The following is a 226,604-nucleotide window of genomic DNA, read 5'->3' as shown; positions in this document are numbered from 1 at the left end:
TCGAGGGCCGCCTCGGAGACGTCGTCCTGGTCGGGAGCCGTGAGATCCACCGTGACGGACTGGTCTCCCAGTTCGACGTTCTCCGACCAGAAGATCGATCCGTCAGGCCCCGATTCGAGGAGTCCGAAGTAGTCGTGCTCGATCGCCATGACCCCATGAAACCGCAACGAGCGCGTCCGCGATAGCCCGAGCGCGGCATGGCGCGGATTCGGTCGGATCCGCGCGGCGATTCAGTCGACGAGGGATGCCGCGAACACGTGCGGAGTGAAGCCCGTGAGGTCTCCGATGCCCTCGCCCTGGCCCAGCAGCTTGACCGGGATCCCGGTGCGCTCCTGCACGGCGAGGACGAACCCGCCCTTCGCGGAACCGTCGAGCTTCGTGAGGACGAGGCCGGTCACGCCGGCGTGCTCGAGGAACGCCTGCGCCTGCATCACCCCGTTCTGTCCGGTCGTCGCATCGAGCACGAGAAGCACCTCGCTGATGGGCGCCTGCTTCTCGATGACGCGCCGGATCTTGCTCAGCTCGTCCATGAGCCCGCCCTTGGTGTGGAGGCGTCCCGCGGTGTCGACGAGCACGATCTCGGTACCAGTGCTCTTGGCGTACTCGATCGTCTGGAAGGCGACGGATGCCGGATCCTGGCCCTCCTGCTGCGGCCGGACGATCGTCGCGCCGCCGCGCTCCGCCCACGTCGCGAGCTGGTCGACGGCCGCGGCACGGAACGTGTCGGCCGCGCCCACGACCACCGAGCGGCCGTAGCGCTGCAGGAACTTCGCGAACTTGCCGATCGTCGTTGTCTTGCCGACGCCATTGACCCCGACGACCAGCACGACGGCCGGTCGTTCGGTCAGACGCAGCGTCGTGTCGAACTTCGCGAAGTGCTCCTCGAGCGTCTCCTTCAGCATCCGCTGCAGGTCCCTCGGGTCGGTGGTGCGGTAGCGCTCCACCTTCTCGCGCAGTTCGTCCACGATGCGCTCGGTGATGTCGGGTCCGAAGTCCGCGGTGAGCAGCGCGGTCTCGAGGTCTTCCCACGTCGTCTCGTCGATGGTCGGCTTGACGAACATTCCGCGCAGCGCGCGTCCGAGCGACCAGGAGCTCTCTGCCATGGTCCCAGCCTAGAGTCAGCTCAGGAGGCGACGCGCTCGGCGATGCGCTGTCCGACCACGGCCGAGACGCCGTCCTGCCGCATCGAGACGCCGTAGAGCGCGTCGGCGATCTCCATCGTGCGCTTCTGATGCGTGATGACGATGAGCTGGCTCGAGGCGCGCAGCTGCTCGAAGACGCCGAGGAGGCGTCCGAGATTCGCGTCGTCGAGGGCGGCCTCGACCTCGTCGAGGATGTAGAACGGGCTCGGGCGCGCCTTGAAGATCGCGGTCAGCAGCGCCACCGCCGCAAGCGACCGCTCGCCGCCCGACAGCAGCGAGAGCCGCTCGATCTTCTTGCCGACGGGCCGCACGGCCACCTCGATCCCCGTGGTGAGGGGCGAGTCAGGATCCGTGAGCGCGATCGAGCCCGTGCCACCGGGGAAGAGGATCGGGAACACCTCTCCGAACGCCACCTTGGTGTCTTCGAATGCCGCGAGGAAGATCGTCTGCATGCGCTCGTCGAGCTCTTCGATGATCGTGAGCAGGTCCTTGCGCGTCTGGGTGAGATCGGCGAGCTGCTCCGTCATGAACTTGTGACGCTGCTCGAGCGCTTCGAACTCCTCGAGCGCGAGCGGGTTCACCCGGCCGAGCTGCGCCAGCTTGCGCTCGGCCTCCTGCAGGCGTCGACGCTGCTGCGGGCGATCGTACGGAGTGGATGCTGCGCCCTCGGGGTCGTCCGCATCTCGCGGCCGTTGGGCGACCGGATCGACGGGAACGGGCTGATCCGGACCATATTCCGAAACGAGAATATCCTCGTCGAGTCCGAGCTCCGACTGCACCCGCTCGAGAAGGCCGGTGACATGCAGACGCTTCTCGTGGATCTGCAGCTCAAGGCTGTGAACGCTCTCCGTCAGGCCGGCGAGCCGTTCCCGCACCCCGTTCTCCTGGGTGCGCAGCTCGGCGAGCTCGGCCGTCACCGCCGTGCGCTCGGACTCCGCCGCGGCGAGCTCGGCGCGGGCCTGCGCCAGGGAACGGTCGACCGAGTCGATCACCGCCGGCAGCTGACCTGCGACGCCGGCGGCGATCTCGCGCTGCGCGCGACGGACCACGGCGCGGCGCGCTGCCTCGGCCGCCGCGTCACGCTCACGTTCACGCTGGCGTTCGAGCGCGACCACGCGCGCTTCGCCCGCACGGATGCGTTCGCGAAGCGTCTCGACGTCGAGACGGGAGCGCATCTCGCCGTCGCGAGCCTCTTCGAGCGCGGCGAGCATGCCCTCGCGCGCGGAGGCGTCGAGGATCGGACGGGGAGCTTCGAGCGCCGAGGTCAGCTGGTCGTCGGCGGACCGCGCCGATCCCTCGGCCTCCTCGACGGCCGCGGCCGCCTGGGCGAGTCCCGCGGCGAGCCGATCGCACTCCGCGACCGCGGCCTCATGGCGCACCGTCGCCCGGTTGACCTGCTCCGCGTGGGCGGCCAGTGCCGCATCGTGCTCGCGGAGGGTTGCGAGCGTGGTCTTGGTGCGCAGGCGCGCCGACTCGAGCTCATTCGTCGCGTCTGTCAGCGCAGCACGCAGCGAGTCCGCCACGACGGCGATCTCGTCACGGCGGTCGGCGGCGGCATCCCGTTCCGCCGCGAGCTCCAGCCGCGAACGCGAGGCCCCCGCGCCCGCGCGCAGCGAGTGCTCGGTGTACACCTCGCCGCGGCGGGTGACGAGGGTGATCGGACCGCCCAGCTCAGCCTTCGCCAGCTCGGGTCCGGCGTCGCGGGCGGTGTCGAGATCGTCGGTGACCACGACGTACGACAGCAGGCCGAGCACGCCCTCAGGAGCGGTCACGACCTCTCGTGCCGGAACCACACCGCGCAGGCTCGGAAACTGCGGATGCATCACGCCCGCCGCGGCGATCACGATGTCGACGACGCCCGCTTCGGCATCGCGTGCGGCGTCCGCCACGGCGAACGCGCTGTCGCGGTCTTCGACCAGCACGCCTTCGGCGACCGGCCCCAACACCGCCGCGATCGCGGCCTCGAACCCCGGCTTGACCTGCACGGCGTCGCCGACCAGCCCGCGGACACCCTCGCGCCCCTCGGCGATCAGGGATGAGGCGCCGTTCTTCACATCGAGTGCCCGGCTCAGCGCCGCCGTCTGCGCGGTGAGCGCCTCGCGCTCGCGTTCCGCGGCATGCAGGCGCTCACGGAGCGAGGAGACCGTGGCCTCGGACTCGGAGGCGTCGCGCTGCGCCCGGTCGTAGGCCGCGGCGTGATCGGCCGAGGACTCTTCGGGGACGAGGTCGGGGTCGACACCGGCAAGGATCGCCTCGGCCTCCGCGCGGCGCGCGAGCGCGGCATCCAGCGCCTTCTGCTGACGTTCGACGGCCGCGCGCACGGCAGCGAGAGCGGATGCCGCGGCCTCCGCGGTGCCGCGCAGCGCGGTGATGCGCATGTCGTGCTCCGAGACCAGTGCACTCTGCGCGGCGATGTCGACGTCGAGCGCATCCAGTTCGGCGCGGGCGCGCACGACGCCGCGCGCGGCCTCGGCGGCGGCATCCTGCGCGGCACCGAGCCCGTCCGACACGTCGTCGATCTCGGCACGCGCCTCGTCGATGATCGCCTGCGAGACCGTCGTGAGCTCGATGCGGTCCTCGTCCTCGGCGTCTCCGAGGAGTGCGAGTCGCTGGCCGGCCAGCGCGTACAGCCCGCGCAGGCGCTCCTGCACCCGTTCGAGCCCGAACGCCACCCGGCGCGCGCGGTCCACGCTCTCGGATCGCTGGTCGCTCTCGAGCTGCTCGATGCGCACGCGGGCGTTGTCGAGCCGTTCCTGCAGCACGATGCGCTCGGCGTGCCGCTCGTGCTCGCTGTGCGCGTGCGAGGCGAGCTCGGCGCGGAGTCCGACGATCTCGTCTGCGAAGAGGCGGGCCTTCGCGTCGCGCACGACCGCGGCGATCGTGGCCGCTTCGCGGGCGATCTCCGCCTGACGGCCGAGCGGCTTCAGCTGTCGGCGCAGTTCTCCGGCGAGGTCGCTGAGTCTGGTGAGATTCGCCTCCATCGCGTCGAGCTTTCGCAGGGTCTTCTCTTTGCGGCGGCGGTGCTTGAGGATGCCGGCCGCCTCCTCGATGAAACCCCGGCGGTCTTCGGGTGTCGCCTGCAGCACGCTGTCGAGGCGGCCCTGGCCCACGATCACATGCATCTCGCGACCCAGGCCGGAGTCGCTCAGCAGCTCCTGCACGTCGAGCAGACGGCAGGACTCGCCGTTGATCGCGTACTCGCTGGAGCCGTTGCGGAACAGCGTGCGGCTGATCGTGACCTCGGAGTACTCGATCGGAAGAGCACCGTCGCTGTTGTCGATGGTGAGCTGCACCTCGGCACGACCCAGCGGTCCACGTGTCGCGGTGCCGGCGAAGATGACGTCCTCCATCTTCCCGCCGCGGAGGGTCTTCGCCCCCTGCTCCCCCATCACCCACGCGAGCGCGTCGACGACGTTGGACTTGCCGGAGCCGTTGGGGCCGACGATGCAGGTCACGCCGGGCTCGAGGGCGAAGGTCGTCGGCTGGGCGAACGACTTGAACCCTTTGAGCGTCACGCTCTTCAGGTGCATGGATACGCCTTCCACCCCGGTCGTTTACCCGCCTACGCTACCGGAGCGCGGCTCCCCTGCCGGGAGGACCGGCCGAGCGCATCGCGGATGCCGCGACACGCCATGAGATCACCGAATCTGCGAGAAAGCTTGACGCGGGTATCCCGCACCCGCTAACGTCACTCTCTGCGTCTGAAGTCGAGAAAGGAGGTCCCCCGATGATGCTGATGACTCCAACCGGAATCGCCGCCCGTGATGGCGGAGCGATTCGTGCCGTCGCGTCGGGGACCGTCTCCTTCGGCGCTGTGCTGAGCGGCCGCTTCCCCGCCGCCATCTGATCCCCGCAGGGGACGAGTCTGCCCGTTTTCGGGCGACGATCGTCTGCTGCGCCGCACCCGCTTCGCGGTGCTGAGCGCTCTCCCCCTGCATCCACGTCCCGTCGTGCTGCGGCACGGCATCCGCCGCCTCCGGCGCCCGCCCGAGGCATCCCTTCCACAACCGGAAAGAACTCTCATGAATACTCTCCTTGCGCCGCAGCGCCCCTCGGGCCTTCCCGATACGCTGCGGCTTCCGAGCCGCGACACCCGCACATCGCTCCTGGACCGCCTCGCCCTCCACCTGGGTCTGTGGCTGCTGCTGTGGAGCACCCGCACCCCGCGGCTCGCGGACGACCGCCGCCGGCACGCTCAGACGTACCGGCACCAGGAGGCCACTGCAGAGCGCGAACGCGCCTACCTCCGCGAGGCCAGCCTCGCACCCCGGCCGTGACGGCCACCGGGTCCGGCGCCCCCCCCCCGGGGGGGGGGCCCCCCCCCGCCGGGGGGGGCCGGACCCCACCCCTCGAACACACGCATCGACATCGCAAGGACGCACTGACATGACCACCATCACGGGGCTCGAGTTCCGCCCCCTCGTCGTACCCGCTTCCATCGACGCACCGGACGCCGCCGACTTCATCGAGATGGTGCGCGTGCGCAACATCATCTACCGCGAGATCTCGGGGCACGACGACCACGGGATCACCGCCGACGAGCTGCTCCCGCACTACCAGCCTTCCGAATACGAGACCCGGCTCAGCTGGGTGATCGTCGACGACGGCGCGATCGTCGGCCGCATCGGCCTCGACGTCCCGCACGAGGACGGCTCGACCGCCGCGTTCTGGCTCATCGAGCTGCTCCGCGAGACGTGGGGCCGGGGCATCGGCTCCGCGGCCTACGAGCTCGTCGAGCGCACGGCACGCGAACACGGTCGCACCGTGCTGCAGTCGTGGGCCGAGCACCCGGCTGCGCCGGGACCGCAGCTCGCACCGCCCACGGGTTTCGGCGAGATCCCCGAGGACCACGTCGCCCGGTTCTATCTCCGGCACGGATACAAGCTCGAACAGGTCGAGCGCAACAGCGCCTTCGACCTGACGGGCTCGTTCGCTGGTGTCGAGCGACTCCTCGCCGAGGCGAAGGCTGCATCGTCGGCCTACCGCCTCGTCCAGTGGTCCGCGCCGACGCCGGACGAGTACGTTGCCGGCTACGCCTGGATGAAGTCCCGCATGTCGACGGATGCCCCGGCAGCGGCTCTCGAATTCGACGAGGAGACGTGGGATGCCGCGCGCATCGCCGAGCACGACGGGCGGTACACCTCGTCTGGGCGCACGATCCTGGTCACGGCGGCGCAGCACATCGAGACCGGTGAGCTGTGCGCGTTCAACGAGCTGGTGATCGGCAAGGACCACACCGAGGCGACGCATCAGGAGGACACCCTGGTCCTCAAGGAGCACCGCGGGCACAAGCTCGGAACGCTCGTGAAGTGCGCGGGGCTCCTGTCCTGGCGCGAGATCGCGCCCGACTCGGCGCGCGTCATCACCTACAACGCAGAGGAGAACCGTCCCATGCTGGACATCAACGAGGCGATCGGCTTCGCGCCGATCGCGTACGAGGGTGCATGGAAGAAGGTGCTCGATGACTGACCTGGCCGAAAACGACGTCGTGACCGTCGAGCGGATCGTCGTCCCCGAGACGGCGGACGCCGCCGACGCCCGCGTGTTCCTCGAGATGGTGCGGATCGCCAACGCGGTCTGCCTCGAGGACGCCGGACACGACTACCTCCGCGAGGAGCCCGACGAGATGCTCGGGTTCTGGCAGGACCAGACCGATTGGACGCAGCTCGGCTTCGCCGTGCTGCGGGCCGACGAGGTGCTCGGGGCCGTGAAGCTGATGATCTCGAACGAGTCGGATGCCAGCACGATCGAGTTCGACCTGATGGTCGATCCGCCGCACCGCGGTCGTGGTCTCGAGGAGCTGCTCCTCGCGAAGGTCGAGCGAGAGGCGCGCGAGCGCGGACTCGCCACGATCCAGACGTGGACACTTCATCGACCGGATGCTGCAGGCCCGCGCCTTCAGCCCTCCACGGGCTGGGGCGCCGTCCCGGCCGACGACGCGCAGACGAAGTTCCAGCTGGCGAGCGGCTTCACGCTCGAGCAGGTGGAGCGCAACAGCGTCTTCGATCTGACCGGCGACTTCGCCCTCGTGCAGCGCATGCTCGCGGATGCCGTCGCGGTCGCCGGGGAGGAGTACCGGCCGATCCAGTGGACGTCGCCGACGCCGCCGGAGTACGTCGACGGGTTCGCCTACGCGCTGTCACGCATGTCGACCGATGTGCCTGCCGGCGGTCTCGTCATCGACGAGCAGCACTGGGACGCTGCGCGGGTCGAACGCCGCGACGCACGCCTGAAGGCACAGGGGCTCACCGTCTCGGTCGCGGCCGTGCTCCACGTGCCGACGGGCCGGGTCGCCGCGTACAACGAGCTCGTGATCGGCGAGGACCGTTCCGGCGCGACGCAGCAGTACGGCACGCTCGTCGTGAAGGAACACCGCGGCCACCGCCTGGGAACGATCGTGAAGTGCGCGAATCTGCTCCGCTGGCGCGACCTCGTGCCCCAGTCGCCGAGGGTCTCGACGTTCAACGCCGAGGAGAACCGGCACATGCTCGACATCAACGAGACCATCGGCTTCGTGCCGGCATCGTACGCCGGGGCGTGGAAGAAGGTGCTCGAACACTGATCTGGGGCCCGCACCGGAGGTCACTCAGACGTGTGCCGCGCTCGGTCCGTCCACACCCGAGCGCGGCACCCGCTGGCAATGCGCGCAGAAGTGACTCGAGCGATTCGTGAACGACACGCGCACGATGGGACGGCCGCATCGGGGGCACGGCTCCCCGGTGCGGCCGTACGCGTTGAGCGAATGCGCGAAGTATCCGGCCTGCCCATTGACGTTGACGTACTGCGCATCGAAACTGGTGCCGCCTTCGGCCAGCGCTTTGTCGAGCACGTGGCGCACCTCGCCGAGGAGGCGGTTCACGGCGCGGGTCGGCAGCGCGCGGGCGGGCGTCTCGGGGTGGATGCGCGCGGCCCACAGCGACTCGTCGGCGTAGATGTTGCCGACCCCGCTGACGACCGTCTGGTCGAGCAGCACGCGCTTGATCGCCGAGTCCTTGCGCGCGAGGGCACGCCGGAACCCGGCATCCGAGAACGCCGGATCGAGCGGGTCGCGCGCGATGTGCGCCACCTGCGCGGGGACGGATGCCTCGTCCCATCCGTGACCCCCGGGCGCCCCGTCAGGTGTGGCGATCAGGTCGTCGATCGCGAGCGAGCCGAATGTGCGCTGGTCGGCGAAGACGACCGAGAGCTCGCCGTGCACCGGATGTGCGAGGTCGATGCGCACGCGCTCGTGACGCTCAGGCGCCGCGCCCGGCGCACGCAGGAGCATCTGGCCGCTCATGCCGAGATGGCCGATGACCGCCTCCTCGGAGGGAGCTTCCTCCGCGTCGGCCTCCAGCGGAAGCCACAGGAATTTGCCACGGCGGGCGGCGGCGCTGACGACGCGACCGGTCAGGCGTGACTCGAACTCGGAGCCGCCGCCGGCGTGTCGCGTCAGCGCGCGTTCGTCGAGCACGGTGACGCCCACGACGAGCGCGCCGGTGACGGCTGGGGCGAGGCCGGCGCGGACGACCTCGACCTCGGGAAGCTCAGGCACGTCCGCTGAGTGCGCGCCACGCCGTGAGCGCGGCGGCCATCTCGGCGTGCTTCTTGCTCGTGCCCGCGCCTTCCGCCGAGAGTTCGCCCACCGTCACGATCGCGGTGAATCGTCGGTCGTGGTCGGGTCCCGTCGAGGTGACCTCGTACGCGGGAGGCAGCATGCCGGCGTGCGCGGCGAGCTCCTGCAGCGCCGTCTTCGGATCCATGGCCGCGCCGTAGCGCTCGGGGTCGGCGAGCAGCGGCTCCACGAGCCGCAGCACGAGTCCGGTCGCGGCGTCGGATCCGGTCGACAGATAGGTCGCCCCGAAGATCGCCTCCATGGTGTCGGCGAGGATCGAGTCCTTGTCGCGTCCGCCGGTGAGGATCTCGCCGCGGCCCAGCTTGAGATGCGCGCCCAGGCCGATGCCCCGGGCGATCTCGGCGAGGGCCACCGTGGAGACGACGCTGGCGCGCCGCTTCGCGAGTGCACCCTCTTCGAGCTCGGGATGCCCCGTGAAGAGGCGCACCGTCACCGCCAGGCCGAGCACGGAGTCCCCGAGGAACTCGAGGCGCTCGTTGTGCGGAGCCTGTCCGTTCTCGTACGCCCAGGACCGATGCGTCAGCGCCAGCGACAGAAGCTCGGGGTCGATATCGACTCCGAGCTTCTGTGTGAGGTCTGAGAGCGTGTTCCGCTCCGCTGCGACGTCTGTCACGTCAGACCGTGCGCGACGATCAGACGTCGGCGACCTTGCGGCCCTTGTACTCGAGGAACAGCTCGGTGCCCTGCGAGTCGGTGACGACCTTCGCCTGGTGCGGACGGCTGTAGACGGTCTTGCCGTTCTCGACGGTCTTGACGAGCGTGGGGACCTCGGCCTTCCACTGCGCGCGACGCGAGCGAGTGTTGGAGCGGGAGACCTTCCGCTTCGGGGGGTTACCTGCCATGGCTAGCTCTCTTCTGTGTTCTCGACGCCGCTGTCAACCGCGGGGGCGCGGTGCATCGTCGTCGTGGCTCGTGGTGAAGTCCTGGAGCGCGGCCCATCGTGGATCGAGAGGCTCGCTCTGCGGCGTTCCGGTGTTCTCGGCCAGTCGCTCACCCGTGACCGGATCGAGTCCGGGGCAATCCGGCTGGCACACCGGCTGAAACGGAAGCGACAGGACGACCGCTTCCCTGACCAGAGTTTCAAGATCCACGTGGTCGTCTTGAACCTCGAAGTCAGTTTCTTCCTCCCCAGGATACGCGAAAAGCTCCTGAAACTCGACTTTGAGCCCTTCGGCGATGTCGATGAGGCAACGACTGCAGATGCCGGTGTACTCGGTGTCGACCTCTCCGGACACGAGAATGCCCTCGTGAACCGACTCGAGGCGAACGTCAAGGACGACCGGCTCACCCTGGGCGACGGCGACGAGTCCCTCGCCCCATTTCTCAGGAGCGGGGACCTCGAGGGCGTGCTCGCGCATCTCTCCGGAACGGTGGGCGATGTCGCGGACCGGGAGGACGAACGGACCCGTCACATGCTTTCTGACCACGGCTCCAGCCTAGCCGCGGTTTCTGGTCAGATGCCGCGCGCGCCGGTGTCGAGGAATCGCCCCACGGCAGGCGGCACGAACGGCGACACATCGCCCCCGAGCGACGCGACCTGCCGCACCAGCGAGCTCGAGACGAGCGCGTGCGCCGGATCAGGCAGCAGGAACACCGTCTCGACGTGCGCGAGGTGACGGTTCACGATCGCCATCGGCGTCTCGTATGCCACGTCGACCTGCGATCGGATGCCCTTGACGAGGACGCCGGCTCCGACATCCGTCGCGTAGTCCACCAGGAGGCCCATGCTCCACGAGGCGACGATCACGTCGCCCTCGATCTCGGCCTCGGCGATGGACTGCTCGAGCAGCGACTGGCGCTGCGCGATGGGGAGCATCGCCTCCTTGCCGGGGTTGTGCACGACCAGAACGTGAAGCTGGTCGTACAGCGAGGCGGCGCGGCGGATCACGTCGAGATGACCGAGGGTCGGCGGATCGAACGATCCCGGGACGACGGCGATCCGGCTGCTCATGCGGTCCAGCCTAGTGGGCCGTCCGAAGGCCCTCGGACGCGTCAGTTCTTGGCGAGGGCGGCGCGCTCCGCCATGCCGACGTTGCGCTCGAGGGCGGCGGCGAGCCCGGGATGCCGCAGCAGCGCGGGGTCCTCGGCGAGCAGCCGCTCGGCCGCCACACGTGCCTCGGAGATGATGTCGGCGTCCTTCACGACCCGCAGAAGTCGCAGCGACGAGCGCGCCCCGGACTGCGCGTCGCCGAGCACGTCGCCCTCACCCCTCAGCTCGAGGTCGATCTCCGCGAGGGCGAAGCCGTCGAGGGTCGACGCGACGGCTTCCACACGCTCGCGGGCGGGGGTGCCGAGCGGCGCCTCGGTCACCAGGAGGCAGAGCCCCGGGATTCCGCCGCGTCCCACGCGTCCGCGCAGCTGGTGCAGCTGCGAGACACCGAACCGGTCGGCCTCGAGGATCGCCATCGTCGACGCGTTCGGCACGTCGACGCCGACTTCGACCACGGTCGTCGCCACGAGCACATCGATGTCGCCCCGGGCGAAGGCCTGCATGATCGCGTCCTTCTCGTCCGACGGCATCTTGCCGTGGAGGACCTCGACGCGGATGTTCGAGAACGACGGATGCCGCGACAGCAGGTCCGCGACCTGGACGACGCCCCAGCGGGTCCGGGCCGCCTCGCCCCCCGTGTCGCCGGCGGGCTCGTCGGCGGTGTCGTCCTTGGTGAGCTTCTCGGCGTCGATGGCGGCGCACACGACGAACGCCTGACGCCCCTGTGCGACCTCTTCCGCGACGCGCTCCCACACTCGCGCGAACCAGCCCGGACGTTCCGCGAGGGGCGCGACGAAGGTCTCGATGCCCGCCCGGCCGGCGGGCATGGTGCGAATCGTCGACACATCGAGATCGCCGAACACCGTCATCGCCACGGTGCGTGGGATGGGGGTGGCGGTCAGCACGAGCGCGTGCGGCGACGATCCCTTGGCGCGCAGCGACTCGCGCTGCTCGACACCGAAGCGGTGCTGTTCGTCGACGACGACGAGACCGAGGTCGGCGAAGGTCGTGCTCTCGCTCAGGAGCGCGTGCGTCCCGACGACGATGAGCGCCTGTCCGGACGCGGCGCGCAGCGCCGCCTTGCGGCGCTCCGCAGCGGGGAGCTGCCCCGTGAGGAGCGTAGGCATGAGCTCGGGGGCGAGCTTCGGCCCCAGCATCCGTGCGATCGACCGCACGTGCTGCGCCGCCAGGACCTCTGTCGGCGCGATGAGGGCGGACTGACCGCCGGATTGCGCGACCTGGAGCATGGCGCGCAGCGCGACGAGCGTCTTGCCCGAGCCGACCTCGCCCTGGACGAGGCGGTTCATGGGCCAATCGCCCTGCAGGTCGCGCGCGACGTCGTCGCCGACGGTGATCTGGTCGGGCGTCCGCGGGAACGGCAGGGCCTCGTCGAATCGCTCGAGCAGCGTTCCCCCAGCGCGTTTGGTCGCCGACAGCGCACGCACGAACTGGCGCTGCTGCAGGAGCGCGACCTGGAGGACGAAGGCCTCCTGCATGCGCAGTGTGGCGCGCGCCGGGTCGATCTGCTCGAAATCGGTCGGGCGATGGATGTGCTCGATGGCGGACCTGGCCTCGATGAGGCCGTGCCGTGCGCGCAACTCGTCGGTGAGCGGCTCGGGCACCTCGCCGAGTCCGTCGAGGACGAGTTCGACGATCTTCTGCAGCTGCCAGCTCGCGACGGTGCTCGTCGCCGGGTAGATCGGGATGGGAAGGTTGGCGTTCGCCTGCACCTTGAGCCGCGCCGTGTCGGCATCTTCGAACAGCTCGTAGTCGGGGTGCGCGAGCTGCTGGGCCCCTTTGTAGATGCCCACCTTGCCCGCGAAGATGCCCTGCCGCCCGGGCTGCAGATCGCGCACCCGCCACGACTGGTTGAAGAAGGTCAGCGACATCTCGCCGTTTCCGTCACTGATCACGACTTCGAGCAGCGAACCGTTGCGGTTCTTCATACGCCGTTCGCTGACACGGCGCACCTCGGCGACGATCGTCACCGGCTCGCCCAGCGGCAGTGTCGAGATCGGCGTCAGCTCGCCATGGCGGGCGTAGCGGCGGGGATAGTGGACGAGCAGATCGCCGACCGTCGTCATGCCGAACGCGCGCTCGAGCGCCGCCGCCGTCTTGCCGCCGATCGCGCCGCCGAGGCTCGAGTCGAGGGTGAAGGAGGCCACGCCACGAGTCTAGGAGCGACCCGCGACGTGCCGCTGCGCTAGCCGAAGATGGACTCCACGATCTCGGACAGGAACGCGCGCCCGTTCCGGTTCACCGTGGAGAGGTAGATCCACACCCCGTCGCGCGCGACGATCATCTCCTCGGTGTCGGTCCCCTGTCCCGGGAGCACGCAGAAGTCGGCGCCGAAGTCATCCGACACCTGGCAGGTGTAGCCCTGTGCGGGGAGGTCCGCGACCGCGGCGGTGACCGCCTCCGGCGTCGCGGTGCTGATCAGCAGCAGCATCCCGGTCGCGTCGCCGACGATCCAGTCGCAGCCCAGCGCGAGCGTCGCACCCTCGGGAGCCGGGCGCACGAAGCCCTCACCGTTGCTCTGCAGCGTCATGTCACCGACCGCGGCCTGCCACGTCGCGGGCGTCGCGAGGTTGTTGCAGTCCGTCGGCAGCGTGACGGATGCGGACGCGGTCGGTGTCGGTGTCGGCGTCGGGCTCGGAGACTCCGAGGGCGATGCCGACGTCGTCGGCGACGTCGTCGGAGAACCGCCGCCGCTCGCGCAACCCGTCAGCACGAGTACGGCCGCGACGAACGCGATCACCGCCGATGAAACCCTGATGCCGCTGCGATTCATCGCGACCCCCGTCGATTCCGGACTCCCCCACTCGCGATCATAGGGGCGGCCGCGACCGGGCCGCGCAGCGGCGGGCCGATATCGTGGGAGCGTGACGCGCATCATCGCCGGCCGTGCGGGCTCGCTCCTGCTCGATGTGCCGGACGCCGGCACCCGGCCCACGAGCGATCGCGTGCGCGAGTCGCTCTTCGGCGCGCTGGAGTCCGCGGACGCGCTCCGCGGCGCCGCCGTGCTCGACCTCTACGCCGGCTCGGGCGCACTCGGGCTCGAGGCGGTGAGTCGCGGTGCGGCCTCCGCCGACCTCGTCGAGAAGTCCCCGCGCGCCGCGACCATCGTCCAGCGCAACGCGGGCCGGGTCACGAAGGCCGTGGGGACCGGCAGCACGATCCGCGTGCACCGTGCATCGGCCGACGCCTTCCTGCGGTCGGCCCGCGGACCCTTCGATCTGGTCTTCCTCGACCCGCCCTACGACCTGGGTGAGACGGAGCTGTCGTCGACCCTGGCGCTGCTCGTGCCGGTTCTTGCCGCCGGTGCGGACGTCGTGATCGAGCGCGCGACGCGCTCCCCCGAGCCGAGCCTGCCCCACGGACTCGTCGCCACGCGCTCGAAGCGCTACGGCGACACGGCGATGTGGTGGGCGACCACCGCCGACTGATCGACGGAGCGCTGAGAGCGTCGCTCCGACGCCGGATCAGCCGGTGCCGGCGTCCCAATCGCGGTAGGGGTCCCAGCCGCCGCGGCCATCGTGAGGCCTCCCGTCGACGAGCACGGCGTCCTGGCCCCGCGCCTGCACCACGCCCACGCGGACGAACCCGTGCGGCAGCGATCGGTTCGCCGGGAACGTCGCCAGCAGCGCGTGATCCTCACCGCCCGCAAGGGCCGATGCGACGTCGGATCCCAGCGCCGCCGACTCGAGGGCGATGGTGACGTCGGATGCCGCGGCCATGCGCGACGCGTCGAGCACGAGGCCGTCGGACACGTCCATCATCGCCGTCGCACCCGCGTCGGCCGCCTCGGGACCGAGCCACACGGGAGGCGACGGACGCAGCTGGGCCGCGAGATCGGCGAGCTCCGCGTGATCGAGCAGACTCTCGTCGACCGGGATCGGGTGGCCCGCGGCATCCGTGAATCGCTCGAAGAGGATGCCGAGGCCGCGCGCCGCGCGTCCGAGCTCGCCCGCCACGGCGACGAGATCGCCGGGTTCGGCACCGGAGCGCAGCACCGGTGAGCGACCTGCCAGCGCACCCAGTGCGGTGACCGCGATCGTGAGCGTGTCGGACACCGTCAGGTCGCCGCCCTCGACGCGGCATCCGGGCGCGAGGTCGCGGCAGGCCGCACGCAGTCCGTCGGCGATGCCGGTGACGAAGGAGAGCCGTGTCGCATCGGGCATGGCGAGGGCGACGAGCAGGGCGGTGGGGGTCGCACCCATGGCGGCGACGTCCGCGAGGTTGACGGCAGCCGCCTTGTACCCGAGGTCGAACGCGCTCGACCATGCGAGGCGGAAGTCAGGACCGTGTACGAGAGTGTCGACCGTCGCCACCACCCGGCCGTCCGCAGCGGCGATCACGGCGGCGTCGTCGCCCGGTCCGACGAGGGCGTTCGACTCGCCGAGGCGCTCCAGGATGCGCCGCAGGATGCGCCCCTCGCTGAGCTCGCCCACCGTCGGATCCATGCGCTCGTCGACCACACGACCACGCTACCGGTGCCGACGATCCCCACAGCGCCGCCGGGTTAGCCTGGAACGGTGCGTGTTCTCCCCTCCCTGGTTGCGTTCGGGCTCACGATGGTGGCTGCCGTCGGCTTGACGGGGTGCACCACCACCGTCGACCTCGATCCCGCGGAAGCCGCGAACGACCCGCTCTGTGCGGAGGTAACCTCGAACCTCCCGGGGACGGTCAGCGGACAGGCGCGCCGGTGGACCGACGCTCAGGCCACCGGGGCGTGGGGCGATCCGGCCACGGTGCTGCTCACGTGCGGCGTCGAGCCGCCGGGGCCGACCACCCTCCCCTGCCAGGACGTCGCGGGCGTCGACTGGATCATCGACGACTCCGACGCGCCTCGCTTCCGTGTGACGACGTTCGGCCGCACCCCCGCCGTGGAGATCTACCTCGACACGACCGCGGACGAGAACGGCGAGGGCGTGTCGAGCCGCGATGTGCTCGATGCCCTGTCGCCGATCGTCAGCGTGCTGCCCGTCGACGGCCAGTGCCTCGATCGCGGCGAGGCGACCCCCGCTCCCTGAGTCCCCGACTCAGCGAACCGCGCGGACGGAGACCGTCTGCCGGGCGCGCTCCAGTGCCGTGTCGATGAGCTCCGTGATGAGCTCGGGGTACGACATCCCGGACGCGATCCAGCACTTCGGGAACATCGAGATCGGTGTGAACCCCGGCATGGTGTTGAGTTCGTTGACGTAGAGCCCGTCCGCGGCGAGGAAGAAGTCGACGCGTGCGAGCCCCTTGCCGTCGACTGCCTGGAAGGCGCGGATGCCGAGCTCCTGGATCGCCGCGATCTCGCGGTCCGTCAGATCCGCGGGGCAGACGACCTCGGCACCGTCGCCACCGAGGTACTTGCCTTCGAAGTCGTAGAACTCGCGCGTCGTGAGCACGATCTCGCCGGGCAGCGACGCGCGCGGGGCGGCACCGCCGCGTCCTTCGAGGATCGCGACCTCGACCTCGCGGCCGACGATCGCCGACTCGATGAGCACCTTGTCATCCTCGGCGAACGCGAGGGCGAGCGCCGCATCGAGCTCCGAGGCGTCGTGGACCTTCGAGACGCCGACGCTCGACCCGGCGCGCGCGGGCTTCACGAAGGACGGCTCACCGAGGGCCGCAGCATCCGCTCGCACGCCCTCGGGGTCGCGGTCCCAGCGCTCCTGCGTCACCGTGACCCAGGGAGAGACGGGCACGCCCGCCGCCTGCAGGACGATCTTCATGAAGTGCTTGTCCATGCACAGCGCGGAGTCGAGCACACCGCCGCCCGCGTACGGGATCTCCAGCGTGTCGAAATAGCCCTGGATCGTTCCGTCCTCGCCGTGCACGCCGTGCAGGATCGGGAGGACGACGTCGAGGGCGCCCAGGTCGTCGACGGTCCCGTCGGCACGACGGACGCGCAGTTCGCGCTCCCCGACCTCGGGCCACAGCACACGGGTGCCGTTGTCCACGACCTCCGGAAGCCGTTCCGCGTCGAGGGCGAACTTGTCGGGGTCGTCGTCCTCGAGGACGAACACCCCGTCGCGCGTGATCCCGACGGGGATCACGCGGTAGTTGTCACGGTCGATCGCCCGCAGCACCCCGCCCGCCGTTGCGGAACTGATCGAGTGCTCGCTGGATCGACCGCCAAAGAGCACCGCCACCGCCGGCTTGTCCATTCGTCGTCCTTTCGCCCTGGGGGGTGTCGTCGTCGGTCGTTAGGTGCGGCGCGATGTCGCGAGGGTTCATGGTGCCGTCGAGCACCATCTTCACCTGCTCGACGATGGGCATCTGCACGCCCACCTCCCGCGCCAGCTGCAGGATGGGCGCGACGGACGCGAGCCCCTCCGCCGTCTGGTTCATCTGCTTGACGACATCGTCGAAGCGATAGCCCTGCCCGAGCAGTCGCCCGGCGGTGTTGTTGCGGCTGAGCGGCGACTGGCACGTCGCGATGAGGTCGCCGAGCCCGGCGAGCCCCTGGAGCGTCTCGTGCTGGGCGCCGAACGCCACCGCGAAGTCCGTCATCTCGACCAGGCCGCGCGTGATGATCGAGGCCTTCGTGTTCTCGCCGTAGCCGACGCCGTCGACGATGCCGATCGCCACCGCGATGAGGTTCTTGAGCACGCCGCCGAACTCGGTGCCGATCACGTCGGTGTTGACGAACGTGCGGAAGTACTTGTTGCGAGCGAGCCGGGCGACCGCCTCGGCCGTCTCCTGGCTCGTGGACGAGATGACGGCCGCCGTCGGCTGCTCGCGGGCGATCTCGAGGGCGAGGTTGGGGCCGGAGGCGACCGCGATGCGCGCGGGGTCGCAGTGCAGCTCCTGCTCGATCACCTGGCTCATGCGCAGGCCCGTGCGCCGCTCGACACCCTTCATGAGCGACACGACGGGCGCGTCGCTCTGCGCGCTCAGCGGGCGGACCGCTTTGAGGTTCTGGCGCACCGCCTGGCTCGGGATCGACAGATAGATCTGCTCGGCACCCTCGAGCGCCTCCGACAGGTGGTGGGTGGCGTGCATGTCGCGCGGCAGGTTGATGCCGGGGAGGTACTCGCTGTTGCGCTTGCCCTCCTGGATCTCGCTGGCGAGCTCGGGGCGACGTGCCCACATCGTGACGTGGGCACCGCCGTCGGCGAGGATCTTGCCGAACGTCGTGCCCCAGCTGCCCGCGCCGACGACGGCGACGCGCGGGCGCGCGGCATCCTGCCTACGGCTCAAGGCGCCCCGTCTCCTTCTGGCCGTGATCGGCCGGGTTCCAGCGCTCCGCAGGTGCGGGCTCGCCACGCAGCTGCGAGAGGAGGCCTGAGATGTCGGCCATCACGGCGTCCGTCGCCTCGACGAGCGCCGTCTGCGACGAGGCCGACCCGGCATACGCCGACAGGTCCACCGGGTCGCCCACGATCACGCGCACGCGGCGGCGCAGCGGCCAGAGCTTGAGCTTCCCGTAGCGCGGGAGCACCTGCTGCGAGCCCCACTGCGCCATGGGGATGACCGGGATGCCTCCGGCCAGCGCGAGGCGGACGGCTCCGGTCTTGCCGCGCATGGGCCAGAGGTTCGGCTCACGGGTGAGCGAGCCCTCTGGGTAGACGATCACTCCGCGACCGTGCTCCACGAGCGTCTGCGACGCCTCGAGCGTGGCGCGAGCCGCGGCGGCCGACGTCGCACGAGCGACCGGCACCATCCCCGTGATGCGCAACACCCACCCCAGCACCGGCACGCGGAACAGGCTCTCTTTCGCCATGAACCGGGGCGCACGGCCCAGCCGCCACACGGCGAGGGCGACCACGAGCGGATCGATCTCGCTCATGTGGTTCGGAGCGAGGACGTACGCACCGTCGCGCGGGAGCTTCCTGCCGTCTTCGATCTCCAGTTTGAAGAGCAGACTCAGGAGCGGCACGAGGAGGCCGGCCAGCGGCCAGAAGGCGCTCGGACGCGTCTTCTCGGCCGACGCGCGCGGACGATCGGTGGCCACCGGGTTATCCGATGACGTCGAAGTCGGCGCCGAGCTGGTCGAGCTTGGCGAAGAACTTCTCGTAGCCGCGACGGATGATTCCGACGTTGCGGACGACCGACTCCCCTTCGGCGGCCAGTGCCGCGATCACGTAGCTGTATCCGCCGCGGAGGTCGGGGACTTCCACGTCGGCGCCGTGAAGCGGTGTCGGGCCGTTGATCACGGCGGCCTGCTCCAGGGCTCGCCGGGGAACGCGACGGCCGGGCGCATCGATCCCGTCGCGGTGCACCGCGATGTCGGCGCCCATCAGGTTGAGCGCCTCGGTGAATCCGAGCCGGTTCTCGTACACGGTCTCGTGCACGGTCGAGGTGCCCTCGGCCTGCGTGAGCGCGACGATGAGCGGCTGCTGCCAGTCGGTCATGAAGCCGGGGTGCACATCGGTCTCGACGACGACGGGCTTCAGGGCCCCTCCGCGACGGAACTGGATGCCGTCCTCGCGGACGTCGAACCATCCGCCGGCCTTGCGGAAGACGTTGAGGAACGTCAGCATCTCCTGCTGCCGCGCTCCGCCGACGAAGATGTCACCGTCGGTCGCGAGCGCCGCGCACGCCCACGAGGCTGCCTCGTTGCGGTCGAAGATCGCGCGGTGGTCGTACCCGCGCAGCGAATCGACGCCCTCGATGAAGATGACGCGGTTCGGCTCGTACGAGATGATGGCGCCCATCTTCTGGAGCACCGCGATGAGATCCATGATCTCGGGCTCGATCGCGGCGTTCCGCAGCTCCGTCACGCCCTTCGCGCGCACGGCCGTGAGCAGCACCTGCTCGGTCGCGCCGACGCTCGGATACGGCAGCTCGATGTTCGCGCCGTGCAGGCCGTCGGGGGCGGTGATGCGGATGCCCTCGTAGCTCTTGTCGACGACGGCGCCGAAGGCGCGCAGCGCGTCCATGTGGAAGTTGATCGGGCGGTCCCCGATGCGGCACCCGCCGAGGTCGGGGATGAGCGCCTCGCCGAGGAGGTGCAGCAGCGGCCCGCAGAAGAGGATCGGGATGCGGGAGGCCCCGGCGTGCGCGTCGATCTCCTCGAAGTGCGCGGCGACGGCCCCACTCGGGTCGAGGTGGATCGTGCCCTCCTCCTCGCCGTCCACGACGCGGACGCCGTGGACTTCGAGAAGCGAGCGGACCACCTGGACGTCGCTGATATCGGGGACGTCGCGCAGCGTGCTGGCGGTCTCTCCCAGGAGAGCTGCGACCATCGCCTTCGTGACGAGGTTCTTGGCGCCCTTCACCTCGACGCGTCCGGTCAGCGGTCGCCCGCCCCGGATCGCGAGGACTTCGCCGGTCCGTTCCTGCTCTTCCGCTTCGGCAGTGGTGCTTTCGCCGGCGGCGACGTTCAGGAGCGGCTTCATCCGGTGGTCCTCACTTGGTGTGCAGAGGGGGCTTGCGACGGTCGGGTGCCCGGGGTCTGGGCACCCGGCCCGGCTTACGGAACGGGAAGTGTCCGCGGCCGCCACGCCTCTCGGCGAGCCTCGAACTGCGCGATCCTGTCTGCGTCGCGCAGCGTGAGCCCGATGTCGTCGAGCCCTTCGAGAAGCCGCCACCTAGTGTAATCGTCGATCTCGAAAGGGAGCTCCAGCGCGCCGATGCGCGCGGTGCGGGCGTCGAGGTCGACCGTCATCGACACGCCGGGATCCGCCTCGATGGCGGCCCATGCGGCCTCGAGGTCGGCCTCCGAGATCACTCCGGCGACGAGGCCCTGCTTGCCCGCGTTCCCGCGGAAGATGTCGGCGAACCGCGGGCTCAGCACGACCTTGAACCCGAAGTCGCGCAACGCCCAGACGGCGTGCTCACGGCTCGAGCCGGTGCCGAAGTCGGGGCCGGCGACGAGGATGCTGGCACCCGCGTAGGCCGGCTGGTTCAGCACGAACTCGGGGTCCTGGCGCCAGCTGGCGAACAGGGCGTCCTCGAAACCCGTCTTGGTGACGCGCTTCAGGTAGACGGCCGGGATGATCTGGTCGGTGTCGACCGCGGAGCGCTTCAGCGGCGCGGCGATACCGGTGTGCGTCGTGAACTTCTCCATGTCAGGCCTCCGTGCCCTCGGCTGCGGCCGCGACGGGCGCGGGAAGGTCGCCGGGGCTCGCGAGGCGGCCCATGACGGCGGTGGCCGCTGCGACGAGCGGCGAGACGAGGTGCGTGCGGCCGCCCTTGCCCTGGCGGCCCTCGAAGTTGCGGTTGCTCGTGGACGCGCAGCGCTCTCCAGGAGCGAGCTGGTCGGGGTTCATGCCGAGGCACATGGAGCAGCCGGCGAAGCGCCACTCCGCGCCGAAGTCCTCGATGACCTTGTCAAGGCCCTCGGCCTCGGCCTCGAGGCGGACCCGGGCCGAGCCCGGGACGACCATGACGCGGACACCGTCCGCCTTCTTGCGGCCTTCGATGACCGACGCGAACGCACGGAGGTCCTCGATGCGGCTGTTCGTGCACGACCCCATGAACACGGCGTCGACGGGCACCTCTTTGAGCGGGGTGCCGGGAACGAGATCCATGTATTCGAGCGCACGCTCGGCGGCGGCGCGCTCGTTGGGGTCGGCGAAGTCTTCCGGCGACGGGACGGACGCGCTCAGCGAGACGCCCTGGCCCGGATTGGTGCCCCACGTCACGAACGGCTCGAGCTCGGCGGCGTCGAGGAACACCTCGGCGTCGTACACCGCGCCCTCATCGCTGGGGAGCGTCCGCCAGTAGGCGACGGCGTCGTCCCAGTCCTGGCCGGTCGGCGCGTGCTCACGGCCCTTCACGTACGCGAAGGTGGTCTCGTCGGGCGCGACCATTCCGGCGCGGGCGCCGGCCTCGATCGACATGTTGCAGATCGTCATGCGGCCCTCCATGGAGAGGGACCGGATGGCGCTGCCCCGGAACTCGAGCACGTACCCCTGTCCGCCGTTCGCACCGATCTTGGCGATGATCGCCAGCACGATGTCCTTGGCGGTGACGCCGGGCTTCAGCTCCCCCTCGACCGTGATGGCCATGGTCTTGAAGGGCTTGAGCGGGAGCGTCTGCGTCGCGAGGACATGCTCGACCTCGCTGGTGCCGATGCCGAACGCCATCGCGCCGAACGCGCCGTGCGTGGAGGTGTGCGAGTCTCCGCAGACCACCGTGATGCCCGGCATGGTCAGACCCAGCTGCGGTCCGACGACGTGGACGATGCCCTGCTCCTTGTCGCCGAGCGAGTGCAGGCGCACGCCGAACTCGGCGGCGTTGCGCCGCAGCGTCTCGATCTGGGTGCGGCTCGTGAGGTCGGCGATCGGCTTGTCGATGTCGAGCGTCGGGGTGTTGTGGTCCTCGGTCGCGATCGTCAGGTCGAGGCGCCGCACCGGGCGGCCCTCCGCCCGCAGACCGTCGAAGGCCTGGGGGCTGGTGACCTCGTGCACCAGGTGCAGGTCGATGTAGATCAGGTCCGGCTGACCGTCTTCGCCGCGGACGACGACGTGGTCGTCCCACACCTTCTCGGCGAGGGTACGGGGACGGTCGGGAATGCCGGATGCATCGGTCGTGCTCATTGCTAGTCGTTCTCCTCTGTGGGACTGCGCCCGAAAGGGGTGGGGCCCGCGACGAACTCCGCGACGAGGGAGGCCTGGGGACTAGGACTCGTCGCGGCCGCTAAGGAGAAGGCGAGCGATCCGCACGTGCCCAGGCTACCACCGCCGAAACGGGCACCCGTGCCGCCGCTGTCATCTGCCGTCTCCCCCGCGCCTCCCGCGCCTCGGGCCGCCGACGGCGGTCGGCGGCCCGAGGGATACGGCTGAGGAAGGAGATCAGCGAGCGTCGTCCGAACGGGGCTGATCGACCGTGGGAGGGGTGCCCTTCTCGTCCGCTACGACGGCGGCGGCAGCATCCGCGTTCGGCATCTTCTTCTCACGCGCGGACGCGACGAGGCTCGCCACCGTCGCGACCAGCATCGAGATGATGATGACGCCGAGCGACATCCACGTCGAGATCTCGGGCGCCCATTCGATCGGCTCGCCGCCGTTGATGAACGGAAGCTCGTTGACGTGCATGGCGTGGAAGACGAGCTTCAGACCGATGAAGGCCAGGATGAACGCGATGCCGTAGTGCAGGTAGCGGAGGCGGTCGAGGAGGTCGCCGAGGAGGAAGTAGAGCTGGCGGAGGCCCATGAGCGCGAAGATGTTCGCGGTGAACACGATGAACGCGCTCTGGGTGATGCCGAAGATCGCGGGGATCGAGTCGATCGCGAACAGCAGGTCGGTCACGCCGATCGCCGCGAACACGATGATCATCGGCGTCCACATCTTCTTGCCGTCCACGACCGTGCGGATCTTCGCGCCGTCGTAGTGGTCGCTGATGTCGATCGTGCGGCGCAGCATGCGCACCACGAAGTTCTCCTGCTTCACGTCGGAGTCGTGGTCGCCGCCCGGGAAGGCCTGGCGCCACGCCGTCCACACGAGGAACGCGCCGAAGATGTAGAAGACCCAGCTGAACTCCTCGATCACGGCGGCGCCGACCATGATGAAGATGCCGCGCAGGACGAGGGCGATGATGATCCCCACCATCAGGACTTCCTGCTGATAGCGCCGCGGAACCGCGAACTGGCTCATGATCAGCACGAAGACGAAGAGGTTGTCGATCGACAGGCTGTATTCCGTGAGCCAGCCGGCGACGAACTGGCCGGCGTACTCGGGCCCGGCGACGATCCACATGATGCCTGCGAAGATGAGCGCGAGAGTCACGTAGAAGACGACCCAGAGCGTGGACTCGCGCGTCGAGGGGATGTGGGGCCGCTTGAGGATGAGCAGCAGATCCGCGATCAGGATCAGCGTGAGGATCACGAGTGATCCGATTTCGAACCACAGCGGGAGTTCGAGGTCCATGGAGGGCCTTTCGAAGGGGACGTGAGAGGGGTCGGCGGAATCCGAAAGTCTCTCCCCCGCCGGCTGACCGCCTGCGGCGCGCACCCGGGGTCGCAGTGTCGGGACCCGTGATGACGGATGCGCGGTGTCGGGATACTCCCTCTCGCTCGCAACAGGATACAGGCTCGGCGGGGCGCGCTCAGCGCCTGTGAGACGATCCGGGCGATGCGGACACTGACACGGTGAGAGACAATTCGGAGGATGGGGATGGCCGACGACGACGTGCCGGGCGACGCCGAACTCGTGGTGCTGGCTGCGGGCGGGAGCGAGCACGCCTTCCGCACGCTGTACCGGGCGTACGTGCGCCCGGTCTACTGGCTGGCGCACGGGCTCGTCGGCAACCCGGCGGACGCCGAGGAGGTCACCCAGGAGACGTTCCTCGTCGCCTGGCGCAAGCTCCCCGACCTCGACCTGGTCGGCGATTCGCTCCTGCCCTGGCTCGCGACGATCTGCCGGTTCCAGTCCGCGAACCGCATCCGCCGGCAGCGGCGCGACCGCGAGCGCACCGGGGCCGCGGCCGACGAGACCCTGCCGTCCACGGTCGACGTCGAGCAGCAGGTGATCGACGACCGCCTGGCGGAGGCGATCCTGCACGAGGTCGCCGGACTCGGCGAGCTCGATCGGGCCATCTTCCGGCTGTGCGCGACCGAAGGGTACGCGTACCAGGCGGCCGCCGACGAGCTCGGTGTCGCGCACGGCGTCGTCCGCAACCGTCTCTCCCGCATCCGCACCCGACTGCGGACCGTTGTGAAGGAGAGCACATGAGCACGCAGCCCCCGGGTCCCGAGACCCCCGCATCCCTCCCCGAGCTCAGCAGCGAGCGCATCGACGAGATTGAGGACGCTCTCTTCGCCGACATCGCGCACGAGCGGGCACGCCTGTCCGCACGGCGCACGCGACGAGGACGCCTCTGGATCGCCGGCGGCGCGGCAGCCGCGGTGATCGCCGTCGCGGCCGTCATCGCCCCGTCGGTGGGCTCATTGGTCAGTCCCTCAGGGGGCGGCGTCGGCGACGAATACGCCGTCGCGCCCGTCGCGCCCGCCGACTCCGGGGCCGGCGCGAACACGACGGACTCCTCGGGTGCCGACACGCGCGAATCCGCACCGCTCACGGTCGCACCCGGAGCAGCCGGCGACACCGCCGCCGGCTCGGCGGCCGCTGATCGCGACATCATCACCACGGCTTCTGCGACGGTCACCGCCGAGGAGGTCGACGTGGCCGCGCGGGCCATCGCCAACTCGGCAGTCGCCCACGGCGGCTATGTCGAGTCGATGAGCGTCGGAAGCGACGGCACGGTGTACCCGGTGAGTCCCACCGACGGCGGCATCGTCTACGACACCATGCCCTACCCGTATCCGACGGACGGCGCGTGGATCACCGTCCGCGTCCCCGCCGACCAGCTGCAGAGCGTCGTCGACGAGCTCGGCGACGTGGGCGAGGTGACGGCGACCAACCTGTCCCGTCAGGACGTCACCGAGCAGACAGTGGATCTCGAGGCCCGCATCGATGCGGCACAGGCGTCTGTGGACCGCCTCACCGAGCTGATGGCACAGGCGCAGAGCGTCGCCGATCTCATCGCCGCGGAGTCCGCGCTGTCGGAACGCCAGGCGACGCTGGAGTCCTACCAGCAGCAGCTCGAGATGCTCGACGACCAGGTCGCCATGTCGACGCTGTCTGTCACGGTCGTGCCCGAGGTCGAGCCGGTGACCGCCGATCCCGCCGGGTTCGGCGACGGCCTCGCCGCCGGCTGGAACGGCCTGGTCGCCACGCTCAACGGCATCGTGGTCGCGCTCGGCTTCCTCCTGCCCTGGCTCGCCGTGGCGGCCGTGATCGCACTCGTGGTGTGGGGCATCGTGCGACTCGTCCGCGGGCGTCGGCGGCGGCGGACGGATGCTGCGACCCCGCCTCCCTCGTCGGTCGAAGCCGACCGCACGACCGACCCCTCAGCGTGACGTTCGCGCCACGATCCGCACCCTAGGGAGTCGCCCGCAGCCCACCCTACGGAGAACGAGAACTGCTCTCGACACCCTTTGTACGCGGGCGTAGTGTCCCCCACGCCGAGCACCGTGCCCGGACTGGGAGGGATGGAAATGGACATCAGATCGCGAGTGACCGCCGGCCTGATCGCCGGGCTCGTCCTGGGGATCACAGGAGCGACCGCAGCCGGTGCCGCGCCGGTGAACTACCCCGTCGACGTCGTCGTGCACACCGAGATCGGCGGCGGGCCCAACGACTTCGAGGGCAACATCGACGGATGCGAGACCGGCACCGTCCTCGACGTCGGACCCCGCGCGAATTTCACGCCCTGGGGCGGCGTGTTCCGGGGTCTGAAGGAGTTCACGTGCGACAGCGGGAACGGGGGCTTCACGGTGCGGCTCGTCGCACGGTTCGGGGAGCCCGGGTCCACAGGGTCGTGGACGCTCGTCGACGCGTGGGGTCTCTACGAGGGCGTCAAGGGTTCCGGAAAGCTGACGGGGACCTACACCGAGCTCGGGATCGACGACCGCTACACCGGCAGCGCGCACTGAGCACTGCGATGCCGGCCGGTGCCGGTACAGCGAAGAGCCCCCGGGTCCTGGTGGACTCGGGGGCTCTGTCACGCGTGTGACCCCAGCGGGATTCGAACCCGCGTTACCGCCGTGAGAGGGCGGCGTACTAGGCCGCTATACGATGGGGCCGTACAGCGCGCCGCAACCGAGGTTGCGACGTTGTTGCCTGACTGGTGACCCCAGCGGGATTCGAACCCGCGTTACCGCCGTGAGAGGGCGGCGTACTAGGCCGCTATACGATGGGGCCGTTCAGGCAACCGTTCGATTATGCCACGGGCCACATGCCCTCTCCAAATCGACGCGGGCACCGGCGCGCCGCCCCCTCATCGCTTGCTCCGACGACGCCGTAGCGCTTGACTCGACGCATGCGAGTCACGAAGTTCGAGCACGCCACCCTGACCCTCGTCGACACCGGCAGCACCGTCGTCATCGACCCGGGGTCGTTCACGGCCCCGCTCGGAGACCTCGAGGGCGTCGTCGCGGTCGTCATCACGCACGAGCACCCCGACCACTGGACACCGGACCACCTGGACCGCATCCTCCAGACGTTCCCGGGGACGCCGATCTTCGCCCCCGAGGGCGTATCGAAGGTGGCCGAGGGCTACAACGTGACGATCGTCCATCCGGGCGACGTCGTCGAGGTCGAGCCGTTCCGCCTCGAGTTCTTCGGCGGCCGGCACGCGGTGATCCACGAGTCGATCCCGGTCGTCGACAACGTGGGAGTGCTCGTGAACGACGAGTTCTACTACCCCGGAGACTCGTACGCCGTCCCGAAGGGACGAGCGGTGAAGCTGCTGGCATCTCCGGTCGGCGCCCCGTGGCTCAAGATCGGCGAGGCGATGGACTTCGTGCTCGCCGTCGCCCCGCGGCGCGTCTTCGGAACGCACGACATGACGCTGTCGGTCGCGGGCCGCGACATGGGCCGCGCGCGCCTGGGCTGGGCGGCCGAGCAGGACGGTGGGGAGCTCCTCGCACTGAACCCCGGAGACAGCACCGACATCTGAACCGGGAGCGCCGGAAGACCCCGCAGAACGCGGACGACGGATGCCGCAGCGGCTTCGACCCGCGGCATCCGTCGTCACATTCTTCGGTGCTTACTGTGCGTCGAGGTCCGTCTCGAGCAGAGCGACCAGGGCGTCCAGCGCCTCTTCGGCGCCGTCGCCGTCGGCCTTGAGGGTCACGACGGTCCCCTGCGAGGCACCGAGGCCCATCAGCGACAGGATGCTGCCGGCGTTGAGGTCGGCACCGCCCTCGACCGCGATCGTGACCGGGACGGGCTGCGCCTGCACGGCCTGCACGAAGAGCTTCGCGGGGCGGGCGTGGAGTCCCGAGCTGCTGGCGATGGTGGCCTGACGTTCTGCCATGGTTCTCTCCTGTCTGTGTCGGACCTCGGCGGTCGACGATTCCGATTCTGGCGGACGACGGCCTCAGGCCGCCACGGGTACGCGCGCTTCGGCCTCTTCGAGCTCCTTCGGGGCGATCCACTTCTTGAGGGCGATCACCGTGAGGGCCGAGACGACTGTGCCCGCGGCGAGGGCGATCAGGAAGCCCCAGATCGGGTTGATCGCGAAGAGGACGAAGATGCCGCCGTGGGGCGCCAGGGACTCGACCGCGAACGCCATGCTGAGCGCGCCGGTGACCGCGCCGCCCGCCATCATCGCGGGGATGACGCGGAGCGGGTCCGCCGCGGCGAACGGGATCGCACCCTCGCTGATGAACGCCGCACCGAGCAGCCAGGCCGCCTTCCCGTTCTCACGCTCGACCGGGGGGAACATGTTGCGCGCCAGCACCGTGGACGCCAGCGCCATGGCCAGCGGCGGGACCATGCCGGCGGTCATGACCGCGGCCATGATCAGGTACGGCGTGGTGTTCTCCGCCGACGCGGACGCCAGGCCCGCGACCGCGAACGCGTAGGCGACCTTGTTGACCGGACCGCCCAGGTCGAAGCACATCATGAGACCCAGGATCACGCCGACGAGGATGATCGCGCCCGTCGCGGCGAGGCCGGTGAGCCAGTCGTTCAGCCCGACCATCAGGGTCGCGATGGGCCGGCCGAGGAACAGGATCATGAGCCCGGAGGCCACGATCGACGCCACGAGCGGGATGATCACGACAGGCATGAGTCCGCGCAGCCAGCGCGGGGCGTTGAATCGCCCGATCCACCACGCGACGTAGCCCGCGAGCAGACCGCCGATGATGCCGCCGATGAAGCCGGCGCCCATCAGGGCTGCGATCGCGCCGGCGACGAAGCCGGGGGCGATGCCGGGGCGGTCCGCGATCGCGAAGGCGATGTAGCCGGCCAGCGCCGACACCAGGAAGCCCATCGACGTCACGCCGATCACGAAGAACACCGACCCGAAGTACTGCGCGAGCCCGCCCTCCGGCAGCGCCCACAGCGCGTTGTCCTTGATGACGGTGAACGCCGCGTCGTCGGCGTTCACGTTGACACCGCCGATGAGGAAGCCGAGGGCGATCAGCAGACCGCCGCCCGCGACGAACGGGATCATGTAGCTGACGCCGGTGAGGAGGATCCGCTGGATGCGGGCACCCCACGACATCGTCTCTGCGGGGGCCGCAGCGGCGGCGGCCGCCTCTCCCCCCACCCGCGTGGCGGACGGGTCGTTCGCGGCGGCGACGGCCTCCGAGATCAGCTGGTCAGGCTGCTCGATGCCGCGCTTGACGCCCGACCGCACGACCGGCTTGCCGGCGAACCGCTGCGGCTCGCGCACGTCGACGTCGGTGGCGAAGATCACGGCGTCGGCGTCGCGGATGACGTCGGACGGAAGCGCCTGGTAGCCGCTGGAACCCTGCGGCTCGACGACGAGGTCGATGCCGGCCTTCTTGCCGGCCGCGGTGAGGGCGTCGGCGGCCATGAACGTGTGCGCGATGCCGGTCGCGCAGGCAGTGACCGCGACGACGCGTGCCGGGCGGCCGTCGACGACGAGGCCCGATGCGGCACTGGGTGCCGCGGCGGCCGCAGGCGCGGCGGCGGCCGGCGCCGCCTCGCGCTCCCCGATGGCCGCCTGCACGATCGCGACGACGTCGTCGTCGGACGAGGCGGCGCGCAAGCCCGAGGTGAAGTCCTCCTGCATGAGGCTGCGGGCGAGCTTCGAGAGCACCGCGAGGTGCGCCTCGGCGGCGTCCGCGGGGGCGGCGATGAGGAACACGAGATCGGCGGCGCCGTCCGGCGCTCCGAAGTCGACGCCCGGGTTCAGTCGCGCGAAGGCGAGGGACGGGGTCGTCACCGCGGCGCTCTTCGCGTGCGGGATGGCGATGCCGCCGGGAAGCCCGGTCTCGTCCTTCTCTTCGCGGGCCCACGCGTCGGCGTAGAGCGCTTCGGCGTCGGTCGCGCGACCCTGCGCGACCACGCGTGCGGCGAGGGACCGGATGACGGCGGCCTTGTCGGCGCCCAGGGGGACGTCGAGGCTCACCAGGCCTGGGGTGATGGTGTCGGACACGGTGACCTCCTGCGGTCGTGGGGTGGGGTGGGTGGGTGTCAGTCGAGACGTGTGACGGGCACGTCGCCGGTGGGAAGGTCTGCGGGAGCCGGCGCCTTCGTGCCGGGAAGGGATGCGGCGGCCGACCCGTACCGAACGGCCAGGCGCAACCGCTCGCCGTGGTCGGCACCGCGGGTCGCAGCGAGCACGTATCCCGCGAGGGAGCTGTCGCCCGCGCCGACCGTGCTCACGACCTGGATCGGCGGCGGCGTGGCCGCCCAGGCGCCCTCGGCGTCGACGAGCACGGCACCGCGGGAGCCGAGGGTGATGAGCGCAGCCCGCACGCGTGCGGGGACGAGAACGCGCGCGACGTCGAGCACCGCCCGCGGGTCGGCGCCGTCGATGGCGACGCCGGCGAGCTCGGCGAGCTCCTCGTCGTTCGGCTTGATGAGATCCGGCGCGCCGTCGGCGACGACGGCCGTGAGCGCCGGGCCGGAGGTGTCGACGGCGATGAGCGGGGCGTTCTCGCCGTGCGCCCGGCGAACGGCGGCGATCACGCGCACGTAGAAGTCATCGGCGACCCCGGGAGGCAACGAGCCTGCCAGCACCAGCCAACGTGCGCCGACGGATGCTGCCACCACCGCATCGATCACCGCGGAGACCTCGTCGGGCGAGAGCTCCGCGCCGGGCAGGTTCAGCTTCGTGGTGACCCCGGCCGGGTCGGTGATCGCGATGTTGGCGCGCACGTTTCCGCGGATCGGAACGCGCTCTGCGTCGACCTCGGCCGCGCGGAGGGCCGCGTCGAACGGATCACCCGGTGCGAGCGGCAGCACCGCGCTGCAGTCCTCGCCTGCAGCCGCGATGGCGCGGGCGACGTTGATCCCCTTGCCGCCGGCATCCTCCCGTGTGGAGGCCGCGCTCTGCACGTCTCCGACCTGCAGAGGGGCGGGAAGCATCACGGTGCGGTCGAGGGACGGGTTGGCGGTGAGCGTCACGATCATGCGAGCCAGACCTCCACGTCGGCGTCCGCGAGCGCGGACGCGAGTTCTGCGTCGGGTGCGGCATCCGTCACCAGCACGTCGATGTCGGACAGCGGCGCGAAGCCGACGAGCAGCTCCGCGCCGAGCTTCTCGGCGTCGGCCACGACAACCACACGACGCGCCGACTCGACGATCGCGCGCTTGACAGCCGCTTCGTCGGGGTCGGGCGTGCTGAGGCCGAAGGTCGCGGACACGCCGTTGGTGCCGACGAAGGCGACGTCGGGACGCAGGGCGCCGATGGCGCGGACCGTGTCGGCGCCCACGGCCGCGGCGGTGAGTCCGCGCACGCGACCCCCGACGAGCGAGAGCGAGGCGCCCGGGACGCCGGCCAGCGTGTTGCCGAGGGTCAGCGAGTGCGTCACGACCTCGATCCGCGCGGTGGAGAGGCGCGGGATCAGCGCTGAGGCCACGGCCGCCGTGGTCGTGCCGGCATCGAGGAAGACGGATCCGGTGAAGTCGGCGCCGAGGGCGTCCAGGGCGCGCTGACCGATGGCGGCCTTGGCGCCGCCGTGGTGCTCGAGCCGCTCGGCGAGCGAGGGCTCGCGCGTGCTTGCCCGCTCCCGGCTCACCGCTCCCCCGTGAACCCGGCGCAGCGCGCCGGCCGACTCGAGGTGGTCGAGATCGCGGCGGATGGTCTCGGTCGTGACGTCGAAGCGCTCGGCGAGCTCGACGACGCTCACGCGGCTCTGTGCGGCCAGCAGGAGCTCGATCTGCTCGTGGCGCTCCGTCGCGTACATGTGGGAAACCCTCCGTTGGATTCCCACACATTACAACACATTCCCACATAATCGCAAGAGAGTATCTTCGTACGGTGCCCGACAAGCCCGCCGCCGAGATCTCGATCGACATCCCACTCATCCGCGGGCTGCTCGCCGACCAGGCGGTCGCGATCATCCCCGACGCCACCGGCCTGCCCCTCCGCAAGGTCGCCGAGGGCTGGGACAGCGAGGTGTGGCGGCTCGGCGACGAGCACGCCGTGCGACTCCCCCGACGCGCTCTCGCCGCACCCCTCGTCCTGCACGAGCAGGCGGTGCTGCCGGGCGTGGCCGAGCGGCTCGCACCGGTCGGCGTGCGCGTTCCGGCGCCCGTGGTCGACGGTGTGGCGGGCCACGGCTACCCGTGGGCATGGTCCGTCGTGCCGTGGATCGACGGCGTCTCGGCTCTCGACCAGCCGCTCGCCGAGCGCGGCGAGTGGGCCGACACGCTCGCTCGTGCGCTCGCAGCTCTGCACGCCGACGCCCCCGACGATCATCCGGTCAATCCGTTCCGCGGTGTCCCCCTCGCCGCGCGCACGGACGCCGTCGAAGAGCGACTGCGGACGCTGCGCGCCGGCGGCATCCTCGACGACCCCACTGCGGATGCCGTGCACCGACTGTGGGAGGACGGACTCGCGGCGGAGCCGTGGGATCGCACGCCGGTGTGGATCCACGGCGACCTGCACCCGGGCAACCTCGTCACACGCCACGGCACTCTCGCCGCAATCATCGACTTCGGCGACGTCACCGCGGGCGACCCCGCCTACGACCTGGCGGTCGCGTGGCTGGCATTCGACGCCGCGGGGCGCGAGCGGTTCATCACTGCAGCGGGCTCGGACTACGACGCCGATGTCTGGGTGCGGGCGCGCGCCTGGGCTGCCGCCGTCGTGCTCATGCTGCTCGCCCACAGCGACGACAACCCCGCCTACTTCGCGCTGGGACGGGATGCTGCCGCCGAGGTCCTCGCAGACGCCTGAGGCCGCGGCATCCACTGTCCAGGAAAACGAAAAACCCCCGCTCAGCGGGGGTTTTCTCGTCTTGCTGGGGTACCTGGACTCGAACCAAGAACAACTGAACCAGAATCAGCCGTGTTGCCAATTACACCATACCCCAAGGCTGTCAGCCGAAGCCGTGCCGAGGAATGAGTCTACGCGACGCGGGCACGTGCTCCAAACCGAGCCGTCACCCGCGCGCGTCGAGCAGTGCTCCGAGGCGGCGGATCGACTCGGATCTGCCGAGCAGCTCCATCGACTCGAACAGCGGCGGCGACACCCGGCGGCCGCTCAGCGCGACACGCAGGGGGCCGTAGGCGACGCGGGGCTTGAGGCCGAGGCCGCCCTCCTCCACGGGCGAGATCAGGGCGCCGGCGAGGGCGTCCTGCACCGCGGCGGCGGTGAACTCGGTGTCGGGCACGAGCTCGAGGGCGCCGACCGAGGCGACCAGCACCTCGTTCGCGTTCGCCGGCAGGGAGGCGAGCGCGTCGTCCTGATACGCGACGACATCCGTGAACAGGAAGCCGAGCAGGCCCGGCGCGTCGCCGAGCAGCTGCATGCGCTCCTGCACCAGGGGGGCAGCCGCGACGAGCATGGCCTCCTGCGCCGGCGTGGGGTTCTCGGCGACCACTCCGGCAGCGGCCAGGTACGGCACCAGGCGATCGGCGAAGTCTCCGGGCTGCAGCATCCGGATGTGGTCGCCGTTGATCGACTCCGCCTTCTTCTGGTCGAACCGCGCCGGGTTCGGGTTGACGTCGACGATGTCGAACGCCGCCACGAGCTCCTCGAGCGAGAAGACGTCGCGGTCGGGGCCGATCGACCAGCCGAGGAGCGCCAGGTAGTTGAGCAGCCCCTCGTGGATGAAGCCCTTGTCGCGCTGCAGGAAGAGGTCGGCCTTCGGGTCGCGCTTGGAGAGCTTCTTGTTGCCCTCCTCGCCGAGCACGAGGGGCATGTGCGCGAAGCGCGGGACGAACGTCGTGACACCGGCATCGACCAGTGCGCTGTAGAGCGCGAGCTGACGGGCGGTCGAGGGCATGAGATCCTCGCCGCGGATGACGTGGGTGATGCCCATGAGCGCGTCGTCGACGGGGTTCACGAACGGGTACAGCGGCACGCCGCCGGCACGCACGAGCACGAAGTCGGGGAACGACCCGGCCGGGAAGGTCACCTCGCCGCGGATCAGGTCGACGTAGGTGAGGTCCTCGTCGGGCACGCGCAGGCGCCAGGCGGGCTCGCGGCCCTCGCCGCGGAAGGCCGCCTTCTGTTCGTCGGTGAGGTCGCGGTCGTAGTTGTCGTAGCCGAGCTGCTTCGCGCGGCCGTTCGCCTCATTGCGGGCGTCGATCTCCTCAGCCGTCGAGTAGCTCTCGTACACCGCGCCAGCGGCGATGAGCTTGTCGAGCACCTCGCGGTAGATGTGGTGGCGCTGCGACTGGCGGTACGGGGCGTGCGGGCCGCCGAGCTCGACACCCTCGTCCCAGTCGATCTTGAGCCAGCGCAGGGCGTCCAGGAGCTGCTGGTAGCTCTCCTCGCTGTCGCGCGCCGCGTCGGTGTCTTCGATGCGGAACACGAGCTTGCCGCCGGTGTGACGCGCGTACGCCCAGTTGAACAGCACCGTGCGGATGAGACCGACGTGCGGAAGACCGGTCGGCGAGGGGCAGAACCGGACGCGGACGTCGGTGCCGGTGGCGGTCGTGGTGCGGGGATCAGGCGAAGAAGACATTACCCCTGAGTCTAGTTGCGGGATGCCGCGGAACCAGGCTCGGCCAGGGGCTGGGCGATGAGCCGTGCGAGGGCGTCCAGCGTCGCGCGCACCGCGGGAACGCGGTCCGCGCCGCGCGCCGTCACGGTGTGGATGCGGCGCTGCTCCCCCGCTGGCAGCGGCACCACCGCCACCCCCGGCAGCTGCGGGAACGACTCGACCGCCATCCTGGGCAGTGTCGCGACGCCGATCCCCTGCGCCACGAGCCCCTCGACGGCGACGAAGTTGTCGGTCTCGAACGCGATGCGCGGGGCGAACCCGGCGCGCCCGCACAGCTCGAGCAGGTGACCCCGGCAGCGCGGGCACCCGGCGATCCAGTCGTCGTCGGCAAGGGTCGCGACGTCGATGATCTTCGTGGTCGCCGCCGGGTGCTCAGCGGGAAGCACCGCGAGCAGCTCGTCGGCGCCGACGGTCTGCACGGCGAGGCCGCGGGCGCTCGAGCCGTGGGGGTCGTCGCGGTCGCCCGGGTAGCTGAAGGTGAGGGCGATGTCGGTGCGGTCCTCGCGCACCGCCTCGACGGCCTCCGGCGGCTCCGCCTCGACGTAGGTGAGGGAGATTCCCGGATGCCGTTGCGCGAGGTCCGCGAGCAGGCGCGGCACGATCGTGGGCGAGGCGGACGGGAAGCCGACGAGGCGCACGCGCGCGGCGCGGAGACCGCGGAGCTCGGCGAGCTCGCCGGCGGCAGCATCCAATGCCGTCGTCACGGCGGGAGCGTGCCGCGCGAGGATGCGGCCGGCATCGGTGAGCCGGACGCTGCGACCGACGCGTTCGACGATCGCGACCCCGAGGCGCTGCTCGAGGCGCTTGAGCTGCTGGCTCACCGCGGGCTGACTGTAACCCAGGGCGAGCGCGGCGCCCGTGATGGATCCTTCATCGGCGATCGCCTTCACGACGCGGAGTTCGCGCGCGTCGAAGCCCGGGTCGTCGTCCCACGCATCCGTCATGCCTGAATCATAAGCGTCTGTTATGTCCAGCATGGAACACCTGCCGTAGACGTGAGCAATCGCCACCGTCACTCTGGATGCATGCCCGCGATCGCTCCTTCCTCCGCCCTCGACGCCGCACGGCGTGAGTTCGCCGGCGGCCGCGACTACCTCGCGGCGTGCACGGTGGGCCTGCCGAGCCGGGCGACGCGACGCGCCGTGCTGGCGGACCTCGACGCCTCCGCATCGGGCCGTCCCGACCTCGCCGCCTACTGCGCGGCGGTGGAGCGCTCGCGGGCGCTGTTCGCCTCGCTCGTGGGCGTCGGGGCCGAACGGGTGGCCATCGGCTCGCAGACCTCGGTCGCGGCGGGAATGGTGGCCTCCGCGCTCCCGCACGGCGCCGAGGTGCTCGTGCCCGAGGGCGACTTCTCGTCGCTCGTGCTGCCGTTCGTCCACTCCGGCCGCGAGCTCGTCGTGCGCACCGCACCGCTGGCCGACCTGGCCGCGCACGTGCGTCCGACCACGGCGCTCGTCGCCTTCTCCGTGGTGCAGTCGGCGACCGGGGAGGTGGCGGATGCCGCGGCGATCGCCGCCGCAGCGGCCTCGCACGATGCCCTCACGCTCTGCGACGCGACCCAGGCCGTCGGCTGGCTGCGCGTCGAGGCATCCGTCTTCGATGCCGTCGTGTGCCACGCGTACAAGTGGCTCTGCGCACCGCGGGGCGTGTCGTTCCTGACCGTGTCGGACCGTCTGGGGGCGCGCATGACGCCGCTCAACGCCGGCTGGTACGCCGGGGACGACCCCTGGTCGTCGTGCTACGGCACGGACGTCGAGCTCGCCCCCGACGCCCGCCGCTTCGACGTGTCGCCGGCCTGGCAGGCCTTCGTCGGCGCCGCCCCGGCACTCGAGCTCTTCGCGTCGCTGGATCCTGCGGAGCTCCACGAGCATGCGACCGGCCTCGCTGCGGCGTTCCGCACGGGCCTCGGCCTCGCACAGCCGGAGCACGCGTCGGCGATCGTCACGTGGGACGACGCCGAGGGGTGCGATCTCGCGCGGCTGACGGCGGCGGGGATCACCGCATCCGGTCGATCGGGCCGCGCGCGCGTCGCGTTCCACGTGTTCAACGACGCCGACGACGTCGACCTCGCCCTCGCGGCGCTGGGTCACTGACAGCTCGCCGTCGGGGCATCCGGGCGACTGCGTAGACTGCCAACGCGGGTCAGCCGGGCCCCGCACGACGGAGGCCGCATGACCGCCCACCCCGACCGCACGGTGCTGCGCGGCGGCAGAGTGGTCGACGGCACGGGAGGCGACTCCCGCGAGGCGGACGTCGAGATCGTCGGCGATCGGATCGGCGTGATCGGCGACATCCCGGCGCGAGAAGGCGATGACGTCGTCGACTGCCGCGGGCGCCTCGTGATGCCGGGCTTCATCGACGCGCACGCGCATGCCGACGGAGCCGTCTTCCGGTCGGACGTGCAACTCGCGCTGCTGCGCCAGGGAGTCACGACCGTCATCGGCGGGCAGGACGGCGTCTCGTACGCCCCGGGGGACGGCATCTGGGCGAGCCGGTACTTCGCGGCGATCAACGGCGCGCACCCGACCTACGCGGGCGGCGGCGTCGCGGAGCTGCTCCGCACCTACGACAAGACCACGCCCCTCAACGTCGGCTACCTCGTACCTGCCGGCACCGTGCGTCACGAGGTCATGGGCATGGCGACGGGACGAGCGGATGCTGCGCAGCTGACCCGGATGCAGCGGCTCGTGGCCGACGGTCTCGACGCCGGCGCGCTCGGGCTGTCGACCGGGCTCGACTACGTGCCCGGCATCTTCGCCGACACGGACGAGCTCGCCCGTGTCTGCGCACCGGTGGCCGCCGCGGGCGGACTCTACGTGACGCACATGCGCGGCGGCTACGAGACCAACACGGCGGCCGGCCTCGAAGAAGTCGTCGCCATCTGCGCGGCGGGTGACGCGCACGACGGCGTCCGCGGACACGTCTCGCACCTTCACGTCGACGCCGACGACGCCGGGCTGCTGCTGGCGGAGGCCGCAGCATCTGGAGCCGATCTCTCCTTCGACATGTACCCGTACACCCGAGGCTGCACGCTGGTCTCCATGGCGGTGCTGCCGCCGGAGTACAGCGCGCTGGACGTCGACGAGGCGATCACCCGGCTGTCGGCTCCCGCCGAGCGCGCGCGGCTGCGCGACGAGTGGTTCGCCACCGTCGCGCACAAGCCGAGTCTCGGACCCGACTGGCCATCGATGATCCGCGTCGGGCACACACCCGCGGAGGACTGGTCCTGGGCGCCCGGACGGACCCTCGCCGAGATCGCCGCTCGTCGGCAGACCTCGGTCGAAGAGGCGACGCTCGACCTTCTCGTCGCCGGGCGCATGGAGGTCCACGCGGTCATGGCGGTGCGAGACGAGCGCCCGGTCGAGAACCTGGCACAGCTGTTCGCGCACCCCGGGCACACCGGCGGCTCCGACGGCATCTTCATCGGGGCCGTGCCGCACCCCCGCGCGTGGGGCGCGTTCGGCCGGTTCCTGGGCACCTACGTCGGCCGCTCGTTCACGTGGGAGGGCGCCGCCGTCCACCTCTCCGCGCGCACCGCCGAGCGGTTCGGGCTGGCCGATCACGGCATCCTGCGTCCTGGCGCCGCGGCGGATATCGCCATCGTGGACCCGGCGACCGTCACGGATGCCGCCACCTACGACGACCCCCAGCAGCCCGCGCGCGGCATCGATGACGTGTTCGTCAACGGCACGCACGTCCTGCGTGGCGGACAGCTCACCGGCGCCCTCGCCGGGCGCGGACTCCGCCGGTCCCTCCTCCCCTCATCCTCCACCTCGAAAGGAAACCCATGACCAAGCAAGCCGTCCTCATCGAGAACGCTCCTAAGCCCGCCGGGCCCTACAGCCACGGCGTCGCTGCCGCGGGCATGCTGTTCACCGCCGGATTCGGCCCGCAGGACCCCGCGACGGGCGAGGTCGTGCCGGGCGGCGTCTATGAGCAGACGCAGCAGGTTCTGCGCAACGTCGGCAGCGTGCTCGCCGCCAAGGGCGCTTCGTTCGACGACGTCGTGAAGGTGACGGCGCACCTGCAGCACCTCAAGCGCGACTTCGCCGAGTACAACCGCGCCTACGCCGAGTTCTTCACCGAGCCCTATCCTGTGCGCACCACGGTCGGCTCGGACCTGTACGACATCCTCGTCGAGATCGACGTCGTCGCGGTCCTCCCGGGCGAGTGATGTCGGCCCCACAGGGCGGCGTCGCCGATCGCGTGCTCGACGGGGCCGACAAAGGGCTGCCGTCGGATGCCGTGGGCCTGACCGTCGCCGAATTCCTGGCGCGCGTGCCACGGCTCGCCGACCTGTGGACGCCCCTCGTCGTGCTCGACGACCGCGTGCTCGACGACAACATCGCGTTCCTGGCCGGCTGGGTAGCCGCGCGTGGGCTCGAGCTCATGCCGCACGGCAAGACCACGATGGCGCCGCAGCTGTGGCATCGGCAGCTCGATGCGGGAGCCACCGGCATCACGGTGGCGAACCCCTCGCAGCTGCGCGTCGCGGTGGATGCCGGCATCCCGGCGATCATGCTCGCCAACCAGCTCGTGCAGCCGGAGGCGATCCGGTGGACAGCCGACGCCGTCGCGGCCGGCACGAGGATCTGGAGCTGGGTCGACGATGTCGCCGGGATCGAGGCGATCGAGCGGTCCCTCGGCGAGCCGGTGGAGCGTCCCCTCGAGGTTCTCGTGGATGTGGGCCGTCCCGGCGGCCGCACGGGCGCCCGCTCGCGCGAGGCTGCGGTGGCCGTGGCCGAGCGCGCGGCAGCCTCGCCGGCCGTGCGCCTCGCCGGCGTCACCGGGTACGAGGGCTCCGTCGCGCACGGGCGCGGCGAAAAGGCGCTGGCGTCGGCGAGGGCGTACATCGACGAGCTGCTCGCCGTCCACGACGCGGTGGCCGAGTTCTACGACGACGGCGACGTGCTGGTGTCTGCCGGCGGCAGCGCCTACCCGGACGTCGTCGGGACGGCGTTCGCAGCCGCAGCCGTCGGGGGCGACCGCGCGCGTTTCGTCCTGCGCTCGGGGGCGTACCTCGTGCACGACCACGGCTACTACCGCCAGAACTCGCCGTTCGAGGGCGCGGGACTGCGCCCCGCGGCGCGCGGGCTCGCACGAGTCGTATCGCGACAGGACGCCGACACGGCGATCGTCGATGCCGGCAAGCGCGACTTCCCGTACGACGAGGGACTGCCGACGCCGCTGTACGCGATCACGAGGGACGGTGAGCGGATGCCGCTGACCGGCGCCGAGACGACCAAGCTCAGCGATCAGCACGGCTTCGTGCGCATCGGGCGCGATTCGCCGCTGTCCGTGGGCGATCTCGTGGTGTTCGGACTCTCGCACCCGTGCACGATGCTCGACAAGTGGCGGCTCGTGCCGGTGGTGGACTCGGTGGAGGATCTCGAGGCGGCGATCCTGACCGACCTCGTCGAGACGAGGTTCTGAGGGGCCCGTCGGGCGGTCAGGCGCCCGACGCGGCCTCCGGAGCCCGCGTGGTCGACGCCCGCCAGCCCAGCGGGGAGAGCACCACCGAGGCGGCGACGAGCACCATCACGACGAGCGCGAGCCCGCCGTAGCCGATCCAGCCGAGCAGTGCGCCGGCGGTGATCGCGCCGACACCGCCGACGATGCTCATCGTGAAGTCGCTGATCCCCTGCCGCCGGGTGCGCAGCTCCTCCGACGACGACTCGGTCAGCAGTGTCGAGCCTGCGACGGTCGACGCGCTCCACCCGAGCCCGAGCAGCACCAGCGCGACGGTGACCGCCGTCGTCGAGGCTTGGCCGAACGATGCCGTCAGCAGCGCGGCGGCGAGCAGCGCCTGACCCACGAGGATCGTCGGGACGCGCCCGACCTTGTCGGCGAGGATGCCGAAGACCGGCGAGAGCACGTACATGCCGGCGATGTGCAGGCTGATCGTGAGACCGATGATCGACAGGGTCGCGGCCTCCGTCGCCCCGTGGGTCAGGTGCGCCAGGTGCACGGGGGTCATGGCCATGACCGAGACCATGGTGCCGTGAGCCGCGGCGACCGCGAAGATCGCATAGCGCGCGGCCACGGGCCGGTCGGCCTTGGCGATCGCCCGGCTCGCCGCCTTCGCGGAGGCCACGACGCGCTGCGCGAGCAGCAGCGGGTCGGGTCGCATCGCGACCAGATAGAGGACGATGGCGAGCCCCTGCGCGACGATGGTGAACAGGTACGCACCCGTCAGCGGCGGCATCCCGATGGCGCCGCCGATCAGTTCGCCGGGACCGGTGAGGTTCGGGCCGAGGACCGCTCCCACGGTGGTCGCCCACACCACGATCGACAGATCACGGCCGCGGGACGCATCCGTCGCGAGATCCGCCGCGGCGAAGCGGGACTGCAGGTTCGCGGCCTGCCCTGAGCCGATGATGAGGAATCCGGCGAGCAGGACCGGGAACGATCGCAGCGCGACGGCGAAGATCACGAGGCCGACGCCGATGAGTGCGACGGCCATACCCGTGGTGAGCGACAGCCTGCGTCCGCGGCGGCGGGCGATCGCCGCGAGCGGCACCGCCGTCAGCGCCGTGCCGAAGGTGACGGCGGCCGCCGCCAGCCCCGAGAACGCGTCTTCGCCGGACAGCTCGGCCGCGAGCACCGCGCCCAGCGACAGCGTCGCACCGAACGCGAGCCCGCCGAGCACCTGCCCGCCGGACAGGACCCACACGGTGCGTCGCTGGACGCGCGCGACCTCGTCAGCGGTCGGCGCGAGGTCGACCGCCGGTTCTGATCCGGTCTCAGGCATCGCGGGCGGGATTGCGGAGCGTCCCGAGCCCGGTGATCTCGACCTCGACGGTGTCACCCGCGCTGATCTGGCCGACGCCGGCGGGGGTGCCCGTGAGGATGACGTCGCCCGGCAGAAGCGTGAAGGCGGCCGAGGCGAAGGCGATGACATCGGCGAGCGAGAAGATCATGTCGCTGATCGGACCCTGCTGGCGGACTTCGCCGTTGAGACGGGTCGTGATGACCGCGGTGCCGTTCACGTCGAAGTCGGTCTCGATCGCCGGACCCAGCGGGCAGGACGTGTCGAAGCCCTTGGCGCGCGCCCACTGGCCGTCCGACTTCTGCCAATCGCGCGCCGTGAGGTCGTTCGCGATCGTGTAGCCGAAGACGTAGTCGAGCGCGTTCTCGGCCGAGACGTTCTTGGCGATGCGGCCGATGACGGCGGCGAGCTCGCCCTCGAAGCTGATGAAGTCCGACCCCTTGGGCAGCACGACCGCGTCGCCGGGGCCGATCACCGACGTGTTCGGCTTGAAGAACAGCATCGGCGACGTCGGCACGTCGTTGCCCAGCTCGGCAGCGTGGTCGCGGTAGTTGCGGCCGACCGCCACGATCTTGGAGCGGGGGATCACGGGCGCCAGCAGCGCGACATCGGCGAGCGGCACGCGCTCCCCCGTCGTCTCGTAGCCGGCGAACATCGGGTCGCCCGCGAGGACGACCAGCTCGCCCTCGTCGACGATTCCGAATCTGATGGCGTCGTTGTGGCTGAAGCGCGCGATCCTCACCCGCTCAGCCTAGCGAGAAGCGCCGACGCGGGCCCGGGTGGCGTGAACCGCAACGACGGAGCGGACGGATGCCGCAGCATCCGTCCGCTCCAGAAGGTTCGGTGTGAGCGCCGCTCAGCCGTCGAGGCGCACGAGCCAGTTGTGCTTGTCTTCGCGGCGGCCGTACTGGATGTCGGTGAGCTCCTCGCGCAGCGAGAGGGCGAGCGAGCCGGTCGGCTGCTCGTCGAGGAAGTCCTTGCCCTTGAGCACGCCGATCGGGGTCACCACGGCGGCCGTGCCGCAGGCGAACACCTCGACGATGTCGCCGGATGCCACACCTTGACGCCACTCGTCGAACGACACGGCACGACCCTCGACCTTGTGGCCGCGGTCGGCAGCGAGCTGCAGGATCGAGTCGCGCGTGATGCCCTCGAGGATCGAGTCGGACTGCGGAGTGACGATGGTGCCGTCCTTGTAGACGAACACGACGTTCATGCCGCCGAGCTCCTCGACGTTGCGGTCCTGGTCGAGGAAGACGACCTGGTCGCACTCGTTCTCGTACGCCTCGGACTGCGGCAGCAGGCTCGCGGCGTAGTTGCCGCCCGTCTTGGCCGCACCCGTGCCGCCCTTGCCGGCGCGGGCGTAGTCCTCGCTGAGCCAGATCGACACCGGCTGCACACCGCCCTTGAAGTAGGCGCCGGCGGGCGAGGCGATGACGTAATAGCCGACCTTGTGCGCGGGACGGACGCCCAGGAACGCCTCCTTGGCGAACATGAAGGGGCGCAGGTACAGGCTCTGGTCATCGCCCGACGGCACCCACGCGCCATCGACGGCGATGAGCTCGCGCAGCGACTGGATGAAGTACGTGACCGGCAGTTCGGGCAGCGCGAGGCGACGGGCGGAGCGCTGCAGCCGGCGGCCGTTCTGATCGGGACGGAAGGTGTGGACCGAGCCGTCCGCGTGGCGGTAGGCCTTGATGCCCTCGAAGATCTCCTGGCCGTAATGCAGCACCGCCGCCGCGGGATCGAGCGAGAGGGGGCCGTACGGCTGGACGCGCGGTCGGTGCCATCCGCCGCCGACCGACCAGCAGATGTCGACCATGTGGTCGGTGAAGCTCGTGCCGAAGCCGGGGTTGGCGAGGATCTGCTCGCGCTCTGCGGCGCTCTTCGCCTGGAGGTTGCGGTTGACGGTGAACTCGAGAGGCGCGAGTCCGGTGTCGGGATCGGAATCGATGAGGGTCATGACGAGCCTGTGCTTTCGTGCGGTCGAGCCGCTGGATGGAGAGGCGCTTGCCGGTTCCAGGTTACGCCGGGAGCCGGCCGGCGATGGCGTCGCCGATCTGGGCGGTGGTGCGCGCTGCGGTGCCCCGGTTCGCGATGTCCTCTTCGACAGCCGTGGTGACGCGCTGTGCCTCGTCGGTGAGCCCGAGGTGATCGAGCAGGAGCGAGACGGAGAGGATCGCGGCCGTGGGATCGGCCTTCTGCTGTCCTGCGATGTCGGGCGCCGATCCGTGCACGGGCTCGAACATCGAGGGGAACGCGCCGTCGGGGTTGATGTTGCCCGAGGCTGCGAGGCCGATGCCACCGGTCACGGCGCCGGCCAGGTCTGTGAGGATGTCGCCGAAGAGGTTGTCGGTGACGATCACGTCGAAACGGCCCGGGTTCGTGACCAGGAAGATGGTTGCCGCGTCGACGTGCAGATAGTCTACGGCGACGTCGGGGTGCTCCCGCGCCACCTCGTCGACCAGGCGCTTCCAGATGCCCCCGGCGTGCACGAGCACGTTCGTCTTGTGCACGAGAGTCACGCGCTTCGAGCGGCGCTCCGCCAGGTCGAACGCGTAGCGCACCACCCGCTCGACCCCGAAGGCGGTGTTCACCGAGGTCTCGTTGGCGATCTCGTGCGGCGTGCCGGTGCGGATCGATCCGCCGTTGCCGACGTACGGCCCCTCGGTGCCTTCGCGGACCACGACGAAGTCGATGTCGCCCGGCTCGGCCAGCGGACCCGGCACGCCCGGGTACAGCTTCGACGGACGCAGGTTGACGTAGTGGTCGAGCTCGAACCGCAGCTTGAGCAGCAGCCCGCGCTCGATGTTCGCGTGCTTCAGCCGCGGGTCGCCGGGCACTCCCCCGACGGCGCCGAGGAGGATCGCATCGTGCGTCTTGATCGCGTCGAGGTCGTCGTCCGTGAGCGTGTCGCCGGTCTCGAGGAAGCGGGCGGCCCCCAGCGAGTACCGCGTCTTCTCGAAACGGATGCTGCTGCGCGCGGTCGCGGCGTCGAGCACCTTCTCCGCTTCGGCGATGACCTCCGGACCGATGCCGTCACCCGGGATGACGGCCAGCTTCACGACACGCGACATGGTGCTCCTACGACTTCTGGCGGGACCCTCCCAGGGTAGTGGCCGCGATGACCCCCGCGACGACCACGAGGGCCGCACCGATCAGCGCAGTGACCGTGACGCCGGCGTCGAACGCCGTGGCCGCCGCCTCGAAGAGCGCCTCGCCGGACGCTCCGCCGATCTGGTCGGCCGCGTGCACCGCACCCGCCAGGGTCTCGGACGCCGCCGCGGCCGCAGCATCCGGAACACCGTCCGGGACGACGAGATTCGTGCGGTAGAGAGCCGTCAGGATGCCGCCCAGCACGGTCGTGCCGAGAACAGCACCGAGCTCGTACGCGGTCTCGGAGACGGCGCTCGCGGCACCCGCCTTCGCGGGTGGTGCGCTCGAGAGCACGAGCTCGTTCGACACGGTCTCGGCCGCGCCGATGCCGATGCCGAGCGAGATGAACGCCGCCACCAGCGTGCCGATGCTGTCGGGCCCGGTCGCGAACGCCACCGCGATGTAGCCAGCGACGGAGAACACCAGCGCGACCGGGACGACAATCCGTGCAGGCCACTTCTTCGAGATCGGCACGACCGCGAGGCCCGACAGGATCATCATTGCGAGGCCCGGGACGAGTGCGAGACCGGCCTGCATCGGCGACAGCCCGACGATGAGCTGCAGATGCTGCGCGACGAAGAAGAGGAAGCCGACCAGCGCGATCACGCTGAGGAGGTTCACCAGCAGCGCACCGCTGAACGTGCCCAGGCCGAACAGCCGCATGTCGAGCATCGGGGTCTTGGCGCGGAGCTGGCGGCGTACGAAGAGCACGCCGAAGCCGAGTCCGACGAGCATCGGCAGCCACGCGGCGACGGTGGACCCGTGCACCGCGAGTTCCTTGATGCCGTAGACGACCGGGATCATCGTCGCCATCGACAGCGCGATGCTGAGCGGGTCGATGCGGCCGGGCTTCGGGTCGCGGCTCTCGGGCACGAGGAGTGGCGCGAGCACGAGAAGAGGGATCAGCACGGGCACCGACATGAGGAACACCGAGCCCCACGAGAAGTGCTCGAGGAGCAGTCCGCCCACGATCGGGCCGAGCGCCGCTCCCGCGGAGAACATCGACGCCCAGACCGCGATCGCGAGGCGCCGCTGATCGCGGTCGGTGAAGATGCTGCGCAGCAGCGAGAGCGTCGACGGCATCAGCATCGCGCCGAACACGCCCATCGCCGCGCGGGCTGCGATGAGCCACGCGGCGCTCGGCGCGAAAGCCGCGAGCACGGACACGGCGGCGAAGCCGGTCGCGCCGATGAGCAGCATCCGTCGTCGTCCGAATCGGTCGCCGAGCGTGCCCATCGTGACGAGCAGGCCCGCGAGCACGAGCGGATACGCGTCGATGATCCACAGCTGCTGGGCGCTCGAGGGCCCGAGTTCGAGGGCGATCGACGGCAGCGCGAAGCTCAGCACCGTGTTGTCGACCGACACGAGCAGCACCGGGAGCATGAGCACGACCAGCGCCGCCCAGCCGCGCCAGCCGACCTTCCGGCCCTGGGCGTCGGCGAGCGAGAGTTCTTGAGTGAGAGTCATCATTTCTATACCGTCCAGCCGGTATAGTAACAGGATGCGCCGACACCTGTCGATACCATCGAGGCCATGAGTCGCCCTCCCCTCGCCCGCGAGAAGGTGCTCGATGCCTTCGAGCAGATCCTCATCGAGGAGGGCGAGCGTGCGGCCACGATGGACGCCACCGCGAAGGCCGCGGGGGTCTCCAAGGGCGGCCTGCTCTACCACTTCGGCACGAAGGAGGCTCTCGAAGCCGCGCTCATCGAACGGCTGCGAGCGCTCGTGCAGGCGGACGTCGATCTGATGTCGTCCGCGCCGGAGGGCCCGATCGCCTACTTCCTGCACACGTCGGTGATGGCGAACGACCCGATCGACCGCGCGATCCTCGCGACATCACGACTCGCACAGGGAGGCGACGCGACGGCGAGCGACGCGCTGCGGCACATCAGAGACGACTGGGCCGCCGTGCTTCGGCCCCACACGAAGGACGCCACCGCGCTCGATCTCGTGATGCTCGTGAGCGACGGCCTCTACTTCAACAACGCCCTCGCGGGCGGCTCCATCCCCGGCCCGGTCCCCCGCGGCGAGGCGCTCGACGCGCTGGTCGCGCTCGTGGAACGCGCCGCGCGCCCCTGACGCGCGGGGTCACGGCGCACGAATGCCGCGCCACCGAGCACTCGTGAGGGCTCAGGGACGCGGCATCCGTCGCGGAATCAGGACTCGGTGATCTCGATCTGGCGGAACAGGTCGGCCTGGATCGCGGTGCTCACCTCGTCGAGCAGGGCGTCGGGCACCGGCGAGTCGACCGTGAGGACCGACAGCGCCTGCCCGCCGGCCGTCTGGCGCGCGATCTGCATGCCGGCGATGTTGATCCCCGCCTCGCCGAACTTCTGGCCGTAGATCGCGACGATGCCGGGCCGATCGGTGTAGAGCATGACGACGTGGTTCGTCTCGATCGGCAGCTCGATCGCGTAGTCGTTGATGCCGACCAGCTTCTCGACCTGCTTCGGGCCGGTGAGCGTGCCCGAGATCGCGAGCTGCGAGCCGTCCGACAGCGCGCCGCGCAGCGTGATGACGTTGCGGTACTCGGGGCTGTCGTCGTCGACGAGCAGGCGCACCTCGACGCCGCGCTGCTCGGCGAGCAGCGGCGCGTTCACGTACGACACGGTCTCGCTGACGATGTTCGTGAAGACGCCCTTGAGCGCGGCGAGCTTGAGCACGCTGACGTCGTAGCCCTGCAGCTCGCCGTGCACCTCGACGTCGAGGCTCGTGAGCGGCGACCGAGCAAGTGCGGAGAAGATCTGGCCGAGCTTCTCGACGAGCGGGATGCCGGGGCGCACGTACGGGTCGATGACGCCGCCCGCGACGTTCACGGCGTCCGGAACGAGCTCGCCGCCGAGCGCGAGGCGCACGGACTTCGCGACCGAGACGCCCGCCTTCTCCTGCGCCTCTTCGGTGGAGGCGCCGAGGTGCGGAGTGACCACGACGTTGGGGAGGTCGAGCAGGGCCGCGGCGGTCCCGCCCTCCGCCGGGGGCTCCGACGTGAAGACGTCGAGGCCGGCGCCTGCGATCTCGCCCGCGGTGAGGGCCGCGTGGAGCGCCTCTTCATCGATGAGGCCGCCGCGCGCGACGTTGACCACGTAGGCGGTCGGCTTCATGATCTTGAACTGCTCGGCGCCGATCATGCCCGTGGTCTCGGGGGTCTTCGGCATGTGGATCGTGACGAAGTCGCTCTGCTCGAGCAGCTCGTCGAGCGTGACCAGCTGCACGCCGAGCTGCTGTGCACGGGCGCTCGTGACGTAGGGGTCGTACGCGATGACGCGCACGTCGAACGCCTGGAGGCGGGCCGTGATCAGGGCACCGATGCGGCCGAGGCCGATGATGCCGACCGTCTTCTCGAAGAGCTCGGTGCCGGTGTACGAACTGCGCTTCCACGCACCGCCCGAGAGCGAGGCGTGCGCGGCGGGGATGCGACGCGCGAGGCTCAGGATGTGGCCGACCGTGAGCTCCGCCGCCGAGATGATGTTGGAGGTCGGCGCATTGACGACCATGACGCCGGCGGTGGTGGCCGTCTTGATGTCGACGTTGTCGAGGCCGACGCCGGCGCGGGCGACGACCTTGAGGACGGGCGCCGCGGCGATCGCCTCGGCGTCGATCTTCGTCGCCGAGCGGATCAGCACCGCGTTGGCGTCGGCGAGGGCCGACAGGAGGGCGGGGCGGTCGGTGCCGTCGACGTTGCGCACGTCGAAGTCGGGACCCAGGGCATCGATCGTGGCGGGAGAGAGCTCTTCGGCGATCAGGACGACAGGCTTCGGCACGGGTGTTCCTTAGTGGGGCGGTGCGCGAACGCGCGGAGCAGAACCGGATGCCGCGCCGCACGCCGTCGGGGGGCGAGGCCTGTGCCAGCCTACCGCCCGCGCGGCGAGGCGCCCGACCGTGTGACGGCCGGCGACAGGCTCAGCCCAGGAAGGACGCCGAGTTCAGCGTCGTGTACGCGACGACGTTCAGCCAGAACACCGCCACCAGCGCGAGGCCCGTGAGCATCACGAGGAGGAGCTCGTGCGGTGCCCGCCGGTGGCCGATCGCGAACGCCCCGCCCCACACCAGCAGCGGGAAGACAGCGGCGAAGATCCAGATGAACCAGCCGAGCGCGTTGAGCGAGACGCCCGCGCCCCCGAACGTCTGAAGCGTGATCACGAGGTTGCCGATCGCATTCCAGACCGCGTAGGCGTAGAACAGGCCCACAGCGCCCGAGATCGTCGCCACGAGCCAGGTGGGCGTCTTGCCGCGCTTCGCGGCCGAGGGCGCAGCATCCATCACGTTCTCGCTCATTGTCCGATCGCCCCGATCATCACGAACGGCCAGGGCAGCAGCAGCACGACTCCGGCCGCGAGCCACGTGAACCGCAGCCACGCGTGCGAGGCGCGGGTCAGCAGCAGGGTGGTGACGAACCAGAGCAGGGGGGCCAGCACGGCGAGCCACAGGCTTCCCTGGTACATCACGTCGGTCACGAGGTACTGAGCCCTCCCCTGCAGGCGCAGGCCGCCGATGAGCCAGCCGATCGCGTAAAGCGCGTACACGCCGCCGAGCACACCGAACGCGATCAGCACGCCGTTGCCCATCGGCTGGCGGTCGGCAGTTACGGCAGGCGCCTCGGATGACCTCTCGGGAGCCGGTTCCACCGCCGGCGCGTCGGTGCCGCCCAGCGTCTCGCTGCCCCTGCCCACGGCGGTGAAGCCCTTCGGGAGCTCCGGCGGCGTCGACGAGGGCGGCGTATCGCGCTCGTCCTCCGGCTCTGCGGCCGCGCCGTGGTCGAGCGTGGGATCGTCGTCGCCGTCCCAGCTGAGGGCGTCGTCGTCGCGTCCGGTGGTCACGTTCTCAGCGTAGTGCCGCGGCTCGGCAGGCCCGGGTGCCACCCGCGATGGGCGCGGCACCCGGGCTCGCGTCGCTCAGTCGAAGAGCCGCAGCATCAGGGTGTGCCACGTGACCGGGCCTACGATCCCGTCTGCCGGCGGCGCGAAGAGCTGCTGGAACTCACGGACCGCGGCGTCGGTGGCCGGACCGAAGTCGCCGTCGACCGTGAGTCCGGCGAGGAGCGTCTGTACGCCGCGCACGGCCTCGCCCTTGGCCCCGCCCGGGCCGTCGCCCTGCTTCACGGTGATGATGAGGCTCGGCCAGTCCAGCTGCCCGAGAGTGGTCGAGATCTCGACGGCGCGCAGCGTCTGCTGGAAGGTCTTGACGGCCTGGCCGCTCTGAGGCCCGAACGCACCGTCGGCCGCGATGGTCGCGCCGTGCGCACGCAGCAGATGCTGCGCGGCGAGGACGCGCCAGTTCGTCGCCTGCGACGACCCCTGCTTCACGAGCGCCCACGGCCGGTCGCCCGGCATGAACGTGCTGAAGAACGACCAGGTCTCGCGGCCGGCGACGCCGTCGAGAGTGAGGCCCCACGACTCCTGGAAGAACTCGACCCGCTCCTTCGTGATGGGGCCGAAGTCCCCGTCCACGACCAGCGGATCCTCCCCCGGCGATCGCACGAGCCCGAACTGCTGAACGGCTCGCACGGCGTCGCCGGTCGACCCCTGCTGCACCGCGATGACGAGCTTGGGCCAGGTGACGGGCCCGACGATGCCGTCGGCGGGCACGCCCTGCGCGGTCTGGACGGCGGAGACGGCGGCCGCGGTCGCGGGCCCGTAGTCGCCGTCGACGACGACAGCATGGCCGTGCGCTCGCAGGAGGTATTGGATGCCGGGGACGATCGCGGCCGATGATCCCGGTCCGACGGTGCTCCACGGTTCGACGTTCATGACGGCTCCTCAGTTCTCGATCGATTGCGGGGCGTGCCGCCCCTCACGCTTCCGAGGCGTCCCCGGAGCGCGCTGATACCTCAGTCCCGCACGAGGGAGACGGCATCCGTCTCCACCGCCTTCGCGTACTGCAGCGCCAGCGGCACCGCGAACGCGTCGTCCTCTTCGGTGTAGCGGTGCTGGAGTCCCTGCGCAAGGATGCGCCAGGGCCGTTCGTTCGACGGCGTCGCGGCGTCGCCGTCGTCGGGAAGGAACTGCGTGTAGTCGTACGGATGACTCGCCGTGGCGCCGAGCGGCACGGAGAACGTGTCGACCGCGAGCAGTCCCGCGGCCAGATCGACCTGGAGCAGCCGCTGGAAGCCCGTCGCCCGCTCCCCCGTCGGCGTGCGGAACTCCTGATAGTCGGCGAGCGCCTCGAGCACGGTGTGCCCGGGGATCCCGCCGGCGTTCTCGGTGACGATCGCGCCGAGCCCGTGGAAGTGTCCCGACAGCACGAGCACGACGTTGCGGTTCGGTGCGACGACCCGCTCCCACAGCAGGTCGCCGTGCGAGACCCACCGCGAGGTGGTCGAACGCTCCGCGTCGTCGGTGGCGGTCGCCGGCGTCAGATGCTCGTGCGTCGAGATGACGATGTTCGCGTCCCGGTGCGCGGCGACGACGTCCTGCGCCCAGGCGATCTCGCGCTCGCCGTACGCGTACGGCAGCGAGATCATCACGAACCGCGCGCCACCCGCCGCGAACGACGACCAGTTCGCGCTGTTGTCGTCCGCGGTCAGCGAGCCGCCGAACCACGGCTGGTCGCGATACCGCTCCGGCCCGAAGTACTCGTTGAAGAGGTCGTTGCTTACGCCGCGCTTGTTGTCGTGGTTGCCCGGAAGCACGCTGTTCGCGATTCCGTTCGCATCCAGCACGCCTTGCAGCCGCGATGCCACCTCGTACTCGCGGCGGGCACGCTCTTCCGTCTGGCCCGGATCGACCCAGTTCTGGATGAGATCGCCCGTGTGGGTGACGAAGGCGAGCTTTCGCGCGTCGGCGTTCTCCGCCAGCCACGCCACCTCTCCCGCGTACACCTCGGGGTACGCCTCCGAGTAGTACTGCGTGTCGGTGATGTGCCCAAGCGCCACGTCGTAGTCTGCGGGGTCGGCGAGCCCGTCCGCGTCGGCAGCCTCCGACTCCGTCCTCGGCACGACCTGCACCAGCAGGTCGACCGTGCCGCCGATGACCTCTTCGCCGCGCACGACTCCGTCGAGTCGTACCGATGCGGTGGCTGCGGCATCCGCTGCCGTCATCTCGCCCGCAGCTTCGTCGAGGGCGCGCCATCCCGCCCGGCCCGTGGCGCCGGCGGCCGGAGCCCAGACCGACAGCCGCACCTCGGCCCGCCCGACGGTGCGGCCCTGCCACGAGATGGTGCCGCCGTCGCCGGGCAGCCGCACGCGCATCCGCACGTATGGCAGGTCGTACCCGTCGTCGCGCGCCGTGAGTTCTGCGGCAGAGACCTCCTGCTCTCCCGGCGCGGTCCTGCTCGTGAGCGGCGAAGGCCAGGACCCGGCGTGGGCGGCCAGCACCTCCAGCGGCGTGCCGTCACCGTCCTGCGACGCAACCGCGAAGGCGGCGGCCTGGCCCGTGGCCGCATCGGCCGCGTCCGATCGGGCGCCGTCGAGCGCGCGCTCGATCAGGTCGTCCGCGGACGGCGCGCGGCGCGCGGCCAGCACGCCCGGGGTCGCCGCGGCGGGGACGAAGTCGCTCGCGTCATCGCCGGTGAACGCGGCGCGCTGCATCGTCTCGCCGCGCAGCCGGTCGACGGCGAAGGTCGACAGCGCGAGTCCCTTCGTGCAGGGGCTGGGGACGTCCACGCTTCTGTCCATCTCGTTGCGGTGGAAGATGCCCACACTGTCGACGCGACGCCCCTCGGCGTCCTGCACCCACACGCCCGCTCCGGCGAGATCGAGCGGGTCGGCGTATGCCGCGTCGGCCGCGCCGGACGCCGGTGTTCGTTCGAGGGCGGCTGTCCACGTGTCGTCGGGACCCAGCACCGTGCCCGGAGCCACGACGGCGAGGTCGTCGAACCGGCGGAAGCCGTCGGCACCGCACGCGATCAGCGTCCAGCCGGAGATGTCGACCTCGCGTGCACCGAAGTTCGCGAGCTCGACGAAGTTGCTCCGAGACATCCCGTCGATGTCGGGGTCGGTCGCGATCTCGCTCACCGCCACCCCCGGCCGGTCGCCGTACGCGAACGCCGTCGCGATGGAGGACGTTGCTGCGGACGATCGCTCCGCATTCGGGGCGCCCGGCGTGCGGCTCGCGATCGCGAAGCCGCCGTCGGCCTGCCGCTGCCAGCTCTCTCCAGTGCGGTAGTCCAGCGTCGAGGGCAGCTTGTCGCGTCCGGTCTGGCAGGCGGTGTCCTCGCGCGAAGACACCCCGACTCCGTCGACCCGGCGTCCGTCGGCGTCGACGAGGAGCACGCCGTGCACGAGGTCGGCCAGCGACGTCTCGACGCGCATGTCCGCGTTGTGTGCGAATCCGGGACCCCCGATCACCAGGCGCTCTCCTGGCCGCAGCGCCGTGCTCTTCCCGAACACGTGCTGAAGCGCCTCGGTCGGCGCGGCGCCGGTGGCGGTGCAGCGGTAGAGCCGCCAGCCGTCGAGATCCACGATCCCCGGGCCGTCGTTGACGAGCTCGACGAAGTCGTCGCCGCGCCCGGCCGGGCCTGCCGCGGCGATCTCGGACACCCGCACCGGCTCGTCGGCGGCGATCGCCAGCCCGTTCGGCTCACCCGGAGTCGCGACGGCGCGCACCCAGCGCCCGTCGTCGGACGACCCGGCGCGCTGCCAGCTCTCGCCGAGCGCCGCCGCGGTGATCACCGGCAGCTCGACGCCACCGCCGCATTCCGACGTCGTCGGCGCGGGATCGTCCGAGTACACCGCGAGAGCGTCGACGGTCTCGCCCGACGGGGCGATGACGATGAGCCCGTAGCCGCGCTCTGAGAGACGGGTCGTCGGGAACGCCCGCCGCTCCCCCGCCCCGAGGATGACTCCCGCCAGATCCGCCTCGGGATCCGACGGGCGAGACCGCAGGCCCTCGTCGTCGCAGCGGAAGACCGCGTACCCCGTGAGATCGACCGCGCGGTCACCGGGATTCGCGAGCTCGAAGAACCCGGAACCCGAGCCCCGGACCCCTGCCGGCGCGACCTCGACGAGCGACACCGTGCCCGTCGACGTGACGACTCGGGGCGATTCCGCCGCACCGGCGGGACCGCCGACCGAGGCCGCGATCCCGACGAGGAGAACGGATGCCGCAAGGAATGTGGTCACACGTTTCGTGGCGCGCACGCCTCGACGGTGACCGGGCGAGGTGAACCGGCACGGGCGCGGCGGCGATCATCCGGTGTACGGCTGCGGGACGCTTGCCTCAGCCGGCGGCGGCGACGGCCTCCGCCACGACCGCAGGGTCGGTGACATCGTGGCCGGGCGAGCCGCCGCCCGGGCCCGACGGGGCATCGTGGCCCGCGCGCGCTCGCGCGGACAGGTGCACCGCGTCGACCCCGGCCGCGAAGAGTGCCGCGATATCGGCCGGCTGCACGCCGCCGCCCGCCATCACCTCGACGGCTCCCGAGCGCTCCGCGAACGCCGCCAGCATGGCGAGCCCGTCGATGGAGCGCGGCGCACCGCCCGAGGTCAGCACGCGGTCGACATCCTCGGCCACCAGTCCGTCGAAGACGGCCGACGGGTCGGCAGCGGCGTCGACGGCGCGGTGGAACACGAGCGTCGCGGGGCCCGCAGCATCCCGCCATCGGCGCAGCGTGTCGACGTCGAGGCCGCCCTCGGAGGTCAGCGCGCCGACGACCACGCCGCCCGCGCCGCGCTCCACGCACGCGCGAATGTCAGCCGCGACGAGCGCGACCTCCTCGGCGTCGTAGACGAAGCCGCCTCCGCGAGGGCGCACGAGCACGTTCACGGCCCCGGGGTCGACGGCCGCGAGCACGGCTTCGAGGGTCGCGAGCGACGGCGTCAGCCCGCCGACGTCGAGGGCCTGGCACAGTTCGAGGCGCGCGGCCCCGGCTGCCATCGCGGAGCGGGCCCCTGCGGGGTCTTGGACGGCGATCTCGACGGGGCGCGGTGCGGACATGCCGTGAGCCTAGTCCGGCGGTGCGCCCGGCCGCAGACATGGTGAGACCCGCCGCGCTCCCGGGCGGCGGGTCTCGACGGAATCAAGAGAATCGCAGCTGCCGCGGCCTCGCGAAGAGGTGCCGGAACCACACGCCGATGCCGGCGACGACATGCGACGCCGGGCTCTCCGGCGTGATCGTCGCGCCGCGGTCGGCGATGCTGCGGAGAATCTCGTTCTCGCGATCCAGGGCGGCCGCCCGCTCGCGATCGAGCCGGTCGGCCGTGAAGGTCAGGGTGCTCCCGTCCATGGCCGTTCCTTTCATGATGCTCGCCCGGGTTGGCGAGGGTTGTGTGATGTGAGTCGCGGTCGCGGCGCCGTGATACCCCGGGCCGTGAACACAGCGTCGCCGGGCCTCGACCCAGGCTCAGAACACCGGCACCCCCGCGCGCACCAGCCGCCAGTTCTCGACGTGGAAGTCGGCGGGGTCGATCACCCCGGTCGCCGAGGCGTACGCCACGATCGCCTCGCGGATCGCGACCTGCGCGTTGTAGACCACGGGCGCCGTCGCGACGTGGGGGAACCCTCCGCCACCCGATTGCCGGTAGTTGTTGATCGCCACCACAAACCGCTGGTCGGCCGCCACCGGCGCTCCGCCGAACGCAAGGTTCGCGATGCGCGACCCTTGGGGCTGGGAGATGTCGATGTCGTACGTGACGCCCGAGAACTGGTCGAAGTTGTAGTCGGGCGTGTTCAGCGCGTTCGTCCAGGTCGCCGGCGCGACCGGGGCATCGGGTGCCACCTGCTGGAAGTACTTCGCCGAGTACTCGAGGTAGTCCTTGATCTGGGCGCCCGTGATCACCGACCCGAGCAGCGTGTTGTCGTAGATGTACAGCCCCGCGACGTCCTTGATCGTCACCTGCCCGGCCGGGAACGTCGCGGCGCGGTTGAACGGCGCGGCGAGCGAGATGATCGGAAGGGATGCCTCGGGGGTGCCTGCGATCGCCTTCGACACGGTGTCGATCTGCACGTGGTGGACGTAGTCGAGGATCGCGGTGTCCTTCCAGCACGACTCGGCGGCGGAGAGCACCTCGGTGGAGGTCGCGACCGGCGTGTTGACATACGCGACGACGGCGCCGTGCTGCGCCTTCACGACCTGGACGAGGGCGGGGTCGTCGACGACGGTGTTCGTGTTGACGGTGAGGGACTTCGCTCCGGTGACCACCCACTTGCCGCGGTCGATGGTGAGGGTGAGGTCGAACACGCTGAGGCGCTGACCCCAGTTCTTCGGCTCGCTCATGACGACCTGCTTGCCCGTGGCCTTGTTCGTCACGAACCGCTGCGGGATGTCGAGGTGGGCGTGGCCGAAGAGGATCGCGTCGATGCCGGGGACCTGCTCGGCGAGCAGAGCCGACGCGTTCTCGACCGGGATGTCCGTGCCGTACGACGACAGGCCGCTGTCGCCGGCGTGGACGCTGGCGACGACCACGTCGACGCCCTCGGCGCGCATCACGGGCACCCACCGTGCGGCGGTCTCCACGACGTCGAGCACGTCGATGCGTCCGCTCACGTTCGCCTTGTCCCAGATGACGACGCCGGGGTTGGTGAGGCCGAGCACGCCGACGCGGATCGGCTTGTAGCCCGGGATGTTCATCTTCTTGACGACGTAGGGCCGGAACGCGGGATCGGTCGTGCCCGCGTGCACGGCGTTCGCGGCCAGGGCCGGGGCATCCAACTGCGAGATCCAGTTGTCGAGGAAGTCGAGACCGTAGTTGAACTCGTGGTTGCCGAGGGCCACGGCGTCGTAGCCGATCGCGTTGAACGCGGCCGCGATCGGATGCACCGCGCCCGACGCGGTGACCGGATCGACGGTCGCGTAATAGAAGCCCAGTGGTGACCCCTGGATCGTGTCGCCGGCGTCGAACAGCAGCGTCCGGCCCCGCCCGCGGTCAGCGCGGATCTGGTTCACGAGGCTCGACACACGGGCGAGCCCGATGGTGTTGCCTGCGCTGTCGCTGTAAGCGGCGTCCTTGTAGTAGTCCCAGTTGAGCGCGTTGGCGTGGATGTCGGATGTGCCCATGACGGTGATGGTCACGGACTTCCCGCCCGGTGCGGCGAGCGCCTGGGGCGACTGCACCCAGCCGGCCGCGGCGAGCACGCTCGCCGCGGAGACGCCGACGAGGAAATTGCGTCGACTCAGACCCGAGTGGGGCGGGTTCTCCGCCGTGGTCCCGAGGTCGTGGTCGGATGCGTGATCAGGCATGTTTTCTCCCATGGCGAGGATCGAACCACGCTCCCGGGCACGCCGACAAGGGTCCGCGGATGAGGAAACTCTCAGCAATCGCTCCGACCGGCAGCGGTGCTCAGCTCCGGGCGGCTGCCACCGCTTCCGCAACGATCCCCGGATCGGTCACGTCGTGCCCGTCCGTGCCGCCGCCGGGTCCCGCGGGCGCGCCGAGGCCGGCGCGGCGGCGCGCCGAGAGGTGCACGGCGCCCACGCCGGCGTGGACGAGGTGGCGGATGTCGGCCGGCGCCACTCCCCCACCTGCCGTCACTTCGAGGTCCGGCCCGGCGAGGCGTGCGTACGCCTCGAGGCGGTCGATCCCCTGGATGCTGCGTTCCGCGCCCCCCGACGTCAGCACCCGGCCGACGCCCTCGGCCAGGAGCGTCTCGAACACCTCGGCACTGCGCGGCGACGCGTCGATCGCACGGTGGAACACGAGCGTCGCCGGGCCCGCGGCATCCGTCCACCGGCGAAGCGCCTCGCGGTCGGCGCGGCCGTCGCGCTCGAGCACGCCGACCACGACGCCGCCCACCCCCCGCGCGACGCAGGCGCGGATGTCGGCCGTGACGACCGCGACCTCCTCGGCGTCGTACACGAAGCCGCCGCCCCGGGGACGCACCAGTACGTTCACCTTCTCGGCGCCGACCGCGTCGCACACGGCCTCGATCGACCCGATCGACGGCGTGAGACCGCCGACGACGAGCGCCTGGCAGAGTTCGAGCCGATCGGCACCCGCCTCGATCGCCGCACGGGCGCCCGCGGCGTCCTGCACGGCGATCTCGACGGCTGCGCGCATCACAGCTCGACCCGGAGCGCGATCGCCGGCTCGGCGCGGAAGGCATCGGGGACCGTCGCGTGCGAGCGGCCATCGGGCGTGCGCTCGAGCGCCGCCTCGGAGCCGTCCGCCCAGCGTGCAGGCCGTCCGGCGAGCTCCTCAGGAAGATCGAACCCGCCCGCGGCGGGATCGAGCGCGATCACGTTCACCACGCCCTCCGCGGCGGTGTAGGCGCGCGGCGCACCGGTCTCCTCGTACGCGCGCACCCACGGACGCGTGGCGTAGATCGCGTCGCCGTCGCGGCGGAGCCACGCGCCGAGCTCCCGCATGGCACGTTCCTGCAGCTCGGGGATCGATCCGTCGGCGCGCGGGCCGACGTTGATCAGGAGGTTGCCGTTCTTGCTCACGACGTCGGCGAGGAGGCGGATGAGGGCGGCGCCCGACAGCGAGTGACTCGCATCCTCCGCCTGGTTGTAGCCGAAGGAGTACCCGAGGCCGCGCGTCGACTCCCAGGGCTCGGCGACGATGTCGGCGACATGGGTGTACTCGCGGGTGAGGAAGCCGTGCCGAGGCACGCCCCAGCGGTCGTTCACGGCGCCGTCCGGCACGGCCGCGAGGTACCGGCGCAGCAGCGCGGCGACCGCGTAGTCCTGCCGCCCCTTGCCGCCGTCCGGCCACTCGATGTCGTTCCAGAGCAGGTCGGGGCGGAAGCGATCGACGAGCTCGTCGAGCTGGGCGGCCGCGTACCGCGAGAACCACTCGTCAGCCCGGCGGAAGCGGAAGAGGTCGGTGTCGGACTCGATCGGCGGGTAGTCGCTCACGTGCCAGTCCAGCGCACCCGAGAAGTAGACGCCGAAGCGCGTGCCGGCGCGACGCGTCGCGTCGTGGAGCTCGGCGATCAGGTCGCGGCGCGGGCCGCGGCGGGCCGCGCTGAACGACGTCGTCGCGGTGTCCCACAGGCAGAAGCCGTCGTGATGCTTCGTCGTGGGGACGACGTACCGCGCGCCCGCGTCGACGAGCGCGCCGACGAAGGCGTCGGCGTCGAACCCGCCCGGATTCCACTGGTCCGCGAGGTCCTCGTAGCTCGTGCCGGTGCCGTACAGCTCCTGGTGGCGCCGCCACGTCGGGCTGCCCGCGATGCGCACCGTGTTGGCGTACCACTCGGCGTACTGGTGGTGGGCATAGGCGTCCTCGGTGGGCACTCCCCCGGGAGGGTGGGCCGGCGCCCATGCAGGCACGGAGTACAGGCCCCAGTGTACGAAGAACCCGAGCTTCGCGTCGCGGTACCACTCGGGGACCGGAGTATCGGGGTATTCGGGCGCCGCGTCGCCGAGATCGGGTCCGGTGCGGGTCTCGAAGTTCATGCACGTGCCTCCGTGCCGCGGCGTCGGGTGACCAGTGCCGCAAGATCCGGCTCGTCGTCGGTCGTGGCGAACGGGTAGGTGCCGGGGCGCAGCCGGGAGTGACCGAGGCGCAGCAGATCCTGGTCGACACCCCCGGGTGTGAGCGCGAGCGTCCATCCCGCGGCGAGGTCGTAGAGCTCGGGCTCGAGATAGCCGATCTTCACGATCACGATGTCCGCCGTCTCGGGGTCGAGTCCGAGCATCCGGAAATCGTCGAGGTGGTGGAAGGGCTTGCGCCGCTCCGTCACGATCGCGTGCACGGCGCCGCGGCGCACCACGACCTGCGTGCCCGCGACCGGGTCGCCGCCGGTGATCGAGACGATCTCGCCGGTGACCTCGACGGGCCCGCGCGGACCGGGATCGACACGCCCGCCCACGTGCACCGTGACCGTGGCGCCGATCCCCGCCGCCTCGGCCGCGCGCACCGCCTCCGGATCGAAGACGGATGCCGCGAGCACCGTGCGCGACGCATCCTGGAGGTCGGCCCGCTCGAGCAGGCGTCCGAGGGTCCACGAGACGTCTCCGGCGCCGCCCGCCGTCGGGTTGTCGCCGGAATCCGAGATCACGTAGGGCCTCGGCGCGTCGTCCGCCAGAGCCAGATCGAGCGCCTCATCGAGGCTCGCGGTCGGACCCGCGAAGACGAAGTCCGCGCGCGCGTCCCAATACCGCTGTCCGAGTCGCTCGGCTTCCCGCGCGATCACCGCCGGGTCGTCGCCGGTCACGATGACCGTGGCGTGGCAGCGGGGCTCGTCGGCCCACGCATACCCCACCCACACGGCGGCGTCGACGACGCCCTCGAGCTCCTCGACATCCGGGATGGTGCTGTACAGCCCCTTGGCGGGCTCGAGCCGCGTGCTCGTCTTCTCGCCGGGCAGCAGCACCGGAACGCGCACCCACGCCTTGTGGGGGCGTCGCGCATCCGGGTCGGCCCCCGAAGCCGCGCGCAGCCGCTCGAGCAGATTGTGCACCGCGCGCTGCTTGGTGTTCATCCAGTCCTCGTGCGGCGCCATCCGGTAGCACGTGATGAGGTCGACGGCGTCGAAGAGCGCGTCCGACACGTTGCCGTGCAGATCCATCGATGCCGACACGAGGGTGTCGGGACCGAGCGCCTCGCGCACGGCGGCCGCGAGGTCGCCCTCGGCGTCGTCCATGCCCACGACGCTCATCGCTCCGTGGATGTCGAAGAAGAACGCGTCGAACGGGCCCTCCGCGCGGATCCCCTCGACGATCGCCTGCTTCATGCGCGCGTACGTCTCCGGGTCGACGGCCCCACCGGGCAGGGAGCGCCCGTGGGTGAGCGGAACCCAGGCCGCAGCATCCCGCAGCTCCTCCCCCTCGGCGAGGAAGGGATAGTACGCGAGCAGCTCGACGCCGGTGCGGATCGTGAACGCCTCGTCGCCCGAGATGTGCGGGGAGAACGTGCTGGACTCGATCGAGATGCCGCCGATGCCGATGCGCGGGCGCGCGAGCCCCGACGGGTGGAGCGGGCCCAGCGGGCCCTTCCAGATCTGGTCGTGGTCAGGACGCGACGTCACGGAGGAGCTCACCTTCTGCGAACGGTTCGGAGGGGATGGACCGATCGGATGCCGCCACCAGCGCCGCGGCGCCGAGCACGACCGCGTCGCCGCGCAGCGTGCCGGGGACGATGCGCAAGGGGGCGCCGGACACCGGCGGATCGGTCAGGAGGGTGGCCTCGACGGCAGGAGCGAGCAGGTCCCATGCGGAAACCACCCCGCCCCCGACCACCGCGAGCGGTACGTCGACGAGGGTCGCGGCGGAGATGCACGCGAGGGCGACCGCCCGGCCGGCGTCATCGAACACGGCCTTCGCCGCCGGGTCGCCGATTCGCGCCCGATCGGCCACGACCCGCGCCGACACGACGCCATCGCCGGTCGCCGCCTCATAGCGGCGCGCGATCGAGGTGCCCGAGGCCAGGGTCTCGAGGTGACCGGTGCGGCCACAGGTGCAGACGAGATCGCCGTAGCCCGGCGTGTGGCCGATCTCGCCGGCGGCTCCGTAGGGACCGTGGCGGAGTCTGCCGTCGAGCACGAGCGCTCCGCCGACGCCGGTGCCGAGCATCACGCCGAGCACGTCGGCGCCCCGCCCGGAGCCCCATGCGGTCTCGCCGAGGAGGAAGGCGTTGACGTCGTTCTCGACGCGCACCTCGATCTCGAGCCTGTCACCGAGCCGCTCGCCGAGCGGGAATCCCGCCCAGTCGACGAACATGTCCGACGCGGCGCGGATCGCACCGCTGCGCGGGTCGACGACCCCCGCCGCGCCGACGCCGACCGCATCGGGACGCACGCCTGCGTCGTCGACGAGCTCCTCGACCAGGAGCGCCGCCGTCTCGGCCATCGCGGCGCCACCGGTGCGGGCCGGGGTGTCGCGCGTCGCGCGCGCCAGCACCGTGCCATCCGCGGCGACGAGGGCGCCGGCGGTCTTCGTGCCCCCGATGTCGATGCCGGCGACGACGGCGGGGGCCCCTGCGCACCCGCTCATCGGCCGCCCAGCCCGGCCATCGCAATGCCCTTCACCAGGTGCTTCTGCAGGACGATCACGAGGATCGTGGTGGGGATCATCGAGATGATCGCGGCCGCCATCTGCAGGTCCCAGCGTGTGCCGGTGAGGCCCGAGAAGCTGGCGAGGCCCACGGGGAGCGTGCCCAGTGTCGCGTAGTCGACCGTCACGATGAGCGGCCAGAGGTAGCTGTTCCAGAACGACAGGAACGTGAACACCGCCAGCACCGCCACCGCCGACTTGGACAGCGGAAGGATGATCTGGAGGAACGTGCGCACCGGACCCGACCCGTCGACCCGGGCAGCCTCTTCGAGCTCGAACGGGATGCCGCGGAAGAACTGACGCATGAGGAAGGTGCCGAACGCCGTGAAGGCGAACGGGAAGATGAGCGCCTGATAGGTGTTGACCCATCCGAACCACTGCATCACCTGGAACATCGGGATGACGAGGACCTCTGCCGGCACCATCAGGGTGGCCAGGAACAGCACGAAGACCGCGTCGCGGCCTTTCCAGCGCAGGCGCCCGAACGCGTAGCCCGCCGTCGTCGAGACGATGAGCACCACCAGGGTGCCGGCGACGGCCACGAACAGCGAGTTGCCGATGTAGGTGAGGAACGGCCCGTAGGCGAACACCTCCGCGAAGTTCCCCCACTTGATCTGCGAGCCGACCAGCGTGGGCGGCATCGAGAACATTTCCTCGTTGGGCTTGAGCGCCGAGAAGAAGGCGTAGACGAGGGGCGCGACGAAGATGAGCGCCGCGAGGTAGATGCAGATGTGCGCGAGGACCAGGCGGATGCGCTCACCCGGGGTACGCGCGGCAGTGCGACGGCGCGCCGGGGGCTCCTCGACGAACTCGTCGTCCGACGTCATCAGCAGCGTCTGCTCGATCGCCGACGCTTCCTTGTCGGTCTCGGTCTCGGTGTCAGTGCTCATAGTGCACCCACTTCCGCTGCGCGGCGAACTGCATGCCTGTGATGAGGATGATGATCGCGAAGAGGATCCACGCCGCTGCTGCCGCGAGTCCCAGGTCGCCGAAGGTGAAGCCCTGCTCCCAGATGAACATCACGAGCGGCTTCGTCGCGTTGCCCGGGCCACCGCCGGTGAGCAGCTGCGGCTGCGCGAACACCTGGAGTGCGGTGATCATCGTCATGATCGTCGCGAAGAAGATCGACGGAGAGATCATCGGGATCATGACGCTCCAGACGAGGCGGAAGCCCCGGGCGCCGTCGATGCTGGCCGCCTCGAGCACGCTCTCGGGCAGTTGTTCGAGCGCCGCGGAGAAGATCAGCATGTTGTAGCCGAGTCCCTGCCACACGCTCATGGCGACCACCATGATCATCGCCCACGAGGGATCGGCGAGGAAGTTCGGCAGCGTGACACCGAACCAGCTCTGTGCCAGGCCGTTGAACAGACCCTGCGGCTGCAGCATCATCTTCCACACCAGGACGTTGGCCACCATGGGCACGACGACCGGGATGAAGAAGAGCACGCGGAGGGCGCCACGGCCGCGGATGCGCGGCCCGAGCCCGATCGCGAGCGCGAGAGAGAGGGCGATGCTGAGCGGCACGTACAGCAGCGTGTACACCGCGGAGTTGCGCAGCGCCGGCCAGAAGTCGGGGCTGCTGGTGAACAGCTTTGCGTAGTTCTCGACGCCGTTGAAGGTGCGGTCGCCGAACGTCGGCCAGTCGTAGACGCTCATCACGATCGAGAGCCCGACGGGCACGATCGTGAACAGGGCGAGCCCCACCAGGGCCGGGCTTGCAAAGCCCAGCGCCTGGCGGGCCTCGGCCCTGGCGAGCGACCCGCGACGTGTCGTCGTCGTGGTCGTCATTGCTCTGCTCTCTTGCTCACGTGCGAGGGTTCGAGGACGAACCCGGTCAGTTGCCGAACTGCGCCTGGGCGCTCTCCAGCAGGTCCGACATCTCCATCTGGCCGTTGTAGACGCTGACGAGGTTCGGCTGGATGTAGCTGTCGAGCTTCTCCCAGTTCTTCGTCATGTACAGCGGGACGGTGGTGGCGAACGCCGACTCGAAGACCGTCTGGACCTGCTCGCGGTACTCCTCGTCGATCGAGTCGAAGTACAGCGGCTGCGACTCGGTGCGCGCCGGGTACGAGCGGCCCGACGAGGCGATGTAGTCCTGCGCGTCCTTGCCGAGCAGCGACCCCATGACCTTGAGCGCGGCCTCGGGGTTGTCGCAGGTCTTCGAGATGCCGTAGCCCGAGCCGAGGATCGGTCCGGAGTTGCCGTGGTCGCCCGCCGGGAGCGGCGCCATGCCGGCGGCGAAGCCCGACTCGTTGTTGAGGTAGCTGACCGCGTTCCACGTGCCGTCGACCGCCATGGCGGCGTTGCCGCCGGTGTACTGGTTCTCGCCCCAGCCGGTGTCCGACGCCGAGGCGACCGGCGCCGCGACGCCGAGGTCGGTGACGAGACCCGAGTACCACGACGCCGCGTCGACGAAGTCGGGGTCGTCGATGTGGAGCGTGCCGTCCTCGGAGGCCGGCTGCTTGCCCGAAAGCGCGATGGGCATCGACATCCACTGGTAGCCGCCCATGCCCATGCCGAAGCCGTACTTGCCGTCGGCCGTCGCCGTCGTCGCGATGTCTTCGAAGTCGTCGAAGGTCCACTCGATCTCGGGCGTGGCCGCACCGGTCGCGGTCAGCATGTCCTGGTTGTAGTAGACGAGCATCGTCGCGACGTCGAAGGGAACGCCGTACAGGCCGCCCTCGAAGCTCAGGATGCCCTCGGCGCCCGGGTTGAAGTCGGCGAAGTCGAGACCCGCGGTCTCGAGGTCTTCCGCCGTCAGCTCGCGGAATCCGTCGGTGAACCCGCCGAGCTGCGCGCCGCTCATACCCGTGACGCACGCCATGTTCCCGCTGGCCATGTTGGTGGTGAGCTTCGTGAAGAAGTCGTTCCACGGCGCGGTCTGGAGCTTGATCGTCACATCGGGGTTCTCCTCCTGCGCGATCGCGACCTGCTTCTCCAGCGCCGTGGTGTCGGCCTCACTGCCCGCCCACATGTCGACGACGATCGTGGGCTTGCCGTCCGTGGAGCTGTCTCCGCCCGAACCGCTCGCGCACCCCGTCAGGACCACCGCTACGCCGGTGGCTGCGGCCACCGCGCCGACGCGCAACTTCTTCATCGAATGCCTCCTATGGCAGCCAGTTCTCACAAGGTTATTTCGATACTCGAACCAACCTTGTACTCTTGTGTCGCAAGTCACCCTCGCAGGTTTCGATCGGTGACGCAACCCGAACATCGGATGTTTATCGACGTGTGATACTTCGTCACATCTCGGAAACACGCCCAGACCACCACCCGCGAGAGGGACCATGACGCCCGACACCGACCGCTCTTCCGTCGATGAGGACCTGTCCCGGCGGATCATCGATCTGATCGCGCGGGGGCAGGCCAGCTCGCGCAGCGAGCTCGCCGCGGCTCTCGGCCTCGCGCCGTCGACCGTCAGCCTGAGGGTGCAGTCGCTGATCGACGCCAGGCTCGTGACCGAGCGGGGCGACGGCACGTCACGCGGCGGCAGACGCCCGCGGCTGCTGGGCATCGACGAGGGTTCGGGGATCGTGCTCACGGTCGACCTGGGAGGCGGGCACGCCCGTATCGGCGCGCACTCGCTCAGCGGCGAGCTGCGCGAGACGCGTTCGATCCCGGTCGTCCTCGCGGACGGCCCCGAGGCGACCCTCGACGCCGTGTGCGTGGTCTTCGACGAGCTCGCGCGCGACACCACGATCCACGCGATCGGCATCAGCCTTCCCGGCCCGGTCGACATCGACCGCGGCACGGTCACCCAGCCGTCGCGCATGCCCGGGTGGCCCGGCTTCCGCGTCCCCGATCACGTGCGGCGCCGCTACGGCGTCCCGGTCGCCGTCGACAACGACGCGAACCTCGCCGCGCTCGGCGAGCACCGCGCCCAGTTCGGCGCGAACGGCCACAGCATCACCGTGAAGGCCGGCACCGCCATCGGCAGCGGCATCATCGTGGACGGCCACATCCACCGTGGGGCAACGGGTGCGGCAGGCGACATCACGCACACGCGCATCGACGGCAGCGGCGACATCCCGTGCTCCTGCGGCAACACCGGCTGCCTCGAGACCGTGGCCAGTGGCGCGAGCCTCGTGCGGCAGATGCGCGAGCGCGGGCGGACGGATGTCGAGACCACCGCCGACGTGCTGGCGCTGGCGCGCGACGCGGAGCCGGAGGCGACGATGATCGTCCGCACGGCGGGGACGCACCTCGGTCAGGCGCTGTCGGGCGTCGTGAACTTCTTCAATCCGCACGCGGTGTTCCTCACGGGCAGCATGAGTGCGTCGGAGCCGTTCATCGCCGCGGTGCGCAGCCGGGTGTACGAGGCATGCCACCCACTGGCCACCCAGCAGCTGCGGATCGAAGCCGCGCAGACGCGCGCGGACGCCATCCTCCACGGCGCTGCGCGGTGGGCGCTCGACAACCTCGAGCTGCCCACCGCCTGAGCGGTCAGTCCTCGGTGAGCGTGAGTTCGATCACGGGAACCAGCACGTCCGGTCGGGCGACCGGAAGGTGCACGGTGAGCGTCCCCTCCGCCTCACCCGCCGGCGTCATGTTGACCGCCTTCTGACCCGGGTCGGCCGCCGACGTGCGGAGCCAGGAGCCGTCGTTCAGGAATCGCGCGTAGGAGACCTTGCCGGCGAGCCCGGGGAGGTGCACGAAGCCGAGCGGCCACGACAGCAGGTGCAGGTAGAGCTTGTGACCGCGTCGGGTGTACACGCCCTCCCGCGGCGGCGCGAAGCCGGCGTGACCGGCGCCGACGATCGCACCCCGATGCAGCCGCATCCATTCTCCGATCTCCGACAGGGTGCGCTCGTCACGCGGGGCGATCGCACCGCGCCCGTCGGGGCCGATGTTGAGCAGCATGTTGCCGTCCATCGACACCGAGTCCGCGAGCATCTGGACGAGCAGCGTCGCCGGCTTCTGCTCGGTGTTGTCGCGGTGGTAGCCCCACGACCCGTTCATGGTCTGGCAGGCCTCCCACACCTGCGGCACGCCGTCGACCATCAGCGGCGCGGTGGGCTGGTACTGCTCGGGCGTGACGAAGTCCCCCGGGATGCCGAGCCGGTCGTTGACGAGCATCTCGGGCTGCAGCTCGCGGCACATCGCCAGGAGCGCTTCGGCACCCCAGTCCCCCGGCCCCTTGCCGGCGAGCCCGTCCATCGATTCGGGGTAGGTGAAGTCGAAGAACAGGTAGTCGATCTGTCCGTAGTCGGTCAGCAGCTCGCGCACCTGGGCGTGCAGGAACTCACGATACCGCGCCATGTCGCGACCCTCGTTGAGGGCAGCGATGTCCTCGTCGGCCCGTCGAGGGTGGTTCCAGTCGACCGTGAAGTCGGGGTGATGCCAGTCGATCAGCGAGTGGTAGAGGCCCACCCGGACCCCCTCGGCGCGCAGCGCGTCGACGTACTCCCGCACGAGGTCCCGGCCGCACGCCGCGACCGCGTTGAAGTCGCTGACCGCGGTCTTCCACAGCGCGAAGCCGTCGTGGTGCTTCGTGGTGAGCACGACGTAGCCCATTCCCGTCTGCTTGGCGCGCCGGGCCAGTGCCCGCGCATCGAACAGGTCGGGGTCGAAGTTCTCGAAGTACGGGAGGTAGTCCTCGTCGGTCAGGAACTCGTAGTTCTGCACCCACTCGTGCCGTGCTGCACCGCTGTACAGGCCGAAGTGCACGAACATCCCGAATCGCGCCTCGTCGAACCACTGCTGTCGCATTCTCGCCCCACTCGCCTTCCGTCTGTGCGTGGTCCCATCCTGACACAAACATCCGATGTCTACGCACACTCCCCTTACGTTGGGGCGGGAACGCCGAGAGCCCGGCCCCTCTCGGGACCGGGCTCTCGGTGACGATCGCGCGTGGCGCGGTCAGCGGGTCAGGATCAGCGCGCGGCCGAGCCCTCGACGTAGTCCGCGTCCTGCTGCTTCCACGCGAAGAGCGAGCGCAGGTCCTTGCCGACCGACTCGATCGGGTGCGCGGCGGCCTTCTCGCGCAGCGCGAGGAACTCGACGGCGCCGTTGTCCTGGTCGTCGATGAAGCGCTTGGCGAACGCGCCCGACTGGATGTCGGCGAGCACGGCCTGCATGTTCTCCTTGACGTGCGGGTCGATGACGCGCGGGCCCGAGACGTAGTCGCCGTACTCGGCGGTGTCGGAGACCGACCAGCGCTGCTTGGCGATGCCGCCCTCCCACATGAGGTCGACGATGAGCTTGAGCTCGTGGAGCACCTCGAAGTAGGCGATCTGCGGCTGGTAGCCCGCCTCGGTCAGGGTCTCGAAGCCGTACTGGACGAGCTGCGACACGCCGCCGCAGAGGACGGCCTGCTCGCCGAAGAGGTCGGTCTCGGTCTCCTCGGTGAAGGTCGTCTTGATGACGCCGGCACGCGTGCCGCCGATGGCCTTCGCGTACGACAGTGCGGTCGCCCAGGCGCCACCCGTCGCGTCGCGCTCGACGGCGATGATGTCGGGGATGCCGCGGCCCGCGACGTACTCGCGGCGCACCGTGTGGCCCGGCGCCTTCGGCGCGACGAGGATGACGTCGACGCCCTCGGGCGCCTCGATGTAGCCGAAGCGGATGTTGAAGCCGTGCGCGAACGCCAGCGTCTTGCCCGGGGTCAGCTTGTCCTTGATGCTGTCGGTGAAGATCCCGCGCTGGTGCTGGTCCGGCGCGAGGATCATGATGACGTCGGCCCACTCGGCCGCGTCGGCGACCGACTTGACCTCGAAGCCCTCGTCCTGCGCCTTCTCGATCGACTTGGAGCCGTCCTTGAGCGCGATGACGACCTCGACACCCGAGTCGCGAAGGTTCTGGGCGTGCGCGTGGCCCTGCGAGCCGTAGCCCACGATCGCCACCTTCTTGCCCTGGATGATGCTCAGGTCGGCATCGGCGTCGTAGAAGATCTCAGCCATCTTCGTGTTTCTCCTTGATTGATCGGTTCTGGAAGTAGTGGATGCCGCGCGCTCAGCCGCGCAGCACGCGCTCGGTGATGCTCTTGCCGCCGCGGCCGATGGCGACGAGGCCGGACTGCGCCAGCTCCTTGATGCCGAAGGGCTCGAGCGCGCGCAGGAACGCGTCGACCTTGCCCTTGTCGCCCGTGACCTCGACCACGAGCGCGTCCGGCGCGTAGTCCACGATCTGGCCGCGGAACAGGTTCACGACCTCGAGCACGTTCGACCGGGTCTGGTTGTCGGCGCGCACCTTCACGAGCATGTGCTCGCGCTGGACGGATGCCGCGGGGTCGAGCTCGACGATCTTGATCACGTTGATCAGCTTGTTGAGCTGCTTGGTGACCTGCTCGAGCGGGAGCTCGTCCACGTCCACGACCACGGTGATGCGCGAGAGTCCGGGGACCTCCGTGACCCCCACCGCGAGCGACTCGATGTTGAAGCCGCGCCGGGCGAACAGGCCCGCGACGCGCGTCAGCAGACCGGGCTTGTCCTCCACGAGGAGGCTCAGCACGTGACTCGTCATGTCTCAGTCCTCCTGCTCGTCGAAGGCGGGCGAGTGATCCCGCGCGTACTGGACGAAGCTGTTGCTCACGCCCTGCGGCACCATCGGCCACACCATCGCGTCGGCGCTCACCACGAAGTCGATGACCACGGGACGGTCGTTCGTCTCGAGCGCCGTCTGGATCGCGGCATCCACGTCCTCTTCCTTCTCGACGCGGATCGCGAGGCAGCCGTACGCCTCCGCCAGCTTCACGAAGTCGGGGATGCGCACCGTGCCGTGGCCGGTGTTGAGGTCGGTGTTCGAGTGGCGGCCGTCGTAGAACAGCGTCTGCCACTGGCGCACCATGCCCAGCGACGAGTTGTTGATGATCGCGACCTTGATCGGGATGTTGTTGATCGCGCAGGTCGCCAGCTCTTGATTGGTCATCTGGAAGCAGCCGTCGCCGTCGATCGCCCAGACGACGCGGTCGGGTTCGGCCACCTTCGCGCCCATCGCGGCCGGGACCGAGTAGCCCATCGTGCCCGCGCCGCCGGAGTTGAGCCAGGCGTTCGGGCGCTCGTACTTGATGAACTGCGCGGCCCACATCTGGTGCTGACCGACGCCCGCGGCGTAGACGCCCTCGGGGCCGGTGAGCTCGCCGATGCGCTGGATCACGTACTGCGGCGCCATGTGCCCGTCGGTGGGCTGCGTGTAGCCGAGCGGGAACTCGTCGCGAAGGCCGTCGAGGAACGACCACCACTCGGTGATGTCGGGCGCGGTGCCGCCACTGACGGCACGGAACGCCACGTCGAGGTCGACGAGCACGTCCTTGAGGTCGCCCACGATCGGCACGTCGGCGGTGCGGATCTTCGAGATCTCGGCGGGGTCGATGTCGACGTGCACGACCTTCGCGTTCGGCGCGAACAGCGCGGCCTTGCCGGTGACGCGATCGTCGAACCGCGCACCGAGGGCGACGATGAGGTCGGCGTCCTGCAGCGCGAGCACCGCCGGCACCGTGCCGTGCATGCCCGGCATGCCGAGGTGCTGGGTGTGCGAGTCGGGGAACGCGCCGCGCGCCATGAGCGTGGTCACGACGGGTGCGCCGGTCGTCTCGGCGAGCGAGAGGAGCTCCTCCGAGGCGCGGGCGCGCACGACTCCGCCACCGACGTAGAGCACCGGCTTCTTGGCGTCGGCGATGAGCTGAGCCGCGGCCTGGATCTGCTTGCCGTGCGCCTTCGTGACGGGCCGGTAGCCCGGGAGGTCGATGTTCGGCGGCCACACGAAGGGCGCTTCAGCCTGCTGGGCGTCCTTGGTGATGTCGACGAGCACGGGGCCGGGACGACCCGTCGACGCGATCTCGAACGCGGCCGCGATCGCACCGGGGATGTCCTCCGCACGCTTCACCAGGAAGGAGTGCTTCGTGATCGGCATCGTGATGCCGACGATGTCGGCCTCCTGGAAGGCATCCGTCCCCATGAGGGTGGAGAAGACCTGACCGGTGATGCAGACGATCGGCACGGAGTCCATGTAGGCGTCGGCGATCGCGGTGACGAGGTTCGTCGCGCCGGGGCCGGACGTCGCGATCGCGACGCCGACACGACCGGATGCGGCGGCATAGCCTTCGGCCGCGTGACCGGCGCCCTGCTCGTGCCGGACGAGGATGTGGCGCACGGACTCGTCGTCCATGAGGGGGTCGTACACGGGCATGATGGCGCCGCCCGGAAGACCGAAGACGTCGGTCACCCCGAGCAGGTCGAGAGAACGGACGACCGCTTCCGCGCCCGTGAGCACGGGCGTCGAGGCGGTGCGGGCTGGCGGCCGGGGAACGGCCGCGGCGGTGTCGGCTGACATGGTGATTTCCTCTGAAGTGGGTCGGAGGCGGATGTCGGAAGCCAGGCTCAACCGGTGGTCGCACCCTCCGCAGCGGAGCGCACGAGTCGGGAGTACTTGGCAAGGACGCCACGGGTATAGCGCGGGGGAAGCGGCTCCCAGCCAGAGCGGCGGGAGTCAAGCTCAGCCTCGTCGACGAGTAGGTCGAGAGTGCGAGCCGCGATATCGACCCGTATCAGATCACCATCGCGCACGAAGGCGATGGGACCTGCGTCCACCGCTTCGGGTGCTATGTGGCCGATGCACAGGCCGGTTGTGCCGCCTGAGAATCTGCCGTCCGTCAAGAGTAGTACATCTTTTCCGAGCCCAGCGCCCTTGATGGCCGCGGTGATCGCGAGCATCTCGCGCATGCCCGGGCCGCCCTTGGGGCCTTCGTAGCGGATCACGACGACGTCGCCGGCGGCGATCTCGCCGGCCTCGAGGGCGTCCATTGCGGCACGCTCGCGCTCGAATACGCGGGCGGGTCCTTCGAACACGTCGGCGTCGAAGCCGGCCGACTTCACGACCGCACCCTCGGGGGCGATCGAGCCGTGCAGGATCGTGATGCCGCCCTTGGCGTGGATCGGGTCGTCGAAGGAGTGGATGACGGTGCCGTCGACGGGGTCGGGATTCAGGTCGGCGAGGTTCTCGGCCAGCGTCTTGCCGGTGACGGTGAGCGCGTCGCCGTGGAGCAGGCCCTCGTCGAGCATCGCCTTCATGATGACCGGGATGCCCCCGTGACGGTCGACGTCGTTCATGACGTACTTGCCGAACGGCTTCATGTCGGCCACGTGCGGCACCTTGTCGCCGATGCGGTTGAAGTCGTGCAGGCTGAGGTCGACATCGGCCTCGCGGGCGATCGCGAGGAGGTGCAGCACGACGTTGGTCGAGCCGCCCAGCGCCATCGCGAGCGCGATCGCGTTCTCGAACGCCTCCTTGGTGAGGATGTCGCGCGTCGTGATGCCCTGGCGCAGCAGGTTGACGACGGCCTCGCCGGAGCGGTGCGCGAAGTAGTCGCGGCGGCGGTCGGCCGACGGCGGCGCGGCCGATCCGGGCAGGCTGAGGCCGAGCGCCTCGGCGACGGAGGCCATCGTGTTGGCGGTGTACATGCCGCCGCACGCGCCCTCGCCCGGGGCGATCGCGCACTCGATGCGCTTGAGGTCGGCCTCGCTCATCTTGCCCGCGAGGCACGCGCCCACGGCCTCGAACGAGTCGATGATGGTGACGTCCTTCTCGGTGCCGTCCGAGAGCTTGACCCAGCCCGGCGCGATCGAGCCGGCGTAGAGGAAGACGCTCGAGAGGTCCAGGCGCGCCGATGCCATGAGCATGCCGGGGATCGACTTGTCGCACCCGGCGAGCAGCACCGAGCCGTCGAGGCGCTCGGCCATGATGACGGTCTCGACGGAGTCGGCGATGACCTCGCGGGAGACGAGCGAGAAGTGCATGCCCTCGTGGCCCATCGAGATGCCGTCCGAGACGGAGATGGTGCCGAACTGCAGCGGATAGCCGCCGCCGGCGTGCACGCCCTCCTTGGCACCCTGCGCGAGCCGGTCGAGGCTCAGGTTGCAGGGGGTGATCTCGTTCCAGCTCGAGGCGATGCCGATCTGCGGCTTGTCCCAGTCCGCGTCGCCCATGCCGACGGCACGGAGCATGCCGCGCGACGTCGTGGCTTCGATGCCGTCGGTGACGACGCGACTGCGGGGCTTGATGTCGATGGAGTTGTCAGCGAGCGAATCGGGCTGGGCCATTGACTCAGTGTATTCCCGCACGGCGACGCCCTCGGCCCGAGTGACGGACCCGCCGGCCGGGGCGGGCCTAACCCCGCGAACGCGCCGTTGCGAGTTGCTGCAGAAGCTCCGCGAGAGCCGCGATGTCCGCGACCCGCACGGTCGCGGACGTCTGGCCGTCCCCCACGCGCACGCCGAGGTCGCCGTCCCCGAGGCTCGCCAGCGCGTCCTCGTCGGTCACGTCGTCGCCGGCGAACAGCACCGCCGTGGCGCCCACCCGCTCGCGCAGCTCGGCGATCGCGGAGTCCTTGCCCTCGTGCCGGAACGCGAACTCGACGATGTTGTGTCCCGTGCGACGGCGCCAATGCGGGGCCTCGGCCGCGACGATCTCATCGACGACGCGGTTCGCCTCGGCCGCGGCCGCAGCGCTCGCCCGGCGCGTGTGCACGCCGAACCCGAAGGTCTTCGGCTCGATCCAGACGCCCTCGAGGTGCGCGGTGGCCTCCTCGGCGTGGCCACGGAGGGCGTCGCGCAGGGCGACGTCGGCATCATCCTCGCCGTGGCTCACCACGCCCTCGCCCGGGATCCAGAACTCTGCTCCGTGCGATCCCGCCAGCAGCACCCTCGACGAGTCGTCGTGCTCGGCGATCACGCGCAGATCCACGAGGCTCCGCCCCGATACGAAGGCGACGACGGTGTCAGGCGTCGCGACCAGGGCGTCGACAGCTTCGCGCGCGGCGGGCAGCATCCGTGCGTCCATCGGCTCGTCCTCGAGCGGCGACAGGGTGCCGTCGAAATCGAGCGCGACGAGAAGGCGATCGGATGCCGCGACCCGGGCGATCGCCTCGTCCGCCGCGCTCACGCGCCGGCCTTCTGCACGCGCTTGCCCTCCCGGGCGGTGTCGAGGGCGTCGAGGAACGACCGCGACCAGCTGGCGACGTCGTTCTCGACGACCTTCTTCCGCAGCGCCCGCATGCGGCGCCCCTGCTCGGCGGCGGGCATCTCGATCGCGCGCAAGATCGCTTCCTTCATCCCATGGATGTCGTGGGGGTTGATGCGGATCGCGCTCGGCAGCTCGTCGGCGGCGCCGGCGAACTCGCTGAGCACCAGCACGCCGCGGTTGTCGGTGCGGGTCGCCACATACTCCTTGGCGACGAGGTTCATGCCGTCGCGGAGCGCCGTGACGAGCATGACGTCGGCGGCACGGAACAGCGCCACCATCTCGTCGCGGGGGTAGGCCTGGTGCAGGTAGCGGATGGCCGTGTGCCCCATGGTGTCGTGGTCGCCGTTGATGCGCCCGACCGTCAGCTCGATCTCGTCGCGCAGCTGCATGTAGGCCTCGACGCGCTCGCGGCTGGGGCTCGCGACCTGCACGAGGGTCACGTCCTCGACGTCGATGCGGCCGTCCTCGAGCAGCTCGCCGAACGCCTTGAGGCGATGGCGGATCCCCTTCGTGTAATCGAGCCGGTCGACGCCGAGCAGGATCTTCTTCGGGTTGCCGAGGCTTTCGCGGATCTCGGCGGCGCGGGCCTTGATGTCGGGGCGCTCGGCGAGCTCGATGTACGACCCGGTGTCGATCGAGATGGGGAACGCCTTCGCGAGCGCGTTGCGCGTCGAGCCGTCCGGCTCGGGAACGGTGATCCCCGTCGCCTTCGTCTGGTAGCGCAGCTGCCGACGCACGGCCCGCGCGAAGTTGCCGGCGTCCGCCACCCGCTGGAAGCCGATGACGTCCGCGCCGAGAAGGCCCTCGAGCACCTGGCGCCGCCACGGCAGCTGCGAGTAGAGACCGTATGCCGGGAAGGGAATGTGGTGGAAGTAGCCGATGGTGAGGTCGGGGCGGGCCTCGCGCAGCATCTGCGGCACGAGCTGCAGCTGGTAGTCCTGCACCCACACGGTGCCGCCCTGGGCGGCGACGCCGGCGGCCGCCTCGGCGAATCGTCGATTGACCTTGACGTAGGCGTCCCACCACACGCGACGGTACCGGGGCGCAGCGATGACGTCGTGGTACAGCGGCCAGAAGGTGTCGTTCGACATGCCCTCGTAGTAGAGCTCGACCTCGTCGGCGCTCAGCGACACCGGCACCAGGTGCGTGCCCTCGAACTCGAAGGGCTCGACCTCGATGTCGGGCTGGCCGGGCCAGCCGACCCAGGCGCCGTCGGCGCGCCGCATCACCGGCTCGAGCGCCGTCACCAGCCCGCCGGGCGAGCGGCGCCAGCCCGACCCGTCGGCGGCGTCGGCGACCCGGTCGACGGGCAGGCGGTTGGCGACGACGACGAGTTCGGCGGCGGGGGCGGTGGGCTCTGTCACGCGGTCTCCTGACGGTTTCGTGGACTCGGCACGCTCAGGCTAACAGCGTGGCTGAGGGCCCCGAGTCCCCTTGACGCGCCGGACGACACCATGTCAAGGGGCGCGGCGCCCGCACGGGCCGCGCTAACGTGGCCCCATGCGCAAGTACCTCTTCGGCACCGGCATCCTCACCGCGATCACGGGCGGGCTGACGCTGATGAGGGGACTACGCGAGAACGAGCCGTTCACGTGGCGGATGGCCCTCGCATGGCTCAGCTGGGGCATCTCCCTGGCCCTCGCGATCGGCGCGATCGTCGACGTCCGCCGCGCCTCGCGCGGCGAGCTCATCGCGAACGACTCCCCCGTCCACGGCCGCGAGAAGAAGCTCCTCAAGCGCCGCATCCAGCCCTGACCCGCACAGACGAGCGCCACGAGACCCGTCCGGGTCCCGTGGCGCTTCCGTCTGGGGGTCGAGGATCGATCAGCGCGTGAGGATGAGCGCGTCGCCCTGACCGCCGCCGCCGCACAGCGCCACCGCCGCCGTGCCGCCGCCGCGCCGCACGAGTTCGTGCACGGCGTGGACAACGAGGCGGTTGCCGGATGCCCCGATCGGGTGTCCGATCGCGATGCCGCCGCCGTGCGGGTTGACCACGTCGTCCGAGAGGCCGAGCTCGGCCTGCGAACGCACGACCACGGCGCCGAACGCCTCGTTGATCTCGACGATGTCGAGGTCGCTCGCGGCGATGCCCTGCTTGGCCAGAGCCTTCTCGATCGCCCGAGCGGGCTGCGAATGCAGTGAGTTGTCGGGGCCGGCGACCTGGCCGGACGCGCCGACGACCGCGAGCACGTTCCAGCCGTTCTCGTCGGCGTGCGAGCGCGTCGTCAGCACGACCGCGGACGCGCCGTCCGAGATCTGCGACGAGTTGCCCGCCGTGATCGACCCGCTCGACGCGAAGGCCGGGCGCAGGCCCGCGAGGGTCTCGACGGTGGTCTCGGGGCGCACGCCCTCGTCCTTCGTCACGACGACCGGATCGCCCTTGCGCTGCGGGATCTCGACCGGCACGATCTCGGCGTCGAAGAGCCCCTCGGCCTGCGCGGCGGCCGCACGCTGATGCGACCTCGCGGCGACAGCATCCTGAGCTTGCCTCGTCACCTCGAGCCGCTCGTTGTGGCGCTCGGTCGACGCGCCCATGCTCTCGCGGTCGTAGGCGTCGGTGAGCCCGTCGAACGCCATGTGGTCGAGCACCTCGATCGAGCCGTAGGCCCAGCCGTCGCGCGAGCCCATAAGCAGGTGCGGGGCGCGGGTCATCGACTCCATGCCGGCGGCGACCACCACGGTCGCGTCGCCCACCGCGAGCATGCGTGCGCCGTCGATGATGGCTGTGAGGCCGGAGAGGCACACCTTGTTGACCGAGCCCGAGTGGACCTCCCACCCGATGCCGGCGCCCACTGCCGCCTGACGCGCGGGATTCTGCCCGCTCCCGGCCGCGAGCACCTGACCGACGAGCACCGCGTCCACGGCATCGGCGGGGATGCCGCCCTTCTCGAGGGCGCCCCTGATCGCGGCGCTGCCCAGCTGCACCGCCGTGAGCGGAGCCAGCTGGCCCTTGAGCCGCCCCTGCGGAGTGCGCGCAGCGGCGACGATGACGACGTCGTCGTGGTTCATGCTTCGATTCTCTCTCCGACGGCGACCGTCAGCTCCGGCTCGGTGGCCGCGATGACCTCTTCCACGGTGACCCCTGGAGCCGTCTCGACCAGGACGAGTCCGGCATCCGTCACGTCGATGACCGCGAGGTCCGTGATGATGCGGTCGACCACCCCGCGTCCGGTGAGCGGCAGCGAGCATTCGTTCACGATCTTCGCCGAGCCGTCCTTGGCGACGTGCTCCATCAGCACGATCACCTTCGCGGCGCCGTGCACCAGATCCATCGCGCCGCCCGGCCCCTTCACCATCTTCCCGGGGATCATCCAGTTGGCCAGGTCGCCCGTCGCCGACACCTGCATCGCGCCGAGGATCGCGGCGTCGATCTTGCCGCCGCGGATCATCCCGAAGCTCGTCGCCGAGTCGAAGAAGGCGGCTCCGGGCAGCGTCGTCACCGTCTCCTTTCCGGCATTGATGAGGTCGGGGTCGACGTTCTCCTCGGTCGGGTACGGCCCGACGCCCAGGATGCCGTTCTCGGACTGCAGCACCACGGTCACGCCCTCGGGCACGAAGTTCGGCACCAGGGTCGGCAGGCCGATGCCCAGATTGACGTAGGCGCCGTCGGCGAGCTCCTCGGCCGCGCGGGCGGCCATCTCGTTGCGGGTGAGCGGCATGTCAGGCCCCTTCCGGCATCTCGCGCGCGGCGGCCTGTGCGACCGAGACCGTGCGCCGTTCGATGCGCTTCTCGATGTCGGATCCGACCTCCACGATGCGGTGCACATAGATGCCGGGGAGATGGATGCTGTCGGCCTCGAGCTCGCCCGGTTCGAGGAGCTCCTCGACCTGGGCGATGCACACGCGCCCCGCCATCGCGGCGAGCGGGTTGAAGTTGCGTGCAGCCTTGTTGAAGACGAGGTTGCCGTGACGATCGCCCTTCAGTGCGTGGACGAGCGCGAAGTCGGTGACGATCGCCTCTTCCAGGACGTAGTCGCGAGGCGTGCCCGATACGTCGAAAGCGCGCACGTCCTTCACGGGCGACGCGACCGCGATGCTGCCGTCGGCGGCATAGCGACGCGGCAGTCCGCCCTCGGCGACCTGCGTGCCGACGCCGGTCTGGGTGTAGAACGCGGCGATGCCCGATCCGCCGGCGCGGAGCTTCTCGGCGAGCGTGCCCTGCGGAGTCAGCTCGAGCTCGAGCTCGCCCGAGAGGAACTGCCGCTCGAACTCCTTGTTCTCGCCGACGTACGAGGAGGTCATCTTCCGGATGCGCTTGGCGTTCAGGAGGATGCCGAGCCCCCAGTCGTCGACGCCGCAGTTGTTGCTCACGATGCTGAGGTCGCTCGTGCCCTGTGCAAGCAGCGCCTCGATGAGCGCGATGGGGTTGCCGGACAGCCCGAACCCTCCCACCGCGAGGGACGCCCCGTCGGGGATGTCGGCGACGGCCTCCGCCGCCGATCCCCAGGTCTTGTCGATCATTGTGCTCCTTCGCATTCCGGTCGCTCGGCTTCCATCGTCCGGCTCGACGGGGCGCACCGCCACCTCGCCGCTTGCCATGTGGCCACCCCGCGCCGTAGCGTCCATATTGTGGACACCGTAGCCAAGCGCACCGTTCCGGGAGCCCAATCGATCGCCCGCGCGGCCCAGCTCCTGCGACTGGTCACCTCGGGTGGAGATGACGGGATGCCGGTGGCCGAACTCGCCCGCCGCGCCGACCTCACCCGCCCGACGACGCATCGGCTCCTCACCGCGCTGCGCCACGAGGGCCTGGTCGATCAGGATGAGCGCACCGGAGGCTGGATGCCCGGACCGGAGCTGTACCTGATGGGCACGGTCGCAGCATCCCGGTACGACATCACCGCTGTCGCTCGCGACATCGTGCGCTCGCTCGCCGTCCGCACCGAAGAGAGCGCGTTCCTGTCCGTGCGCCGTGGCGACGAGACCGTGTGCCTGCTGCGCGAGGAGGGCAGCTTCCCGATCCGCTCGTTCGTGCTGTCGGAGGGCGTGCGGTTCCCGCTCGGCGTCGCCTCCGCGGGGCTCGCGATCCTGTCGTTCCTCCCGCCCCACGATGTGGACGCCTACTTCGAGCGTCACCCGGAGCTCTCGGATCGATGGGGCGCGTCACACAGCGAGCAGCGGCTGCGCACGCGCCTGCGCGACACCCAGGAGCGCGGCTACGCCGTCAACCCCGGGCTCATCGTCGAGGGCTCCTACGGCATCGGCGCCGCGGTCTTCACCCGCGAGGGCCACCCGCAGTGGGCGCTGAGCCTCACGGGCGTCGAGTTCCGCTTCGGCCCCGACCGCCTTCCCGAGCTCGGCCGCACACTCCTCGCCCACGCACACCAGCTCACGACCCGCATCGCCGCGTCGCGCTGAAGGCGTTCCCTGCGGTCCTCGGGCTGCAGCGCTCCTCAGGACGCGGCTAAGTTGCGCACAGTTCCGTATGAGATTCAGCGCGCGTCGGCTATCTTGATCGCAACCCGAGCGGCAAAGGGGCCTCTTGGGGGAGCAGTACCCCTGGGGAGGGACCAATGAAACAACGGACGTCTGTGCTGTCCGCAATCGCTCTGGCGGTGTCAGCACTCCTGGTTTCGACAGCCGGCGCGGCTTACGCCGACAATCTCGAGGTCGACGGCGATCTCCTGAAGGCCGGCACGCAAGCTGTGCTCGACTTCGGTGACGTGACGTGCGGCACCACGACGAGCCGACAGGTGACCGTCTACGTTCAGAGCAACGGTCACGGCGGCAACGGGAACAACAACAACGACAACAACGGCGGCGGACAGGTGTTCGCCAACGGCGAGGTCGTCGACATCACCGCCACGACGGCCGCGCCGTTGTCGGTGAGCGTCGCCGCAGGTGACGCGGGAAACGTCATGCTGCCCGCCAACTGGGAGACCGCGTTCGGCAACAACACCCTCTCGCCCGGCGGCGCGACCGCGACCGTCACGCTGACCGCCGGAACCGTCGCCGGAACCTTCACGGGATCCGTGACCTATTCCGGCACGGGCGACAACACCGGCGGCAACTCGATCACCCGGCAAGTCACGCAGAGTGTCACCTGGAAGACGGTCGGCTGCAAGTCCGCCACCACGACCACGGTGTCGTGTCCGGCGTCGGTGGTCTACACGGGCCAGGCGATCACGCCGTGCTCGGCCACCGTGACGGGTTCGAACGGGTTCTCGCAGTCGCTCCCCGTCACCTACTCCCCGAACACCGCGGTGGGTTCTGTGACCGCCTCCGCCTCCTTCGCCGGTGATTCGACGCGCACCGGCAGCAGCGGCGGCGCGACGTTCGGGATCACCAAGGCATCATCGACCACGACGGTGTCCTGCCCCGCATCGGCGACGTACACGGGCTCACCGCTCACGCCGTGCACGGCCGGCGTCACCGGCGCGGGAGGGCTGAGCCAGGCGCTCACCCCGACGTACACCGCGAACACCGACACCGGAACGGCGGGCGCCGCGGCCACGTTCGCGGGCGACTCGAACCACACCGGATCTACGGACAGCAAGACGTTCACGATCCTCGGCGCCACGGCGAACTGTGCCGTCGTCGGGTTCAGCGGCGACTACGACGGGCTCGCACACCGTGCCACCGGCGCGTGCACCGGCCTCGGAGGCGTCGACATCAGCGGGGGCCTGGATCTCGGTGCGTCATTCACCGACGTGCCCGGAGGCACGGCGTCATGGAGCTTCGCGTTGCCGAATTACGCGTCGCGGTCCGGTTCGGCGGTGATCGCCATCGGCCCCGCAGCCTCATCCATCTCGATCCAGTGCTCCGACGTCGTCTACAACGGCGCCGCGCAGGAGCCGTGCTCGGCGACGGTGACGGGCGCCGGCGCGCTGTCCGCGTCGGTGACCGTGCACTACGACCTCAACACGACGGCGGGTACGGCGACGGCGAGCGCCTCCTACCCCGGCGACCTCAATCACACGAAGAGCGAGGCATCGACGACTTTCAAGATCGCCAAGGCGCCGTCGACGACCGAGATCACGTGCACGTCGCCGCACACCTTTACGGGCTCGCCGATCACGCCGTGCACGGCGAAGGTGATGGGTGCCGGCGACCTGGACCAGGAGGTCACGCCCTCGTACAGCGGCAACACCGGGGCGGGCGTCGCCTCCGTGTCCGCGGTCTTCGAGGGTGACGCCAATCACGAACCCAGCAACGACACGTCGTCGTTCGTCATCGCCAAGGCGACGTCTTCGGTGAAGCTCTCCTGCCCCGCGTCCGTGGTCTACACGGGTGCCGCGCAGGTCGCCTGCACGGCGAGCGTGTCGGCCGTCGGCCTTGCGGCGTTCGAGATCGACGTGGACTACACGGACAACACGAACGCGGGGCACGCGACCGCCACCGCATCGTGGGGCGGCGATGACGACCACGTCGGAAGCAGCGCGAACGGCGGCTTCCAAATCGATAAGGCCGCATCGTCGATCTCGCTGGAGTGCCCCGAGTTCGTGGTGTTCACCGGTGAGCAGCTGACGCCGTGCGGTGCAACGGTCTCCGGAGCCGGGCTCACCGATTTCGCAATCGACGTCGACTACGCGGCCAACATGTACGTGGGTGACGCCAGCGCCGCCGCGAAGTGGGACGGCGACGAGAACCACGACGGCAGCACTGCCGAGGGTGGTTTCCGCATCGAGAAGGCGCCGTCGTCGATCGCTCTGTCGTGCACTCCGGGCGCCGTGTACACGGGCAGTGCGCTGACCCCGTGCACGGCGACCGTCTCCGGCGCCGGTCTGACCGCGTTCACGGTCACTGTCACCTATGCCGGGAACACCGATGCGGGACAAGCCGACGCCGCAGCTTCCTGGCCGGGCGACGCCAACCACACGTCGAGCGAGGCATCGACGAAGTTCGCCATCGCGAAGGCGATCTCGAACACAGAGGTCACGTGTCCGGCGTCGCAGATCTACACCGGATCCGCCATCGAACCGTGCACGGCGAATGTGACCGGACCGGGCGGGCTCAACAAGCCGCTCACACTCTCGTACACCGACAACACCTCCGTCGGCACCGCCACCGCGTCCGCCGCGTACACCGGCGACGGAAACCACGTGGGCAGCGATGACGCGGTGCAGTTCACGATCGAGAAGGCGACGTCGGCGATCGGTCTGTCCTGCGCTCCGGGTGCGACCTACACGGGCAGCGCGCTGACTCCGTGCACCGCGACGGTCTCCGGAGCGGGCTTGGCCTCGTTCACCATCCCCGTCACGTATTCCGGCAACACCGAGGCCGGAACGGCGAGCATCTCGGCGGCGTGGGCCGGGGACGACAATCACACCGGAGCCACGGCCACCGGGAGGTTCCAGATCGCCAAGGCTCCGTCCACTGTCACGGTGACATGCCCGTCTACGCCGATCATGGCCACCGGATCACCGATCGAGCCATGCTCGGCGGAGGTCACCGGTGCGGGTGGCCTGCAGCTCACCCTGACGCCGACCTACACCGACAACAAGCTGGCGGGCAGTGCGGCGAAGGCGTACGCGAAGTATGACGGCGACGCGAACCACCTCCCGGACGACGACACGAAGACATTCACGATCGCCGCCTGGACGCTGAACGGCTTCTTCAAGCCGGTCGACATGGGTGACAGCGTCATCAATATCGTGAAGGGGGGCTCGACGGTTCCGCTCAAGTTCACGGCGTTCGCCGGCGCGACCGAGCTGACCGATCCCGCGAAGCTGGGCGCCTCATTCGTCGCACGCGAGATCAAGTGCGATCTGACCGACATGCAGAGCGACGACCTGTTCACGACCACCGGCGGCACGACACTCCGGTACGACGCCACCGCACACCAGTGGATCCAGAACTGGGCGACGCCGAAGAACGCCGGCAAGTGCTACCAGGTGACGCTGACCACCGCAGATGGAACAACGCTGAAGGCTCAGTTCAAGACGAAGTAGCCCGCACGCCTCAGAGTGCCCGGCGGCATGCGATCACCGCAGCCGCCGGGCGCTCGAACGACGTGGTCACACCCGGGCCGCGAGCTCCTCACGGACGGCAGCGGCGACGACGTCGGCGCCCTCCGGCGACATCACGATCGTGTAGTGGTTGAACCCCTCGATCCGCTCGTGCTCCACTCCGGGGTACTCCGAGAGCAATCGCCCGAGATGTTCCGGCGCGTACAAGCCGGGCGGCTCGTTCTGGAGGCCGCGGGGCACGGTGATGAGGCGGGTCGGATGCTGCAGCCCGGCCAGCGCCGCCGGCAGGGCGTCGCCCGTGTTCATGTCGAGGGTGTCGTCGGCGGTCGTCGCGTAGCTCGTCGCGGGACGGAACGCGCCCGCCCCGTCGTCGACGAGGTCGTACGCGAGATAGCGCTCGAGCTCGGGCGTCCACGCGCCGGCGAAGGCCGGATGCTGCCGCCAGAAGTCCAGGTACTCCCCCGTGTCGGCGAACCTCATCGACAGGCGCGCCGCGGTCGGGCCGAGGATGCCGGCGACGAGCTCGTCGGTGCTGAGCCCCGCCGGGACGTCGAGCGGCAGCCCGCCGTCGACGAGCAGCAGCCGCGAGACGCGCTCGGGGTGGAGGTGCGCGAACACGACGGACACGAACCCGCCCATCGAATGCCCGACGACCACGGTGCGGTCGATGCCGAGCGCCTCGAGCAGCGCGCTGAGGTCCGCCGCGTGTGCGGCCATCCCCGCGGCGCCGCCGATGCCGTTGCTGCGCCCGCGCCCGCGCAGATCCGGCGCGACGATGCGAACCCCCGGGAGGCGCTCCACGACGAACGGCCACGCCAGGTGCGAGGCCGTGACCCCGTGCACCAGCAGCACCGTCGGCGCCTCGGGCCCGGCATCCGCCGGCTCCCAGACTCCCGCGCGCAGCGCCCCGCCGTCGACGGGAACGTCGACCGTCCGATACTCGTGGTTCACCGCGCCGTCCATCCGCCGTCCATCGTGTACGAGGCTCCCGTGACCATGCCGGCCTTGTCCGACACGAGCCATCCGGCGAGCGACGCGACCTCGTCGGCTTCGACGAGCCGCTTCACCGCGCTCTCGGTGAGCATGATCTTCTCGACGACTTCGCTCTCCGCGATCCCGTGCACGGCGGCCTGGTCCGCGATCTGCTTCTCCACGAGCGGTGTGCGCACGTAGGCGGGGTTGATGCAGTTGCTCGTCACGCCGTGCGGGGCGCCCTCGAGCGCCGTCACCTTCGACAGGCCCTCGAGCCCGTGCTTCGCGGAGACGTACGCCGACTTGAACGCGCTCGCCCGGAGGCCGTGGGCACTCGAGATGTTGATCACACGCCCCCATCCGCGCTCGTACATCGCCGGGAGCGCCGCGCGGATGAGGAGGAACGGTGACTCCAGCATGAGCCGCACGATGAGCCGGAAGGCATCCGGATCGAACTCCGTGATCGGGGCGACCCGCTGGATGCCGGCGTTGTTCACGAGGATGTCGACATCGAGGGTCAGGTCGTCGAGCGCGGCGGTGTCCGCGAGGTCGACGGCCCAGGACTCACCGCCGACGGCGGCGGCGGCATCCGTCGCGGCATCCGCGTTCAGGTCCGCGATGATGACGTGCGCGCCGCGCTGGGCGAACTCGTGCGCGCAGGCGAGGCCGATGCCGCTCGCCCCGCCGGTGACGAGTGCGCGCTTGCCCGCGAGATCCTTCTCCGCCATCAGGCTTCCTCTCCTGCGTCGTCCGCTCGCGGCGCGAGGGCGTTGTCGATGAACCGGGTCATGCCGGCGAACACCACCGGGTCGAGCTGCGCGGGCGGCTTGCCGTCGGCGTCGCGCTCCCACAGCAGGAACCGCATGCCGATGAGCTCACCCATGCCCATGAGGGCCCACGCCGTCGTCTCGGGGTCGAGGGCGCGATCGACGTCGCCCGTCGCCTGCGCCGCGCGCAGGCCGGCCTCATAGCCCTCGACGATGCGCGTGTAGTGCGTGCGCAGCACCTCGGGCGAGACGAACTCCGCCTCGCGCACGACCCGGTACAGCGCGGGGTGCTCGGCGGTGAACCGGAAGAACCCGGCGAACCCCGCGCGCTCCGCTTCCAGGCGACCGGTCGCCCCGGCCATCGCCTCCGACATGGAATGGCGCACGCGGCGATTGAGGTCGAGCACGAGCGCCTCGAAGATCGCCTGCTTGCTGTCGAAGTACAGGTAGAACGTGCCGAGACCGATCCCCGCGCGCTCGGTGATCTTGACGATGGATGCCTCGTGGTACCCCTGCTCGGCGAACACGAGCTCCGCCGCCTCGAGCAGACGGCGACGGGTCGCCTCGCCGCGCTTGGTGAGCGGGCGTCCGGTGGCGGACGACACCAGCTCCTCTTCCCGGTCGACGAGTTCGTCGGACATGCTCATCGGGATTCCCCCTTCGTACGCTCGTGCACCACTGTGTGCGCGCGCTCCCCAGCACGATCTTCCTGCTCTCGCCGCGGTTCGACCAGCAACCTGGCCTGTTCGCGGAGACGCGATCGTGCGAGCTTCTCGATGGTCGACCGCGGCAGCGCGTCGACGAACTCCACGTGGACGGGGATCTTGAAGGCGGCGAGGTTGCGCCGCGCGTGGGCAAGCACCTCGTCGACCGACAGCGCGGCCCCCGTCACGGGCACCACGAACGCGACTCCCCGCTCCCCCCACACCGCGTCGGGCACGCCGACGACGGCGACTGCCTCGATGAGCGGGTGCAGGCACAGCGCGTACTCGACCTCCGCGGGAGCGACGTTCTCGCCGCCCGAGATGAAGATGTCCTTCAGGCGGTCGACGATGCGGTACACGCCGGACGCGTCGCGGGATGCCAGATCGCCGGTGCGCAGCCATTCGCCGCTCATCGCACGGGCCGTCGCGTCCTCGTCGTCGAGATAGCCGGCGAAGACGCTCGGGCCGCGCACCCACAGCTCGCCGGTGGCCTCGTACTCCAGTGCGAGCCCCGAGGCGGGATCTACGATCCGCACCGACACGTGCGGGTACGGCCGGCCGACGGCGCCGGGGGCCTCGATCGACTCGGCCGCAGGCAGGTGCAGCACGTTGGGTGCCGCTTCGGTGAGCCCGTACCCCTGCGTGAGCGGGATCCCCCGCGCTGTCCACTCCTCCTGCAGCTCCACCGGCATCGTCGCGCCCCCGACGAGAGCGAGACGCAGGGACGCGGCATCCGTGCTGATCCAGTCGCGGTCGCCCGCGAGCAGCGCGTACTGCGTCGGCACGCCCATCATCGCGGTGACCTTGCGGTCGGCGATGAGCTGCAGCACGCGCGCCGGCTGGAACGACCGCTCCAGCACGACCGTCGCGCCGACCCACCACGCGAGCAGCGGCTGACAGTTCCACGCGGCGACGTGGAACTGCGGCAGCATCGCGAGCACGACGTCGTCCTGCGTGAGCGGCAGCGCCTGCGCGAGGGCCAGGTTGTTCCAGAAGCAGTTCGCGTGCGTGAGCACGACGCCCTTCGGTGCGGATTCGCTCCCCGACGTGAAGATCACGAGCAGCGGGTCGTCGTCGCGCACCGGTCGGCGGGTCACCGGGTTCGCTGCGCGGGGCACAGTCCCCGCTTCGACGCCGGTCGTGCCGAGCACGGAGACCGGCGGGGCGACGGCGGCGATGCGCAGCGCCTCGCCCGCAAGCGCGGCATGCTCGTCCTCGATCAGCACCAGCGCCGGAGCCGAACGGGTGAGGACATCGGCGAGCTCGCGCGGCGTGAGCCGCCACGACAGCGGTACGAAGGCGATGCCCGCGATCGCGCACGCGAAGAACGCCACGACGTGGTCGGTGGAATTGCCCGACACGGTCGCGATGCGGTCGCCCGGCCCGTAGCCCGCGTGGCGCAGTCGGTCGGCGAGCTCCGACGAGCGGGCGGCGAGGGTGGCGTAGTCGGTCGTCACTCCTCGGTCGTCGATCGCGATGCGCTCCGGTGAGCGGGTCGCGCGGTCCACGATCCACCGGCCGACGGTGTGCGGCCCGTCGTCGACGTCGGGGTCGGCGGTCCAGCTCACGCGCGCACCTCGACGGGGGCTTCGGCGGACTCGTCGGCATCGTCGAGCTGCCGCAGCGACCCGCGGACCTTCTCTCCGCGCCGGCGGCGGACCGCGGCGTCGATGGTGCCCGCGATGCCTCCCGGGAGGAACATCACCACGATGATGAAGAGCACCCCGAGGAGGAAGAGCGGCTCCGACAGCGGGATCCGCAGCACGTCGGGAAGCCCGGCGATCGCGTCGGAGCCGGCGAGCACGGTGAGCCGCTGATCGAGCAGCGTGTAGAGCACACCGCCCACGATCGCACCCCAGCGGAATCCGACGCCACCCAGCACCACCATCACCAGGACCGTGATCGTGAGGTCGGCGGAGACCGACCGGGGCACGGTGCCCGACTGCAGGAGCATGTACGCGACTCCGGCGAGGCTAGCGAGACCCGCCGCGATGACGAACACGATGAGTCGGACGCGGTAGGGCGACAGGCCCAGCACACGCACGCGCTGCTCGTTCTCGCGCGTCGCTCGGGCGAGATGCCCCAGGCGCGACGTGTCGACCCACAGCACCACGAGATACACCAGGACGAGCACCACGAGCGTGAACCAGTACAGGTTGCGGGTGTTCACGACCCCGATGAGGAAGTCGGGCACCTGCGCCGTGTTGAGGCTGAGTCCCTCCTCGCCGCCGGTGACCTGCGAGTTGCGCCGCACCAGCACCGATCCTGCCTGCGCGAACGCCAGCGTCACCATCGCGAACGGGATGCCCGAGACGCGCATCGACACCGCGCCCGTCACGAGGGCGATGACCATGCCGCCGATCAGCGCGATGAACACGCCGGGCCACAGCGGCACGCCGAAGTGCTCGAGCGCGATCCCCAGACCGTACGCGCCGGCGCCGAAGTAGAGGGCATGCCCGAACGACAGCATCCCGCCCGACCCGAGCAGCAGGTTGTACGACAGCGCGAGCGCGGCGAACACCATGCAGAGGGACAGCAGCGCCAGGGTGCCGGGCATGTACGTCGGCGTCGGCAGAATGCCCGGGAGCGAGAGGTTGAGCAGCGGCAGCATCGCCATGAACGCGACGAGGACGACGCCGACAACGGCGGGAAGGAAGCGACGGATGCTGCGCTCCGAGGTCGCCTCGGGTCCCTGAGCCTGTCGAAGGGTCATGCCTTCCTCCCCAGGAGTCCGGTCGGACGCACCAGCAGCACGAGGGCCAGCAGGATCACGACGATGAAGTCCCCGGTGCCGCCGAGGTAGAAGTTGGCGAACTGCTGCAGCACGGCGACGAGGACGGACGCCACCGCCGCACCGGTGAGCGAGCCGAGGCCGCCGACGACGGTGACGATGAACGCGAAGATGAGGAGCGTCTGCCCGAGGTGCGCCGACACGAAGGTCGAGTAGTGCATCGCCAGCACGCCGCCGATTCCCGCGGCCGCGCCGCCGATGGCGAAGACGAGGGTGAACGAGCGACGGACGTCGATCCCGAGCGCCGTTACCATCGAGCGGTTCTCGACGCCGGCCCGGATGATCATGCCGTAACGCGTCTTCTGCAGGAACAGCACGAGGGCGGCGAGCACGAGCACGGCCGCGATCATCAGCACCCAGTAGGTGTTGGGGATGCGGGCGCCGAGCACTTCGGTCGTCTGCTTGAGCCACGGGGGTCCGCCGATGTGGATCGGGTCGGTGCCCCAGATCCCCTCGAACAGCGCCACGGCTGCGAACGACAGGCCGACCGTGACGAGCACCTGCTCGATGTGCCGCTCGTACAGCGGCCGGATGAGCACGAGTTCGGTGAGGGTCGCGAACACGGCCCCCACGCCCGCGCCGACGAGGACCGACAGCAGGAAGGATCCCCACGAGTCGGTGCCGAGCGCCTGCGCGACCATCCAGCCCATGAACGCGCTCAGGGTGAGGAACGCGCCGTGCGCGAAGTTGAGCACGTGCATGAGGCCGTAGATGAGGCTCAGGCCACTGGCGACGAGGAAGTAGAGGGCGCCGAGACCGACGCCGGTGATGAGGGTGAGGACGAGGGTACTCATGAAGCGTGCTCCACGTGGACGCCGAGGAGGCGGCGGGTGAGGTCTTCGTCGTCGAGGAGATCGCGCGCCTTGCCGACGTGCGCGACGCGCCCGCCGGCGATGACGACGGCGTCATCGGCGAGACGACGCACGACCTCGAGGTTCTGCTCGACGAGGAGGATGGGGACGGTCTTCGACGCCTCCTGGAGCGCGTCGGCGACCTCGGTCACGATCTTCGGCGCGAGGCCCTTCGTCGGCTCGTCGACGAGGAGGAGCCGGTTGTCGTTGAGCAGCGCCCGTGCGACCGACACCATCTGCTGCTGACCGCCCGAGAGCGTGCCCGCCTGCTGGTCGCGGCGGGCGACGAGATCCGGGAACAGCTCTGCGACGAACTCGCGCCGAGGGTTCCGCTGACGTTCGGCCAGGGCGAGGTTCTCGGCGACGGTGAGCTTCGAGAAGACCTCGCGGTCCTCCGGCACGTACCCGACGCCGCGCCGCACGATGCGATGCGTGGGAAGCCCGTCGATGCGGTCGCCCGCGAGGGTCACCTCGCCGCGACGGGAGATGAGGCCGAGGATGCCGCGCAGGGTCGAGGTCTTGCCGACGCCGTTGCGGCCGAGCACCGCGGTGATGCCGGTGGCGGGCACGTCGAACGAGACGTCCTCGACGACCTGCTGGCCCGCGATCGTGCACCGGAGGTTTCGGACGGTCAGAACGGATTCCCCGCTCATGCCGCCTCCCCCGCCGATCCGGTGCCCAGGTAGGCGCTCTGCACGAGAGGGTTCTCCATGATCCGCTGCGGCGTGTCGTACGCGATGATCGTGCCGAAGTACATGACGGCGACCTTCTCGACGAGGCCCATCAGCACGTCGATGTGGTGCTCGACCATCAGCAGGGTGCAGCCCTTCTCGCGCTGCATGTCGCGGATGTTCTCGACCAGCCCGGGCACATCGCCCGAGCCCACGCCCGCCATGGGCTCGTCGAGCAGCACGATGCTCGCCTCCGTCGCCAGGAGCACGGCGATCTCGTGCTTGCGCTTGTCGCCGTGCGAGATGTCGCCCGCGAGCGCGTCGCGCTTGTGGCTGAGCCCCACGACCTCGAGCTTCGTCAGCGCGAGCTCGGTGGCGGCATCCGTCCGCTTCGGGAAGTGCAGGAGAGAGCCGGAGCCGCCCAGCGACACCTGGGCCGCCAGACGCACGTTCTCGAGCACCGACAGCTTCGGGAAGAGGCTCGACGTCTGGAAAGTGCGACCCAGCCCCGCCCGCGCCCGCGCCGGCACCGACGCCGTCGTGATGTCTCGGTCGTCCAGCACGACGCGGCCGGCAGTGGGCTTCATGAGCCCCGAGATCACGTTGAAGAGCGTGGTCTTGCCGGCGCCGTTGGGACCGATGACGCCCACGAGGGAGCCGGCGGCGACGTCGAGCTCGACGTCTTTGAGGATCGTCGCCCCACCGATCTGCAGGCCGAGGCCCTCGATCTTCAGCGGAGAGCCGCGGCGCGCGGTCTCCGCGGCGGGCGCGGACGGGACTGTGGTGCTCATCGTTTCGCGAAGCCCCGGATCACTCGGCTTCGGCGGGGGCGACGTCGTCGGCCGAGACCGTGTCGACGAGCTCGGGCACGAATGTGCCGTCCTTCGCGACGAGCTTGACCTGGTACATCTCCTGGATGAGGGCGTGGTCGCTCGCGCGCACCGTCATGCTGCCCTTCGGCCCCTCGAACTCGAAGCCTTCGAGCGCCGCGACCATCGCGTCGACGTCGCCCTGGCCCGACTCGATGGCGTGGACGATCATGATCGCCGCGTTGAAACCGTCGGGGCTGAACAGGTCGGGCGTGCCGCCTGCCTCTTCGATCGCCTCGACCATCGCGGTGTTGACGTCGTTGTCGGGGGCCTCGGCGAAGTAGTGGTTGAGGAAGCTGATCTTCTCGGATGCCTCGCCGTACGCGCCGAACGTCGCCGAGTCGCCGAGACCGGTCACGACGGGAATCTCGTCCATGACCCCCTGCTGGCTCATCGCCTGCCACATCGCGCCCGAGGTCGCGCCGGCCCACGCCACGAACACGAGGTCGGGAGCGCCCGCGAGCACCTGCTGCGCGAACGGCGTGAACTCGGTCGCGTCCTCGGCCACGAGCACGGAGTTCACCGTGGCGCCCTGGCCGCCGAGGATCGCCTGCACCGCCGCGACATTGCCCTGGCCGAACGCGTTGTCCTGCGCGAACACCGTCACGGTCTTGCCCTCGATGTCGTCGAGGAACGTGCCCGCGGTCGCGACGTCCTGCGCGCTCTGCCGGCCCGACCGGAACGTGTAGCCGTTGATGCCGGTGATCGCATCCGCAGCTGCCGGGCCCGAGATGTAGAGCACCTTGTTCTGCTCCGCCTGCTCGGCGACGGCCAGCGCGACGCCCGACGACGCGGTGCCCGCGATGATGTTGACGCCCGAGCCGATGAGCTCCTTGACGGCGGTGACGGCCTTGTCGGGGTCGCCGGCGTCGTCGCGGTACTCGACGTTGATCGTCGTCCCGTCGATCTCGCCGGTGCCGTCGGTGGCGTAGTCGAGCCCCGCCTTGAAGGCGTCGAGGTACTGCTTGCCGTAGCCGGCGAGCGGCCCGGACTCGCTCGTGACGATGCCGACGGTGACCTCGGACAGCCCGCCCGGCTCGGTGGACCCGTTGTCGGGATCGCCGGACGGCGCGCAGGCCGCCAGGGCGAGCGCTGCCGTGACGACCACGGAGCCCAGGAGCAACTTCTTCGTAACCCGCATGTGCGTGCCTTTCCCCATTGGAAGGATCTGGTGCGTGAATCGGCGCTTCGTTCTCAAACATGAGATCCGATTCAGGTTCTTGCAATCTAGGAAACGGACGCCGCGCAGGTCAAGTCGGCGAGCCCGCTCCTTCCCCGTCGTTACCGAATCGGGACGAACTCTCGCATCTTTCCCGACTCACATACCTGCGGTATATATCAGCGGTATGCTTCTTGGGTGACCCACGATCAGGACATCGAGACCCTCATCGTCGCCGCCCACGCGCTGACCCGCGTCGCGGCGCTCGAGACCGCGAACGAGACACCCGCCGCCCAGTGGCGGACCCTCACGATCCTCCGCGACAACGGAGCGCTCCGGATCGGCGAGCTCGCCCGCCTCAGCCGCGTGACCCAGCCCGGCATGACGCGTCTGGTCGGCCAGATGGCCGATCACGGACTCGTGGCGAGGACGACGGATGCCGCGGACTCGCGCGCGACGGTCGTGGAGGTCACCCCGCTCGGCCTCGAAGCCCTCCAGACCTGGCTGCTGCAGCTCACCGCCGCGCTCGCCCCCCACTTCGAGGATCTCCAGCCTGAGGAGTGGGACGCACTGCGGACCACGGCATCCGTCCTCATGCGCAAGCTCGACCGCACGCGCACCGCGTCCGCCGCCGACACGGCCGAGGCCATCCGATGAGCGCCCACGGCAGCGCCACGGGCTCGGTCTGGCGCCAGCCCGCGCAGGTGTGGGCGGTCGCCTTCGCCTGTGTCGTGGCATTCATGGGGATCGGCCTCGTGGATCCGATCCTCCCCGCCATCGCCGAGTCGCTGCAGGCGAGCCCCGTCCAGACGGAGCTCCTGTTCACGAGCTACCTGCTGGTGACCGGGCTCGCGATGCTCGTCACGAGCTGGATCTCCAGCCGCATCGGCGCGAAGGCGACGCTGCTCATCGGCCTCGCGCTGATCGTCGTGTTCGCATTCCTGTGCTCGCTGAGCGGCAGCGTCGATGCGATCATCGGCTTCCGCGCCGGCTGGGGCCTCGGCAACGCGCTCTTCATCTCGACCGCGCTCGCCACCATCGTGGGCGCGGCGTCCGGCGGCAGCGGTGCGGCGATCGTGCTCTACGAGGCCGCGCTGGGCCTCGGCATCGCAGTGGGTCCGCTCCTCGGGGGCCTGCTCGGCGAGATCAGCTGGCGCGGACCGTTCTTCGGCGTGGTGGTGCTCATGGCCATCGCGTTCGTCGCCGTCCTCGTACTGCTCCGCGGGCCGAGCGAGAAGCCGGTGCCGGTGCCGCTGTCGGCGCCCTTCCGGGCACTCCGCATCCCGTCGCTGGCCGTGCTCGCCGTCGCCGCCCTGTTCTACAACATCGGCTTCTTCGTGCTGCTCGCCTTCTCGCCGTTCCCGCTCGGGTTCGGCGCCATGGGCATCGGCTTCACCTTCTTCGGCTGGGGCGTCGCCCTCGCGATCACGAGCGTGTGGGTCGCGCCGCTGCTGCTGCGCTTCATGGCCCGCACCACCGTCATGCTCCTGACGCTGCCGCTGCTCGCGATCGACCTGGTCATCGCGGGAATCCTCGTCGAAGACGCCGCGGCGCTGGTGGTCTGCATCATCGTCGGCGGCCTGCTCCTGGGCGTCATGAACACGGTGCTCACGGAGTCCGTGATGGAAGCCACGGATCTCCCCCGTTCCGTCGCGTCCTCGTCGTACTCGGCGGTCCGCTTCCTCGGCGGCGCCGCCGCTCCCCCGCTCGCTGCGCTGCTGTGGCACCTGTACGGCCCGACCGTGCCGTACCTCTTCGCCGCGGCATCCGTCCTCATCGCCACCGGCACGATCCTCTTCGGCCGGCGCGCTCTCGCCCGCATCGACGAGCGCGAAGCGGATGCTGCCGATGAGGCCGCCGCCGTACTGGTGGGCGACGCGGCCTGAATCGGCCGCCGAGGCTCGCGGCGCCGGCCGCCGATCACTAGCGTCTGGGTGTGGACCATTCGCACACCGATGTGCTCGTGATCGGCGCCGGCCCTGCGGGGCTGGCCGTCGCCGCGTGCCTCCGCCGCCGCGGGATCACCGCGACCATCGTCGACTCGGGTGAGGCTGTCGGCGAGACCTGGCTTCGCCGCTACGAGCGCCTGCATCTCCACACGCCCCGCATCCAGTCGGCGCTCCCCGGCCTGCGCATGCCGCGCCGTTTCGGTCGCTGGGTCGCGAAGGACGACGTCGCGCACTACCTGCGTGTCTACGCACGCCTCCACGACCTCCATCCGCGGTTCGGGATCGAGGTGCAGCGGATCGAGCGCGAAGACGGCAGCTGGCGTGCGGCCACCTCCGACGGCGACGTCACGGCGCGTCAGGTGGTCCTCGCGACCGGTTACAGCAACCGCCCGATCGAGCCTTCCTGGCCGGGGCAGGACACGTTCACCGGCGAGATCCTGCACGCCTCCCGATACCGCGATGCCGCACCCTTCGCCGGAAGAAGCGTCCTCGTCGTCGGAGCCGGCAACTCGGGCGCCGAGATCGCCGCCGACCTCGCCGAGCACGGCGTCGCCGAGGTGCGACTGGCAGTCCGGACTCCGCCGAACATCGTCCCGCGTCAGCTCGGCCCCATCCCGACGACCCTCGTCGCCATTCCGATGGACTTCCTTCCCGCGTGGTTGACGGACCCCGTGAACCGGCTCCTGCAGCGTCTGGTCGTAGGAGATCTCACCCCCTACGGCATGCCGCCTGCACGCTCCGGGCTCGTCGCGCAGCAGCGCGCGACCGCGGTCACCCCGACGATCGACGTCGGCCTCGTGGCCGCGCTGCGCGCCGGCACGGTGACCGCCGTCCCCGCGCTCGAGCGCTTCGACGGGAACGAGGCGGTCCTCGCGGACGGCTCGCGGCTCACTCCTGGCGCGGTCATCGCAGCCACCGGCTACTCGACGGGCCTTCAGCCCGTCGTCGGTCATCTCGGGATCCTCGACGTCCACGGAGGCCCGGCGTCGACCGGTGGCGGAACGCATCCCCACGCGCCGGGAATGCGGTTCGTCGGCATCCGGAGCCCGCTGAAGGGTCTCCTCCTGCAGATCAACCTCGATGCGCGAGCCGCCGCGCGAGCGATCTCCCGCGAGCTACGAGGGACCTGATCCTTGACAGCAGAAAGGCCCCGGAGATTCCGGGGCCTTTCTGGTCGGTGCACCCCCTGGGACTCGAACCCAGAACCCACTGATTAAGAGTCAGTTGCTCTGCCGATTGAGCTAGAGGTGCGTTGTTCACTTACGAGGCGAACGAGGATCAACATTAGCATCACGATCGCGTCTCGTGAAATCGAGGCGGGAACGCCCCGGCTATCCTTGATTCCGTGACCTCCCCCTCCCCCGTTTCGACGTTCGACACGCCGTTCGAGGGGGACCTCCGCGCGGATCTCGATCTCGCTCTTCGGCTGGCGGATGCGGCGGACGCGGCATCCATGTCGCGCTTCGATGCGGCCGATCTCGACGTCCGCCTGAAGGCTGACGCGAGCCACGTCACCGAGGCGGATCTCGCCACCGAGCGCGCGCTGCGCGACCTGCTCGAGACCGAGCGTCCGGGCGACGGGGTGTTCGGCGAGGAGTACGGCGTCACGGGCGACTCGGCGCGGCAGTGGATCATCGACCCGATCGACGGCACCGCGAACTACCTCAAGGGCATCCCGATGTGGACGACCCTCATCGCCCTCGCCATCGACGGCGTGCCGCGCGTGGGGGTGGCGAGCCAGCCGGCGATCGGACGCCGCTGGTGGGCCGCGAGCGGCCTCGGCGCATGGACGAACACGCCGACGGGCGAGACGAAGCGTCTCGCCGTGTCGACGGTCGACACGATCGCGGACTCGAGTGTGAGCTTCCAGAGCATCGGGCAGTGGCGCGACGCCGGCAAGCTCGACGCCCTGGAGCGCCTGACCTCGTCGGTGTGGCGCGATCGCGGCTACGGCGACGCGTGGCCGTACATGCTGCTGGCCGAAGGTCGTCTCGAATTCGTCGCCGAGTTCGGCGTCAAGGAGTACGACATCGCTGCACTCGTGCCGATCGTGACCGAGGCCGGCGGCAAGTTCACCTCTTTCGACGGCAACGACTCGCTCTCGGATCTCTCCTCGCTCGCGACCAACCGCGTGCTCCACTCCGCCTACCTCGACCTGCTCCACACCGCCTGACCCCGCACTGCCTGACACCCGACCGCCTCCCATCCCCCACGGAGACTCTCTGATGCCTGCCACCCGCATCCTCGGCACCGCCGCCGCCCTCGCCCTCTCCGCCGTGCTCCTCTCGGCCTGCGCCGGAACGCCCGAGGCCGCGCCCGAAGAGACCGGCAACGCGACGACGCCGACCGCCGCCGCACCCGAGCCTTCGGCGACGCCGGAGCCTGCGCCCGCCTCGACCGAGGACCCGACGTGCACCACGATCATCGGCGAGTCGGTCGTGGCGAGCTTCGAAGACCTCGGCTGGAGCTCGCAGGCGTCGCCGCTGTACATCGGCAGCACCGAGGTCGAAGACGGCCTGCAGTGCATGTGGGCGGACTTCGAGGGTCCGGCCGGCGACCACGGGCAGATGTTCGGCTGGGCGCCCGTCTCCGACGCCGACGCCGTCGACCTGCAGGAGGAGCTCGAGTCCCAGGGCTGGGTGCGCGAAGAGGACTCCGCGGGCGTCTACATCACCGAGAGCGCGGACACCGCGATCGCGACGGATGCCGAGGGCTACGGCATGACGTACCTCTTCACGTCCGGCCAGGTGAAGGTCGCCGACACGAAGCAGGGCCTCCTGCTGATCGACTGGCCCCAGAGCTGACGCCCCGCGCGGGTCATTCGGGCAGTACGTGCTCTGCCCGCGCCCGCGCGGCCTCCTCGAGCACGATCCGGCCGCCGCGCTCGTAGAGCTCCATCGCCCTCTCGGCGGTGTCGCCGACCGCCGTCATGCCGATACGGCCCTGTTCGGTGATCGAGCTGATCATGTGGAACACGATCCCCTCCTGCCGCGACCGGTCGAAGTGCAGGTCGTGGCGCGCGACGGCGTCGAAGAGGTCCCCCACCGAGAGCGCGCGGAGGTCGTCGCCCTCGAGGTGGTCCGTCGCGACCAGATGCTTCGGCACGCCCTCCGGGGTGAGGAACGCGCCTTCCTCGCCGTCGTAGCGGCCGTCGGTGAGGAACTGCAGCGTGAGGAACGGATGCGTCGTGCCGCCCTTGCGGAGATTCAGCTCGATCGCCCACGAAGACCATTCGCCCGCAGCATCCCGCACGACGACGAAGTCCAGCGCGAAGCGCCCGCGCACCCCCATGTCCGCCAGGCGCCGGGCGACCGCGAGCGCCGGCTCGCTGATGAGCCTCGAGTACGCCGGATCGGCGGGGAACACGCATCCGAGGTAGCTCTGTCCGCTCGGACCGCCCAGCAGCTGGTCGTGCGTCGAGAGCAGCTCGATCGTGCGGTCGGGAAGCACCCGCAGCTGCACGCTCGGGCTCAGGATCTCCTCGCCCACGATGCGCTCCTCGACGATGCCGTGCCGGGTCGCGAGGGCGTCGAGCATGTCGGCCGGGCTCAGGGTCTCGACCTCCGGCTGCATCGCCTGGAGGGCCCGGACGATCGCGTCACGGCGGGCGTCGCCGGCGAGCTCGCCCACGCCGGCGAGTTCCACGAGCGCGTTGCCCGACCCCGATACGCCTTCGTCGAGCTTGAAGATCATCTGCCGCACCGTCGGCTTCTCGTCCAGCACCGTCTCGATCGCCCGCACCGCGTCGTCGCGGCTGCGCAGATCCTCGACACCGAGCGGATGCTGCACGCCGACGTCGCGGAACAGCCGCCGGCATCCGGACTTCGTGCCGAGCGGGGCGAGACGGTGGTCTGCGCCGTACATCGGGATGCCCAGCACCAGCGCGAGATCGCGCTCGCGCTCGGTCGTGTTGTACGGGATCAGGTGGGACCGCTCGCGATCGGGGATGCTGCGGGCGATGCGTGCCAGGACCCGCGGACGCTCGAGCACCTTCTCGCTCAGGGTGCGGTGCGTGCCGTCGCCCACGGAGATGAGCGTGAGCCGTGCGAGCGCGTGGCTCGGGATGACTCCCGGGAGGAGCGCGAGGTAGTACTCGATGATGCGGGGGTCGATGGGCTGCGAGGTGACGTAGGTCATTCGCAGCATGGGCTGGCGCAGCAGCAGGAGCAGGAACAGGAACCGTTCCTCGTACGCCTGCACCATCGCGGCCGAGGTCGCGCGGCTGCCCACCGTGAGAGAGGGCACGAAGACGACCGATTCGTCTTCGAGGTTGTGCTGCATCGAGGCCCAGACCCCCGGCATCCGTTCCTGCAGGCGGTCGAAGCGTTCATCGCGTTCGGCGTCGGAGAGCGACGAGAGCGTCGCCGGCGCCGCGTCTGTGAGGGTCATGGTGCGACTCGATTCTCGGGATGGCGGATGCCGTCCACGGCGTATGCGCGGACGGCCCGGCTGAAACCGCGAACGTCGAGCTCCCCCACCGGGTTCGCGGCGATGTGCTCCTCGACGGCGGTGAACGCGCGCTGCGCGACGAGGATCTGCCCGGCGGAGGCGGCCGCGCAGAGGCGGGCGGCGAGGTTGGTGACGCTGCCGATCGCGGCGTAGTCGAACCGGCCCTCGAACCCGATCCGGCCGAGCGTCGCGTACCCCTGCGCCACACCGATGCCGATGCCGAGATCGATCGCGCGGCGGTGCCACGCGGCGGTGAGGTCGCCCACCCGGTCGCGGATCTCGATCGCCATCTCGATCGCGCGGCGCGCCGGGTCGTCGAGCGGCAGCGGGTCGTTGAAGAACACCATGACGCCGTCGCCGGTGAAGCGCTCGAGCGTTCCCTCGTAGCGGTCGATGAGCTCGCCGAGCACCGCGTGGTACTCGGACAGCACGCCCATGACCTCTTCGGGCTCACTGGCTTCGGCGAACGGGGTGAAGCCCCGCAGATCGCAGAAGACGACCACGATGTCCCGCCGGTGGCTCGCCAGCACGGCCTCGTCGCCGTTGTCGAGCACGACGTCGACCACCTGCCGCGACAGGAAGCGCCGCAGTCGGTTCACCCGCTCGAGCTCCTCGACCTGGCTCGACACCCGGGCCTCCAGTTCGACGTTCCAGGCGGCCAGCTCGGCGGCCTGCCGCTCGATCGTGTCGTGGTACCGCTTCAGGCGCGCGAGCGACGCGACGCGCGCGATGAGCTCCGCCTGATCGAACGGCTTGCTCACGAAATCGTCGGCGCCGGCCTCCAGCGCGTGCCGCTTCTCCTGATCTCCGCTCGCGGTGATCATCACGACGGGCAGGAACCGCCAGCGCGGCACCGCGCGGATGCGACGGCACACTTCGTACCCGTCGATGCCCGGCATCATGATGTCGAGCAGCACGAGGTCGACGTCGTGCCGCTCGAGCTGCTCGAGGGCTTCTTCGCCCGAGGCTGCGGTGAGGACGCCGTAGCCCCGCGGGCTCAGCACCGCGTCCAGCAGTCGCAGGTTCTGCTCGAGGTCGTCGACCGCGAGCACGAGGATCGGGTCATGAGGCATCGGCGCGACCCCTGCCGATGAACGCGCCCACCTGCCCGGGCAGCTCGCGGATGCTGATCGGCTTCTCGAGGTACCCGTCGAAACCCGATTCCTTCGCCCGCTCCCGGTCCTCGCGCATCGCGAACGCGGTCACCGCGACGACGGGCACCGCCTGCAGCGCGGGATCCTCCCGCAGTCGCCGCAGCGCTTCGTACCCGTCGAAATCGGGCAGCTGCAGGTCCATCAGCACGAGATCGGGCTCGCAGGTCGCCGCGAGAGTGACCCCCTCCTCGCCGGTGACCGCGGGCAGCACCTCGTAGCCCGACGCCGTGAGCACGTCGCGCACGAGCTTGAGGTTGAGGGGGTTGTCTTCGACGACGAGAACCCGGTGTCCGGTTCTCACGGCGCCTCCCCTCCGCCCGGGCTCGCCGCGACCGCGCGGGAGAGCGCTCCGACGTCGCGCAACGCCCCGACGAGGGCGTCCCGACCGACGGGCTTGACGAGGTAGGCGGAGGCGCCCATCGCGAGCCCACGCGCCCGCTCGTCCACGATCGACACCACGATGACGGGCACCGCGGCGGTGGCGGCATCCGCTCGCACGCGTCTCAGCACCTCCCAGCCATCCGTCCGTGGCAGACGGATGTCGAGCAGCACGGCTGCGGGCACGTGCGTGCGGATCGCCGACAGGCCCCCGTCGCCGTCGCGCGCGATGACGACGTCGACCCCGAGTCCGTCGAGGTACGCCGAGATGAGATCGAGCGACGCGCGGTCGTCCTCGACGACGACGATCGTCGGCCGCCCCGCGCCGTCGGCGTTCGTCGGCGCCTCGATCGGCACACGCCGCGGGATCGTGAACCCGAACGTGCTGCCGACGCCGACCTCGCTCTCGAGCCACATCGTGCCGCCGAGGATGGCCACGATCCGCCGGCACAAGGTGAGGCCGAGGCCCGTGCCCTCTTCGCTCTGCAGTCCCCTCCTGCCCTGCTGGAAGGACTCGAAGATCCGCTCGCGGTCCGCCGGCGCGATGCCGACGCCGGTGTCGGCGACCGCCACGGCGATCTCGTGCTCGCTTCCCCGGGCGGTCACCGTGACGCTGCCGCCGTCCGGCGTGAACTTCACCGCGTTGCTCAGCAGGTTCACGACCACCTGCTTCACGCGCAGCTCGTCGGATTCGACCGTGTCGATGTCGGCGTCGACATCGATGGTCAGACGGATGCCGTGCCTCGCGGCCCGCTCGCGCACCATCGACGCGCCGTACTCGAGTGCGGAGCGCAGCGAGAACGTCGACGGCTCGAGCTCCATGCGCCCGGCCTCCACCTTCGACAGGTCGAGGATGTCGTTGAGCAGCTGCAGCAGGTGACGGCCGGAGCCGAGGATGTCGCGCAGGTACTCGTCCTGCCTGTCGTTGAGCTCGCCGAACATGCGCTCGAGGAGCACCTCCGAGAAGCCGATGACGGCGTTGAGGGGGGTGCGCAGCTCATGCGACATGCTCGCGAGGAACTCGGACTTGTGACGGCTCGCGATCTCCAGCTCGGCAGACTTCGTTTCGAGCTCGCGGAACAGCTGCGCGTTCCAGACCGCGAGCGCCGACTGGCTCGCGAAGTTCTCGAGGAAGTCCATCGTGTCGGCGGAGAACTCGCCGGGCGTGCGTCGGCGCACCACGAGCGCGCCGACTATGCGATCGCCCCGGAGGACGGGCACGGCGACCATCGACCGCCAGCCGTCCTCGTGCAGCAGACGCAGGTGGATGTCGAGTTCGACATCGTCGAGGTCGGCGACGGCGATGGGGTGCCGCTCCCTCGCGGCACGGCCGACGAGCGTGGTGTCGAGGTCGACTTTGATGCCGCGCAGCCGCTCCAGAAGTCGGTCGCTCGCGTACGCGCTGCGCACCGTGAACGCGTGCTCGTGCTCGACGTACTCCATGATCGAACCGCCGTCGCATCCGGCGAAGCGCACCGCGTTCATGATGATCGTGGTCAGCACCTCGTCGAGCACGAGGCTCGAGCTCACCGCCTCGCCGACCTCGCTGAGCGCTTCGAGCTGATTCACCTTGCGCGCGAGTTCGACGCTGCGGTCCTCGAGTGCGCGCACCAGGTGGACCTGCCGCACGACGACGGCCGCCTGGGCGGCGAAGGCGTCGAGCACAGCGAGCGCGTGCTCATCGAACGGCGAGACCTCGGTGCGCCACAGCGAGAGCACGCCCACGACTTCGTCATCCAGGAGCATCGGGGCGGAGATGACGCTGCGATAGTGACCCACCTTCTGCGCGTCCTGCCGCCCGTACTCGGCATCGGCGAGCACGTCCTCGATCTGCTGCATCTGCCGATCCGTCGCCACGCGCCCGACGAGGCTGGCGCGGTCGAGCCGGAAGGGGTGCGCGGCGATATAGGCGACCATCTCATCGGGGACGCCGACCCACGACGACAGCACGAACCTGTCCCCGTCGATGAGGTACACGTGGGCGGCGTCTGACCGGCAGAGCCTGCGCGCGCACTCGACGATCGTGTCGAGGGCCGAATCGGGGTCCGAGGCCGAGCGCCCGAGCGCGAGCAGCACTTCGTTCATCGCCGCGAACTGCTCGGTGGCGTCGGTGTAGCCACGCTGGAGGGTTTCGAGCTCCCCCTCGCCGGCTCCATCCGAACGCTTCACGGGTGGCCTCCTCCCAGTGAGACCTGCGTTCGCCGCGATGACAGGCCACATTGTCCTCGCGCCCGGGAGCGCTTTCAAGACGACGGGGTTCAGGCGGGAGACGTGCCCGGGAGGTTCGCGGCGAACACCTGCTCGGCGTAGCCCGCGAGCTTCTCGGTCACGTCTTCGAGTCGCCGCGTGGCGGTGGCGGCGATGTCGAGCTCGACGACGTTGCGGCGACGCAGATCCCGGTGCCAGCGGCGCAGGCGCTCGAGGCTCTGCTCCTCCTCCTCGAGCTCGCCGAACGTGAACTTCTCCTTGGCGATCTCGCGGTCGATCTCGTCGGAGAACTTGCCGCAGTCGGCGACGAACTCCTGCCACTCGTCGGTGCGCGCGGCGACGAACGCGTCGCGCAGCACCGCGATGTCGTCGTCCCCGTGCGATGAGGCGGTGAGCACCGCGAGGGTCCCCCCGCCGCGCTCGGCGAGCTCGCGCACGGTCGGGAGAGCATCGGTGAATGCCGGCAGGTCGGGGACGGTCCACGCGCCGGATGCCGCGGGGACCGCTCCGACGCGGCGAAGCTCGCGCCACACGGCGACGCGGTGACGCGACGGCTCCGCCGGAACCTTCGGGATGACCAGCAGCCAGGACACGGTTGCGTCACTTGCCATCGGAACACGGTAACAGGCGTTACATCGGCCGGCACCCCGTAGGCTCGATTCCCATGGCGATCGGCGTGACGATGTACACCTTCGATATCCAGCTGGCCGATGTCGATCGGGGCGTCTACGAGGATCTCTCGGTGCGCGTGGCGCGTCATCCGTCCGAGACGGACGCCTTCATGCTGACCCGGGTGCTCGCGTACGCACTCGAGTACGAAGAGGGCATCGCGTTCAGTGAGGGCATCTCGGCCACCGACGAGCCCGCTGTGCTCGTCCGCGATCTCACCGGCGCGCTGGTGGCGTGGATCGAAGTCGGGGCTCCCGACGCCGCACGTCTGCACACCGGCAGCCTGGCCGGCGCGCGCGTCGCGGTGTACACCCACCGTGATCCGGCGAAGGTCGCGGCGCCGTGGGCGGGGAAGAAGATCCACCGCGCCGAGGAGATCAGCCTCTACAGCTTCGACTCCGGCTTCTTCGACGCGGCGACGGCGGTGCTCGAGCGCCGCAACACGATGACCGTGTCGATCACCGAACGCCGGCTCTACCTCGACCTCAACGGCTCATCGTTCGAGTCCGACGTCCACGAGGTCGCCGCGGGCTGACACGGCGGGTCAGGGCAGGAAGTTCTCCCGCGCGAGCGGCGCGACCTCGAGCTCCCGCGCCGCAGCGCGGGAGACCCATCGCAGCTCCTCGATCTCGGCGTCGGTCACGGGCACCTGGTCGCCGATGTCGGCGACGAACACGTCCGCCACGACCAAGAACCCCGGTTCATTGGCCGCTGCCGCCGTGTACAGGCCGAGCGGCTGCAGCTCACCGGGATTCAGCGAGAGCCCCAGTTCCTCGAACAGCTCGCGGCTCAGCGTCTCGGCCGGCGTCTCCCCGGCCTCGGGCTTGCCGCCCGGCTGCATGAACGCCGTCGTGCCGGCTTTGCGCACGAGCAGAAGCTCGTCGCGGTCGTTGAGGATGACCGCGGCCGACACATGGATGCTGCGCGTCGACGTCGATGCCGGGTTCGAGGTGCTCACGAAGGCACGCTAACAGGAACCGCCGAACCGGCCCGGCGTAGAATCACGTGTGCTTCCCGATTCCCCCGCCCCCTCCGACCTGCCGCCGAGCGGCATCGACCCGGAAGATCTGGCGACCACCCTGCGAGTGCTCGCCCACATGCCGGGCGTCGACGAGTCGCACCCCGACTACGTGGCCGTCCGCCGTGCCACCGCCGCCATGTTCAAGGCCGTCAAGAAGGTGCGGCGCCGGGAGATCCGCGACGCGATCGCCTCCGCCGACCGCGCGGTGGTCGCCGCCACGGCCACGGGAGCGCCCGACCGGATCGACGACGAGACCCGCGGCATCCCGATCAGCTCGTCCACCACGGCGGCCACCGCGGGCACCCTCCTCAAGCCGCGCGCCTGCTACATCTGCAAGCAGCCGTACACGGTGGTCGACGCGTTCTACCACCAGCTCTGCCCCACGTGCGCGGCCATGAGCCACGCGAAGCGCAACGCGCGCACCGACCTCACCGGCAAGCGCGCGCTGCTCACCGGCGGCCGCGCGAAGATCGGCATGTACATCGCATTGCGCCTCCTGCGCGACGGCGCACACACGACGATCACGACCCGCTTCCCGCGCGACGCCGTGCGCCGCTTCAGCAGCCTTCCCGACTCGCCCGAGTGGATCGACCGCTTGAAGGTGGTCGGCATCGATCTTCGCGATCCCGCCCAGGTGATCGGTCTGGCAGAGGATGTCGCTGCGGCCGGTCCCCTCGACATCCTGATCAACAACGCAACCCAGACCGTCCGCCGCTCGCCGGGCGCGTACCAGCCGCTGGTCGACGCCGAGCTGGCGCCGCTGCCCGATGGCCCGCTGCCGGAGCTCGTGACGTTCGGCCACACGAACGACCGTCACCCGCAGGCGCTCGAGCGTTCCGTGACGGCGCACCCGATCCTCGCCGCGGCCGCCGCGCGCGCCGACGAGCTGACCGAGCAGGCCATGGCCGCGGGTTCCAGTTCCCTCGAGCGTCTCGCCGCGGGCACCGCCATCGACGCCGGCGGGCTGATCCCCGACCTCGACCACACCAACTCGTGGGTGCAGAGCGTCGAGGAGGTCGACCCCCTCGAGATGCTCGAGGTGCAGCTCGCGAACACGACCGCGCCGTTCCTGCTCGTGTCGAAGCTGCGCGCGTCGCTGGCGGCGAGTCCGGCGCGCCGCACGTACGTGGTCAACGTCAGCGCGATGGAGGGCGTCTTCAATCGCGGGTACAAGGGGCCGGGGCATCCGCACACGAACATGGCGAAGGCCGCGGTGAACATGCTGACGCGCACGAGCGCGCGGGAGCTGTTCGAGACCGACCGCATCCTCATGACCAGCGTGGACACAGGCTGGATCACCGACGAGCGCCCGCACCCGACGAAGGTCCGGCTCGCCGAGGAGGGCTTCCACGCCCCGCTCGATCTCGTCGACGGCGCCGCCCGCGTGTACGACCCGATCGTGCGCGGCGAGGCAGGCGAAGACCTGTTCGGCGTCTTCCTCAAGGACTACGCGCCCGGCCAATGGTGAATCTGCCCGAGCCGGGTCACCGGGTGGTCGTGCGCTACATCCTGCCGACCGGCCAGGCGACGGACGCCCTCGGCGAACTGCTGAGCGCCGATGCCGAATCCGTCGTCGTCGACGGCAAGCGCGGCGTCGAACGCATCCCGCGCGGCGCGATCATCGCCGCGAAGGAAGTCCCGCCGCCGCCCGCTCCCCGCGCGCCGCGGCGCCCGCCGACCCACGAGCACTGACCCGCGGGGAAGAACTTCGCCCCGTCGGTGGTTCGACGATCCCATGAGCACAGTCGCAGAACTCCTCCGCCTGAACCTCCACGGCGTCTTCGGGAACCGGGATGCCGCCCAACGACGGGATGCGGCGGCCCGCGCCTACTCCCCTGGCGTGGTGCTGACCGACCCCGAGGGAACGGCCGTCGGCCCTGAGGCGCTTCTTTCCAGCGCGGAGGGGCTGCTCAAGGACGCGCCGGAGGAGTTCGTGCTCGTCGAGGACGGACCGGCCTACGTCTCGGAGACGACCGGGGTACTGCCGTGGGCGTTCGGGCCTGCCGGCGCCCCCGTCGTGCGCGGCCTCGATCTCATCACCGTCGAGAACGGCGTGATCACGTCGCTGACCGTCCTCCTGGCCGACGCCTGAAGCAGCGTGGGCCGCGTCGCCGCGGCCCACGCGCACTCACCTCAGAACCGCAGCAGCACTTTGCCCGCGCGGCCCGGAACGGCGCTCGCGGCCGCTGCCTCGCGCGCCCGGTCGAACGGGAACACCTCGTCGACCGGCAGCGACACCTCACCCGACCCGATGCGCTGCACCAGTTCGGCGAACAGCGCGCCGCGGGTGGCGGCATCCATCGTCTGACTCACCTTGCTGCCCCAGAAGCCCTTGACCGTCGCCTGCTTGAAGATGAGGTCGCCCGCCGACAGCTGCAGCGTGCTCGAGCCCATCGAGCCGAACGACACGAGGGTGCCGCCCTCGCCGAGCAGCGAGAGCAGGTCGCCGGCTGCCTCGCCGCCGACGGAGTCGACTGCCGCGCGCGGAGCGTTCTCGCCGAGGATCTCCGCTGCCCGTTCCCGCCAGTCATCCGATGCCGTCGACACGACGTCGCCGATGCCGAGCCCGGCCAGTTCGGCGACTCCCGCATCGCGGCGCACCAGGCCGAGAACATGGACGCCGCGCGCGGCGGCGAACTGGGCGACGAGCTTGCCGACGGCCCCGTTGGCCGTGTTCTGCACGATCCAGTCGCCCGGCTGCACGTCAAGGAAGTCGAGCAGGCTCAGGGCGCTGAACGGCATCGAGATCAGCTGCGCAGCCGTCTCGTCGCTCACGGCATCAGGCACGGGGACGAGCCCGGCGGCCTTCGCGACGAAGTACTCACTCCACACGCCGAATGTTCCGCCGGTGGCGACGCGCTGCCCGACCTGCAGCGCGTCGACGCCCTCGCCGAGCGCGTCGACGATCCCGACGGCCTCGGTTCCGGAAGCGGCAGGAAGCTCGGGCTTGTAGCCGTACGTGCCGCGGATCGTCCAGAGGTCGTGGTTGTGGATCGGCGAGAGGACCGTCCGCACCCGCACCTGCCCAGGACCCGGATCCGGCAGAGGTCGCTCCGCGACCTCCAGAACCTCGGTCGGGTCGCCGAAAGCGGAATGGATGAGTGCGCGCACGGTGGTGCTCCTTGGTAGATCTCGGGCCGCGGGTGCGCGGCCCCCGAAGGTACAGCGGTACGCCTGCCGCTCGCATTCCCTGTGTCGTTGCGGGGCGACGCGGTGTCGCCCGGCGCCGAGTCGGCGAGAACCCGTGCGGAACAGCGCTCCTCTAATTCCATTTTGCGCACATACACTGGAATAGTGAGCACGGATCCCCTCCCCCCACCGCCGAACGGCGCTTGGCCGGTGCACGGCATCGAAAGGCGCGAATGGCGTCAGTCGGTACGCGGCGGCAGTCGAGAGGATCGGATGCTGCGCCACATCGATGTATCCATCCCACCGCTCATCGCGGATCTCGCGTTCGAGGCGCCGCCCGGACTCGTCGCCGAGACCGAGCGGGCCGTCATCGAGATCGCGACGACCGACGCGGAGGCTCGCGCCCAGTCGCACGCCCTGGGCCGGTTCCTGCTGCGGACCGAGTCCGCGGCGTCATCGAAGATCGAGCGGGTCTCGGCCAGCGTCGGAGACTACGCACGTGCGCTGGCCGGCAGCCGCGCCAATCCGAGCGCCGTGAGCATGGTGGCTGCGTCCGCGGCCCTTCATCGCATGGTGCAGCGGGCGGGCGAGGGTGGCAGCATCCTGCTCGAAGATCTCCTCGCCGCCCATCGCGTGCTCATGAGCGATGATCCGGCCGAGTCGCCCTACGCCGGCCGGCTGCGGGACATGCAGAACTGCATCGGCGGGAGCAATCACAGCGCCCGGGGCGCACTGTTCGTCCCCCCGCCGCCCGAACTCGTCCCGCGTCTGCTCGATGACCTTCTCGCGTGGGCAGCCCGCGATGACGTGCCCGCCGTGATCCATGCCGCGATCGCGCATGCGCAGTTCGAGTCGATCCACCCGTTCACCGACGGCAACGGCCGCATCGGGCGCGCACTGATCAGTGCGATCCTCCGACGTCGCGGCGTCGCCCGCAACGTCGTGATCCCGCTGGCCAGCGGCATCCTCGCCGTGCGCGACGACTATTTCGCCGCGCTGACGTCGTACCGCGCCGGCGATCCCGTGCCGGTCATCGTGATCGTCTGCCGGTCGGCGGTCGCTGCCGCGGTGGCGAGCCGAGCATCGATGGATGAGCTGCGCGCGCTCCCGGACGAGTGGCGGCGCCAGCTGACGGGGCGCAAGAGCGCCGCGGCCGACCGGATCATCGACGCCCTGTTCGACAACCCCGTGATGGCGGCGGAGGAGTTGGTCGCCGCATCCGGGTCTACGACGGCCGCCGCGTACACCGCCATAGACAGGCTCGTGGACGCCGGCGTCCTGACCGAGATCACCGGACGCAAGCGTGATCGGGTGTGGGCCGCGACAGACGCTCTCGGCGAGCTGGAGGAGCTCGACCGGCGGATCCAGACCGCGATGACCGCCTGACCAGCCCTCGCAACGCCGGAGGGGTCCGCGTGCCCGTGGCACGCGGACCCCTCCGCATCCTGCGATCAGCTGCGGGGCGGGTTCGCCGGCAGCCACTCCTCGAGCGTCGTCTCGAACACCTGGACCCCGGCCACGGGCATGAGCGTGCGCTCCTGCATCCGCGCACCGAAGTAGGGCGCCTCGGCGTCCGTCACGACCTCGCGCGGATCCCCGCGGAAGACGAGGCCGCGGCGCACCATCTCGTCGAGGCCCATCACCTCGGGTCCGGCGATCTCGGCGTCGGCGTTCAGCGGGGCGCCGGCGGCGGTGCGCGCGACGGCGGTCGCGACGTCCTCCGCGGCGATGGGCTGGACGAGGTTTCCCGGCAGGTGGATCGCGTCGCCGTTCCCCGACACTCCCGCGATGCCGCTGATGAACTCGAAGAACTGCGTGGCGTGCAGGATCGAATACGGGATGCCCGAGTCGCGGATCAGCTCCTCCTGCGCGGTCTTCGCCGCGAAGTACGAGATCGTGTTCGGACGGTTCGTGCCCACCACGGTGAGTGCCACGAAGTGCCCGACGCCCGCCTCGCGCGCTCCCGCGACGAGGTTCCGCGTCGACGTCGTGAAGAACTCCATCACGTCCGCCGGGGCGAACGACGGCGAGTTCGATACGTCGACCACGACATCCGCACCCTGCAGCACCTCGGCGAGGCCCTCGCCGGTGATGGTGTTGACACCGGAGTTCGGCGATGCCGGAACAGCTTCGTGGCCGTGCTCGGTGAGCTTCGCGACGACCTTCGAGCCGATGAGACCGGATCCTCCGATGACGACGATCTTTGCCATGATGTGCCTTTCGTTCAGGGAGCGCGTGGGGCGGCGCTCACCAGCTAAGACCGTCCTCGCCGTCGATCTGTGACAGCCCGCACTCAACAACTCCAGTGCGTGAGCTTCTCCGGATTCAGGACGAGCCACGCTTCGAGGATCAGGCGCCCCCGGATGCAGATGCTGAGCACTCCGGCCACGCGCCCTTCCCTGCAGACGACGATCCCCGGCACGCCGTTGACCGACTCCACGCGCAGCCGCACCGCGTCGTCCAGCAGCGCGCCGCGGAGATAGCCGCCGACGTCCGACGCGCCCTCCAGCGCGGTGACCGGCGCCGCCACGACCCCGCCGCCGTCGACCGTGAGAACCACGCCGGGGTGCAGCATCCGTGTCAGCCCGCGGGTGTCACCCTGCTCGGCGACGGCGACCAGCGCCCTCACCGCATGCTCGTGCTGCGCGGCGCTCGAGCTCGAGTGTCGCGCAGAGCGGTGCAGCCACGAGCCAGGTCGCCTGGTCACGCCCCGACCTGGGCGACGTGCCCGAGCTTGTCGGGGCTCATCACCCAGAGGAGGCGGCGGATGCCGTCTTCCGCCGCCGTGACCGTGACGAGGGTGGTGACCTGCCCGTCTTCCGAGAGGGTGGCTGCAGGCCGTCCGTTGACCTCGACCCAGCCGATCTGCTTGCCCGTCCAGAAGTGGCTGGAGAACGCGGCGACGAACTTGGCGACGCGACTTCGCCCGGCCACCGGGATGCGGGCCGCGAGCTTGACGCCGTTGCCGTCGGTGTAGCTGACGACGTCCTCGGCGAACAGCCGCTCGAGATCGCTGACGTCGCCCTTCTGCGCGGCGACGAGGAACGCCTCGAGCAGGCGCCGCTGCTCCGCGGCGGCCACCTCCGCCTTGCGCGCCGACTCGAGGTGCTTGCGGGCACGGCTGACGAGCTGCCGGGCGCTCGCGACCGTGGCGCCGATGACGTCGGCGATCCGCTCGTACGGGTAGTCGAGCGCCTCGCGGAGGATGTACGCGGCCCGCTCGGTGGGCGTCAGCTTCTCGAGCACGAGCAGGATCGCGTACTGCAGGGCCTCGCCGCGCTCCGCGCCGAGCGCGGGGTCGGCGTCGGTGTTGACCGGCTCGGGCAGCCATGGCCCGATGTACGTCTCGCGGCGTGCATGCGCGGACTGCGTGGCGTTGATGGAGAGGCGCGTCGCGACCGTGGCGAGGAACGCGCCCGGCTCGCGGATGTCGGCGCGGTCGGCGTTCTGCCAGCGGATCCAGGTCTCCTGGACGATGTCTTCGGCGTCGGCCACCGTGCCGAGCATCCGATACGCGATGCCGAAGATGCGCCGGCGGTGCTCGTCGAAGACGGTGACCGCGAGCGCGATGTCGTCCTGATGCGTCTCCGGTTCCGTGTGTTCGCCCATTGCGTCTGCCGCTCCCGTCGCCGCGCTCAGCGTACGCCCGCCACGGACGGCAGCAGCGCGTCGCCCGCGTCGCCGGGAGCGATCTGCCAGTCGTGGAAGCGCGTCGGCGCGAGGGTGGCGCCTGCGCCGGGCAGCAGCTCGAAGCGGTCGAGCTGCGCGCCGAAGTAGGTCGCGAGGGGGTCGGCGACGACCTCGCGCTCGTCACGTCGGAACCGCAGCTCGCGCTGCGCGAGGTAGCCGAGCTCGAAGACCTCCGGTCCCGCGTGCTCCGTGATCCCGCCGGTGGGTCGTGCGAGCGCGGCGCGGGCCACTGCGGCGGCCACGTCGTCGGCGGCCATGGGCTGGATGAGGGCATCGGCGACGTGCGCGATCCCACTGCGGGTCGCGGCATCCGTGATGCTGCGGATGAATTCGAAGAACTGCGTCGCGTGGACGATCGAGAAGGCGCGACCGGATGCCGTCAGCAGACGCTCCTGCTCGGCCTTCGCCTGGAAGTAGCCGCCCTCGGAGCGGGCGAGCCGGTCGGTGCCGACGACCGACAGCACCACGTGATGCGCCACCCCGGCGGCGGCGCCGTAGGTGAGGAGATTCAGCGTCGACCCGTAGAAGAACTCGCGTGCACCGGCCTCGTCCGTGTACGACGAGTTCGACACGTCGACGAGGGTTTCGACTTGTTCGAGTGCCTGCTCCAGCCCTTCGCCGGTGAAGGAGTTCACGCCCACCGCTCGCGCCACGACGACGACCTCGTGCCCCGTGGCCTCGAGCGCGGTGACGACCCTCGAGCCGATCAGTCCGGTTCCCCCGATGACAGCGATCCTCATGTCGAACCCTCTCTGCTTCGTCGCGCGCGGAACGCGCGCGTCACAGCTGAGACCGGATGACTCGGCGATCTGTGACAGGTCCGCGGAGAATGTGCAGGATCAGCCGGCCGGAGCCTTCGGAGGGTTGTGCATGAACTCGATGCGGATGCCGTTGTCGTCCTCGACGAAGGAGGCGTAGTAGCGCTCATTGAACCGCGGGTACGGCTTCGGATCGCGCACCGCGCTCCACCCCGCGCCCAGCGCGATGGCGTGGAGCCGATCGACGTCGTCGCGGGAGTCCACGGCGAACGCGAGATGCTGCCAGCCGACCGAGCCGTGGACATGAGGGCCGGTCCCCGGAACCCGCGCGGGGAAGAGGATCAGTTCCGTCTCGTCGTCCACGTACCAGGCGACCCCGTTGTCGCCGTCGGTGCGTTCCATGCCGAGCGCCGTGAGCACGGGATCGAACTGGGCGACCGCGCGGGGCAGGTCTTCCACGGTGATGCCGAGGTGATCGAGGAGGGGCATCGGGCCAGTCTCCCCGATGCCCGTGACGTGCGCCTCCATCGACGCGGTCCCTGTCACAAGTCCGGGCCCCACCCGGTCCTAGCTCACAAGACCGCAAGACCCCACCCTCGAAAGGAACTCGACATGACCGCTCAGAAGCCCACCATCGTCCTCGTCCACGGCGCCTTCGCCGAGTCGTCGTCGTGGAACGGAGTCATCGCCCAGCTGCAGCAGCACGACGTCCGCGCGATCGCGGTCGCCAACCCGCTGCGGAGCCTCGCCGGCGACGCGGCGTACGTCCGCGACGTCCTCGCGTCGATCGAGGGCCCCATCGTCCTCGTCGGCCACTCGTACGGCGGGCTCGTCATCACCGAGGCAGCCGCGGGCAACGAGGCCGTCGTCGGGCTCGTCTACGTCGCGGCGTTCGTCCCCGAGACCGGGCAGAGTGCGTTCGAGCTGTCGAACAGCGCCCCCGGAGGTACGCTCGGCGACGCACTCACGGCGTACCCGGTGACGGGGGGCGGCGATGAGTTCGCCATCCGTCCCGAGTTGTTCCACCACCAGTTCGCCGCCGATGTCTCGCCCGAGGTGGCCGCGCTGATGGCAGCGACCCAGCGCCCGGTCACGCAGGCCGCGCTGTCGGACGGCCTCCCGACGGATCGGCCGGCCTGGCGCGACATCCCGTCATGGCACGTCTTCGGCGATCAGGACCTCAACATCCCCGTCGCGGTGCACCGCGCCGGGGCGGAGCGTGCCGGCTCGCGCGGCACCCACGAGATCGCCGGCGCATCGCACGCGATCTCGGTGTCGCAGCCGGCGGCCGTGGCTGCGACGATCGCAGAAGCGGGCAAGGCGTACGTGGCTTCTCAGGAGATCGCCGCGTGACGGACCGGCGGCGCCCCGGACGATGGTCCGATCTTCGGGGCGCCGCCTCCACCGCGCGCCGCTGAACCGGCGCGCGCATCGCAGCGGCGGCGGTGGCTGCGGCAGACTTGACCTGTCCCTCGATGCACGGAAGGTCGCCAGTGAAGATCAGTGAGCTGCAGCGGTTCGCCGCCATCGTCGACCAGGAACTGCATGTTCCGCGTGCCGCCGATTCACTCGGCGTCCCCTTGGCGTCGCTGTACTCGACGATCGACAAGCTCGAAGCGGAGGTCGGGCATCCGCTCTTCACTCGCAGCAAGCCGAGTTGGTCGCTGACCCCGGCGGGTGTGCTCCTGCTGGAGGAGGCCAGGACTCGGATCGCGCAAGCCCCGGCTCCCGTCACCGCACCGAAGGCTCCCGGGGGCGGCAAGGCGAAGGCCTCCAAGGGCAAAGGCCGTGCGCCCATCGTGAAGGGCCAGCCGAAGCCCTACAAGAAGCGCCAGGGGCGCTAGCGGTCGCGGCTACAGCTCGGTGACGCGCCCGGCCTCGACGCGCCAGTGGCGGTCGAGCTGCACGGCGTCGAGCATCCGCCGATCGTGCGTCACCAGCAGCAGCGTCCCCCGGTACGAGTCGAGCGCCTGCTCGAGCTGCTCGATCGCGGGCAGATCGAGGTGGTTGGTCGGCTCGTCGAGCACCAGCACGTTGATGCCGCGAGCCTGCAGAAGGGCCAGCGCAGCCCTCGTGCGCTCACCCGGCGAGAGCTCGTCGACCGGTCGGCCGACGTGATCCGCTTTCAGACCGAACTTGGCGAGCAGGGTCCGCACCTCGCCGGACTCCATGTCCGGCACGAGCTCGCCGAATGCCGCCGCGAGCGGCTGCGACCCCACCAACAGCGACCGTGCCTGGTCGATCTCGCCGATCTCGACGTTCGCACCGATGCTCGCCGCGCCCGCGTTCGGCGACTGCCGGCCGAGCAGAGCCCGCAGGAGCGTCGACTTGCCCGCGCCGTTGTGCCCCGTGATGCCGATCCGCTCCCCCGCATTCACCTGCAGTGACACCGGTCCGAGTGTGAACGAGCCCTGCTGGTAGACCGCCGAGCTCAACGTCGAGACGACGGTGCTCGACCGCGGCGCCGTGCCGATGGTGAATTCGAGCTGCCACTCCTTGCGCGGCTCCTCGACCTCCTCCAGGCGCGCGATCCGACTCTCCATCTGCCGCACCTTCTGCGCCTGCTTCTCGCTCGAGTCGGTGTTCGCCTTGCGCCGGATCTTGTCGTTGTCGGGCGACTTCTTCATCGCGTTCCGCACGCCCTGGCTCGACCACTCGCGCTGCGTGCGCGCCCGCGCCACCAGGTCCGCCTTCTTCTCGGCGAACTCGTCGTACTTCTCCCGCGCGTGCCGGCGAATCGTCGCGCGCTCCTCGAGGTACGCGTCGTAGCCACCGCCGTAGACGCGGTTCGAGTGCTGTGCGAGGTCGAGCTCGAGCACGCGCGCCACGCAGCGCGCGAGGAACTCGCGGTCGTGACTGACCAGCACGACACCGCCACGGATGCCTCGTACGAACGCCTCGAGCCGCTCGAGCCCGTCGAGGTCCAGGTCGTTGGTGGGCTCGTCGAGCAGCACGATGTCGAACCTCGAGAGCAGCAGCGCCGCGAGACCGACGCGAGCGGCCTGCCCGCCCGACAGCCCGGTCATCGTCGCCACATCCGCTGGCGTGCCACCGAGATCGAGTCCCAGATCTGCGAGAACGGCGGGCAGCCGCTCCTCGAGGTCGGCGGCACCGCTGGCCAGCCAGCGGTCGAGCGCGGTCGAGTACATGTCGGCGGGATCGACGCCGTGCGGAGCGAGCCCGGGGTCGCCGAGCGCGGCGGCCGCAGCATCCATGTCCCGCGTCGCCTGTGTGCACCCCGTTCGGCGAGCGATGTAGTCGGCGACGGTCTCGCCCTCGACGCGTTCGTGCTCCTGCGGAAGCCAGCCGACGAAGGCGTCCGCGGGAGCGAGCGAGATGGTGCCGGCCTGCGGCTCGTCGATGCCGGCGAGCAGGCGCAGCAGCGTCGACTTGCCGGCTCCATTGGCGCCGACCACGCCGACGACGTCGCCGGGTGCGACGGTCAGGTCGAGGGAGTCGAACAGTGTGCGGTGGCCGTATCCGCCGGCCACGCCGCGCGCCACGAGTGTTGCGGTCATCAGCCAATCCTCTCAGCGCTGACAGAGTGCGCCGACCGGCGGATGCGCCCGACACCGACCCGGGCTCACGCCGGCGCGTTGAGCCCGATCCTGTTGCCCTCGCTGTCCGCGATGTAGGCGTAGACGCCGCGGCCGCCGGTGATCTCGGTCTTGGGTACGAGGATGCCTCCGCCCGCCGGCTCGACCCGCGCCAGCCACTTGTCGATCGAGGGACCCGCGTCGAAGTAGACGCGCGACCCGAAATGCGAGGGCGTGTCTTCGGGGGCGGCGAACAGGCATCCTGCCGCTCCGCCGTCTGCCGCGGCGAAGATGGCGGTCTCCTTGTCGGGCCCGACCGGGAGCCGGATGAGGTTCTCTTCGGTGAGCGCCTCGTAGAACGCGATCGCTCGCGTCATATCGGTGACGGGGATGTCGAACCACACGACTCTGGCCATTGCTCGGTCCTCCTTCGGACGTCAGGCGGGCTTGCAGGATGATCATTTCGTGGGATCCGGACAGATTCTGTCCGCGATGCGATACCGGGGCGGTATCGATCATCTTGTGCGCATGGGACGGCGGGTCTACCGTCACGCCCAAGGGGAGATGCTCGTGCTCGCCTGGGGTCGATGGGTCGTGTTGCTGGGGGCGGTGCTGCTTCTGGCGGGCTGCAGCGCGCCCTCTTCCGCGAGTCCACCCGGGCCGACTCCCCCGCTCGGGGTCTCGGCGCCTCCGACCACGAAGGAGGCGAAACCGCCTCGGTCGGATCCCGCCGGCTCGGCCCTCGTCACGATCGACCCGATCGGATTCGGCCTTCGGCCCGGTGCCGGGTCCCATCGCCTGGAGGCGTGGGCGACGCAATACTGCGAAGCGGCCGGGCTGTCGCCATGCTCGGACATCGCCGATCGTGCGGAGCGCCTCTGCATCGAGCGATGGGACTGCCACCCGGCACTGCTCGTGCCGTTCAGAGAGGGCACTGCCGCGTTCCTGTCGGGCGGGCGGTTCACGTCGCCGGTGGTCTACGCCGTATGGCTTTCGGAGAACCCGATGGTCGCCGTGGCCGGCGGCAGCCGGCATCTCCTCGAGTCCCACCTGCTCACTGTCGGCGTGTGCCCGGACCAGGGCGGCGGGTATCCGCGCGGGCCGGAGTGTCCCGCATAGGAGGAGGCCGCCGGTTCTCCCTAAGGGCTATGCCCAATCGACGGCCGCGCGATGCGGTGGGACAGTGAGGCAGGCTACCCGAGCCTGTGCCTCAGATCCCCACTTGTGAGGTTGGTCATGAACACTCGTCGATCCATCGCCATCATCGCGGCCGCGCTCATCGCGTCGGTCTCACTCGGAGCCGCCGGGGCGTCGGCCGCTCCGCCGACACCAGCCGACGCCACCGCCGTCGTCCATTGGAATGAGGTGGCGGCGAACACGCTCGCCGCCGTTCCCGGGCCCGATGGCGGCGCACCGCCCGCCTACCAGCTGAACATGGGCGTGACGCAGGGCGCCGTGTACGACGCCGTCACTGCGATCGGACCCAAGAAGTACCAGCCGTACCTGCTCAAGCAGCGCTTCGGGGCCAAGGCGTCGGTCGAGGCGGCCGTGGCGACGGCCGCGTACGAGGTGCTCACGAACCTCGTGTCCACCGCACCCGAGATCGCTCCGTTCCCCGGCAGGGCGGGGTTGCTCGCCGGCCTGGATGCCCAGTACGCGACGTCGCTCGGCGCGATCGCCGACGATGCGTTCAAGAGGCAGGGCGTCGCGGCGGGCCATGCCGCTGCCGATGCGATGCTCCAGGCGCGGCAGGACGACGGACGATTCGGACCGTCGCAGTGGGTTCGCGACCCCCGCGCCGGGCACTGGTCGCCACTGCTCAACACGGCGGGGCAGGAGATCCTCGACCCGACCCCCTGGGTGGGCGGCGTCGAGCCGTTCCTCGTCGAGAGCGCGACGCAGTTCCAGTCGGCGCCGCCGCTCGCGCTCGACAGCCCCGAGTACGCGGCGGAGGTGAACGCGGTGCAGGCTCTCGGCAGGGCGACGGGATCCACGCGCACGCCTGACCAGACGTACGCCGCGAAGTGGTGGCAGTGGGCGCCGGTCCTCGGGTGGAACGAGGTCGCGCGCCAGCTCATCACAAGGAACGATCTCGGCGCCGGCGACGCCGCGAGGCTGCTGGCACTGCAGAACCTCAGCGGTGCGGACGCGGCGATCACCTGCTGGAACGACAAGTACGCGTACGACTTCTGGCGGCCGTGGAACGCGATCCCGCGCGCCGGCGAGGACGGCAACGGCGGCACGACCGCTGAACCCGGGTGGGCGGCACTGATCACGGCGCCGTACCCCGAGCACCCGTCCGGGCACAATTGCCTCGACGGCGCCTACGCCGCCGTCCTGCGCATGCACTTCGGCGACGTCATCGCGGGCGGCTTCCAGATGACGAGCACGTCCGCGCTGCTCGTGGCCGGCGAACCGAGGGTGCGCACGTTCCAGACGTTCTCGCAGCCGCTCTCCGAGCTGATCGACGCCCGCATCTGGGCGGGCCTGCACTTCCACCACGCGGACGTCCAGGGCCAGCTGCTGGGCCTGAACGTCGCGCAGTACGCGGCGGCCCACTACTTCCAGTCGGTGGGCCACTGACGGCCTCGCGCACGCGTGCGGGGGCGACACCCCGAGATCACCGACCGGCGCCTGCGCGATCGCAGGCGCCGGTCCGCGCCTGGGCGGACGACGAGGTCTGCCGACTTGCGGCCGACACGTCCGCGTGCGAGGCTTGCCGGCGATCGTGATCGACGACGGGAGGTGAGACCCATGAACGCAGTATCCCCATGGGGTGCTCTCCTGCAGCGCACGATCGAACGGCCGAGATAGCCGTACGGGAGCCCCCACACGCAATCGCGAAAGGCGACTCCCATGAACTCAGCATCTTCACCTCACCCCGTCCCGCGTCGGGCACTCGTCCTCGGCGGCGGAGGATCGGCAGGCAACGCCTGGCTGATCGGTGTCATCGCCGGCCTCGCCGAGGCCGGACTGGACGTGACCGACGCCGACCTCATCGTCGGGACCTCGGCCGGGTCCACCGCCGCGGCGCAGGTCACCAGCACCGCCCCCGTCGATCTGTTCGCCGCGACCATCTCCCGCCCGCCGCCGCCCGCCGCTCCCGGCGGCACCCGCGCTCGCCCCGCTGGGCCCAGCCTGCAGTCACGTCATCTCGACCGGATGAAGGCGATCATCGCCGACGCATCGGATGCGGATGACTGGCGCCGCAAGATGGGCAAGGAACTCGAGACGGATGCCGCGGCCATCACCTCTGCGCAATGGCGGGCGACCGTCGCGGCGCGGTTCCCGACGGCTCTCTGGCCGCGGCAGCGTGTCGTCGTCACCGCCGTCGACGCGCGCAGCGGCGCGCCCGTGGTGTTCGATCGCGACAGCGGGATCGACCTCGTGGACGCGGTGGCCGCGAGCTGCGCCGGCGGATTCGCCTACGGCATCGGCGACGCCCGCTACATCGACGGGGGCTACCGGTCCAACGCCGACAACGCAGACCTCGCGGCCGGCTACGAGCGCGTGCTGGTGCTGTCACCTCTCGGCGGGCGATCCTTCACCCCGGTGGAGTGGGGCACGCACCTGGCCACGCAGGTCGATCAGCTGCGTGCCGAGGGAAGCAGCGTCGAGACGATCTTCCCCGACGCCGCCTCGCTGACCGCGTTCGGCGACAACATGATGAACCCTCTGTCCCGTCCCCCCGCGGCGCGGGCCGGCTACGCCCAGGCCCTCACCGTGGCCGATCGGCTCGCTGAGCTCTGGCGAGTCAGCTAGCGACTGCGAACCGGGGCAGATCGAGCGCACCCGTGCGCGCCGCCTCGACGGCGGCGCGCACGGCTCCGACCGACACGATGTCGGCGCCCAGGTCGGACGCGACGATCTCGGGTGCGGGCAGGTCGAGCTCCTGCGGCAGCGCGTCGAGTGCGGCGTCGATCACCGGCCCGGCACCGGCGGCGACCGCGCCCGACACGATGATCCGCCGGGAATCGAAGAGGCTCCCCAGCACACCGGCGATGACGGCGAGCGTCTCTCCCACCTGCCGCGCGACGAGGGCCGCACCCGCGTCGCCTTCCGCCGCGAGCGTGAGCACGGTCTTGGCGTCGACCTGGGCGGGGTCCAGCCCACGCAGCGCGCTCGACGCCGGCAGCGACCCCTTCGCGAGCGCACGACGTGCCACTTCGGCCACCCGGTATCCGAGCCCCCACGCCCCCTCGACGCCCGCGACGTGGTCGAAGGCGACCATCTCGGCCGCCCCGCCATGCGCACCCCGCAGCAGCGTCCCGTCGACCCAGACCCCCGCGCCGAGGCGCTCCCCCGCCAGCAGCGTCACGAAGTCGTCGTAGCCGACGGCCGCACCGACCGCCCGCTCGGCCACCGCCGCGAGCGACGCGTCGTTCTCGACCCGCACGATCGGCGCCCACTCGCCGAAGAGGTCGCCGAACGACGGGTTCATGCGGTGCCAGAAATCGTCGCGGTGAGGAGGCGACGAGCCATTCCGGTCCACGGGCGCGGGAACGCCGACGCACACCGCGACGACGTCGGTGCGTGTGATCCCGGCCCCCGAAAGCGCATCGTCGACGACACGCGCGGCGTCGCGACGCCGGTCTTCCGCCGAATCCTGAGCGGCATCCGCGGCCAGATGGCTCACACCTCGCGTGCCGCCCCGGAGATCCGCGACCGTCGCCGTGAGGCGCGCGCGACCGGCGTCCAGCCCGACCACGAATCCCGTGTCCGTGCGGAAGGCGAACCGTCGAGCCGGCCGCCCCTTCTGGTACTCCCCCACGGCACGGGCGTTCGGCAGCTCCGCGAGCAGGCCGCGCTCTACGAGTTCGTCGACGACGTCGATGGCGGTGGACCGCGTCAGCCCGACGTGTTCGATCACGTCGGAGGCCGTCAGCGCGTCGGCGTCCCAGGCGAACCCGAGGATGGCGTCCAGACTTGCGCGGCGCAGTGCCGTCGGGGTGAGCAGCGATTGTGACATCGAGGTCTTGACCTTTCACGCGTTCCTCAGCATTATGGTCCACACCTAGTTGATTCGGCGAGTAAATCTACTATTCGAACCAACCAGTTCCCCACAACCCACGCAAAAAGGACAACGACGTGCCTGCAGCATCCGTCTTCCTCCGCCGCGCGAGCGCGGCGGGCGCCGCCCTCGCGATCCTGGGCACGTCCCTGGTCGCGTGCTCCGGCGCATCGACCGGGCCGGCCGAGGTGAGGTTCCATCTCAGCAAGCCCGAGGCGATCCCCTACTTCCGCGATCTGATCAAGGAGTACAACGCGAGCCAGGACGAGGTCGAGGTCGTCTTCGACACGTCTTCGAACCTGCAGGCGGGCTTCCTGCGCGGCAACCCGCCGGACCTCGGGCTGCTCAACTACAACATGGAGATGGCGCGCTTCATGGAGCGCGGCGCCCTCAGCGACCTGAGCGACATGCCCGAGGCCGACCGCATCCTCCCCGAGGTGCAGGATCTCGTAGACCAATACGCCACCTACCCCGGTCGCACGAGCGTGCTGCCGTACTCGGTGATGGCGGCTTCGGTCATCTACAACAAGCAGATCTTCGAAGAGCAGGGACTCGACGTCCCCACCACGTGGGAAGAGCTCGTCGAGGTCTGCGACGCGCTGAAGGCGGCGGGAGTCACGCCGTTCTACGCCACGTTCAAGGACCCGTGGACCGTCGGCCAGGGATGGTTCGATTACGCCGTCGGCGGCGAGGTCGACGTCGCCTCGTTCTACGACGAGATGAACGAGCTCGGCACGGAGGTCGGCCCCGACTCGCCGGTGTCGTTCGAGAAGACACTGGCCGAGCCGGTCGAGCGCATGACGCAGCTCACGAGCGAGTACACGAACACGGATGCTGCCAGCCGGGGCTTCGGCGACGGCAACCTCGCCTTCGCGAAGGGCGAGGCCGCGATGTACCTGCAAGGGCCGTGGGCGTTCGGCGAGATCGACAAGACGAATCCCGACCTCGACCTCGGCACGTTCCCGCTGCCGATGACCGACGACCCCGACGACAACCGGGTGCGGGTCAACATCGACCTCGCTGCGTGGATCCCCGAGGCATCCGATCAGAAGGAGGGTGCGCGCGACTTCCTGAGCTACCTGTTCCGGAAGGACGTGATGGACGAGTACAACGCCGCGTTCCTCGGCTACGGCACCACCACCGACTCCGCACCCGTCACCGACGAGCGCATCCTCGGCATGAAGGAGTACTACGACTCCGCGAAGTTCTATCAGGGCGCCTCGAAGGCGATCCCCCTGACCATCCCCACCGACAACTACATGCAGGGCATCGTGACCGGATCCGACGTCGAGACCACGCTGCGCGTGATGGATGCGGACTGGGCCCGACTGGCGATGCGCCGATAGCGCGACGAAGGGAACGCACTCATGGCAACCACCACGGCCACCCTCACGGTGCCCAAGACCGGCCGGCGCACCGGCGCGGCGACGATGCCGCGCACGCGCCGGCGCGTGGAAGGGGTCTATTACTTCTTCCTGCTCCCGGCCCTCATCCTGTTCACGCTCGCGATCACCATTCCCGCGATCATCGGGATCTTCTTCAGCTTCACCGACTCCATCGGGTTCGGCGACTGGGAGTTCGTCGGCCTCATCAACTACGTCGCCGTCTTCACCGACCCGGCCATCCTGCAGAGCTACCTCTTCACCTTCGGCTTCGCCGCCGTCACGGTCATGGTCGTCAACGCCGTGGCGTTCCTGCTCGCGGTCGGGCTCGTCTCCCGCGTGCGACTCAAGACCGGGCTGCGGGCGATCTTCGTGATCCCGATGGTGATCTCGGGCATCATCATCGCCTACGTCTTCAACTTCCTGTTCTCAAACTCGGTGCCGGCGCTCGGGCAGGCGTGGGGCATCCCCTGGCTGAGCGAGAGCATCCTCGCGAACCCGGACCTCGCGTGGGTCGCGATCGTGATCGTGACCGCATGGCAGGCGATCCCCGGCACGCTCCTGATCTACATCGCGGGGCTTCTCTCGATCCCGGGCGACGTGTACGAAGCGGCCGACATCGACGGCGCCGGCAAGACGCAGCAGCTCCTGCGGATCACGCTGCCGCTCGTCGCGGGATACGTCGTGATCAACGTCATCCTCGGCTTCAAGAACTTCCTGAACGCCTACGACATCATCGTCGGCCTCACCAACGGCGGTCCCGGCACGGCCACCCGCAGCATCGCGATGACGATCTTCACCGGCTTCTCGGGCGGCGACTACGCCTACCAGATGGCCAACGCGACGATCTTCTTCGTCATCGCGCTGATCCTCTCTCTCCTCCAACTCCGTCTCACCCGCGGAAGGAACGTGTTCTGATGACCACGCAAGCCGCCCTCGCCATCGAGGACATCAACGCCGAGCGTGTGCTCGACGGCGACTCCGCCCGCAAGCCCGCCCGATCGCGCTTCGCGATGGAGCGCGTGAACTGGCCCGGCACCATCGTGCTGATCCTGTGCGCCGTCACGGTGCTGATCCCGCTGTACGTCACGATCTCGACAGCGTTCAAGACGCAGGGGCAGGCCGTCGACGGCAATGCGTTCTCACTTCCGGCGCCGTGGAGCGTCGACGGGTTCACGGCGGCGTGGGAACTGACGAACTTCCCCCGCGCCTTCACGATCTCGCTGCTCGTGACGGCGTTCTCGGTCGCCGGCACGATCATCTTGGCCGCGCTCGCGTCGTTCGCCATCTCGCGGAACTGGGACCGCAAGCTCTTCCGGTACTCCTTCTACTACCTGCTCGCGGCGATGTTCCTCCCGTTCCCGGTGGTCGCGCTCCCCCAGATCCAGCTGACGGGCCTCGCCGGCCTCGACAACCCCGTGGGCGTGACGATCCTGCACATCATGTTCCAGCTGAGCTTCAGCATCCTGCTGTTCACCGCGTTCCTGCGGTCGATCCCGGGGGAGCTCGAAGAGAGCGCCCGTATCGACGGCGCCACGACGTGGCAGACGTTCTGGCGGCTGATCTTCCCACTGCTCGCACCCATGAGCGCCACTGTCGGGATCTTCGCATTCCTGGCATCGTGGAATGACTTCATGATGCCGTCGCTCATCATCTCCGACCCGGCATCGCAGACGCTGCCGGTCGTCCAGAACATCTTCCAGACCCAGTTCAGCAACAACTACAACGTGTCGTTCGCCTCGTATCTCATGGCGATGGCCCCCGCGATCATCGTCTACCTGTTCACCCAGCGATGGGTCATGGAAGGCGTGACGCAGGGAGCCGTCAAAGGCTGAGGCCGCGGCATCCGTCATCCCTCACCCGAACCGAACCCGAACCGAAAGGAAAGCGTCCCCGTGACGACTGTGCACTCCGCGCCCTCCTCCTCCGACCAGCACGACCTCGAACTGCCCGCCTGGTGGCGCCAGGCGGTCGTCTACCAGGTGTATCCGCGGAGCTTCGCGGACGCCGACGGCGATGGCATCGGCGACATCCGCGGCATCACCTCGCGGGTGCCGTACCTGAAAGAGCTCGGGATCGACGCGGTGTGGCTGAGTCCGTTCTACCCGTCGGCGCTCGCCGACGGCGGGTACGACGTCGCCGATTACCGCGACGTCGATCCGCGACTGGGCACCCTCGACGACTTCGACGAGCTGCTCGCTGCGCTCCATGACGCCGGGATCAAGGTGGTCGTCGACATCGTGCCGAACCACACGTCGGATCAGCACGCCTGGTTCCAGGAGGCCCTGACCGCCGGGCGCGGCTCCGCCGCTCGTCGACGCTACATCTTCCGCGACGGCTCCGGTCCCGACGGCTCCGAGCCCCCGGCGGACTGGGTGTCGGTCTTCGGCGGCCCGGCGTGGGAGCGGGTCGCCGACGGGCAATGGTACTTCCACAACTTCGCCGTGGAGCAGCCCGACCTCGACTGGTCGAATCCCGAGGTGCGCGCCGACTTCGTGAAGACGCTGCGGTTCTGGAGCGACCGCGGTGTCGACGGCTTCCGCATCGACGTCGCCCACATGCTCACGAAGGACTTCGTCGACCCGCTCCCCTCGCAGGCAGCGCTCGACTCGATGCCCCGTGACGGCAACCACCCGATGATCGACCGCGACGACGTCCACGACGTCTACGCCGAGTGGCGGCAGGTGTTCGACTCGTACGACCCGCCGCGCACCGCCGTGGCCGAGGCATGGGTCGAGCCGTCGCGCATCCCGCTCTACGCGAGCTCCGAGAGCCTGGGGCAGGCGTTCAACTTCGACCTGCTCGAGGCCGACTTCGACCCCGCCCAGTTCCGCCGGATCGTCGGAGACAACCTCGACCTCGCCGCGCTCTCGGGTTCGTCGACGACGTGGGTGCTGTCGAACCACGATGTCGTGCGCCACGCCACCCGGTACGGCCTGCCCGACGCCGAACGCGACGCCTTCGGCCGCCCCACGCGCAAGCACGGCAACGAATGGCTGCTGTCGGGCGGCACCGAGCCCGTGCTCGATGCGCTACGCGGACTGCGTCGGGCCCGGGCGGCGACGCTGTTCGTCCTCGGGCTGCCCGGCTCGGCGTACGTCTATCAGGGCGAGGAGCTGGGCCTGCACGAGGTGGCCGCGATTCCTGACGCCGAGCGGCAGGACCCGACCTTCTTCCGCAGCCCCGGCGAGGACATCGGACGAGACGGATGCCGCGTCCCGCTGCCGTGGTCGGCTTCGGGGTCTTCGTACGGCTTCGGTGACGGCGGCGCGCACCTGCCGCAGCCCGCGTGGTTCGCGGAGTCCGCGGTCTCGGTGGAGGACGCCGACCCCGCCTCGACGCTGTCGCTGTATCGCGACGCGCTGGCGCTGCGCCACGTGCTGCAGACCGGGGAGTCGCTGGAGTGGATCGACACCGGGCGCGAGGACGTGCTGGCCTTCCGACGCCCGAACGGCTGGACGGTGATCACGAACTTCGGGGCCGAGCCGTTCGCACTGCCGGCGGGGCCGCAGGTCTCGCTCTCGAGCGGCCCGGTGGAGGGACGCCTGCTTCCGGGTGAGACCACCATGTGGATCGCCGGGGCGTGACCTCGTCCACGTGACAAGAAAAGCCCCGGTCCTCGCGATTTCTCGCGGGGACCGGGGCTCCAACTCTGTATGACAACGGCAGTGGAGATGGGGGGAATCGAACCCCCGTCCATCGCTGGGTAACTGCGGTTTCTCCGGGCGCAGTCTATGAAATCGTTCTACTCGGCTCCGACCTTTGTCACAGACACCTAAGTCGACAAGCCCATCCTGAAAAGAGTCCCGCGTGACGCTCAGGCGACGTCACGCAGCAAGATCCCTAGATGACGCCAATACCCGTGACGGGATCAGTCACGGATTGACGGCGTCGGGCTCGCTGCTCAGGCAGCGAGGGCGAACGCGGACTGCTTCTTTTCGGCAGTTATTGGTTTGCAAGGAGCGTTTACGAGATAACCCTGCATCCTCGGCCCGCTTCACGCAGATTCACAGGCGATGTCGAAACCGATCATCCCCGTTGCCTCTTTCGAGGTGTCCTTCTCGCGAAGGGCCGTTGTCACACTGTGGAGTTGCCAAGACTCGGGCGCCGAAGCATCCGAGCACATCAGGATACAACGGATGCGCCCTCCCCGCCATTCCTGGCCGGCTCCGGCCGGCATGCAGCATCCGTTGCCTAGCATGTAAGGGTGACCTCACCTCGTGCCGCGCGCCCGCAGACCACCCTCTTCGTGACCGGGAGCGTCTGGCTCTCACCCGACCTCGTGCGGGTGACGCTGGCGGGCGACGAGTTCGCCGACTTCGCCGACCGGCCCGAGACCGACAAGTACGCGAAGCTGTACTTCCCGCCGGCGGGCAGCGCGCTCGAGCCGCCGTACGACCTCGCCACGCTGCGCGAGACGGTGGCGTTCGACGAGCTGCCGACGATCCGCACCTACACGATCCGGCGAGTGGATGCCGCAGCCGGCACCATCGAGATCGACTTCGTCGTGCACGGTGGCACCGGCATCGCCGGGCCGTGGGCCGCCAACGCGAAGCCCGGCGACCGGCTGACGATGTCGTCCCCCGGAGCGGGGTACTCGCCCGACCTCACCGCGGATCACCACGTGCTGATCGGCGACGAGTCGGCGATCCCGGCGATCTGGTCTGCGCTCGAGGCGCTGCCCGCGGACGCGGCGGTGACCACCATCATCGAGACCCGTTCGCCGGCGCACCGGATCGAGGTGCCGTCGGGCGTGGTCGTCCAGTGGGTCGACGAGGACCACGACGCTCCCGGCGCCCGGCTCGTCTCGGCGGTGGATGCTGCGGCCTGGCCGGCCGGCCGCGTGCAGGTCTTCGCACATGGTGAGCGCGGTGCGATGAAGTCGCTGCGGCCGCTCCTGCTCGAGCGCGGCGTCGCGCGCGCCGACCTGTCGCTGTCGGCGTACTGGGCGTACGGACGCACGGAGGACGCGTTCCAGGCCGAGAAGCGCCTCCCGGTCGGGCAGATCTTCCCCGATTGACGCACAGGTCACGGGTTAGGGTCTGAGCATGAGCGACGTCGTCATCACGGTCCGCGGGGAGCACGAGACCCGCATCGCCCCCGAGCGCGCGATCGCGCACCTGACCATCCGCGCCGAAGGTCCCGAGCGCGGCGCCGTCGTCGAGCGCATGGCCGCGCTCACCGAGCCGGTGCGCGATGACCTCGCCTCGCGCAAGTCCGCGGGCACCGTCACCGAGTGGACGAGCCAGCGCGTGTCGGTGTGGTCGGAGCGCCCCTGGAACAACGAGGGCAAGCGCCTGGCCCCCGTGCACTACGCGACCGTGGACTTCTCCGTCACGTTCACCGACTTCGCGGTGCTGTCGTGGTGGGCCGGCGAGGTCGCCGAGCGCGAGGGTGTGCAGCTCGGCTGGATCGAGTGGAAGCTCACCCCCGAGACGAAGGCATCCGTCGAACGGGAAGTCGCCACGCAGGCCGTGGGAGTGGCTGTTGCACGAGCGAGCGCGTATGCCGGGGCGCTCGGACTCGCCGATGTCACCGCCGTCGAACTCGCCGACGTGGGACTGCTGACTCAGCAGAGCGGCCCCGAGGCGGCACCGGCGCCCCGCATGCTCATGGCGAAGGCGTCGTTCGCCTCGGACGCCGCGGGCGGGGGGCCCGCTGTGCAGCTCCAGCCCGAGGACATCGTGATCTCGGCGGCCGTCGAGGCCCGGTTCGCCGCCCGATGAGCGCTGCCGACGTCGTGCCCCGCGCGGGCATCGCCGAACGACTGTCGCGCATGATCCAGCTGCCCACCGTGTCGGCAGAGCGCGCCGAACGCGGGCAGGGACCGTTCGATGCGTTCGCCGACCTGCTCGTCGAGCTCTACCCGCTCGTCCACGCCCACCTCGAGCGCGAGCGCATCGGCGAACTGGGGATCCTCTACCGGTGGCGCGGGCGCGTCGCGCAGCAGCCCACCGTGTTGATGGCGCACTTCGACGTCGTCCCGGTCGACGAGGGCGACGCCTGGACCCACCCGCCGTTCGAGGGGCGCATCGATCGTGGCTGGGTGTACGGCCGCGGCGCCCTCGACGACAAGGGACCGCTCGTCGTCGTGATGGATGCCGTCGAGAACCTGCTGGCTTCGGGGTTCACTCCGGTGCGCGACGTGTACCTGTCGTTCGGGGGCGACGAGGAGACGTTCGGTGGCGCCGCCCGCATCATCGCCGAGACGCTCAGGGATCGCGGCGTCGAGCCGTGGCTCGTGCTCGACGAAGGAGGCGCGGTCGTGGACGCGCCGCTTCCCTTCGTCCGCGGAACCGCGGCCATGGTGGGCGTGGGCGAGAAGGGCGTGCTGACGCTCCGTCTGAGCGCCCGCGGCGAGGGCGGGCACGCGTCCGCTCCCCCGGCCCGCACCGCCGTCCGGCGCATCGCGCGCGCGGTCGATCGACTGTCGCCCGAGACGTTCCCCGCGCGCACGCCGGCGGCGGTGACGCGCATGCTCGAGCTCTTCGCCACCCGGACGGGCGGCATCCCTCGCGCGCTGTACCGACTGCTGTCGAGGGCACCGTGGCTCACCGCGCGCACCTTCACCGCGATGGGCGGCGAGCCCGCGGCGCTGGTGCGCACGACGGTCGCCGCCACGATGCAGTCCGGCGGCACGGCCGCGAACGTCCTGCCGTCCCAGGCATCGGCGACGCTCAACCTCCGCATCGCGCTCGGGGAGTCCGTCGAGAGCACCGTGAAGCGGGTGCGCAAACGGGTCGCGGACCGGCACGTGAAGGTCGAGGTTCTCGAGGGCGACGGACCGTCGCCGGAGTCGTCGACGGAGAACGCGCAGTTCGCGCTGATCACAGATGCGGTGAAGGTGTCGCACCCGGACGCCGCGACGGTTCCGTACGTGATGATGGCGGCCACCGACTCGCGGCATTTCCACCGCTTCTCGCCGGCGGTCTACCGTTTCGCACCGCTCGAGATGAGCAAGGCGCAGCGCGCCTCGATCCACGGCGTCGACGAGCGGGTCGAGATCGCCGCGCTCGAGCGGGGTGAGCTGTTCCACCGCACCCTCCTCCAGCGCTTAGAGTGATTCGCACCCGGCCTTCGGCATGCCCGAGGCGGAGCAGCAGTGACCGGGTCTGGGGCCCGAGCGAAGGAGCACCGATGACGCGCAGCGCCGTGTCCTCACGCGTCACCATCGGCGCGCTCGCGGGAGTCGTCGGCTTCCTCGCGTTCGTCGAGTTCACGAGCGGTGTGATCCAGGGCTTCTACACGCCCATGCTCACCGACATCGCCCGTCACCTCGGAGTGCACGACGCCGACGTCAATTGGCTCGAGGGCACGCAGCTCATGCTCTCCGCGCTCGTCGTCCCCGCGTTCGCGAAGCTCGGCGACATGGTCGGGCACAAGCGGATGCTGGTGATCTCGACGGCGATCACGGCCGCGGCATCCCTCGTCCTGCCTTTCACCGACTCGTTCGGCGTCTTCCTCGCGGCGTGGGCCATCCAGGGGTTCTACGTCGTGTGGCTGCCCCTGGAGATCGCCCTGATCTGGTCGCGCTCACGGCGCATGGAAGGCCGGGCGACCATCACGGCCCGAGCCGCCGGATTCCTCGTGGCGGCGCTCGAGATGGGCGCCATCACGGGTGCCCTCGTGGGCGGCATGCTCATCGACAGCCTGCCGCTGTGGATCGTGCTGCTCGTGCCCGCCCTGCTCGTCGTCGCGTGCTTCTTCGTGATCCTGTTCGGAGTCAAGGAATCGCCCGAACCGACCGGCGGCCGCCTCGACAACGTCGGCCTGGTGCTCATCTCGCTCGCGCTCGTCGCCTTCACCGGCGGCCTCAGCCTGCTGCGCCTGAACGGCCCGGCTGATCCGATCGCCTGGCTCGTCACGGCTCTCGGAGTGCTGCTCGTGGTGCCCTTCGCGCTGTGGGAGCTCCGGCACGACGATCCGCTCATCGATGTGCGGATGTTCCGCTCCCCTGCCCTCGGGCCCGTCTTCCTCACGGCCGGCCTGTTCGGTGTGAGCGTGCTCGGCGCGCAGGCCCCGCTGTCGACCTTCGCCCGCACCGACCCATCGGTGTACGGATACGGCCTGGGCACGACCGGCTTCCAGACCTCGCTCATCATCGGCGTCTACCTCATCGCGATGATCACGGGCGCCCTGCTGTTCCCGCTCATCGCCCGGCTCACCGCGCCCCGCCTGACCCTGATCGGTGCGGCGACGCTGGTCGGCATCGGGTTCCTCATGTTCCTGCCGTTCCACGACACCTACACCCAGGTCATCGTGAACATGGTGGTCGTCGGCCTCGGGTCGGGAGCGCTGGTCGCGGCGCTGCCCGCGGCCGCAGCATCCGCCGCCCCTCCCACCCAGACGGGTGTCGCGACCGGTCTCACGAACTCGGTCAAGACCGTCGGCGGTGCGATCGCATCGTGCGTGTTCGGCATCGCGCTGCTGCACGGCGCGACCGGCGCGGCGACCGAGGGCACCGCGGGATCGTTCTCGGGCTATGTCACGGTGTGGGTGGTGTGCGGCGTGACCGCGCTGGCCGCCGCGGTGCTGCTGTGCTTCGTCCCGAAGACGGCGTTCAGCGACAGTGCCGCGCACGGCGCGGACGCGGCGGAAGCAGTGAGCTGAGCCTCTACTCGCCGAGGCGGTTGCGCGAGCGCATCGCGCGTTCCGCCTCGCGCTTGTCTTCGCGCTCGCGGATCGTCTGGCGCTTCTCGAATTCGCGCTTGCCCTTGGCGACGGCGATCTCGACCTTGGCGCGGCCGTCCGAGAAGTACAGCTTCAAAGGGATGAGCGTGTAGCCGCCCGCCGAGATGGCGTGCGAGAGCTTGACGATCTCCTCCTTGTGCAGGAGCAGCTTGCGCGTGCGCTTCGACGAGTGGTTCGTCCAGTGGCCCTGCGAGTACTCGGGGATGTGCACCGCGTCCAGGTACGCCTCGCCGTTGTCGATGTACGCATAGCCGTCCGAGAGGTTCGCGCGACCTTCGCGCAGCGACTTCACCTCGGTGCCGGTCAGCACGAGGCCCGCCTCGTAGGTCTTCTCGATCGCGTACTCGTGGCGCGCGCGACGATTGGTCGCCACGACCTTCTCCCCGCGTTCCCTGGGCATGATGTCTCCTCGCTGATGCCGGCCTGCTGGTCCCTGAGCCTGTCGAAGGGCGGACGGCAGCCTGTCAGTCTACCCCTGCGGAGGGGCCGACGATCACGCGCGCAGCCACCTGCGGATCGCGAAGCTCGCCGACAGCGCCGCGAGCACCACACCGACCAGGATCAGGACGGGCACCACGAGCCACGCGTCCGCCATGCCGACCCACGTCGTGACGAAGTCGACGCGGTTGCGCAGGTAGTTGTTCACGCCGAAGTGCACGCCGGCGATCACCGCAGCGCTGGCGAGGATGGATCCGAGCAGCGCCGCGAAGACACCCTCGAGGATGAACGGAGTCTGGATGAAGCGGTTGGATGCCCCGACCAGTCGCATGATCCCGAGCTCCCGTCTTCGCGCGAACGCGGAGAGCCGGATGGTGGTCGCGATCAGCAGCACCGCGGCGATCAGCATGAGCACGGCGATGCCGACCGCGATGTAGGTGGCGATCGTCAGGGCCGAGAACAACGGATCGAGGTACTGCATCTGGTCCTTCACCAGCTCGACCCCCTGCATGCCGCTGAAGGCCTCGATGATGACGTCCGACTGCTCGGGGTCGACCAGCGTGATGCGGAACGTCTCGTTCACCTGATCGGGCGTGATCACGCTCGCGTTCTCTTCGCCGGCGATCTGCAGCAGCTCGTCGTACGCCTGCTGGTGGTCGAGGAACGTCAGGTCGCGAATGAGAGGCGCCAGCGCGCTGCCCTCGAGCTTCGCGCGCACCTCCTCGACCTGCTCCGGCGACGCCTCGCCGTTCGAGCACGTCGCGGGCGTCGAGATGCTGGTGCACATGTAGACCGCGACCTGCGCGCGCTCGACCCAGAAGTCGCGCATCGTGCCGATCTGCATCTGCATGAGGATCGCCGCACCGACGAACGTGAGCGACACGAAGGTGACCAGCACCACCGAGACGACCATCGAGACGTTGCGCCGGAGGCCCGTGAAAGCCTCCGACATGATGAGTCCGAACCTCATGAGGTGGGCCCCACTTCGTCGTCAGGATCGGTGGCGCCGAGGCCGAGCCGATCGGCGAGACCGAGCTCCTCGACCTGCAGCTCGACGGCGTCGACGAGCGGGATCGGCTGGGTGTGGGTGGGCTTCGCGGGAGCGGATGCCTCGACTGAGGGCGCGGGCGCGGGTTCGACGACCGGCTCCTCGAGGGCCTGCGCAAGGTCCTCCGCCTGCTGCGCCTCTGCGGCCGTGACGGCGACAGCGGCTGCCGCGGCGGCCGCAGCCGCCGCGACACCGGCGGCCGGCGACGCGGCATCCGGTTCCACGCCGACGAGTTCCTCGTCATCCTGCACGGCCGTCGGATCGAGGCCTGCGGCGGCAGCGATCGCGGCCTCGCGCTGCACCTCGAGCACCGCGGTGAGGGCGGCGACCGCGGCGGCGCCGCGCTCCGGCTCTGGAGCGAGGCTCGGCAGGCTCGACCGATCACCGTACCCGCCGTGGCGCTCGTCGCGGATGATCTCGCCGTGGCGCAGCTCGATCACGCGGCGCTGCATCTGGTCGACGAAGCCCGCCTCGTGCGTAGCCATCACGACAGTGGTGCCGCCCGCGTTGATGCGCGCGAGCAGCTGCATGATGTCGATGGATGTCGCGGGGTCGAGGTTTCCGGTCGGCTCGTCCGCGAGCAGGATCTGGGGCCGATTCACCAGCGCACGCGCGATCGCGACGCGCTGCTGCTCACCGCCCGACAGCTCGTGCGGGAACCTCTTCTCCTTGCCGGCGAGGCCGACGAGCGCGAGCACCTCGGGGACCGCCTGCTGGATGAAGCCCCGCGATGACCCGATGACCTGCAGCGTGAACGCGACGTTCTGGAACACGGTCTTCGTCGGCAGCAGCCGGAAGTCCTGGAAGACCGCCCCCACGTGGCGCCGGAAGTACGGAACCTTGCGGTTCGACAGCGTGCGCAGGTCGCGACCGAGGACGACCACACGCCCTTCGGACGGCGTCTCCTCGCGGAGGATCAGACGGAGGCAGGACGACTTGCCGGAGCCCGACGCACCGACGAGGAAGACGAACTCCCCGCGCAGCACCTCGAAGTCGACATCGCTCAGGGCGGGTTTGGAAGTGCCGCGAAAGCGCTTCGTGACGTTTTCGAACCGGATCATGGCCTAACGAGCCTATGCGGACGCCACCGGCCCCGGTCCAGCGACACTCATCGTTTGCGCATCGGTTCGCCGAGTGCGGGCTGGATCAGTCGTCGTCGTCCTTGCGCTTGCGCCAGCGGATGCCGGCGGAGATGAAGCCGTCCAGGTCGCCGTCGAAGACGATGGCCGGGTTGCCCACCTCGTGGCCGGTGCGGAGATCCTTGACGAGCTGCTGCCCGTACAGGAAGTACGAGCGCATCTGGTCGCCCCAGCTCGCCGTGATCGTGCCCGCGAGCTCCTTCTTCTTCGCCGCCTCTTCCTCGCGCTTGAGCAGGAGCAGGCGGGTCTGGAGCACGCGCATCGCGGCGGCGCGGTTCTGGATCTGCGACTTCTCGTTCTGCATCGACACGACGATGCCGGTCGGGATGTGCGTGAGGCGCACCGCCGAGTCCGTCGTGTTGACGGACTGGCCGCCGGGGCCCGAGGAGCGGAAGACGTCGACGCGCAGGTCGTTCTCGGGGATGTCGACCTCGACGGCCTCCTCCATCACCGGGATGACCTCGACCGCCGCGAAGGACGTCTGGCGCTTGTCGGCCGAGCCGAACGGGCTGATGCGCGCGAGGCGGTGCGTTCCGGCCTCCACCGACAGCGTGCCGTAGGCGTAGGGGGCGTCGATCTCGAACGTCGCCGACTTGATGCCGGCTCCCTCGGCGTAGGAGGTGTCCATGACCTTCACCGAGTACTTGTGACGCTCCGCCCAGCGCAGGTACATGCGCAGGAGCATCTCCGCGAAGTCGGTGGCGTCGTCGCCGCCCGCGCCCGAGCGGATCGTCACGACCGCGGAGCGCTCGTCGTACTCGCCGTCGAGGAGCGTCTGCACCTCGAGCTGGCTGACGATGTCCTCCAGTTCGGCGATCTCGTGGCGCGCCTCTTCGGCGGAGTCCTCGTCGTCCATCTCGTTGGCGAGCTCGACGAGCACATCGAGATCGTCGAGGCGCTGCTCGACGTCCGTGACGCGCTTGAGCTCGGCCTGGCGGTGGCTGAGGGCGCTGGTGACCTTCTGCGCCTTCTCGACGTCATCCCACAGATTGGGGGCGCCGGCCTCCTCGCTGAGTCGGGCGATGTCGGCGTTGAGTGCCTCGACGTCGACCACGGCCTTGATGTCGGCGAACGTGGAACGCAGGGCCTGGATGTCGGCGGAGGGATCGAAGTCGAGCATGACACTCCAGACTAACGTGGAAGCGATGACCGATCACGCAGGCTCCCCCACCGCTCGTGACGTGCTGTGGCGGTTCGGGCCGATGGTCTACGGCCCCACCGTACTGTTCGCGCTCGGCGAGGGCGCCGTCATCCCGCTGATCCCCGTCATCGCCGCACAGCTCGGAGCGGATGTCGCGACCGCCGCCCTCGTCGCCTCCGCGCTGGTCGTGGGGCAGCTCTGCGGCAACATCCCCGCCGGCTGGGCGGTCGCCCGCGTCGGCGAGCGGCTGACCATGGCGATCGCCGGAGTCATCTCCCTCGGCGGGGTGGTGGGCATGGCGCTGGCGCCGTCGCTCGGCATCTTCGCCCTCGCGGTCTTCCTCATCGGCTTCTGCGCCGCGGCCTTCGGCCTGGCCCGCCATTCGTTCATGACGACCCGCGTCCCCCTCTCGTTCCGCGCTCGCGCACTGTCGCTGCTGGGCGGCACGTTCCGCCTCGGCATGTTCGTCGGACCGTTCGTCGCGGCGGGCCTTCTCGCCCTCTTCGGCGACGAGCACGCCACGATCTGGTTCTTCGGCGGATGCCTCGTGGCCACGGTGCTCCTCGTGCTCCTCGGCCCCGACCCCGAGAAGCAGTTCCTCATGCCGCAGGAGCAGGCGGCGCGTGACGCTTCCGTCGACACGGAAGACACGGGTGAACCTGTCACCGGTTCGATCCGCCTTCCGCGGAGGGAGACCTCCGGCGCTGGTCCCGGGACCGGCGTGATCCGCACCATGTGGCGCCACCGCCGTGTGCTGTCGACGCTCGGCCTGGCCGCGGCATCCCTGTCCGCCGTCCGCTCGGCGCGCCAGGTCGTGCTGCCGCTGTGGGGCGTGTCGATCGGCCTCGACGCGCAGACGATCGCCCTCGTGGTCGGCATCTCGGGCGCGATCGACTTCGCCCTCTTCTACGCGAGCGGCCAGGTCATGGACCGTTTCGGGCGACTGTGGGCCGCACTGCCGGCCATGATCCTCATGGGTGCGGGCTTCGTCGCCCTCGCGTTCACGCACGACCTCCCCCAGGCCGCGATGTGGTTCGCGATGTTCGCGGCGGTGCTGGGCGTGGGCAACGGCCTGTCGAGCGGCATCCTGCTGACCCTCGGCGCCGACGTCGCGCCCAAGGCCGACCCGGCCCCCTTCCTCGGCTCGTGGCGAACCCTCACCGACGCGGGGGGCGCGGTCGCACCGCTGCTCGTATCGGGCATCGCCGCCGTCGCGTCCCTTTCCGTCGCGACCGGGATCATGGGCGCGATCGGTCTCGTCGGCGCGCTCGCCTTCGTGCGGTGGGTGCCGCGCCACGTCCCGCGGGTCCGCGCGTGAGCGAGGTCGTGAGCTACTGCCGCAGCCGCAACGACGGGCGGCGCTGCACGCGTCCCCTCGGGCACGCGGGACTGCACCGCCACCGCGCGATCATGTGGTCGGATGCCGGGGCGGATCCCGCCCGCTGCTCCGGCTCCGGCGAGCCGGGCGAGCCCGCCGCACCCCTCGCCGACGGCTTCCCCGACGGCCGCGCGCTGTGCCCGGTGTGCCTGCGGTTCATCCCGCTCGACGACGCCGGTCGCCTGATCGGGCACGACACCGCGGACGAGGGCGAGACGGATGCCGAAGCCCGGCGTCGCGGCGAGTGGTTCAACGCCCACGGCTGGTAGCAGACGCGTCACACCCAGTTCCGGCGCACGGCTTCCGCCCCCAGCTGCATCCTCGTGGTGACCCCTGCCGTCTCCATCAGCTCGGACACCCGGCGCTGGACGGTGCGCAGTGAGATCCCGAGCTGCGCGGCGGCGGCAGCATCCGTCACCCCCAGAAGGAGCAGGCGCAGGAGGTCGGTGTCGACGGCGTCGGCGGTGGGAACGGCGGCGACTGGGAGGAACTCGGTGGCGGCCCGCCAGTACTCCTCGAAGATCGACGTCACGAGGTCGAGCAGACCGCTGGGGTGGATGAGCAGCGCCCCGAATCCTTGATCCTCGGCCTGCGAGTGCATGGGCACGAGCGCCATCTGGTCGTCCGCGATGAACATCCGCGTGGGCAGCGTGGGCAGCACCCGGATCTCCTCGCCGATCTGGGCCATCTCGCGGGCTGCGTCGAGGAAGCCCGGGCGTTCGAGGACCGCGTTCTCGACGATCACGCGATACCGCACGCCACGCGCGAGCGCGCGGTCCTCCTCGATGTTCTCCTCGCCGCTCACCAGCGCGACCTCGTGCAGGACGAGCACGCGCACCTGCTCGACGGAGGCAGCCTGAAGCTGCGCGACGCGCTGGCGCACCGCGTCATCGCCGATCACGACGTCGACGACATCGGCGACGCTGCGCTGCTCGGCCGAACGCCGGTACATGTCGCTGAGTTCGACGAGCGCCTCGTGGGCGCGCGTGAGCCCGCGCTCGCGCTCGAGCAGCAGGGGGCGGAGCGAGATCGACGGCGGCGACGCCACGAACCGGTCGCTGCGCGCGGCCTGGCGGGCGAGCAGGCCGAGGCGTTCGAGCTCGGCGACGATCGGCCTGGTGCGCGGTAGCGACATGCTCAGGCCAGATGCGATCTCCGCGGTCGACGCCGACGACTGCTGCAGCACGAACCGGTAGACCGCAGTGTGGGCCTCGTCGAGACCGAGCGCATCGAGCACGGCGACCTTCTCCACGTGTTCATCGTCACCCACCGACATTGGCGGATGCAGGCCATGGCATTTCTCCGCCATCCACTTTATGCACTCAGCGCAGGAAGGTGGGGGTTACACGGATCCCCACACACCGAGAGGCTCGCGCATGTCACGACCCCAGCCCTTCGGCCCTCGCCTCCGTCCGATCGTCGCCGCCACAAGCGGCCTGGCGATCGGAATCGCAGGCATCGGCCTCACCACCCTGCCGGCGGCCGCCACCTCCGCCCCAGACGACTCCCCCACCACACGGGCGGTCGCCGGCAGTTCCCACTCCGTCACCCTCATCACGGGTGACCGCGTCACCGTCACCGACTTGAGCGACGGCACCCACGCCGTCTCGATCGACACCGCTGTCGACGGCGCCGGCGCCCGCACCTATGAGGCGGCGGGCGACCTGCACGTGGTGCCCGACGCCGCGCTGCCGTACCTCGCATCGGGGGCACTCGACGCCGACCTGTTCAACGTCTCGCTGCTCATCGACTACGGCTACGACGACGCGTCCGTCGACGCGACGCCGATCATCGTCGAGCAGACCGGGGCGGCGGCGCGGTCCATCTCGGCGCCGGTCCCCGGTCTCGAGGTGACGACGCCGCTCGAGAGCATCGGCGGCGCCGCCGCCACCCTGGGACACGGCGATGCGGCATCCGCGTGGCAGGCGCTCACCGTCCCGACCGCCCACAGCTTCTCGGCGTCGCCGGCGCTGGGCGGAGGCATCGAGGCGATCCACCTCGACGGCAAGGTGCGCGCGACGCTCGACTCGAGCGTGCCCTACATCCACGCCCCGGAGGCGTGGGCCGAGGGCTACACCGGCGAGGGTGTCACCGTCGCCGTGCTCGACACCGGCTACGACGACACCCACCCCGACCTGCAGGGTCACGTGAGCGCCGACTCGAAGAGCTTCGTGCCCGGCGAAGAGGTCGACAGGGACCCGAACGGTCACGGCACGCACGTCGCCTCGACGATCGCGGGCACGGGCGCCGCCAGCGGCGGCACGCACCGCGGCGTGGCCGACGGCGCGGAGCTGCTCGTGGGCAAGGTGCTCGGCGCAGACGGCTACGGCCAGGACTCGTGGATCATCGACGCGATGGAGTGGGCGGGCCACAACGCCCCGATCGTCTCGATGAGCCTCGGCTCGACGCAGGCCTCCGACGGCAAGGACCTCATGGCCGAGTCGCTCAACCAGATCTCCCAGGAGACCGGGGCGCTGTTCGTGGTCGCGGCGGGCAACGCCGGCGCACCCGAGACGATCGGCGCACCCGGCTCGGCTGAGCAGGCGCTCACCGTCGGCTCGGTCGACGACCCGTCGGGCGCCCTGTCGTGGTTCACGAGCCAGGGCCCGCTCGCCCGCTCGGGCGCGCTCAAGCCCGACGTCACCGGGCCGGGCAACGACGTGACCGCCGCACGATCGGCTGACAGCGGTGGCGACGGCGCCTACATCTCGATGAGCGGCACGTCGATGGCGACGCCCCACGTCGCGGGCGAGGCGGCGATCCTGCTGAGCGCGAACCCTGAGTACACGAGGGACCAGCTCAAGGCCGCGATCGCGAGCACCACGACCGATGTCGGGTACTCCGCGTACCAGGGCGGCACGGGTGTCGTGAACGTCGCGGCCGCACTCGATGCGCCGATCATCGCCGCCGGATCGGGCGACTTCGGCATGCTGATGTGGGGCGAGACGCCGACGCCGGTCGAGCGCACGGTCCAGTACACGAACCGCACGGATGCCGAGACCACCGTCAGCCTCGCCGCGAACCTCGGCGACACCACGCCCGGAGCCGGCGGTGGCGAGCCGGGCCCGCTGTCGGCGGGCATCGCGTTCGATGCGCTCACCATGGACGTCGACACTCTGACGATCCCCGCGGGCGAGAGCCGCGCGGTCACGCTGACGGTGGATCCCGCGAAGGTCCCCGCCGGCACGCAGCTGTCGGGCATGCTCGTGGCGTCGGTCGACGGTGACCCGGTCACCCGCACCGCCCTCGGCACGATCGCCGAGGCCGAGCGGTACGACCTCACGCTCACCGCGACGGACTTCGACGGCAACCCGACGACGACCTACGCGATGCTGTGGGATCCCGCGACCCAGTGGGCGGAGCCGGTGCTCGTCGAAGGCGAGACGACGCTGCGCCTCATGAAGGGCGACTACACGGTCATGTCGTTCATGGAGCTGAACCGCACGCCCGACACGATCGCGAGCGTCCTCGTCGGCGAGCCGACGCTCGAGCTCGACCAGAACCGCACGGTCGCGCTCGACGCGCGCACGGCGAAGCAGGTCACGGTCGACGTCGGCCAGAAGGGTCTCGACCAGGTGTTCCGGCGCATGGACGTGACCGTCGACGACTTCGCGGCGAGCGCGATGATGCCGGTGTGGACCGACGAGATGTGGGCGCAGCCCATGAAGGTCGACGACGCCGACTTCTCGTGGGCGACGCGCTGGCGTCTGCAGACGCCGATGCTGACGGTCGCGTCCGGGAAGACCCCGCTCGACCTCATCGTGCAGATCGGCTCGACGTTCCTCGACGGCTCGTTCAAGGCGGCAGCCGTGGATGCCGGCAAGGGCAGCGTCGAGGAGTTCGCGGCAGGAGGAGTCAAGGACAAGATCGCTGTGGTCACCCGGTCGGCGGAGGTCTCAGCATCCGCTCGCGCCGCGAACGCGGCCGCCGCGGGCGCCAAGCTGCTGATCGTCGTCAACGACGGCGACGGAGAGCTCAGCGAATGGGTCGGCTCCGAGGACTTCACGACGAACGTCGGGATCCCGGTCGCCGCGATCAGCGGTGTCGAGGGGCGCCAGCTGCTCAAGCAGCTCAGCGGCCACAAGAAGGTCACGCTCTCGGCCGTCGGCGAGCCGACCTCCGAGGTGACCTATGACATCGCCCACTTCGGCGACGGTGAGATCCCGGCCGACATGGCCTACCGCCACAGCGCTAAGGATCTCGCCCGCATCGACACCCGGTACATCGGGCAGGCGGAGGAGATCGGCGAATTCCGGTACGACTTCGTGCCCGGTGCGGAGTACGGCAGCGGGTTCCCCCTGCGCACGCAGCGCGGCACCGAGCGTGAGGAATGGGTGAACACCGACGGCCTGCGCTGGTACCAGGGGGCGTTCATCACCTCGGTCGGCTGGGAGATGCGCGACATCAAGCGCACCTACGACCGCGGCGAGCGCACCCAGGCCGACTACTACGGCGGCGTCGTGCGGCCCTACGTCGGCACGGGATTCTGGATGCCGTACCTCGTGTCGGACTACGCCCAGATCAATATCCCGAGCTGGGCGGACGGCGGTGACGGCGAGCACACCGGCACCTTCGACACGTGGACGGAGCCGTCCACGGTGCAGCAGCTGACCGACATCTACCTCGACGGGGAGCTCTTCGCCCAGAAGGAGCACCAGGGCGCGAACGTGTTCGACCTGCCCGACGGCGAGCACGATTGGCGCGTGGTCAGCACCGCGACGCACGACGGCTCGCACCTCGCCGGGTCGACGAAGACGGTCAGCGACTGGAGCTTCCGCGCGTCGGGCAAACTCGGCGATTGGGACTACCGGCTGCTCCCCCTGATCCAGGCGTATTACGACGTCGACGTGAACGACGAGAACCGCGTCGGCGAAGGCCGCCGCAAGGGCTCAGCGGTCCCGCTCGGCCTCGAGCTCGGCCACGTCGCCGGCACCGCACCGGCCGGTGCGATCACCGACGCGACGCTCGAGGCCCGCACCGCGGGCGGCGAGTGGGTGAAGGTCGCGCTGAAGAGCGCGAAGACGGATGCCCCCACCGGCGCGGTGGAGGGTGACGGCGACATCTTCGCGGTGTCGCGCGCATGGGTCAGCGGCTACTCGGCCGAGATCCCGGTGTCCGACAAGGGCGGCTGGGTCGACCTCCGTGTCACGGCGAAGGACGCCGCGGGCAACACCTTCACGCAGGAGATCGAGAAGGCGTTCGAGGCCACACCGGCCAAGGGCGTCCGCTAGTCCACCAGTCCAGAGACCCCGGCGCACGCGCGCCGGGGTCTCTGTCGTTCTCCGGTCCGTCGCGCCTCCGAACGCGCCCTCGATGTTCAGGTGTGTTCATTTCGATCGCCAATTCGAACACCCGCTGGAACGATGGCTCGCGGTCCCCCGTCACTCCGGCGGCGGGCCGTGTGATTCGAGGAGGAATCTTGCCCACCAAGCGGATGAAGCTGCTCGTCGCAGCGACCGTCGGCGCGTTCTGTCTCGGGGGTCTTCAGGCCCCCGCGGCAATGGCGGCAGACGGTCTGGGCGGCGCGGTGCACTACGCCAGCGATCTGGACTGGGTCTCGGCCGACAACGGCTGGGGTCCGGTGGAGCGCGACTACAACAACGGCGCCCGTGCTGTGCCCGATGTGGACCGGGCGATCCAGTCCATCCGCGGGACGAAGTTCCCGAAGGGACTGGGCACGCACGCGCCCGCGCGCATCGTGTACGACCTCACGCAGCAGTGCACGCAGCTGCTGGGTTACGTCGGCATCGACGACAGCCAGTCCGGCAAGGGGCGCGTGGACTTCGTGGTGAAGGTCGACGGTGCCGAGAAGTTCCGGATGGAACGCAAGGGCACCGACCCCGCGGGCCGGCTCAATCTCGACCTCCGTGGGGCGAGCACCGTCGAACTCATCGCCGAGCCGGGCGCCGAGGGCAACGGCAACGACCACGCCGACTGGGCCGACCTCCGCATCAACTGCACGGACGGCTACCTCGCACAGCCGCTGACCATCACCTCGAACGACGTCGACCTCTCGCTGCTCGCCCCGGGCGTTCCCGTCGCGGTCACCGTCGACGGCGCGGGCGCGCGCGTACCGGTGACCGTCGGCTTCGCGGGCACCGAGGTCGTGGTGAACTCCGACGATGCCGGCCGCGCCACCGCGTCGTTCGTCGTGCCCGCCGGCACCGCTGCGGGCGAGTACGCGATCACCGCACGCGCCGAGTCGCTGTTCGGCGCGATCGCGCAGGGAGAGCTCGCGGCCCACGTCGTCGCCGTGTCCGACACCGTCTACTTCGTGGACTGCTCGGCGACCGGCGCCGGCACCGGCACCCAGGCCGCACCGTTCACCGCGCTCGACCAGCTCGCGGCGGTGCAGCCGTTCCAGCCCGGCGAGTCCGTGCGCTTCAAGCGCGGCTCCGAGTGCGTGGGCACCTTCGCCCCGACCGGCTCCGGTCTCGGCACCGCGCCGATCACCGTCTCCCCCTACGGCGACGGCGACGCACCCGCCACCATCAACGGCGACGGCCGGCTCGCCGGCATCCACCTCCTCAATGTCAGCAACTGGACCGTCGACGGCATGCGTGTGATCAACCCGGGCACTCCCGACCAGCGACGCGTCGGCATCCTCTCGGAGATCAACGACGGCTCGAAGCGCAGCGGAGTGGTGCTCACGCACAACCACGTCGAGAAGGTCGCCGGCTGGTCCGACAAGACGAGCCTCGGCAACGCCTTCTCGCGCTCGGCCGGCATCTCGGTGCTCGGCGACGGCATCGGCTGGTTCGACGGCATCACCGTCACCGACAACGTCGTGAACGACACCGCCGCCGGCGGCATCAAGCTCTCGGCGCCCGACACGACCAAGCACTACAACACCGACGTCTACGTCGCGCGCAACGACATCCGCGCCGTCGGCGGCGACGGCATCGTGATCCACAACTCCGACAAGCCGGTCATCGAGTACAACTCGGCGATCGACCTCGGACACGGCGAGTACCCCTTCCTCAAAGGCAACTTCGCCGGCATGTGGCCCTACAACTCCGTCGACCCGCTGTTCCAGTACAACGTGGTGGGCAACAGCGTCGCGTCCACCTACGATTCGACCGCGTGGGACTGCGACATGAAGATCAAGGGCAGCTGCACGTTCCAGTACAACTACTCGTACGGCAACGCCGGCGGGTTCTACCTGGACTGCATCTCCGGCTGCGGCACGGCATCGACGACCGCGAACGCCATCCTTCGGTACAACGTGTCGCAGGACGACTGCCGCCTGGGCGGCGCCAGCGGCGGACCCGGTCAGCATCTGATCTACAACAACACGTTCTCGTGCCTGAACCGGCCTTTCGAGGACGACATGACCGCGCCGCGGCAGGTGAAGAACAACATCTTCATCTCGCAGGGCGGCACGTTCAAGACGGCGAACGCGGTGTACGCGAACAACGCGTACTTCGGCGGCATCCAGCCGGTGTCCACCGAGACGGGCGCCGTCGTGGGCGACCCGCAGCTCATCGCCGCCGGCAGCGGGCAGCTGACCCGTGCGCTCCCCGGCTACCAGCTCGCCGTCGGCTCGCCGCTCCTCGGCGCGGGCGTGCCGATCTCGGACGCCGGTGACCGCGACTTCTTCGGCAACCCGATCCCGGCGACGCCGAACATCGGTGCGTACCAGGGATCGGGCGTCGAGGTCGCACCGCTCCCGTTCGACGCGCTCGTGAACCAGACGGCGGTCGCCTCCACCGCGAACGCGCGCAACGGTGCCGTCACCGCGGACTTCCGGGTGTTCTCGGCCGAGGCGCTGGCCGACGCGGGACTCGCGGTCGGCGCGAAGGCCACGGCGTTCGGCTCCGAGCTGGACTGGCACCCGACCGCGGTCGGCACACCCGACGCGATCAAGGTCGCCGGCCAGCGGGTGTCGCTCGAGGGCGAGGGCGACGAGCTCATCGTCGCCGGCTTCTCGGCGGGTGTCGCGACGTCGGGGACCGCGACCGTCCACTACGCGGACGGGACGACCCAGCGGGTGCAGCTCGCACTGCCGCTCTGGAGCGATGCGTCGACGGATGCTGCGGACACGGTGCTGCTCGCGAGCGCCACGTCGTACCTCCAGCGGACGAAGCCGTACCTCGGAGGCACCGTCTCGACGATCGCGGCGCCCGCGTCGGTGTTCGCCCAGCGGATCCCGCTCTCGGGCAAGCCGGTTGCGAGCGTCACACTGCCGGAAGGGAACCCGGTGACCGGCCAGGGCCTGACCCTGTTCGCGATGGAGCTCACCGGCAGCGCCGTGCCGACCGCGGTGCAGGTCTCGACCGAGTGCCGCGGTCCGAACGCCTGGGTGCATGTCACGGTGGCGAACGAGCACGGCGCGCCCGTCACGGTGGCGGTGAAGACCGTGCTCGGAGACGACGTGAAGGCGAAGCTCAACCCGGGCAAGGACACCCGCTCGTTGTTCAAGATCCGCGACTCCCTCGCCGACGGTGAGGCGCGGGTCGTGGCGACGACAGGCGACGGCGCCCGCACCACGACGACGGTGCCGTACGCAGGGGTCGACTGCCGCTGATCCGCGGCGCTGCGGGGGCGGTGCGCGCACCGTCCCCGCGGCCACGCGGCACGCCGGCCGGTCGCGCATGATGGACATCGAGAGATTTGGGGTGAGCCGATGATCGCCGAGCAGCGCCGAGAGCGGATCCTCCGCGAGATCGTCCTGCGGGGGCGCATCGAGGTCGCGGACTTCGCCGGGCGGTCCGGTCTCAGCGGCATGACGATCCGGCGCGACCTCGCCGTACTCGCCGACCGAGGACTCATCCGCCGCGTGCATGGAGGGGCTGTGCTGCCCGAGACCGCGGACGCCCCCGCCACCGGGAGCCGTCGGATCGGCACGTCGTCGCGCCCGATGGCGACCATCGGGCTCATCGTGCCGGATGCCGCCTACTACTTCCCTCCCCTGATCCGCGGGGTGGGTGAGGCGGCGCGCGGCGCGGGCATCCGGATCGTTCTGGGCACCACCAACTACGACCCCCGCGAAGAGATCCATCAGCTCACGCGGCTCGACGCCGCCGGCGCCGACGCCATCATGCTCGTGACCGCCCGACCCGGCATCGAGGACACCGCGACGTGGGAGACGATCGCCGGCATCCGCACCCCGGTTGTCCTGGTGGAGCGCTCCCCCGAGGGCGTGCCGACGACCCTCCGGGTGGATTCGGTGCGCTCGGATCACGGCTTCGGCGCCGAGCTCGCGGTCGACCACCTCGCCGAGCGCGGGCATCGAGGGGTCGGCCTGCTGCTGCGCGAGACGGCCACGGCGCCGTGGGTCGCGCTCGGTCATGCGCGCGCCACGCGCCGCCACGGCATGGTCGACGCACCCGTGGCCACCGCGCCCTCACCGCGCTGGGGAGACGGCTCGACCTCGGACGTGCTGCGCGCCTTCCTCGACGACTGCCTGGCCGCCGGCATCCGTTCCGCCATCGTCCTGCCCGATGATCTCGCCGTCGGGCTGCTCGGCATCGCCGAGGGGCGCGGGCTGCGGGTGCCGGAGGACTTCGCGATCGTCGCGTATGACGACGAGATCGCGTCGTTCGCGAGCGTGCCGCTCACCGCGATCGCACCGCCCAAGCTCGCCGTCGGGCGCCGTGCGCTCGAGACGTGCCTGATGAGACTCGAGCAGCGCGAGGACGCGCCCTCGCAGCAGGTCCAGCTGACTCCGACGATCAACGTGCGCGACTCCACCTGACGCACGCTCACCAGAGCATCGCGACGAGGTGGGCGAACACCTCCTCGGGGTCGTTCTCGAGCCCGCGACGGGTGAACCACGTCGAGACGTTGACGACGTCACGGTGGAGGAAGTCGAGGCCCTGCGGATTCGCGGCGACGTCGACGATCTGCGGGAGATCGATCACGACGACACGGCCGTCGTGATCGAGCAGGTTATAGGGCGAGAGGTCGCCGTGCGCGAATCCGGCGTGCGCGAACGCCTCGAGGATGCCGACGACCTGGTCGAAGGCACTGCGCAGCTGCTCTCCGTGCAGCCGGCTCTGCGCCAGTCGTGGCGCCGCCGCTCGCCCCTCGCCGACGAACTCCATGAGCACTTCGGTGTCGCTCACCTGCACCGGGTACGGCACCGGGACCCCCGCGCGCCAGGCGCGGCAGAGCGCATCGAACTCGCTCACCGCCCAGTGGCCGGCGGCGACCGAGCGCCCGTACGCCGACCTGCGACTCACAGCTCGGGCGTCGCGGGTGTTGCGGATGGTGCGCCCCTCCTCGTAGCTTCCCGATCGGTGGAAGTCACTGTGATGCGAGTTGCGGTAGCGCTTGGCGGCCAGCAGCACGCCGGCGGTGCCGGGCACCGCGCGCTCGATGAGGTGCACGTCGGCTTCTTTGCCGGTCTTCACGACACCGAGCTCGGTGTCGAACGCGCCGGACGCGGTGACGACCCATTCCGGGTGCGGCAGCGGCCCGCGCTGGGTCGGCGGAGACGCCGGCCACGTGGACCAGCGCTGATCGGGGCCGGGTTCGAGATCCGGCGAGAGAACGGATGCGGACGCGTCGAAGCGTTCGAATGACATCGGTAGGACACTCCAGGAGAGGAGGTCGCCGACAGGTCAACGCGTGCGGGCGACCTCGCGGAAGGGGGTGGGGTTGCGAGGCGCGACAGAGACAGCCATCGTTCTTCCTCCCTCCGGTCCGGGTGCGGCAGGACGCTCGCACCGACTCCGCGACACTCTAGCCGAGGGCATCCGGCGGATCCACCCTGCGCCGGTGCGCAGACACAGGGATGGCGTCCGGACTTCTGCGATCCGGACGCCATCCGCGGTGATCGTGCTCGACGGGCCGGTCAGCCCGTCACCCGTGCCTTACGGCTGCACGAAGTTGTTGTTGATCGTGAGGGTGGACACCTCCTTGCAGGTGTCGGCGATGTCCAGCTGGGCCGGGTTGGTGCTGTCGTAGCTGACCTTCCACGAGAAGGAGCCACCCGCCGTCACCGCCACCGTGTTCGCCGTGCTCGGCGTCTGCGGCGACGCGCCCGCCACCGGGACGTTGATCGTCGGGAGCACCGGAGTGCCCGTGCAGTTGGTCGTCGGGTACAGCGTGAACGACGCCGTGCCGGCCAGGTTGCCGCCTGCCGACGCCGTGATCGTCGCGGAGTCGTTCGGCGTCCAGCGCTGGGCCGTCGTCATCGTCGGTTGGATGGCGGTGACCGTCACGTCCTCGGCGGTGTCGGTGCACGCGGTGTTGTGCGTCTGCGCGTTGGTGTTCGGCGGGTTGCCGCTGTACTCCGCGACCCAGTGGTAGTCACCGGGCGCGGTGGGCACGAACTGCGGGTTCGGCGTGGAGTACGTGCCGTTCCCGCTGACCGCCACCGTCGGCGAGGTGTACGCGAGGGCGCCGCACCCGGTCGCGCTCGGGCCGTACAGCTTGAACGTGATCGTGCCGCCTGCCGGAGCGCCTCCCGTACCGGTGAGGTTGATCACCGGGTTGGCCGGCTGCGTCGCGGTGCCTCCGAGCGTGGCCGAGTCGGTGACCGCCGTGCCGAGGAGCACGTCGACGCCTGCGCTCGTGGACAGAGTCGGTGTCACCGGATTCACGGTGAAGCACTCGGTCGCGCTCGAGTCGCCGGAGCTCGGTATGCCATTGGCGGAGTCACCGGTGAAGGTGGCGCGCCAGCAGTATCTGCCTGCCGAAGTGACATAGGCGGTCGGTGAGACGACGGTCACCGGATACGCGGAGCCGGTGAGGTTCGTGCTGCCGACCGAGGTTCCGTTCGGGCTCGTGCACAGACCAGGAGCGTCCACCTTGCAGAGGAAGAACGCCACCGAGCCGGCCGGAGTGGCCGTCCCGCCGATGACGCTGACCACCGCCGAGTCCTTGACGGCGAGGACGCCCGTTCCGATGGACGCACCGCCGGCCGGGATGTTGGTCGTGCCGTCGCCGAGCTTCGGCGTGGTGACCGTGGTCGACGTGCAGTTGGTGATCGGCGGAGCGTTCTTGAGGATGGTGTCCTTGTAGTCGGCGGTGTCGGAGTTTCCGGTCACCGTGCTGGGGATCGTGTTCGCGAAGGTCTTGCAGGCGGTGGAGCCGCCGAAGATGGTGGCCGTCAAGTCGACCGCCGCTTCGCCTCGGAAGCCGTCCGCACTGTAAGCGGCCTGCGAGACCGTTGCGTCGAGCAACGTCGGCGCACCCAGGGTGAGGTTCGGCTTCGTGCCGCTCCACGTGCGCAGGTAGAGATCCCTGCTGCCGCCCTGCTGGTCCCAGAGGATCATGAAGTCGCCGGCCCTGCGGTTCGCCCACGGGTTGCAGTTGGCGATGAGCTGGGCGTCCGTGGCGGTGTCATACGCGCAGCCCGCCGGAGCCGGATCCTGCATGAACTCGTAGGCGATGAAGCCGCTGCCGCTGTTGCTGTCGCGCTCCCAGGCGAAGTAGAGCCAGTCGTGGTTGGGGGCGGCGGGGTCGCGTTCGGTGTCGAGCCACGCTTGACGCAGATCCACCTGAGCGTTCGGGTTGGTGGTGTCGAGCGTCGGCAGTCCGTCGTTGTGGATGACGCCGATCTTCGTCGTGTTCGAGTTGGCCGGTCCGAGCTCCTTGACACTGCCGAACAGGTCGGACAGGTTGGCGGTGTTCGCGTCCGGTACGTTCCCGTCGATGTTGTACGGTCCATCCGCAGCTGACGCGGCGACGGCACCGCCCAGCACGAAGGCCGCCACCAGGCAGCCCGTGATCCCCGCGGCGAGCGCGCGCCGCCGCTTGTCCTCAGACATGGTCCTCCCCTTTCCCCAGGCCATTGCTGGGCTTAGGCTATGAACCGCGTGGGGACGCGACCATTGGGTGAAGTGCGGATGGGGATTCCGGGGAACTCCCTAGGTCATCGGTCCCAGCGGGAGGGCGCGCGATTCGGGGAGGAATCGTGAGCACGGAAGAGTCATTCGCACTCGTGGTCGCAGGTGACCACGTCAGGACCGAATATGTAGCGCTGCTGGGCCGGCTGGGGCTGTCCGCGGTGGCATTCGCGACGGCGACACAGGCCGCCGCGCAGTTGAACGGCGTGGCGCCCGAGGTGGCGATCCTCGAGGTCGAGGACGGCGGCTGCGGGTTCCTGCGGGAGCTTCGAGATCGTTACGGGCCTGAGATGCCCGCGGTGCTCGTGTCGGCGGATCGGACGACGCCCGCCGACGTCGTCGCCGGGCTGCTCGTGGGCGCCGACGACTACGCGGCGGAGTCCATGGATGCCGAGGAGTTCCTGGCTCGTGTGAGACGGCTCATCGAGCGCACGCGGCCGGCGCGCGGCGCGACCGCGGACCTCCGCCGGCTCTCGTCGCTGACCCCGCGGGAGAGACAGGTGCTCGCGCTCACGACCGAGGGGATGTCGCAGAAGCAGGTCGCCACCGAGATGGGGATCAGCATCAAGACGGTCGGTGCGCACATGCAGAACCTGCTCGGCAAGCTCGGCGTGCATTCGCGCATGGAGGCGGTGGCGCTCGCCGCCCGCGCCACGGCCGGCTCGGAGGCGTAGAGCCGACGGCGGTGCCTGCGCGTCAGCGCAGCGCCGTGCGGCTCGTGGCGGTGGCCTCGAGGGCGACGCCGTCGGGCACGAACACGGTGACGATGGGCGGATGCCACTGCCCGGCGACCGTCACCCGCGCGGAGACTCCGTCGGGGGTCGAAGCCGAGACGAGTCGCGCCTCGGGACCGAGGGCACCCATCATCGTCTCGGCTTCCCGACGCACGCCCGCGTCGGTCAGCGTGGCGACGGGCTCGCCGCCGACCACCGAAAGGTCGAAGCCGTCCGCTGCGGCCAAAGCCGCGGCATCCGCCACCGCGTCGAGCTGCTTCTGCGCGAGGTACAGGCTCGTCGCCGCCGTGCAGACGAGGATCACCGCGATCGCCAGCACGGCGTAGCCGAGGGTGAGGATGAGGACGCTGCCCGCGTCATCGGGGTCGACCGCCTTGTTCCTGCGTGCGATCACGCGCGTCACCCGAGCCATCACCGCTCGCTCCAGAAGCGCGAGACCTTGTGGGCGGACGACGCCTCGATCGGGACCGCGGCGATGTGGTCGAGGTCGAGCACCGGCGGCACGAGCGGCAGCGTGACCGTCGTGCGGACGCGAACGTGCAGGGTCGCACCCGCCCGCGGACAGGCGGCGCCCGATGGCGTGCAGTCGATGGAGAGGTCGACGTCGTCGAGGCCGTACTCCTCCGCCACTGCGGCGAGCACCGCGTCGGCCCGGGCGCGCGCGTCGTCCACGTCGCTCGCGGTCGACACCGCGCGCGCGATGTGACGTGCGGCGGCCTCGGCCCCGAGGCTCTGCCCCTGGATGAGGCCGAGCGCCACGACCACGTAGACGAGCGGCACGAGGAGGAGGAGCCCGACGAGGATGAACTCGAGCGCCGCGGAGCCGCGGTCGTCTCCGAGCGGGTCCACCGCGAGGCCGTCAGTCGAACGATTCGACGGGCGCATGCGCCGTCACCTCCAATCCGCGCGGCGCACCCAGCAGGCCCACGAGGGGCAGGGTCGCCTCGACTCGCACCTCGACGGTCCGCTGGCCGAGCGCCGCCGTCTCCTGCACGCTGACGTCCGTCGCGTACTCGGCGCCGATCGCGCGACCCACGATGTCGCGCGTGCGCTGCGCGCCCTCGGCGAGGGTCGTGTCGGCAAGGGCCGCGTGATAGGCCCCCTCGACGGCCGCGTCGTGCACCACGTTGCGGACATACACGGCGAGGCCGAACTGCAGCACACCGAGGGTGAGCACGGTGAGCAGCGTGCCGACGAGGACGAACTCGACGGGGCTCGCCCCGGCGTCGTCGCGCAGGTCAGCGCTGAGTCGGGCGCGCAGGCTCGACAACGCGCGGACCAGGCCGGCACGCAAGACGTCAGAGCCCGGAGACGCGGCTGATCGCCTGCTCGAACAGGTCGGCAAGGGCCGGCCCGGCCATCGCCCAGATCACGACGACGAGCCCCGCGGTCATGAGCGTGATGAGGACCCAGCCGGGGACGTCACCCCGTTCGTCGTCTGCGAGGTCGCGCGCGGTGGTGCGAAGACGAGCCGTGAGGCGCAGCATCCGTGCTTTCATCATTTCTCCTTCCGGCCGTCAGCCGAGTCCGAGTCGAAGCATGAAGATCCCCGGGAACACCGCGAACAGCACGCTGAGCGGCAGGATCAGGAAGACGAGCGGAAAGAGCATGTAGATCTCCTTCCGGCCCGCGCGCTCGATGAGTGTGCGCTTCGCGTCCTCGCGAGCGTCGATCGCCTGCGCCTGGAGAACGTGAGCGAGCGGCGCGCCTCGCTCGATCGCCGCCACGAGCTGGTCGATCGAGCGGGTGAGCGCGGGGATCTCGAGTCCTGCGGCCAGACGGGTGAGCGATTCCGACAGCGGTGAGCCGGTGCCCACCGCGATGACGACGCCGCGGAGCTCCGCGGTGAGCTCCCCCGCGCCCACCTCGCTCACTCGACGCAGCGAGTCGAGGATCCCCTCACCCGCCGAGAGGCACAGCGCGAGGAACTCGAGCACCGTCGGCAGCTCCTCCTCGATGCGTGCGGCCCGTGCTCGCGCCGCGCGCGTGAGCCACGCGTCGTACGCGAGCGCCGCGGCCACGGCGGCGACCGGCGGAAGCAGGCCGAGGACGGGCGATCCGCGGCCGACGAGCACGAGCACGACGACCACCGCGCCGCCGATCGCGAGTCCCGCGATCGCCCAGGCCAGCTGCCGTCCACGGAAGCGGGCGGCGTCGATCGTCCATGCAGCCTGATGGAGGCGCCGGGTGAGCGCCGCATCACCGCCTGCCATCCGGGCGAGGCGACGCTGCGCGAACGCCGACCACGCGAACGGCGACCCTCCGATCGCAGGACCCGCCACGTCGAGGCCCCGAGGATCGGTCACGTCGCGGATGTAGGGCGCGATCCTCCGCGCCAGGCTGGGCGCGCCCCACCGCGGAGCGAGCGAGATCAGCAGGCACACCCCGACACCGAGCGCCGTGCCGAGCACGACGGCATACGCGACGTCGCCGATCGCGAATCCGATCACCCGAACCACCGCCGCGGTTCGGGAAGGCGGCCGAGACGGATCATGAGCCGGTACGCGACGAGCGACACCGCCGCGCCGACGAGGATGAGCGCGATGCCGCCCGGGCTGCCGTACGCGCGGGCGCCCTCCGGACGCATCGCGAGCATCGCGAGGATCACCCAGGGGGCGATCACGCCGAGCACGGCCGCGCCGCGGATCCACGACTGCCGCGATTCAACCTCGGCCCGCAGCGCCGCGTCGGCCCGCACGGAGGAGGCGAGCGCGCGCAGCACCGCGGTGAGCTCGGTGCCGCCCACCTGGCGGGCCATGCGCAGGGTCTCGACGATGCGGTCGGCGACCGGGTCCGCCAGGTTCGTCTTGAGCCGCTGGACGCTCGAGTCGAAGTGCCCCGACGCGGCCATGTCGCGCGCGAACGCCGCGAACGCCGGCCGCAGTTCTGCGGGAGCCGAGTCCGCGAGACTCGCGACCGCATCAGGCAGCGACATCCCCGCGCGCACCGACGCGATGAGCAGATCGCAGACGTCCGGCCAGAGTCCGCGCCGCGTGCGCAGCAGCTTCGAGCGACGCGATCTCAGCCAGATGAAGGGCGCGAGCAACCCCGCCGCGGCCGCGACCAGAGTGAGCGCGGCGACCGGCGCGATGAGCCACGCCACCGCAGCCGCCACCGCAGCGCACACCCCCGCGACCACGATGATCGACGGCACGGACACGCGGGACATCCCCGCGTCTTCGAGGAGACGCGAGATCCGCCCGCGCCGGGGCGCACCCAGACGACGCGAGCCCGCCGGCCAGAACCACGGCGACAGCATCAGCAGCAGCCCGGCGGCGAGCACCGCTCCCCATACGAAGGTCACGCGGCGACCGCCCGGTAGAGAGTGTGAGCGGTGATCAGGCCGTCCGCGACTCCGGTCGGCGCCACGATCTCGACCACCCGCCGTGCGCCACTCGCGTCGCGCTCGCAATGCGCGACGAGATGGACGGATGCCGCCACCGCCGGCTGCACGAAGCTCGCGTCGATGTTGCGCCCGGCCAGCAACGGCAGCGCGGCGAGCTTGCCGAGCGCTTCGCGAGCGGAGTTGGCGTGGATCGTGGCGGCACCGGGAACGCCGGTGTTGAGGGCCAGCAGCAGGTCGAGCGCCTCAGCGTCGCGCACCTCGCCGACGACGAGCCGGTCGGGGCGCATGCGCAGCGCCTCCTTCACGAGTCGCCGCAGTGTCACCTCACCGGTCCCCTCGAGGCTCGGCTGGCGCCCCTGGAGGGCGACGAGGTCCGGCGCGGCGACCGCGAGCTCGAAGGTCTCCTCGACCGTCACGATGCGCTGCTCGGGCGGGCACGCGGCGATGAGCGCGCCGAGCAGCGTCGTCTTCCCCGCGTGCGTCGCCCCCGAGACCAGCACCGACTGCCCGGCGATCATGGCGTCGCGGAGAAGCGTCGCGGCCTCCGGGGCGATGGAGCCCGCCGCGACGAGGCGCCCGAGATCCCGGTACGCGGGCAGGAACTTGCGGATGTTGACCGCCCAGTGCCGGCGCGTGATGTCCGGGATCACGACGTGAAGCCGGGAGCCGTCGGGGAGTGACGCGTCGACGAACGGCTGACTCAGGTCGACTCGACGACCGCTGGACTGCAGCATCCGTTCCACCAGATCGCGCACCGCCGTGTCGGTGAGCATGAGCGGCGTGCGCTCGGGGACGCCGCTGCGGGCGACGAAGATGCGGTCGGGAGCGTTGATCCAGACCTCTTCGACGGTCGGGTCGTCGAGGTACGCCTGCAGCGGGCCGAACCCCGAGACGGCGGCGAGGACTTCGCGCACGCACGCCGTCTCGTCGTCGACCGGGGCGAGGCCGCGTGCGAGGGCGAAGTCGTTGTGGCGGCGCACCTCTGCGCGGGCGATCTGCGCCGCGAACTCGGGGTCGCGGGTCGGATCCGACCGCTCGGCCCGGAGCCGCTCCCGCACGCGCTCCGCCACGACGGACGCGACGGGGGCGGCGGCGGGAGTCACGTCTGCATCCTCCCAATTCGCCCCGGAGCCAGCCGAAAGTTATCCACAGATGCGAGCGGACCGCCGGCGCGGCAGGATGGAGGAACAGACGAAGGGACGAAGATGACGAAGACGGAGATGGCCCCCGCGGCGAAGGCGGGACTCGGCGTGCTCGGCATCGTGCAGGTCGCGTTCGCGTTCCTCGCATTCTGGGATCTCGCCCACCGCGACGCCGACGAGGTCCGCGGACCCAAGGTCGCGTGGATCCCCGCGATCCTCGTGAACTGGATCGGCCCCGCGAGTTACTTCCTGTTCGGCATCCGCCGCTGATCCCCCGGTCGGAGCGGGGGCCAGCCCCACAGCCGACCCCCAGTCGCCTCAGTAGACTGAGAGCCTCGCGGGAGTGGTGAAATTGGCAGACACGCAGGATTTAGGTTCCTGTGCCTCCGGGCGTGTGGGTTCAAGTCCCACCTTCCGCACGCGAGTTCTCGCATCCTCCGCCGACTGACGACGGGACGACCATCGTGCACGCAGTTCCCACAGCCCTGATCCCCTGGCTGGATCCGGCCGCCATCATCGAATGGGCAGGCCCATGGGCGCTGGTCGTCGTGTGCTTCATCGTGTTCGCCGAGACGGGTCTGCTCATCGGCTTCCTGCTCCCGGGCGACACGCTGCTCGTCATCTCGGGGCTGCTGACGCACACGAGCAACATCTTCGGCGTCAACATCTGGGTGGTGTCCCTGCTGATCGGCCTCGCGGCCTTCGTCGGCGGTGAAGTCGGGTACTACATCGGCCACAAGGGCGGCCCTGCGGTGTTCGAGAAGAAGGAATCAGGTCTCTTCAGCGTCAAGAACGTCGAACGCACCAACGCCTTCTTCGAGCGGTTCGGCGGGCTGACCATCATCCTGGCGCGCTTCGTGCCGATCGTCCGCACCTTCGCGCCCGTCGCCGCGGGCATCGGCCACATGAACAAGTGGAAGTACACCCTCTACAACCTCATCGGCGCGGTGCTGTGGGGCTTCGGGCTGACGATGTTCGGCTACCTGCTCGGCTACATCCCGCCCGTCGCCACGTTCGTCGAGAACTACATCGACCTCATCCTGCTGGTCGCCGTCGGCGGCACGGCGCTCGTCACGTTGTGGCACTACCTCCGCGAGCGCAGCAAGGCGAAGAAGGCCGCCGCGGCCGGTGAGGACGTCGTCACCGACCACGCCGAGGCAGAGGCGCTCGTCCTCGATCCCGAGGTGTTCGAACGGGGCCCCGAGCACGGCGACGCACCCAAGGCCTGAGCCGACGTCGCTCGGTCTGTCAGGACGCCTTCTTCTTCTTCGCCGCAGGCTTCTTCGCAGGTGCCTTGGAGTCGGCCTTCGCCGGGGCTGCAGCATCCGTCTTTCCTGACGCTGCCTTCGCATCGCCGCCCTCGCGGGCTGCACGGGACTTCTCGACGCTGGCGCGGAGCGCGGCCATCAGGTCGATGACCTCGCCGCCGGCCTCTTCTTCCTCCTGCTCGCCGAAGGTCTCGGAGGTGTCGAGCGCGTCGCCCTTCTCGAGCTTCGCCTCGATGAGGGTGCGCAGCTCCTCCTGGTACTCGTCCTTGAACTCTTCGGGATCGAAGTCGCTCGAGAAGCTCTCGACCAGCGACGCCGACAGCTCGAGCTCCTTCGCCGAGATGCGCACCGACTCGTCGAGCGAGGGGAAGGCGGCTTCTCGCACCTCGTCGGACCACAGGAGGGTCTGCAGCACCAGCACGTCGTCGCGCACGCGAAGCGCCGCCAGCCGGGTCTTCTGCCGGAGGGAGAAGCGCACGATGGCCGTGCGATCCGTCTGCTCGAGCGTCTTGCGCAGCAGCACGTAGGCCTTGGGAGAGGCGGAGTCGGGCTCGAGGTAGTACGCACGGTCGAGCGTCAGCAGGTCGATCTGCTCGCTCGGCACGAACTCGACGACGTCGATCTCGCGACTGCGCTCCGCAGGCAGCGACTCGAGGTCCTCCTTGGTCAGGACGACGGTCTTCTCACCGTCGTCGTAAGCCTTGTCGATGTCGGAGTACGGCACGACCTCACCGTCGATCTCGCAGATCCGCTGATACCGGATGCGCCCGCCATCCTTGTTGTGCACCTGGTGCAGCGAGACATCGTGGTCCTCGGTCGCCGAGTACACCTTCACCGGCACGTTGACGAGTCCGAACGTCAGTGCACCCTTCCAGATCGCTCTCACCCCACCAGTGAACACCAGGGCGCCGACACGCGGCCACCCCTTGCGTCACGGCGCGCCGATACTCTGAGCCCATGGCGGGCGACGAGCAGCTGGTGCGCATCGGCGGCCGCCGCCTGCGCATCACGAACCTCGACAAGGTGCTCTACCCCGAGAGCGGCACCACCAAGGGCGACGTCATCGACTACTACTCGCGCATCGCCGAGCTCCTCATCCCTCACGTCGTGGGACGACCCGTCACCCGCAAGCGGTGGCCGGACGGTGTCGGCACCGACGACGACCCCGGCATGGTCTTCTTCGCGAAGGACCTCGAGCGCGGCGCGCCGTCGTGGGTGCGACGGATGCCGATCCCCCACTCCACGGGCACCAAGGAGTACCCGCTCGTGGGCGACGTGCCGACGCTGGTCTACCTGGCCCAGGTGGCGAGCCTCGAGCTGCACGTGCCGCAATGGCGCTTCGACGCCGGCGGCGGACGCGGTCCGGCCGACCGGCTCGTGCTCGATCTGGACCCCGGGCCCGGCGCCGGCCTGGCGGAGTGCGCGGTGGTGGCGGGCTGGGCCCGCGAGATCCTGCTCGACATGGGGCTCGAGCCCTACCCCGTCACGAGCGGCAGCAAGGGCATCCACCTGTACACGGCGCTGCCCCCGGGGCAGTCGACCGAGCAGGCCTCCGCGCTCGCGAACGAGCTCGCCCGCGCGATCGAGGCCGACCACAAGGACCTCGTGGTCAGCAGCATGAAGAAGACCGAGCGGCACGGCAAGGTGCTCATCGACTGGAGTCAGAACAACGGGTCCAAGACGACGATCGCGCCCTACTCGCTGCGCGGCCGGCCGCACCCTACGGTCGCCGCGCCGCGCACCTGGGACGAGCTCGACGATCCCGGGCTGCGCCACCTCGAGTTCACCGAGGTGCTCGAACGGGCCGAGACCATCGGCGACCCGATGGCCGCGCTCGGCTTCCACGCCGGCGGCCGCGACGCCGAGTCCGGCCCGCTGTCGGCGTACATCTCCAAGCGGAGCGCCGACCGCACCCCCGAGCCGGTGCCCGCGAATCCTCTCGGCGCGTCGCCTCACGGCGAACTTCCGAGATTCGTCATCCAGGAGCATCACGCGACAGCGCTCCACTGGGACTTCCGCCTCGAACACGACGGCGTCCTGGTGAGCTGGGCCGTACCGCGCGGCGTCCCGCACTCGTACAAGCGCAACAACCTCGCGATCATGACCGAGGACCACCCGATGGAGTACGCCACGTTCGAGGGCACGATCCCCGCGGGCGAGTACGGCGGCGGCACCGTGACCATCTGGGACGACGGGCGCTACGAGCTCGAGAAGTGGCGCGACGACGAGGTCATCGCGACGCTCGAGGGCCGCCCCGGCGGCCCGCTCGGGCGCGTCCGGCTGGCGCTGATCCGCACCGCCGGCGACGGCGAGAAGTCCAGCTGGCTGCTGCACCGCATGAAGACGGATGCTGCGGGCCGCACACAGCCGGACGGCGCGGTCGTCGAGCCCAGCCCCCAGGCCGACGCGGTTCGCAACGCGCCGGACGGTCGGGGCGCTGCCACCAGTCGAAGACCCCAAGTGCGTTCCGGCTCACACGGCGACTCTGGCGCTCAGATCGCCGCGGCCGACGTGCGCACCGGTGTGAACCGGAAGTTCACCGGGATTCCAGGAACATCGGCACCGCCCGCCACCGAGCTGCGCCCCATGCTCGCGACGAGTGCCACCCCCGCTCAGGCGCGCCTGGCCGCGCGCACGTGGACCGACCGCGAACACGGCACCGGGGCCTGGGTCGAGATGAAGTGGGACGGCATCCGCGCGGTCGGCGCGTGGGACGGGCAGCGTCTGCGTCTGTTCGCGCGCAGCGGCAACGAGGTCACGCACCGCTACCCCGAGCTGACGGCGGTCGACGCCGGCCTCGGCGCGGAGCCGTGCGTGGTGGACGGCGAGCTCGTCGCTCTCGAACCCGACGGCCGGCCCAGCTTTCCGCTCCTGCAGACCCGGATGAACCTCGAGCACGCCGGCGACATCGCTCGCGTGGCGCGGCGCACGCCCGTGCGGTACTACCTGTTCGACGTGCTCTCGCACGACGGCGACGACCTCGCCGGGCTCGCGCTGCGCGAACGCCGCGACGTGCTCGAGGCGGTGGCCGCGGCATCCGTCGATGCGATCACCGTGCCGCCCGTGTTCGACGATGTCGACGCCGCGCTCGACACGAGCGAGCAGCTGCGCCTCGAGGGCATCGTCGTCAAGGACCCGGCGTCGCGGTACCTGCGCGGCGGCCGCTCCGAGTCGTGGCTGAAGGTCAAGAACACCAGGACCCAGGAGGTCGTGATCGCGGGCATCCGACCCGGCAAGGGCGGGCGCACCACCACCTTCGGGTCGCTGCTGCTCGGCATCCCCGGCGCCGACGGCCTGCAGTACGCCGGCCGCGTCGGCAGCGGATTCAGCGACTCGACGCTGTCGATGCTGCTCAAGAAGCTGACGCCGCTGCGCACCGACCACAATCCGCTCGTCGGCGTGCCGCCGCTCGACGCGCGGGACGCGCTCTGGGTGCGGCCGGAGCTCGTCGGCGAAGTCGAGTACGGCGAGTTCACCCCGGGCGGAATCCTCCGCCACCCGAGGTGGCGCGGACTGCGTCCCGACAAGTCGCCCGCCGAGGTGCGGCGCGAAGACTGACGCGCCTCCTCACGCGTGGGCTTCGTGCTCGACGTGTCCGGCGGGCTCGAGCTGGAAGGTCGAGTGCTCGACGTCGAAGTGGTCGGACAGGCACGACTGCAGGGTGCTGAGGATGCCGGCGGCCCGGCCGTCGGTGAGAGCCGCGCCCTCGACGACCACGTGCGCGGTGAACACCGGCGCCCCGCGCGTGAGCTGCCACACATGGACATCGTGCACGTCGACGACCCCGGGGGTGGCGAGGATGTGCTCGCGGATCTCGTGCACGTGCGTGCCTTTGGGCGCCGACTCGGCGAGCACCGACACGACCTCGCGCAACAGGCCGACCGCGCGCGGGATGATCATGGCGGCGATGAAGAGCGACGCGATGGCGTCGGCCTGGTACCAGCCGGTCGTGACGATGACGATGGCGGCGACGATCACGGCCGCAGATCCGATGAGGTCGCCGAGGACCTCGAGATACGCGCCGCGTACGTTGATGCTGTGTCGCTGGGCGGAGCTCAGCAGCCACATCGCGACCCCGTTGGCCACGAGCCCGACGATCGCGACGACGAGCATGAGCCCGCCGGCGACCTCGGTCTCGCCCGGATCGAGCAGGCGCGAGATGCCTTCGAACGCGACCCATCCCGACAGCACGATCAGGATGACGCCGTTGATCAGGGCGCCGAACACCTCGGCGCGCTGGTACCCGAAGGTGCGGCGGTCGTTCGCGGGTCGCGCCGCGACGGTGCTCGCGATGAGGGCGATCACCAGAGCGGCGGCGTCCGTGAACATGTGCGCCGCATCGGCGAGGAGCGCGAGGGAGCCCGACAGCACCGCTCCGACGACCTGCACGACCATCACGGTGGAAGTGATCGCGAGCGAGATCGCGAGCAGGCGGCGGTTGCCTGCCCCCCGGATCCCGGTCGGCGCGTGGTCGTGCATGAGCCCAGGCTAAGCCCGGGATCGCACCGGAAAGGGCTGTTGCGCCTAGTCGGGAATGAGTGTGATTCTCACTCGCAGCGCGGTGACCGCTAGCGGTGCCTGCGGTTGACTTCCCGCCTCGCCTCGATGATGCTCGCGGCGAGGTCCATGGTCCGGGTCGACTCCGCAGGAGGCACTGGCCGGCGGATCAAGCGGTGCCGAAGGACGAGCCACAGCACGACGCCCGTGACGACCGTCGCCCCCAGAGCGCCGTTCGAGCCGAGGACGGTGCGGGCTCCGTCCAGGGTCCCCACCAGTCCGGCAGTGCCCCACGCCAGGCTCACCGTCGCCGCCCACGCGAGCGCGATGCGCCACCGGCGTCGCAGCAACGATCCCTGGGCGACCCCGACCATGCCGCCCGTGATGAGTCCGGTGGCCGCGACCGCGGCCGGCGTGACCGCGGGGCCGAACCAGACGAGGCTGAGCGCGCAGCCCGCACCCGTCGCTCCGAGCGTCCAGACCGCCCAGCGCCAGTCCACGAGGCGGCCCAGCGCGAGCCACTGCGCGGCTCCGACGACGCCGCCGCCGATCGCGCCCGCCGCCAGCGCCGTCAGCGGGCTGCGATGCGTCCCCAGGACCGCTGAGGCGATCGACTCCCCCAGCGGAAAGGCGAGGAAGGTGGGGATCCAGCGAAGGAAGAACATCGGCCGCTCCGGAAAGGCTGCGTGCACAACAGCATGCCCCTCCCGGGCGGCGATGGCGAGGCATGAAGGGTTTCTCCCGCGCCGACGCCCTCCACCTGATACCGTCGCGCCCGTGAAGGACGGTGTCGACGGAGTGACCGATCGCCCCTGGCGGCGCCCGGGTGGATGGGGCTACGCCCGAGAGCGCGCGGCACGGGCGGTGCGTCCTCCCGTCGTGGTTACGCCGATCGGCGCCGACGTGCGGATCCGGCGCGACGTCGAGGTGCCGATGCGCGACGGCACGGTGCTGCGGGCGAACGTGTACCTGCCGGCCACCGGCGGTCTCGTGCCGGCGATCCTCTGCGCGCACCCCTATGGCAAGGATGCGCTTCCGCGCCGCGCGGGCGGGCGCTACCGGATCAATCCGCAGTTCCGCATCCTGCGCCAGACCGCCGCCGTGCACATCTCGGACGAGACCAGCTGGGAGGCCCCCGATCCGGCGTGGTGGGTGCCGCAGGGCTACGCCGTGATCAACCTCGACCTCCGCGGCGCCGGCCGTTCGGACGGCGTGGGGTCTCTGATGAGCGACGCCGAGGCGGAGGACGTGTTTGACGCGATCGAGTGGATCGCCGCGCAGGACTGGTGCGACGGCGGCGTCGCAATGCTCGGCGTGTCGTACCTGGCGATCTCGCAGTACAAGGCCGCTGCGCTTCGCCCGCCGCATCTTCGCGCGATCATTCCGTGGGAGGGGTTCACCGACGCCTACCGCGACTTCTTCTACCCCGGCGGCGTTCGAGAGGTCGGATTCTCACGTCTGTGGACGACCCTCGTCCGCCGGGGATCGCGCATGTCGCCGGATCTGGGCCGTGAGGCGGAGGCCCGTCCTGATGACGATGCGTGGTGGCGCTCGCTGGCCCCCGACCTGGGCAGAATCGAGACCCCGATGCTCGTCTGCGGCAGCTTCTCCGACGCCAACCTGCACTCACGCGGCAGCTTCCGCGCCTTCGCCCAGGCCGGGTCGTCCGACCGTCACCTGTTCACCCATCGCACCGGCAAGTGGGCCGCGTTCTACGGCGATGAAGGCAAGGCGGCACAGCGCGCGTTTCTCGACGCCCACCTGAAGGATGCCTCGTCCGAGCTGCCGCGCGTGCGGCTGGAGGTGCGCGAGCGCGCCGATCTGGTCCATGCCGTCCGAGATGAAGAGCGCTGGCCGCCCGCGACCGGGCCGCTGCGGCTCCACCTGGCAGACGGAGGTCGCCTGGGCCACCCGCCCGTGCGCAGCAGCGCGGTCTCGGTGGCCGGCAGACGTCGTGCCGCGCGTTTCTCGTGGGTGTTCGCGGACGACACCGAGGTGACCGGCGAGGCGAGCGTGCGCCTGTGGGTGAGCGCCGCGGTCGCCGGCCCGGTCTCGGTCTTCGTCGGGCTCTCGAAGTGGAGCGGCGGACGATTCGTCCCGTTCGAAGGCTCGTACGGCTTCGGCCGCGATCTCGTCACGACCGGACTCCGCCGGGTCGATGCGGGCGCTGCCCCGACCGAGGTCGAGATCGACTTCGCTCCGTCGGCGACGTTCTTCCGGGACGGTGACGAACTGCGGCTCCACGTCGCCGGCCGCCAGCTGTCCCCTCGGAACCCGCTGACGGGTGCGTTCCCCGCGCTCTACCGTTCCGGTGGGCGAGCCGGCTTCACGCTGCACTCCGATCCTGGCCGTCCACAGGTGCTGGAACTGCCCATCGTGGAACGGCGCTGACCCCTCGCGTCAGAGCTCGGCGAGCAGCTCGGCCAGCGCGACGAACGCGCGCGAGCGGTGGGATGCCGCGTTCTTCTCGTCGGCCGCCCACTCTCCGACCGTCCGCTCGGCGCCCGTCTCCTGCCCGTCGGGCACGAAGATCGGGTCGTAGCCGAAGCCGCCGGCGCCCGACGGCGCCGTCGCGAGGCGTCCGGGCCAGATCCCCTCGACCACGTGCTCGACGGCTTCCCCATCGCCCGCCGGCACGACGAGCGCGATCGTCGACACGAACTGCGCCGTGCGGTGCGGGTCGCCGATGTCGGACAGCTGGTCGAGCAGCAGGTTCAGGTTGGCCGAGGCATCCTTCGCGTGCCCGGCCCAGTAGGCCGAGAACACCCCGGGCGACCCGCCCAGCACGTCCACGCACACGCCCGAATCGTCGGCCAGGGCCGGCAGTCCGGTGTGGTCGGCGGCCGCGCGCGCCTTGATGAGGGCGTTCTCGGCGAACGTCACGCCGTCCTCGACGGGCTCGGGCCCGTCGTAGCCGATGACCTCGAGGTCAGGGCGCGTCGCCGCGACGATCGCCTGGAACTCCTCGACCTTGTGCGGGTTGTGGGTAGCGAGGACGATCCGGGGCATCCGTCACTCCCCCGCGGGCTGCAGTGCGGCCAGCTGGTGCGTGCGCAGGTCCGCGCAGCCGTTCACGCCGAGCTCGAGCAGGGCGTCGAGCTCGCGCTTGTCGAACGGCGCGCCCTCTGCGGTGCCCTGCACCTCGACGAACAGGCCGCGGCCGGTGACCACGACGTTCATGTCGGTCTCGGCGCGCACGTCCTCGACATACGCGAGGTCGAGCATGGGCTCGCCGTCGATGATGCCGACCGACACCGCCGCGACGGAGTCGAACAGCACCTGCGCCTTCTGGCCGATGAACTTCTTTCCGCGGCCCCACTCGATCGCGTCGGCGAGCGCGACGTAGGCGCCGGTGATGGCGGCGGTGCGCGTGCCGCCGTCGGCCTGCAGCACGTCGCAGTCGATGACGATGGTGTTCTCACCGAGCGCCTTGGTGTCGACGACGGCGCGCAGCGCCCGGCCGATGAGGCGCGAGATCTCGTGCGTGCGGCCGCCGATCTTGCCCTTGACGCTCTCGCGGTCGTTGCGCTCGTTGGTGGCGCGCGGCAGCATCGCGTACTCGGCGGTGATCCACCCCTTGCCCTTGCCCGTCAGCCAGCGCGGCACGCCGTTCGTGAACGACGCCGTGCACAGCACCTTGGTGTTCCCGAACGAGATGAGCGCCGACCCTTCGGCCTGGCTCGACCAGCCCCGTTCGATCGTGATGGGGCGCAGTTGGTCGACGGAACGGCCGTCGGCACGGGTGATGTCGGTCATGCAGTTCTCCTCCGGAGGGACGGATGCCTCAGCCGAGGCTGCGGGCAGGGTTCGAGGCGCGCGGAAGGTCGATGGCGCCGGTCTGGACCAGGCGCACGTCGGTGACCTCGCGGCCCATCAGGCGGTGCGCGAGCCGCAGGAACTCATCGGCCGACGCACCGGTGGCTTCGTAGACGTGGCGGGGCTCGGCATCCGGCCCGGCGAGCAGGTCCCGGGAGACCAGCTGACGGTAGACGTCCTTCGCGGTCTCGGAGTCGCTCGACACCAGGCTCACGTCCGGGCCCATCACGTAGCTGATCGCGCCCTCGAGGAACGGATAGTGGGTGCAGCCCAGCACAAGCGTGTCGACCTCGGCCGCGCGCAGCGGCGCGAGGTACTCCTCGGCGACGGCGAGCACCTCCGGCGAACCGGTGACGCCCGCTTCGACGAACTCGACGAACCGCGGGCAGGCCTGCGCGAAGACGGTGAGACGCTCATTGACCCCGAGCATGTCCTGGTACGCGCCGGAGCTGATGGTGCCGGCCGTGCCGATGACGCCGACGCGCCCGTTGCGCGTGGTCGACATCGCCGTGCGCACCGCGGGGTTGATGACCTCGACCACCGGCACGTCGTACCGCTCGCGCGCGTCGCGCAGCATCGCCGCGGACGCCGTGTTGCACGCGATCACGAGCATCTTCACACCCTGGGCGACGAGATCGTCCAGCACCTCGAGTGCGTAGCGCCGCACGTCGGCGATCGGCTTCGGGCCGTACGGCGAACGCGCGGTGTCGCCGATGTACAGGATCGACTCCTGCGGCAGCAGCGCCGAGACGGCCCGCGCGACGGTGAGCCCGCCGACCCCGGAGTCGAAGATTCCGATCGGCGCGTCGTTCACGAGAATCCACCCTACGCCAGCGGCTCGCCGCGGGGCACGGCGAGGCCGCGGCGAGCAGAGCGAGCCCGCGGGGGAAACCCCTGCGTCACGAAAAGCTAGGCTGACCCGCATGGCCGCCTCGACCGCCCTGCTGACGGACCGCTACGAGCTCACGATGGTCGACGCGGCGCTCCGCGACGGCACCGCCCACCGCCGATGCGTGTTCGAGCTGTTCGGCCGGCGCCTCCCGGGAGCGCGGCGCTTCGGGGTCGTCGCGGGCACGGGACGGCTGCTCTCACTCATCCGCGACTTCCGCTTCGGCGACGACGAGCTGCGATTCCTCCGCGACGAGAAGGTGGTGGATGCCTCGACCCTCGATTTCCTGGAGGGCTACCGGTTCACCGGCTCGGTGACGGGCTATCGCGAGGGCGAGCTGTACTTCCCGGGCTCCCCCATCCTGACGATCGAGGGAACGTTCGCCGAGGCCGTCGTGCTCGAGACCCTCGCGCTCAGTGTGCTCAACCACGATTCGGCGGTCGCGACCGCCGCCGCCCGCATGAGCATCGCCGCCGGGGACCGTCCGCTGGCCGAGATGGGTTCGCGGCGGGCCGGCGAGTCGTCGGCGGTCGCCGCGGCGCGTGCGGCCTACATCACCGGGTTCAGCGCCACCTCGAATCTCGAGGCAGGTCGCCGATGGGGCATCCCGACGATGGGCACGGCCGCCCACGCCTGGACGCTGCTGCACGACACCGAGGAGGACGCGTTCCGCGCGCAGATCGCAGCCCTCGGCGTCGGCACCACCCTGCTCATCGACACCTACGACATCCGCCAGGGCGTCGAGACGGCCATCCGCGTCGCCGGAACGGGGCTCGGCGGGGTCCGGATCGACTCCGGCGACCTGCCGACGGTTGCCACGGAGGTGCGCGCCCAGCTCGACGAGCTCGGTGCGACCGGCACGCGCATCACCGTGACGAGCGACCTCGACGAGTACGCGATCGCGGCGCTCGCGGCATCCCCTGTCGACTCCTACGGCGTCGGCACGTCGGTGGTCACGGGGTCGGGGACGCCGACCGCCGGCATGGTCTACAAGCTCGTGGCGCGACAGGACTCCGACGGCGGGTGGGTCGGTGTGGCGAAGGCGTCGACCGACAAGGCGTCCAAGGGCGGCCGCAAAGCGGCGTTCCGCTCGCTCGACGCGGGTACCGCGACGAGCGAGCTCATCGTCGTGTCGGACGGCTTCGAAGCGCTCGACACCGCCTCGGCCCACCCGGAGTCCCGCGCGCTGCAGGTGCCGCTCGTCGTGGACGGCGAACCGGATGCCGCGTACGAGGGATCCGACGGCGTCGAGGCCGCTCGAGCACATCACGCCCGGGTGCGCGAAGAGCTTCCAGTGCGCGGACTCGCGCTCAGCCGCTCCGACCCGGCGATCCCGACGGTCTATACCGACGCCGAGTGATCAGCCCTGGAGCGACTCGTAGATCTCTTTGCAGGTGGGGCACACGGGAAACTTCTCGGGGTCGCGGCCCGGCGTCCACTTCTTGCCGCACAGCGCGCGCACGGGCTTGCCGGTGATGGCGGACTCGAGGATCTTGTCCTTCTTCACGTAGTGGGAGAAGCGCTCATGGTCACCCGGCTCGATGTTCTCTTCTTTGAGGAGCTCTTCGAGCTCGCGATCGAGGGTCGCGATGCCGCCCTGGTCGGGGCTGTCCAGCGGGGTGCTCATGGTCTGCCAGTGTAGTCGGGGCGGACGCGGCTGGGGTCCGCCCGCACGAGTCAGGTGGACTCCGCGAACTCCATGAGCCGCCCACCGCGACGCTCGAAGACGATGGCGCCGACGCCGATGCCGACGACGAGCACGCCGAGGCCGATGGCCAGGCCTCCCCACAGCGCCGTGTTCGCGGCCTCCGTGTCGCCCTGCAGGGCCAGCCAGCCGCACCACAGGACCGGGGCCGACACCACGAGCGCGCCGGCCATGACACTCCCCTGCGCGATCGCGCCGTTCGCGCCGGTGCGCTGCGGCTGCTGGAACGGGCTCTCGCCCGGCCGCGACACCGCGTAGGGCGCGACCACCGACGAGATGCTCGAGAGCCCCAGGCCCGACAGGAACAGCGCGGCGCACACGCCGGTGAGAGCCGGGAGCACCGCCCAGCGTCCGTGCAGCAGCGTCGCCACCGGGATGGCGACGGCGAGCAGAGGGACCCCGACCAGCAGCACCGGCACGAGCCGGCCGAGGCGGTCGGAGACGCCGCGGACACCGCTCGCGATGTGCATCCACACCGCGGTGGAGTCGTAGGCGATGTCGTCGTGCGGCAGCCAGCCGAGGAAGAGCGCCGCGAACGGCACGGGCACGAGGGCGACCAACTCGGGCGGGACGCCGGCGATGAGCAGCGGCACCACCGTGATCGCGGCTGCGAACGGGATCACCAGGCCGTTCACGACGTAGCGTCGGTCGCCGAACCAGTAGACGAGGCTCCGCGCCGCGATCGCACCGCCGGGAGTGCCCGGGGCGACGCCGAACCATCCGAGCCCGCCTCGCTCACGCCCGGTCCCCGGGCGCTCGGTCGTCGTCAGCAGTCGGTTGACCGCCCATACCCAGATCATCGCCAGAAGGACGATCGTGCCCACCGCGATGAGCGCGGACAGCCACGCGTCTCCGCCCGTGATCACCATTCCGGGCAGAGCCCACGCCGCACCGAGCGGGGTGAGGGCCAGCCAGTCCACAGCCTCGAGCAGCTGCGGCGGGACGCTTCCCTGCCACTCGAGCGAAGCGAGGAAGACGCCCACCGGAACCACGACGACGAGCACCACGAGGACGAAGACACCCGAGAGCTCGCGCGAGCGCCGGTCGCGGAGGAAGAGAGAGGCCAGCGCCATGCACACGCGCGCCAGCAGGACGCACGTGAGCACCCCGAGCAGCACGCTCACTATTCCGACGATCACCGGCACACCGTGATCGGCCCACACGATGGCGGAGCACACAGCGACCGCGAGCAGGACCAGGATGGGCACGCTGAGGAAGCCCGCAACCGCCAGCACGAGGGCCAGGCTTCCCCGCGGGAGCCCGAACAGCGCGAATCGCCGGGGATCCAGCGGGTCCTCCACGGCGCCGAACAACGGAGCGAGCGCGAAGCCGAGGGTCACTGCCGAGCCCCCGAGCACGGTGACCGCGAGCACCTCCTCGGTGGAGGCATCCTTCAGCGTCAGCAGGGCCCAGCAGGCCGCCGCCGTCGCGGCGACGAGGATCACGAGTCCCGTGATCACGCGCGCGACATGCCCCCCGTGACCGCGGAACGTGCCGAACAGCAGCGCGAGCCTCAGTCGGAGAATGTGTGCAGCCACTCGAGGCCCTCCACATCGCTGAGCCCTCCGGCCAGTTCCACGAAGCGCTGCTCGAGCGTCAGCTCGCCGCGCACCTCGTCGACGGTGCCCTCCGCGAGCACCTGGCCCGCCACGATGACCGCGACGCGCGTGCAGACGCGCTCGACGAGGTCCATGCCGTGGCTCGAGAGGATCACCGTGCCGCCGTGCGCGACATAGGTGGAGAGGATGTCGAGGATGATCGCGCTCGAGACCGGGTCGACCGCTTCGAACGGCTCGTCCAGCACGAGCAGACGCGGCGAGTGGATCAGCGCGCCCGCGAGCATGACCTTCTTGAGCATGCCCGCGGAGTAGTCCGAGACGCTCCGGCCCAGTGCGTCCTCGAGGTCGAAGGCGCGTGCGAGGTCAGCGGTCCGGCTCTCGACGACGGCGGGCGGGAGCTTCCGCAGCACCCCGTAGTAGTAGAGGAGCTGACGGCCGGTCAGGCGGTCGAAGGTGCGCAGCCGATCAGGGAGGACCCCCATCATCCGCTTGGCTGCGAGCGGCTTGGCCGCCGCATCCACTCCGCCCACATGGATCGTGCCGCGATCGGGTTCGAGCAGGCCCGCGATCATCGAGAGCGTGGTCGTCTTGCCGGCGCCGTTGGGGCCGACGAGCCCGTAGAACGTGCCCGCCGGGATCGTGAGGTCGATGCCGTCGACGGCGTGGGTGCTGCCGAATCGCTTGGTGACGCCGCGCAGCACGAGGGCGTTGACGGATGCTGCGGCCGCCGTTGCGGCCGCGTCCAGCGAGACGGCCGCGGCCAGGGCCTCGGGATCGAGGGTCGTCGTCGGCTCCGGGGCGGGAGCGGGCAGCGGCACGGGCTGCAGTTCAGCCGGCGCGGGGGCGCGCTCCAGCACGGCGGCGTCCCGCTCGGCGCGCGCGACAGAGGGCTCGACCGCGGGCGTGGGCTCCACGACCCCCGCGGGCTCGGCCACGGGCGCGGACTCGACCACGGGCTCAGCATCGACCACCGCCGCCGTTTCGGCAAGAGTCGTGTGATCGTGGTCGGCCTCGGGCTCGGCGGTCGGTTCGAGCACGACCGGGGTCTCGGGCTCGATCGCAGCCTCCGGCTCGGCCTGGGGCTCCGCCTCGATCGCGGCCTCCGGCTCGGTCTGCGGCTCCGCCTCGATCGCGGCGTCGTCCGGTGCCGCGCCGTCGTCGACGGGCGTCGCCTCTTCGAGCGGCGCCGCCTGCACAGCATCCGCCGGCGAACCATCGCCCGCGTCGGGAAGCGGCGGGCGCGGGGGCACGACGATGCTCGCGGCCGCGCTGGCCGCCAGCTCGAGATCGCTCGGAAGGGGCGGCGGCGGACCCGGATCCGGAGCGGGGGCCGACTTCGCCTTGGATGCGGCCGGCGTGCGCTTCTTGCGCGGAGCGGCGGGTGGGGAACCCCCGTCGGTGCGCGGCTTGCGCGGCGGGCGGCGGGGCTTGTCGGGAGCCGGTGAGACCGTATCTGCGAGGCGTACGACGCGCGCGCTGGAGTGACGGTCCGGCTCTTCCGGATCGATGTCATTCGGCACCGGGAGGGAGGCTGTCACTGAACCAACGTATCAAGCGGGCCTGATCGCGGCGGAGTTCGTGTCGCCGCGTCGCGGCATTCGCGTTATGTCACAAATCGGCAACGGGAGCCGCCCATTATGCGCCTTCCCAGGCCTCATCGCTACCATGGTCGAGGCACGAAGGGGTGTCCCGCCGGTGAACCGGCAGTGAATCACGCACTTCAGGAGCAGATTTTGACCCTTCAGACCGTCATCCTCGCAGCCGGAATGGGCTCGCGACTCGGCCGCAGCCTGCCCAAGCCCCTCACGGAGCTCGGCGACGGCCGCAGCATCATGCAGCAGCAGCACGACAACATCCGTGCCGCTTTCGGCCGCGAAGCCAAGATCACCACCGTCGTGGGCTACCGCGCCGAGACCATCGTCGAGGCGTTCCCCGACGTCGACTACGTCTACAACGACCGCTACGACCAGACCAACACCTCCAAGAGCCTGCTGCGCGCCCTCGCCAAGACGGGCAAGGGCGGCGTGCTCTGGATGAACGGCGACGTGGTCTTCGACCCGCGCGTGCTCGGCCGCGCCATCGAGCTGATCGAACGCGACCAGTCGTTCGTCACGGTCAACACGTCCAAGGTGAGCGACGAAGAGGTCAAGTACACGGTGACGCCGGAGGGCTTCATCAACGAGCTGTCGAAGACCGTCAAGGGCGGCATCGGCGAGGCCGTCGGCATCAACTACATCTCGAGCCGCGACAAGAAGGCGTTCATGCGCCACCTCACGCGCGTCGACGACCAGGACTACTTCGAGCGTGGCCTCGAGCTCGCGATCGCCGAGGACGGCGTGCTGCTCGAGCCGCTCGACATCTCGGACCTGTACGCCGTTGAGGTGGACTTCGCCGAGGATCTCGAGCGCGCCAACCTCTTCGTCTGACCGATCGCTGCGAGGCTGTCAACCCCGAGCCTGCGCTCAGACTCGGGCGCATAGACTCGGCGCGATGACCGACAAGGTTCACCAGATCCACTCCCTGTCAGGCGACGCGCCGTGGCAGGGAGGGCTGCCGCCCGCGGGGTCCGACGAGCATCCCTTCACGATCCGTGCGCTCGACCGGGTGCTCGCGATCCAGCGGCCGGTCGTCCTCGCGCACCTGCGCAGCATCCGTCTGCGGCATCCGGACTCCTCTCCCGCCGACATCGTCCGCATCCTCGAGCGGCGCTATCTGGCTGCGGTGACCACCGGCGGCGCCGCGGTCGGCGCGACCGCGGTCGTCCCCGGGATCGGCACGGGCGTGACGCTGGCGCTCAGCGGCGTCGAGACTGTCGCGTTCCTCGAGGCCACCACGCTGTTCGCGCAGTCGGTGGCCGAGGTGCACGGCATCCCGGTGTCGGATCCCGATCGGGCGCGGGCGCTGGTGCTGACGCTCATGCTCGGCAAAGAGGGTGTCGACCTCGTCGCGCAGCTCGCCGGGCAGGCCGCCGGGCGCGGTCCGTCCCGTTCGGGCTACTGGGGCGAGCTGATCACCAAGTCGCTCCCCCGCGCCGCCGTCGGGCCGCTCGTCGACCGGCTCAAGACGACGTTCATCCGTCAGTTCGCCGCGCGGGGCGGCGCCTCGTGGATCGGCAAAGCGCTGCCGTTCGGCATCGGCGCGGCCATCGGCGGCGCCGGCAACAACATCCTCGGGCGACGGGTGCTCACGGGCTCGAGGCGCGCGTTCGGGGTGCCTCCACACCTGCTGCCTGCCGAACTCGAACCGCGCCCCGGCGCCGACCGGATCGAGCGGCTCGCCGGACGCGGCATCCGTCGCGCCGGCGAGGCGGTCGTCGGCGGCGTCACGCGCGGAGCCTCCGGGCCCGCCGCATCACCGCCCGCGTGATCCGGCGCTCGCCGGAAGCGATCGAAGCGTCCGTTCCGACCGAGGACGGACCCTCCACCCCGCCGGCGGGGTGACAATGGCGGTATGGGTCTGTTCAGCAAGCTTCCCGAAGAGCCCGTCGAGTGGGCGGGTCTGCCGTCAGAGCCCGCCCGCACCGAGACGCAGGCCGAACGGCTGACGGATGCCGCATCCGTCGATCTCGGCGGCCTCGGCCTCGGCGACCTCGCCGTCGGCGGCGGAGGAGCCGTCGAATCCATCGTCATCCCGGTGGCGCCGGTCATCGAGATCGCGGAGTACCAGGAATCGGGCGAGGACGAGTAGCGGGCGAATTCCGTCACGTTCTGCAAGCGCTTGCAGCGTGTCCTCGACACGCGCACGACGACGGGCATACGCTCACAGGTATGGACAGCACGTTGGCGTGCCTCGCGGCATGGATGCCGCGGCAGCGCTGGTACGCCGCGAAGGGGCGCCCGCCCAGCCTGCGCCTGCTCTCATGGTGGGATCTGAGCGCGGAATCCGGCGGTGCCGACGACGCGGCCACCGGCGCACGCATCCGCACATTCCTCGTGGCGGATGAGGGCGCTCTGCCGGCCGTGCTGTACCAGATCCCGGTCGTCGAGCGCGCGACGGAGAACGTCGACGCCGACCCCGACCACGTCATCGGCAGTCCGGTGCCGGGAACGACCTTCATCGACGGCCCGTTCGACTCCGCGTACGCCCAGGCTCTGCTGCGCCTCATCACGGTCGGGGGCACCGCACACGGACCGCAGACCACGGCGATCGGGCGGGTCGCAGGCTCGGGCGGAGCTCCGTCTGGGGCGACGTCGCGGGTGATCAGCGGAGAGCAGTCGAACACGTCGCTCATCTTCGAAGGCGACGGCGCCCCGGTGATCTGCAAGGTCTACCGGCAGCTGCACGAGGGCCTCAACCCCGACATCGAGCTGCAGGAAGCGCTGGCCGGGGCCGGATCGCCCCATGTGCCGCGCCCGGTCGGCTCGATCGAAGGGACGTGGCCGGACCTCACCACCGCGCACGGCACCGTGCGCGGGTCCCTCGCCTCCGCGCAGGAGTTCCTGCCGGGCGTCGAGGACGCATGGCGCGTCGCGCTGCAGGCAGCAGCGAAGGGTGACGACTTCCGCGACGCGGCGCGCGCGCTCGGCACCGCGACCGCCGAGGTGCATGTCGCCCTCGCGGAGTGCTTCCCGACCCGCACGGCGACAGCGGCCGACCGCGAGGCGACGGCGGCCACGTGGGAGCGGAGGTTCGCGATCGCGATCGCGGAGGTCCCCGAGATCGCCGGTCAGCGGGATGCCGCCGCGGCGGTGTACCGTCGCGCGCTCGAGGTGCCGTGGCCGCCGCTGCAGCGCATCCATGGCGACTTCCACCTCGGGCAGGTGCTGCACTCCCCCGATCGCGGCTGGATCATGGTCGACTTCGAGGGCGAGCCGCTGCGCCCGATGGCCGAGCGAACGCAACCCGATCTCGCGCTGCGCGACGTAGCCGGCATGCTCCGCTCGTTCGACTACGTCGCGGGTTCGCTGCGCCTGGACGACCCGGATCGCTCCGCCGACGCGGTGCGCGCGTGGGCGCGTGACGCCCGCAGGGCGTTCGTGGACGGATACGCCGCGTCGGCGGGCGGGCTCGACCCCCGGCATCCGCTCCTCGCCGCGCTCGAGCTCGACAAAGCGGTGTACGAGGCGATCTACGAGGCCCGCAACCGGCCGACGTGGGTCGCGATCCCGCTGCGTGCGATCGCGCGGCTCGTCGAGCGTCCTGCCCCGGTGGCCTGACGCCGTCGGCCGAGCGTCGCGGGCTCAGCCCTCGTCGTCGAGGTCCGCTTCGTCCTCGGGCTCGTCGTCCTCGGCATCGGCGACCGACCGCGCATACCAGGAGTCCCAGTCCTCCATGAGGCGCTGCACGGCCCCGTGGAATCGCGCCGTCGCCGAGCCCGGTGCGGTGTCGCCGAAGTAGTGCGTCACCCATTCCTCCAGGCGTGCGACGGCGTCGGGGTCGGAGAGCACGCGCTCGGTCTGGGCGACGATGTCGCGAGCCGCGGCCGCGTCGAGCCACTCGCAGGCAGACAGGTACCCGTGCGTGTCGATCGCGGCGGCGGGGTCGGCCGGCCGTGTGATCATGAGCGGCTTGTCGGCCGCGAGCCGGTCGTAGACCATCGCCGAGATGTCGACGATCGCGACGTCCGCGGCGGCCAGCTGCCAGCCGAGCTCGGGCCCGTCGTCGAAGACGTGCTGGGCGGAGGGATCCGAGGCGTTCGCGGCGTTCAGGGCCGCGATGATGCGCTTGTTCGCGGCACCGTACTCATGGTTCACGACCCCCGAGCGGGGGTGGGGGCGGTAGATCACGCGATGGCGACCGGTGGCCAGGAGTGCGGTCACGAGCGCCTCGCCGTGCGTGGCGATCGAGCCGTAGTGGGCGGAGGGGCGGTCCCCCTCCCACGTTGGCGCGTAGAGCACCACCGTGCGCGCGTCGGGCGTGTAGGGCAGTGTGCCCGAGTAGTGGTCGGCCTGCGGGCGCCCGATCTCGATCGTGCGGCGCTCGATGTCGTAGTCCCACAGCACCCGCGAGAGCCGCTCGCGCGCGGCGTCGCCCGCGATCATCGCGTAGTCGTACGCCTTGTACTGGTTCGTGGTCATGTACATCTTGTCGGACTCGCCGTGGTTGATGAACACGTGCCAGCGACGGCCGTAGCGGAACATCTGGAAGTTGCGTGTGTTCTGGTTGACGTACAGCACGACGCGGATGTCCTGCTTGGCGATGAAGCGCTCGAGATCGCGCACGGTGGGAACGAATGCCACCGGAAGCGCCCCGTCGGCCAGCAGCGCCTCGGCGCCCGTGGCGGCGCGGCTGAGCACGACGACCGGCCAGGTCTTCGCGAGGTCCGCGAGCGGCTTGTACCACTGCCGCATCTGGTACATGTTGACCGCGCCGTCGGCGAAGTAGACGGCCACGCGGTACTGGAACGGCGGGTGCGGCGGCCGGCCCGAGAGGGTGCGCCGCACATCGATCACGGCCGAACGATTGCGCACCGCCTTGCGGACGAGCGCGACCGCCTTCTTTCCATCCGAGACCAGACCCACGCTTCCAGCCTACCCAGGGCTCTCATGACATGATCGACGCGTGCATGTCGAGCAACACGGGCGCAGGGACGCTCCAGTCCCTCCCCCCGGCTCCGGCGTGAGCTTCGTGATGCCCGTGCTCAACGAGCGCGACTACCTTCGCCGTGCGGTCGAGACGGTGCTCGGACAGGACGTCCCCGGCCCGACCGAGCTGGTCCTGGCTCTCGGCCCCTCGACGGACGGCACGAACGCGCTGGCGGCGGAACTCGCCGCCGGCGACGACCGCATCGTGCTCGTCGAGAACCCGGGCGCCGACATCCCGATCGGCCTCAACCTGGCGATCCGCGCCGCGCGGCACCCCACCGTGGTGCGCGTGGACGCGCACTCCGAGCTGGATCCGACGTATGCGCGACGGGCGCTCGCGACCCTCGACCGCGTGCGCGCCGCGAACGTCGGCGGCGTGATGCGCGCCGACGGCCGCACACCCTTCCAGCGTGCCGTCGCGCGCGCCTATAACTCCCCCATCGGCCTCGGCGGCGGCGCCTACCACGGCGGCACGCAGGAGGGCGAGGCGGAGTCCGCCTACCTCGGCGTCATGCGCCGCGACGTGCTCGAAGAGGTCGGGCTGTTCGACGAGAGCATCCGGCGCGGCGAGGACTGGGAGCTGAATCTGCGCATCCGTCGCGCCGGCTACCGCGTCTGGTTCGATCCCGCACTGGCCGTGACCTACTGGCCGCGCGAGAGCTGGACGCGCCTGGTCCGTCAGTTCTCGGCGACGGGCAGGTGGCGAGGGGAGCTCGTCCGCCGCTTCGGGCGCGGCAACTCGCTGCGGTTCTTCGCGCCGCCGGCGCTCGTGCTGACGATCCTGCTCGGGATCATCGTCGGCGTGCTCCAGCTCACCGGTCTGCTGCAGGGCTGGTGGTCGGTGGCGGCATCCGTCGTCTACCTCCCGGTGCTCGCGTACGCCGCCCTCATCGCCGTGGTCGCTCTCGGCCGGGGCGGCGGGCACGGCTGGCGCGACAAGCTGTGGACCGCGGCCGTGCTTCCCTCCATGCACCTCGCGTGGGGCTGGGGCTTCCTCCTCGGCGTGATCGGCGGCGCGCACGACACCGTCGACACGTCCCGCCTCGGAAGCCGCAACACGCCGCTGCCGTGACACCCGGCGGACGGCCGGTCGTCAGGCGTCGATGAAGCCCTGGTCCAGGATGCGTGCCACGACCCGCTCGGCGGCGTGGCCGTCGTCGCGGGCGTTGAACTTGTCGCGCCACTGCGCGTAGCGCGATGCGTACTTCTCGGTGTCGTCTGCGGCGAGCGCGGCCACCAATTCATCCTGCGTGCGCACCATCGGGCCCGGTGCGTGCGCGGCCAGGTCGAAGTAGAACCCGCGCAGCTCGCCTCGGTAGTGCTCCATGTCGGGCACGAGGAAGTACATCGGCTTCCCGGTCACCGAGTAGTCGAACATCACGGACGAGTAGTCGGTGATGAGCGCATCGGCGACGAGCAGCAGCAGTGAGGTGTCGGGGAAGCCGGTGACGTCGATCACCCGGGGGCCTTCCGCGTCACGCCCGGGCAGCAGCGTGCGCGAGTGCCCGCGCACGAGCACGACAGCATCGGTGGCGGCGGCGAGCGAGACCGGATCGATGAAGTCCACGATCTGGTCGCGGTCGTCACGCCACGTCGGCGCGTACAGCAGGACCCGCTCGCCGGGACGGATGCCGAGGGCCTCGCGCGTCGCCGTGCCGTCACCCGTGGTCAGCACATCGTTGCGCGGATACCCCTCGACCCAGACCGGGCGCGTGAGGAACGCGTACGCCTTGCCGAGGATGCGCGCGGCATAGGGATTCTGCGCCAGCAGGATGTTCCAGCGGCGGGACTCGCGGACGACCGCCGCCGTCCGGCGCGGGTCGAACCCGGGCCGGTGCAGCGCGAGGCGCTTGAGCGGCGTGCCGTGCCAGGTCTGCAGCACCACCTGGCCCTTGCGTCGGGCGAACCGGCGTCGCAGCCAGTCGTTGACCACGAGCAGTCGCGCGGCCCCGCGGGCGCGCCACCATTCGGGGCTGCCCTCGACCACGGGGATCGCGCCGTCCGGCACGGCGACCGACAGGTCGACGACGCTCCAGTAGCGGGTCACGTCCGGCGCGCGGCGCGCGACCTCCCGGTCGATCGCGAGAGGGTTGCAGCTCGCGTTGCGACCGTAGAAGCTCTCGAAGAACACCGCGTTCTCGAACCCGGTGGCGGGCCGGGTCGCGTAGCGGCGTTCGAGGGCGTCCTGCCCCTCACCCGAGTCGTACGCGGGGTCGATCGGGGGCCCGACCCGCAGGGTCCACCCCTCGAGGCTCGCTCTGAGCGTTCCGAGCTGCGTGAGCGGGAGCACGTCGGGGGGACGGATGCCTCGGCCCCCGGCTGGGCCCCCGCCGCCGGAGGCTCCGCTCGACGCGCCAGCGGCGAGTGGAGGGGCAGCGGGGACCGCGATGCGCACCTCGTACGAGCCGGCAGGCAGTGGCAGTTCCGGGCCGCCCCAGCGCGCGGCGCGCAGCGGGAGCGTCGCCGTCCACGTCTTGCCACGGCCGGTGAGGCGCGCGGTGACGCGGGCGCGGGCGCCCACGATCTCGACGGAATCGGGCCGCTCCCCTTCGCCCGAGAGAACGAGAGCCGGGCTCCCCTCCGTCGTGAAGCGCGCGTCGGTCATCCGGTTCCTTCCCTCGGGCCGTCGTGGACCGTTCCGGCCAGAATCGCACGGTACACCCTCTCGGCGTTGCGCCCGTCGCGGAAGGCGTGCACCCGCGCGTCCAGCGCGACCGCCCGTTCGACGCGGCGCGCGCGCTCGGCATCGTCGCCGAGCACCGCGTCCAGCTGGGTCGCCGCCTGCGTCCAGTCGATCGCCCAGTCGTCCCCCGCCACGTCGTTGTAGGTGCCGTAGAAGCCGCGTCTGCGCGCATACTCGTCGACGTCCGGCGCGAGGAACAGCGTGGGAAGCGGGACGAGCGAGGCGTCGAATGCGAGCGACGAGTAGTCGGTGACGAGGGCGTCGAGGCCGGGGAGCAAGGGGGTCACGTCTGCGACCAGGTCGCTGCCGAGCGACTGCACGCGGTCCGTCGGGAACGGCGGGGCGTAGTCGCCCGCACCGAGCGGGTGCGACCGGACGAGGAGCGTCGCGTCATGGCGCCTCAGCACGTCGACGATCTGCGACCACTCCTCTGTGGTCGGCACCGCGGGGTCGATCGCTCCGTCGCGCCAGGTGGGCGCATAGAGCACGAAGCGGCTCGAGGGCTCCACGCGGGCGGCCGCGCGCCCGATCGCGGCGCGGGCCTGCACGCGCCGGTCCTCGGCGGTGCCGCGGGAGAGCACGTCGACGCGAGGTTCGCCGGTCACCGGCACGCTCTCGTCGGGCAGAGCGAAGGCGGATTCGAGACGGCCGCGGACGAGGTGCGAAGCCGCCGGAATCACGCGGATGCGGCGCGCGGCGCCGCGGTACATCGATCTCAGGAGCCCGCGCACCGTTCCGGCGGCGGGTGTGGCGGCGACGACGCCCGGCACCCGCAGCGTCTCGGGCGAATCGACCCCGATCCGCTTGAGCGGGATGCCGTGCCACAGCTGCACGACGAAAGCGCCCGACACGGCGTAGCGGTTGACGTCCCCGAATCCATGGGTGACGACGACCACCCGGGCGCGTGCGGTGCGCCACAGCCCGCGCAGGGAGCGCTTGGGAACCGTGCGGATGCCGCGGGCCGCAGCATCCGTCGCCTCCTTCGCCGACCCGACCAGCCACACCGGACGGCGTCCGTCGGCGGCCGCCACCTCCCAGAGCGCCAGTGCACCGTCGCCGATTCCGACCGCACAGCCGATGACCCACTCGTCGCGGGAGCGGGGCACGAGGAGGGTGAGGAGGCGTCCGGCGGCGTAGAGCGGGATCGTCGCGAGCTTTCGGGCGTTCCCCGCGCCGAACGAGAAGGACGCCATCCCGCGAGCCTACCTGCTCGCGGAATGGCGTCCCTGGGAGGTGTGGACTACTGCTGGAGCGACCCCAGCGTGACCTGGACGGTCTGCGTCTTGCCGTTGCGGACGTAGGTCACCTCGGCGTCGCTGCCGGCCGCGGCGGCGCGCACCTGCGCCGTGAGGTCGGTGGCGTCGGTGACGGGCACCCCGTTGAATGCGGTGACGATGTCGCCCTTCTGCAGGCCGGCGGCGGCGGCCGCACCGCCGTCGGTGACGGCGTCGATGTAGGCGCCGGTGATGGTCGAGCCCTCGACGGATGCCGCGGCCTTCACGTTCGCGCCGAGCAGACCGTGGGTCGCCTCGCCGTTGTCGATGATCTCGCCGGTGATGCGCTTGACGATGTCGGACGGGATCGAGAAGCCGACACCGATCGAGCCGGAGCCGTCGGAGGACGAGCCGCCCGCGGTCGCGATCGCCACGTTGATGCCGATCAGCTTGCCGTCGGAGTCGACCAGCGCGCCGCCGGAGTTGCCGGGGTTGATGGCGGCGTCGGTCTGGATGACCGAGATCGAGATGCTCTCGGTGGCCGTCGACTGCTGGTCGCCCTGACCGAAGTCGAAGCGGAACGGGCCTTCCTGGCTGTTCTGGTCCTGCTGGTCCTGGCTGTCGCCGCCCGAGTCGGGCGCCGCCGACGACGCGATCGAGATCGAGCGGTTGAGCGCGCTCACGATGCCTTCGGTCACCGAGTTCGCGAGACCCAGCGGCGCGCCCACTGCGACGGTCGTGTCACCGACGTTGAGCTTGCTCGAGTCTGCGATCTCGATCGGGGTGAGGTCCTCGGCGTCCTTGAGCTTGATGACGGCGAGGTCGTAGGTCGGGTCGGTGCCGACGACCTCGGCGTCGTAGACGCGGCCGTCGGAGGTGGTCACGCGGATGGTCGCGTCACCGGTCGCACCGTCGAGTGTCACGACGTGCGTGTTCGTGACGACGTACCCGTCCTTCGTGAGCACGACGCCCGAGCCGGTGCCGGCCGCAGACGAGCCTGTCGCCTCGATCGTGACGACGCTCGGCACGACCTTCGCGGCGATCGCGGTGGTCTGGTTGACGGAGTCGGTGTCGTTGACCGTGACCGTCGACGGTCCCGCGGCGGGCGATGCGCTCACCGGGGCGAACCAGGTGACGCCGGCGTACGCACCGCCGAGGCCCGCAGCTCCGCCGACGATGGCGGCGGCGACGATCAGGCCGACGACCTTGCCCGCGCCAGACGACTTCTTGGGCGCCTTGGTCGCGGTCGGCACGGCGCCGGTCGAGCCGGCGATCGGCAGCGTCGGCTGGGCGTCCGCAGCGGCCACGCCGAACCCGGCACCGGGGGCGCCAGGCGCCGGCTGGCCCGCGTAGGAGTGGGGGTATGGCGCGGGCTGGCCGGCGTAACCCTGCGGACGGGCGTACGCGTACGCCCCTGCCGGGTAGCCGGCGGGCGGCACGGGCTGGGTCGGTGCGGTCGGCTGCACGTGGGCCGCGGGCTGCGCGGCGGGTGCGCTCGGCGGAACCGGGGGCAGCGCTGCGGCTGACGCGGCCGGAGTCACGGGCGGTGCGGGCTGCACGGGCGCGGCGGGCTGCGCGGGCTCGACGGCTTCCGGCGCGGCCGCGGCGGGGGCCGGGGTCTCGGGCTGGGCGGGCGTCTGCGCGGCGGCCTCCGCGGCCGACTGCGAGGGGACGGCGGGGGTCTGGTCTTCCGGGCGGTCGCCCTGGATGTCGCTCATGGTTGCTCCTTCTGCCAAGCACTCACCACTGTGCCCACCGATGCTGTGCGTTTCTTATGTCGCGAATGGGACTCGCCTATGCAACGGGGATGAGCCCGCCCGGTATTACGGTGAAGCGATGCGACAGATCCCCGGAGCATGGCGCCGCACCGCCGCGGGCGCCGGACTCGTCGGTTCCGACGGGTCGATCCACCCCACCATCTTCGCCGAGATGTCCGCCCTTGCGGCGCGTACCGGCGCGATCAATCTCGGGCAGGGCTTCCCCGACGAGGACGGCCCGGCCGAGGTGCTCGAGGCAGCCCGGTCGGCGATCGCGAACGGCGTCAACCAGTACCCGCCGGGTCGCGGCATCCCGGATCTCCTCTCTGCCGTCGCCGAGCATCAGGAGCGGTTCTACGGACTGCGCCTGGATCCCGCGCGCGAGGTGCTCGTGACGGCGGGCGCGACCGAAGCGCTCGCCGCGGCGCTTCTCGCCCTCATCGACGGTCCCGACGACGAGGTCGTGGTGTTCGAGCCGTACTACGACTCGTACGCGGCGGTGGTCGCTCTCGCCGGCGCGCGGCTCGTGACGGTGCCGCTGCGGTGGCCCGACTTCCAGCCCGACCTCGACGAGCTGCGTGCGGCGGTGAGCGACCGGACGCGCGTCATCCTCGTGAACGATCCTCACAATCCCACCGGGGCCGTCTTCGGCGCCGATGTGCGCGACGAGGTCGTGCGCCTCGCCGAGCGCCACGGCGCCGTGATCGTGACCGACGAGGTATACGAGCACCTCGTCTTCGACGAGCCGCACGTGCCGATCGCGACCCTCCCGGGCGCCGCGGAGCGCACGCTGACGATCTCGTCGGGCGGCAAGACGTTCTCGACGACCGGCTGGAAGATCGGCTGGATCTCGGGTCCTGCGCCGCTCATCGACGCCGTGCTCGCGGTCAAGCAGTTCCTCACGTACGTCAACGGCAGCCCGTTCCAGCCCGCGATGGCCACCGGACTCCGGTTGGGCGATGAGTTCTTCCGGGGCATCGCCGGCACGCTGCGCGCGAAGCGCGACCTGCTCGGCGCAGGCTTGCGCGCCGCCGGGTTCGACGTGTCGATGCCCGCCGGCTCGTATTTCACCGTCGTGGACGCCGCGCCGCTCGGAGCGACGGACGCTGCGACCTTCTGCCGCGCCCTCCCCGAGCGCGCCGGGGTCGTGGCGATCCCCCTCACCGCCTTCGCGACGCCGGACCGGCGTGAAGAGTACGCCACGCTCGTGCGCTTCGCCGCCTGCAAACGCGTCGAGGTGCTCGAGGACGCGGCATCCCGCCTCGCCCGCCTCGCGTGAGCCGCGGCCTCAGCGCGGGCCGACGCCGAAGCGGCGGAGCGTCAGCGCGGGGTTGACACGTCGCACGCGCTCGATCGCGCCGACGTCGAGATGGGCGACCGCGACGTCGGTCGACGTGCCGACGGCCGCGAGCTCCACGCCCTGGGGGTCGACGACGAGCGAGTTGCCCACGCCGAGGGGCGGCGGATGGTCCGCAGCGGCGACGAACACCGTGTTCTCGATCGCCCGGGCATGCAGCAGGGTGCGCCAGTGGTGCTCCTTGAGCGGACCGCGCACCCATTCCGCCGGCACCAGGAACACGTCCGCCCCGGCGTCGACGAGCAGCCGCCCGACTTCGGGGAACCGGAGATCGTAGCAGGTCATGAGACCGAACCGGAGTCCGCCGAGCTCGAACGTCTGCGCTTCACCGGGCTCACCGGGTTCGACCCAGTCCGATTCCCGCTGGCCGAACGCGTCGTACAGGTGGAGCTTCCGGTAGTGAGCGATCAGGCCCGTCGCATCGACCGCGACCGCGGTGTTGCGCACGCGGGCGCCGTCACTGGCGCGCTCGAGCAGCCCGGCGACCATCGTCAGGTCGTGCTGCGCCGCGAGGCGCGTGAGCGCCTGCACGAACGGGCCGTCCAGCTCCTGGGCATTGGCGGCCAGCGACTCGTCGAACGGGTCGACGAAGTAGCTCGAGTATTCGGGGAACACGACGACGCGGGCTCCGCGATCGGATGCCGTGGCCACGAGCTGCGCGATGGACTCGAGGTTCACCGCGGTCTCGGCCGTCGGCGCGAACTGCGCCACCGCGATGGGGAGCGTCTCGGTCATCGTCGTACTCCGTTCGTCCGGCGTCGCGCACGGAGGATCGCGGGCACGACCAGCCACATCGCGCAGACCAGCAGCCCGAGCGGGATGAGAGCCCACCAGAACGCCGACCCGCCCAGCACGACGTCGAAGACGAACGCCACGACACCCACGAGGAGCACGGCGACGGTTCCGAGCGCGGTGACCAGCGCATAGTGGCCGTAGTGCACGACCTCGGCCTTGGCCCGTTGCTGGAACAGCGCCCGGTGCAGGGCCACCGGCGCGAGCGCGATGATCGAGCTGAGCGCGGAGAGGACCACGAGCCCGAGATAGAAGGACTTCTGGGAATCGGTGAGATCGCCGAAGGCCGGCTGGAACGCCAGCGCGAGGAGGAAGCCCGTGAGGATCTGCGTGCCCGTCTGCAGGACGCGCACCTCCTGCAGGACCTCGCTCCAGTTGCGGTCGGCGCGCTCCTCCGGCGTCTCGTCGCGGCCGTCGACGCGGTCGTCCCGAGGGTCGGTGTCGCGCTCTGTGGACATGGGTTCATCCTCGCCCGCCGTCGGCGATCGGGGCAAGCGGACCGCCCCTGTGTCACGAGCACCCCAAACCCCGTGCTAGGCTATTCCTTGTGCCGCGGGGTGGAGCAGCTCGGTAGCTCGCTGGGCTCATAACCCAGAGGTCGCAGGTTCAAATCCTGTCCCCGCAACAGAAAACGAAGGAAGGGCGTCCCGTCAAGGGGCGCCCTTCCTTCGTTTGTGCGCTGCAGCACCGTCGTACAGGCCGACCTCATCGTGCGGCTGTCAGTCGTCCGGGTCCATCGCGCCGCAGAGATCGTCGAGGAACCGCGCGATCACCCCGAGTTCCGCCTCGTCGTAGTCCAGCGCGACGGTTCGCATCGCCCGCAGGCGGTCGCCGAAGACGCGGAAGAACGCATTGCGCGCGTCCTCCGTGAGCACCACCACGCGTCCTCGCCCGTCGCTGGGATGCGGGCGGCGCTGGACATGCCCGGAATCCACGAGCCGATCGAGCAGCTTCGTGGTCGATGCGGTCGAGATGCGCAGGTGGCGGGCGATGTCGCGCGGGCTGACAGAGCGCCCTTGTCGCTCGCGGATGATGAGCAGCCGGAGGGCGGCGACATCCGAGGCGTTCATGTCCATGTCGCCCTTCATGCCGCTGTGCATGCGCTCCATGGCGTCGCTGACGGCGCGGATGGACGTGAGCACACGCATCACCGCGTGCTCATGTTCCGTCTGTGGCAGCCATCGCTCGGACATCGTGGACGTTCCTTCCGACCCGTTGTAGCATCGCACAAGAGGTATTGCTAGTTTAGCTAGCAATCTGAGAGGAATGATGCGATGCCCGACACCGACCACGTCGTCCTGCTCGACGACGACGGCCGCGCCATCGGCACGGCCCCGAAATCCAGCGTCCACGGTCCCGATACCGCCCTGCATCTCGCATTCTCCTGCCACGTGCTCAACAGCGAGGGCCAGGTGCTCATCACCCGCCGGGCGCTCACGAAGCGCACGTGGCCCGGTGTCTGGACCAACTCGTTCTGCGGGCATCCGCGCCCTGCCGAGCCGGTGCTCGCGGCGGTCCGTCGCCACGCGGACTTCGAACTCGGGCTCACGCTGACCGCCCTCACCGTCGCTCTCCCGCTGTTCCGGTACCGCGCCACCGATGCCAACGGCATCGTCGAGCACGAGGTGTGCCCGGTCTATACCGCCTATACCGACGACGAGCCCGTGCTCAACCCGCTCGAAGTGGTCGACGCGCAGTGGGTCGAACCCGAGGCGCTCGCCGTCTCGCTCGAGGCGACCCCGTGGGCGTTCAGCCCGTGGCTGGTGCTCCAGGCTCAGCAGCTCCACCTGTTCGAGACGCCGACGCGCGAGAGACGCGCGTCATGATCCCCGCGGCAGCCGACCCCAACCTGCGGATCGCGATCGACGGGGCGCTCGCGCGCATCCGCGAGCGCGCGTCGGAGCTGGGCCCCGCGTTCGGCGCCCTGGGCGACGCGATCACCCGTGCGGCGCAGGGCGGGAAGCGTCTGCGTCCCGCCCTCGTCACGGCGTCCTTCGACGCGTTCCGCACCGGCGACGCCGACATGTCCGCCGTGCTCTCGGTCGCGGCCGCCTTCGAACTGCTGCACACGGCGTTCGTCGTGCACGACGACGTGATCGACCACGACACGATGCGGCGCGGCGTGCCCAACATCGGCGGCGAGTTCCGGCAGCGGGCAGAGGACGACGGCGCCGACCCCGACGGGGCGGCGCTGGTGGGCGACGCCGCCGCCATCCTGGCCGGCGACATCCTGCTCCACGAGGCCTTCCGCCTGGTCGCGATGGCCCCCACCGACGACGCGACGCGGGACCGGCTCCTGACCCTGCTCGACGACGCCGTCCTGATCTCGGCGGCCGGCGAACTCGCCGACGTCGAGAACAGCGTCGCGGCGCGGCATCCGTCCCGCCTCTCGACGCTCGATACGGCGTTCAACAAGACCGCGGTGTACACGTTCCGCGCGCCGCTCCAGGCGGGCGCGCTCCTCGGGGGCGCCGACGGCGACGCTCTGCGCGTGCTCGGCGAGGCAGGCGGGCGCCTCGGGCTCGCCTTCCAGCTCGTCGACGACCTCATCGGCGCATTCGGGACCACGGCGCAGACGGGGCGCGACACCGGGCCCGATCTCCGCGAGAACAAGCGCACCCCGCTCGTCGCGCTGGCCCGTGAGTCGGGCGCCGCGCCGCGAGTCGACGAGGCGCTCGCCCTCGCGCGCACCGGCCCCGTCGCCGTGCGCGACGCGCAGGTCGTGCTGGAGGAGACCGGGGCGCGGCAGCGCCTGGTGCGACTCATCGAGGAGACGCTGTCCGCCGTGCGGGCGGCGTCGCACGATCCCGCGCTCCCCGATCGGGCCGGCGCACTCCTGCGCACGCTCGCCGACGGCATCGAAGGACGGATCCCATGAGCACCGTGCGCACCGCGACCCCCACGGGACTCGCCCTCTACGATCAGGCCGCGGCGGATGCTGCGGCGACCGTGATCGCGCGGTACTCGACGTCTTTCGGGCTCGCGTGCCGGCTGCTCGGGCCGCGACCGCGACCGCATGTGCGCAACGTCTACGCGCTGGTGCGCATCGCGGACGAGATCGTCGACGGCCCGGCCGAAGAGGCCGGGCTGCCTCCGGAGGTCGCCGGCGAGATCCTCGACCAGCTCGAACGCGAGACGCTCGCGGCGATCGCGCGCGGCTTCAGCTCCAACCTCGTGGTCCACGCGTTCGCCGGGACGGCGCGGGAATGCGGCATCGGCGAGGATCTCGTGCGTCCCTTCTTCGCCTCCATGCGCACCGACCTCGGCACGCGCAGCCACGACGCGGCCTCCCACGACGCCTACGTGTACGGCTCGGCAGAGGTCGTCGGGTTGATGTGCCTGCAGGTGTTCGTCAACGCCGGGGCGCAAGATCCGGTCGCACCCTCTCCCGAGCTCGTCGACGGCGCCCGGCGCCTCGGCGCCGCCTTCCAGGACGTCAACTTCCTGCGCGACCTCCACCACGACGAGGCCGTGCTCGGACGCGACTACCTCGGCCTGTCCTCGGCCGACGGGGAGCGCGCCGCGGTGCTCGATCGCATCGACCGCGACCTGGCCGTCGCAGCGAGCGCCATCCCGGCGCTTCCCGCCGACTGCCGCCGCGCGGTGACCGCCGCGCACGACCTCTTCGCCGAGCTCGCCGTGCGCCTGCGCGCGTGCGACGGATCCGAGGAGCGGGTGCGCGTGCCCGACGCCGTGAAGGCGCGCCTCGCGGCTCGCGCGCTCTTGGGCTTCGCTCCACGGGAGGTGCGCGCATGACGCTCGTCGACGGACAGCGCCGCGCGGTCGTCATCGGCGGCGGCGTCGGCGGACTCGCTGCGGCGGCGCTGCTGGCGTCCGAAGGCTGGGACACGACCGTGTTCGAGGCGCGCGACGAACTCGGCGGGCGCGCCGGGTCGTGGGAGCGCGACGGGTTCCGGTTCGACACGGGCCCCAGCTGGTACCTCATGCCCGAGGTGTTCGACCACTTCTTCCGGCTGCTCGGCACGACGGCGGAGCGCGAACTCGACCTCGTGCCGCTGGATCCGGCGTACCGGGTGTACTCGGATCCGTCGACGGGCCTCTCCCCGCTCGACGTGCGCTCCGGCCGCGCCGAGGCCACCGCGCTCTTCGAAAGCGTCGAGCCCGGCGCGGGCGCCCGCCTCGACGCGTACCTTGACTCCGCCGCCGACGCCTACGAGCTCGCGGTCTCGCGGTTCCTCTACGACACCTATGAGACGACCGCGGGCCTTCGAGACCCGGCACTGCTGAAACGGATGCCGCGGCTCGCGCCCCTCCTGACGCGCAGCCTCGCCCGCCATGTCGAGCGTCGGTTCACCGATCCGCGACTGCGTCAGATCCTCGAGTACCCCGCCGTCTTCCTCGGAGGATCGCCCTACGGCGTGCCAAGTCTGTACCACCTCATGAGCCACCTCGACCTGGGCGATCGCGTGCTCTACCCGCGCGGCGGGTTCACCGAGCTCGTGGGCGCGATCGCGCGCCTGGCCGAGGCATCCGGAGTCGCGATCGAGACCGGCGCGCGGGTCACCGCGATCACCACGGAGGCCGGCGTCGCGACCGGCGTCGAACTCGCCGGCGGACACCGCGTGCCGGCCGACCTCGTGGTGTCGGGCGCCGACCTGCACCACACCGAGACCCGGCTGCTCCCCCGCGCCGAGCAGACGTATCCCGAGGAGTGGTGGCGCTCGCGCACGCCGAGCCCCGGCGCGCTGCTGGTGATGCTCGGCGTCGAGGGCCGGCTCCCGGAGCTCGCCCACCACACGCTGCTGTTCGCCCGGGAGTGGCGCGCGAACTTCACCGACATCTTCGGCGCCCGCCCGCGCATCCCCGCCCCCGCCTCGCTCTACATCTGCCGTCCCAGCGCCACGGACCCCAGCGTGGCGCCGCCGGAGCACGAGAATCTCTTCGTGCTCGTCCCCGTGCCCGCAGACCCCCAGCTGGGGCACGGGGGCATCGACGGCGGAGGCGACGCGGCGATCGAGGCGGCGGCCGACGTGGTGATCGCGCAGATCGCCGAGTGGTGCGGCATCTCCGACCTGGCGGAGCGCATCGTGGTGCGCCGTACGGTCGCCCCCGGCGACTTCGCCGACGACTTCGGCGCCTGGCGCGGCAACGCGCTGGGCCTCGCGCACACGCTGGGTCAGAGCGCGGTCTTCCGGCCCCGGAACGCGTCGCGCGAGGTCGAGGGCCTGGCGTACGTCGGCGCCTCCACCCTGCCGGGCATCGGCCTGCCGATGTGCCTCATCTCGGCCGAGCTCGTCGTCAAGCGTCTGCGAGGGGATCGCTCCCCCGGTCCCCTCGCAGAGCCGGCGAGGGTGTGACGGTGCCGGGGCTCTACCTCGCCGCCATCCTCGTCTCCGCGGTGGGCGTGCTGCTGATCGACCGGCGCTGGCGCCTCGCGGCGTGGCAGGCGCCGGGACGCACTGCTCTCGCGGTGGGCATCGGCACCGCGTTCTTCCTCGCGTGGGACGCCGTCGGCATCGCCACCGGCGTCTTCGTGAAGGGCGACAGCGCCCTGCTGCTGGGCGTCGACCTCGCCCCCCACCTCCCGCTCGAAGAGCCCGTGTTCCTCGCGTTCCTGAGTTACCTGGCCCTCGTCGCGTGGTCCGGCGCCCTGCGCCTGACAGACCGGCGGAGGACGGATGCTGCGTCCCCGCGCTCGGAGGCGACCCGATGACCTACTCCCTCATCGTCGTGCCGTTCGTCGTCATCACCGCGATCGTGGTGCTGCTGACAGCCCGCCGCCCGGCGTTCGGGCGCAGGATGACGGCATCCGTCATCGCCGCCGGCATCCTGGTCGTGCTCACCGCCGTGTTCGACAACATCATGATCGCCGCGGGGCTCTTCACGTACCCCGAGACGCTGATCTCGGGGGTGCGCATCGGTCTCGCCCCGATCGAGGACTTCGCCTACCCGGTGTGCGCGGCGTTCCTCGTACCTGCGGTCTTCACGCTGCTCGGGCCGTCGCGCTCGCGTAGCGAGGAGGTGGCCTCGTGACCACTGCTGCGCCCCTTCGCGCGAGCACCGTCGCCCGGCAGCTGCTCATCGCCTCGCGGCCGGTGAGCTGGATCAACACCGCGTACCCGTTCGCCGCCGCCTATGTCATGACCACGCGCGAGGTGGATCTGACCCTCGTGCTGGGCACGCTGTTCTTCCTCGTGCCGTACAACCTCGCGATGTACGGCATCAACGACGTGTTCGACTACGAGTCGGACCTCCGCAACCCGCGGAAGGGCGGCGCCCACGGTGCCGTGCTCGATCGGCGGATGCACCGCGTGACCCTGTGGTCCTCCGCGCTGCTGTGCCTGCCGTTCGTGGCCTATCTCGTGGCGATCGGGTCCGCGGTGTCGTGGCTCGTCCTCGCCGCGAGCCTGTTCTTCGTCGTGTTCTACAGCGCGCCGCCGCTGCGGCTGAAGGAGCAGCCGTTCCTGGACTCCGTGACCAGCAGCATCCATTTCTTCTCCCCCGCCGTGTACGGGCTCGTCCTGGCGGAAGCCACATGGACGCCTGCGCTCGTGGCGCTCATCGGCGCGTTCGCGCTGTGGGGCATCGCCTCCCACGCGTTCGGAGCGGTGCAGGACGTCGTCGCCGACCGCGAAGCGGGGATCGCATCGATCGCGACGGCGCGCGGCGCACGCTGGACGGTGCGCTTCTCCCTCGCCTGCTACGCCGCGGCAGGGCTCGCGATGCTCGCGACGACCTGGCCGGGACCGCTCGCGGCTGTGCTCGTCGTGCCCTACCTCGTGACGGTGTGGCCGTACCGCTCGATCGCCGACGCCGACGCGGCGGCCGCCACCACCGGCTGGCGCCGGTTCCTGTGGCTCAACCAGTTCTCGGGCTTCGCAGTCACGCTGCTGCTCATCTGGTACGCGATCCTCACGGCATAGCCAAGGAACGCCGAAGGCCGGCCCCCGCGGGGACCGGCCTTCGTGCTCTCGGCTTACGGCTGCTCGCCGAGCTGGATGAGCTTCTCGACCGCGGCGGTCAGGCGCTCGTCCGCCGCGCCGTACGCGGCCCAGTCGCCCTTCTCGAGCGCCGCCTGGCGATCGAGCATCGCCTGCTGCGCGTCCTGCAGCGTCGCCTGGTACTCGTCGGTCGGGGTCGGCTCGGGAGTCGGCGCCGGCGTGGCGCCCGGCGTCGGCTCGGGAGTCGGCGCCGGCGTGGCGCCCGGCGTCGGCTGGACGTCGGTGTCGCCCGCGTCGGCTCCGGAATCACCGCCGAACAGGGTGTCGAGAGCCTCGTTCAGGGTGTCCTCGAAGGCGATCTTGTCGCCGAACGAGACCAGCACCTTCTGGAGCTTCGGCAGCTTCGTGCCCGTCGACGACTGTACGAACACCGGCTGGACGTACAGCAGACCGCCACCGACCGGCAGGGTGAGCAGGTTGCCGTTGAGCACCTCGGACTGTCCCTGTTTCAGCAGGTTGATCTGCGCCGAGATCTGCGGATCCGAGTTGAACGTGTTCTGCACCTGGCCGGGACCGGGCACCGTCGTCTCGGCGTCGATCACCAGCATCCGGAGCTTTCCGTAGTCCTTGCTCTTGACGCCCGCTTCGCTGCCCGCGTTCGAGTCCACCGCGAGGTAGCCCATCAGGACGTTGCGGGTGTTGCCCGCCGTCGCCGCGGGGATGAACGACGTGAACATCGAGTACGTCGGCTGATCCTGGTCGGGCATCTGCATCGTCAGGTAGTACGGCGGCTGGAGCTGCGTCTCTTCCTGCGGGTCGTTCGGCGTCTGCCAGCGGTTGTCGCTCTGGTAGAACGAGCGCGCATCATCGACGTGATAGACCCCGAGGATCGTGCGCTGCACCTTGAACAGATCGGTCGGATACCGCACGTGGCTGATCAGGTCGGCCGACATGTCGCTGATCGGCTTGATCGTCGACGGGTAGACCTTCTGCCACGACTCCAGCACCGGGTCGCTCTCGTCCCACGCGTACAGCGTGACCGAGCCGTCGTACGCGTCGACGGTCGCCTTCACCGAGTTGCGGATGTAGTTGATGTCATCGAGAGCGAAGCGCGGAGCCGGGTTCGACGAGTCCGAGATCGCGGAGGTGAGGCTGACGGTCGAGGAGTACGGGTAGTTCGCGCTCAGCGTGTAACCGTCGATGATCCACACGATGCGTCCGTCGACGACGCTCGGGTAGGCGTCGTTGTCGAGCGTCAGGTAGGGCGCGACCTTCTGGACGCGCTCGCGCGGGTTGCGGTCGTAGAGGATCTGCGAGTCCTCGTTGACGTAGTCGGAGAACAGGATCTGCTCGGCCTGGAACTTGAGCGCGTAGATGAGCCTGTTGAAGACGTTGCCGAGGCTCGGGCCGCCCTCGCCCTCGAACGTCGTCTTGGTCTCGCCGGAGCCGTCCGCGCCCGAGGGGTAGTCGAGTTCGACCGGCTCGGACCCGGAAGGAGCCCCGACGATGGAGTACGTCGGCGAGTACTCGCCGAAGTACACCCGCGGCTGGAAGTCCTCCTGGTCGGAGAGGAACCCCGAGGCGGGGATGCCGCGCTCGAGGAACACGGGGTCGCCCTCGTTCGTGCGGTCGTTGCCCTTGGCGGCGACGAGGCCGTAGCCGTGCGTGTAGACGACCGCGGAGTTCTGCCAGTCGGCGGCGTTGCCGAGCTGCGCGAGGTTCAGCTCGCGCACCGAGACCACGGTGTCCTGCGAGACGCCGTCGATGTCGTACCGGTCGACGTCCAGCGGGTCGGCGAACTGGTAGTAGGACCGGTACTGCTCGAGCTGGCGCACGTTCGGCGAGATGATCGCGGGGTCCATGATGCGCACCTGGGCGGTGGTGGCCGCGTCGTCGCGCAGCTGGCCGGCCTCGACGTCGGTCACGGCCGTGAAGTCCTGCTGGTCGAGGTTGTCGACGCCGTACGCCTCGTGCGTCATGTCGACGTTGCGCTGGTAGTAGTCCTCTTCGAGGGCGAAGCGGTTCGGCTGGACCTGGAAGGTGTTGACCACCCACGGGTAGCCGACGCCGACGACGATCGCCGACACGACGAGCAGGGCGGTCGCGATGAGCGGGTAGCGCCAGCGGCCGATGATCGCGGTGACGAAGAACAGGATGGCGACGATGACGGCCGCGAAGGCGAGGATCGTCTGGCCGGGGATGATCGCGTTGACGCCCGTGTAGCCGGGACCGGTGATGCGGTCGCCGGGCTCGACGAGGGTCTTGTAGCGGTCGAGCCACAGGCTCGCGCCCTGCACCAGCAGGTACAGACCCGCGGTCACCGCGAGCTGGATGCGCGCCGACTTGGAGATGCGGAGCTCACGCTGGCCGATGCGCACCGAGCCGTAGAGGTACGAGACCAGCGCCGTGACGAGCAGGCAGATCAGCAGGACCGCCGAGGCGAAGCCGATGAGCGAGCTCCAGAACGGCATGGCGAACATGTAGAAGCCGGTGTCGAGCCCGAACTCGGGGTCGGTCGTCTTGGTGGCGACGCCGTTGAACCACAGCCAGGTGGTCTCCCACTGGGCCGAGGCAGCGAAGCCGGCGAAGAAGCCGAAGAAGATCGGGATGCCCCACATCGCGAGCCTGCGCAGCGGCTCGACGACCTCCTGGTAGCGGTCGAGCTGCGAGCTCAGCCGTGCGTAGACGGGGCGCAGCCGGTAGGCGAGCTGGATGGAGAGCCACACGGGCACCGCCATCCCGAGGAAGCCGACCGCGAACATCACGACGCGCGCGACCCACTGGGTGAGCAGCACCTCCGAGAACCCGAGCTGGTCGTACCAGAGCCAGTCCGCGTAGAGGCTGGCGAAGATGAAGAAGGCCACCACGAGCGCGGCGATGATCGCCAGGGTGATGGCTATGACGCGTCGGGTGCGGGAGGGTGTGGCCGGAGTCGGCGCGGAGGTCGTGGTCACGTTCCCATCCTAGGCGCGCGATTCTCGGCGCCCGCCTTGTCCTCCCTGGGCGAACTCTAAGAAACTCGCAACGTTTCGGGCACGATCCGCGCGGTCACTTGAGCGTGCAGGTCGGGAGCGCGTCGAGATCGCCGTCCGAGCTCACCGCGTCGAGCACCGCCAGGGCATCGTCCAGATCCTCGACCGAGAACACGCGCAGATCTCCCGGGATGTGACCCACGACCTCGTCGCAGTTCGCCTCGGGGGCGAGGAACCACTGGGCGCCGGCATCCAGCGCGCCCCACATCTTCTGACGGATGCCTCCGATCGGCCCGACCTCGCCGTCGGCGGTGATCGTGCCCGTGCCGGCGACCTGCTGCCCGCCGTTGAGCTCCCCCGGCGTGAGCGTGTCGATGATCCCGAGCGCGAACATCATGCCGGCGCTGGGACCGCCGACGTTGTTCAGCTGGATGGTGACGTCGATCGGGAAGTCATAGTCCGTCGTGAGGTTGACCCCGAGGATCCAGGTCGTCTTCCCCGCGTCGTCGGTGGTCTCCTTCGGGGTGACCTCCACCGTCTGCTGCTCGCCGTCACGCTCGATGAGGAGCTCGACAGGGGCGCCCTCCCCCTCATTGATGACCGAGCGCAGCGTCGAGACATCCGTGAGCTCCTCGCCGTTCGCCTCGAGGATGAGGTCGCCCTGCTCGAGGATCCCTTCAGCGGCGGCGCCGTCGATGACCGAGTAGACCGACAGAGTCCCGCCCACGTCGTAGCCGAGCTCGGTCAGAGCAGCGGCGGTCGCCTCGTGCTGGGAGTCGACCATCATCTGGGCGCTCTCCTCGTTGCGCTCGTCGGTGGTCTGGTCAGCCGGGAAGATCGCGTCGATCGGCATGACGGCCCGGCTCGGGTCGAACCACGCCATGGCCAGCTCGAACCACGACGGCGTGTGCTCGCGATTGCCCTGAACCTGCACGGTGAGGAGGTCGAGCGACCCGTCCGTCGGGTAGGTCTCGGCGCCCTCGACCGAGATCAGGGGCACCTCTTCGCCGTCGGCGTTCTGCGCCGTTCCGAGCGTGTTGTACACCGGCCCCGGGCGCTGGATGACGTAGGAGGTCGGCAGGAACGTGATGACGAGAAGAACCACCATCGCGACGGCGAGCGCCCATACCCCGGCCAGCGTGCGGCGAGACATCCGCGGCCGTGCGGCGGGCTCGATCGTCGTGTTCTCGTCGAACAGGGCCACGCGGGACCTCTCTTCCGTGCCTTGTCGGTGATGCGCCTGGTCGTTCGCGACCGGCGTAAGGCGTTCGGGGTCCTTGCCGGGGAGTGCGACGGATGCTGGGACTAGCGTAGAACGCAACCTCATCGACCGGCTGAAAGGCGGCTGAAGTGGCAGACGACGTCACTGGCGGGGGCGACCCCAGCCCCGAGGACGACTTCCAGGAACTCATCCGCCAGCTGTTCGGCGGTGCGGCGGGCGACTTCGACCCCGAGCAGCTGTCGCGGCTGTCGGGCATGAACATCGACCCCGCGATGATGCAGGCCGTCATGCGCCAGCTGCAGGGGGCCTTCGAGGGCGCCGATGAGACCGGCATCTCGTGGGACATGGCGAAGCGCCAGGCGCTGCACATCGCCAACCAGGAGGGCCTGGGTGTGACCGCGGGTCAGCGCACGGACCTCGACCAGGCGTTCGCGCTGGCGACGCTGTGGCTGAGCGAGGCGACCACGATCGCGGAGCTGCCGGCTCCTCCGGCGACGCTCACGCGCGGCGCCTGGGTCGAGGCCACGCTGCCCGTCTGGCAGGAGCTCGCCGCTCCGGTCGCGACGAGCATCGCAGACGCGCTCACCTCAGCGCTGAGCGAGCAGGCGCCCGAAGACATGCAGGGGCTCGTGCAGGGCGCCGGGCGTCTCATGCGCACGGTCGGCGGTTCGCTCTTCGCGTCGCAGCTCGGCCAGGTGGTCGGCAACCTGTCCAAGGAGGTCGTGAGCGGCGGCGACGTCGGCATCCCGCTGATGCCCGACGGCCAGGCCGCGATCCTTCCCCAGAACTTCGCCGACTTCGGGCGCGACCTCGAGGTGCCCGAAGACCAGCTCGCGCTGTACGTGGCGACGCGCGAGCTCGCGCACGCACGCCTCTTCCGTCACGCGCGCTGGCTGCGCCTGCATGTGATCTCGCAGGTCACCGATTTCGCGCGGGGCGTGCACGTCGACACCGACGCGCTGGAGGATCTCGCCACGCGCTTCGACCCGTCCGAGCCCGAGGAGCTCCGCCGCGCGATCGAGAGCGGCGCGCTGCTGCCCGCCCGCTCCGAGGCCCAGGAGGCCGCACTCGCCCGCCTGGAGAACCTCCTCGCGACGGTCGAAGGCTGGGTCGAGGTCGTCACCGAAGACGCGACTTCGCGCCTCCCCTCGGCACAGCGGATCTCAGAGGCCGTTCGCCGTCGCCGCGCCGTCGGCGGTCCCGCCGAGCGTGCACTGGGCTCCCTCGTCGGCCTCGAGATCCGGCCGCGCCGCATGCGCGAGGCCGCCGCGATGTGGCGCGCCGTGACGGACGCCGTCGGCCCGGGCGCGCGCGACGCGCTGTGGGACTACCCCGACCTCATGCCGAGCGCGTCCGACATCGACGATCCCGCGGCACTCGTCGCCCGCCTCGAGGCCCGCGCGCGCGGCGAGGAGCCGGTGCGCGACGAGATGGACGACGCGCTGGCACGCCTCCTCGCGGGCGAGGAGCCAGCAGAGGGCCAGGTGGACGCCGAGACCACGGATGCGATCGACGACGACGCCGGCACTGGCGACGCAGGCAGTGGCGACGGGAGCGCGCCCGAGGACAACCGGCCGGTCTGACACTGGTCCCCGCTCTGCGCAATCGACCTCTTGCGGAGGCGCCGATTCGGGTATAGGCAGGCCCCAGACGAAGAAGTCTGGTGACACGCATGGGGATGGGAACGGCACCGCGTCGGTATGCGCTGACAGCATCTGCTGCAGCGCTCGCGGTCGTCGCGGGGAGCCTACTTGGGGCTCCGGCGGCGACGGCCGCCGATGAGACCTTCACGATCGTCGTGCTGCCCGACACGCAGGGCTACACCGGCGCCTCGACGTACGAGGCGACGATGGGCGCGCAGACGCAGTGGATCGTCGATTCCCGCGCCTCCCTGAACACGAAGTTCGTCATCCAGGTCGGCGACCTCGTCGAGTCGTGGCCCAATGTGAATCACTGGGAGCGCGCGAGCCGGTACATGAAGATCCTCGACGACGCCGGCGTCCCGAACTCCGTCCTGCCCGGCAACCACGACATGAGCATCACGACAGGAGAGTCCAGCACCTTCGACACGTATTTCCCGCCGTCGAGGTACTCCGGCGCCGCCTGGAACTCGGCGTCGGTCTCGTACGGCGGTTACCTCGGACAGAACCTGTTCGGACCGGATGAGATCGACCGCAGGAACAAGGACAACTTCAGCCTCCTCACCGTCGGCGGAGTCGACCTGCTGATCCTGAACCTCGAGTTCGAGTCGCCGGGCTACTCGATGCGGTGGGCGCAGAAGGTGCTCGACGCCTACCCGGACCGCAAGGTGATCCTCGCCACACACGGCTTCATCAGCACTGCCGGCACCCGCTCGACCTCCGTCGTCCGAACGGACGTCACGCCCACTTCGGCTGTCACCCTGTGGAACGAGTTCGTCACGAGGAACTGCTCGATCTTCATGGTGGTCAACGGGCACTGGCACGACGGCGACATCGGCGAGGCTCGGCGGACCGACGCCAACGACTGCGGCAAGCCCGTCCATCAGATCCTGTCGGATTACCAGAGTCGCGCGAACGGCGGCAACGGCTGGCTGCGGTACTACACCTTTAATACTGCGGCCGGCACAGTCGACGCCTACACCTACTCCCCCACCCTCGCGCAATACGAGACCGATGCCGGCAGCCGCTTCACGCTTCCCGTCGACCTCTCCGCAGGCCAGGACGAGCTGCTCGTCCGCGGAGGTTCGACGTGGAAATGGCGCAACTCCGTCGACAGCTGGCCGACCGCCTGGAACACCGTCGGATTCGACGACGCCGCGTGGCAGGCAGGGCGAGCGCCGCTCGGGTGGGGTTCGAGCGTCGCGACGAACATCGATCTGGGTCCGCCGACGACGCTGCGCGCGCGGGCGATGATCTTCCGTCAGACGGTCCAGCTCGCCGATGTGGACGAGCTGTCGCAGGTGCAGGTCACGACTCGAGCGGATGACGGCGTCGCGGTGTGGGTGAACGGCACGCTCGTGGGTTCGGCGTTCCTGCAGTCGACCAGCCCGACGAGTTCGACGTATGCGAGCGCGGTGCGGAGCACGAGCACGGCGACCGCCTCGCCGACGGTGTTCACGGTGCCCGCAGCTCTGCTGCGGGAAGGCGCCAACACGATAGCCGCATCCGCGCACGTCAACTACCGCGGCACCACCGACAGCAGCTTCGATCTCGTCATGACGGCGCGCCGCACCGGATCGGAGCCGCCCGAGGAGCCGCCTGCCGCTCCCACGATCTCGGCCACGGCCCTCTCACCGACCTCCGCACGCGTCGACTGGTCGGCGGGCGGTGGAGGGACGACGACGGGCGTCGAGATCTCGCGGGGCGGTGGCACCGCGGTCACTGCGTCAGGAGCGTCGGGGTCGTACGTGGACAGCGGTCTGTCTCCGGGCTCATCCGTCGCGTACAGCGTCGTCGCCGTGGGCCCCGGCGGGCGATCGTCAGCGGCCGCGGCCACCGTCCAGCTGCCTTCGCCACCCGCTGCGCCCGGACCGCCCGTCGTCACGGCGACCGCGACGGGTCCGCACTCCGTGGTCGTCTCGTGGTCGCCGGGTCCGGGCGGCGACGTCGCAGGTGTCGAGGTCGCCCGCACCGGTGGCCCCACCCTGCAGGGAGCCGGATCCTCTGGCAGCGTGACCGACTCCACGGCCCCGGCCGGGTCGTCGCTGACCTACTCCGTGACAGCGATCGGCCCGGACGGCTCCCGCTCCCCTGCTGCAACGGTCACCGTGAGCACTCCCCCGGCGGCAGATCCCGTGCCGGTCACTCTCGTCGCGACGAATGCGTCATGGCGATTCCGCTACGCGGCTGGTGCCTGGCCGGCAGGATGGACCTCCACCACGTTCGACGACACGACGTGGGGACAGGGCGCCGCCCCGCTCGGGTTCGGCACGGGCGTGGCGACCGTCGTCGATGTGCCTCCACCCACCTCGCAGCGCCCGTTGAGCATGACCTTCCGGACTGGTTTCACTGTCACCGACCCGGCGGCGCTCTCGGCGATCACGCTGACGGTGCGTGGCGACGATGGAGTCGTCGTCTACGTGAACGGAACCGAGGTCGGGCGTCTGCGCATGCCGGCGGGAGCGGTCTCGGCGACGACCTATGCGAGTGCGGCGCCGAGCTTGGCCGCCGCGTCGTCCAGTCCGCTCGTGATCCAGGTGCCCGCCTCACTGTTGCGCGCGGGCGACAACGTGATCGCGGCATCCACGCACCTCAATTACCGTGCCACGCCAGGGGTCTCGTTCACCGCGACGCTGCAGGCGATGCGTCAGCCCTGACTCCCCATCCAGCGTCGGGCGGACGATTCTGAGAGCGCGCGCGAAGTAGTCGATGCCCCGACGTCCTCTCCTCCATCGGCGCTCGGCACGGACATCCTCGTCGGTTCCTCCCCAGGCCGTCGCGGCGCCGAGAAGACGCCCCGCGGCCTGTGGAACCCGTTACGGGCCCGGGATTTCCGACAGGATCGGGCGCATGCTGCGACTCGACCCCTCCTATCCCCCGGTGTGGCGCACCGACTCGACGATCCAGTTCGGCGCCGACCCGGTCGCAGTCCTCGACGACCCGCTCCCCTGGCAGCAGCGCCTGCTCCGCGAGCTCGAGCGCGGCATCCCCGACGGCGCGGCGGTCCCCTTCGCCCAGGCGCTCGGTGCGCCGGACGCGTCCGCCGCGTCGCGGTTCCTGTCGCGTATCCGCCGAGCGCTCATGACGGATGCCGCGGCGCGCCCCCGCGTCAGGATCCAGTGCGCCGAGGAGGTGCCCGACCGGCATCGTGACGCGGTCGCCGCGGGGCTCGCCGCGGAGGGGTACGACATCCACGCCGCTCATCGCTTCGACGGCATCGGCGACGGCACGGATGCTGCGGCCGTCGTCTTCCTTGTGCATCGCGTCGTGGCGCCCGGTGCGGCCGCCGCACTCATGGCCGCCGACGTCGATCACGTGCCGATCGCACTCACCGGCTCGGGCGCGGAGGTCGGACCCTTCGTGGAGCCCGGCCGCAGCGCATGCCTCGCCTGCGTCGCGGCTCACCGTCGCGACAGCGATCCCTCGTGGCCCGCTGTCGCTGCACAGCTGCTCGGGCGCCCCGTCGAGAGCGAGCCCTCGGTGCTGTGGGAGGCGGGGATGGTGGCCGGACGCCTCATCGCGGAGCGCGCGCGGAACCCTTCGGCCGGCCGGACGCGGTCGGTGACCCTCCGCGCCGGCTCGCTGCACCGGAACGTGAGGTCGCACCTCCCGCACGCAGAGTGCCGTTGCCGATCTCTCGCAGGAACCGCGACGGCTGCCGCTCCCGTACGCCTCGGGCCCACGACAGCGACAGCGTTCGCCCAGCCCGCGTGATGCCGACGTAAGCGAGGCGGCGCTCCTCGTCGACCTGCTCGAACGTCGTGGCGTACGAGATCGGAAGAAGGCCCTCCGCGACGCCGATGAGGTGCACGTGCTCCCATTCCAGGCCTTTGGCCGCGTGCAATGTCGCCAGTGTCACCGTGCGCATCGCGGGCTCGTCGTGCGCCTTGGCCCGGGCGGTGAGTTCGTCTGCGAACGCGCGGAGCGTGGTCCCCTCGGGCGCCTCCTGCGCGAGGCGCAGCAGAGCCGCTCGTGCCTCCCACGCGTCGCGGAGAGCGCCGCCGGCCTCCGGCGGCTCGTCCGTGAGGCCCCGCGAGCGCAGGATGTCGCGCACGGTGTCGACCAAGCCGCTCTCGATGGGTGCAACGGAGGCCGCACGCAGCTCCATGACCGCCTGCCGCACCTCGGGCATGTCGAAGAAGCGGCGGCCGCCGAGGACTGTCGTCGCGATCCCCGCGTCGGAGAGGGCGGCGACGAGCTCTGCGGACTGCGCATGAGCGCGGTAGAGCACGGCGATGTGGCGCGGGTCCGCGCCGTCGGCGATCTGTGCGCTGATCCGCGCCGCCACCGCGCGCGCCTCGTCGCGGTCGTCTTCGAACGCGGTCACCGTCGGAACGGGGGCCGACTCGACGTCGGCGTCGCGATCGGCGGGCGCTGAGAGGTGCAGCGCCCCGGGACGACCTCGCATCAGCTCGTTCGCGACTGCCAGGATCGGGGCATCCGATCGATAGTTCGTCTCGAGGCGCACGACGCGGGCGCCTTCGAAGCGCGAGGGGAAATCGAGGAGGTACGCCGCATCGGCGCCGGCGAACGAGTAGATGGTCTGGCTCGCGTCGCCGACGACGCAGAGGTCGCGGCGGTCCCCCAGCCACAGTTCGAGCAGGCGGTTCTGAAGGGGCGAGACGTCCTGGAACTCGTCGACCGTGAAGTGGCGGTACTGCTCGCGAACGGCCTTGGCGACCTTGGGCTCGGCCTCGAGCATGCCGGCGCAGGCGAGCAGCACGTCCTCGAAATCGAGCTGGCGGCGTTCGTCCTTGAGCTTCTCGTAGGCGTGCTGCAGCGCCACCACACGCTCGACCCCGAGGCGACCGACGCCGTTCGGGCGGGCCGCCGCGTACGCGTCGACGCTCAGCATCGAGACCTTGCGCCACTCGATCTCGGAAGCGACGTCGCGCAGCGTCGCCACGTCGGGCGCGAGCCCGATTCCGTCGGCCGCGTGGGCGAGCATCCTCACCTTGTTGTCGACGATGCCCGGCGCGGTGTCCCCCGCGAGCGTCGGCCAGAAGAAGTTGAGCTGCGCGAGCGCGGCCGCGTGGAACGTACGGGCCGACACCCCGCCGACGCCCATCGCGCGCAGACGCCCTCGCATCTCACCGGCGGCCTTGGTCGTGAAGGTCACCGCCATGACGCGTCCGGGCGAGTACGCGCCGGTGTCGACGCCGTGGGCGATGCGGTGCGTGATGACGCGGGTCTTGCCCGTGCCGGCGCCGGCCAGCACCGCGACGGGTCCGCGCAGGGCGGTCGCCGCCTCGAGCTGATGCTCGTCCAGCCCTGCGAGGGCGCTCACGCCCGCTCCGCGTGCCAGTCGGCGATGAGCCGGTGGGCGATGGACGCCCGCCCGGGAAGCACGACGTCGCCCTCGCCGGCGAGCGCCCGGCCGATCTCGTCGCGCGTGAACCAGCGGACCGCGGCGATCTCCTCGCCGTCGGCACGCGCCGCCGCATCGTCGCGGGACTCGGCGAGGAAGCCGACCATGAGCGAGCGCGGGTACGGCCACGCCTGGGACCCGCGGTAGGTCACCGTTCCGACCTCGATGCCGGACTCCTCGGCCACCTCGCGGCGCACAGCGGCCTCGAGCGACTCGCCGGCCTCGACGAAGCCGGCGAAGCACGAGAACCGGTCGGCACCCCACAGGGCGTTCGAGCCGAGGAGCAGCAGATCCGGGTCTGCCGTGCTCGTGATCGCGACGATCACCGCGGGATCGGTGCGCGGAAAGTGCTGCCGCCCGCAGTTCGGGCAGCGGCGCGACCAGCCCGCGTCGCCGAGGATCGTGCGGTTGCCGCACGCCGGGCAGAACGGCGCGTCGACGAGCCAGCGTCCGAGGCTCAGCGCCTCGACGAACGCACCGGCGTCGCGGGGCGACAGCAGCGCGCCCACCGTCCGCAGGCCCGCCCAGCCCGCCGGGGCGGCGAACAGATCGTCGTCCTGCGACGCGAACGCCGCGGCGAGCAGGGCTGTGCCGTCGTCGTCACGTCCGAGGAACGCCCACTCGGCCCCGTCGGGCACGTCCGCGGGGGTGCGCCATTCGAGGGCGTCGGGTGCGGCGAGCGGTGCGGAGTCGCCGACCACGACGAGGACGCGGGACGCGGCATCCGTCTTCGCCGTCTCGAGGAGGTCCGGAATCAGCCTCTCATCGGCAGCGCGATCGAGTCCGGGGTGCGCCAGCGGATTGAGGCTGGTGCTGTCGGGCGCCGTCATCGAACATGCTCCGCTTCGTCGTTCAGGGCCGGGCGTGGCGCGGGGACGGACGAGCGCGACCGACCTACCCTGGGCACATGGCACGCTCACCCCTCACTCTAGCCGCGTCGGTCACGTCGGCTCTCCCGCGGGTCGGCGTCGTCGGAGTCGGCGCCCTCACCGAGGGAGCGGCCGGCCGATTCGACGCGGCGGTCGCCGATCTCGACGATGGCCGGCGGGTGGTCGTACGCGTCCCTGCCGATTCCTCGTCCGCCCCCGAGCTCGCCGCGGAAGTGCGCGCGCTGCGCGCGCTCACCCCCGGCGTGAGGGGCCTCCTCCCCTTCCGCGCTCCCGAGCTCCTCGGCGAGGCGGGCCTCGGCGACACGCGTGTCGTCGTCGTCGACTTCCTTCCCGGCTACCGCGTCGATGCGGCGCACCTGCCGCCCGGACGCGGCGCGGCGACCTCGCTCGGTGCCGCGCTGGCGGCGCTGCATGCGCTTCCGCATTCGATCGTCAAGAGCGAGGGTCTGCCGGCGCGCACCCCGCAGCAGGTGCGCGCCGACGTCACGCGCATGATCGAACGCGCCGTCGCGACCCGCCGGCTGCCGGTGAGCCTCGCCGAGCGCTGGCACCGGGCCGTCGACGCCGACGAGCTGTGGCGCTTCGAGTCCGCCGTCGTGCTCGGCGGCGCGGGAGCCGCCTCGTTCCTGTTCGAGGACCTCGACGGCGTTCCCACCGTGACCGGGCTGCTCGAGTGGCACGGGCTGTCGATCGGTGACCCCGCGACCGACCTGCAGTGGCTCGCGTCGGCCCCCGACGCCGCGGATGACGTCTACGCCGCCTACGTCGCCGGCAGCGGCCGCGCTCCCGACGCCCGGTCGCGCGAGCGCGCCCGCCTCTACGCCGAGCTCGAGTTCGCGAAGTGGCTCGTGCACGGCCACGACGCCGACCGCGACGACATCGTCGCCGACGCTGTCGAACTGCTCGAATCCCTCGCCGGCGGGGTCGCCGGCGACGACATCCTCTCGTCGGCCGCACTCGACGTCGACGACGCGATCGCCCTGCTCGAGCGCACGCCCGGCGCGGGCGCGCCGACCATCGACACGTCGATGCAGACCGATGCGTACGACCCCGAGGAGCTGGCGCAGTGGGTCGCCGACGAGGATGACGCGCGACGCGAGACGGGGCCGGTGCCACCCGCGCCGGAGTCCTTCGACACGCAAGAGATCACCGCCGAGGAGCTCGCCGCCTTCCGGCCCGTCGATCTCGATCCGGCCGCGGTGGAACTGCCCGCGATCCACCCGGACGACGACCTCTCCACCGCGCCCATCACGCTGCCGACGGCCGCCGCGAACGGGTCCGGTTCCCGCGACGACGACCGCGACGGCGGTCTGGATGCCGCGGCCGAGGCGGAGCGCGCATCCGAGGCGGCGCTGCGCCGCTGGCTGGCCGACTGAGGCGACGCCGCGACATTTAGCGGCCCCGGACCGGGCCCCGCATCGGGGACTCAGCTTCGCAAGATGACGTCCTCGGCGACGTAGTAGAGCGCGACATCGATCTCGTCCAGCGGCACGCCGTGCTTCGAGTGATAGGCCTGCCGGTACAGCTCGAGCTGCAGCATCCGCTCGTCCTTCTCGGCCGGGGTGCGCGGGGCGACGCCGGTCTTCCAGTCGACGATCTCGATGCGCCCGCCGCGGTCGTCGCGCCGGTACACCGCGTCAAGCTTGCAGATCACGATGTGCGGCAGGCCGTCGGGGCCGATGGTGGTGAAGTCGATCTCGGTCTCGACTTCGATCGGCTGCAGCGCCGCCCACTCCGACGCGAGGAAGCGTTCGCGAAGGGCCGCCAGTGCGGCGGCGTCCTCGACCGAGGCCTCCGTCCCGGGAAGGTCCTCGTCGGTCTCCCACAGCGCGTCGTCGAGCGAGCCGCCGAGTCCCGCGCGTCCCGAGCGCTGTTCGACCCAGGCGTGGAACAGCGTGCCGAGGCGGGTCTGGCGGAAGGGGCGCTCGGGCATCGGCCGGGCGATGCCCGCGAGGGTGCCCTCGAGGTCCGCCACGTACTCCTTGTAGCGCGACGCCGCGATGCGCGTGGGCGCCGTGTGCACCGGGCGCGCACGGCGTGCCTCGCGCTCGGCGAGCAGCAGCGCCGCCTGGGGATCGATCTCGGCGCGCGGTGCGTCGAGCGCGGCTTCGACTGTGGCCGCGGCACCGGCCACCGCCGCCCTGCGGGCACCCAGCGGATCGATCGGCCACTGGAGCACGCGTCGCTCCCCCTGGTACGGGTCGTCGCCGGGCTCGTCGTCGGCGAGCGGCACCTCGAGCGCCTCGGCGATCTCGGCGAAGAATGTGCTGGGGGTGCGCGGGCGTTTGGTGCCGGACCACGTCGCACCGGTGAGCAGCAGGTGATCGCGGGCGCGGGTGACGGCGACGTAGGCGAGGCGGCGGTCCTCTTCGAGCTGCCGGGCCCGGTTAGCCTCGACGAAGGTCTCGATCGCCTCTTTGAGATCCTGCTGCGTCTCGGCCGACTGCCAGCCGAGAGCCGGCAGCCAGGCCGCATCGCCGCGGAACGCATACGGCAGGACGCCGAAGCCCAGCCACGCCTTCGTGTCACGGGGTGCGCTGGGCAGCTCGTCCTTGACGAGCCGCACGACGGCGACGGCATCCCACTCGAGACCCTTGGATCCGTGGATCGTCAGCAGCTGCACGACATCGTCCTCGGGCGGCTCGGTGCGCGGCGCGAACTCGTCCAGCTGCTCGGCGTGGTCGAGCCACGCGAGCAGGCTCGACAGCGACCCGGTCTCGTCGGCGGCGAGGAACGCGTGCACCTCGTCGACGAACGCCCGCAGCTGCGCCGAGGCGACGCGCGCGGGGCCGCGTGACTCGTTCGCCGCGAGCTCGATGTCGAGCCGCAGCTCGAGCTCGATCAGCCGCACCAGCTCGGGGATCGGCATGCCGCTCGCCTGACGGAGTCCCGCGAAGACGGATGCCGCGTCCCGCAGCCGCTCGCGCGCCGCGGGTGTGAAGCCCTCGAGCCAGCCGTGATCCGGCTTCTGGCGCAGCACGAAGTCGAGCGCATCGACGAGCGACCCGTCGTCGTCGCCTGCGCTGCCCCGGATGCGCTCGACCACTTCCGGTGCGAGGGGCTGCAGCGCGGTGTCGTGGCGTGCCAGGCGGCGGGACAGCGCCGCGAGCTCGCGCAGGTCGGGGAGCCCGATCGCCCACCGCGGCCCTGACAGCAGCCGGATGAGTGCGGAGCCGGCGGATGGGTCGCTGATCACGCGCAGCGTGCAGACGACGTCGACCACTTCGGGCGTCGACAGGAGGCCGCCGAGTCCCAGGATGCGGTGCGGGATGCCCCGGCGCCCGAGCGCGTCGCCGAAGCGCACCATGTGCTTCTTGCTGCGGAAGAGGATCGCCCCCGTGGTCGACCGACCGTCGTCGGCGCGCTCGGCGCGAACCCGTGCGAACCAGTCGGCGACGCGGTCGGCCTCGGTGTCGAGGTCTCCGTCGAAGCCGAGCTCGACCATGCCCGCGGGTGCTCCCGGCCGTGGCTGCAGCTCACCGACCGCGACCGAGGCGGATGCGGCGAGCGGCGCGAGCACGGCGTTCGCCGCCGTCAGCACCGCGGCGCTGTTGCGCCAGCTCGTCAGGAGCGAATACTGCGCGCATGCCGCGCCCGGCGCGAAGGCCGCTGAGAAGCCGCCGAGGTTTCCGGCGCTGGCACCGCGCCAGCCATAGATCGCCTGGTGCGGATCGCCGACCGCCATCACCCCGGTGCCGGCGAAGAGGGTGGCCAGCAGGTCGGTCTGCACGACGGAGGTGTCCTGGTACTCGTCGAGCAGGACGACGCGGTAGCGATCGCGCAGCTCTTCGGCGACCGCACGGTGGCTCGCGACGACCTCCAACGCGCCGGCGACCTGATCGGAGAAGTCGATGACCCCGAGACGGAGCTTCTCCGCGGCGTACTCGCGCGCGAGGTCGGCGAGCAGCGCGAGCGCATCGACGCGGTCGGCGGCATCGGCGACGTCGGCATACACCGTGGTGCGCCGATTCGTCGACGGCAGCTCCCGCACGGTGCGGAAGCGCTCGGGGAACGCGGCCAGCGCGTCGAAGTCGACGAGGTTGTCGACGCCGTCCCGCGCGATCCGCAGGGCCGCGTCGACGATCGTGCGCACCGCCTCGCCGCGGTCCTCGAGGCGCGGGTCGTCGGAGGCGAACACGACGCGGCGCATGAGGAGCCAGGCCGCGGACTCCGAGAGGACGGCGGCCTCGGCATCGCGTCCGATCCGGAGCGCGTGCTCGCGCACGATCTGGTCGGCGAAGCTGTTGTAGGTCGCGACGCTTGGCCGGTGCAGCAGCGCGTCGTCGACGGAATCCTGCGGGACAGCCCCCACCGTCTGCGCGAGCGCGTCGAGCAGGCGGTGGCGCTCCGCGGTCGCCCGCGCGCCGTCGGCGCCGGACCGCTCGAGCTCGCCGAACACATCGAGCCGCCCCTCGCCCGCGAACGCGGGCAGTGCGGGCAGGAGACCATGGCGCTCGAACTCCGCCAGGCGGGCGAGGCGCTTCTGGATGCGCTCCGCGAGCTCGCCCGCGGCCTTGCGTGTGAACGTGAGGCCGAGTACCTCGTCGCGGCGGACGATGCCGTTCGCCACGAGCCACACGACCCGTGCCGCCATCGTCTCGGTCTTGCCGCTGCCGGCCCCGGCGACGACGAGGGCCGGCGCCAGGGGCGCCTCGATCACCGCGATCTGCTCGTCGGTCGGCGGGAACTGCCCGAGCGCGGAGGCGATCACGCGCGCCGACAGCACCGGAGTCGGGGACACGGATGCCGGGGCCACAGGCTGCGGACTCGCTCCCTGCACGACGGTCACGAGCCGCTCACCGCGCCCACGGTGTGGATCCGGCACAGCCCGTAGGAGTGCTCGTCGCGGCAGTGCTCCTCGTACGGTGCCGTGAAGCTCTCGCCGCGCATGACGGCGACGGCCGTGCGGATCCGGCCGACGAACGCGTCACGGCGCTCGTCGTCGAACGGCGGCTGCCACGGGGTGACGTAGTCGGACCTGGTCGCGGTCGGCCGCAGCACGAGGAGCTTCGCGCCACCGGTCGCATGGCCGTTCGCTTCGGCGATCGCGCCCGATTCGAAGGCCAGCTGGTACGCACCCAGCTGGGGGTTGTCGAGCACCTTGGCGTCGGTCTGCGGCTCCCGCTTGCCGGTCTTGAGGTCCATGATGACGACGGTTCCCTCCGGCGTGAGCTCGACGCGATCGATGTAGCCCGACAGGATGACGCGGTGCTCGGAAGCCTCGGTCGCGGCCGTCGGAGTCTCGTCCGCCAGCGGGATCACGACCTCGAAGTGCGGCTCGGCACCGATGAGCGTGCCGCCCGCGTCGTCGAAGCGCCGCAGGTAGAGGTGCAGGCGCCGCACCAGGTCGCGTGCACGCGTCTGCTCGGCGCGGTCGCGCCACGCGGCCTCGAACGTCAGCTCGCCCCAGCGCGACTCGACCTCGGCCCACAGCGCCGCTTCGTCGTGGCCGGCCGCGTGCTCGAGCGCCGCGTGGATGATCGTGCCGAGGCCGGCGGTGGTGCCGCCGGGGTCGCCGCCGAGATCGGCGATGACCCAATTGAGCTCGCACTCCTCCAGGGCGTGCAGCCGGGAGGGCGAGACGCGGACGTCCTCCTTCGTGAGGTCGCGCAGCGGGCCGGTCGATGTCGGCCCGGCGAGGCCGTACCATTCGCGCGGCGACGCGCCCGGCACCCCGGCATCCGCCAGCAGCGCGAGCTGTTCTGCGGCGCGCGCCGCGGGCGCGGCGAGCGACCCGGGCGCTGCGGCCGCCCGTGGACCGGCGGCGGTCAGGGTGCGCCGGTGCCGCGCCACGAGTCCGCGAAGGGACACCGGGTGGTCGAGCTCGAAGGGCTCGGGGTCGGGCAGCAGCTCGAAGAACACGCTCGGGCCCGTGTCGTCGTCATCGACGGCCGTCACGATCACGCGGGCCGTCGCCCGCGACAACGCGCGAGCGAGCAGGCGGAGCTCGTCGTGCATCGCCCCGCGGCGGCGGTCGAACGCGCCGAGCGTCTCACCGTCGGCACGGGTGGCCGCGTCTGCGAGACGCCAGGTGTCGAGAAGGCTGCCGCGCAGTCTCGTGTTCGGCCAGACACCGTCCTGCACGCCGGCCACGACCACGGTGTCGAACTCGAGCCCGAGTGCTCCGGCGGGCGTCATCACGCGCACGCTGTCGTCGCGCGTCGGCGCCTCGAGACGGTCCTCGGCGACGCCACTGTCGAGGATCGACCGCGCGAACACGCGCGGATCGGCGTCGAGCGAGCGCTCGACGAATCGCTTCGCAGCCTGGAACAGCGCGACGAGGGCATCGAGGTCGCGGTGCGCCTGCTCTGCCAGCGGACCGTTGCCGCGCGCGAGCTCGCCCCATGTGCGCTCGAGTCCGCTGCGATCCCACGCGGTCCAGAGCAGCTCGTGCGCCGTGGCACCGCGGTCGAGGTCTTCGCGGAGCACCTCGAGTGTGCGCGCCAGCGAAGCCGCGCGCCGGGCCTCACGCGTGTCGAGCAGGTCGAACTCGAGCGGCCGGCGCATCGCCGAGAGCACGAGGTCGCGACCCGAGCGCTCGGCGACGCCCTCGCCCTCGTCGCCCTCCTCGGCGGCCGGGGTGTCCGAGGCGTCTGCCGCGCTCTCGAGGATCCGGCGCAGCTCGGCGTGCCGCAGTGCCGATCGCAGCCGGCGGAGCTCGATGACGTCGAGTCGTCCGTACGTGCCCACGAGCGCCGCGGAAACCTCTTCGAACGTCCACTCGTCGCGCGACGCGAGCTCGATGAGCCGCAGCAGGTCGGCGACCGGCCGCACCGCGCCGAGGGCGCGCCCCGGGCCGCTCGAGCGCGCCGGCACCTCTCGCGCCGACAGCTCCGCCTCGAGCGCCGCGACCTGCCGCGTGTCGTGCGCGATGACCGCACAGCCGCTCCACGGCACGCCGTCGTGCACGTGGCGCTCGCGGAGCACCCGCGCGATGGCGTCGTACTCCTCGGCCGCGGAGCGCAGGGTCAGCACCTGCACGGAGTCGTCGGCCTCGGCGCCCGACGCCGCACCGCGGTGGGCCACGACGCCGACCGCGCCGATGCGCTGCGTGACGCGACCGACCAGCTCGCGCTGCCACGCGCTCCCGCGATGCCCTGCGGTGAGCACGTGCACGGCGCCCAGTGACCCCGCGAGGCGGGCGAAGTTCTCGGGCGTCGCGCCGCGGAACGATCCCGACCCGACATCGGGGTCGCCGAAAGCGAGCACGGCGGCGCCCCGGGCGCGCACCGCCTCGAGCAGCTCGACGCCGCCGAGGGTGAGCTCCTGCGCATCGTCGACCATGACGACGCGCACCCGGTCGACGGCGGGGCTTCCGGACGGTGCCGTGCGCAGCAGCCCGACCGCTTCGCGGACCAGACCCGCGGCATCCCGGTGCGCCCCGCGCATGGCGCCCCGAACGTGGAGGTACTCACCGAAGAACGACGACAGCGACACCCAGGCCGGCAGCTCATGGCGCTCGCCGAGCTCGCGGAGGCGGCGCGGCTCGATGCCGAGGGTGGTGCACTCGGCGAGGAACGTGCGCACCTCGGTGCGGAAACCTGCCGTGCCGCGGATCGCCGGGCCGAGCCAGTCCGGCCAGCGGACGGCCCCGGCCGCCTCGTCCTCGTCGTCGCCCTCGAGCAGATCGCGGATGATCTGGTCCTCGTCGCCGCCGGTGAGGAGCTGCGGCGGATCAGCATCGGCCGCGACGGCGTGCGCCCGCACGACCTGGAACGCGTAGGAGGCGACCGACCGCGCGAGCGGCCCGGTCGTCGCGACCCCGACCGCGAGGCCCAGGCGGTCGCGAAGCGCCGTCGCGGTCTGACGCGACGGGGTGAGCACGAGCACCGCATCGGGATCCACACCGGCCTGGATCACGGCGGCCACGCGCGCGATGAGCGTCTCGGTCTTGCCGGTGCCGGGTGCGCCCACCACGACCCCCGACGCCTCCGGCGGCAGCGCCAGCACCGTCTGCTGCGCCGCGTCCGGGGCCCACGCCGCACGATCCGTCCTGCCCGAAGTCACCCTCCGACGCTAGCGCGAGGGCGCGACATCGGCCGTTCGCCCAGAGCGTTCCGGCGGCGGGCGGTTGCCCCTGCGCGGTGTCGTAGAGTTGCCATGCGTCCGGGGAGCCCTCAGCCTTTCCGCCAGGTGGAGCCCTCAGCCATCCGGCACACAACTATCGCCCCGCGCAGGAGGTCAGTCACGTGGAGATCCGCATCGGCATCGCGAACACCGGCCGCGAGCTCAACTTCGAGACGAACGAGCCGGCGGCAGACGTGAAGAAGTCCGTCGCCGCGGCGCTCGACGCCGGCGCCACGCACGTCACCTTCGCCGACGCGAAGGGCAACTCGTACATCGTCCCCACCGCGGGACTCGCGTACATCGAGCTCGGCTCCGAGGAGTCGCGCCGCGTCGGCTTCGTCGCCTGAGCGGATCCGGGACATGCAGATCCTCATCGCGTTCATCGTCGGCGCGGTCGTCGGCATCGGCATCCACTTCCAACTGCACCAGCGCCTGACGCGCGGGGTCGTCCTGGCGCCCATGATCGGTGCCGTGTCGGCCGGTGCCGCGTGGTCGATCCTGACGTGGCTCGGGGTCGGGATCGACACGCCGTGGCCGTGGCTCGCGGCGCTCGTCGTGCCGATGGCCGTCACCTACCCGGCGATCACCCTGATGTCGCGTGCGCGCGTCGCCCACGACGCGCGCGAGAAGGCACGCCTCGGCATCGGCTGATCACGCCCGGCTGAGCGCGCCTCGAACACCGCCGCGACTCGCGGCCGCAGCATCCGTTCCGAGTGTCAGGCCGCCAGGCCCATGGCGTCCATGCGGCGCGAGTGCGCGGCCATGAGCTCGGTGAAGACGGGCTCCACCTTCTCTTCGGCCGCGGGGCCGAGGTCGGTCGGCCGCAGCGCGGCCCGCGCGATGAGCAGCGTGTCGCCGACCAGGCGGCGTCCCCAGAGCGCCAGCAGCGATTTCCACTCGGGGTCGCTCGCGATGGCCTGGGAGATCAGCTCGACGATGGCCTGACGGTCGTCATCGGCTTGCAGGATGTGCGCCACCCGGTCGCCCGTCTCGCCGTAGCTCGCAGACAGGGCCAGGTAGAAGTCGTCGAGCATGCCCGCCGTGATGTGCACCGAGAGCATCGTCTCCTGCGTGCGCACGCCGTGCGTGGCCGCCCGGAAGGCGTCCAGTGGCTCGCGGAACGGACGCATGATCTCGGTGGGGTCGTCACCGCGCTCGCGGATCAGCGCGACGAGCGCCTCGTGCTTGGTGAGGGCCGCGCCGGCGGCACGGGACACGGCCTCTTTCTCGCCCAGCTCAGGGATCGACTGGATCAGCTCGGTGAGCGTCTCGAAGAAGCCGAGCTGCAGATAGGCAGCCTGGCCGAGGAACGTGTCGATGTCCGGGGCGAGCTCCTCGAAGTCGACGCGATTGCCGCCGCTCAGCTCGTCACGCGAGCGCAGCTGCAGCTTGCGCCCCGTGTCGCGACGCTGCCAGAACCACTTCACCATGGACGAAAGCCTACGAGGGGACACCGCCTCCACGCTCGCGCGGGGGTCCTCCGGTATCGTGGGTGTCGGCCCCGGCGTCGGATCGGGGCGCCCGCGCCTGTGGGAAAGAAGGGCGTGGATCGCACTTCCGCCCGCGCGGCGACCTCGCTGAGGCCTCGGACGCGCCAGGGCATGAACCCAGGCAGCATCCCACTGCCGGACAGGCACACATCGTGACGACCTTCGCCGAACTCGGCGTTGATCAGGACATCGTCGACGCGCTCTCCGCAAAGGGCATCGTCGACGCGTTCCCCATCCAGGAGCAGACCATCCCCCTCGGCCTGCCCGGCCAGGACATCATCGGCCAGGCCAAGACCGGCACCGGCAAGACGTTCGGCTTCGGCATCCCCGTCGTCCAGCGCCTCGGCGCCGACCCGGCTCACGGGGTCAAGGCGCTCATCGTCGTCCCCACCCGCGAGCTCGCGGTGCAGGTGTACGAAGACATGGACATGCTGACCTCGAACCGCTCGACGAGCGTCGTCGCGATCTACGGCGGCAAGGCGTACGAGGGTCAGATCGACCAGCTCAAGGCGGGCGCGCAGATTGTCGTCGGCACCCCCGGTCGCCTCATCGACCTCAACAACCAGCGCCTGCTCGACCTGTCGAACGCGACCGAGGTCGTGCTCGACGAGGCCGACAAGATGCTGGACCTCGGCTTCCTCCCCGACATCGAGAAGATCTTCTCGAAGGTCCCGGCGGTGCGGCACACGCAGCTGTTCTCGGCGACCATGCCCGGCCCGATCGTCGCGCTCGCGCGCCGCTTCATGTCGAACCCGATCCACATCCGTGCGACCGATCCCGACGAGGGCCTCACCCAGGCGAACATCCGCCACCTGGTGTACCGCGCGCACTCGCTCGACAAGGACGAGGTCATCGCGCGCATCCTGCAGGCCGAGGCCCGGGGCAAGACCGTGATCTTCACGCGCACCAAGCGCGCCGCGCAGAAGCTCGTCGACGAGCTCAACGACCGCGGGTTCAACGCCGGCGCCGTGCACGGCGACATGAGCCAGGAGTCGCGCGAGCGCTCGATGGCGGGATTCAAGGCCGGCAAGAAGGACGTCCTCATCGCCACGGACGTCGCGGCCCGCGGCATCGACGTCGACGACGTCACGCACGTCATCAACCACACGATCCCCGACGACGAGAAGACGTACCTGCACCGCGCCGGCCGTACCGGCCGCGCAGGCAAGACAGGCATCGCCGTCACCTTCGTCGACTGGGAGGACCTGCACAAGTGGGCCCTCATCAACCGCGCCCTCGAGTTCGGCCAGCCCGACCCCGTCGAGACCTACTCGTCGAGCCCGCACCTGTTCTCCGACCTCGACATCCCCGCGGGCACGAAGGGCCGTATCGTGACGGCCCCGAAGACCCAGGCGGTCCGGGTCCAGCCCGAGAGTGCGGCGGATGCTGCCGCCGAGGTCGAGACGAACGGCCAGGCTCCGCGAAGCCGGCGTCGCCGTCGCCGGTCGGGCTCGTCCGAGCGGGTCGGCTCGACGTTCCAGACCGCCGATGCCGGTGCCGCCGGTTCGTCGGAGCACGGCGCGCCGGCGAACGCCGACGGCGACCGCTCCACCGACGGGGGCGGAACCCACGACGGCGGAGGCAAGGAGCACCACGACGGCAAGCCCGCTCCGCGGCGCCGCCGTCGCCGCCGCGGCGGCAGCGGTGGCGGGTCCGCCCCCGCGGGCGGCGCCACCGTCGGCGCCTGAATCCGTCTTTCTCCTGTCGCGGCGCCGTCATCCGGCGCCGCGACAGCGCTATGGTGAGCGCAGACGGCGCACTGGGCGCCGGTACCTCGCATTCACGAAAGGCACACGATGCGCATCATCGAGGCCGTCACCACCGGTTATGAGTACCAGGGCTTCTGGGGGTCCTTCTGGGACATCATCTGGTGGTTCCTCTGGATCTTCTTCTTCATGGCGTACCTGTTCGCGCTGTTCGCCGTGATCGCCGACCTGTTCCGCGATCACAAGCTGAACGGCTGGTGGAAGGCCGTCTGGATCATCTTCCTGATCTTCGTGCCCTTCCTGACGCTGCTGGTCTACCTGATCGCGCGCGGAAACGGCATGGCCAAGCGCAGCGCCAAGGAGGCTTCGCAGCTGCAGAGCGCCCAGGACGCCTACATCAAGTCCGTCGCGGGTGCAGGCGCCAGCCCGGCCGACGAGATCGCCAAGGCGAAGGGTCTCCTCGACGCCGGCACGATCACGCAGGCCGAGTACGACGCGCTCAAGGCCAAGGCCCTGGGCTGATCGTCATGATCTGACCCGCGGCATCCGCGGTCCGAAGCGCCCTCGTCCTCCCCTCACGGGTAGACGGGGGCGCTTCCCGTTGCGCGGGCGATGATGCGCGCCACCATCTCGTCGGAGGTGGTGTTCTCGCCCGGCTGATTGGGCTTGCCCAGGCCGTGGTAGTCGCTGGATCCCGTCACCACGAGATCGCGCTCGCGGCACAGGTCGCGCAGGGTCGTGAGCGCGGGGTCGCGGTTCTCGCGATGACCCAGTTCGAAGCCCGCGAGGCCGGCGTCCAGCATCCGCTCCATCAGTCGCATCGGAAGCAGGCCTGCACGCCCGGCCGGATGCGCGATGACGGCCACTCCCCCGGCGCCGGCGACGAGTCCCACCGCGGTCACCGGGTCCGGCGCGTAGAGGGCGACGTAGTAGTCGCCGCGCGGACTCAGGATGCCCGCGAAGGCCTCGGCGCGATCGCGGACGAGCCCTCGCGCCACCAATGCGTCGGCGATGTGCGGCCGGCCGACGGTCGCGCCGTCGGTGGTCTGCTCGAGGATGTCGTCCCACACGAGGTCGTAGTCGCGCGCGATGCGGTCGGCCATCAGGCGGGCGCGATCCAGCCGCGAGGACCGGATGCGCGCGGTCTCGGCGCGCAGTGCCGGCTCGTCGGGGTCGGGCAGGTACGCCAGCACGTGGACGCTGCGCCACTCGTGCCGCGCCGACAGCTCCATCCCCGGGATGAACGTCATGCCGAGGGAGGTCGCGGCCTCGGCGGCCTCGGCCCAGCCCGACGTGGTGTCGTGGTCCGTGAGCGCCGCTGTCCGCACGCCATGCCGGTGGGCGGACGCCATGACCTCGGCGGGCGGCTGCGTGCCGTCGGAGTTCGCCGAGTGCAGATGCAGGTCGCTCGGCCCTTCGAACCGTTGGGGCCTGGGCATCCTCTGAGCGTAGCGCGCGTGAAACGCGCGACGCCCGCGCGCGCTGACGGATCTCACAGCCTGCTCGCATAGAGTCGCCGTCGTGCTTCGCCTGCTCGGGATCCTCTTCACCGTGCTGTGCGCCATCGCCGCAGCGGTGCTGACCTTCCCGGGTTTCTTCCGTGTCGAGCGCTTCTATCCCATCGCCCAGATCGTGTCGTTCCGGGGCATCCTCGCGCTGGCCTTCGCCGCTGCGGCGCTGCTGGCGCTCCTCCTCGCGATCGCCCGCCCGATCCGCGCGTTCGCGTTCTCGATCGCCGTGGTCGCGGGGCTCGCGACCGTCGCGAACGTCGCCGTGCTGTCCTCCCGCGGCGGCCTGGGCAGCGACCCGCTTCCGGCGAAGACAGAGGCGTCCGTCCGCGTCATGACGTGGAACACCGCCGGCGCGGCGACACCACCCGAGACGATCGCGAAGATCGCGGTCGCGATGGACGCCGACATCGTCGCATTGCCGGAGACGACCATCGAGACCGGGGAGAGCGTCGCCATCGCGATGCGCGACCTCGGCCACCGCATGTGGGCGCATCACGCCTCCGACCCCTCGACGGAGTGGGACGCCGGCTCGACGACACTCCTGATCTCGCCCGAGCTCGGCGACTACGCCGTGATCGAGTCCTCGCTCGACGGCAGCAGCAACACCTCGACCGTGCCCAGCGCGGTGGCCATGCCGGTTTCGGGCGAAGGACCCACCGTCGTCGCGGTGCACGCCGTCGCCCCGCGCCCGAGCTACATGCAGAGCTGGCGCGACGACCTCCAGTGGCTGGCCGATCAGTGCGGCGACGGCAACGTGATCATGGCCGGCGACTTCAACGCGACGGTCGACCACATGTCGGGTCTCGGGCTCGACGGCGCCACGCTCGGCCACTGCACCGATGCCGCGACCGAGACCGGCAACGGCGCGCTGGGCACCTGGTCGGCCGACATGCCGGCCATCCTCGGCGCCCCGATCGACCACGTGATGGCGACGCCGCAGTGGCGGGCGACGGGCTCGCTCGTGCTGCGCTCGCTCGACGATTCCGGCTCCGACCACCGCCCGCTCATCGTCCAGTACGACCCCGCCGGCTGAACTGTCCGCGCTCCCACGCGCGTGCGAGACTGGGAGGCATGAGCAGCGCAGCCAGCGAGCAGTCCCCCGGCGCCACGAGCACCACCGAGACCGCGACCCCGACCTCGACCAGCACGAACCGCCGTCAGCCGTACGGGCAGGGCTTCCTCGACACGATCTCGACCGGATGGGCCGAACGCCCCGAGTCCGCTCCGCCGGCGCGCCCCCAGGCAGCATTCACGGCCGCGCGTCGCGACGCCGTCTCGGCGGCCTTCCCGGGCAAGCGCCTCGTGATCCCCGCGGGCGAGCTCAAGCAGCGCAGCAACGACACCGACTACCCGTTCCGCGCGCACTCCGCCTTCTCGCACCTGACGGGATGGGCCTCCGACGCAGAGCCCGGCGCCGTGCTGGTCTTCGAGCCCCGCTCGTCAGGCGGCGGCCACGACGTCACGCTGTACTTCCGCGAGCGCGCCGACCGCACGACGAGCGAGTTCTACTCGGATGCCTCGATCGGCGAGTTCTGGATCGGCCCGCGGCCCGCCCTGGCCGGGGTCGCCTCCGACCTCGGTCTCGCGACGGCGCACATCGACGACTTCGAGGCGGGCGACGGGGACGTCGTGCTCGACGAGGACGACGACCTCACGCGGTTCGTCTCGGAGCTGCGCCTCGTGAAGGACGCCTACGAGATCGGCCAGATGGAGCTCGCCGTCCAGGTCACCGCATCAGGTTTCGACGACATCGTCGCGAACCTCCCCGCGATCGTCGAGCACCCCCGCGGCGAGCGCGTCGTCGAGGGTGTCTTCCACCAGCGTGCGCGCAGTGACGGCAACGCGGTCGGCTACGACACGATCGCGGCGTCCGGGCCCCACGCCTGCTATCTCCACTGGACGCGCAACGACGGCGCCGTCGTCCCCGGCGACCTCATCCTGATCGACGCCGGCGTCGAGGTTGACAGCCTCTACACCGCCGACATCACGCGTACCCTGCCGGTCAGCGGCCGCTTCACGGACGTGCAGCGCAAGGTCTATGAGACCGTGCGCGAGGCGGCCGACGCCGCGTTCGCCGTGGCGAAGCCGGGCGTGAAGTTCCGCTCGATCCACGAGGCGGCGATGCAGGTCATCGCCGCGCGCGTGGCCGAATGGGGTCTCCTCCCCGTCACCGCCGAGGAGGCGCTCGACGCCGAGAGGGGCGGTCACCACCGTCGCTACATGGTGCACGGCACGAGCCACCACCTCGGCATCGACGTGCACGACTGCGCGCAGGCACGCCGTGACATGTACTACGACGGCGTCCTGGAGGCGGGCATGGTCTTCACGATCGAGCCCGGACTGTACTTCCAGATCGACGACATCACCGTCCCCGAGGAGTACCGCGGCATCGGCGTGCGCATCGAGGACGACATCCTCATGACCGCCGACGGACCGGTCAACCTGTCCGCCGCGATCCCGCGCACCGCCGACGAGGTAGAGGCCTGGATCGCCCGCGGCGGCCGCTGACCTCCCATCGGGTTGCTGAGCTTGTCGAAATACACCGCCCCGTCGTCCTTCACGACGCGCCCGACGCTGACGGGCACGTTCGGCATGTCCGCGTCCACGCACTGGCTCGCGACGGCCACCGCACAGGCCGTGCTCGAGCGGGGCGGCAACGCCTTCGACGCGTCGGTCGCCGCGGCCTTCGTGCTCCACGTCGTCGAGCCCCATCTCAACGGACCCGGCGGCGATCTCGTGGCGATCTTCCAGCCGGTGGATGCTGAGGCCCCGACCGTGCTCATGGGCCAGGGGCCGGCTCCCGCCGGCGCCACGATCGAGCACTACCGCGGCGAGGGGCTCGACCTCACGCCCGGTGCGGGAGCCCTGGCGGCCGCGGTGCCTGGCGCCGTCGACGCATGGCTCCTGCTGCTGCGCGACCACGGGACGTGGGAGCTCGCCGACGTCCTCGCGTACGCCATCGGCTACGCGCGCGACGGGCACCCGCTCGTGGCGGGCGCCGCCGCCACGGTCGCGCGCGTCGCCGAGCTCTTCCGCGACGACTGGACGTCGTCGGCCGACCTGTGGATGCCCGAGGGCGAGCTTCCCGTCGCCGGTCAGGTCGTGCGGAACCCGGCCTACGCCGAGGTGCTCGACTCGCTGGTCCACGCGTCGTGCACCGTGCGCGACGACGGGCCGGTCGGACGCGCCGCCCGCATCGACGCCGCGCGGCGCGAATGGAAGACCGGGATCGTCGCGCACGAAGCCTCCGCCTTCCTGTCGCAGCCGCACCGGCACTCCGGCGGCGGAATGCACGCCGCGGTCATCACCGCCGAGGATTTCGCGGGCTTCGACGCCGGCTACGAGCCTGCCGTCACCAGCGAGTTCCGCGGCCGTACGATCGCCAAGGCGGGTGCGTGGACGCAGGGCCCGGCGCTGCTGCAGACCCTCGGCCTGCTCGAGCCCCTCGCCGACGACCTGCTCGACCCGTCGCAGGAGGCGGGCGCGCACACGATCCTCGAGGCGCAGAAGCTGGCGTACGCCGACCGCGACGCCTGGTTCGGGGACGACGACGTCGACCTCGACACGCTGCTGTCGGCCGACTACCTCGACGAGCGTCGTTCGCTGATCACCTCGGAAGCGTCGGCCCAGTTCCGCCCTGGTCCGCTTCCCGGCCGCACGCCGTTCCGTCCTCCGCTGCGCACGACCTACGACGCGCCCGCTGCCGGCACGGGTGAGCCGACGGTCGCGAAGACCGGCGAGACGCGCGGAGACACCTGCCACGTCGACGTCATCGACCGCTGGGGCAACATCGTCTCGGCGACCCCCTCGGGCGGGTGGCTGCAGTCCTCGCCGACCGTCCCGGCGCTCGGGTTCTGCCTCGGCACGCGTCTGCAGATGACGTGGCTCGAGCCGGGGCATCCGTCGTCACTCGTTCCCGGGAAGCGCCCTCGGACGACGCTCACCCCCACGCTGGTGCTTCGGGACGGCGCACCGGAGTTCGCGATCGGCTCCCCCGGCGGCGATCAGCAGGACCAGTGGCAGCTGCTGGCCCTGCTGCGCATCATCGTCGGCGGCTACGCGCCGCAGCAGGCGATCGATGCCCCCGCGCTGCACACCACGTCGATGCCCGAGTCCTTCTGGCCCCGCACCTGGACGCCCGCGGGCGCCGTGGTCGAGAACCGGCTGGGCGAGGCGCTGATCGAGGGGCTCGAGCGCCGTGGCCACCGCGTCACGCGAGCGGGAGACTGGGCGCTGGGCCGCGTGTCGGCCGTCGGACGGGATGCCGGCACGGGCGTCCTGTGGGGTGCGGCGAACCCGCGCGAGATGCAGGGGTACGCCGCCGGACGGTAGTCCGCTCAGGCCGCCACCACCCGCACCCCGGGCCCCACGTAGCGCGCCGACGGGCGGATGATCTTCGGGTCGCGCGCCTGCTCGAGGATGTGCGCCGTCCACCCGATCGTGCGCGCGACCGCGAAGGTCGGCGTGAACATCGAGCGCGGGATCCCGCACTGCTCCATCACGAGCGCGGCCCAGAACTCGACGTTCGCGTGGAGCTCACGGCCGGGCTTCGCCTCTGCCAGCAGCCGCTCGGCGCTCTGCTGGAAGTGCAGGGCCAGCTCGACCCGCGGCCCGCCCGTGCGCAGCGCGACGCGCTTCATCAGCTCGGCGCGCGGGTCCGCGGTGCGATACACCGCATGGCCGAACCCCATCAGGCGCCGGCCGGCCGCGAGTTCGCCACGGATCCACGGGTCGATGCGATCGTCGGTGCCGACGGCGTCGAGTCCGTCGAGCGCACGGGACGGCGCGCCACCGTGCAGGGGGCCCGTGAGTGCCCCGAGTGCGCCGACGAGGCAGGCTGCGGCATCCGCCCCGGTCGAGGCGATGACGCGGGCGGTGAAGGTGGACGCGTTGAAGCCGTGATCCATGACGGCGATCAGGTAGGCCGTCAGAGCCCTCTCGGTCGCCTCGTCCGGAACGAGTCCGGTGACCTGCCGGAGGTAGTTCGCGACGACGCCCCGGTCCTCGAGCACGGGCTGCTCGCGCTCTCCGCGACCGCGCCGCCAGAGGGCACCGACGAGCACCGGCGTCGCGGCGGCGAGGGCGATCGCATCGGCGAGACGTCCGTCCTCGTCGAGATCGTAGAGCGGTTGGATGCCGCGCCTCGCGCCGAGCAGCGGCCAGGCGGCCGCGAGCCCGGCGAGCACGTCCGGCGTCGTCGCCGATACCGCGTCGACGACGGCCCCCAGGTCGCCGCGCCGCCCGATCGTGGCCTCGGCGACACGGGCCGCGAACCCCGGGCGCGAGGCATCCGTCGCGTCCTGTCCGGTGACGAGAAGCTGCCAGGCGTCTTCGAAGCTCGCGGTCTCCGCAAGCTCGATCGCCGACCGATCCCGGTACTGGTAGAAGCCTTCCGCCCCGCGGACGTCGCTCACGGTGGTCTCGGCGACGATCACGCCGGCGAGGCCCCGCGGCGCGTCGATCGGGGTGAGGCGTGTCGTCGTCATGTCGGCTCCTTGCTCGAGGTCTCCGGGAGGTCGACCGCACTCTGGGCGATCGTTCCCGCTACAGTCAGTGTCGGAACTTGATCATGCTTTCGTCAATCTTGATCGGATCAATATCGTGAACGACCTTCCCCGTCTGACCGCGGCTGAGGCGGCGGCCCGTCTCGGCGTCAAGCCGGAATCCCTGTACGCGTACGTGTCGCGAGGACTCCTGTCGCGAGAGCGCGATGCCGCGGGCTCGTCGTTCGATCCGCTGGAGGTGGAGGCATTCGCGCGCCGGCGCCGGCGCTCCCCGAGTGCCGTCCCCGGCTCGCCGGCTCCGGGCACCCCGCTCATGGTGCTCGACACGAGACTCGCCCACATCGACGACGACGAACTGCACTATCGCGAGCGGTCGGCGGCGCGGCTCGCCCGCGAGTCGTCTTTCGAGGAGGTCGTGACCTGGCTGTGGGACGTGCCCGTGCTCCGCTCCCCGTCGTCTGCCGACCTCGCCGTCGCCCGGCGCACGATCGAGGCGCTGGGCCCGACGGCGCCGCCGGTCGACCGGCTGATCGTCGCGGTGGCGGCGCTCGCGGCCACCGACCCCCTGCGCGACGACCCCGATGCGTCGCAGCTGGTGCGCGTGGGATCGCGACTCGTCACGGGCCTGCCCGCCGCGCTCGCACCCGCCGGTCAGGATCCCGACGTCGCGCAGGCACTGTGGCGCGCACTCGCTCCACACGATCTCCCCGTCGGACCCCGCCTGCTCGATGCGGCACTGGTGCTCGTGATCGACCACGATCTCGCCCTCTCCACCCTCGCCGCGCGTGTCGCGGCGTCGGCCCGCGCCTCCGGATACGCCGTCGTGACCGCCGCGCTCGGTGCGTTCGACGCGCCCCTGCACGGCACCGCGAGCCGCGCGGCCGCACAGCTGCTGCGGGCCGTCCGCGACGGCGACGCGCCGTCGACGGCGATCGCGCGCGCCGTGCGCGACGGAGGTCGCGGCATCCCCGGGTTCGGGCAGCCGCTCTATGCCGCGAGCGACATGCGCGCGAGCGTGCTCCTCGAGCTGCTGCGCGACGCACCGCACAGCGCAGATGTCCTCGCCGCCGTGGATGCCGTCGCCGACGAGGTGGCGCGCCGTGCGGACGTGCGTCCGAACCTCGACCTCGCGCTGGCGGCTCTCACCCTGTGGGCCGACATGTCCGATGACGCCGGGTCGGTGGTCTTCGCGATCGGACGCATCGTCGGCTGGATCTCGCACGCGGTGGACGAGTACGACGAGCGCCCGATGCGTCTGCGACCGCGCGGGCGCTACGTGGGTCCTGCTCCGGAGTGAGTCCGGCGCAGCCACTCCGCGACCATCGGTGCGAGGTCGGCCGCGATCTCGGCCGGCGGACGCTTGTGCCCCTTCACTTCGAACGAGTGCCCGCCGCCGTCGATCCAGCCGATCTCGGCGACCTGGCACGACGCGACGGCCTCTTCGAGCTGCTCGTGGGGGTCGATGAAGGGGTCGTTCGTGCCTTCGACGAAGAGCTGGGGCTGCGGCACGTCGGGCAGGTGCGCGGTGCGAGCCTTGTCGGGGCTTCCGGGCGGATGCAGGGGGTACCCGAGGTACACCAGGCCCGCCGGAGCGATCACACCCTCCGCCGCCGCCATCGAGGCCATGCGTCCGCCGTACGACTTGCCCATCGCGAACACCGGTGCACCCGCGGCGCGCTCTGCCAGTTCGGCGTGGACCGCCGCCCACGTCGCGATCGCGTGCGCCGCGGGTCCCGGCATCCGTCTTCCCGCCTCCGCGTACGGGAAGTTGAACCGCAGGGTGGCGACGCCCTCTCGAGCGAGCGCGTCGGCGAATCCGGTGAGGAACGGATGCCGAAACCCCGCGCCCGCACCGTGCGCCACGGCCGCGAACGCCCATGCCGACGACGGCATGACGAGGTCGGCCGACACCTCGGCGCTCCCGTTCGGGAGCGCGACGGCGATCCGCGAGGAATCCCCGTCTGCGTTCATGCGCGCTTGCTGTCGTCCGCGTCCGGCGCGTCGAGGTGGTCGTGCTCGGCGTCGGTCGACGGTTCGGACTCGGCCGACTCCGCGGGGCGCTGGGCCGGTTCGGGACGCACGGCGCGCGACTCGGGAGCGGTCTCATCGCCGGGCTCGCCCTCGGCGTCCGGCTTCGGCGCGACCCGCTCGCCGTACTTGGGCGGCTCAACGGACGATACGGCGGAGTCCGGGGCGACCGGCGCTGCCGGCGCGACCGGAGCGGCGGGAGTCGCGGGCGTGACGGCGGTCTGGGGGCCGAGCACCTGACGCGCGCGGCCGACGCTGTTGTCGGTGACCGTGACCTCGTAGTGGTCGGCGACGACCTGCATCACGGACGCGTAGTCGCGGCGCCGGCGCACGAACGAGTACGCCACGATGCTCAGGAGCATGCCGATCGCGATGCCGACGAAGAGAACGCCGACGAATGCCTGGATCGGCACGGAGGGCGAGCCGATGACGAGGATCGCCGAGAAGAGGAGACCGAGGAGGAGGCCGTTGACCGCGCCCGACCGTGCGGCAGACGCGTAACCGAGACGGCCGGTGATGCGCTCGATCGAGCGGAGCCCCAGCCCCACGATCGCGATGTCGCGTGCCGGGATGTCGGCCGCGATGAGGGACGACACCGCCTTCTGCGCCGCCTCGTACGTCGGGAAGCTCGCCACGGTCTGTCCGACCGCGTCGGAACTCTGCGGAGAGCGCCCTCCCATCATGGTCATCTCCCCATCCTCCCACGGCACGCGGACTACGCTGGGACGTGTGAGCACGCAGAGGGTTTTCGTCGCGCGCCTTTCCGGGTGCTCGGTCTTCGACCCCGCCGGCGACCGTCTCGGCAAGGTCCGCGATGTCGTCGTCATCTACCGCAAAGACGATCCGCCCCGCGTGATCGGGCTCGTGGTCGAGATCCCCGGTCGGCGGAACGTCTTCGTGTCGATCGGCCGCGTCACCTCGATCGCGACCGGCCAGGTCATCACCACCGGACTCATCAACGTCCGACGCTTCCAGCAGCGCGGCGGCGAGGTGCGTGTCATGGCGGAGCTCCTCGGCCGCAAGGTGTTCTTCGCCGACGGGTCCGGAACCGCGGTGATCGAAGACGTGGCGATCGAGCGCAACCGCCTCGGCGAGTGGGACGTGGGTCAACTCTTCCTGCGCAAGCCGAAGACGAGCGCCTCTCCCTTCGCCAAGGGTCCCACGACGTTCGCGAACTGGGACGCGGTGCGCGAGGGCCAGGTGCCCGGCGAGGCGCAGTCCGCGGAACAGCTGGTGGCGACCTACTCGGAGCTGCGGCCCGCGGACCTCGCGAACACGCTGCTCGACCTGCCCGAGGATCGGCTCCTCGAAGTCGTCGAAGAGCTCCCTGACGATCGTCTCGCCGACGCGCTGGAGGAGATGCCTGAAGAGGAGCAGGTCCACATCCTGGAGGCCCTCGACGACGAGCGCGCGGCCGACATCCTCGACGCGATGGAGCCCGACGACGCGGCGGACGTCCTCGGACAGCTGCCCGAGGACCAGCGCGAGGAGCTCCTCGAGCTCATGGAGCCCGAAGAGGCGGAAGACGTCCGTGCCCTTCTCAAGTACGGACCCGACACCGCTGGCGGCCTCATGACGAGTGAGCCCATCGTGCTCTCCGCCGACGCGACGATCGCCGAGGCCCTCGCACTCATCCGTCGTCACGAGCTGCACCCCGCGCTCGCGGCCGCGGTCTTCGTGACGCTTCCCCCGTACGAGACCCCCACGGGACGCCTGCTCGGCACCGTGCACTTCCAGCGGATGCTGCGCTACCCGCCGCACGAGCGCTTGGGCGCGATCATCGACGACACGCTCGACCCGGTGCCCGCGACCGCGTCAGCCGCCGAAGTCGCTCGTCTGCTCGCGTCGTACAACCTCGTCTCGCTCCCCGTCGTGGATCCCGCCCACCGGCTGGTCGGCGCGGTGAGCGTCGACGACGTGCTCGACTATCTCCTCCCCGAAGACTGGAGATCGCACGACGCCGAGGAGGATGAACGCCCGGCATCCGAGTCCGTCCCGACCACGACCGCGAGCATTCCGAGGAGGCGATGATGATGGCACGCAACACCCGCCAGCCGTCGCTCGACGCTCCCCGTGGCCGTTCGGGCATGCTGCAGCGTTCCCCCCAGCCCTCCAGCGACCGCTTCGGCCGCTTCTCGGAGGCCTTCGCGCGCGCGATGGGCACCTCGGGCTTCCTGATCGGCATGACGATCTTCGTCGCCGTATGGCTGGCGTGGAACATCTTCATGCCGCCGCAGCTCCAGTTCGACCCGGCCGCGACCAACTTCACGCTGCTGACGCTCATCCTGTCGCTGCAGGCGTCGTACGCCGCACCCCTCATCCTCCTCGCGCAGAACCGGCAGGACGACCGCGACCGCGTGCAGATCGAGCAGGACCGTCAGCGCGCCGAGCGCAACCTCGCCGACACGGAGTACCTCGCCCGCGAGGTCGTCGCTCTGCGGATGGCCGTCAACGACTTCGCCGACCAGGTCCTCACACGCGACGTCCTCCGCAGCGAGCTGCGCGCCATGCTCGAGAAACTCGAGAACTCCTCCGAGGTCGAGGACGGCGCCGCCCGATGAGCGCGGTCTCCGCGGACGCCGTCCGCGCCGCCGTCGGCGCTGTCTCCGATCCCGAGCTGCGCCGACCCATCGGCGAACTCGACATGGTCCGTGACATCTCGGTGGACGACGGCGTCGCCCACGTCGGGATCGCCCTCACGATCGTGGGGTGCCCCGCGGCGGACCGGATCGCGTCCGACGTGCGCGCGGCCGCAGCATCCGTTCCCGGGATCACGGACGTCGCGCTCGAGGTGGGTGTCATGACGCCGGCCGAGCGGCATGCGCTCACCGACCGGCTGCGCGGCGGACGCGCGCGCGAGATGCCGTTCGGCCCCGGCACGCTCACGCGCGTCATCGCCGTCACGAGCGGCAAGGGCGGCGTCGGCAAATCGACGGTGACCGCCAACCTCGCGGCCGCGCTGGCTGCACGCGGACTCGCGGTCGGGCTCATCGACGCGGACGTGCACGGCTTCTCGATCCCCGGCCAGCTCGGGCTCGTGGCGGCAGACGGCACCGTGCCGCAGCCGACGCGCGTCGACGACCTCATGCTGCCGCCCGTCGCCTACGGCGTGAAGGTGATCTCGATCGGCATGTTCCTGCGCCGTGCCGAAGGTGACGCGCCGGTCGGCGCCGTCGCGTGGCGCGGGCCCATGCTGCATCGCACCGTGCAGCAGTTCCTCACCGATGTCTACTTCGGCGACCTCGACGTGCTCCTGCTCGACATGCCGCCCGGCACCGGCGACGTCGCGATCTCGGTGGGGCAGCTGCTGCCCAACGCCGAGGTGCTCGTCGTCACGACGCCGCAGGCGGCGGCCGCCGACGTCGCGGTGCGCAGCGGTGTCGTCGCGCGTCAGACCGGCCAGCGTGTCATCGGGGTGGTCGAGAACATGGGCGCCATGACGCTTCCCGACGGCACGACGGTCGATGTGTTCGGCACGGGCGGCGGCGCCGCGGTCGCCGAATCGCTCTCGCAGCCGGACGCCGAGGTGCCGCTGCTGGCCTCGGTGCCGCTCAGCCCGACGCTGCGGACGGATGCGGACGCCGGGACCCCGGCGGTCATCGCACACCCCGACGACCCCGCGGCGCGGGCCATCGCCGGCATCGCCGAGACGCTGGCTCAGACGCCACGCGGACTTTCGGGCCGCTCGCTCCCGTTCCGCCCGCGCTGATCGGCGCCGGAGTCAGGTCGCTTCGCTGTCGTAGGGCGTGGGGCCGTCGATCGGGCTGCGGTAGGGCGACCGCACCGGCTCCGTCGGCGGCAGAGGGGCGGACGGCGCCTGGGGGGCCGCGATGCTCGCGACCGGTGCGTCGTCGAGGAGCGCCTCGCGGATGATGCGACGCGGGTCGTACTGGCGAGGGTCGAGCGTGCGCCAGTCGACGTCGTCGAAGTCCTCGCCCATCTCGTCGCGCACGCGCGTCCGTGCGGTCGTCACCCAGGTCCGCGCCCGCTTGGTCAGGCCGGCGAGGGCCTCCGCATAGCGGGGCAGCCGTTCAGGTCCGAGGATGAGTGCCGCGACGAGTCCGATCAGCAGGAGCTTCTCGATCGTGAGGCCGAAGATCATGCCTTCAGATTACCGCCGTGCCTGTGCGGCCAGCGCCGCGGGGCCGCGTAGGCTGGCGGGCGGAGGATTCCGATGGGAGAGCAGAACGCGAACCAGCGGTTCGTCGACGAGGCGACGAGCGAGCCGGAGCACATCGCGCGTGCCCGCGCGCATGCACTCGAGCTCGGGGCCGCACCGATCAGCCCGGCGATCGGCGCCCAGTGCGCGGTCATCGCCGCAGTGTCGCAGGCGCTCAACATCGTCGAGATCGGGACGGGCGCCGGAGTCTCCGGGCTCTGGCTGCTGCATGGCTCCCCTCGCGCGACCCTCACCACCATCGACAAAGAGCCCGAGCATCTCGGCGCCGCCCGGCAGGCCTTCGCCGAGGCCCGGATCCCTCCGGCTCGCGCCCGCTTCATCACCGGCCGCGCCTCGGAGGTGCTGCCGCGCATGAACGAGGCGTCCTACGACATCGTGCTCGTGGATGCCGACCCCGAGGGGGTCATCGAGTACGTCGAGCACGGCCTTCGACTGGTCCGGGCCGGCGGGACGGTGCTCGTCCCCCGCGTGCTGGCCGGTGGCGCCGTCGCCGACCCGGTGCGCCGCGACCCGGTCACCACGGCGTACCGCTCGCTCATCCAGGAGACGCAGGCCTCCCCCGCAGTCATCGGCGCACTGTCGATCACGGGCGAGGGACTGCTGCAGCTCACCACCGTCTCCACGTCCTGACGTCTCCGCACGCAAACGCGAACGGCCGGTCCGATCGGACCGGCCGTTCGTGCAACGAGCGACTACGCGGCGTTGACGACGCCCCCCAGGACGTCGTAGAGCTCCTTGGCCTCAGCGTCGTTCACCGAGACGACCAGACGACCGCCTCCCTCGAGCGGCACGCGCACGATGATGAGTCGACCCTCCTTCACGGCCTCCATCGGCCCGTCTCCGGTTCTCGGCTTCATGGCTGCCATTGCGGCTCCTTTTCATCGATGGTCTGCACGTCAAGTTTATCGTGAGGGCCGACGCCCCGGGCACGCCTGGGGAAAGCGGCATCCGTCATCCGGCGTCATGGGACCTGCCAGTTCGTGCTTCCCAGGGCATACATGTTGTAGATCCACCACCACTGCCCCACGAGACACGCGATCAGCACGCCGATCCGCCAGGCGCGAGAGCGCGGAACGGCCAACGCGCCCCACAGCGGCGACAGGGGCACCAGCAGTCGGAAGATGCTCGACTGCGGAAAGAAGACGAGCAGGAGGTAGACGAGGTAGCTGGCACTCCACAGGCGGATCTCGATGCCGAGCCGACGCACCTGCGGCAGCGCGATCAAGGCGACCGCGATGAGGAGCAGTCCCCCGCCGACCACGGCGTACCCGAGCCAGAGCGGGAGGTGCCACATCGTCTCGAACCAGTACGAGATTCCCGCGAGGAACGGCTCGAAGGGCGTGAACGTCGCGTCACCGAGGATCCAGTTGCGCCGCCATGCCATCTCCGTGACGAGATAGGCGTCCGGGTTCCCCGTCACCCATCCCGCGATGAACTGCCACGCGAACCCCGCGACCGCGGCGAGCAGGCCGGCGGCGATGATGTGCGTGATCTCGGGAGCCCGCAGCGGTTCACGCGCGCGCGTGAACCAGCGCCAGATGCCGAACAGTGCGAGGAACAGGGCGAACGCCAGGACGCCGGGGCGTGTGAACGCCATCAGTGGGATCAGGGCGTACAGCCACGCATATCGTCGGCGTGCCACCGCGAGCAGTGCGCAGAACAGCCAGAACAGGTTGAGCGCCTCGGCATATCCGACGTGGAAGAGCGCTGCGAGCGGACCGCTCGCGAAGAACGCCACCGCCCAGAGCGTCGCCGACTCGTCCAGCCGCATCCGCAGCAGGTAATAGAGGGCGACGGATGCCCCGTACCCGGCGACCAACGACACGATGAGGGCGCCGACCTGCCAGACGCCGAACGGGACCGACACCCACTGCGCGAGCCACGGATAGATCGGGAGGAACGCCCAGGCGTTCTCGGCGACCTGCCCGGCGTCATTGAGCGGCAGCTGGCTCGGGTAGCCGGAGACGGCGACCAGCCAGTACCACGTGCCGTCCCACGCGACGACGGTGTCGCCCAACCGCGCATCCGCACCCATCCGCGACGTGAAGCCTGAGAGCTCGGTGGCGGCGAACAGGAACAGCGTGGTGACGATCCTGGCGGCGATGTAGATCGCCGCGACGCGCGCAGCGGTCCGAGCCGCGGACGGACGCGTCACCGGCGACAGCGTCAGCTGCTCGCCAGCCACGCGCGCAGACCCTGCTCGACCGCCTCGATCTGCGCGACCGGTACGCGCTCCTCGTCGTGGTGCGCCAGGTGAGGATCGCCGGGTCCGTAGTTCACCGCGGGCACGCCCAGCGCGCTGAAACGGGCGACGTCGGTCCAGCCGTACTTCGGCCGCGGCTCGGCGCCGACCGCTGCCAGGAATTCCTGCGCGAGCGGGGCGTCCAGGCCCGGACGGGCGCCGGCCGCGGCATCGACGACCTCCACCTCGAACCCGGCGAGCACGTCACGCACGTGGCTCTCCGCCTCCGCGACGTCACGGCTCGGAGCGAAGCGGTAGTTGACCTCGACCTCGCACAGATCCGGGATGACGTTGCCGGCCACACCGCCGTTGATGCGCACCGCATTGAGCCCTTCTCGATACACGAGGCCCTCCACGGCGACATCACGCGGGACATAAGCGGCGAGGCGCTCGAGGATCGGCGCCGCCTTGTGGATCGCGTTCTCGCCGATCCAGGCACGCGCGCTGTGTGCGCGCACCCCGTAGGTGCGGACGATCGCGCGCAGGTTGCCGTTGCAGCCACCCTCGACGGCACCGTCGGACGGCTCCCCGAGGATGGCGAAGTCGCCGGCGAACAGGTCAGGGCGCGTGCGCGCGAGTCGCGTGAGTCCGTTCAGGTCCGCGTCGACCTCTTCGTGGTCGTACCACATCCACGTGATGTCGACCCGGGGGTCGGAAAGCTCTGCGGCGAGCTTCAGCTGCACCGCCACGCCCGCCTTCATGTCGACAGTGCCGCGCCCCCAGACGTAGGGCTCCCCGTCGACGTCGATGTCCTTCGTCGGCACGTTGCCGTTGATCGGGACCGTGTCGATGTGCCCGGCGATGACCACGCGCTGCGCGCGACCCAGGTGGGTGCGGGCGACGATGGTGTCGCCGTCGCGGTAGACATCGAGATGCTCGAGCGCGGCGACCTCGGCGAAGATCGCGTCAGCGAGCGTCTTCTCTTCACCGGAGACGCTCGGAATGTCGCAGATGATGCGAGTGAGTTCGACAGAAGACAGGGACAGGTCGAGCGCCGGCATCCCTCGAGTCTACCGAGCGCGAATATGAGCCGTTAACGCGGAATGGCCACCCTGCGA

The 226,604-nt window shown here is 70.6% G+C and carries 203 protein-coding genes, 6 tRNA genes, 1 other RNA gene and 1 pseudogene (1 of these 211 running past the window's edge); 83 read left to right on the top strand and 128 right to left on the bottom strand.

Going from position 1 to position 226,604, the window contains the following annotated elements:
* The 3 genes from ACFVSU_RS01055 to smc form a co-directional block, all read right to left on the bottom strand.
* Window positions 1-149 carry the beginning of a DUF2004 domain-containing protein gene (locus ACFVSU_RS01055; RefSeq protein WP_045297905.1) on the bottom strand. The gene continues 352 nt to the left of window position 1, outside the view, so only the first 149 of its 501 coding nucleotides appear in the window; its start codon is at window positions 147-149; its stop codon lies beyond the left edge, outside the window.
* A gap of 81 nt (window positions 150-230) precedes the next feature.
* Window positions 231-1,103, bottom strand: coding sequence for a signal recognition particle-docking protein FtsY (gene ftsY, locus ACFVSU_RS01050; RefSeq protein ID WP_045297906.1), 873 nt, complete (start codon window positions 1,101-1,103; stop codon window positions 231-233).
* 20 nt (window positions 1,104-1,123) lie between these two features.
* Complete coding sequence (smc, locus tag ACFVSU_RS01045) at window positions 1,124-4,672, bottom strand: chromosome segregation protein SMC (protein ID WP_387136870.1); 3,549 nt, start codon at window positions 4,670-4,672, stop codon at window positions 1,124-1,126.
* Between the two features lie 492 nt (window positions 4,673-5,164).
* Here smc and ACFVSU_RS01040 point away from each other — a divergent pair, with 492 nt between their 5' ends.
* The 3 genes from ACFVSU_RS01040 to ACFVSU_RS01030 all read left to right on the top strand — a co-directional run bounded on the left by ACFVSU_RS01040 (window position 5,165) and on the right by ACFVSU_RS01030 (window position 7,704).
* The gene (locus ACFVSU_RS01040; protein ID WP_310291252.1) at window positions 5,165-5,419 is read left to right on the top strand and encodes a hypothetical protein; all 255 of its coding nucleotides are present in this window, start codon (window positions 5,165-5,167) and stop codon (window positions 5,417-5,419) included.
* A gap of 109 nt (window positions 5,420-5,528) precedes the next feature.
* Window positions 5,529-6,611, top strand: coding sequence for a GNAT family N-acetyltransferase (locus ACFVSU_RS01035; RefSeq protein ID WP_387136868.1), 1,083 nt, complete (start codon window positions 5,529-5,531; stop codon window positions 6,609-6,611).
* Window positions 6,604-7,704, top strand: coding sequence for a GNAT family N-acetyltransferase (locus tag ACFVSU_RS01030; RefSeq protein WP_387136866.1), 1,101 nt, complete (start codon window positions 6,604-6,606; stop codon window positions 7,702-7,704). Before ACFVSU_RS01035 ends, ACFVSU_RS01030 begins: the two co-directional genes overlap by 8 nt.
* 24 nt (window positions 7,705-7,728) lie before the next feature.
* On the opposite strand, the gene mutM is transcribed toward ACFVSU_RS01030, so the two are convergent.
* From mutM to ACFVSU_RS00995, 7 genes are read right to left on the bottom strand one after another with little or no spacing between them, the layout of a single operon-like run.
* The gene (gene mutM, locus ACFVSU_RS01025; RefSeq protein ID WP_387136863.1) at window positions 7,729-8,676 is read right to left on the bottom strand and encodes a bifunctional DNA-formamidopyrimidine glycosylase/DNA-(apurinic or apyrimidinic site) lyase; all 948 of its coding nucleotides are present in this window, start codon (window positions 8,674-8,676) and stop codon (window positions 7,729-7,731) included.
* A complete protein-coding gene (gene rnc / locus ACFVSU_RS01020) occupies window positions 8,669-9,370 on the bottom strand; it encodes a ribonuclease III (protein WP_387136861.1) in 702 nt (233 codons plus the stop codon). Before rnc ends, mutM begins: the two co-directional genes overlap by 8 nt.
* Before the next feature lie 19 nt (window positions 9,371-9,389).
* Window positions 9,390-9,599, bottom strand: coding sequence for a 50S ribosomal protein L32 (rpmF, locus tag ACFVSU_RS01015; RefSeq protein WP_310291267.1), 210 nt, complete (start codon window positions 9,597-9,599; stop codon window positions 9,390-9,392).
* A gap of 33 nt (window positions 9,600-9,632) precedes the next feature.
* Window positions 9,633-10,169 (bottom strand): YceD family protein, encoded by a 537-nt coding sequence (locus tag ACFVSU_RS01010; protein WP_387138651.1) that lies wholly within the window; start codon window positions 10,167-10,169, stop codon window positions 9,633-9,635.
* 41 nt (window positions 10,170-10,210) lie between these two features.
* On the bottom strand, window positions 10,211-10,708 hold the full coding sequence (gene coaD, locus ACFVSU_RS01005) for a pantetheine-phosphate adenylyltransferase (RefSeq protein ID WP_387136858.1): 498 nt from the start codon (window positions 10,706-10,708) through the stop codon (window positions 10,211-10,213).
* Between the two features lie 41 nt (window positions 10,709-10,749).
* On the bottom strand, window positions 10,750-12,912 hold the full coding sequence (locus tag ACFVSU_RS01000) for an ATP-dependent DNA helicase RecG (RefSeq protein ID WP_387136856.1): 2,163 nt from the start codon (window positions 12,910-12,912) through the stop codon (window positions 10,750-10,752).
* A 38-nt stretch (window positions 12,913-12,950) separates the two neighbouring features.
* The gene (locus ACFVSU_RS00995; protein ID WP_387136854.1) at window positions 12,951-13,538 is read right to left on the bottom strand and encodes a hypothetical protein; all 588 of its coding nucleotides are present in this window, start codon (window positions 13,536-13,538) and stop codon (window positions 12,951-12,953) included.
* A gap of 91 nt (window positions 13,539-13,629) precedes the next feature.
* Here ACFVSU_RS00995 and rsmD point away from each other — a divergent pair, with 91 nt between their 5' ends.
* Window positions 13,630-14,193, top strand: a complete 564-nt coding sequence (rsmD, locus tag ACFVSU_RS00990; RefSeq protein ID WP_387136852.1) for a 16S rRNA (guanine(966)-N(2))-methyltransferase RsmD — start codon at window positions 13,630-13,632, stop codon at window positions 14,191-14,193.
* Window positions 14,194-14,229: 36 nt separating this feature from the next.
* Here rsmD and thiL read toward each other — a convergent pair whose 3' ends face one another.
* Window positions 14,230-15,210 carry a thiamine-phosphate kinase gene (gene thiL, locus ACFVSU_RS00985; RefSeq protein WP_387138648.1) on the bottom strand — a complete coding sequence of 327 codons (981 nt, stop codon included), beginning with the start codon at window positions 15,208-15,210 and terminating at the stop codon, window positions 14,230-14,232.
* Between the two features lie 72 nt (window positions 15,211-15,282).
* On the opposite strand from thiL, the gene ACFVSU_RS00980 reads away from it, so the two are divergent.
* Window positions 15,283-15,780: a DUF3515 family protein gene (locus ACFVSU_RS00980; RefSeq protein ID WP_387136850.1), complete on the top strand. Its 498-nt coding sequence runs from the start codon at window positions 15,283-15,285 to the stop codon at window positions 15,778-15,780.
* Window positions 15,781-15,789: 9 nt separating this feature from the next.
* On the opposite strand, the gene ACFVSU_RS00975 is transcribed toward ACFVSU_RS00980, so the two are convergent.
* The 7 genes from ACFVSU_RS00975 to ACFVSU_RS00945 form a co-directional block, all read right to left on the bottom strand.
* A complete protein-coding gene (locus ACFVSU_RS00975; protein ID WP_387136848.1) occupies window positions 15,790-16,905 on the bottom strand; it encodes a D-alanine--D-alanine ligase family protein in 1,116 nt (371 codons plus the stop codon).
* Window positions 16,805-17,941 (bottom strand): NAD(P)H-dependent glycerol-3-phosphate dehydrogenase, encoded by a 1,137-nt coding sequence (locus ACFVSU_RS00970; protein ID WP_387136846.1) that lies wholly within the window; start codon window positions 17,939-17,941, stop codon window positions 16,805-16,807. The genes ACFVSU_RS00975 and ACFVSU_RS00970 overlap by 101 nt, the downstream gene beginning before the upstream one ends.
* A complete protein-coding gene (locus ACFVSU_RS00965) occupies window positions 17,931-18,695 on the bottom strand; it encodes a lysophospholipid acyltransferase family protein (RefSeq protein WP_387136844.1) in 765 nt (254 codons plus the stop codon). The genes ACFVSU_RS00970 and ACFVSU_RS00965 overlap by 11 nt, the downstream gene beginning before the upstream one ends.
* A 4-nt stretch (window positions 18,696-18,699) precedes the next feature.
* The gene (murA, locus tag ACFVSU_RS00960; protein WP_387136842.1) at window positions 18,700-20,082 is read right to left on the bottom strand and encodes a UDP-N-acetylglucosamine 1-carboxyvinyltransferase; all 1,383 of its coding nucleotides are present in this window, start codon (window positions 20,080-20,082) and stop codon (window positions 18,700-18,702) included.
* A gap of 74 nt (window positions 20,083-20,156) precedes the next feature.
* The gene (gene leuD, locus ACFVSU_RS00955) at window positions 20,157-20,753 is read right to left on the bottom strand and encodes a 3-isopropylmalate dehydratase small subunit (RefSeq protein ID WP_387136840.1); all 597 of its coding nucleotides are present in this window, start codon (window positions 20,751-20,753) and stop codon (window positions 20,157-20,159) included.
* 1 nt (window position 20,754) lies between these two features.
* Window positions 20,755-22,227: a 3-isopropylmalate dehydratase large subunit gene (leuC, locus tag ACFVSU_RS00950; RefSeq protein ID WP_387136838.1), complete on the bottom strand. Its 1,473-nt coding sequence runs from the start codon at window positions 22,225-22,227 to the stop codon at window positions 20,755-20,757.
* Window positions 22,228-22,482: 255 nt separating this feature from the next.
* On the bottom strand, window positions 22,483-23,556 hold the full coding sequence (locus tag ACFVSU_RS00945) for a TerC family protein (RefSeq protein ID WP_387136836.1): 1,074 nt from the start codon (window positions 23,554-23,556) through the stop codon (window positions 22,483-22,485).
* A gap of 246 nt (window positions 23,557-23,802) precedes the next feature.
* Between ACFVSU_RS00945 and ACFVSU_RS00940 the strand changes: the two genes are divergently transcribed.
* The 3 genes from ACFVSU_RS00940 to ACFVSU_RS00930 all read left to right on the top strand — a co-directional run bounded on the left by ACFVSU_RS00940 (window position 23,803) and on the right by ACFVSU_RS00930 (window position 26,123).
* Complete coding sequence (locus ACFVSU_RS00940; RefSeq protein WP_387136834.1) at window positions 23,803-24,360, top strand: RNA polymerase sigma factor; 558 nt, start codon at window positions 23,803-23,805, stop codon at window positions 24,358-24,360.
* Window positions 24,357-25,547, top strand: coding sequence for a DUF4349 domain-containing protein (locus ACFVSU_RS00935; RefSeq protein WP_387136832.1), 1,191 nt, complete (start codon window positions 24,357-24,359; stop codon window positions 25,545-25,547). The genes ACFVSU_RS00940 and ACFVSU_RS00935 overlap by 4 nt, the downstream gene beginning before the upstream one ends.
* 138 nt (window positions 25,548-25,685) lie before the next feature.
* Window positions 25,686-26,123 carry a hypothetical protein gene (locus tag ACFVSU_RS00930; RefSeq protein WP_387136830.1) on the top strand — a complete coding sequence of 146 codons (438 nt, stop codon included), beginning with the start codon at window positions 25,686-25,688 and terminating at the stop codon, window positions 26,121-26,123.
* Between the two features lie 77 nt (window positions 26,124-26,200).
* Here the strand turns inward: ACFVSU_RS00930 and ACFVSU_RS00925 are convergent.
* Window positions 26,201-26,273, bottom strand: a tRNA-Glu gene (locus tag ACFVSU_RS00925).
* Between the two features lie 42 nt (window positions 26,274-26,315).
* Window positions 26,316-26,391 (bottom strand) — tRNA-Glu (locus tag ACFVSU_RS00920).
* A 118-nt stretch (window positions 26,392-26,509) separates the two neighbouring features.
* Between ACFVSU_RS00920 and ACFVSU_RS00915 the strand changes: the two genes are divergently transcribed.
* Window positions 26,510-27,148, top strand: a complete 639-nt coding sequence (locus ACFVSU_RS00915; RefSeq protein ID WP_387136828.1) for an MBL fold metallo-hydrolase — start codon at window positions 26,510-26,512, stop codon at window positions 27,146-27,148.
* A 90-nt stretch (window positions 27,149-27,238) separates the two neighbouring features.
* Here ACFVSU_RS00915 and ACFVSU_RS00910 read toward each other — a convergent pair whose 3' ends face one another.
* The 4 genes from ACFVSU_RS00910 to ACFVSU_RS00895 form a co-directional block, all read right to left on the bottom strand.
* Window positions 27,239-27,508 carry an HPr family phosphocarrier protein gene (locus ACFVSU_RS00910; RefSeq protein WP_045297931.1) on the bottom strand — a complete coding sequence of 90 codons (270 nt, stop codon included), beginning with the start codon at window positions 27,506-27,508 and terminating at the stop codon, window positions 27,239-27,241.
* A 63-nt stretch (window positions 27,509-27,571) separates the two neighbouring features.
* Complete coding sequence (locus ACFVSU_RS00905) at window positions 27,572-29,602, bottom strand: fructose-specific PTS transporter subunit EIIC (RefSeq protein ID WP_387136826.1); 2,031 nt, start codon at window positions 29,600-29,602, stop codon at window positions 27,572-27,574.
* A gap of 38 nt (window positions 29,603-29,640) precedes the next feature.
* Window positions 29,641-30,582 carry a 1-phosphofructokinase gene (gene pfkB, locus ACFVSU_RS00900; RefSeq protein WP_387136824.1) on the bottom strand — a complete coding sequence of 314 codons (942 nt, stop codon included), beginning with the start codon at window positions 30,580-30,582 and terminating at the stop codon, window positions 29,641-29,643.
* On the bottom strand, window positions 30,579-31,358 hold the full coding sequence (locus tag ACFVSU_RS00895; RefSeq protein WP_387136822.1) for a DeoR/GlpR family DNA-binding transcription regulator: 780 nt from the start codon (window positions 31,356-31,358) through the stop codon (window positions 30,579-30,581). Before ACFVSU_RS00895 ends, pfkB begins: the two co-directional genes overlap by 4 nt.
* A gap of 74 nt (window positions 31,359-31,432) precedes the next feature.
* On the opposite strand from ACFVSU_RS00895, the gene ACFVSU_RS00890 reads away from it, so the two are divergent.
* Window positions 31,433-32,353 (top strand): aminoglycoside phosphotransferase family protein, encoded by a 921-nt coding sequence (locus ACFVSU_RS00890; RefSeq protein ID WP_387136820.1) that lies wholly within the window; start codon window positions 31,433-31,435, stop codon window positions 32,351-32,353.
* Window positions 32,354-32,417: 64 nt separating this feature from the next.
* Here the strand turns inward: ACFVSU_RS00890 and ACFVSU_RS00885 are convergent.
* From ACFVSU_RS00885 to ACFVSU_RS00875, 3 genes are all read right to left on the bottom strand, one after another.
* Window positions 32,418-32,489: transfer RNA gene (locus tag ACFVSU_RS00885), tRNA-Gln, on the bottom strand.
* Between the two features lie 69 nt (window positions 32,490-32,558).
* A complete protein-coding gene (gltX, locus tag ACFVSU_RS00880; RefSeq protein ID WP_387136818.1) occupies window positions 32,559-34,088 on the bottom strand; it encodes a glutamate--tRNA ligase in 1,530 nt (509 codons plus the stop codon).
* An 11-nt stretch (window positions 34,089-34,099) separates the two neighbouring features.
* A complete protein-coding gene (locus ACFVSU_RS00875) occupies window positions 34,100-35,071 on the bottom strand; it encodes a LysR family transcriptional regulator (protein WP_387136816.1) in 972 nt (323 codons plus the stop codon).
* Between the two features lie 81 nt (window positions 35,072-35,152).
* Here ACFVSU_RS00875 and ACFVSU_RS00870 point away from each other — a divergent pair, with 81 nt between their 5' ends.
* The 4 genes from ACFVSU_RS00870 (at window position 35,153) to ACFVSU_RS00855 (ending at window position 39,560) form a co-directional block, all read left to right on the top strand.
* On the top strand, window positions 35,153-36,220 hold the full coding sequence (locus tag ACFVSU_RS00870; RefSeq protein ID WP_387136814.1) for an aminotransferase class V-fold PLP-dependent enzyme: 1,068 nt from the start codon (window positions 35,153-35,155) through the stop codon (window positions 36,218-36,220).
* 78 nt (window positions 36,221-36,298) lie between these two features.
* On the top strand, window positions 36,299-37,918 hold the full coding sequence (locus ACFVSU_RS00865) for an amidohydrolase family protein (RefSeq protein ID WP_387136812.1): 1,620 nt from the start codon (window positions 36,299-36,301) through the stop codon (window positions 37,916-37,918).
* Window positions 37,915-38,301, top strand: a complete 387-nt coding sequence (locus ACFVSU_RS00860; protein ID WP_387136810.1) for a RidA family protein — start codon at window positions 37,915-37,917, stop codon at window positions 38,299-38,301. The genes ACFVSU_RS00865 and ACFVSU_RS00860 overlap by 4 nt, the downstream gene beginning before the upstream one ends.
* Window positions 38,301-39,560 (top strand): alanine racemase, encoded by a 1,260-nt coding sequence (locus ACFVSU_RS00855; protein ID WP_387136808.1) that lies wholly within the window; start codon window positions 38,301-38,303, stop codon window positions 39,558-39,560. Before ACFVSU_RS00860 ends, ACFVSU_RS00855 begins: the two co-directional genes overlap by 1 nt.
* 16 nt (window positions 39,561-39,576) lie before the next feature.
* Here the strand turns inward: ACFVSU_RS00855 and ACFVSU_RS00850 are convergent, their stop codons facing one another.
* The 5 genes from ACFVSU_RS00850 to ACFVSU_RS00830 all read right to left on the bottom strand — a co-directional run bounded on the left by ACFVSU_RS00850 (window position 39,577) and on the right by ACFVSU_RS00830 (window position 45,522).
* Complete coding sequence (locus ACFVSU_RS00850) at window positions 39,577-40,878, bottom strand: MFS transporter (RefSeq protein WP_387136806.1); 1,302 nt, start codon at window positions 40,876-40,878, stop codon at window positions 39,577-39,579.
* The gene (locus ACFVSU_RS00845; protein ID WP_387136804.1) at window positions 40,871-41,638 is read right to left on the bottom strand and encodes a fumarylacetoacetate hydrolase family protein; all 768 of its coding nucleotides are present in this window, start codon (window positions 41,636-41,638) and stop codon (window positions 40,871-40,873) included. Before ACFVSU_RS00845 ends, ACFVSU_RS00850 begins: the two co-directional genes overlap by 8 nt.
* 114 nt (window positions 41,639-41,752) lie before the next feature.
* Entirely contained in the window at window positions 41,753-42,859 is a 1,107-nt protein-coding gene (locus ACFVSU_RS00840; protein ID WP_387136802.1) for a branched-chain amino acid aminotransferase, read from the bottom strand.
* A 61-nt stretch (window positions 42,860-42,920) separates the two neighbouring features.
* Window positions 42,921-43,973, bottom strand: a complete 1,053-nt coding sequence (locus ACFVSU_RS00835) for a 3-isopropylmalate dehydrogenase (RefSeq protein WP_387136800.1) — start codon at window positions 43,971-43,973, stop codon at window positions 42,921-42,923.
* Between the two features lie 7 nt (window positions 43,974-43,980).
* A complete protein-coding gene (locus ACFVSU_RS00830; RefSeq protein WP_387136798.1) occupies window positions 43,981-45,522 on the bottom strand; it encodes an MFS transporter in 1,542 nt (513 codons plus the stop codon).
* 63 nt (window positions 45,523-45,585) lie between these two features.
* Between ACFVSU_RS00830 and ACFVSU_RS00825 the strand changes: the two genes are divergently transcribed.
* Window positions 45,586-46,131: a TetR/AcrR family transcriptional regulator gene (locus ACFVSU_RS00825; RefSeq protein WP_387136796.1), complete on the top strand. Its 546-nt coding sequence runs from the start codon at window positions 45,586-45,588 to the stop codon at window positions 46,129-46,131.
* A gap of 77 nt (window positions 46,132-46,208) precedes the next feature.
* Here ACFVSU_RS00825 and serA read toward each other — a convergent pair whose 3' ends face one another.
* The 15 genes from serA to ACFVSU_RS00750 all read right to left on the bottom strand — a co-directional run bounded on the left by serA (window position 46,209) and on the right by ACFVSU_RS00750 (window position 64,021).
* Window positions 46,209-47,813, bottom strand: coding sequence for a phosphoglycerate dehydrogenase (gene serA / locus ACFVSU_RS00820; protein WP_387136794.1), 1,605 nt, complete (start codon window positions 47,811-47,813; stop codon window positions 46,209-46,211).
* Window positions 47,814-47,952: 139 nt separating this feature from the next.
* A complete protein-coding gene (locus ACFVSU_RS00815) occupies window positions 47,953-48,327 on the bottom strand; it encodes a bacitracin resistance protein (protein WP_387136792.1) in 375 nt (124 codons plus the stop codon).
* Window positions 48,324-48,869, bottom strand: coding sequence for a DNA polymerase III subunit gamma/tau (locus ACFVSU_RS00810; RefSeq protein ID WP_387136790.1), 546 nt, complete (start codon window positions 48,867-48,869; stop codon window positions 48,324-48,326). The genes ACFVSU_RS00815 and ACFVSU_RS00810 overlap by 4 nt, the downstream gene beginning before the upstream one ends.
* A gap of 75 nt (window positions 48,870-48,944) precedes the next feature.
* Window positions 48,945-49,799, bottom strand: coding sequence for a peptidoglycan-binding protein (locus ACFVSU_RS00805; protein WP_387136789.1), 855 nt, complete (start codon window positions 49,797-49,799; stop codon window positions 48,945-48,947).
* Between the two features lie 80 nt (window positions 49,800-49,879).
* A complete protein-coding gene (locus tag ACFVSU_RS00800; protein ID WP_387136787.1) occupies window positions 49,880-53,110 on the bottom strand; it encodes a lamin tail domain-containing protein in 3,231 nt (1,076 codons plus the stop codon).
* 97 nt (window positions 53,111-53,207) lie between these two features.
* Complete coding sequence (locus ACFVSU_RS00795; protein ID WP_387136785.1) at window positions 53,208-53,924, bottom strand: copper homeostasis protein CutC; 717 nt, start codon at window positions 53,922-53,924, stop codon at window positions 53,208-53,210.
* A gap of 82 nt (window positions 53,925-54,006) precedes the next feature.
* On the bottom strand, window positions 54,007-54,213 hold the full coding sequence (locus ACFVSU_RS00790) for a hypothetical protein (RefSeq protein ID WP_387136783.1): 207 nt from the start codon (window positions 54,211-54,213) through the stop codon (window positions 54,007-54,009).
* 117 nt (window positions 54,214-54,330) lie between these two features.
* Window positions 54,331-56,166 carry a 5'-nucleotidase C-terminal domain-containing protein gene (locus tag ACFVSU_RS00785; protein ID WP_387136781.1) on the bottom strand — a complete coding sequence of 612 codons (1,836 nt, stop codon included), beginning with the start codon at window positions 56,164-56,166 and terminating at the stop codon, window positions 54,331-54,333.
* 100 nt (window positions 56,167-56,266) lie between these two features.
* Window positions 56,267-56,983, bottom strand: a complete 717-nt coding sequence (locus ACFVSU_RS00780; RefSeq protein WP_387136779.1) for a copper homeostasis protein CutC — start codon at window positions 56,981-56,983, stop codon at window positions 56,267-56,269.
* Window positions 56,983-58,326, bottom strand: coding sequence for an alpha-L-fucosidase (locus ACFVSU_RS00775; protein WP_387136777.1), 1,344 nt, complete (start codon window positions 58,324-58,326; stop codon window positions 56,983-56,985). Before ACFVSU_RS00775 ends, ACFVSU_RS00780 begins: the two co-directional genes overlap by 1 nt.
* Window positions 58,323-59,900, bottom strand: coding sequence for a M81 family metallopeptidase (locus ACFVSU_RS00770; protein WP_387136775.1), 1,578 nt, complete (start codon window positions 59,898-59,900; stop codon window positions 58,323-58,325). Before ACFVSU_RS00770 ends, ACFVSU_RS00775 begins: the two co-directional genes overlap by 4 nt.
* On the bottom strand, window positions 59,884-60,864 hold the full coding sequence (locus ACFVSU_RS00765; RefSeq protein WP_387136773.1) for an ROK family protein: 981 nt from the start codon (window positions 60,862-60,864) through the stop codon (window positions 59,884-59,886). The genes ACFVSU_RS00770 and ACFVSU_RS00765 overlap by 17 nt, the downstream gene beginning before the upstream one ends.
* Window positions 60,861-61,814, bottom strand: a complete 954-nt coding sequence (locus ACFVSU_RS00760) for a carbohydrate ABC transporter permease (RefSeq protein WP_387136770.1) — start codon at window positions 61,812-61,814, stop codon at window positions 60,861-60,863. Before ACFVSU_RS00760 ends, ACFVSU_RS00765 begins: the two co-directional genes overlap by 4 nt.
* Window positions 61,804-62,712: a sugar ABC transporter permease gene (locus ACFVSU_RS00755; RefSeq protein WP_310291375.1), complete on the bottom strand. Its 909-nt coding sequence runs from the start codon at window positions 62,710-62,712 to the stop codon at window positions 61,804-61,806. The genes ACFVSU_RS00760 and ACFVSU_RS00755 overlap by 11 nt, the downstream gene beginning before the upstream one ends.
* Window positions 62,713-62,758: 46 nt before the next feature.
* Window positions 62,759-64,021, bottom strand: a complete 1,263-nt coding sequence (locus tag ACFVSU_RS00750; RefSeq protein ID WP_387136767.1) for an ABC transporter substrate-binding protein — start codon at window positions 64,019-64,021, stop codon at window positions 62,759-62,761.
* A 190-nt stretch (window positions 64,022-64,211) separates the two neighbouring features.
* Here ACFVSU_RS00750 and ACFVSU_RS00745 point away from each other — a divergent pair, with 190 nt between their 5' ends.
* The gene (locus tag ACFVSU_RS00745) at window positions 64,212-65,363 is read left to right on the top strand and encodes an ROK family protein (protein ID WP_387136765.1); all 1,152 of its coding nucleotides are present in this window, start codon (window positions 64,212-64,214) and stop codon (window positions 65,361-65,363) included.
* A 4-nt stretch (window positions 65,364-65,367) separates the two neighbouring features.
* Here the strand turns inward: ACFVSU_RS00745 and ACFVSU_RS00740 are convergent, their stop codons facing one another.
* From ACFVSU_RS00740 to ACFVSU_RS00710, 7 genes and pseudogenes are all read right to left on the bottom strand, one after another.
* Window positions 65,368-66,633, bottom strand: coding sequence for an alpha-L-fucosidase (locus ACFVSU_RS00740; protein ID WP_387136763.1), 1,266 nt, complete (start codon window positions 66,631-66,633; stop codon window positions 65,368-65,370).
* Between the two features lie 164 nt (window positions 66,634-66,797).
* Window positions 66,798-67,841, bottom strand: a pseudogene (gene ilvC / locus ACFVSU_RS00735) (ketol-acid reductoisomerase); the annotation flags it as partial.
* Between the two features lie 34 nt (window positions 67,842-67,875).
* Complete coding sequence (ilvN, locus tag ACFVSU_RS00730) at window positions 67,876-68,385, bottom strand: acetolactate synthase small subunit (RefSeq protein WP_045297961.1); 510 nt, start codon at window positions 68,383-68,385, stop codon at window positions 67,876-67,878.
* A gap of 3 nt (window positions 68,386-68,388) precedes the next feature.
* Window positions 68,389-70,194, bottom strand: a complete 1,806-nt coding sequence (locus ACFVSU_RS00725; protein ID WP_310291385.1) for an acetolactate synthase large subunit — start codon at window positions 70,192-70,194, stop codon at window positions 68,389-68,391.
* Window positions 70,195-70,241: 47 nt separating this feature from the next.
* On the bottom strand, window positions 70,242-71,960 hold the full coding sequence (ilvD, locus tag ACFVSU_RS00720; RefSeq protein WP_374974632.1) for a dihydroxy-acid dehydratase: 1,719 nt from the start codon (window positions 71,958-71,960) through the stop codon (window positions 70,242-70,244).
* 67 nt (window positions 71,961-72,027) lie between these two features.
* A complete protein-coding gene (gene otsB, locus ACFVSU_RS00715) occupies window positions 72,028-72,801 on the bottom strand; it encodes a trehalose-phosphatase (protein ID WP_387136760.1) in 774 nt (257 codons plus the stop codon).
* The gene (locus ACFVSU_RS00710; RefSeq protein WP_387136758.1) at window positions 72,798-74,246 is read right to left on the bottom strand and encodes a trehalose-6-phosphate synthase; all 1,449 of its coding nucleotides are present in this window, start codon (window positions 74,244-74,246) and stop codon (window positions 72,798-72,800) included. Before ACFVSU_RS00710 ends, otsB begins: the two co-directional genes overlap by 4 nt.
* A gap of 136 nt (window positions 74,247-74,382) precedes the next feature.
* Between ACFVSU_RS00710 and ACFVSU_RS00705 the strand changes: the two genes are divergently transcribed.
* Window positions 74,383-74,637: a hypothetical protein gene (locus tag ACFVSU_RS00705; protein WP_387136756.1), complete on the top strand. Its 255-nt coding sequence runs from the start codon at window positions 74,383-74,385 to the stop codon at window positions 74,635-74,637.
* 69 nt (window positions 74,638-74,706) lie between these two features.
* Here the strand turns inward: ACFVSU_RS00705 and ACFVSU_RS00700 are convergent, their stop codons facing one another.
* From ACFVSU_RS00700 to ACFVSU_RS00690, 3 genes are read right to left on the bottom strand one after another with little or no spacing between them, the layout of a single operon-like run.
* Complete coding sequence (locus ACFVSU_RS00700) at window positions 74,707-75,891, bottom strand: acetyl-CoA C-acetyltransferase (RefSeq protein WP_387136754.1); 1,185 nt, start codon at window positions 75,889-75,891, stop codon at window positions 74,707-74,709.
* Entirely contained in the window at window positions 75,888-76,541 is a 654-nt protein-coding gene (locus ACFVSU_RS00695) for a CoA transferase subunit B (RefSeq protein WP_310291401.1), read from the bottom strand. The genes ACFVSU_RS00700 and ACFVSU_RS00695 overlap by 4 nt, the downstream gene beginning before the upstream one ends.
* A gap of 1 nt (window position 76,542) precedes the next feature.
* Window positions 76,543-77,343: a CoA transferase subunit A gene (locus ACFVSU_RS00690; RefSeq protein ID WP_387136751.1), complete on the bottom strand. Its 801-nt coding sequence runs from the start codon at window positions 77,341-77,343 to the stop codon at window positions 76,543-76,545.
* 108 nt (window positions 77,344-77,451) lie between these two features.
* Between ACFVSU_RS00690 and ACFVSU_RS00685 the strand changes: the two genes are divergently transcribed.
* Both ACFVSU_RS00685 and ACFVSU_RS00680 read left to right on the top strand, forming a co-directional pair.
* Window positions 77,452-78,240: an IclR family transcriptional regulator gene (locus tag ACFVSU_RS00685; protein WP_387136749.1), complete on the top strand. Its 789-nt coding sequence runs from the start codon at window positions 77,452-77,454 to the stop codon at window positions 78,238-78,240.
* A gap of 197 nt (window positions 78,241-78,437) precedes the next feature.
* Window positions 78,438-81,773 (top strand): PxKF domain-containing protein, encoded by a 3,336-nt coding sequence (locus tag ACFVSU_RS00680; protein WP_387136747.1) that lies wholly within the window; start codon window positions 78,438-78,440, stop codon window positions 81,771-81,773.
* 66 nt (window positions 81,774-81,839) lie between these two features.
* On the opposite strand, the gene ACFVSU_RS00675 is transcribed toward ACFVSU_RS00680, so the two are convergent.
* The 9 genes from ACFVSU_RS00675 to ACFVSU_RS00635 are packed head-to-tail and all read right to left on the bottom strand — an operon-like array spanning window position 81,840 to window position 90,557.
* Window positions 81,840-82,754: an alpha/beta fold hydrolase gene (locus ACFVSU_RS00675; protein ID WP_387136745.1), complete on the bottom strand. Its 915-nt coding sequence runs from the start codon at window positions 82,752-82,754 to the stop codon at window positions 81,840-81,842.
* The gene (locus ACFVSU_RS00670) at window positions 82,739-83,491 is read right to left on the bottom strand and encodes a 3-hydroxybutyrate dehydrogenase (RefSeq protein ID WP_387136743.1); all 753 of its coding nucleotides are present in this window, start codon (window positions 83,489-83,491) and stop codon (window positions 82,739-82,741) included. The genes ACFVSU_RS00675 and ACFVSU_RS00670 overlap by 16 nt, the downstream gene beginning before the upstream one ends.
* Window positions 83,491-84,177: a TetR/AcrR family transcriptional regulator gene (locus tag ACFVSU_RS00665; RefSeq protein WP_387136741.1), complete on the bottom strand. Its 687-nt coding sequence runs from the start codon at window positions 84,175-84,177 to the stop codon at window positions 83,491-83,493. The genes ACFVSU_RS00670 and ACFVSU_RS00665 overlap by 1 nt, the downstream gene beginning before the upstream one ends.
* A complete protein-coding gene (locus ACFVSU_RS00660) occupies window positions 84,174-85,802 on the bottom strand; it encodes a class I adenylate-forming enzyme family protein (RefSeq protein ID WP_387136739.1) in 1,629 nt (542 codons plus the stop codon). The genes ACFVSU_RS00665 and ACFVSU_RS00660 overlap by 4 nt, the downstream gene beginning before the upstream one ends.
* Entirely contained in the window at window positions 85,799-86,947 is a 1,149-nt protein-coding gene (locus tag ACFVSU_RS00655; protein WP_387136737.1) for a branched-chain amino acid ABC transporter permease, read from the bottom strand. The genes ACFVSU_RS00660 and ACFVSU_RS00655 overlap by 4 nt, the downstream gene beginning before the upstream one ends.
* Complete coding sequence (locus ACFVSU_RS00650; protein ID WP_387136735.1) at window positions 86,944-87,819, bottom strand: branched-chain amino acid ABC transporter permease; 876 nt, start codon at window positions 87,817-87,819, stop codon at window positions 86,944-86,946. Before ACFVSU_RS00650 ends, ACFVSU_RS00655 begins: the two co-directional genes overlap by 4 nt.
* Window positions 87,816-88,529, bottom strand: a complete 714-nt coding sequence (locus ACFVSU_RS00645) for an ABC transporter ATP-binding protein (protein WP_310291425.1) — start codon at window positions 88,527-88,529, stop codon at window positions 87,816-87,818. The genes ACFVSU_RS00650 and ACFVSU_RS00645 overlap by 4 nt, the downstream gene beginning before the upstream one ends.
* Window positions 88,526-89,338 (bottom strand): ABC transporter ATP-binding protein, encoded by an 813-nt coding sequence (locus tag ACFVSU_RS00640; RefSeq protein WP_387136732.1) that lies wholly within the window; start codon window positions 89,336-89,338, stop codon window positions 88,526-88,528. Before ACFVSU_RS00640 ends, ACFVSU_RS00645 begins: the two co-directional genes overlap by 4 nt.
* A gap of 19 nt (window positions 89,339-89,357) precedes the next feature.
* Window positions 89,358-90,557 carry a substrate-binding domain-containing protein gene (locus tag ACFVSU_RS00635; protein ID WP_387136730.1) on the bottom strand — a complete coding sequence of 400 codons (1,200 nt, stop codon included), beginning with the start codon at window positions 90,555-90,557 and terminating at the stop codon, window positions 89,358-89,360.
* Between the two features lie 216 nt (window positions 90,558-90,773).
* Here ACFVSU_RS00635 and ACFVSU_RS00630 point away from each other — a divergent pair, with 216 nt between their 5' ends.
* Genes ACFVSU_RS00630 through ACFVSU_RS00620 form a run of 3 tightly spaced genes read left to right on the top strand, consistent with a single transcriptional unit; the run spans window position 90,774 to window position 93,654 of the window.
* Window positions 90,774-91,232: a MarR family winged helix-turn-helix transcriptional regulator gene (locus ACFVSU_RS00630; protein ID WP_387136728.1), complete on the top strand. Its 459-nt coding sequence runs from the start codon at window positions 90,774-90,776 to the stop codon at window positions 91,230-91,232.
* A complete protein-coding gene (locus ACFVSU_RS00625; RefSeq protein WP_387136726.1) occupies window positions 91,229-92,461 on the top strand; it encodes an MFS transporter in 1,233 nt (410 codons plus the stop codon). The genes ACFVSU_RS00630 and ACFVSU_RS00625 overlap by 4 nt, the downstream gene beginning before the upstream one ends.
* 50 nt (window positions 92,462-92,511) lie before the next feature.
* Window positions 92,512-93,654: a flavin-containing monooxygenase gene (locus ACFVSU_RS00620; protein WP_387136724.1), complete on the top strand. Its 1,143-nt coding sequence runs from the start codon at window positions 92,512-92,514 to the stop codon at window positions 93,652-93,654.
* Window positions 93,655-93,702: 48 nt separating this feature from the next.
* Here ACFVSU_RS00620 and ACFVSU_RS00615 read toward each other — a convergent pair.
* Window positions 93,703-93,775: transfer RNA gene (locus ACFVSU_RS00615), tRNA-Lys, on the bottom strand.
* A gap of 94 nt (window positions 93,776-93,869) precedes the next feature.
* Here ACFVSU_RS00615 and ACFVSU_RS00610 point away from each other — a divergent pair.
* Together ACFVSU_RS00610 and ACFVSU_RS00605 are read left to right on the top strand one after the other, a co-directional pair.
* Window positions 93,870-94,697, top strand: a complete 828-nt coding sequence (locus tag ACFVSU_RS00610) for an inositol monophosphatase family protein (protein ID WP_387136722.1) — start codon at window positions 93,870-93,872, stop codon at window positions 94,695-94,697.
* 52 nt (window positions 94,698-94,749) lie between these two features.
* Window positions 94,750-95,328: a hypothetical protein gene (locus tag ACFVSU_RS00605; protein ID WP_387136720.1), complete on the top strand. Its 579-nt coding sequence runs from the start codon at window positions 94,750-94,752 to the stop codon at window positions 95,326-95,328.
* A 13-nt stretch (window positions 95,329-95,341) separates the two neighbouring features.
* Here the strand turns inward: ACFVSU_RS00605 and ACFVSU_RS00600 are convergent, their stop codons facing one another.
* From ACFVSU_RS00600 to ACFVSU_RS00580, 5 genes are all read right to left on the bottom strand, one after another.
* Window positions 95,342-96,913 carry a peptide ligase PGM1-related protein gene (locus ACFVSU_RS00600; RefSeq protein WP_387136718.1) on the bottom strand — a complete coding sequence of 524 codons (1,572 nt, stop codon included), beginning with the start codon at window positions 96,911-96,913 and terminating at the stop codon, window positions 95,342-95,344.
* A complete protein-coding gene (locus tag ACFVSU_RS00595; RefSeq protein ID WP_387136716.1) occupies window positions 96,910-98,046 on the bottom strand; it encodes a response regulator in 1,137 nt (378 codons plus the stop codon). Before ACFVSU_RS00595 ends, ACFVSU_RS00600 begins: the two co-directional genes overlap by 4 nt.
* Window positions 98,036-98,428, bottom strand: a complete 393-nt coding sequence (locus ACFVSU_RS00590) for a response regulator (protein ID WP_387136714.1) — start codon at window positions 98,426-98,428, stop codon at window positions 98,036-98,038. The genes ACFVSU_RS00595 and ACFVSU_RS00590 overlap by 11 nt, the downstream gene beginning before the upstream one ends.
* Window positions 98,425-100,674 carry a GAF domain-containing protein gene (locus ACFVSU_RS00585; RefSeq protein WP_387136712.1) on the bottom strand — a complete coding sequence of 750 codons (2,250 nt, stop codon included), beginning with the start codon at window positions 100,672-100,674 and terminating at the stop codon, window positions 98,425-98,427. Before ACFVSU_RS00585 ends, ACFVSU_RS00590 begins: the two co-directional genes overlap by 4 nt.
* 89 nt (window positions 100,675-100,763) lie before the next feature.
* On the bottom strand, window positions 100,764-101,324 hold the full coding sequence (locus ACFVSU_RS00580) for a Chromate resistance protein ChrB (RefSeq protein ID WP_387136710.1): 561 nt from the start codon (window positions 101,322-101,324) through the stop codon (window positions 100,764-100,766).
* Between the two features lie 53 nt (window positions 101,325-101,377).
* On the opposite strand from ACFVSU_RS00580, the gene ACFVSU_RS00575 reads away from it, so the two are divergent.
* The gene (locus ACFVSU_RS00575) at window positions 101,378-101,917 is read left to right on the top strand and encodes a YaeQ family protein (protein ID WP_387136708.1); all 540 of its coding nucleotides are present in this window, start codon (window positions 101,378-101,380) and stop codon (window positions 101,915-101,917) included.
* 9 nt (window positions 101,918-101,926) lie between these two features.
* Here ACFVSU_RS00575 and ACFVSU_RS00570 read toward each other — a convergent pair whose 3' ends face one another.
* Window positions 101,927-102,340 carry an NUDIX domain-containing protein gene (locus ACFVSU_RS00570; RefSeq protein ID WP_387136706.1) on the bottom strand — a complete coding sequence of 138 codons (414 nt, stop codon included), beginning with the start codon at window positions 102,338-102,340 and terminating at the stop codon, window positions 101,927-101,929.
* A gap of 49 nt (window positions 102,341-102,389) precedes the next feature.
* On the opposite strand from ACFVSU_RS00570, the gene ACFVSU_RS00565 reads away from it, so the two are divergent.
* Genes ACFVSU_RS00565 through ACFVSU_RS00555 form a run of 3 tightly spaced genes read left to right on the top strand, consistent with a single transcriptional unit; the run spans window position 102,390 to window position 104,495 of the window.
* Window positions 102,390-103,871 (top strand): SDR family NAD(P)-dependent oxidoreductase, encoded by a 1,482-nt coding sequence (locus ACFVSU_RS00565; RefSeq protein ID WP_387136704.1) that lies wholly within the window; start codon window positions 102,390-102,392, stop codon window positions 103,869-103,871.
* On the top strand, window positions 103,865-104,095 hold the full coding sequence (locus tag ACFVSU_RS00560) for a hypothetical protein (protein WP_387136702.1): 231 nt from the start codon (window positions 103,865-103,867) through the stop codon (window positions 104,093-104,095). Before ACFVSU_RS00565 ends, ACFVSU_RS00560 begins: the two co-directional genes overlap by 7 nt.
* Before the next feature lie 43 nt (window positions 104,096-104,138).
* Entirely contained in the window at window positions 104,139-104,495 is a 357-nt protein-coding gene (locus tag ACFVSU_RS00555) for a nuclear transport factor 2 family protein (RefSeq protein ID WP_387136700.1), read from the top strand.
* A gap of 41 nt (window positions 104,496-104,536) precedes the next feature.
* Here the strand turns inward: ACFVSU_RS00555 and ACFVSU_RS00550 are convergent, their stop codons facing one another.
* Window positions 104,537-105,514, bottom strand: a complete 978-nt coding sequence (locus ACFVSU_RS00550) for a zinc-binding dehydrogenase (RefSeq protein ID WP_387136698.1) — start codon at window positions 105,512-105,514, stop codon at window positions 104,537-104,539.
* 291 nt (window positions 105,515-105,805) lie between these two features.
* On the opposite strand from ACFVSU_RS00550, the gene ACFVSU_RS00545 reads away from it, so the two are divergent.
* Entirely contained in the window at window positions 105,806-106,918 is a 1,113-nt protein-coding gene (locus tag ACFVSU_RS00545) for a Fic family protein (RefSeq protein WP_387136696.1), read from the top strand.
* A gap of 65 nt (window positions 106,919-106,983) precedes the next feature.
* On the opposite strand, the gene ACFVSU_RS00540 is transcribed toward ACFVSU_RS00545, so the two are convergent.
* The 5 genes from ACFVSU_RS00540 to ACFVSU_RS00520 form a co-directional block, all read right to left on the bottom strand.
* Window positions 106,984-107,742: an SDR family oxidoreductase gene (locus ACFVSU_RS00540; protein WP_387136694.1), complete on the bottom strand. Its 759-nt coding sequence runs from the start codon at window positions 107,740-107,742 to the stop codon at window positions 106,984-106,986.
* A gap of 83 nt (window positions 107,743-107,825) precedes the next feature.
* A complete protein-coding gene (locus tag ACFVSU_RS00535) occupies window positions 107,826-108,239 on the bottom strand; it encodes a hypothetical protein (RefSeq protein ID WP_387136692.1) in 414 nt (137 codons plus the stop codon).
* Entirely contained in the window at window positions 108,236-109,141 is a 906-nt protein-coding gene (locus ACFVSU_RS00530; RefSeq protein WP_387136690.1) for an RNA polymerase sigma-70 factor, read from the bottom strand. The genes ACFVSU_RS00535 and ACFVSU_RS00530 overlap by 4 nt, the downstream gene beginning before the upstream one ends.
* 26 nt (window positions 109,142-109,167) lie before the next feature.
* Window positions 109,168-109,962, bottom strand: coding sequence for an SDR family oxidoreductase (locus ACFVSU_RS00525; RefSeq protein WP_387136688.1), 795 nt, complete (start codon window positions 109,960-109,962; stop codon window positions 109,168-109,170).
* 99 nt (window positions 109,963-110,061) lie between these two features.
* Window positions 110,062-110,469: a VOC family protein gene (locus ACFVSU_RS00520; protein ID WP_387136686.1), complete on the bottom strand. Its 408-nt coding sequence runs from the start codon at window positions 110,467-110,469 to the stop codon at window positions 110,062-110,064.
* Window positions 110,470-110,592: 123 nt separating this feature from the next.
* On the opposite strand from ACFVSU_RS00520, the gene ACFVSU_RS00515 reads away from it, so the two are divergent.
* The gene (locus tag ACFVSU_RS00515; RefSeq protein WP_387136684.1) at window positions 110,593-111,333 is read left to right on the top strand and encodes an alpha/beta fold hydrolase; all 741 of its coding nucleotides are present in this window, start codon (window positions 110,593-110,595) and stop codon (window positions 111,331-111,333) included.
* Window positions 111,334-111,473: 140 nt separating this feature from the next.
* Entirely contained in the window at window positions 111,474-111,824 is a 351-nt protein-coding gene (locus ACFVSU_RS00510; RefSeq protein WP_387136682.1) for a LysR family transcriptional regulator, read from the top strand.
* Window positions 111,825-111,833: 9 nt separating this feature from the next.
* On the opposite strand, the gene ACFVSU_RS00505 is transcribed toward ACFVSU_RS00510, so the two are convergent.
* Window positions 111,834-113,498, bottom strand: a complete 1,665-nt coding sequence (locus ACFVSU_RS00505; RefSeq protein ID WP_387136680.1) for an ABC-F family ATP-binding cassette domain-containing protein — start codon at window positions 113,496-113,498, stop codon at window positions 111,834-111,836.
* Between the two features lie 65 nt (window positions 113,499-113,563).
* Complete coding sequence (locus ACFVSU_RS00500) at window positions 113,564-113,932, bottom strand: VOC family protein (protein WP_387136678.1); 369 nt, start codon at window positions 113,930-113,932, stop codon at window positions 113,564-113,566.
* Here ACFVSU_RS00500 and ACFVSU_RS00495 point away from each other — a divergent pair.
* The 3 genes from ACFVSU_RS00495 (at window position 113,907) to ACFVSU_RS00485 (ending at window position 117,278) form a co-directional block, all read left to right on the top strand.
* Window positions 113,907-114,635: a hypothetical protein gene (locus ACFVSU_RS00495; RefSeq protein WP_387136676.1), complete on the top strand. Its 729-nt coding sequence runs from the start codon at window positions 113,907-113,909 to the stop codon at window positions 114,633-114,635. The two genes, ACFVSU_RS00500 and ACFVSU_RS00495, sit on opposite strands and share 26 nt — an antisense overlap.
* Window positions 114,636-114,752: 117 nt before the next feature.
* Entirely contained in the window at window positions 114,753-116,099 is a 1,347-nt protein-coding gene (locus tag ACFVSU_RS00490) for a vanadium-dependent haloperoxidase (protein WP_387136674.1), read from the top strand.
* A gap of 273 nt (window positions 116,100-116,372) precedes the next feature.
* A complete protein-coding gene (locus ACFVSU_RS00485) occupies window positions 116,373-117,278 on the top strand; it encodes a patatin-like phospholipase family protein (protein WP_387136672.1) in 906 nt (301 codons plus the stop codon).
* Here ACFVSU_RS00485 and ACFVSU_RS00480 read toward each other — a convergent pair.
* Entirely contained in the window at window positions 117,271-118,485 is a 1,215-nt protein-coding gene (locus ACFVSU_RS00480; protein ID WP_387136670.1) for an ROK family protein, read from the bottom strand. The two genes, ACFVSU_RS00485 and ACFVSU_RS00480, sit on opposite strands and share 8 nt — an antisense overlap.
* A gap of 119 nt (window positions 118,486-118,604) precedes the next feature.
* Between ACFVSU_RS00480 and ACFVSU_RS00475 the strand changes: the two genes are divergently transcribed.
* From ACFVSU_RS00475 to ACFVSU_RS00460, 4 genes are read left to right on the top strand one after another with little or no spacing between them, the layout of a single operon-like run.
* A complete protein-coding gene (locus ACFVSU_RS00475; RefSeq protein ID WP_387136668.1) occupies window positions 118,605-119,873 on the top strand; it encodes an ABC transporter substrate-binding protein in 1,269 nt (422 codons plus the stop codon).
* Between the two features lie 21 nt (window positions 119,874-119,894).
* The gene (locus ACFVSU_RS00470; protein ID WP_387136666.1) at window positions 119,895-120,827 is read left to right on the top strand and encodes a carbohydrate ABC transporter permease; all 933 of its coding nucleotides are present in this window, start codon (window positions 119,895-119,897) and stop codon (window positions 120,825-120,827) included.
* A complete protein-coding gene (locus tag ACFVSU_RS00465) occupies window positions 120,827-121,744 on the top strand; it encodes a carbohydrate ABC transporter permease (protein ID WP_387136664.1) in 918 nt (305 codons plus the stop codon). Before ACFVSU_RS00470 ends, ACFVSU_RS00465 begins: the two co-directional genes overlap by 1 nt.
* A gap of 60 nt (window positions 121,745-121,804) precedes the next feature.
* A complete protein-coding gene (locus ACFVSU_RS00460) occupies window positions 121,805-123,496 on the top strand; it encodes a glycoside hydrolase family 13 protein (protein WP_387136661.1) in 1,692 nt (563 codons plus the stop codon).
* A gap of 79 nt (window positions 123,497-123,575) precedes the next feature.
* Here ACFVSU_RS00460 and ssrA read toward each other — a convergent pair.
* Window positions 123,576-123,946, bottom strand: a transfer-messenger RNA (tmRNA) gene (ssrA, locus tag ACFVSU_RS00455).
* 170 nt (window positions 123,947-124,116) lie between these two features.
* Here ssrA and ACFVSU_RS00450 point away from each other — a divergent pair.
* The 4 genes from ACFVSU_RS00450 to ACFVSU_RS00435 all read left to right on the top strand — a co-directional run bounded on the left by ACFVSU_RS00450 (window position 124,117) and on the right by ACFVSU_RS00435 (window position 128,519).
* Window positions 124,117-124,929, top strand: a complete 813-nt coding sequence (locus tag ACFVSU_RS00450; protein ID WP_387136659.1) for a siderophore-interacting protein — start codon at window positions 124,117-124,119, stop codon at window positions 124,927-124,929.
* Window positions 124,930-124,957: 28 nt separating this feature from the next.
* Entirely contained in the window at window positions 124,958-125,635 is a 678-nt protein-coding gene (locus ACFVSU_RS00445; protein WP_387136657.1) for an SIMPL domain-containing protein, read from the top strand.
* Entirely contained in the window at window positions 125,632-126,972 is a 1,341-nt protein-coding gene (locus tag ACFVSU_RS00440) for a M20/M25/M40 family metallo-hydrolase (protein ID WP_387136655.1), read from the top strand. The genes ACFVSU_RS00445 and ACFVSU_RS00440 overlap by 4 nt, the downstream gene beginning before the upstream one ends.
* 74 nt (window positions 126,973-127,046) lie before the next feature.
* The gene (locus ACFVSU_RS00435; RefSeq protein WP_387136653.1) at window positions 127,047-128,519 is read left to right on the top strand and encodes an MFS transporter; all 1,473 of its coding nucleotides are present in this window, start codon (window positions 127,047-127,049) and stop codon (window positions 128,517-128,519) included.
* Between the two features lie 4 nt (window positions 128,520-128,523).
* Here the strand turns inward: ACFVSU_RS00435 and smpB are convergent, their stop codons facing one another.
* The 4 genes from smpB to prfB all read right to left on the bottom strand — a co-directional run bounded on the left by smpB (window position 128,524) and on the right by prfB (window position 132,345).
* A complete protein-coding gene (smpB, locus tag ACFVSU_RS00430; protein ID WP_045296901.1) occupies window positions 128,524-129,000 on the bottom strand; it encodes an SsrA-binding protein SmpB in 477 nt (158 codons plus the stop codon).
* A 93-nt stretch (window positions 129,001-129,093) separates the two neighbouring features.
* Window positions 129,094-130,008 carry a permease-like cell division protein FtsX gene (gene ftsX, locus ACFVSU_RS00425; protein WP_387136651.1) on the bottom strand — a complete coding sequence of 305 codons (915 nt, stop codon included), beginning with the start codon at window positions 130,006-130,008 and terminating at the stop codon, window positions 129,094-129,096.
* A complete protein-coding gene (ftsE, locus tag ACFVSU_RS00420) occupies window positions 130,005-131,147 on the bottom strand; it encodes a cell division ATP-binding protein FtsE (RefSeq protein ID WP_387136649.1) in 1,143 nt (380 codons plus the stop codon). Before ftsE ends, ftsX begins: the two co-directional genes overlap by 4 nt.
* A gap of 85 nt (window positions 131,148-131,232) precedes the next feature.
* Window positions 131,233-132,345, bottom strand: coding sequence for a peptide chain release factor 2 (gene prfB / locus ACFVSU_RS00415; RefSeq protein ID WP_387136647.1), 1,113 nt, complete (start codon window positions 132,343-132,345; stop codon window positions 131,233-131,235).
* A gap of 25 nt (window positions 132,346-132,370) precedes the next feature.
* Between prfB and ACFVSU_RS00410 the strand changes: the two genes are divergently transcribed.
* Together ACFVSU_RS00410 and ACFVSU_RS00405 are read left to right on the top strand one after the other, a co-directional pair.
* Complete coding sequence (locus ACFVSU_RS00410; RefSeq protein ID WP_387136645.1) at window positions 132,371-133,684, top strand: MFS transporter; 1,314 nt, start codon at window positions 132,371-132,373, stop codon at window positions 133,682-133,684.
* Entirely contained in the window at window positions 133,681-134,013 is a 333-nt protein-coding gene (locus ACFVSU_RS00405; RefSeq protein ID WP_387136643.1) for a hypothetical protein, read from the top strand. Before ACFVSU_RS00410 ends, ACFVSU_RS00405 begins: the two co-directional genes overlap by 4 nt.
* A gap of 8 nt (window positions 134,014-134,021) precedes the next feature.
* Here the strand turns inward: ACFVSU_RS00405 and ACFVSU_RS00400 are convergent, their stop codons facing one another.
* Entirely contained in the window at window positions 134,022-134,996 is a 975-nt protein-coding gene (locus ACFVSU_RS00400) for a transcriptional regulator TrmB (protein WP_387136641.1), read from the bottom strand.
* Between the two features lie 124 nt (window positions 134,997-135,120).
* On the opposite strand from ACFVSU_RS00400, the gene ACFVSU_RS00395 reads away from it, so the two are divergent.
* From ACFVSU_RS00395 to ACFVSU_RS00385, 3 genes are all read left to right on the top strand, one after another.
* Window positions 135,121-138,975, top strand: coding sequence for a S8 family serine peptidase (locus ACFVSU_RS00395; RefSeq protein WP_387136639.1), 3,855 nt, complete (start codon window positions 135,121-135,123; stop codon window positions 138,973-138,975).
* 188 nt (window positions 138,976-139,163) lie between these two features.
* Window positions 139,164-142,271: an NPCBM/NEW2 domain-containing protein gene (locus tag ACFVSU_RS00390; protein ID WP_387136637.1), complete on the top strand. Its 3,108-nt coding sequence runs from the start codon at window positions 139,164-139,166 to the stop codon at window positions 142,269-142,271.
* Window positions 142,272-142,370: 99 nt separating this feature from the next.
* Window positions 142,371-143,441, top strand: coding sequence for a substrate-binding domain-containing protein (locus tag ACFVSU_RS00385; RefSeq protein WP_387136635.1), 1,071 nt, complete (start codon window positions 142,371-142,373; stop codon window positions 143,439-143,441).
* Window positions 143,442-143,448: 7 nt separating this feature from the next.
* On the opposite strand, the gene ACFVSU_RS00380 is transcribed toward ACFVSU_RS00385, so the two are convergent.
* Window positions 143,449-144,273: a serine protein kinase RIO gene (locus ACFVSU_RS00380; protein ID WP_387136633.1), complete on the bottom strand. Its 825-nt coding sequence runs from the start codon at window positions 144,271-144,273 to the stop codon at window positions 143,449-143,451.
* Window positions 144,274-144,561: 288 nt separating this feature from the next.
* Window positions 144,562-146,463, bottom strand: a complete 1,902-nt coding sequence (locus ACFVSU_RS00375) for a hemagglutinin (RefSeq protein ID WP_387136631.1) — start codon at window positions 146,461-146,463, stop codon at window positions 144,562-144,564.
* Window positions 146,464-146,609: 146 nt separating this feature from the next.
* Between ACFVSU_RS00375 and ACFVSU_RS00370 the strand changes: the two genes are divergently transcribed.
* The gene (locus tag ACFVSU_RS00370) at window positions 146,610-147,215 is read left to right on the top strand and encodes a LuxR C-terminal-related transcriptional regulator (protein ID WP_387136629.1); all 606 of its coding nucleotides are present in this window, start codon (window positions 146,610-146,612) and stop codon (window positions 147,213-147,215) included.
* Window positions 147,216-147,237: 22 nt separating this feature from the next.
* On the opposite strand, the gene ACFVSU_RS00365 is transcribed toward ACFVSU_RS00370, so the two are convergent.
* The 7 genes from ACFVSU_RS00365 to ACFVSU_RS00335 form a co-directional block, all read right to left on the bottom strand.
* Window positions 147,238-147,669 carry a pilus assembly protein TadG-related protein gene (locus ACFVSU_RS00365; protein ID WP_387136627.1) on the bottom strand — a complete coding sequence of 144 codons (432 nt, stop codon included), beginning with the start codon at window positions 147,667-147,669 and terminating at the stop codon, window positions 147,238-147,240.
* 17 nt (window positions 147,670-147,686) lie between these two features.
* A complete protein-coding gene (locus tag ACFVSU_RS00360) occupies window positions 147,687-148,160 on the bottom strand; it encodes a TadE family protein (RefSeq protein ID WP_387136624.1) in 474 nt (157 codons plus the stop codon).
* Window positions 148,135-148,512: a TadE/TadG family type IV pilus assembly protein gene (locus ACFVSU_RS00355; protein WP_387138645.1), complete on the bottom strand. Its 378-nt coding sequence runs from the start codon at window positions 148,510-148,512 to the stop codon at window positions 148,135-148,137. Before ACFVSU_RS00355 ends, ACFVSU_RS00360 begins: the two co-directional genes overlap by 26 nt.
* A 61-nt stretch (window positions 148,513-148,573) precedes the next feature.
* Window positions 148,574-148,774: a hypothetical protein gene (locus ACFVSU_RS00350; protein ID WP_056368355.1), complete on the bottom strand. Its 201-nt coding sequence runs from the start codon at window positions 148,772-148,774 to the stop codon at window positions 148,574-148,576.
* 18 nt (window positions 148,775-148,792) lie between these two features.
* On the bottom strand, window positions 148,793-149,725 hold the full coding sequence (locus ACFVSU_RS00345) for a type II secretion system F family protein (protein WP_387136621.1): 933 nt from the start codon (window positions 149,723-149,725) through the stop codon (window positions 148,793-148,795).
* Window positions 149,722-150,579, bottom strand: a complete 858-nt coding sequence (locus ACFVSU_RS00340) for a type II secretion system F family protein (protein ID WP_387136619.1) — start codon at window positions 150,577-150,579, stop codon at window positions 149,722-149,724. The genes ACFVSU_RS00345 and ACFVSU_RS00340 overlap by 4 nt, the downstream gene beginning before the upstream one ends.
* Window positions 150,576-151,724 carry a CpaF family protein gene (locus tag ACFVSU_RS00335; RefSeq protein ID WP_387136617.1) on the bottom strand — a complete coding sequence of 383 codons (1,149 nt, stop codon included), beginning with the start codon at window positions 151,722-151,724 and terminating at the stop codon, window positions 150,576-150,578. Before ACFVSU_RS00335 ends, ACFVSU_RS00340 begins: the two co-directional genes overlap by 4 nt.
* A gap of 102 nt (window positions 151,725-151,826) precedes the next feature.
* Here ACFVSU_RS00335 and ACFVSU_RS00330 point away from each other — a divergent pair, with 102 nt between their 5' ends.
* The 3 genes from ACFVSU_RS00330 (at window position 151,827) to ACFVSU_RS00320 (ending at window position 152,992) form a co-directional block, all read left to right on the top strand.
* The gene (locus ACFVSU_RS00330) at window positions 151,827-152,033 is read left to right on the top strand and encodes a PLDc N-terminal domain-containing protein (RefSeq protein ID WP_056367805.1); all 207 of its coding nucleotides are present in this window, start codon (window positions 151,827-151,829) and stop codon (window positions 152,031-152,033) included.
* Between the two features lie 67 nt (window positions 152,034-152,100).
* A tRNA-Leu gene (locus tag ACFVSU_RS00325) sits at window positions 152,101-152,182 on the top strand.
* A gap of 45 nt (window positions 152,183-152,227) precedes the next feature.
* Complete coding sequence (locus ACFVSU_RS00320; RefSeq protein ID WP_387136615.1) at window positions 152,228-152,992, top strand: DedA family protein; 765 nt, start codon at window positions 152,228-152,230, stop codon at window positions 152,990-152,992.
* A gap of 19 nt (window positions 152,993-153,011) precedes the next feature.
* Here ACFVSU_RS00320 and ACFVSU_RS00315 read toward each other — a convergent pair whose 3' ends face one another.
* Complete coding sequence (locus ACFVSU_RS00315; protein WP_387136613.1) at window positions 153,012-153,917, bottom strand: Ku protein; 906 nt, start codon at window positions 153,915-153,917, stop codon at window positions 153,012-153,014.
* Window positions 153,918-153,988: 71 nt separating this feature from the next.
* Here ACFVSU_RS00315 and ACFVSU_RS00310 point away from each other — a divergent pair, with 71 nt between their 5' ends.
* Window positions 153,989-156,589 (top strand): ATP-dependent DNA ligase, encoded by a 2,601-nt coding sequence (locus ACFVSU_RS00310; protein WP_387136611.1) that lies wholly within the window; start codon window positions 153,989-153,991, stop codon window positions 156,587-156,589.
* Window positions 156,590-156,598: 9 nt separating this feature from the next.
* Here ACFVSU_RS00310 and ACFVSU_RS00305 read toward each other — a convergent pair whose 3' ends face one another.
* Both ACFVSU_RS00305 and ACFVSU_RS00300 read right to left on the bottom strand, forming a co-directional pair.
* Window positions 156,599-157,510: a cation diffusion facilitator family transporter gene (locus ACFVSU_RS00305; RefSeq protein WP_387136609.1), complete on the bottom strand. Its 912-nt coding sequence runs from the start codon at window positions 157,508-157,510 to the stop codon at window positions 156,599-156,601.
* Between the two features lie 89 nt (window positions 157,511-157,599).
* Entirely contained in the window at window positions 157,600-158,193 is a 594-nt protein-coding gene (locus ACFVSU_RS00300) for a hypothetical protein (protein ID WP_387136607.1), read from the bottom strand.
* Between the two features lie 214 nt (window positions 158,194-158,407).
* Here ACFVSU_RS00300 and ACFVSU_RS00295 point away from each other — a divergent pair, with 214 nt between their 5' ends.
* Window positions 158,408-159,919 (top strand): CocE/NonD family hydrolase, encoded by a 1,512-nt coding sequence (locus ACFVSU_RS00295; RefSeq protein WP_387136605.1) that lies wholly within the window; start codon window positions 158,408-158,410, stop codon window positions 159,917-159,919.
* A 9-nt stretch (window positions 159,920-159,928) separates the two neighbouring features.
* Here the strand turns inward: ACFVSU_RS00295 and rdgB are convergent, their stop codons facing one another.
* Genes rdgB through murI form a run of 3 tightly spaced genes read right to left on the bottom strand, consistent with a single transcriptional unit; the run spans window position 159,929 to window position 162,158 of the window.
* Entirely contained in the window at window positions 159,929-160,537 is a 609-nt protein-coding gene (gene rdgB / locus ACFVSU_RS00290; protein WP_387136603.1) for an RdgB/HAM1 family non-canonical purine NTP pyrophosphatase, read from the bottom strand.
* Between the two features lie 3 nt (window positions 160,538-160,540).
* Window positions 160,541-161,284, bottom strand: a complete 744-nt coding sequence (gene rph, locus ACFVSU_RS00285) for a ribonuclease PH (protein WP_387136601.1) — start codon at window positions 161,282-161,284, stop codon at window positions 160,541-160,543.
* Between the two features lie 28 nt (window positions 161,285-161,312).
* The gene (murI, locus tag ACFVSU_RS00280; protein WP_387136599.1) at window positions 161,313-162,158 is read right to left on the bottom strand and encodes a glutamate racemase; all 846 of its coding nucleotides are present in this window, start codon (window positions 162,156-162,158) and stop codon (window positions 161,313-161,315) included.
* Window positions 162,159-162,267: 109 nt separating this feature from the next.
* Here murI and ACFVSU_RS00275 point away from each other — a divergent pair, with 109 nt between their 5' ends.
* The gene (locus ACFVSU_RS00275) at window positions 162,268-163,593 is read left to right on the top strand and encodes a nicotinate phosphoribosyltransferase (RefSeq protein WP_387136597.1); all 1,326 of its coding nucleotides are present in this window, start codon (window positions 162,268-162,270) and stop codon (window positions 163,591-163,593) included.
* On the opposite strand, the gene ACFVSU_RS00270 is transcribed toward ACFVSU_RS00275, so the two are convergent.
* Genes ACFVSU_RS00270 through ACFVSU_RS00260 form a run of 3 tightly spaced genes read right to left on the bottom strand, consistent with a single transcriptional unit; the run spans window position 163,594 to window position 167,035 of the window.
* The gene (locus tag ACFVSU_RS00270) at window positions 163,594-163,860 is read right to left on the bottom strand and encodes a DUF3039 domain-containing protein (RefSeq protein ID WP_045296870.1); all 267 of its coding nucleotides are present in this window, start codon (window positions 163,858-163,860) and stop codon (window positions 163,594-163,596) included.
* Window positions 163,861-163,910: 50 nt separating this feature from the next.
* Complete coding sequence (locus tag ACFVSU_RS00265; RefSeq protein WP_387136594.1) at window positions 163,911-165,476, bottom strand: hypothetical protein; 1,566 nt, start codon at window positions 165,474-165,476, stop codon at window positions 163,911-163,913.
* Window positions 165,452-167,035 carry an ATP-binding cassette domain-containing protein gene (locus tag ACFVSU_RS00260; RefSeq protein WP_387136592.1) on the bottom strand — a complete coding sequence of 528 codons (1,584 nt, stop codon included), beginning with the start codon at window positions 167,033-167,035 and terminating at the stop codon, window positions 165,452-165,454. The genes ACFVSU_RS00265 and ACFVSU_RS00260 overlap by 25 nt, the downstream gene beginning before the upstream one ends.
* 195 nt (window positions 167,036-167,230) lie before the next feature.
* On the opposite strand from ACFVSU_RS00260, the gene ACFVSU_RS00255 reads away from it, so the two are divergent.
* From ACFVSU_RS00255 to ACFVSU_RS00240, 4 genes are all read left to right on the top strand, one after another.
* Complete coding sequence (locus ACFVSU_RS00255) at window positions 167,231-167,923, top strand: NTP transferase domain-containing protein (RefSeq protein ID WP_056367826.1); 693 nt, start codon at window positions 167,231-167,233, stop codon at window positions 167,921-167,923.
* A 64-nt stretch (window positions 167,924-167,987) separates the two neighbouring features.
* Complete coding sequence (locus ACFVSU_RS00250) at window positions 167,988-168,863, top strand: hypothetical protein (protein WP_387136590.1); 876 nt, start codon at window positions 167,988-167,990, stop codon at window positions 168,861-168,863.
* An 84-nt stretch (window positions 168,864-168,947) separates the two neighbouring features.
* On the top strand, window positions 168,948-169,184 hold the full coding sequence (locus ACFVSU_RS00245; protein ID WP_387136588.1) for a hypothetical protein: 237 nt from the start codon (window positions 168,948-168,950) through the stop codon (window positions 169,182-169,184).
* An 80-nt stretch (window positions 169,185-169,264) separates the two neighbouring features.
* Window positions 169,265-170,653, top strand: coding sequence for a phosphotransferase (locus tag ACFVSU_RS00240; protein WP_387136586.1), 1,389 nt, complete (start codon window positions 169,265-169,267; stop codon window positions 170,651-170,653).
* A gap of 24 nt (window positions 170,654-170,677) precedes the next feature.
* On the opposite strand, the gene ACFVSU_RS00235 is transcribed toward ACFVSU_RS00240, so the two are convergent.
* Entirely contained in the window at window positions 170,678-171,958 is a 1,281-nt protein-coding gene (locus ACFVSU_RS00235; RefSeq protein WP_387136584.1) for a CDP-glycerol glycerophosphotransferase family protein, read from the bottom strand.
* Window positions 171,959-172,055: 97 nt separating this feature from the next.
* Between ACFVSU_RS00235 and ACFVSU_RS00230 the strand changes: the two genes are divergently transcribed.
* On the top strand, window positions 172,056-173,093 hold the full coding sequence (locus tag ACFVSU_RS00230; RefSeq protein ID WP_387136582.1) for a glycosyltransferase family 2 protein: 1,038 nt from the start codon (window positions 172,056-172,058) through the stop codon (window positions 173,091-173,093).
* Window positions 173,094-173,114: 21 nt separating this feature from the next.
* On the opposite strand, the gene ACFVSU_RS00225 is transcribed toward ACFVSU_RS00230, so the two are convergent.
* Genes ACFVSU_RS00225 through ACFVSU_RS00215 form a run of 3 tightly spaced genes read right to left on the bottom strand, consistent with a single transcriptional unit; the run spans window position 173,115 to window position 177,636 of the window.
* Window positions 173,115-174,626 (bottom strand): CDP-glycerol glycerophosphotransferase family protein, encoded by a 1,512-nt coding sequence (locus tag ACFVSU_RS00225; RefSeq protein WP_387136579.1) that lies wholly within the window; start codon window positions 174,624-174,626, stop codon window positions 173,115-173,117.
* On the bottom strand, window positions 174,623-175,897 hold the full coding sequence (locus ACFVSU_RS00220) for a CDP-glycerol glycerophosphotransferase family protein (RefSeq protein WP_387136577.1): 1,275 nt from the start codon (window positions 175,895-175,897) through the stop codon (window positions 174,623-174,625). Before ACFVSU_RS00220 ends, ACFVSU_RS00225 begins: the two co-directional genes overlap by 4 nt.
* 47 nt (window positions 175,898-175,944) lie before the next feature.
* A complete protein-coding gene (locus tag ACFVSU_RS00215) occupies window positions 175,945-177,636 on the bottom strand; it encodes a trypsin-like peptidase domain-containing protein (RefSeq protein WP_387136575.1) in 1,692 nt (563 codons plus the stop codon).
* Window positions 177,637-177,754: 118 nt separating this feature from the next.
* Between ACFVSU_RS00215 and ACFVSU_RS00210 the strand changes: the two genes are divergently transcribed.
* Entirely contained in the window at window positions 177,755-178,954 is a 1,200-nt protein-coding gene (locus tag ACFVSU_RS00210) for an aminotransferase class I/II-fold pyridoxal phosphate-dependent enzyme (RefSeq protein ID WP_387136573.1), read from the top strand.
* A 9-nt stretch (window positions 178,955-178,963) separates the two neighbouring features.
* Here ACFVSU_RS00210 and ACFVSU_RS00205 read toward each other — a convergent pair whose 3' ends face one another.
* Together ACFVSU_RS00205 and ACFVSU_RS00200 are read right to left on the bottom strand one after the other, a co-directional pair.
* Window positions 178,964-179,767 carry a carbon-nitrogen hydrolase family protein gene (locus ACFVSU_RS00205; protein WP_387136571.1) on the bottom strand — a complete coding sequence of 268 codons (804 nt, stop codon included), beginning with the start codon at window positions 179,765-179,767 and terminating at the stop codon, window positions 178,964-178,966.
* On the bottom strand, window positions 179,764-180,282 hold the full coding sequence (locus ACFVSU_RS00200; protein WP_387136569.1) for a DUF6328 family protein: 519 nt from the start codon (window positions 180,280-180,282) through the stop codon (window positions 179,764-179,766). Before ACFVSU_RS00200 ends, ACFVSU_RS00205 begins: the two co-directional genes overlap by 4 nt.
* Before the next feature lie 93 nt (window positions 180,283-180,375).
* Between ACFVSU_RS00200 and ACFVSU_RS00195 the strand changes: the two genes are divergently transcribed.
* Window positions 180,376-180,449, top strand: a tRNA-Met gene (locus ACFVSU_RS00195).
* Window positions 180,450-180,543: 94 nt separating this feature from the next.
* Here ACFVSU_RS00195 and ACFVSU_RS00190 read toward each other — a convergent pair.
* Window positions 180,544-181,017: a MarR family winged helix-turn-helix transcriptional regulator gene (locus tag ACFVSU_RS00190; protein WP_387136566.1), complete on the bottom strand. Its 474-nt coding sequence runs from the start codon at window positions 181,015-181,017 to the stop codon at window positions 180,544-180,546.
* Window positions 181,018-181,098: 81 nt separating this feature from the next.
* Here ACFVSU_RS00190 and idi point away from each other — a divergent pair, with 81 nt between their 5' ends.
* The 7 genes from idi to ACFVSU_RS00155 are packed head-to-tail and all read left to right on the top strand — an operon-like array spanning window position 181,099 to window position 186,708.
* Window positions 181,099-181,650 (top strand): isopentenyl-diphosphate Delta-isomerase, encoded by a 552-nt coding sequence (gene idi, locus ACFVSU_RS00185; protein ID WP_387136564.1) that lies wholly within the window; start codon window positions 181,099-181,101, stop codon window positions 181,648-181,650.
* On the top strand, window positions 181,647-182,702 hold the full coding sequence (locus tag ACFVSU_RS00180) for a polyprenyl synthetase family protein (RefSeq protein WP_387136562.1): 1,056 nt from the start codon (window positions 181,647-181,649) through the stop codon (window positions 182,700-182,702). The genes idi and ACFVSU_RS00180 overlap by 4 nt, the downstream gene beginning before the upstream one ends.
* Window positions 182,699-183,580: a phytoene/squalene synthase family protein gene (locus tag ACFVSU_RS00175; protein ID WP_387136560.1), complete on the top strand. Its 882-nt coding sequence runs from the start codon at window positions 182,699-182,701 to the stop codon at window positions 183,578-183,580. Before ACFVSU_RS00180 ends, ACFVSU_RS00175 begins: the two co-directional genes overlap by 4 nt.
* Window positions 183,577-185,142, top strand: a complete 1,566-nt coding sequence (crtI, locus tag ACFVSU_RS00170) for a phytoene desaturase family protein (RefSeq protein WP_387136558.1) — start codon at window positions 183,577-183,579, stop codon at window positions 185,140-185,142. Before ACFVSU_RS00175 ends, crtI begins: the two co-directional genes overlap by 4 nt.
* 2 nt (window positions 185,143-185,144) lie before the next feature.
* On the top strand, window positions 185,145-185,498 hold the full coding sequence (locus ACFVSU_RS00165; protein WP_387136556.1) for a lycopene cyclase domain-containing protein: 354 nt from the start codon (window positions 185,145-185,147) through the stop codon (window positions 185,496-185,498).
* The gene (locus ACFVSU_RS00160; protein WP_387136554.1) at window positions 185,495-185,818 is read left to right on the top strand and encodes a lycopene cyclase domain-containing protein; all 324 of its coding nucleotides are present in this window, start codon (window positions 185,495-185,497) and stop codon (window positions 185,816-185,818) included. Before ACFVSU_RS00165 ends, ACFVSU_RS00160 begins: the two co-directional genes overlap by 4 nt.
* Complete coding sequence (locus tag ACFVSU_RS00155; RefSeq protein WP_387136552.1) at window positions 185,815-186,708, top strand: prenyltransferase; 894 nt, start codon at window positions 185,815-185,817, stop codon at window positions 186,706-186,708. Before ACFVSU_RS00160 ends, ACFVSU_RS00155 begins: the two co-directional genes overlap by 4 nt.
* A 53-nt stretch (window positions 186,709-186,761) precedes the next feature.
* Here the strand turns inward: ACFVSU_RS00155 and ACFVSU_RS00150 are convergent, their stop codons facing one another.
* Both ACFVSU_RS00150 and ACFVSU_RS00145 read right to left on the bottom strand, forming a co-directional pair.
* Complete coding sequence (locus ACFVSU_RS00150; RefSeq protein WP_387136550.1) at window positions 186,762-189,680, bottom strand: UPF0182 family protein; 2,919 nt, start codon at window positions 189,678-189,680, stop codon at window positions 186,762-186,764.
* A gap of 94 nt (window positions 189,681-189,774) precedes the next feature.
* On the bottom strand, window positions 189,775-190,902 hold the full coding sequence (locus tag ACFVSU_RS00145) for a PDZ domain-containing protein (protein ID WP_387136548.1): 1,128 nt from the start codon (window positions 190,900-190,902) through the stop codon (window positions 189,775-189,777).
* A 146-nt stretch (window positions 190,903-191,048) separates the two neighbouring features.
* Between ACFVSU_RS00145 and ACFVSU_RS00140 the strand changes: the two genes are divergently transcribed.
* On the top strand, window positions 191,049-192,503 hold the full coding sequence (locus ACFVSU_RS00140; RefSeq protein WP_387136546.1) for a zinc-dependent metalloprotease: 1,455 nt from the start codon (window positions 191,049-191,051) through the stop codon (window positions 192,501-192,503).
* Between the two features lie 80 nt (window positions 192,504-192,583).
* Window positions 192,584-195,217, top strand: a complete 2,634-nt coding sequence (locus ACFVSU_RS00135; protein ID WP_387136544.1) for a hypothetical protein — start codon at window positions 192,584-192,586, stop codon at window positions 195,215-195,217.
* A gap of 857 nt (window positions 195,218-196,074) precedes the next feature.
* Here ACFVSU_RS00135 and ACFVSU_RS00130 read toward each other — a convergent pair.
* On the bottom strand, window positions 196,075-197,847 hold the full coding sequence (locus tag ACFVSU_RS00130) for an ATP-dependent helicase (RefSeq protein ID WP_387136542.1): 1,773 nt from the start codon (window positions 197,845-197,847) through the stop codon (window positions 196,075-196,077).
* Window positions 197,844-198,758: an NAD(+) diphosphatase gene (gene nudC, locus ACFVSU_RS00125; protein WP_387136540.1), complete on the bottom strand. Its 915-nt coding sequence runs from the start codon at window positions 198,756-198,758 to the stop codon at window positions 197,844-197,846. Before nudC ends, ACFVSU_RS00130 begins: the two co-directional genes overlap by 4 nt.
* A 77-nt stretch (window positions 198,759-198,835) precedes the next feature.
* Here nudC and ACFVSU_RS00120 point away from each other — a divergent pair, with 77 nt between their 5' ends.
* The gene (locus tag ACFVSU_RS00120) at window positions 198,836-200,194 is read left to right on the top strand and encodes a phosphotransferase (protein ID WP_387136538.1); all 1,359 of its coding nucleotides are present in this window, start codon (window positions 198,836-198,838) and stop codon (window positions 200,192-200,194) included.
* A 50-nt stretch (window positions 200,195-200,244) separates the two neighbouring features.
* Here the strand turns inward: ACFVSU_RS00120 and ACFVSU_RS00115 are convergent, their stop codons facing one another.
* Both ACFVSU_RS00115 and ACFVSU_RS00110 read right to left on the bottom strand, forming a co-directional pair.
* Window positions 200,245-203,598 (bottom strand): ATP-dependent DNA helicase, encoded by a 3,354-nt coding sequence (locus ACFVSU_RS00115; RefSeq protein ID WP_387138642.1) that lies wholly within the window; start codon window positions 203,596-203,598, stop codon window positions 200,245-200,247.
* Window positions 203,599-203,603: 5 nt separating this feature from the next.
* A complete protein-coding gene (locus ACFVSU_RS00110; RefSeq protein WP_387136536.1) occupies window positions 203,604-206,825 on the bottom strand; it encodes a PD-(D/E)XK nuclease family protein in 3,222 nt (1,073 codons plus the stop codon).
* 182 nt (window positions 206,826-207,007) lie between these two features.
* On the opposite strand from ACFVSU_RS00110, the gene ACFVSU_RS00105 reads away from it, so the two are divergent.
* Together ACFVSU_RS00105 and ACFVSU_RS00100 are read left to right on the top strand one after the other, a co-directional pair.
* The gene (locus ACFVSU_RS00105) at window positions 207,008-207,232 is read left to right on the top strand and encodes a DUF3107 domain-containing protein (protein WP_045296833.1); all 225 of its coding nucleotides are present in this window, start codon (window positions 207,008-207,010) and stop codon (window positions 207,230-207,232) included.
* Between the two features lie 13 nt (window positions 207,233-207,245).
* The gene (locus tag ACFVSU_RS00100) at window positions 207,246-207,536 is read left to right on the top strand and encodes a hypothetical protein (protein ID WP_387136533.1); all 291 of its coding nucleotides are present in this window, start codon (window positions 207,246-207,248) and stop codon (window positions 207,534-207,536) included.
* 65 nt (window positions 207,537-207,601) lie between these two features.
* Here ACFVSU_RS00100 and ACFVSU_RS00095 read toward each other — a convergent pair whose 3' ends face one another.
* The gene (locus ACFVSU_RS00095; RefSeq protein WP_387136531.1) at window positions 207,602-208,315 is read right to left on the bottom strand and encodes a ferritin-like fold-containing protein; all 714 of its coding nucleotides are present in this window, start codon (window positions 208,313-208,315) and stop codon (window positions 207,602-207,604) included.
* 212 nt (window positions 208,316-208,527) lie between these two features.
* On the opposite strand from ACFVSU_RS00095, the gene ACFVSU_RS00090 reads away from it, so the two are divergent.
* Window positions 208,528-210,063, top strand: coding sequence for a DEAD/DEAH box helicase (locus ACFVSU_RS00090; RefSeq protein ID WP_387136529.1), 1,536 nt, complete (start codon window positions 208,528-208,530; stop codon window positions 210,061-210,063).
* Between the two features lie 108 nt (window positions 210,064-210,171).
* Window positions 210,172-210,603 (top strand): SHOCT domain-containing protein, encoded by a 432-nt coding sequence (locus tag ACFVSU_RS00085; RefSeq protein ID WP_310291706.1) that lies wholly within the window; start codon window positions 210,172-210,174, stop codon window positions 210,601-210,603.
* A gap of 53 nt (window positions 210,604-210,656) precedes the next feature.
* Here ACFVSU_RS00085 and ACFVSU_RS00080 read toward each other — a convergent pair whose 3' ends face one another.
* The gene (locus ACFVSU_RS00080) at window positions 210,657-211,520 is read right to left on the bottom strand and encodes a PHP domain-containing protein (RefSeq protein WP_387136527.1); all 864 of its coding nucleotides are present in this window, start codon (window positions 211,518-211,520) and stop codon (window positions 210,657-210,659) included.
* A gap of 82 nt (window positions 211,521-211,602) precedes the next feature.
* On the opposite strand from ACFVSU_RS00080, the gene ACFVSU_RS00075 reads away from it, so the two are divergent.
* The 3 genes from ACFVSU_RS00075 (at window position 211,603) to ACFVSU_RS00065 (ending at window position 215,924) form a co-directional block, all read left to right on the top strand.
* Window positions 211,603-212,625: an endonuclease/exonuclease/phosphatase family protein gene (locus ACFVSU_RS00075; RefSeq protein ID WP_387136525.1), complete on the top strand. Its 1,023-nt coding sequence runs from the start codon at window positions 211,603-211,605 to the stop codon at window positions 212,623-212,625.
* 38 nt (window positions 212,626-212,663) lie between these two features.
* A complete protein-coding gene (locus ACFVSU_RS00070) occupies window positions 212,664-214,100 on the top strand; it encodes an aminopeptidase P family protein (protein ID WP_387136523.1) in 1,437 nt (478 codons plus the stop codon).
* Between the two features lie 84 nt (window positions 214,101-214,184).
* The gene (locus ACFVSU_RS00065) at window positions 214,185-215,924 is read left to right on the top strand and encodes a gamma-glutamyltransferase family protein (protein WP_387138639.1); all 1,740 of its coding nucleotides are present in this window, start codon (window positions 214,185-214,187) and stop codon (window positions 215,922-215,924) included.
* Between the two features lie 5 nt (window positions 215,925-215,929).
* Here the strand turns inward: ACFVSU_RS00065 and ACFVSU_RS00060 are convergent, their stop codons facing one another.
* A complete protein-coding gene (locus ACFVSU_RS00060; protein ID WP_387136521.1) occupies window positions 215,930-217,078 on the bottom strand; it encodes a citrate/2-methylcitrate synthase in 1,149 nt (382 codons plus the stop codon).
* A 115-nt stretch (window positions 217,079-217,193) separates the two neighbouring features.
* On the opposite strand from ACFVSU_RS00060, the gene ACFVSU_RS00055 reads away from it, so the two are divergent.
* Window positions 217,194-218,393, top strand: coding sequence for a citrate/2-methylcitrate synthase (locus ACFVSU_RS00055; RefSeq protein WP_387136519.1), 1,200 nt, complete (start codon window positions 217,194-217,196; stop codon window positions 218,391-218,393).
* On the opposite strand, the gene ACFVSU_RS00050 is transcribed toward ACFVSU_RS00055, so the two are convergent.
* Window positions 218,369-219,067 carry an alpha/beta family hydrolase gene (locus ACFVSU_RS00050; RefSeq protein ID WP_387136517.1) on the bottom strand — a complete coding sequence of 233 codons (699 nt, stop codon included), beginning with the start codon at window positions 219,065-219,067 and terminating at the stop codon, window positions 218,369-218,371. The two genes, ACFVSU_RS00055 and ACFVSU_RS00050, sit on opposite strands and share 25 nt — an antisense overlap.
* Window positions 219,064-219,813, bottom strand: a complete 750-nt coding sequence (locus ACFVSU_RS00045) for a general stress protein (protein ID WP_387136515.1) — start codon at window positions 219,811-219,813, stop codon at window positions 219,064-219,066. The genes ACFVSU_RS00050 and ACFVSU_RS00045 overlap by 4 nt, the downstream gene beginning before the upstream one ends.
* A gap of 40 nt (window positions 219,814-219,853) precedes the next feature.
* Here ACFVSU_RS00045 and ACFVSU_RS00040 point away from each other — a divergent pair, with 40 nt between their 5' ends.
* Genes ACFVSU_RS00040 through ACFVSU_RS00030 form a run of 3 tightly spaced genes read left to right on the top strand, consistent with a single transcriptional unit; the run spans window position 219,854 to window position 222,833 of the window.
* On the top strand, window positions 219,854-221,155 hold the full coding sequence (locus tag ACFVSU_RS00040) for a magnesium transporter MgtE N-terminal domain-containing protein (RefSeq protein WP_387136513.1): 1,302 nt from the start codon (window positions 219,854-219,856) through the stop codon (window positions 221,153-221,155).
* Window positions 221,156-221,157: 2 nt separating this feature from the next.
* On the top strand, window positions 221,158-221,685 hold the full coding sequence (locus tag ACFVSU_RS00035) for a DUF1003 domain-containing protein (RefSeq protein WP_387136511.1): 528 nt from the start codon (window positions 221,158-221,160) through the stop codon (window positions 221,683-221,685).
* Entirely contained in the window at window positions 221,682-222,833 is a 1,152-nt protein-coding gene (locus ACFVSU_RS00030) for an Mrp/NBP35 family ATP-binding protein (protein WP_387136509.1), read from the top strand. The genes ACFVSU_RS00035 and ACFVSU_RS00030 overlap by 4 nt, the downstream gene beginning before the upstream one ends.
* Before the next feature lie 12 nt (window positions 222,834-222,845).
* Here ACFVSU_RS00030 and ACFVSU_RS00025 read toward each other — a convergent pair whose 3' ends face one another.
* Window positions 222,846-223,226 (bottom strand): Sec-independent protein translocase TatB, encoded by a 381-nt coding sequence (locus ACFVSU_RS00025; RefSeq protein WP_387136507.1) that lies wholly within the window; start codon window positions 223,224-223,226, stop codon window positions 222,846-222,848.
* Between the two features lie 72 nt (window positions 223,227-223,298).
* On the opposite strand from ACFVSU_RS00025, the gene ACFVSU_RS00020 reads away from it, so the two are divergent.
* Window positions 223,299-223,934, top strand: coding sequence for a class I SAM-dependent methyltransferase (locus tag ACFVSU_RS00020; RefSeq protein ID WP_310291740.1), 636 nt, complete (start codon window positions 223,299-223,301; stop codon window positions 223,932-223,934).
* A gap of 62 nt (window positions 223,935-223,996) precedes the next feature.
* Here ACFVSU_RS00020 and ACFVSU_RS00015 read toward each other — a convergent pair whose 3' ends face one another.
* The 3 genes from ACFVSU_RS00015 to dapE form a co-directional block, all read right to left on the bottom strand.
* Window positions 223,997-224,170, bottom strand: coding sequence for a DUF3117 domain-containing protein (locus ACFVSU_RS00015; protein WP_019179788.1), 174 nt, complete (start codon window positions 224,168-224,170; stop codon window positions 223,997-223,999).
* Between the two features lie 95 nt (window positions 224,171-224,265).
* Window positions 224,266-225,489 (bottom strand): hypothetical protein, encoded by a 1,224-nt coding sequence (locus ACFVSU_RS00010; protein ID WP_387136504.1) that lies wholly within the window; start codon window positions 225,487-225,489, stop codon window positions 224,266-224,268.
* Window positions 225,471-226,547: a succinyl-diaminopimelate desuccinylase gene (gene dapE / locus ACFVSU_RS00005; protein WP_387136502.1), complete on the bottom strand. Its 1,077-nt coding sequence runs from the start codon at window positions 226,545-226,547 to the stop codon at window positions 225,471-225,473. Before dapE ends, ACFVSU_RS00010 begins: the two co-directional genes overlap by 19 nt.
* Window positions 226,548-226,604 lie beyond the last annotated feature (57 nt).

This window comes from Microbacterium sp. NPDC058062, assembly GCF_042885375.1.
GTDB classification, from domain to species: domain Bacteria; phylum Actinomycetota; class Actinomycetes; order Actinomycetales; family Microbacteriaceae; genus Microbacterium; species Microbacterium trichothecenolyticum_C.
The sequence above is the reverse complement of the archived record's forward strand: the minus strand, read 5'-3'. Positions and strand labels throughout refer to the sequence as shown.

Excerpts from the sequence above, each read along its gene's own strand:
- ftsY (WP_045297906.1), bottom strand. The coding sequence starts at position 1,103 with ATGGCAGAGAGCTCCTGGTCGCTCGGACGCGCGCTGCGCGGAATGTTC.
- smc (WP_387136870.1), bottom strand. The coding sequence starts at position 4,672 with ATGCACCTGAAGAGCGTGACGCTCAAAGGGTTCAAGTCGTTCGCCCAG.
- ACFVSU_RS01040 (WP_310291252.1), top strand. The coding sequence starts at position 5,165 with ATGAATACTCTCCTTGCGCCGCAGCGCCCCTCGGGCCTTCCCGATACG.
- ACFVSU_RS01035 (WP_387136868.1), top strand. The coding sequence starts at position 5,529 with ATGACCACCATCACGGGGCTCGAGTTCCGCCCCCTCGTCGTACCCGCT.
- ACFVSU_RS01030 (WP_387136866.1), top strand. The coding sequence starts at position 6,604 with ATGACTGACCTGGCCGAAAACGACGTCGTGACCGTCGAGCGGATCGTC.
- rpmF (WP_310291267.1), bottom strand. The coding sequence starts at position 9,599 with ATGGCAGGTAACCCCCCGAAGCGGAAGGTCTCCCGCTCCAACACTCGC.
- coaD (WP_387136858.1), bottom strand. The coding sequence starts at position 10,708 with ATGAGCAGCCGGATCGCCGTCGTCCCGGGATCGTTCGATCCGCCGACC.
- ACFVSU_RS00995 (WP_387136854.1), bottom strand. The coding sequence starts at position 13,538 with ATGAATCGCAGCGGCATCAGGGTTTCATCGGCGGTGATCGCGTTCGTC.
- thiL (WP_387138648.1), bottom strand. The coding sequence starts at position 15,210 with ATGGATCCGACGGTGGGCGAGCTCAGCGAGGGGCGCATCCTGCGGCGC.
- ACFVSU_RS00975 (WP_387136848.1), bottom strand. The coding sequence starts at position 16,905 with ATGGACAAGCCGGCGGTGGCGGTGCTCTTTGGCGGTCGATCCAGCGAG.
- murA (WP_387136842.1), bottom strand. The coding sequence starts at position 20,082 with ATGAAGCCGCTCCTGAACGTCGCCGCCGGCGAAAGCACCACTGCCGAA.
- leuD (WP_387136840.1), bottom strand. The coding sequence starts at position 20,753 with ATGGAGAAGTTCACGACGCACACCGGTATCGCCGCGCCGCTGAAGCGC.
- leuC (WP_387136838.1), bottom strand. The coding sequence starts at position 22,227 with ATGAGCACGACCGATGCATCCGGCATTCCCGACCGTCCCCGTACCCTC.
- ACFVSU_RS00945 (WP_387136836.1), bottom strand. The coding sequence starts at position 23,556 with ATGGACCTCGAACTCCCGCTGTGGTTCGAAATCGGATCACTCGTGATC.
- ACFVSU_RS00940 (WP_387136834.1), top strand. The coding sequence starts at position 23,803 with ATGGCCGACGACGACGTGCCGGGCGACGCCGAACTCGTGGTGCTGGCT.
- ACFVSU_RS00935 (WP_387136832.1), top strand. The coding sequence starts at position 24,357 with ATGAGCACGCAGCCCCCGGGTCCCGAGACCCCCGCATCCCTCCCCGAG.
- ACFVSU_RS00930 (WP_387136830.1), top strand. The coding sequence starts at position 25,686 with ATGGACATCAGATCGCGAGTGACCGCCGGCCTGATCGCCGGGCTCGTC.
- ACFVSU_RS00915 (WP_387136828.1), top strand. The coding sequence starts at position 26,510 with ATGCGAGTCACGAAGTTCGAGCACGCCACCCTGACCCTCGTCGACACC.
- ACFVSU_RS00910 (WP_045297931.1), bottom strand. The coding sequence starts at position 27,508 with ATGGCAGAACGTCAGGCCACCATCGCCAGCAGCTCGGGACTCCACGCC.
- pfkB (WP_387136824.1), bottom strand. The coding sequence starts at position 30,582 with ATGATCGTGACGCTCACCGCCAACCCGTCCCTCGACCGCACCGTGATG.
- ACFVSU_RS00895 (WP_387136822.1), bottom strand. The coding sequence starts at position 31,358 with ATGTACGCGACGGAGCGCCACGAGCAGATCGAGCTCCTGCTGGCCGCA.
- gltX (WP_387136818.1), bottom strand. The coding sequence starts at position 34,088 with ATGTCTTCTTCGCCTGATCCCCGCACCACGACCGCCACCGGCACCGAC.
- ACFVSU_RS00875 (WP_387136816.1), bottom strand. The coding sequence starts at position 35,071 with ATGACGGATGCGTGGGACGACGACCCGGGCTTCGACGCGCGCGAACTC.
- ACFVSU_RS00870 (WP_387136814.1), top strand. The coding sequence starts at position 35,153 with ATGCCCGCGATCGCTCCTTCCTCCGCCCTCGACGCCGCACGGCGTGAG.
- ACFVSU_RS00865 (WP_387136812.1), top strand. The coding sequence starts at position 36,299 with ATGACCGCCCACCCCGACCGCACGGTGCTGCGCGGCGGCAGAGTGGTC.
- ACFVSU_RS00860 (WP_387136810.1), top strand. The coding sequence starts at position 37,915 with ATGACCAAGCAAGCCGTCCTCATCGAGAACGCTCCTAAGCCCGCCGGG.
- ACFVSU_RS00855 (WP_387136808.1), top strand. The coding sequence starts at position 38,301 with ATGTCGGCCCCACAGGGCGGCGTCGCCGATCGCGTGCTCGACGGGGCC.
- ACFVSU_RS00850 (WP_387136806.1), bottom strand. The coding sequence starts at position 40,878 with ATGCCTGAGACCGGATCAGAACCGGCGGTCGACCTCGCGCCGACCGCT.
- ACFVSU_RS00840 (WP_387136802.1), bottom strand. The coding sequence starts at position 42,859 with ATGACCCTCATCGATTCCGATCCCGACACCGGACTCGCGCCTCTCGAG.
- ACFVSU_RS00835 (WP_387136800.1), bottom strand. The coding sequence starts at position 43,973 with ATGTCGCGTGTCGTGAAGCTGGCCGTCATCCCGGGTGACGGCATCGGT.
- ACFVSU_RS00830 (WP_387136798.1), bottom strand. The coding sequence starts at position 45,522 with ATGATGACTCTCACTCAAGAACTCTCGCTCGCCGACGCCCAGGGCCGG.
- ACFVSU_RS00825 (WP_387136796.1), top strand. The coding sequence starts at position 45,586 with ATGAGTCGCCCTCCCCTCGCCCGCGAGAAGGTGCTCGATGCCTTCGAG.
- ACFVSU_RS00815 (WP_387136792.1), bottom strand. The coding sequence starts at position 48,327 with ATGAGCGAGAACGTGATGGATGCTGCGCCCTCGGCCGCGAAGCGCGGC.
- ACFVSU_RS00805 (WP_387136789.1), bottom strand. The coding sequence starts at position 49,799 with ATGAACGTCGAACCGTGGAGCACCGTCGGACCGGGATCATCGGCCGCG.
- ACFVSU_RS00795 (WP_387136785.1), bottom strand. The coding sequence starts at position 53,924 with ATGTCCGCACCGCGCCCCGTCGAGATCGCCGTCCAAGACCCCGCAGGG.
- ACFVSU_RS00790 (WP_387136783.1), bottom strand. The coding sequence starts at position 54,213 with ATGGACGGGAGCACCCTGACCTTCACGGCCGACCGGCTCGATCGCGAG.
- ACFVSU_RS00785 (WP_387136781.1), bottom strand. The coding sequence starts at position 56,166 with ATGCCTGATCACGCATCCGACCACGACCTCGGGACCACGGCGGAGAAC.
- ACFVSU_RS00780 (WP_387136779.1), bottom strand. The coding sequence starts at position 56,983 with ATGCGCGCAGCCGTCGAGATCGCCGTGCAGGACGCCGCGGGCGCCCGT.
- ACFVSU_RS00775 (WP_387136777.1), bottom strand. The coding sequence starts at position 58,326 with ATGAACTTCGAGACCCGCACCGGACCCGATCTCGGCGACGCGGCGCCC.
- ACFVSU_RS00765 (WP_387136773.1), bottom strand. The coding sequence starts at position 60,864 with ATGAGCGGGTGCGCAGGGGCCCCCGCCGTCGTCGCCGGCATCGACATC.
- ACFVSU_RS00760 (WP_387136770.1), bottom strand. The coding sequence starts at position 61,814 with ATGAGCACTGACACCGAGACCGAGACCGACAAGGAAGCGTCGGCGATC.
- ACFVSU_RS00755 (WP_310291375.1), bottom strand. The coding sequence starts at position 62,712 with ATGACGACCACGACGACGACACGTCGCGGGTCGCTCGCCAGGGCCGAG.
- ACFVSU_RS00750 (WP_387136767.1), bottom strand. The coding sequence starts at position 64,021 with ATGAAGAAGTTGCGCGTCGGCGCGGTGGCCGCAGCCACCGGCGTAGCG.
- ACFVSU_RS00745 (WP_387136765.1), top strand. The coding sequence starts at position 64,212 with ATGACGCCCGACACCGACCGCTCTTCCGTCGATGAGGACCTGTCCCGG.
- ACFVSU_RS00740 (WP_387136763.1), bottom strand. The coding sequence starts at position 66,633 with ATGCGACAGCAGTGGTTCGACGAGGCGCGATTCGGGATGTTCGTGCAC.
- ilvN (WP_045297961.1), bottom strand. The coding sequence starts at position 68,385 with ATGACGAGTCACGTGCTGAGCCTCCTCGTGGAGGACAAGCCCGGTCTG.
- ACFVSU_RS00725 (WP_310291385.1), bottom strand. The coding sequence starts at position 70,194 with ATGTCAGCCGACACCGCCGCGGCCGTTCCCCGGCCGCCAGCCCGCACC.
- ilvD (WP_374974632.1), bottom strand. The coding sequence starts at position 71,960 with ATGGCCCAGCCCGATTCGCTCGCTGACAACTCCATCGACATCAAGCCC.
- ACFVSU_RS00705 (WP_387136756.1), top strand. The coding sequence starts at position 74,383 with ATGCGCAAGTACCTCTTCGGCACCGGCATCCTCACCGCGATCACGGGC.
- ACFVSU_RS00700 (WP_387136754.1), bottom strand. The coding sequence starts at position 75,891 with ATGAACCACGACGACGTCGTCATCGTCGCCGCTGCGCGCACTCCGCAG.
- ACFVSU_RS00695 (WP_310291401.1), bottom strand. The coding sequence starts at position 76,541 with ATGCCGCTCACCCGCAACGAGATGGCCGCCCGCGCGGCCGAGGAGCTC.
- ACFVSU_RS00690 (WP_387136751.1), bottom strand. The coding sequence starts at position 77,343 with ATGATCGACAAGACCTGGGGATCGGCGGCGGAGGCCGTCGCCGACATC.
- ACFVSU_RS00675 (WP_387136745.1), bottom strand. The coding sequence starts at position 82,754 with ATGGACGGCGCGGTGAACCACGAGTATCGGACGGTCGACGTTCCCGTC.
- ACFVSU_RS00670 (WP_387136743.1), bottom strand. The coding sequence starts at position 83,491 with ATGGCGGAGAAGGATCTCGCGGGCAAGCGCGCACTCGTCACCGGCGGG.
- ACFVSU_RS00665 (WP_387136741.1), bottom strand. The coding sequence starts at position 84,177 with ATGAGCATGTCCGACGAACTCGTCGACCGGGAAGAGGAGCTGGTGTCG.
- ACFVSU_RS00655 (WP_387136737.1), bottom strand. The coding sequence starts at position 86,947 with ATGACCCTTCGACAGGCTCAGGGACCCGAGGCGACCTCGGAGCGCAGC.
- ACFVSU_RS00650 (WP_387136735.1), bottom strand. The coding sequence starts at position 87,819 with ATGAGTACCCTCGTCCTCACCCTCATCACCGGCGTCGGTCTCGGCGCC.
- ACFVSU_RS00645 (WP_310291425.1), bottom strand. The coding sequence starts at position 88,529 with ATGAGCGGGGAATCCGTTCTGACCGTCCGAAACCTCCGGTGCACGATC.
- ACFVSU_RS00640 (WP_387136732.1), bottom strand. The coding sequence starts at position 89,338 with ATGAGCACCACAGTCCCGTCCGCGCCCGCCGCGGAGACCGCGCGCCGC.
- ACFVSU_RS00635 (WP_387136730.1), bottom strand. The coding sequence starts at position 90,557 with ATGCGGGTTACGAAGAAGTTGCTCCTGGGCTCCGTGGTCGTCACGGCA.
- ACFVSU_RS00625 (WP_387136726.1), top strand. The coding sequence starts at position 91,229 with ATGAGCGCCCACGGCAGCGCCACGGGCTCGGTCTGGCGCCAGCCCGCG.
- ACFVSU_RS00605 (WP_387136720.1), top strand. The coding sequence starts at position 94,750 with ATGCCTGCCACCCGCATCCTCGGCACCGCCGCCGCCCTCGCCCTCTCC.
- ACFVSU_RS00600 (WP_387136718.1), bottom strand. The coding sequence starts at position 96,913 with ATGACCCTCACAGACGCGGCGCCGGCGACGCTCTCGTCGCTCTCCGAC.
- ACFVSU_RS00595 (WP_387136716.1), bottom strand. The coding sequence starts at position 98,046 with ATGCCTCATGACCCGATCCTCGTGCTCGCGGTCGACGACCTCGAGCAG.
- ACFVSU_RS00580 (WP_387136710.1), bottom strand. The coding sequence starts at position 101,324 with ATGGCAAGTGACGCAACCGTGTCCTGGCTGCTGGTCATCCCGAAGGTT.
- ACFVSU_RS00575 (WP_387136708.1), top strand. The coding sequence starts at position 101,378 with ATGGCGATCGGCGTGACGATGTACACCTTCGATATCCAGCTGGCCGAT.
- ACFVSU_RS00560 (WP_387136702.1), top strand. The coding sequence starts at position 103,865 with ATGGTGAATCTGCCCGAGCCGGGTCACCGGGTGGTCGTGCGCTACATC.
- ACFVSU_RS00555 (WP_387136700.1), top strand. The coding sequence starts at position 104,139 with ATGAGCACAGTCGCAGAACTCCTCCGCCTGAACCTCCACGGCGTCTTC.
- ACFVSU_RS00545 (WP_387136696.1), top strand. The coding sequence starts at position 105,806 with ATGCTGCGCCACATCGATGTATCCATCCCACCGCTCATCGCGGATCTC.
- ACFVSU_RS00540 (WP_387136694.1), bottom strand. The coding sequence starts at position 107,742 with ATGGCAAAGATCGTCGTCATCGGAGGATCCGGTCTCATCGGCTCGAAG.
- ACFVSU_RS00530 (WP_387136690.1), bottom strand. The coding sequence starts at position 109,141 with ATGGGCGAACACACGGAACCGGAGACGCATCAGGACGACATCGCGCTC.
- ACFVSU_RS00525 (WP_387136688.1), bottom strand. The coding sequence starts at position 109,962 with ATGAGGATCGCTGTCATCGGGGGAACCGGACTGATCGGCTCGAGGGTC.
- ACFVSU_RS00520 (WP_387136686.1), bottom strand. The coding sequence starts at position 110,469 with ATGCCCCTCCTCGATCACCTCGGCATCACCGTGGAAGACCTGCCCCGC.
- ACFVSU_RS00515 (WP_387136684.1), top strand. The coding sequence starts at position 110,593 with ATGACCGCTCAGAAGCCCACCATCGTCCTCGTCCACGGCGCCTTCGCC.
- ACFVSU_RS00505 (WP_387136680.1), bottom strand. The coding sequence starts at position 113,498 with ATGACCGCAACACTCGTGGCGCGCGGCGTGGCCGGCGGATACGGCCAC.
- ACFVSU_RS00495 (WP_387136676.1), top strand. The coding sequence starts at position 113,907 with ATGTCGAACCACACGACTCTGGCCATTGCTCGGTCCTCCTTCGGACGT.
- ACFVSU_RS00500 (WP_387136678.1), bottom strand. The coding sequence starts at position 113,932 with ATGGCCAGAGTCGTGTGGTTCGACATCCCCGTCACCGATATGACGCGA.
- ACFVSU_RS00490 (WP_387136674.1), top strand. The coding sequence starts at position 114,753 with ATGAACACTCGTCGATCCATCGCCATCATCGCGGCCGCGCTCATCGCG.
- ACFVSU_RS00485 (WP_387136672.1), top strand. The coding sequence starts at position 116,373 with ATGAACTCAGCATCTTCACCTCACCCCGTCCCGCGTCGGGCACTCGTC.
- ACFVSU_RS00480 (WP_387136670.1), bottom strand. The coding sequence starts at position 118,485 with ATGTCACAATCGCTGCTCACCCCGACGGCACTGCGCCGCGCAAGTCTG.
- ACFVSU_RS00470 (WP_387136666.1), top strand. The coding sequence starts at position 119,895 with ATGGCAACCACCACGGCCACCCTCACGGTGCCCAAGACCGGCCGGCGC.
- ACFVSU_RS00465 (WP_387136664.1), top strand. The coding sequence starts at position 120,827 with ATGACCACGCAAGCCGCCCTCGCCATCGAGGACATCAACGCCGAGCGT.
- ACFVSU_RS00445 (WP_387136657.1), top strand. The coding sequence starts at position 124,958 with ATGAGCGACGTCGTCATCACGGTCCGCGGGGAGCACGAGACCCGCATC.
- ACFVSU_RS00440 (WP_387136655.1), top strand. The coding sequence starts at position 125,632 with ATGAGCGCTGCCGACGTCGTGCCCCGCGCGGGCATCGCCGAACGACTG.
- ACFVSU_RS00435 (WP_387136653.1), top strand. The coding sequence starts at position 127,047 with ATGACGCGCAGCGCCGTGTCCTCACGCGTCACCATCGGCGCGCTCGCG.
- smpB (WP_045296901.1), bottom strand. The coding sequence starts at position 129,000 with ATGCCCAGGGAACGCGGGGAGAAGGTCGTGGCGACCAATCGTCGCGCG.
- ftsX (WP_387136651.1), bottom strand. The coding sequence starts at position 130,008 with ATGAGGTTCGGACTCATCATGTCGGAGGCTTTCACGGGCCTCCGGCGC.
- ftsE (WP_387136649.1), bottom strand. The coding sequence starts at position 131,147 with ATGATCCGGTTCGAAAACGTCACGAAGCGCTTTCGCGGCACTTCCAAA.
- prfB (WP_387136647.1), bottom strand. The coding sequence starts at position 132,345 with ATGCTCGACTTCGATCCCTCCGCCGACATCCAGGCCCTGCGTTCCACG.
- ACFVSU_RS00410 (WP_387136645.1), top strand. The coding sequence starts at position 132,371 with ATGACCGATCACGCAGGCTCCCCCACCGCTCGTGACGTGCTGTGGCGG.
- ACFVSU_RS00395 (WP_387136639.1), top strand. The coding sequence starts at position 135,121 with ATGTCACGACCCCAGCCCTTCGGCCCTCGCCTCCGTCCGATCGTCGCC.
- ACFVSU_RS00385 (WP_387136635.1), top strand. The coding sequence starts at position 142,371 with ATGATCGCCGAGCAGCGCCGAGAGCGGATCCTCCGCGAGATCGTCCTG.
- ACFVSU_RS00380 (WP_387136633.1), bottom strand. The coding sequence starts at position 144,273 with ATGTCATTCGAACGCTTCGACGCGTCCGCATCCGTTCTCTCGCCGGAT.
- ACFVSU_RS00375 (WP_387136631.1), bottom strand. The coding sequence starts at position 146,463 with ATGTCTGAGGACAAGCGGCGGCGCGCGCTCGCCGCGGGGATCACGGGC.
- ACFVSU_RS00360 (WP_387136624.1), bottom strand. The coding sequence starts at position 148,160 with ATGCGCCCGTCGAATCGTTCGACTGACGGCCTCGCGGTGGACCCGCTC.
- ACFVSU_RS00350 (WP_056368355.1), bottom strand. The coding sequence starts at position 148,774 with ATGAAAGCACGGATGCTGCGCCTCACGGCTCGTCTTCGCACCACCGCG.
- ACFVSU_RS00330 (WP_056367805.1), top strand. The coding sequence starts at position 151,827 with ATGACGAAGACGGAGATGGCCCCCGCGGCGAAGGCGGGACTCGGCGTG.
- ACFVSU_RS00310 (WP_387136611.1), top strand. The coding sequence starts at position 153,989 with ATGGCGGGCGACGAGCAGCTGGTGCGCATCGGCGGCCGCCGCCTGCGC.
- ACFVSU_RS00305 (WP_387136609.1), bottom strand. The coding sequence starts at position 157,510 with ATGCACGACCACGCGCCGACCGGGATCCGGGGGGCAGGCAACCGCCGC.
- ACFVSU_RS00300 (WP_387136607.1), bottom strand. The coding sequence starts at position 158,193 with ATGTTCTTCCTTCGCTGGATCCCCACCTTCCTCGCCTTTCCGCTGGGG.
- rdgB (WP_387136603.1), bottom strand. The coding sequence starts at position 160,537 with ATGCCCCGGATCGTCCTCGCTACCCACAACCCGCACAAGGTCGAGGAG.
- rph (WP_387136601.1), bottom strand. The coding sequence starts at position 161,284 with ATGACCGACATCACCCGTGCCGACGGCCGTTCCGTCGACCAACTGCGC.
- ACFVSU_RS00275 (WP_387136597.1), top strand. The coding sequence starts at position 162,268 with ATGGCCGCCTCGACCGCCCTGCTGACGGACCGCTACGAGCTCACGATG.
- ACFVSU_RS00270 (WP_045296870.1), bottom strand. The coding sequence starts at position 163,860 with ATGAGCACCCCGCTGGACAGCCCCGACCAGGGCGGCATCGCGACCCTC.
- ACFVSU_RS00250 (WP_387136590.1), top strand. The coding sequence starts at position 167,988 with ATGACCGACAAGGTTCACCAGATCCACTCCCTGTCAGGCGACGCGCCG.
- ACFVSU_RS00245 (WP_387136588.1), top strand. The coding sequence starts at position 168,948 with ATGGGTCTGTTCAGCAAGCTTCCCGAAGAGCCCGTCGAGTGGGCGGGT.
- ACFVSU_RS00240 (WP_387136586.1), top strand. The coding sequence starts at position 169,265 with ATGGACAGCACGTTGGCGTGCCTCGCGGCATGGATGCCGCGGCAGCGC.
- ACFVSU_RS00225 (WP_387136579.1), bottom strand. The coding sequence starts at position 174,626 with ATGACCGACGCGCGCTTCACGACGGAGGGGAGCCCGGCTCTCGTTCTC.
- ACFVSU_RS00220 (WP_387136577.1), bottom strand. The coding sequence starts at position 175,897 with ATGGCGTCCTTCTCGTTCGGCGCGGGGAACGCCCGAAAGCTCGCGACG.
- ACFVSU_RS00215 (WP_387136575.1), bottom strand. The coding sequence starts at position 177,636 with ATGAGCGACATCCAGGGCGACCGCCCGGAAGACCAGACCCCCGCCGTC.
- ACFVSU_RS00210 (WP_387136573.1), top strand. The coding sequence starts at position 177,755 with ATGCGACAGATCCCCGGAGCATGGCGCCGCACCGCCGCGGGCGCCGGA.
- ACFVSU_RS00205 (WP_387136571.1), bottom strand. The coding sequence starts at position 179,767 with ATGACCGAGACGCTCCCCATCGCGGTGGCGCAGTTCGCGCCGACGGCC.
- ACFVSU_RS00200 (WP_387136569.1), bottom strand. The coding sequence starts at position 180,282 with ATGTCCACAGAGCGCGACACCGACCCTCGGGACGACCGCGTCGACGGC.
- ACFVSU_RS00190 (WP_387136566.1), bottom strand. The coding sequence starts at position 181,017 with ATGTCCGAGCGATGGCTGCCACAGACGGAACATGAGCACGCGGTGATG.
- idi (WP_387136564.1), top strand. The coding sequence starts at position 181,099 with ATGCCCGACACCGACCACGTCGTCCTGCTCGACGACGACGGCCGCGCC.
- ACFVSU_RS00180 (WP_387136562.1), top strand. The coding sequence starts at position 181,647 with ATGATCCCCGCGGCAGCCGACCCCAACCTGCGGATCGCGATCGACGGG.
- ACFVSU_RS00175 (WP_387136560.1), top strand. The coding sequence starts at position 182,699 with ATGAGCACCGTGCGCACCGCGACCCCCACGGGACTCGCCCTCTACGAT.
- crtI (WP_387136558.1), top strand. The coding sequence starts at position 183,577 with ATGACGCTCGTCGACGGACAGCGCCGCGCGGTCGTCATCGGCGGCGGC.
- ACFVSU_RS00160 (WP_387136554.1), top strand. The coding sequence starts at position 185,495 with ATGACCTACTCCCTCATCGTCGTGCCGTTCGTCGTCATCACCGCGATC.
- nudC (WP_387136540.1), bottom strand. The coding sequence starts at position 198,758 with ATGACGGCGCCCGACAGCACCAGCCTCAATCCGCTGGCGCACCCCGGA.
- ACFVSU_RS00120 (WP_387136538.1), top strand. The coding sequence starts at position 198,836 with ATGGCACGCTCACCCCTCACTCTAGCCGCGTCGGTCACGTCGGCTCTC.
- ACFVSU_RS00100 (WP_387136533.1), top strand. The coding sequence starts at position 207,246 with ATGCAGATCCTCATCGCGTTCATCGTCGGCGCGGTCGTCGGCATCGGC.
- ACFVSU_RS00095 (WP_387136531.1), bottom strand. The coding sequence starts at position 208,315 with ATGGTGAAGTGGTTCTGGCAGCGTCGCGACACGGGGCGCAAGCTGCAG.
- ACFVSU_RS00085 (WP_310291706.1), top strand. The coding sequence starts at position 210,172 with ATGCGCATCATCGAGGCCGTCACCACCGGTTATGAGTACCAGGGCTTC.
- ACFVSU_RS00080 (WP_387136527.1), bottom strand. The coding sequence starts at position 211,520 with ATGCCCAGGCCCCAACGGTTCGAAGGGCCGAGCGACCTGCATCTGCAC.
- ACFVSU_RS00070 (WP_387136523.1), top strand. The coding sequence starts at position 212,664 with ATGAGCAGCGCAGCCAGCGAGCAGTCCCCCGGCGCCACGAGCACCACC.
- ACFVSU_RS00065 (WP_387138639.1), top strand. The coding sequence starts at position 214,185 with ATGTCCGCGTCCACGCACTGGCTCGCGACGGCCACCGCACAGGCCGTG.
- ACFVSU_RS00060 (WP_387136521.1), bottom strand. The coding sequence starts at position 217,078 with ATGACGACGACACGCCTCACCCCGATCGACGCGCCGCGGGGCCTCGCC.
- ACFVSU_RS00050 (WP_387136517.1), bottom strand. The coding sequence starts at position 219,067 with ATGAACGCAGACGGGGATTCCTCGCGGATCGCCGTCGCGCTCCCGAAC.
- ACFVSU_RS00045 (WP_387136515.1), bottom strand. The coding sequence starts at position 219,813 with ATGACCATGATGGGAGGGCGCTCTCCGCAGAGTTCCGACGCGGTCGGA.
- ACFVSU_RS00035 (WP_387136511.1), top strand. The coding sequence starts at position 221,158 with ATGGCACGCAACACCCGCCAGCCGTCGCTCGACGCTCCCCGTGGCCGT.
- ACFVSU_RS00030 (WP_387136509.1), top strand. The coding sequence starts at position 221,682 with ATGAGCGCGGTCTCCGCGGACGCCGTCCGCGCCGCCGTCGGCGCTGTC.
- ACFVSU_RS00025 (WP_387136507.1), bottom strand. The coding sequence starts at position 223,226 with ATGATCTTCGGCCTCACGATCGAGAAGCTCCTGCTGATCGGACTCGTC.
- ACFVSU_RS00020 (WP_310291740.1), top strand. The coding sequence starts at position 223,299 with ATGGGAGAGCAGAACGCGAACCAGCGGTTCGTCGACGAGGCGACGAGC.
- ACFVSU_RS00015 (WP_019179788.1), bottom strand. The coding sequence starts at position 224,170 with ATGGCAGCCATGAAGCCGAGAACCGGAGACGGGCCGATGGAGGCCGTG.
- dapE (WP_387136502.1), bottom strand. The coding sequence starts at position 226,547 with ATGCCGGCGCTCGACCTGTCCCTGTCTTCTGTCGAACTCACTCGCATC.